This is a genomic window from Gordonia spumicola (assembly GCF_009932475.1).
In the GTDB taxonomy this organism is placed as follows: domain Bacteria; phylum Actinomycetota; class Actinomycetes; order Mycobacteriales; family Mycobacteriaceae; genus Gordonia; species Gordonia spumicola.
Map to the genome: position 1 here is coordinate 449,368 of NZ_BJOV01000002.1, position 230,686 is coordinate 680,053.

General features: G+C 67.6%; 209 protein-coding genes, 1 tRNA gene and 3 pseudogenes (1 of these 213 cut by a window edge). 93 read left to right on the top strand and 120 right to left on the bottom strand.

Annotated elements, in window-relative coordinates:
* Both wzt and glfT1 read left to right on the top strand, forming a co-directional pair.
* On the top strand, positions 1-650 hold the 3' portion of the coding sequence (gene wzt / locus GYB83_RS04240; RefSeq protein WP_161894301.1) for a galactan export ABC transporter ATP-binding subunit Wzt/RfbE. Its footprint begins 163 nt before the window's first position; only the last 650 of its 813 coding nucleotides appear in the window; its start codon lies beyond the left edge, outside the window; the stop codon is at positions 648-650.
* Positions 647-1,549, top strand: coding sequence for a galactofuranosyltransferase GlfT1 (gene glfT1, locus GYB83_RS04245; RefSeq protein WP_161894302.1), 903 nt, complete (start codon positions 647-649; stop codon positions 1,547-1,549). The genes wzt and glfT1 overlap by 4 nt, the downstream gene beginning before the upstream one ends.
* Positions 1,550-1,583: 34 nt before the next feature.
* On the opposite strand, the gene GYB83_RS04250 is transcribed toward glfT1, so the two are convergent.
* The gene (locus tag GYB83_RS04250; protein ID WP_161894303.1) at positions 1,584-2,552 is read right to left on the bottom strand and encodes an aldo/keto reductase; all 969 of its coding nucleotides are present in this window, start codon (positions 2,550-2,552) and stop codon (positions 1,584-1,586) included.
* A gap of 83 nt (positions 2,553-2,635) precedes the next feature.
* Between GYB83_RS04250 and GYB83_RS04255 the strand changes: the two genes are divergently transcribed.
* The 3 genes from GYB83_RS04255 (at position 2,636) to GYB83_RS04265 (ending at position 5,763) form a co-directional block, all read left to right on the top strand.
* Positions 2,636-3,514 (top strand): TIGR03619 family F420-dependent LLM class oxidoreductase, encoded by an 879-nt coding sequence (locus GYB83_RS04255; protein WP_161894304.1) that lies wholly within the window; start codon positions 2,636-2,638, stop codon positions 3,512-3,514.
* 27 nt (positions 3,515-3,541) lie between these two features.
* Positions 3,542-4,564, top strand: a complete 1,023-nt coding sequence (locus GYB83_RS04260) for a fused (3R)-hydroxyacyl-ACP dehydratase subunits HadA/HadB (RefSeq protein WP_161894305.1) — start codon at positions 3,542-3,544, stop codon at positions 4,562-4,564.
* A 65-nt stretch (positions 4,565-4,629) separates the two neighbouring features.
* Positions 4,630-5,763 carry a DUF5685 family protein gene (locus tag GYB83_RS04265; RefSeq protein ID WP_161894306.1) on the top strand — a complete coding sequence of 378 codons (1,134 nt, stop codon included), beginning with the start codon at positions 4,630-4,632 and terminating at the stop codon, positions 5,761-5,763.
* Between the two features lie 121 nt (positions 5,764-5,884).
* On the opposite strand, the gene GYB83_RS04270 is transcribed toward GYB83_RS04265, so the two are convergent.
* The gene (locus GYB83_RS04270; RefSeq protein WP_161894649.1) at positions 5,885-6,316 is read right to left on the bottom strand and encodes a GtrA family protein; all 432 of its coding nucleotides are present in this window, start codon (positions 6,314-6,316) and stop codon (positions 5,885-5,887) included.
* A gap of 128 nt (positions 6,317-6,444) precedes the next feature.
* Between GYB83_RS04270 and GYB83_RS04275 the strand changes: the two genes are divergently transcribed.
* Positions 6,445-7,665, top strand: coding sequence for a lipase family protein (locus GYB83_RS04275; protein ID WP_161894307.1), 1,221 nt, complete (start codon positions 6,445-6,447; stop codon positions 7,663-7,665).
* Positions 7,666-7,675: 10 nt separating this feature from the next.
* Here the strand turns inward: GYB83_RS04275 and GYB83_RS04280 are convergent, their stop codons facing one another.
* On the bottom strand, positions 7,676-8,101 hold the full coding sequence (locus GYB83_RS04280) for a universal stress protein (protein ID WP_371864996.1): 426 nt from the start codon (positions 8,099-8,101) through the stop codon (positions 7,676-7,678).
* 85 nt (positions 8,102-8,186) lie between these two features.
* Here GYB83_RS04280 and dprE1 point away from each other — a divergent pair, with 85 nt between their 5' ends.
* From dprE1 to GYB83_RS04300, 4 genes are read left to right on the top strand one after another with little or no spacing between them, the layout of a single operon-like run.
* Positions 8,187-9,605 (top strand): decaprenylphosphoryl-beta-D-ribose oxidase, encoded by a 1,419-nt coding sequence (dprE1, locus tag GYB83_RS04285; protein WP_161894308.1) that lies wholly within the window; start codon positions 8,187-8,189, stop codon positions 9,603-9,605.
* Between the two features lie 34 nt (positions 9,606-9,639).
* Positions 9,640-10,401 carry a decaprenylphospho-beta-D-erythro-pentofuranosid-2-ulose 2-reductase gene (dprE2, locus tag GYB83_RS04290; RefSeq protein WP_161894309.1) on the top strand — a complete coding sequence of 254 codons (762 nt, stop codon included), beginning with the start codon at positions 9,640-9,642 and terminating at the stop codon, positions 10,399-10,401.
* Between the two features lie 22 nt (positions 10,402-10,423).
* Positions 10,424-12,346: an arabinofuranosyltransferase gene (locus tag GYB83_RS04295; protein WP_161894310.1), complete on the top strand. Its 1,923-nt coding sequence runs from the start codon at positions 10,424-10,426 to the stop codon at positions 12,344-12,346.
* 5 nt (positions 12,347-12,351) lie between these two features.
* Positions 12,352-13,095, top strand: coding sequence for an MBL fold metallo-hydrolase (locus GYB83_RS04300; RefSeq protein ID WP_161894311.1), 744 nt, complete (start codon positions 12,352-12,354; stop codon positions 13,093-13,095).
* Positions 13,096-13,214: 119 nt separating this feature from the next.
* Here GYB83_RS04300 and GYB83_RS04305 read toward each other — a convergent pair whose 3' ends face one another.
* From GYB83_RS04305 to GYB83_RS04315, 3 genes are all read right to left on the bottom strand, one after another.
* Positions 13,215-14,663, bottom strand: coding sequence for a DEAD/DEAH box helicase (locus GYB83_RS04305; RefSeq protein ID WP_161894312.1), 1,449 nt, complete (start codon positions 14,661-14,663; stop codon positions 13,215-13,217).
* A 237-nt stretch (positions 14,664-14,900) separates the two neighbouring features.
* Entirely contained in the window at positions 14,901-15,344 is a 444-nt protein-coding gene (gene aroQ, locus GYB83_RS04310; protein WP_186349705.1) for a type II 3-dehydroquinate dehydratase, read from the bottom strand.
* Positions 15,345-15,383: 39 nt separating this feature from the next.
* Positions 15,384-15,782, bottom strand: coding sequence for an acyl-CoA thioesterase (locus tag GYB83_RS04315; RefSeq protein WP_161894314.1), 399 nt, complete (start codon positions 15,780-15,782; stop codon positions 15,384-15,386).
* A gap of 19 nt (positions 15,783-15,801) precedes the next feature.
* On the opposite strand from GYB83_RS04315, the gene GYB83_RS04320 reads away from it, so the two are divergent.
* From GYB83_RS04320 to GYB83_RS04335, 4 genes are all read left to right on the top strand, one after another.
* Entirely contained in the window at positions 15,802-19,119 is a 3,318-nt protein-coding gene (locus GYB83_RS04320; RefSeq protein ID WP_161894315.1) for an arabinosyltransferase domain-containing protein, read from the top strand.
* Positions 19,120-19,325: 206 nt separating this feature from the next.
* Positions 19,326-20,357, top strand: coding sequence for an NAD-dependent epimerase/dehydratase family protein (locus GYB83_RS04325; protein WP_161894316.1), 1,032 nt, complete (start codon positions 19,326-19,328; stop codon positions 20,355-20,357).
* Positions 20,358-20,497: 140 nt separating this feature from the next.
* Positions 20,498-23,839: an arabinosyltransferase domain-containing protein gene (locus GYB83_RS04330; protein WP_186349706.1), complete on the top strand. Its 3,342-nt coding sequence runs from the start codon at positions 20,498-20,500 to the stop codon at positions 23,837-23,839.
* Entirely contained in the window at positions 23,836-27,114 is a 3,279-nt protein-coding gene (locus GYB83_RS04335) for an arabinosyltransferase domain-containing protein (RefSeq protein ID WP_161894317.1), read from the top strand. Before GYB83_RS04330 ends, GYB83_RS04335 begins: the two co-directional genes overlap by 4 nt.
* 50 nt (positions 27,115-27,164) lie before the next feature.
* Here GYB83_RS04335 and GYB83_RS04340 read toward each other — a convergent pair whose 3' ends face one another.
* Both GYB83_RS04340 and GYB83_RS04345 read right to left on the bottom strand, forming a co-directional pair.
* The gene (locus tag GYB83_RS04340; RefSeq protein ID WP_228461161.1) at positions 27,165-28,064 is read right to left on the bottom strand and encodes a hypothetical protein; all 900 of its coding nucleotides are present in this window, start codon (positions 28,062-28,064) and stop codon (positions 27,165-27,167) included.
* 182 nt (positions 28,065-28,246) lie between these two features.
* On the bottom strand, positions 28,247-28,717 hold the full coding sequence (locus GYB83_RS04345; protein WP_186349707.1) for a DUF2231 domain-containing protein: 471 nt from the start codon (positions 28,715-28,717) through the stop codon (positions 28,247-28,249).
* A 64-nt stretch (positions 28,718-28,781) separates the two neighbouring features.
* Between GYB83_RS04345 and GYB83_RS04350 the strand changes: the two genes are divergently transcribed.
* Positions 28,782-29,558 carry a TSUP family transporter gene (locus tag GYB83_RS04350; RefSeq protein WP_161894319.1) on the top strand — a complete coding sequence of 259 codons (777 nt, stop codon included), beginning with the start codon at positions 28,782-28,784 and terminating at the stop codon, positions 29,556-29,558.
* Between the two features lie 46 nt (positions 29,559-29,604).
* Positions 29,605-30,321 (top strand): VIT1/CCC1 transporter family protein, encoded by a 717-nt coding sequence (locus GYB83_RS04355; protein WP_161894320.1) that lies wholly within the window; start codon positions 29,605-29,607, stop codon positions 30,319-30,321.
* Here GYB83_RS04355 and GYB83_RS04360 read toward each other — a convergent pair.
* From GYB83_RS04360 to GYB83_RS04395, 8 genes are all read right to left on the bottom strand, one after another.
* Positions 30,318-30,635, bottom strand: a complete 318-nt coding sequence (locus GYB83_RS04360; RefSeq protein ID WP_161894321.1) for a putative quinol monooxygenase — start codon at positions 30,633-30,635, stop codon at positions 30,318-30,320. The genes GYB83_RS04355 and GYB83_RS04360 overlap by 4 nt on opposite strands.
* A gap of 13 nt (positions 30,636-30,648) precedes the next feature.
* Positions 30,649-32,199 (bottom strand): acyl-CoA carboxylase subunit beta, encoded by a 1,551-nt coding sequence (locus GYB83_RS04365; RefSeq protein WP_161894322.1) that lies wholly within the window; start codon positions 32,197-32,199, stop codon positions 30,649-30,651.
* Positions 32,200-32,212: 13 nt separating this feature from the next.
* Positions 32,213-37,438: a polyketide synthase Pks13 gene (gene pks13, locus GYB83_RS04370; protein ID WP_161894323.1), complete on the bottom strand. Its 5,226-nt coding sequence runs from the start codon at positions 37,436-37,438 to the stop codon at positions 32,213-32,215.
* Between the two features lie 88 nt (positions 37,439-37,526).
* Positions 37,527-39,431: a long-chain-fatty-acid--AMP ligase FadD32 gene (fadD32, locus tag GYB83_RS04375; protein WP_161894324.1), complete on the bottom strand. Its 1,905-nt coding sequence runs from the start codon at positions 39,429-39,431 to the stop codon at positions 37,527-37,529.
* 114 nt (positions 39,432-39,545) lie between these two features.
* The gene (locus tag GYB83_RS04380; protein ID WP_161894325.1) at positions 39,546-40,553 is read right to left on the bottom strand and encodes an LLM class F420-dependent oxidoreductase; all 1,008 of its coding nucleotides are present in this window, start codon (positions 40,551-40,553) and stop codon (positions 39,546-39,548) included.
* Positions 40,554-40,675: 122 nt separating this feature from the next.
* Positions 40,676-41,653 (bottom strand): cutinase family protein, encoded by a 978-nt coding sequence (locus GYB83_RS04385; RefSeq protein WP_161894326.1) that lies wholly within the window; start codon positions 41,651-41,653, stop codon positions 40,676-40,678.
* Positions 41,654-41,657: 4 nt separating this feature from the next.
* On the bottom strand, positions 41,658-42,200 hold the full coding sequence (locus tag GYB83_RS04390; RefSeq protein WP_161894327.1) for a hypothetical protein: 543 nt from the start codon (positions 42,198-42,200) through the stop codon (positions 41,658-41,660).
* A gap of 117 nt (positions 42,201-42,317) precedes the next feature.
* Positions 42,318-43,742, bottom strand: coding sequence for an alpha/beta hydrolase-fold protein (locus GYB83_RS04395; RefSeq protein ID WP_161894328.1), 1,425 nt, complete (start codon positions 43,740-43,742; stop codon positions 42,318-42,320).
* A gap of 294 nt (positions 43,743-44,036) precedes the next feature.
* Between GYB83_RS04395 and GYB83_RS04400 the strand changes: the two genes are divergently transcribed.
* Positions 44,037-44,957, top strand: coding sequence for a hypothetical protein (locus tag GYB83_RS04400; protein ID WP_161894329.1), 921 nt, complete (start codon positions 44,037-44,039; stop codon positions 44,955-44,957).
* A gap of 124 nt (positions 44,958-45,081) precedes the next feature.
* On the opposite strand, the gene GYB83_RS04405 is transcribed toward GYB83_RS04400, so the two are convergent.
* The 11 genes from GYB83_RS04405 to GYB83_RS04455 form a co-directional block, all read right to left on the bottom strand.
* Positions 45,082-46,080 carry an alpha/beta hydrolase gene (locus tag GYB83_RS04405; protein ID WP_161894330.1) on the bottom strand — a complete coding sequence of 333 codons (999 nt, stop codon included), beginning with the start codon at positions 46,078-46,080 and terminating at the stop codon, positions 45,082-45,084.
* A gap of 329 nt (positions 46,081-46,409) precedes the next feature.
* Positions 46,410-48,449 (bottom strand): arabinofuranosyltransferase AftB family protein, encoded by a 2,040-nt coding sequence (locus GYB83_RS04410; protein WP_161894331.1) that lies wholly within the window; start codon positions 48,447-48,449, stop codon positions 46,410-46,412.
* Entirely contained in the window at positions 48,436-49,359 is a 924-nt protein-coding gene (locus tag GYB83_RS04415) for a decaprenyl-phosphate phosphoribosyltransferase (RefSeq protein ID WP_161894332.1), read from the bottom strand. The genes GYB83_RS04410 and GYB83_RS04415 overlap by 14 nt, the downstream gene beginning before the upstream one ends.
* Positions 49,360-49,923 carry a phosphatase PAP2 family protein gene (locus tag GYB83_RS04420; protein WP_161894333.1) on the bottom strand — a complete coding sequence of 188 codons (564 nt, stop codon included), beginning with the start codon at positions 49,921-49,923 and terminating at the stop codon, positions 49,360-49,362. It abuts the gene before it with no gap.
* On the bottom strand, positions 49,904-51,838 hold the full coding sequence (locus GYB83_RS04425) for a glycosyltransferase (protein ID WP_161894334.1): 1,935 nt from the start codon (positions 51,836-51,838) through the stop codon (positions 49,904-49,906). The genes GYB83_RS04420 and GYB83_RS04425 overlap by 20 nt, the downstream gene beginning before the upstream one ends.
* Complete coding sequence (glf, locus tag GYB83_RS04430; protein WP_161894335.1) at positions 51,839-53,035, bottom strand: UDP-galactopyranose mutase; 1,197 nt, start codon at positions 53,033-53,035, stop codon at positions 51,839-51,841.
* A 269-nt stretch (positions 53,036-53,304) separates the two neighbouring features.
* Positions 53,305-54,924, bottom strand: a complete 1,620-nt coding sequence (locus GYB83_RS04435) for a SpoIID/LytB domain-containing protein (RefSeq protein WP_161894336.1) — start codon at positions 54,922-54,924, stop codon at positions 53,305-53,307.
* Positions 54,925-55,181: 257 nt separating this feature from the next.
* Positions 55,182-56,012, bottom strand: coding sequence for an HAD family hydrolase (locus tag GYB83_RS04440; protein WP_161894337.1), 831 nt, complete (start codon positions 56,010-56,012; stop codon positions 55,182-55,184).
* Positions 56,009-56,776: a lysophospholipid acyltransferase family protein gene (locus tag GYB83_RS04445; protein WP_161894338.1), complete on the bottom strand. Its 768-nt coding sequence runs from the start codon at positions 56,774-56,776 to the stop codon at positions 56,009-56,011. The genes GYB83_RS04440 and GYB83_RS04445 overlap by 4 nt, the downstream gene beginning before the upstream one ends.
* A gap of 1 nt (position 56,777) precedes the next feature.
* Entirely contained in the window at positions 56,778-57,527 is a 750-nt protein-coding gene (locus GYB83_RS04450; protein WP_161894339.1) for a lysophospholipid acyltransferase family protein, read from the bottom strand.
* 45 nt (positions 57,528-57,572) lie between these two features.
* Positions 57,573-58,709, bottom strand: coding sequence for an acyl-CoA dehydrogenase family protein (locus GYB83_RS04455; RefSeq protein WP_161894340.1), 1,137 nt, complete (start codon positions 58,707-58,709; stop codon positions 57,573-57,575).
* A 97-nt stretch (positions 58,710-58,806) separates the two neighbouring features.
* Between GYB83_RS04455 and GYB83_RS04460 the strand changes: the two genes are divergently transcribed.
* From GYB83_RS04460 to GYB83_RS04470, 3 genes are all read left to right on the top strand, one after another.
* Positions 58,807-59,382, top strand: a complete 576-nt coding sequence (locus GYB83_RS04460) for a TetR/AcrR family transcriptional regulator (RefSeq protein WP_161894341.1) — start codon at positions 58,807-58,809, stop codon at positions 59,380-59,382.
* Between the two features lie 100 nt (positions 59,383-59,482).
* Positions 59,483-61,060, top strand: coding sequence for an MBL fold metallo-hydrolase (locus GYB83_RS04465; protein ID WP_161894342.1), 1,578 nt, complete (start codon positions 59,483-59,485; stop codon positions 61,058-61,060).
* Positions 61,061-61,073: 13 nt separating this feature from the next.
* Entirely contained in the window at positions 61,074-61,709 is a 636-nt protein-coding gene (locus GYB83_RS04470) for a TetR/AcrR family transcriptional regulator (protein ID WP_161894343.1), read from the top strand.
* A 301-nt stretch (positions 61,710-62,010) separates the two neighbouring features.
* Here the strand turns inward: GYB83_RS04470 and GYB83_RS04475 are convergent, their stop codons facing one another.
* Positions 62,011-62,769, bottom strand: coding sequence for a CPBP family intramembrane glutamic endopeptidase (locus tag GYB83_RS04475; protein ID WP_228461162.1), 759 nt, complete (start codon positions 62,767-62,769; stop codon positions 62,011-62,013).
* Positions 62,770-62,813: 44 nt separating this feature from the next.
* A complete protein-coding gene (locus GYB83_RS04480) occupies positions 62,814-63,560 on the bottom strand; it encodes a DUF2470 domain-containing protein (RefSeq protein WP_161894344.1) in 747 nt (248 codons plus the stop codon).
* Between the two features lie 127 nt (positions 63,561-63,687).
* Here GYB83_RS04480 and pheA point away from each other — a divergent pair, with 127 nt between their 5' ends.
* Positions 63,688-64,611, top strand: coding sequence for a prephenate dehydratase (pheA, locus tag GYB83_RS04485; RefSeq protein ID WP_186349708.1), 924 nt, complete (start codon positions 63,688-63,690; stop codon positions 64,609-64,611).
* A gap of 1 nt (position 64,612) precedes the next feature.
* Positions 64,613-65,257, top strand: a complete 645-nt coding sequence (locus tag GYB83_RS04490) for a histidine phosphatase family protein (protein ID WP_161894346.1) — start codon at positions 64,613-64,615, stop codon at positions 65,255-65,257.
* A gap of 22 nt (positions 65,258-65,279) precedes the next feature.
* On the opposite strand, the gene GYB83_RS04495 is transcribed toward GYB83_RS04490, so the two are convergent.
* Positions 65,280-65,630, bottom strand: a complete 351-nt coding sequence (locus GYB83_RS04495; protein ID WP_161894347.1) for a metallopeptidase family protein — start codon at positions 65,628-65,630, stop codon at positions 65,280-65,282.
* A gap of 1 nt (position 65,631) precedes the next feature.
* Entirely contained in the window at positions 65,632-66,804 is a 1,173-nt protein-coding gene (locus tag GYB83_RS04500) for a septum formation family protein (protein ID WP_161894348.1), read from the bottom strand.
* Between the two features lie 54 nt (positions 66,805-66,858).
* Between GYB83_RS04500 and serS the strand changes: the two genes are divergently transcribed.
* The 5 genes from serS (at position 66,859) to GYB83_RS04525 (ending at position 71,870) form a co-directional block, all read left to right on the top strand.
* Complete coding sequence (serS, locus tag GYB83_RS04505; protein ID WP_161894349.1) at positions 66,859-68,115, top strand: serine--tRNA ligase; 1,257 nt, start codon at positions 66,859-66,861, stop codon at positions 68,113-68,115.
* A gap of 4 nt (positions 68,116-68,119) precedes the next feature.
* Positions 68,120-68,938 carry a hypothetical protein gene (locus tag GYB83_RS04510; protein WP_161894350.1) on the top strand — a complete coding sequence of 273 codons (819 nt, stop codon included), beginning with the start codon at positions 68,120-68,122 and terminating at the stop codon, positions 68,936-68,938.
* A 230-nt stretch (positions 68,939-69,168) separates the two neighbouring features.
* Positions 69,169-70,281: an LCP family protein gene (locus GYB83_RS04515; protein ID WP_443093429.1), complete on the top strand. Its 1,113-nt coding sequence runs from the start codon at positions 69,169-69,171 to the stop codon at positions 70,279-70,281.
* 10 nt (positions 70,282-70,291) lie between these two features.
* A complete protein-coding gene (locus tag GYB83_RS04520; RefSeq protein WP_161894351.1) occupies positions 70,292-70,837 on the top strand; it encodes a ferritin in 546 nt (181 codons plus the stop codon).
* Between the two features lie 253 nt (positions 70,838-71,090).
* Positions 71,091-71,870, top strand: a complete 780-nt coding sequence (locus tag GYB83_RS04525) for an endonuclease domain-containing protein (RefSeq protein WP_371865006.1) — start codon at positions 71,091-71,093, stop codon at positions 71,868-71,870.
* Positions 71,871-71,907: 37 nt separating this feature from the next.
* Here the strand turns inward: GYB83_RS04525 and GYB83_RS04530 are convergent, their stop codons facing one another.
* Genes GYB83_RS04530 through GYB83_RS04545 form a run of 4 tightly spaced genes read right to left on the bottom strand, consistent with a single transcriptional unit; the run spans position 71,908 to position 74,886 of the window.
* Positions 71,908-72,825, bottom strand: a complete 918-nt coding sequence (locus tag GYB83_RS04530) for a DUF5926 family protein (protein ID WP_161894353.1) — start codon at positions 72,823-72,825, stop codon at positions 71,908-71,910.
* Positions 72,826-72,857: 32 nt separating this feature from the next.
* Positions 72,858-73,643 (bottom strand): glycerophosphodiester phosphodiesterase family protein, encoded by a 786-nt coding sequence (locus GYB83_RS04535; RefSeq protein WP_161894354.1) that lies wholly within the window; start codon positions 73,641-73,643, stop codon positions 72,858-72,860.
* Positions 73,640-74,557: a DUF4328 domain-containing protein gene (locus GYB83_RS04540; RefSeq protein ID WP_161894355.1), complete on the bottom strand. Its 918-nt coding sequence runs from the start codon at positions 74,555-74,557 to the stop codon at positions 73,640-73,642. Before GYB83_RS04540 ends, GYB83_RS04535 begins: the two co-directional genes overlap by 4 nt.
* Positions 74,554-74,886: a rhodanese-like domain-containing protein gene (locus GYB83_RS04545; RefSeq protein WP_161894356.1), complete on the bottom strand. Its 333-nt coding sequence runs from the start codon at positions 74,884-74,886 to the stop codon at positions 74,554-74,556. The genes GYB83_RS04540 and GYB83_RS04545 overlap by 4 nt, the downstream gene beginning before the upstream one ends.
* A 441-nt stretch (positions 74,887-75,327) precedes the next feature.
* Between GYB83_RS04545 and GYB83_RS04550 the strand changes: the two genes are divergently transcribed.
* The gene (locus GYB83_RS04550) at positions 75,328-76,056 is read left to right on the top strand and encodes a VOC family protein (protein ID WP_161894357.1); all 729 of its coding nucleotides are present in this window, start codon (positions 75,328-75,330) and stop codon (positions 76,054-76,056) included.
* Between the two features lie 3 nt (positions 76,057-76,059).
* Here the strand turns inward: GYB83_RS04550 and GYB83_RS04555 are convergent, their stop codons facing one another.
* Positions 76,060-77,121 carry a winged helix DNA-binding domain-containing protein gene (locus GYB83_RS04555; protein WP_161894358.1) on the bottom strand — a complete coding sequence of 354 codons (1,062 nt, stop codon included), beginning with the start codon at positions 77,119-77,121 and terminating at the stop codon, positions 76,060-76,062.
* 10 nt (positions 77,122-77,131) lie between these two features.
* Positions 77,132-77,845: a peptide-methionine (S)-S-oxide reductase MsrA gene (gene msrA, locus GYB83_RS04560; RefSeq protein ID WP_161894359.1), complete on the bottom strand. Its 714-nt coding sequence runs from the start codon at positions 77,843-77,845 to the stop codon at positions 77,132-77,134.
* Between the two features lie 144 nt (positions 77,846-77,989).
* Here msrA and GYB83_RS04565 point away from each other — a divergent pair, with 144 nt between their 5' ends.
* Positions 77,990-78,619 (top strand): superoxide dismutase, encoded by a 630-nt coding sequence (locus GYB83_RS04565; RefSeq protein ID WP_161894360.1) that lies wholly within the window; start codon positions 77,990-77,992, stop codon positions 78,617-78,619.
* A gap of 70 nt (positions 78,620-78,689) precedes the next feature.
* On the opposite strand, the gene GYB83_RS04570 is transcribed toward GYB83_RS04565, so the two are convergent.
* From GYB83_RS04570 to GYB83_RS04585, 4 genes are all read right to left on the bottom strand, one after another.
* Positions 78,690-79,232: a dihydrofolate reductase family protein gene (locus tag GYB83_RS04570; protein WP_161894361.1), complete on the bottom strand. Its 543-nt coding sequence runs from the start codon at positions 79,230-79,232 to the stop codon at positions 78,690-78,692.
* A 52-nt stretch (positions 79,233-79,284) separates the two neighbouring features.
* Entirely contained in the window at positions 79,285-79,767 is a 483-nt protein-coding gene (locus GYB83_RS04575) for an ABZJ_00895 family protein (protein WP_161894362.1), read from the bottom strand.
* Between the two features lie 123 nt (positions 79,768-79,890).
* Complete coding sequence (locus tag GYB83_RS04580) at positions 79,891-80,640, bottom strand: energy-coupling factor transporter transmembrane component T family protein (protein ID WP_161894363.1); 750 nt, start codon at positions 80,638-80,640, stop codon at positions 79,891-79,893.
* Position 80,641: 1 nt separating this feature from the next.
* Positions 80,642-82,663, bottom strand: a complete 2,022-nt coding sequence (locus GYB83_RS04585) for an ABC transporter ATP-binding protein (RefSeq protein WP_161894655.1) — start codon at positions 82,661-82,663, stop codon at positions 80,642-80,644.
* Positions 82,664-82,790: 127 nt separating this feature from the next.
* Here GYB83_RS04585 and GYB83_RS04590 point away from each other — a divergent pair, with 127 nt between their 5' ends.
* The 3 genes from GYB83_RS04590 (at position 82,791) to GYB83_RS04600 (ending at position 85,964) form a co-directional block, all read left to right on the top strand.
* The gene (locus tag GYB83_RS04590) at positions 82,791-83,516 is read left to right on the top strand and encodes a TMEM165/GDT1 family protein (protein WP_161894364.1); all 726 of its coding nucleotides are present in this window, start codon (positions 82,791-82,793) and stop codon (positions 83,514-83,516) included.
* Between the two features lie 104 nt (positions 83,517-83,620).
* Positions 83,621-84,382 carry an SDR family NAD(P)-dependent oxidoreductase gene (locus GYB83_RS04595; protein WP_161894365.1) on the top strand — a complete coding sequence of 254 codons (762 nt, stop codon included), beginning with the start codon at positions 83,621-83,623 and terminating at the stop codon, positions 84,380-84,382.
* A gap of 331 nt (positions 84,383-84,713) precedes the next feature.
* Positions 84,714-85,964 carry an IS110 family RNA-guided transposase gene (locus GYB83_RS04600; protein ID WP_161894366.1) on the top strand — a complete coding sequence of 417 codons (1,251 nt, stop codon included), beginning with the start codon at positions 84,714-84,716 and terminating at the stop codon, positions 85,962-85,964.
* Positions 85,965-86,056: 92 nt separating this feature from the next.
* Here GYB83_RS04600 and GYB83_RS04605 read toward each other — a convergent pair whose 3' ends face one another.
* On the bottom strand, positions 86,057-87,709 hold the full coding sequence (locus GYB83_RS04605; RefSeq protein WP_161894367.1) for a TM0106 family RecB-like putative nuclease: 1,653 nt from the start codon (positions 87,707-87,709) through the stop codon (positions 86,057-86,059).
* A gap of 124 nt (positions 87,710-87,833) precedes the next feature.
* Here GYB83_RS04605 and GYB83_RS04610 point away from each other — a divergent pair, with 124 nt between their 5' ends.
* Positions 87,834-88,550, top strand: a complete 717-nt coding sequence (locus tag GYB83_RS04610; RefSeq protein WP_161894368.1) for a DUF6474 family protein — start codon at positions 87,834-87,836, stop codon at positions 88,548-88,550.
* A gap of 24 nt (positions 88,551-88,574) precedes the next feature.
* Positions 88,575-89,285 (top strand): cutinase family protein, encoded by a 711-nt coding sequence (locus GYB83_RS04615; RefSeq protein ID WP_161894369.1) that lies wholly within the window; start codon positions 88,575-88,577, stop codon positions 89,283-89,285.
* A gap of 90 nt (positions 89,286-89,375) precedes the next feature.
* Here the strand turns inward: GYB83_RS04615 and GYB83_RS04620 are convergent, their stop codons facing one another.
* The 3 genes from GYB83_RS04620 to GYB83_RS04630 are packed head-to-tail and all read right to left on the bottom strand — an operon-like array spanning position 89,376 to position 91,921.
* Positions 89,376-90,923 (bottom strand): succinic semialdehyde dehydrogenase, encoded by a 1,548-nt coding sequence (locus GYB83_RS04620; protein WP_161894370.1) that lies wholly within the window; start codon positions 90,921-90,923, stop codon positions 89,376-89,378.
* A 25-nt stretch (positions 90,924-90,948) separates the two neighbouring features.
* Positions 90,949-91,437 (bottom strand): ribonuclease E activity regulator RraA, encoded by a 489-nt coding sequence (rraA, locus tag GYB83_RS04625; RefSeq protein WP_161894371.1) that lies wholly within the window; start codon positions 91,435-91,437, stop codon positions 90,949-90,951.
* A 31-nt stretch (positions 91,438-91,468) separates the two neighbouring features.
* Entirely contained in the window at positions 91,469-91,921 is a 453-nt protein-coding gene (locus GYB83_RS04630; protein ID WP_161894372.1) for a MarR family winged helix-turn-helix transcriptional regulator, read from the bottom strand.
* Between the two features lie 66 nt (positions 91,922-91,987).
* Between GYB83_RS04630 and GYB83_RS04635 the strand changes: the two genes are divergently transcribed.
* On the top strand, positions 91,988-92,890 hold the full coding sequence (locus tag GYB83_RS04635; protein ID WP_161894373.1) for a VOC family protein: 903 nt from the start codon (positions 91,988-91,990) through the stop codon (positions 92,888-92,890).
* Positions 92,891-93,107: 217 nt separating this feature from the next.
* The gene (locus tag GYB83_RS04640) at positions 93,108-93,596 is read left to right on the top strand and encodes a glycoside hydrolase family 32 C-terminal domain-containing protein (protein ID WP_161894374.1); all 489 of its coding nucleotides are present in this window, start codon (positions 93,108-93,110) and stop codon (positions 93,594-93,596) included.
* Between the two features lie 29 nt (positions 93,597-93,625).
* Here the strand turns inward: GYB83_RS04640 and GYB83_RS04645 are convergent, their stop codons facing one another.
* The 10 genes and pseudogenes from GYB83_RS04645 to GYB83_RS04685 form a co-directional block, all read right to left on the bottom strand.
* Positions 93,626-93,769 (bottom strand): hypothetical protein, encoded by a 144-nt coding sequence (locus GYB83_RS04645; RefSeq protein WP_161894375.1) that lies wholly within the window; start codon positions 93,767-93,769, stop codon positions 93,626-93,628.
* Complete coding sequence (locus GYB83_RS04650) at positions 93,757-94,044, bottom strand: metal-binding protein (RefSeq protein WP_161894376.1); 288 nt, start codon at positions 94,042-94,044, stop codon at positions 93,757-93,759. The genes GYB83_RS04645 and GYB83_RS04650 overlap by 13 nt, the downstream gene beginning before the upstream one ends.
* Positions 94,041-94,757 carry a 2OG-Fe(II) oxygenase gene (locus GYB83_RS04655; protein ID WP_161894377.1) on the bottom strand — a complete coding sequence of 239 codons (717 nt, stop codon included), beginning with the start codon at positions 94,755-94,757 and terminating at the stop codon, positions 94,041-94,043. Before GYB83_RS04655 ends, GYB83_RS04650 begins: the two co-directional genes overlap by 4 nt.
* Positions 94,754-95,365 carry a methylated-DNA--[protein]-cysteine S-methyltransferase gene (locus tag GYB83_RS04660; RefSeq protein WP_161894378.1) on the bottom strand — a complete coding sequence of 204 codons (612 nt, stop codon included), beginning with the start codon at positions 95,363-95,365 and terminating at the stop codon, positions 94,754-94,756. Before GYB83_RS04660 ends, GYB83_RS04655 begins: the two co-directional genes overlap by 4 nt.
* The gene (locus GYB83_RS04665) at positions 95,362-95,853 is read right to left on the bottom strand and encodes an RNA polymerase sigma factor (RefSeq protein ID WP_161894379.1); all 492 of its coding nucleotides are present in this window, start codon (positions 95,851-95,853) and stop codon (positions 95,362-95,364) included. The genes GYB83_RS04660 and GYB83_RS04665 overlap by 4 nt, the downstream gene beginning before the upstream one ends.
* A gap of 20 nt (positions 95,854-95,873) precedes the next feature.
* Entirely contained in the window at positions 95,874-96,386 is a 513-nt protein-coding gene (locus tag GYB83_RS04670) for a methylated-DNA--[protein]-cysteine S-methyltransferase (RefSeq protein WP_161894380.1), read from the bottom strand.
* A gap of 458 nt (positions 96,387-96,844) precedes the next feature.
* A complete protein-coding gene (locus tag GYB83_RS23530) occupies positions 96,845-97,255 on the bottom strand; it encodes a hypothetical protein (RefSeq protein WP_228461222.1) in 411 nt (136 codons plus the stop codon).
* Positions 97,256-97,430: 175 nt separating this feature from the next.
* A pseudogene (locus GYB83_RS23535) lies at positions 97,431-97,754 on the bottom strand (HipA N-terminal domain-containing protein); the annotation flags it as partial.
* Positions 97,751-97,918 (bottom strand): annotated as a pseudogene (locus tag GYB83_RS04680) (helix-turn-helix domain-containing protein); the annotation flags it as partial. The pseudogenes GYB83_RS04680 and GYB83_RS23535, both read right to left, overlap by 4 nt.
* A 124-nt stretch (positions 97,919-98,042) precedes the next feature.
* The gene (locus tag GYB83_RS04685; protein WP_161894383.1) at positions 98,043-99,260 is read right to left on the bottom strand and encodes a CoA transferase; all 1,218 of its coding nucleotides are present in this window, start codon (positions 99,258-99,260) and stop codon (positions 98,043-98,045) included.
* Positions 99,261-99,361: 101 nt separating this feature from the next.
* Here GYB83_RS04685 and GYB83_RS04690 point away from each other — a divergent pair, with 101 nt between their 5' ends.
* From GYB83_RS04690 to GYB83_RS04715, 6 genes are all read left to right on the top strand, one after another.
* Positions 99,362-100,534 carry an acyl-CoA dehydrogenase family protein gene (locus tag GYB83_RS04690; protein ID WP_161894384.1) on the top strand — a complete coding sequence of 391 codons (1,173 nt, stop codon included), beginning with the start codon at positions 99,362-99,364 and terminating at the stop codon, positions 100,532-100,534.
* Positions 100,531-101,295, top strand: coding sequence for an HpcH/HpaI aldolase/citrate lyase family protein (locus GYB83_RS04695; protein ID WP_161894385.1), 765 nt, complete (start codon positions 100,531-100,533; stop codon positions 101,293-101,295). The genes GYB83_RS04690 and GYB83_RS04695 overlap by 4 nt, the downstream gene beginning before the upstream one ends.
* 89 nt (positions 101,296-101,384) lie before the next feature.
* Positions 101,385-102,128, top strand: a complete 744-nt coding sequence (gene fabG / locus GYB83_RS04700) for a 3-oxoacyl-ACP reductase FabG (protein WP_161894386.1) — start codon at positions 101,385-101,387, stop codon at positions 102,126-102,128.
* On the top strand, positions 102,128-102,991 hold the full coding sequence (locus tag GYB83_RS04705; RefSeq protein ID WP_161894387.1) for an HTD2 family dehydratase: 864 nt from the start codon (positions 102,128-102,130) through the stop codon (positions 102,989-102,991). Before fabG ends, GYB83_RS04705 begins: the two co-directional genes overlap by 1 nt.
* Complete coding sequence (locus GYB83_RS04710; protein WP_161894388.1) at positions 102,988-103,443, top strand: MaoC family dehydratase; 456 nt, start codon at positions 102,988-102,990, stop codon at positions 103,441-103,443. Before GYB83_RS04705 ends, GYB83_RS04710 begins: the two co-directional genes overlap by 4 nt.
* 578 nt (positions 103,444-104,021) lie before the next feature.
* On the top strand, positions 104,022-105,332 hold the full coding sequence (locus tag GYB83_RS04715) for an HNH endonuclease signature motif containing protein (protein ID WP_161894389.1): 1,311 nt from the start codon (positions 104,022-104,024) through the stop codon (positions 105,330-105,332).
* A gap of 162 nt (positions 105,333-105,494) precedes the next feature.
* Here GYB83_RS04715 and GYB83_RS04720 read toward each other — a convergent pair whose 3' ends face one another.
* From GYB83_RS04720 to GYB83_RS04730, 3 genes are read right to left on the bottom strand one after another with little or no spacing between them, the layout of a single operon-like run.
* The gene (locus GYB83_RS04720; protein WP_161894390.1) at positions 105,495-106,181 is read right to left on the bottom strand and encodes a GntR family transcriptional regulator; all 687 of its coding nucleotides are present in this window, start codon (positions 106,179-106,181) and stop codon (positions 105,495-105,497) included.
* Positions 106,182-106,228: 47 nt separating this feature from the next.
* Positions 106,229-107,446 (bottom strand): acetyl-CoA C-acetyltransferase, encoded by a 1,218-nt coding sequence (locus GYB83_RS04725; RefSeq protein WP_161894391.1) that lies wholly within the window; start codon positions 107,444-107,446, stop codon positions 106,229-106,231.
* 10 nt (positions 107,447-107,456) lie between these two features.
* On the bottom strand, positions 107,457-108,605 hold the full coding sequence (locus tag GYB83_RS04730; RefSeq protein WP_161894392.1) for an acyl-CoA dehydrogenase family protein: 1,149 nt from the start codon (positions 108,603-108,605) through the stop codon (positions 107,457-107,459).
* A 103-nt stretch (positions 108,606-108,708) separates the two neighbouring features.
* Between GYB83_RS04730 and GYB83_RS04735 the strand changes: the two genes are divergently transcribed.
* Genes GYB83_RS04735 through GYB83_RS04745 form a run of 3 tightly spaced genes read left to right on the top strand, consistent with a single transcriptional unit; the run spans position 108,709 to position 111,960 of the window.
* Complete coding sequence (locus GYB83_RS04735; RefSeq protein WP_161894393.1) at positions 108,709-109,521, top strand: acyl-CoA thioesterase domain-containing protein; 813 nt, start codon at positions 108,709-108,711, stop codon at positions 109,519-109,521.
* On the top strand, positions 109,518-110,876 hold the full coding sequence (locus tag GYB83_RS04740) for an MFS transporter (RefSeq protein ID WP_161894394.1): 1,359 nt from the start codon (positions 109,518-109,520) through the stop codon (positions 110,874-110,876). Before GYB83_RS04735 ends, GYB83_RS04740 begins: the two co-directional genes overlap by 4 nt.
* A complete protein-coding gene (locus GYB83_RS04745) occupies positions 110,863-111,960 on the top strand; it encodes a DNA alkylation repair protein (RefSeq protein WP_161894395.1) in 1,098 nt (365 codons plus the stop codon). The genes GYB83_RS04740 and GYB83_RS04745 overlap by 14 nt, the downstream gene beginning before the upstream one ends.
* 56 nt (positions 111,961-112,016) lie before the next feature.
* Here the strand turns inward: GYB83_RS04745 and lysX are convergent, their stop codons facing one another.
* Positions 112,017-115,376, bottom strand: coding sequence for a bifunctional lysylphosphatidylglycerol synthetase/lysine--tRNA ligase LysX (lysX, locus tag GYB83_RS04750; protein WP_161894396.1), 3,360 nt, complete (start codon positions 115,374-115,376; stop codon positions 112,017-112,019).
* 60 nt (positions 115,377-115,436) lie between these two features.
* On the opposite strand from lysX, the gene GYB83_RS04755 reads away from it, so the two are divergent.
* The 3 genes from GYB83_RS04755 (at position 115,437) to GYB83_RS04765 (ending at position 118,020) form a co-directional block, all read left to right on the top strand.
* The gene (locus tag GYB83_RS04755) at positions 115,437-115,649 is read left to right on the top strand and encodes an RNA-binding S4 domain-containing protein (RefSeq protein ID WP_161894397.1); all 213 of its coding nucleotides are present in this window, start codon (positions 115,437-115,439) and stop codon (positions 115,647-115,649) included.
* A gap of 293 nt (positions 115,650-115,942) precedes the next feature.
* Entirely contained in the window at positions 115,943-116,836 is an 894-nt protein-coding gene (locus GYB83_RS04760; RefSeq protein ID WP_161894398.1) for an ABC transporter ATP-binding protein, read from the top strand.
* Positions 116,833-118,020, top strand: a complete 1,188-nt coding sequence (locus tag GYB83_RS04765; protein ID WP_161894399.1) for an ABC transporter permease — start codon at positions 116,833-116,835, stop codon at positions 118,018-118,020. Before GYB83_RS04760 ends, GYB83_RS04765 begins: the two co-directional genes overlap by 4 nt.
* A gap of 195 nt (positions 118,021-118,215) precedes the next feature.
* Here GYB83_RS04765 and GYB83_RS04770 read toward each other — a convergent pair whose 3' ends face one another.
* Complete coding sequence (locus tag GYB83_RS04770; protein WP_161894400.1) at positions 118,216-118,563, bottom strand: MerR family transcriptional regulator; 348 nt, start codon at positions 118,561-118,563, stop codon at positions 118,216-118,218.
* Between the two features lie 68 nt (positions 118,564-118,631).
* Between GYB83_RS04770 and GYB83_RS04775 the strand changes: the two genes are divergently transcribed.
* Entirely contained in the window at positions 118,632-119,204 is a 573-nt protein-coding gene (locus GYB83_RS04775) for an RBBP9/YdeN family alpha/beta hydrolase (RefSeq protein ID WP_161894401.1), read from the top strand.
* 107 nt (positions 119,205-119,311) lie between these two features.
* On the opposite strand, the gene GYB83_RS04780 is transcribed toward GYB83_RS04775, so the two are convergent.
* From GYB83_RS04780 to gltB, 5 genes are all read right to left on the bottom strand, one after another.
* The gene (locus tag GYB83_RS04780; protein ID WP_161894402.1) at positions 119,312-119,776 is read right to left on the bottom strand and encodes a DUF192 domain-containing protein; all 465 of its coding nucleotides are present in this window, start codon (positions 119,774-119,776) and stop codon (positions 119,312-119,314) included.
* Between the two features lie 6 nt (positions 119,777-119,782).
* The gene (locus tag GYB83_RS04785) at positions 119,783-120,295 is read right to left on the bottom strand and encodes a class F sortase (RefSeq protein ID WP_161894403.1); all 513 of its coding nucleotides are present in this window, start codon (positions 120,293-120,295) and stop codon (positions 119,783-119,785) included.
* Between the two features lie 193 nt (positions 120,296-120,488).
* A complete protein-coding gene (locus tag GYB83_RS23330) occupies positions 120,489-120,932 on the bottom strand; it encodes a hypothetical protein (protein WP_186349709.1) in 444 nt (147 codons plus the stop codon).
* 504 nt (positions 120,933-121,436) lie between these two features.
* Positions 121,437-122,891, bottom strand: coding sequence for a glutamate synthase subunit beta (locus GYB83_RS04790; RefSeq protein WP_161894404.1), 1,455 nt, complete (start codon positions 122,889-122,891; stop codon positions 121,437-121,439).
* The gene (gene gltB, locus GYB83_RS04795; protein WP_161894656.1) at positions 122,884-127,509 is read right to left on the bottom strand and encodes a glutamate synthase large subunit; all 4,626 of its coding nucleotides are present in this window, start codon (positions 127,507-127,509) and stop codon (positions 122,884-122,886) included. Before gltB ends, GYB83_RS04790 begins: the two co-directional genes overlap by 8 nt.
* Positions 127,510-127,717: 208 nt before the next feature.
* Between gltB and GYB83_RS04800 the strand changes: the two genes are divergently transcribed.
* Positions 127,718-128,716, top strand: coding sequence for an alpha/beta hydrolase (locus GYB83_RS04800; RefSeq protein ID WP_186349710.1), 999 nt, complete (start codon positions 127,718-127,720; stop codon positions 128,714-128,716).
* 130 nt (positions 128,717-128,846) lie between these two features.
* On the opposite strand, the gene GYB83_RS04805 is transcribed toward GYB83_RS04800, so the two are convergent.
* Together GYB83_RS04805 and GYB83_RS04810 are read right to left on the bottom strand one after the other, a co-directional pair.
* On the bottom strand, positions 128,847-129,842 hold the full coding sequence (locus tag GYB83_RS04805) for a VapC50 family PIN domain-containing toxin (RefSeq protein WP_228461164.1): 996 nt from the start codon (positions 129,840-129,842) through the stop codon (positions 128,847-128,849).
* Positions 129,843-129,845: 3 nt separating this feature from the next.
* A complete protein-coding gene (locus GYB83_RS04810) occupies positions 129,846-130,304 on the bottom strand; it encodes a helix-turn-helix domain-containing protein (protein WP_161894406.1) in 459 nt (152 codons plus the stop codon).
* A 116-nt stretch (positions 130,305-130,420) separates the two neighbouring features.
* On the opposite strand from GYB83_RS04810, the gene GYB83_RS04815 reads away from it, so the two are divergent.
* The 4 genes from GYB83_RS04815 (at position 130,421) to GYB83_RS04830 (ending at position 134,416) form a co-directional block, all read left to right on the top strand.
* The gene (locus tag GYB83_RS04815; protein ID WP_161894407.1) at positions 130,421-131,923 is read left to right on the top strand and encodes a fatty acyl-CoA synthetase; all 1,503 of its coding nucleotides are present in this window, start codon (positions 130,421-130,423) and stop codon (positions 131,921-131,923) included.
* A 105-nt stretch (positions 131,924-132,028) separates the two neighbouring features.
* Positions 132,029-132,559 carry a DUF937 domain-containing protein gene (locus GYB83_RS04820; RefSeq protein ID WP_161894408.1) on the top strand — a complete coding sequence of 177 codons (531 nt, stop codon included), beginning with the start codon at positions 132,029-132,031 and terminating at the stop codon, positions 132,557-132,559.
* Between the two features lie 118 nt (positions 132,560-132,677).
* Complete coding sequence (locus GYB83_RS04825) at positions 132,678-134,129, top strand: catalase (protein ID WP_161894409.1); 1,452 nt, start codon at positions 132,678-132,680, stop codon at positions 134,127-134,129.
* Between the two features lie 59 nt (positions 134,130-134,188).
* Positions 134,189-134,416 carry a hypothetical protein gene (locus GYB83_RS04830; protein ID WP_228461166.1) on the top strand — a complete coding sequence of 76 codons (228 nt, stop codon included), beginning with the start codon at positions 134,189-134,191 and terminating at the stop codon, positions 134,414-134,416.
* A 59-nt stretch (positions 134,417-134,475) separates the two neighbouring features.
* Here the strand turns inward: GYB83_RS04830 and GYB83_RS04835 are convergent, their stop codons facing one another.
* The gene (locus GYB83_RS04835; RefSeq protein ID WP_161894410.1) at positions 134,476-134,739 is read right to left on the bottom strand and encodes a hypothetical protein; all 264 of its coding nucleotides are present in this window, start codon (positions 134,737-134,739) and stop codon (positions 134,476-134,478) included.
* Positions 134,740-134,773: 34 nt separating this feature from the next.
* Here GYB83_RS04835 and GYB83_RS04840 point away from each other — a divergent pair, with 34 nt between their 5' ends.
* Positions 134,774-135,172 (top strand): YccF domain-containing protein, encoded by a 399-nt coding sequence (locus tag GYB83_RS04840; protein WP_161894411.1) that lies wholly within the window; start codon positions 134,774-134,776, stop codon positions 135,170-135,172.
* Positions 135,173-135,184: 12 nt separating this feature from the next.
* Here GYB83_RS04840 and GYB83_RS04845 read toward each other — a convergent pair whose 3' ends face one another.
* Positions 135,185-137,197, bottom strand: coding sequence for a SaeA-related protein (locus GYB83_RS04845; RefSeq protein ID WP_228461168.1), 2,013 nt, complete (start codon positions 137,195-137,197; stop codon positions 135,185-135,187).
* 9 nt (positions 137,198-137,206) lie between these two features.
* A complete protein-coding gene (locus GYB83_RS04850) occupies positions 137,207-138,883 on the bottom strand; it encodes an Hsp70 family protein (protein WP_161894412.1) in 1,677 nt (558 codons plus the stop codon).
* Positions 138,884-138,973: 90 nt separating this feature from the next.
* Between GYB83_RS04850 and grpE the strand changes: the two genes are divergently transcribed.
* Positions 138,974-139,489 (top strand): nucleotide exchange factor GrpE, encoded by a 516-nt coding sequence (gene grpE / locus GYB83_RS04855; protein WP_161894413.1) that lies wholly within the window; start codon positions 138,974-138,976, stop codon positions 139,487-139,489.
* A gap of 240 nt (positions 139,490-139,729) precedes the next feature.
* Here the strand turns inward: grpE and GYB83_RS04860 are convergent, their stop codons facing one another.
* From GYB83_RS04860 to GYB83_RS04880, 5 genes are all read right to left on the bottom strand, one after another.
* Entirely contained in the window at positions 139,730-141,409 is a 1,680-nt protein-coding gene (locus tag GYB83_RS04860) for a SulP family inorganic anion transporter (RefSeq protein ID WP_161894659.1), read from the bottom strand.
* 57 nt (positions 141,410-141,466) lie between these two features.
* Positions 141,467-142,087 (bottom strand): MBL fold metallo-hydrolase, encoded by a 621-nt coding sequence (locus tag GYB83_RS04865; protein ID WP_186349711.1) that lies wholly within the window; start codon positions 142,085-142,087, stop codon positions 141,467-141,469.
* Positions 142,084-143,172 carry an S-(hydroxymethyl)mycothiol dehydrogenase gene (locus GYB83_RS04870; RefSeq protein ID WP_161894414.1) on the bottom strand — a complete coding sequence of 363 codons (1,089 nt, stop codon included), beginning with the start codon at positions 143,170-143,172 and terminating at the stop codon, positions 142,084-142,086. The genes GYB83_RS04865 and GYB83_RS04870 overlap by 4 nt, the downstream gene beginning before the upstream one ends.
* A gap of 40 nt (positions 143,173-143,212) precedes the next feature.
* Positions 143,213-143,767, bottom strand: a complete 555-nt coding sequence (locus GYB83_RS04875; protein WP_161894415.1) for a Rho termination factor N-terminal domain-containing protein — start codon at positions 143,765-143,767, stop codon at positions 143,213-143,215.
* A gap of 111 nt (positions 143,768-143,878) precedes the next feature.
* Positions 143,879-145,027, bottom strand: a complete 1,149-nt coding sequence (locus GYB83_RS04880; protein WP_161894416.1) for an N-acetylglucosamine-6-phosphate deacetylase — start codon at positions 145,025-145,027, stop codon at positions 143,879-143,881.
* 218 nt (positions 145,028-145,245) lie between these two features.
* Between GYB83_RS04880 and GYB83_RS04885 the strand changes: the two genes are divergently transcribed.
* Positions 145,246-146,799 carry a DUF6777 domain-containing protein gene (locus GYB83_RS04885; RefSeq protein WP_161894417.1) on the top strand — a complete coding sequence of 518 codons (1,554 nt, stop codon included), beginning with the start codon at positions 145,246-145,248 and terminating at the stop codon, positions 146,797-146,799.
* Between the two features lie 61 nt (positions 146,800-146,860).
* On the opposite strand, the gene GYB83_RS04890 is transcribed toward GYB83_RS04885, so the two are convergent.
* Positions 146,861-147,313: a TY-Chap domain-containing protein gene (locus tag GYB83_RS04890; RefSeq protein WP_161894418.1), complete on the bottom strand. Its 453-nt coding sequence runs from the start codon at positions 147,311-147,313 to the stop codon at positions 146,861-146,863.
* A gap of 191 nt (positions 147,314-147,504) precedes the next feature.
* Here GYB83_RS04890 and GYB83_RS04895 point away from each other — a divergent pair, with 191 nt between their 5' ends.
* Together GYB83_RS04895 and GYB83_RS04900 are read left to right on the top strand one after the other, a co-directional pair.
* The gene (locus GYB83_RS04895) at positions 147,505-148,857 is read left to right on the top strand and encodes a flavin monoamine oxidase family protein (RefSeq protein ID WP_161894419.1); all 1,353 of its coding nucleotides are present in this window, start codon (positions 147,505-147,507) and stop codon (positions 148,855-148,857) included.
* A 162-nt stretch (positions 148,858-149,019) separates the two neighbouring features.
* Complete coding sequence (locus tag GYB83_RS04900) at positions 149,020-150,531, top strand: HNH endonuclease signature motif containing protein (protein ID WP_161894420.1); 1,512 nt, start codon at positions 149,020-149,022, stop codon at positions 150,529-150,531.
* A gap of 124 nt (positions 150,532-150,655) precedes the next feature.
* Here the strand turns inward: GYB83_RS04900 and GYB83_RS04905 are convergent, their stop codons facing one another.
* Positions 150,656-151,888 (bottom strand): PucR family transcriptional regulator, encoded by a 1,233-nt coding sequence (locus tag GYB83_RS04905; RefSeq protein ID WP_161894421.1) that lies wholly within the window; start codon positions 151,886-151,888, stop codon positions 150,656-150,658.
* A gap of 154 nt (positions 151,889-152,042) precedes the next feature.
* Here GYB83_RS04905 and GYB83_RS04910 point away from each other — a divergent pair, with 154 nt between their 5' ends.
* The 5 genes from GYB83_RS04910 (at position 152,043) to gdhA (ending at position 157,217) form a co-directional block, all read left to right on the top strand.
* Positions 152,043-153,515 (top strand): peptide MFS transporter, encoded by a 1,473-nt coding sequence (locus GYB83_RS04910; protein WP_161894422.1) that lies wholly within the window; start codon positions 152,043-152,045, stop codon positions 153,513-153,515.
* 132 nt (positions 153,516-153,647) lie between these two features.
* Positions 153,648-154,451 (top strand): acetoacetate decarboxylase family protein, encoded by an 804-nt coding sequence (locus tag GYB83_RS04915; protein ID WP_161894423.1) that lies wholly within the window; start codon positions 153,648-153,650, stop codon positions 154,449-154,451.
* Entirely contained in the window at positions 154,448-155,188 is a 741-nt protein-coding gene (locus GYB83_RS04920; protein WP_161894424.1) for an SDR family NAD(P)-dependent oxidoreductase, read from the top strand. Before GYB83_RS04915 ends, GYB83_RS04920 begins: the two co-directional genes overlap by 4 nt.
* A 54-nt stretch (positions 155,189-155,242) precedes the next feature.
* Positions 155,243-155,596, top strand: coding sequence for a cupin domain-containing protein (locus tag GYB83_RS04925; protein ID WP_161894425.1), 354 nt, complete (start codon positions 155,243-155,245; stop codon positions 155,594-155,596).
* 277 nt (positions 155,597-155,873) lie between these two features.
* Complete coding sequence (gene gdhA / locus GYB83_RS04930; RefSeq protein WP_161894426.1) at positions 155,874-157,217, top strand: NADP-specific glutamate dehydrogenase; 1,344 nt, start codon at positions 155,874-155,876, stop codon at positions 157,215-157,217.
* Positions 157,218-157,280: 63 nt separating this feature from the next.
* Here the strand turns inward: gdhA and GYB83_RS04935 are convergent, their stop codons facing one another.
* The 7 genes from GYB83_RS04935 to GYB83_RS04965 all read right to left on the bottom strand — a co-directional run bounded on the left by GYB83_RS04935 (position 157,281) and on the right by GYB83_RS04965 (position 162,737).
* A complete protein-coding gene (locus GYB83_RS04935) occupies positions 157,281-157,931 on the bottom strand; it encodes an ABC transporter ATP-binding protein (RefSeq protein WP_161894427.1) in 651 nt (216 codons plus the stop codon).
* Positions 157,928-159,013: an ABC transporter permease gene (locus tag GYB83_RS04940; protein ID WP_161894428.1), complete on the bottom strand. Its 1,086-nt coding sequence runs from the start codon at positions 159,011-159,013 to the stop codon at positions 157,928-157,930. Before GYB83_RS04940 ends, GYB83_RS04935 begins: the two co-directional genes overlap by 4 nt.
* Positions 159,014-159,085: 72 nt before the next feature.
* On the bottom strand, positions 159,086-159,664 hold the full coding sequence (locus GYB83_RS04945; protein WP_161894429.1) for a TetR/AcrR family transcriptional regulator: 579 nt from the start codon (positions 159,662-159,664) through the stop codon (positions 159,086-159,088).
* Positions 159,665-159,729: 65 nt separating this feature from the next.
* Complete coding sequence (locus tag GYB83_RS04950; RefSeq protein WP_161894430.1) at positions 159,730-160,383, bottom strand: hypothetical protein; 654 nt, start codon at positions 160,381-160,383, stop codon at positions 159,730-159,732.
* Complete coding sequence (locus GYB83_RS04955) at positions 160,380-161,144, bottom strand: hypothetical protein (RefSeq protein ID WP_161894431.1); 765 nt, start codon at positions 161,142-161,144, stop codon at positions 160,380-160,382. The genes GYB83_RS04950 and GYB83_RS04955 overlap by 4 nt, the downstream gene beginning before the upstream one ends.
* A 100-nt stretch (positions 161,145-161,244) precedes the next feature.
* Positions 161,245-161,910 (bottom strand): hypothetical protein, encoded by a 666-nt coding sequence (locus GYB83_RS04960; RefSeq protein ID WP_161894432.1) that lies wholly within the window; start codon positions 161,908-161,910, stop codon positions 161,245-161,247.
* Positions 161,911-161,927: 17 nt separating this feature from the next.
* Positions 161,928-162,737 carry an acyl-CoA thioesterase gene (locus tag GYB83_RS04965; protein WP_161894433.1) on the bottom strand — a complete coding sequence of 270 codons (810 nt, stop codon included), beginning with the start codon at positions 162,735-162,737 and terminating at the stop codon, positions 161,928-161,930.
* A 47-nt stretch (positions 162,738-162,784) separates the two neighbouring features.
* Between GYB83_RS04965 and GYB83_RS04970 the strand changes: the two genes are divergently transcribed.
* Entirely contained in the window at positions 162,785-163,354 is a 570-nt protein-coding gene (locus GYB83_RS04970; RefSeq protein WP_161894434.1) for a TetR/AcrR family transcriptional regulator, read from the top strand.
* A gap of 67 nt (positions 163,355-163,421) precedes the next feature.
* On the opposite strand, the gene GYB83_RS04975 is transcribed toward GYB83_RS04970, so the two are convergent.
* On the bottom strand, positions 163,422-164,951 hold the full coding sequence (locus GYB83_RS04975; protein WP_161894435.1) for an MFS transporter: 1,530 nt from the start codon (positions 164,949-164,951) through the stop codon (positions 163,422-163,424).
* The gene (locus tag GYB83_RS04980) at positions 164,948-165,502 is read right to left on the bottom strand and encodes a TetR/AcrR family transcriptional regulator (RefSeq protein ID WP_228461170.1); all 555 of its coding nucleotides are present in this window, start codon (positions 165,500-165,502) and stop codon (positions 164,948-164,950) included. The genes GYB83_RS04975 and GYB83_RS04980 overlap by 4 nt, the downstream gene beginning before the upstream one ends.
* A 110-nt stretch (positions 165,503-165,612) precedes the next feature.
* On the opposite strand from GYB83_RS04980, the gene GYB83_RS04985 reads away from it, so the two are divergent.
* A complete protein-coding gene (locus tag GYB83_RS04985) occupies positions 165,613-166,455 on the top strand; it encodes an LLM class flavin-dependent oxidoreductase (RefSeq protein ID WP_161894436.1) in 843 nt (280 codons plus the stop codon).
* A 133-nt stretch (positions 166,456-166,588) separates the two neighbouring features.
* On the opposite strand, the gene GYB83_RS04990 is transcribed toward GYB83_RS04985, so the two are convergent.
* Positions 166,589-166,858 (bottom strand): DoxX-related protein, encoded by a 270-nt coding sequence (locus GYB83_RS04990; protein ID WP_161894437.1) that lies wholly within the window; start codon positions 166,856-166,858, stop codon positions 166,589-166,591.
* A gap of 117 nt (positions 166,859-166,975) precedes the next feature.
* A complete protein-coding gene (locus GYB83_RS04995; RefSeq protein WP_161894438.1) occupies positions 166,976-167,371 on the bottom strand; it encodes a hypothetical protein in 396 nt (131 codons plus the stop codon).
* Positions 167,372-167,506: 135 nt separating this feature from the next.
* Here GYB83_RS04995 and GYB83_RS05000 point away from each other — a divergent pair, with 135 nt between their 5' ends.
* Positions 167,507-168,679, top strand: a complete 1,173-nt coding sequence (locus GYB83_RS05000; protein ID WP_161894439.1) for a GGDEF domain-containing protein — start codon at positions 167,507-167,509, stop codon at positions 168,677-168,679.
* Between the two features lie 43 nt (positions 168,680-168,722).
* Here the strand turns inward: GYB83_RS05000 and GYB83_RS05005 are convergent, their stop codons facing one another.
* Positions 168,723-169,250, bottom strand: coding sequence for a TetR/AcrR family transcriptional regulator (locus GYB83_RS05005; protein WP_161894440.1), 528 nt, complete (start codon positions 169,248-169,250; stop codon positions 168,723-168,725).
* Positions 169,251-169,353: 103 nt separating this feature from the next.
* Between GYB83_RS05005 and GYB83_RS05010 the strand changes: the two genes are divergently transcribed.
* From GYB83_RS05010 to GYB83_RS05025, 4 genes are read left to right on the top strand one after another with little or no spacing between them, the layout of a single operon-like run.
* The gene (locus GYB83_RS05010) at positions 169,354-170,430 is read left to right on the top strand and encodes a beta-ketoacyl-ACP synthase 3 (RefSeq protein WP_161894441.1); all 1,077 of its coding nucleotides are present in this window, start codon (positions 169,354-169,356) and stop codon (positions 170,428-170,430) included.
* Entirely contained in the window at positions 170,427-171,344 is a 918-nt protein-coding gene (locus tag GYB83_RS05015; protein WP_161894442.1) for an AvrD family protein, read from the top strand. Before GYB83_RS05010 ends, GYB83_RS05015 begins: the two co-directional genes overlap by 4 nt.
* Positions 171,341-171,832, top strand: a complete 492-nt coding sequence (locus tag GYB83_RS05020) for a hypothetical protein (RefSeq protein WP_161894443.1) — start codon at positions 171,341-171,343, stop codon at positions 171,830-171,832. The genes GYB83_RS05015 and GYB83_RS05020 overlap by 4 nt, the downstream gene beginning before the upstream one ends.
* The gene (locus GYB83_RS05025) at positions 171,829-172,611 is read left to right on the top strand and encodes an AAA family ATPase (RefSeq protein ID WP_161894444.1); all 783 of its coding nucleotides are present in this window, start codon (positions 171,829-171,831) and stop codon (positions 172,609-172,611) included. Before GYB83_RS05020 ends, GYB83_RS05025 begins: the two co-directional genes overlap by 4 nt.
* On the opposite strand, the gene GYB83_RS05030 is transcribed toward GYB83_RS05025, so the two are convergent.
* The 3 genes from GYB83_RS05030 to GYB83_RS05040 form a co-directional block, all read right to left on the bottom strand.
* On the bottom strand, positions 172,608-173,225 hold the full coding sequence (locus GYB83_RS05030; RefSeq protein ID WP_161894445.1) for a TetR/AcrR family transcriptional regulator: 618 nt from the start codon (positions 173,223-173,225) through the stop codon (positions 172,608-172,610). The two genes, GYB83_RS05025 and GYB83_RS05030, sit on opposite strands and share 4 nt — an antisense overlap.
* A gap of 45 nt (positions 173,226-173,270) precedes the next feature.
* Entirely contained in the window at positions 173,271-174,011 is a 741-nt protein-coding gene (locus tag GYB83_RS05035; RefSeq protein WP_161894446.1) for a hypothetical protein, read from the bottom strand.
* Between the two features lie 228 nt (positions 174,012-174,239).
* A complete protein-coding gene (locus tag GYB83_RS05040; RefSeq protein ID WP_161894447.1) occupies positions 174,240-174,851 on the bottom strand; it encodes a TetR/AcrR family transcriptional regulator in 612 nt (203 codons plus the stop codon).
* Between the two features lie 184 nt (positions 174,852-175,035).
* Here GYB83_RS05040 and GYB83_RS05045 point away from each other — a divergent pair, with 184 nt between their 5' ends.
* The gene (locus GYB83_RS05045) at positions 175,036-175,902 is read left to right on the top strand and encodes an aldo/keto reductase (protein ID WP_267130313.1); all 867 of its coding nucleotides are present in this window, start codon (positions 175,036-175,038) and stop codon (positions 175,900-175,902) included.
* 742 nt (positions 175,903-176,644) lie between these two features.
* Here GYB83_RS05045 and GYB83_RS05050 read toward each other — a convergent pair.
* Positions 176,645-176,727, bottom strand: a tRNA-Leu gene (locus GYB83_RS05050).
* Between the two features lie 246 nt (positions 176,728-176,973).
* Between GYB83_RS05050 and GYB83_RS05055 the strand changes: the two genes are divergently transcribed.
* From GYB83_RS05055 to pknB, 7 genes are all read left to right on the top strand, one after another.
* On the top strand, positions 176,974-178,269 hold the full coding sequence (locus GYB83_RS05055; RefSeq protein WP_161894448.1) for an FHA domain-containing protein: 1,296 nt from the start codon (positions 176,974-176,976) through the stop codon (positions 178,267-178,269).
* A gap of 110 nt (positions 178,270-178,379) precedes the next feature.
* A complete protein-coding gene (locus GYB83_RS05060; RefSeq protein ID WP_161894449.1) occupies positions 178,380-178,844 on the top strand; it encodes an FHA domain-containing protein FhaB/FipA in 465 nt (154 codons plus the stop codon).
* Positions 178,841-180,265: a PP2C family protein-serine/threonine phosphatase gene (locus tag GYB83_RS05065; protein ID WP_161894450.1), complete on the top strand. Its 1,425-nt coding sequence runs from the start codon at positions 178,841-178,843 to the stop codon at positions 180,263-180,265. The genes GYB83_RS05060 and GYB83_RS05065 overlap by 4 nt, the downstream gene beginning before the upstream one ends.
* Positions 180,265-181,692: an FtsW/RodA/SpoVE family cell cycle protein gene (locus GYB83_RS05070; RefSeq protein WP_161894451.1), complete on the top strand. Its 1,428-nt coding sequence runs from the start codon at positions 180,265-180,267 to the stop codon at positions 181,690-181,692. Before GYB83_RS05065 ends, GYB83_RS05070 begins: the two co-directional genes overlap by 1 nt.
* Entirely contained in the window at positions 181,689-183,200 is a 1,512-nt protein-coding gene (locus tag GYB83_RS05075; RefSeq protein ID WP_161894452.1) for a peptidoglycan D,D-transpeptidase FtsI family protein, read from the top strand. The genes GYB83_RS05070 and GYB83_RS05075 overlap by 4 nt, the downstream gene beginning before the upstream one ends.
* Positions 183,197-184,513: a serine/threonine-protein kinase gene (locus tag GYB83_RS05080; RefSeq protein WP_161894453.1), complete on the top strand. Its 1,317-nt coding sequence runs from the start codon at positions 183,197-183,199 to the stop codon at positions 184,511-184,513. The genes GYB83_RS05075 and GYB83_RS05080 overlap by 4 nt, the downstream gene beginning before the upstream one ends.
* A 7-nt stretch (positions 184,514-184,520) precedes the next feature.
* On the top strand, positions 184,521-186,437 hold the full coding sequence (gene pknB, locus GYB83_RS05085; RefSeq protein ID WP_161894454.1) for a Stk1 family PASTA domain-containing Ser/Thr kinase: 1,917 nt from the start codon (positions 184,521-184,523) through the stop codon (positions 186,435-186,437).
* On the opposite strand, the gene GYB83_RS05090 is transcribed toward pknB, so the two are convergent.
* Complete coding sequence (locus GYB83_RS05090; protein WP_161894455.1) at positions 186,434-187,081, bottom strand: aminodeoxychorismate/anthranilate synthase component II; 648 nt, start codon at positions 187,079-187,081, stop codon at positions 186,434-186,436. The two genes, pknB and GYB83_RS05090, sit on opposite strands and share 4 nt — an antisense overlap.
* A gap of 56 nt (positions 187,082-187,137) precedes the next feature.
* Here GYB83_RS05090 and crgA point away from each other — a divergent pair, with 56 nt between their 5' ends.
* Entirely contained in the window at positions 187,138-187,428 is a 291-nt protein-coding gene (crgA, locus tag GYB83_RS05095; protein WP_161894456.1) for a cell division protein CrgA, read from the top strand.
* Between the two features lie 88 nt (positions 187,429-187,516).
* The gene (locus tag GYB83_RS05100; protein ID WP_228461172.1) at positions 187,517-187,969 is read left to right on the top strand and encodes a PH domain-containing protein; all 453 of its coding nucleotides are present in this window, start codon (positions 187,517-187,519) and stop codon (positions 187,967-187,969) included.
* On the opposite strand, the gene GYB83_RS05105 is transcribed toward GYB83_RS05100, so the two are convergent.
* Both GYB83_RS05105 and GYB83_RS05110 read right to left on the bottom strand, forming a co-directional pair.
* Entirely contained in the window at positions 187,962-188,666 is a 705-nt protein-coding gene (locus GYB83_RS05105; protein WP_228461174.1) for a rhomboid family intramembrane serine protease, read from the bottom strand. The genes GYB83_RS05100 and GYB83_RS05105 overlap by 8 nt on opposite strands.
* A gap of 151 nt (positions 188,667-188,817) precedes the next feature.
* The gene (locus GYB83_RS05110) at positions 188,818-189,348 is read right to left on the bottom strand and encodes a peptidylprolyl isomerase (protein WP_186349713.1); all 531 of its coding nucleotides are present in this window, start codon (positions 189,346-189,348) and stop codon (positions 188,818-188,820) included.
* A 93-nt stretch (positions 189,349-189,441) separates the two neighbouring features.
* Here GYB83_RS05110 and GYB83_RS23335 point away from each other — a divergent pair, with 93 nt between their 5' ends.
* Positions 189,442-189,606: a hypothetical protein gene (locus GYB83_RS23335; RefSeq protein ID WP_186349714.1), complete on the top strand. Its 165-nt coding sequence runs from the start codon at positions 189,442-189,444 to the stop codon at positions 189,604-189,606.
* Between the two features lie 9 nt (positions 189,607-189,615).
* Positions 189,616-190,155: a DUF4190 domain-containing protein gene (locus GYB83_RS05115; protein ID WP_228461175.1), complete on the top strand. Its 540-nt coding sequence runs from the start codon at positions 189,616-189,618 to the stop codon at positions 190,153-190,155.
* 4 nt (positions 190,156-190,159) lie between these two features.
* Here GYB83_RS05115 and GYB83_RS05120 read toward each other — a convergent pair whose 3' ends face one another.
* Positions 190,160-191,410, bottom strand: coding sequence for an NAD(P)/FAD-dependent oxidoreductase (locus tag GYB83_RS05120; RefSeq protein WP_161894459.1), 1,251 nt, complete (start codon positions 191,408-191,410; stop codon positions 190,160-190,162).
* A gap of 112 nt (positions 191,411-191,522) precedes the next feature.
* On the opposite strand from GYB83_RS05120, the gene GYB83_RS05125 reads away from it, so the two are divergent.
* On the top strand, positions 191,523-193,031 hold the full coding sequence (locus GYB83_RS05125) for a PucR family transcriptional regulator (protein ID WP_161894460.1): 1,509 nt from the start codon (positions 191,523-191,525) through the stop codon (positions 193,029-193,031).
* On the opposite strand, the gene GYB83_RS05130 is transcribed toward GYB83_RS05125, so the two are convergent.
* A complete protein-coding gene (locus tag GYB83_RS05130; protein ID WP_161894461.1) occupies positions 193,021-194,145 on the bottom strand; it encodes an alpha/beta hydrolase family protein in 1,125 nt (374 codons plus the stop codon). The two genes, GYB83_RS05125 and GYB83_RS05130, sit on opposite strands and share 11 nt — an antisense overlap.
* Positions 194,146-194,318: 173 nt before the next feature.
* Here GYB83_RS05130 and GYB83_RS05135 point away from each other — a divergent pair, with 173 nt between their 5' ends.
* Both GYB83_RS05135 and GYB83_RS05140 read left to right on the top strand, forming a co-directional pair.
* Positions 194,319-195,023 (top strand): cutinase family protein, encoded by a 705-nt coding sequence (locus tag GYB83_RS05135; RefSeq protein WP_161894462.1) that lies wholly within the window; start codon positions 194,319-194,321, stop codon positions 195,021-195,023.
* A 281-nt stretch (positions 195,024-195,304) separates the two neighbouring features.
* Positions 195,305-196,768, top strand: coding sequence for an APC family permease (locus tag GYB83_RS05140; protein ID WP_161894463.1), 1,464 nt, complete (start codon positions 195,305-195,307; stop codon positions 196,766-196,768).
* Between the two features lie 76 nt (positions 196,769-196,844).
* Here GYB83_RS05140 and GYB83_RS05145 read toward each other — a convergent pair whose 3' ends face one another.
* Both GYB83_RS05145 and GYB83_RS05150 read right to left on the bottom strand, forming a co-directional pair.
* A complete protein-coding gene (locus GYB83_RS05145) occupies positions 196,845-198,722 on the bottom strand; it encodes a YhgE/Pip family protein (protein ID WP_161894464.1) in 1,878 nt (625 codons plus the stop codon).
* Positions 198,723-198,776: 54 nt separating this feature from the next.
* Positions 198,777-200,072, bottom strand: a complete 1,296-nt coding sequence (locus GYB83_RS05150; RefSeq protein WP_161894465.1) for a CapA family protein — start codon at positions 200,070-200,072, stop codon at positions 198,777-198,779.
* A gap of 123 nt (positions 200,073-200,195) precedes the next feature.
* Here GYB83_RS05150 and GYB83_RS05155 point away from each other — a divergent pair, with 123 nt between their 5' ends.
* On the top strand, positions 200,196-200,747 hold the full coding sequence (locus GYB83_RS05155; protein WP_161894466.1) for a TetR/AcrR family transcriptional regulator: 552 nt from the start codon (positions 200,196-200,198) through the stop codon (positions 200,745-200,747).
* Between the two features lie 58 nt (positions 200,748-200,805).
* Here GYB83_RS05155 and GYB83_RS05160 read toward each other — a convergent pair whose 3' ends face one another.
* The 3 genes from GYB83_RS05160 to GYB83_RS05170 form a co-directional block, all read right to left on the bottom strand.
* Complete coding sequence (locus GYB83_RS05160; protein ID WP_228461177.1) at positions 200,806-201,627, bottom strand: alpha/beta fold hydrolase; 822 nt, start codon at positions 201,625-201,627, stop codon at positions 200,806-200,808.
* 587 nt (positions 201,628-202,214) lie between these two features.
* Positions 202,215-203,246, bottom strand: a complete 1,032-nt coding sequence (locus GYB83_RS05165) for an ImmA/IrrE family metallo-endopeptidase (protein ID WP_008381353.1) — start codon at positions 203,244-203,246, stop codon at positions 202,215-202,217.
* 26 nt (positions 203,247-203,272) lie between these two features.
* A complete protein-coding gene (locus GYB83_RS05170; RefSeq protein ID WP_161894468.1) occupies positions 203,273-203,920 on the bottom strand; it encodes a hypothetical protein in 648 nt (215 codons plus the stop codon).
* 522 nt (positions 203,921-204,442) lie between these two features.
* Here GYB83_RS05170 and GYB83_RS05175 point away from each other — a divergent pair.
* From GYB83_RS05175 to GYB83_RS05185, 3 genes are all read left to right on the top strand, one after another.
* Entirely contained in the window at positions 204,443-205,126 is a 684-nt protein-coding gene (locus GYB83_RS05175; RefSeq protein ID WP_075051902.1) for an MspA family porin, read from the top strand.
* A 14-nt stretch (positions 205,127-205,140) separates the two neighbouring features.
* Complete coding sequence (locus GYB83_RS05180) at positions 205,141-206,094, top strand: hypothetical protein (RefSeq protein WP_157436185.1); 954 nt, start codon at positions 205,141-205,143, stop codon at positions 206,092-206,094.
* A gap of 523 nt (positions 206,095-206,617) precedes the next feature.
* Positions 206,618-207,229: an SMI1/KNR4 family protein gene (locus tag GYB83_RS05185; RefSeq protein ID WP_008381364.1), complete on the top strand. Its 612-nt coding sequence runs from the start codon at positions 206,618-206,620 to the stop codon at positions 207,227-207,229.
* Between the two features lie 911 nt (positions 207,230-208,140).
* Here the strand turns inward: GYB83_RS05185 and GYB83_RS05190 are convergent.
* From GYB83_RS05190 to GYB83_RS05225, 8 genes are read right to left on the bottom strand one after another with little or no spacing between them, the layout of a single operon-like run.
* Complete coding sequence (locus GYB83_RS05190) at positions 208,141-212,337, bottom strand: AMP-binding protein (RefSeq protein WP_161894469.1); 4,197 nt, start codon at positions 212,335-212,337, stop codon at positions 208,141-208,143.
* Positions 212,334-212,552: a phosphopantetheine-binding protein gene (locus tag GYB83_RS05195; protein ID WP_161894470.1), complete on the bottom strand. Its 219-nt coding sequence runs from the start codon at positions 212,550-212,552 to the stop codon at positions 212,334-212,336. The genes GYB83_RS05190 and GYB83_RS05195 overlap by 4 nt, the downstream gene beginning before the upstream one ends.
* Positions 212,553-212,605: 53 nt before the next feature.
* A complete protein-coding gene (locus GYB83_RS05200) occupies positions 212,606-214,123 on the bottom strand; it encodes an AMP-binding protein (protein ID WP_161894471.1) in 1,518 nt (505 codons plus the stop codon).
* A gap of 6 nt (positions 214,124-214,129) precedes the next feature.
* Positions 214,130-214,663 (bottom strand): FcoT family thioesterase, encoded by a 534-nt coding sequence (locus GYB83_RS05205; RefSeq protein WP_161894472.1) that lies wholly within the window; start codon positions 214,661-214,663, stop codon positions 214,130-214,132.
* Positions 214,660-215,544: a (3R)-3-[(carboxymethyl)amino]fatty acid oxygenase/decarboxylase gene (gene scoE, locus GYB83_RS05210; protein ID WP_161894473.1), complete on the bottom strand. Its 885-nt coding sequence runs from the start codon at positions 215,542-215,544 to the stop codon at positions 214,660-214,662. The genes GYB83_RS05205 and scoE overlap by 4 nt, the downstream gene beginning before the upstream one ends.
* Positions 215,545-215,578: 34 nt before the next feature.
* Positions 215,579-216,397, bottom strand: a complete 819-nt coding sequence (locus GYB83_RS05215; RefSeq protein ID WP_161894474.1) for an ABC transporter ATP-binding protein — start codon at positions 216,395-216,397, stop codon at positions 215,579-215,581.
* The gene (locus GYB83_RS05220; protein WP_228461179.1) at positions 216,394-217,491 is read right to left on the bottom strand and encodes a FecCD family ABC transporter permease; all 1,098 of its coding nucleotides are present in this window, start codon (positions 217,489-217,491) and stop codon (positions 216,394-216,396) included. The genes GYB83_RS05215 and GYB83_RS05220 overlap by 4 nt, the downstream gene beginning before the upstream one ends.
* Before the next feature lie 17 nt (positions 217,492-217,508).
* The gene (locus GYB83_RS05225) at positions 217,509-218,570 is read right to left on the bottom strand and encodes an ABC transporter substrate-binding protein (protein WP_161894475.1); all 1,062 of its coding nucleotides are present in this window, start codon (positions 218,568-218,570) and stop codon (positions 217,509-217,511) included.
* A 173-nt stretch (positions 218,571-218,743) separates the two neighbouring features.
* Between GYB83_RS05225 and GYB83_RS05230 the strand changes: the two genes are divergently transcribed.
* Complete coding sequence (locus GYB83_RS05230) at positions 218,744-219,322, top strand: sigma-70 family RNA polymerase sigma factor (protein ID WP_161894476.1); 579 nt, start codon at positions 218,744-218,746, stop codon at positions 219,320-219,322.
* A gap of 159 nt (positions 219,323-219,481) precedes the next feature.
* On the top strand, positions 219,482-221,755 hold the full coding sequence (locus GYB83_RS05235) for a heavy metal translocating P-type ATPase (RefSeq protein WP_371864999.1): 2,274 nt from the start codon (positions 219,482-219,484) through the stop codon (positions 221,753-221,755).
* Between the two features lie 6 nt (positions 221,756-221,761).
* Here the strand turns inward: GYB83_RS05235 and GYB83_RS23340 are convergent, their stop codons facing one another.
* The 4 genes from GYB83_RS23340 to GYB83_RS05255 all read right to left on the bottom strand — a co-directional run bounded on the left by GYB83_RS23340 (position 221,762) and on the right by GYB83_RS05255 (position 226,513).
* Complete coding sequence (locus GYB83_RS23340) at positions 221,762-222,529, bottom strand: cation transporter (protein ID WP_186349715.1); 768 nt, start codon at positions 222,527-222,529, stop codon at positions 221,762-221,764.
* A gap of 70 nt (positions 222,530-222,599) precedes the next feature.
* Positions 222,600-224,594 (bottom strand): cytochrome c oxidase assembly protein, encoded by a 1,995-nt coding sequence (locus tag GYB83_RS05245; protein ID WP_371865000.1) that lies wholly within the window; start codon positions 224,592-224,594, stop codon positions 222,600-222,602.
* A 207-nt stretch (positions 224,595-224,801) separates the two neighbouring features.
* Positions 224,802-225,512 carry a DUF5134 domain-containing protein gene (locus GYB83_RS05250; RefSeq protein WP_161894477.1) on the bottom strand — a complete coding sequence of 237 codons (711 nt, stop codon included), beginning with the start codon at positions 225,510-225,512 and terminating at the stop codon, positions 224,802-224,804.
* Complete coding sequence (locus GYB83_RS05255) at positions 225,512-226,513, bottom strand: PepSY-associated TM helix domain-containing protein (RefSeq protein ID WP_308469442.1); 1,002 nt, start codon at positions 226,511-226,513, stop codon at positions 225,512-225,514. The genes GYB83_RS05250 and GYB83_RS05255 overlap by 1 nt, the downstream gene beginning before the upstream one ends.
* A 64-nt stretch (positions 226,514-226,577) precedes the next feature.
* Here GYB83_RS05255 and GYB83_RS05260 point away from each other — a divergent pair, with 64 nt between their 5' ends.
* Positions 226,578-227,891, top strand: coding sequence for an ISL3 family transposase (locus GYB83_RS05260; protein WP_161893848.1), 1,314 nt, complete (start codon positions 226,578-226,580; stop codon positions 227,889-227,891).
* A 13-nt stretch (positions 227,892-227,904) separates the two neighbouring features.
* Here GYB83_RS05260 and GYB83_RS05265 read toward each other — a convergent pair.
* The 5 genes and pseudogenes from GYB83_RS05265 to GYB83_RS05285 all read right to left on the bottom strand — a co-directional run.
* Positions 227,905-228,435 (bottom strand): annotated as a pseudogene (locus GYB83_RS05265) (PepSY-associated TM helix domain-containing protein); the annotation flags it as partial.
* Positions 228,436-228,625: 190 nt separating this feature from the next.
* Positions 228,626-229,168 (bottom strand): DNA-binding protein, encoded by a 543-nt coding sequence (locus GYB83_RS05270; RefSeq protein WP_161894479.1) that lies wholly within the window; start codon positions 229,166-229,168, stop codon positions 228,626-228,628.
* A gap of 68 nt (positions 229,169-229,236) precedes the next feature.
* Positions 229,237-229,401 (bottom strand): hypothetical protein, encoded by a 165-nt coding sequence (locus GYB83_RS05275; RefSeq protein ID WP_008381368.1) that lies wholly within the window; start codon positions 229,399-229,401, stop codon positions 229,237-229,239.
* Positions 229,401-229,796, bottom strand: a complete 396-nt coding sequence (locus GYB83_RS05280) for a LacI family DNA-binding transcriptional regulator (RefSeq protein ID WP_008381370.1) — start codon at positions 229,794-229,796, stop codon at positions 229,401-229,403. The genes GYB83_RS05275 and GYB83_RS05280 overlap by 1 nt, the downstream gene beginning before the upstream one ends.
* Positions 229,797-230,324: 528 nt before the next feature.
* On the bottom strand, positions 230,325-230,594 hold the full coding sequence (locus GYB83_RS05285; RefSeq protein WP_157436187.1) for a hypothetical protein: 270 nt from the start codon (positions 230,592-230,594) through the stop codon (positions 230,325-230,327).
* Positions 230,595-230,686 lie beyond the last annotated feature (92 nt).

The window sequence follows — 230,686 nt, forward strand, 5'->3', positions numbered from 1 at the left end:
ACATCAACCTGCACCTCGAACACGGTGACCGCGTGGGCCTCGTGGGGCACAACGGCGCGGGCAAGTCGACGCTGTTGCGCCTGCTGTCGGGCATCTACGAGCCGACGCGCGGCGCGACGAAGGTCATCGGCCGGGTCGCCCCCGTCTTCGACCTCGGCGTCGGCATGGACCCGGAGATCTCCGGCTACGAGAACATCCTGATCCGCGGCATGTTCCTCGGCATGAGCCGCAAGGAGATGCTGCGCAAGACCGACGAGATCGCCGAGTTCTCCGAGCTGGGCGACTACCTCGAGATGCCGTTGCGCACCTACTCGACGGGTATGCGTGTGCGACTGGCGCTCGGCGTCGTGACCAGCATCGACCCCGAGATCCTGATCCTCGACGAAGGCATCGGCGCGGTGGACGCCGAGTTCATGAAGAAGGCCCGCGTCCGCCTGCAGGCCCTCGTGGAACGGTCCGGCATCCTCGTCTTCGCCAGCCACTCCAACGAGTTCCTCGCCCAGCTCTGCGACCGCGCCCTGTGGATCGACCACGGCCAGATCCGGATGGACGGCGGCATCGAGGAGGTCGTCGGCGCCTACCAGGGACCGGACGCCGCCGCGCAGGTCCGCAAGGTCCTCGCCGAGAACGACAAGGGCGGAGACCAATGAGCACCGTGATCGGCGTCGTCGTCACCCATCGGCGACGCGAACTCCTCGCCGAGTCTCTGCGTGTCCTCGCAAGCCAGGACCGCCCGATCGATCACCTGATCGTCGTCGACAACGCGGCCGAACCCGAGGTCGGCGAGCTCGTCGAGAGCCAGCCGATTCCGACGACGTACATCCCGTCGCGACACAACCTCGGCGGCGCGGGCGGCTTCGCGCTCGGCATGCTGCACGCGCTGGCGCTGGGCGCCGACTGGGTGTGGTGCGCCGACGACGACGGCCGCCCCGAAGGTCCGCAGGTGCTGTCGACCCTGCTGAGCTGCGCCGACAGGCACGGCCTCGGCCAGGTGTCGCCGGTCGTGGTGAACATCGACTCCCCCGACGACCTCGCCTTCCCGCTGCGTCGCGGCCTCGTCTGGCGCCGCAAGCGGTCCGAGCTGTTCGGCCCGTCGGACGCCGCGTCCGACGACCTGCTGCCCGACATCGCATCGCTGATGAACGGCGCGCTGTTCTCCGTCGACACGCTGGAGAAGATCGGCGTCCCCGACCTGCGTCTGTTCTTCCGGGGCGACGAAGTGGAGATGCACCGTCGTCTCGCGCGATCGGGCATCGCCTTCGGAACCTGCCTGACCACCGCGTACCTGCATCCCGACGGCAGTGACGAGTTCCGTCCGATCCTGGGCGGCCGCATGCACACGCAGTATCCGGACAACGAGGTGAAGCGGTACTTCACCTACCGCAATCGGGGCTACCTGATGAGCCAACCGGGCATGCGCAAGCTGCTCCCCCAGGAGTACGCGCGCTTCGCATGGTTCTTCCTCGTCCAGCAGCGCGACGTCGCAGGCTTCCGCGAGTGGATGCGTCTGCGCAAGCTCGGCCGGTCCGAACGCTTCTCGCGGCCGTGACCGGCGTTCCCGAACGCCCCCTGGGGGACCCGCCCTACGTGGCGAACGTCGCGTAGCCCTTCCCCGAACCCGGCGCGACGATCGCGTCGAGTGCGGCCCAGTCATCGGGAGTCGGCGTCCAGTCGAGGGCCGCGACGTTGGCGACGACCTGCTCCGGGCGCGTCGCCCCGGAGATCACCGAACCGACCGACGGCATCGCGGCGAGCGCGCCCAATGCGACCGAGGTGACGCTCACCCCGCGCGAGGCGGCGAACTCCTGGAACGCTTCGATGGCGTCGAAGTCCACACCCTCCAACCGGTGCGTCTCGACGGCCAGTCGGGTTCCGTCCGGCGCGGCCTGTCCGCGGGTGTACTTCCCGGTCAGCAGACCATAGGCGAGCGGGAAGTACGGCAGCAGGCTGACCCCGACGTGGTCGAGCGCCGGAATCAGCTCCTCGTCGGCCGCCCGGTTGTACAGCGAGTACTCGTTCTGCGCGGTGATGAACTGCGGAGACCCGACGGAGTCGGCCAGCCAGTGCGCGTCCACCACCTCCCAGGCGGTGAAGTTGGAGCAGCCGATGTAGCGGACCTTGCCCTGACGCACGAGCCCCGCGAGGGTGTCGAGGGTCTCCTCCAACGGAGTCACCCGGTCGGGCGTGTGCAGCTGGTAGAGGTCGACGTAGTCGGTGCCGAGCCTGCGCAGGCTGCCCTCGACTGCCTTGGTGATGTAGTTGCGGCTGGCGCGGACCCCGTGATCGTCGCCGCAGAGCCCACCGTTGTCCATCCCGAACTTGGTGGCGATGACGACGTCTCCGCGCCGATCGCCGAGGGCCTTGCCGAGCGTCTGCTCGCTGGCGCCGGATCCGTAACTGTCGGACGTGTCGAAGAACGTGATCCCCTCATCGATCGCGGCGTCGACGACGGCGTTGGTCGCTCGCTGGTCGATCCGCTTGCCGAAGGCGTTGCATCCCACCCCGATCGCCGACACGACGAGTCCGCTTGTTCCGAGAGTCTGATAGCGCATGCGTCCAACGGTAGTCCGAATGCGAGTGCCGCGAGCGCTCGAAGACGTCGACACTAACTAGAACATGTTCTAGTGTGACAGGCATGCGATTCACGTACGCCGAGGCGATGACCGACATCAGCTACTACGCGCCGCTCGCGCAGGCCGCCGAGCAGGTCGGCTACCACGGCATGACCGTCCCCGACTCCGTCGCGTACCCGGAGGAGTCGGACGCGGTGTACCCGTACACCCCCGACGGCGACCGCGGGTTCCTCGAAGACAAGGACTTCATCGAGACGTTCATCCAGTGCGCCGCCCTCGGCGCGGTGACGTCGACGCTGCGCTTCCTCCCGTTCGTGCTGAAGCTCCCGATCCGACCGCCGGCCCTCGTCGCGAAGCAGGCGTCGTCGGTCGCGGCGTTGACGAACAACCGCCTGTCGCTCGGCGTCGGCACCAGCCCCTGGCCGGAGGACTACGACATCATGGGCGTCGACTTCAAGCGCCGAGGCAAGCGCATGGACGAGTGCATGGACGTCATCCGCGGCCTCACCTCGCCCGGATACTTCGAGTTCCACGGCGAGTTCTACGACATCCCGAAGATCAAGATGTCGCCGACGCCCACCCAGCCGATCCCGCTGCTCGTGGGCGGTCACGCCGACCTCGCACTCAAGCGCGCCGTGATCCGCGGCGACGGCTGGATGCACGGCGGCGGACCCGCCGAGGAGCTCGACGCCCTCCTGGACAAGATCAACGCCATCCGCAAGGCCGAGGGCAAGGAGAACGACCCGTTCGAGATCCACGTGATCTCGATGGACGCGTACACCGTCGACGGTTGCAAGCGCCTCGAGGACAAGGGCATCACGGATGTCATCGTCGGCTTCCGCGTGCCGTACATCCGCGGCGACGACACCGAACCGCTGCAGCAGAAGATTCAGAACATGACGTGGTATGCCGAGAATGTGATCGCCAAGGTCAACGGCTGATCTGACGCTTCGGTAGACTCGACACCCATGACAATCACCGGACCCGAGCGCACCCAGGCCATCGAATCAGCGATCGGCAAGGTGTACACCACCCAGGATTACTACGAGGTGGGTCGCGAGAAGATCCGCGAATTCGCTCGGGCGCTGCACGACGACAACCCCGTCCACTGGGATGAGGCGAAGTCTGCCGAAGCCGGCCACGACAAGCTGCTCGCGCCGCTCACCATCGTCGTCCTCGACGGCACCAAGGCGCAGGCCCAGCTGTTCGACTCCGCGATCCCCGGCGACCTGCTGAAGTCGGGCGTGCTGCAGGTGGAACAGCGGTTCATCTTCCACAAGCCGATCACCGCGGGCGACCACCTGAAGTCGGACGTGTCCCTCGACTCGTACAAGTCGGTGGCGGGCGCCGAGCTCTTCACCGGCAAGACGGTGATCCGCGATCTCGCCAAGGGCGTCATGCAGGAGTCGTGGACGACGCTCGCGGGCCCCGGCGAGACGGGCGACGGCCTGACCGAGGAGTTCATCGACATGGTCGACGGCGTGATGTTCTCGCCGACCGCGTCGCACGAGCTTCCACTGGTCCCCGCCGAGGCCGCGGACATCCCCGAGGTCCCGTCGCACGCGTACGGCGCCATCCCCTTCGACTCGGTGACCGAGGGCCAGGAGATCCCGCCGCGCACCCAGCGGTTCACCCGCGGCGACCTCGTCAACTACGTCGGCGTCGCAGGCGACCCGAACCCCATCCATCACAGCGACGAGCTGGCCGCGGCCGCGAAGCTCGACGGCGTCGTCGCCCAGGGCATGCTGACCCTCGGCACCGCGGCGGGCTACCTGTCGGCGTTCGTCGGCGACCCGGCCGCCTTCCTCGAACTCAGCGCCCGCTTCTCGAGCGCGGTGTACGTGCCGCCGACCGAGGCCGCCGTCGTCGAGTACACGGCGAAGATCAAGACGCTGTACCCGGAGACCAAGCGCGGGCTGATCACGTTCGGAGCCTCGGTCAACGGCAAGCGCGTGTTCGGCAAGTGCACGGCGCTGGTGCAGTTCGCCTGACGCCCTCGTCCGTCGAACGGATGAGATCGTCCCCGTTACGATCCGGGCTGCACTAGGTTCGACGCATGTTCGGTCTTCTCCAGCCGTGCGGGCACCTGCTCGACGAGGGACTACGTGACGAATGGCGTGCCCATCTGTGCGGCCTGTGCCTGTCGTTGCGCGACGGTCACGGACAGTCGGCGCGCCTGACGACCAACACCGACACCGTGATGGTGTCGGTGCTGACGGCGGCGCAGCGAGCGCCGTCTGCCACGACGCGCACCGCGGGTCCGTGTCCGCTGCGCGGGATGCGGCGGGCCGAGGTGGTCATCGCGCGGGAGCCCGGCGTCCGACTCGCCACCTCGGCGTCGTTGACCCTCGCGACGGCGAAGGCACGCGATGTCGTGGCCGAGCAGCGCCTCGGACTGGCCGCACCGTCGAAGGCTCGGTCCCGCGCGGCGAGCTTCGCATCGGGCGCCTTGCGGCGCAAGGCGTCCCGAGGGACAGACCTGCTCGACGTCGACGGCGTCCTCGCGGCGCTCGACGCCCAGGCCGAGTTGGAGGCCGGGCGCGCCGATCTGGACGCCCTCACCGATCCGACGGCTGCCGCGTGCGCCGAGGTGTTCGCATCGAGCGCGCGCCTCGCGAACGCCCCCGACAATGTGGAGACGTTGACCGCGATCGGCTCCGACTACGGTCGGCTCGCCCATCTGCTCGACGCCGTCGACGACCGCGACGACGACGCCCGCACCGGAGCGTTCAATCCGCTCACCTCGACGGGCACATCCGACGCCCAAGCCCTGCACAGGGCGCAGATGCTCGCCGACCGCATCGCCGACCGGTACGAGCAGTTGGCGCTGCACGACGACCGCCTGCTCCGAGTCCTGCTCGTCAAGGCTGTGTCACAGGCCGTTCGCAAGCGGCGGAAGTCTCTCGGCCGCAAGCGGATCGACGCCCTATCCGCCGATCTCACCGAATGGCCGGCCGAGGCGCCGCCGACGTGGCCGGAGGACTGGCCGTATCCGCCGCCGTTCCCACTGAATCGAAGGATGCACGAGCGCATCCTGCCGTTCGTCGGCAACACCTTCTGCGGGCCCGCCTGCTTCACCGACCACTGGAATCACTGCACCGACAACTGGAAGAGCGGCGCGTGCAACGACTGCGATTGCGACGACTGTTGCGACTGCTGTGATTGTTGTGATTGCTGCGACTGCAGCTGATCGTGACGCCCGCGACGATCGGTCCTCTCACCGCATGTCGACGGCACACTGTCCGCGAGATCCAGTGAGACGACCGATGTTCGGGCGGCCGCTCAGCGCGTCGGCGCGCTCTGCTCGAACATCACTTGATCTTGAAGATCACGGCCCGTTGGACGACGAAGTTGATGACCGTGGCGACGCCCTGCGCGATGACGAAGGCGAGGGCGGAGTAGATCGCCGTCTCCTCCCACATGTGCGAGAGCCAGGCGTACAGGCCGACGTTGACGCCGAAGGTGACGGCGTAGAGGGCGATGACGGCGATGAATCGGGCCGTGCTCGGTTCGGCGCGGAACGTCCACCGACGGTTGATCAGGTAGGCGACGGTGGTGCCGAGTATGAAGCCGCACGCCTTGGCGAGCCAGAACGGGGCCCCCACCGCGTACTGCAGGAGCATCGTCAGGCCGTAGTCCAGGACGGCCGACCCGGCACCGGTCGCGACGAATCGGATCAGCTGAGTCTTGAGGTCGACACTGGTCGACGCCTCTTCGTCGTCGAAGGGCAGCTCGATCGGCATCGGCGCATGACGGGTCGAGAAGTCGTCGTGCGACGGGTGGGTTGAGTCGGACACCGCGCCAGCTTATCTGTCGATTCTGTGAGGAACGGTTAGGAATCCGATGTGACCGAGGTCTAATCTCACTTCACATGAGGTCCATCAAACGATCCACGGTCTCCCGCGCACTGGTCGCCGCGGCCCTCGCTGTCGCGACGGTCGCCGGCATGACCCTCGCCGCACCGGCCGCCCACGCCGACGACGCGTCGACCCCCGCACCCGTGTGGTCCGGGCTCGACGCCAGGAACTACACCGGCCCGATCGGCAAGCACGGCACGCTCATTCAGAAGACGTCGCTCGACAACTCGGTCACCCTGCCCTCGGCGGGCAGCGCCAACCGCGTGCTCTACGCGTCGACGGACGTCCACGGCAAGCCCGCCGTCAGCACCGGCGCGATCTTCCTGCCGAAGCGTCCCGCCCCGAAGGGCGGCTACAAGGTGATCGCCTGGGCGCACGGCACCGTCGGACTCGGCGACTCGTGCACCCCGTCGGCGCAGAAGCGCAGCGACCGGGACACGGTCTACCTCGACCACTGGCTCGATCAGGGATACGCGATCGTCGCCACCGACTACGTCGGACTCGGCACCCCCGGCCTGATGAGCTACCTGAGCAGCGACGTTCAGGCCCGCTCGATCGTCGACTCCGTCCTCGCCTCCCGTCAGAGCGGCCTGCCGCTCAGCAAGACGTGGGCCATCGTCGGGCAGTCGCAGGGCGCGGGCGCAGCGCTCAGCGCGGCCCGGCACGCGTCGGAGATCGCGCGCGGCTCCGGCCTGGACTACCGCGGCGTCGTCGCCACCGGCACCCCGGCGAACATCGAACACATCGTGTGGCAGGCCGGACCGTCGTTCCCGCCGATCGGACTGCCCGCGGGCCTCAACACGTACGCCGCCTACATCTGGGCCGGATTCTCCGACGCCCGCCCGGACCTGAAGCCCGCCGCCATCCTCACCGCCGAGGGCCGTCGCATCGTGACGGCCGCACAGACCCTCTGCTACCCCGAGATGCACGCCAAGGTCGACGGAGCGAAGGTCAACAGCTGGTTCTCCCGGCCGGTGTCGTCGATTCCCGGCGTTCAGGCCGCCCTCGTCAAGTACATGAGCACCCCGTACTCCGGCTACGACCGCCCGATCTTCCTGGGCCAGGGCCTCAAGGACCTCGACGTCCCCGCACCGTCGGCGCTGTCGTTGTACGCGCAGATGCGCGCGGCGAACCAGAACGTCGACCTGCACGTCTACCCGACGCAGGACCACTCCGGCACGGTGCTCGCCTCGATGAAGGATTCGACGCCGTTCCTGGCGCGCATCCTGCGCTGACTGTGACTGCCTACTCCTCGGCCGCGGCGTCCACCGACGCCGCGGCCGACCTGTCTGGTTTGACGACCAGCACCGGCTTTCGGCATTCCACCAGCAGGTACTGCGACGTCGACCCCATGAACAGCTTCCCCACCTGCGTGCGACGGCGCATGCCGATCACCAGCATCTCCGCTTCGTCGTCGTCCATCGCCCGCAGCAGTTCTTCGGACGGGTCGGCTCCGATCGGCTGCCTGATCTCGAACTTCACGTCCGAGCGGCTCAGCCGCGCCTGCACGTCGGCCATCTCGTCGGCGTCGACCATGCGCTGCCCACGCCCCGTCGAAACGGTGCTGATCAGCAGCAACGACGTCTCCCGCGCGGACGCCTCGACGATCCCCTGCTCCAGGCAGGCCCTCCCGTACGAACCACCCGAGTACCCGACGACGATCATGCTCATCCCTTTCGATTCCCCCAAGAGGAAATGTAGACGACGGTCACGACAGGGGCCGATATCCGTCCTCGACGGGTAACGTCTACTGACGATGACGAACACAGACCTTCTCCCGATCCAGACCCGCACGCTCATGGGCTGGGGGCGGACCATGCCGACGCAGGCGCACGTGCTGTCGACGCCGTACCCCGAGGTCATCGCCGACGCCGTCGCACGCGTCGCCGACCAGAACGCCGACAAGCCGTCGTACTACAAGCGCGGCGTGATCGCGCGCGGACTCGGTCGCTCGTACGGCGAGAACGCCCAGAACTCGGGCGGCCTCACCATCGACATGACCCAGCTGCAGCGCATCTACAGCATCGACGACGAGACCGGCATCATCGATCTCGACGCCGGCGTCGACCTCGACACTTTGATGCGCGTCGCCCTGCCGCACGGCCTGTGGGTTCCGGTTCTGCCCGGCACCCGTCAGGTGACGATCGGCGGCGCGATCGGCTGCGACATCCACGGCAAGAACCACCACAGTTCGGGCAGCTTCGGCAATCACGTCGTCGAGATCCACCTGCTGGTCGCATCGGGCGAGATCCTCGTCCTGACACCGCAGGGCAGCAAGGACGACCCCGACGCGTCGATCTTCTGGGCCACCGTCGGCGGCATCGGTCTCACCGGCATCATCCTGCGCGCCAAGATCAAGATGACCCGCACCGAGACCGCGTACTTCATCGCGGACGGCACCGTCACCAAGAGCCTCGACGAGACGATCGCGCTGCACATGGACGGCTCGGAGGAGAACTACACGTACAGCTCCGGCTGGTTCGACGCGATCAGCAAGCCCCCGCGTCTGGGCCGCGGAACGTTCTCCCGCGGCAGCCTGGCGACGCTCGACCAACTGCCCGACAAGCTCGCCAAGGACCCGTTGAAGTTCGACGCGCCGACCCTCGTCAACTTCCCGGACATCTTCCCCAACGGGCTCGCCAACAAGATGAACTTCTCGATGGTCGGCGAGGCCTACTACCGGATGGGCGGCAACTACCAGGGCAAGATCCAGAATCTGACGCAGTTCTATCACCCGCTCGATCTGTTCGGGAACTGGAACCGCGCCTACGGTTCGAAGGGCTTCCTGCAGTACCAGTTCATCGTTCCCCCGGAGGCCGTCGAAGAGTTCAAGGGCATCATCTACGACATCCAGGCGTCCGGACACGTCAGCTTCCTGAACGTGTTCAAGCTCTTCGGTGAGGGCAACCAGGCCCCGCTGAGCTTCCCGATGCCGGGCTGGAACATCTGCGTCGACTTCCCGATCAAACGCGGTCTCCACGAGTTCGTCAGCGAACTCGACCGCCGCGTCATGGAGATCGGCGGCCGCCTCTACACGGCGAAGGACTCGCGGACCACCGCCGAGACCTTCCACGCCATGTACCCGCAGGTCGACGAGTGGATCGCGACCCGCCGACGCGTGGACCCGAACCAGGTGTTCATGTCCGACATGGGCCGTCGCCTCGAACTCGTCTGATCTCGCCGAATCCTTACAGAAAGCAGTGACTTCCATGTTCAACGCCGTCGGCGTTCCCCAGTCCATCCTGATCCTCGGCGGATCGTCCGAGATCGGCCTCGCCATCGCATCGGAGTTCCTCACCAAGGGCCCGATGCGGGTGGTCCTGGCGACTGTCCCGAACGATCCGGCCGCCGAGGCCGCCGTCGCACAGATGACCGACGCGGGCGCCTCGTCCGTCGAGCAGATCGACTTCGACGCCCTCGCCACCGACTCGCACCGCGACGTCATCGAGAAGGCGTGGGCGAACGGCGACATCGACGTGGCGATCGTCGCGTTCGGCATCCAGGGCGACGACGAGCAGGCCTGGCAGGACCAGAAGCTGGCCGTCCTCGAAGCGAACATCAACTACACGGCGGCCGTGTCGGTCGGTGTGCTCCTCGGCGAGAAGATGCGCCAGCAGGGCCACGGTCAGATCATCGCGATGAGCTCGGTCGCGGGCGAGCGCGTCCGCCGCTCCAACTTCGTGTACGGCTCCACCAAGGCCGGCCTCGACGGCTTCTACCTCGGTCTCGGCGACGCGCTGCGTCCCGAGGGTGTCCGAGTCCTCGTGATCCGTCCCGGCCAGGTCCGCACCCGACTGTCGGCGCACGTCGCCGAGGCCCCGCTGACGGTCAACAAGGAGGACGTGGGACGTCTCGCGGTCGCCGCCGTCGACAAGGGCAAGGAGATCGTCTGGGTTCCGGGCCCGTTCCGGTTCATCATGATGGCGCTGCGCCACATCCCGCGCCCGGTGTTCCGCAAGCTCCCCATCTAGTCGCGTGGCAACGGCTGCCCCCATGCTGAAGAACCGCCGCCTGCGCGACGTCGTCGAACTCGGCGGGGCGGCCGTCCTCGCGGCGATCGTCGCGTACATCGGTCTCAAGGTGATCGGGGCCGTGGGTTGGCCCGCGTTCAACACGTCGAACGTGACGCGGGCGCTCACGACACTCGGGCAAGGCGTCACCGTCGTCCTGGCCGCGGTCGCCGTCGTCGCCTACCGGTACGGGCGGTCGCCGCTGGTCACGTCGCTGCTGTCGTCAGTGTCGTCGGCCCTGCTGGTGACGGTGACGCTCGGCATGCCGTTGGGTGCGAGCAAGCTGTACCTCGGCGGTCTGTCCGTCGACCAGCAGTTCCGCACCGAGTACCTGACGCGGTTGACGGACAGTCCGTCGCTCGCCGACATGACGTACCACGGGCTGCCGCCGTACTACCCGGCATCGTGGTTCTGGTTCGGCGGACGTTTCGCGAGCCTCACCGGACTCCCCGGGTGGGAGGCGTACAAACCGTGGGCGATCCTGTCGCTCGCCGTCGCCGCGGCCCTGGGCACCGCGCTCTGGAACCGGATGGTCGGCGTCGGCGTCGGAACCGCCGTCGGCCTCGCGACGACCGCCGTCACCATCGTGTACGCGTCCCCGGAGCCGTATTCGGCGACGTTGATCCTCGTCGGCGTCCCGATGATGGTCGTCGCCGCATCGGCGATCCGCGGTCGCGGACGACTCGCCGACGGGCCGTCGCCCATCGGCGGGACGAGTTGGCTCGCGGTGGTCGCGGTCGGCCTGTTCCTCGGCGTCTCCGCGACCGTCTACACGCTGTACACGGCGCTGTTCGCCGGAACTGTCGTGCTGATCGCGATCGGCTGCCTGATCCAGGCGTTCCTCGCCGGCCGCAATCGTGCCGCCGACTTCTCGTCGGACACGCGCGCCGTGCACCTCGCGGTGATCGCCCGGCTGGGAGCCGTCACCGTGGTCGCCGGGCTCGTCGCCCTGCTCACCTGGGCCCCCTACCTGGTCAAGCGCCTCTCGACGACCGCGCCCGCCTCCGGCAACGCCGAGCACTATCTCCCCGACGACGGCGCCATCGTCGGTCTCCCGATGTTCCAGGTGAGCCTGATCGGCGTCCTCACCATGATCGGCCTCGTCTGGGTGCTGCTGCGGGCCCGCCAGAGGACCATCGCGGCCGCCTTCGGCTACACGCTCATCGGCGTCCTCGGCCTCACCGGCCTGTCACTGGCGTTGACGGCCGTCGGCACCACCCTGTTGTCGTTCCGGTTGCAGCCGGTCACGGCCGTCGTGCTCGCGGCGGGCGGGGTGTTCGGCGTCGTCGAGCTGTCGCGGCTCGCGGTGAAGCGTTTCGGCGACGTCCGGACGGTCATCGGCGTCCTCGCAGCCGTCGTCGCGATCGCGTTCACTCAAGCGATCCCGTCGCACCTGTCGGGCGAGATCACCACCGCGTACACCGACACCGACGGCTACGGGAAGCGCGCCGATCAGCATCCGGCTGGCGCGGAGAGCTACTACCCGGAGATCCACCGACTCATCCGGGAGCAGACCGGACGCCCCGCGAACCAGAACGTTGTGCTGACCGCCGACTTCGGGTTCCTGTCGATCTACCCGTACTGGGGTTTCCAGGGTTTGACGTCCCACTACGCGAACCCGCTCGCCGAGTTCGACAAGCGCGCCGCCGCCATCGAGGCGTGGTCCACGGCGACGACACCATCCGATCTGATGACGAAGATGTCGGCGACACCGTGGCGCAAACCCGACGTCTTCCTGTTCCGGTACAGCCCGGACGGCTACACGCTGCGGCTGGCGAAGGACGTGTTCCCGAACGATCCGAACGTGAGCCGCTACACCGTCACGTTCTCCCCCGCCGTGTTCGCCGATCCGGCGTTCACCGTCACCGAGGTCGGGCCGTTCGTGCTCGTCGTCCGGAAGGCGTGAGTCCGATGGGCCTCGACGTCACAACGATCGCGAACGGTTCGACGAGGACGCATTTCGTGTCGACGTCGACGGTCAACTGGGTGATCCTGCAGGACGACCGGGGCGTCACGTTGATCGACGGCGGCTACCCGGGGCACGCGGACGCCGTCGTCGAATCGTTACGACGAGTCGGCAGTGCGCCCGAAGAGATCCGCGGCGCGGTGCTCACACACGCGCACGTCGATCACATCGGCGGGCTGGCACGGCTCCGACGTCGGCATTCGTTCGACGTCTTCGCCGACCCCGAGGAAGTCGGACACGCGCGGCGCGACTACCTGGAGCAGGCGGCGCCGCTCGACATCGCTCGCATCGCCTACCGTCCACGAGTGATGCGGTGGCTGGCGGAGATCATCCCGCTCGGCGCCCTCGACAAGAACGGCGTCGCCGACGCTCTGCCGCTGCACGACCCGGGTGCGCTGCCCGGTTCGCCAGTCGCCGTCCCGACGCACGGTCACACGCACGGGCACAGCGCCTACGTCGTGGGCGGCGGTGAGGTCGTCGTCACCGGCGACGCCCTGGTCAGCGGCCACATGATCTCGTCTCGCCTCGGGCCGCAGTGCCTGGATCACGTGTTCACGCACGACATCCCCGCCAACGAAGCGGCAGTCTCCTCACTCGCAGCCCTCGACGCGACAGTCGTCCTGCCCGGTCACGGCCCCCTTCTCCGCGGCCGCCTCTCCACGTTCGTGGACCAAGCCCTCCCCCACTGATCTGATCGGGCCGGCCCCAAGGAGCCGTGTCGAAGTCCCCCAACGCAAAGTTCCCCGAATCCAGCGGTCCGGCCGGGAAACCCGGCCGAACCCTCAGATTCGGGGAACCTTAGACGATGTCAGTGCGCGGAGGGGGCTCCGGCAGGACGACGCGCGCTGCGACGACGACGCGGAGCGGCGCTGTCGGTGCGTTCCGTCCGCTCGGTGCGGCGGGCTGCGGGGGCGTGCTCACGCGACGACTGCTCGCCGCGACCCGAGCCCTGACGCTGACCGTGACCCTGCGGCTGGCCCGAACCGCCGCGGCGACCGCGGCCCGCTCCGCGCGAGCCGCGTCCCTGGCCGGTGCGGGGCTGGCCCTGACGCTGCTGTGCGGCGGGGGCCGGAGTCGGGAGGTGGCGCAGCGGCGCACGCTCGCCGACGAGCGCTGCGACCTCCGGCGAGCCCGCCGTCACCTGCTGGCCCGGGACCTTGATGGCCGCCTTCTGCAGCATCTTGCGCAGATCTCCCCACTGCTCGGGCAGGCAGATCGTGACGACGTCGCCGGACGAGCCCGCACGCGCGGTACGGCCCGAGCGGTGCAGGTACGCCTTGTGCTCGGCGGGCGGATCGACGTGGACGACGAGCTCGACGCCGTCGACGTGCACACCGCGCGCCGCGACGTCGGTCGCAACGAGGACCTTGGCGCCGTCGGGCGCCGCGAACGACGCCAGGTTGCGGTCCCGCTGCGCCTGCGACAGGTTGCCGTGCAGGTCGACGGCGGGGATGCCGTCGGCTGTCAGCTTCTTGGCGAGCTTCTTCGCCTGGTGCTTGGTGCGGGTGAACAGGATGCGGCGGCCGGTGCCGGACGCGAGCTCGCGGACCAGTTCGGTCTTCTCCGCGGTGGAGCCGACGCGGAACACGTGATGGGTCATCTGGGCGACGGGCGACGTCGCATCCTCGAGCGAGTGCGTGACGGGCTTGTTCAGGAAACGCTTGACCAGCTTGTCGACGCCGTTGTCCAGAGTCGCCGAGAACAGCATGCGCATGCCGCCCTGCGGGGTGGCCGCGAGCAGCCGGGTGACGACGGGCAGGAAGCCCAGGTCCGCCATGTGATCCGCCTCGTCGAGGACGGTGATCTGCACGTCATCGAGGGAGACGATCCGCTGCTTCATCAGGTCTTCGAGACGGCCGGGGCAGGCGACGACGATGTCGGCGCCCGCGCCGAGTGCGCGTTCCTGTCGGGCCTGCTTCACACCGCCGAAGACGGTGGTCACGCGGAGTCCGACGACGTCGGCGAGCGGTTCGATCTGTGTGGCGATCTGGGTCGCGAGTTCACGGGTCGGCGCGAGGACGAGCCCGGTGGGTCGGCCGGGGCGACGCTTGACGCCGGCCTCGGCGAGCCGGGTGACGAGCGGAACGGAGAACGCGACCGTCTTTCCGGAGCCGGTCTTGCCGCGTCCGAGGACGTCACGGCCCGCGAGGGTGTCGGGGAGCGTGTGCTCCTGGATCGGGAACGGCGACGTCTTGCCGTCTGCGGCGAGGGCGTCGGCGATGGGTGTGGGCACGCCGAGATCAGCGAACGTGGTCATGAGAGCAGCCTTTACTGGCAGGGATCACGGCACGACAGAACTCTGCCGATGTGATCGGTGGCGAAACGCGCGAAACGGCGTGTCGGTTCGCCGTATGAATTCGACGCACCCGCGATGAGGATCGGGGTCTGCGTGGAGCGTTCTACGACGCACGGCGCGGCGCGCCGAATGTGACCAGTCTACGCGACGATCGCCAAACCGGCCCCATTCGTAGGATGAATGCGACGCGCGACACAGCTAACCGCGGGCGAGCGCGGCGGCGCGGCGGACGGCGTACTCGTAGCCCGCGATGCCGAAGCCCGCGATCACACCCGCGGCGATCGGCGAGATGTACGAGTGATGGCGGAACGCCTCGCGGGCGTGCACATTGCTGATGTGGATCTCGACGATCGGCACTTCGGGGATGACGAGGGCGTCGGCGAGCGCCACCGAGGTGTGCGTCCACCCGCCCGGATTGATGACGATCGCACCGACCTCACCGCGAGCGGCGTGGATCGCGTCGATCATGTCGCCCTCGTGGTTCGTCTGGAACGCACGCAGCCCGAAGCCCTCGTCGGACGCCGCGCGCTCGGCGAGCGCGACGACGTCGTCCAACGTGTCCGAGCCGTAGACGTCCGGCTGACGCGTGCCGAGCGTGTTCAGGTTCGGGCCGTTGAGCAGCAGGATCGGCAATGCGGTCATGGCGTCAACCATACTGCGTGAGCCGCACTGGGTCCGCGGTCACGAGACCGCGGCTCGCAGCGCGTCGGCGATCAGCGCGGGCAGCGCGGCCGACGTCTCCGTCTCCCTGGCGATGTTGACGTACGTGATGTCGACGTCGCAGACCGGCGCCGCGTCGCACGACATCGCGTAGTGCAGCACGAAACTGGATCGTCCGACGTGCGAGCATGTCGCGTCCACGTCGATCACCTCGTCGAAGTGCGTCGGCTTGCGGAAGGCGATCTCGGCTTTGACGAGCGACGGGTCGAAGCCGATCGCTCCGAGATCGGTGAACCGGTGCCCGAGAGCGCGTAGGAACTCGGTCATCGCGACGTCGGCGATCTCCAGATAGCGCGCATTGAACAGGAAGCCCTGCGCGTCGGTCTCGTGGTAACGGATCTGATGGCGGTAAACGTGCACCCCTATAGGATGACCACCTGTGCCAGCCTTCACCGTCCATAGAGCCCAGATAGTCGCCGTCGTCACCGGCCTGCTGGGCCTGGTGTTGGCGTTGGCGACTCCCCTGCTTCCGGTGAAGCAGACCGTGTCCGAGATCAGCTGGCCGCAGAACGGCTCCGTGAATTCGGTGTCGGCTCCCCTGATGTCGTACGTGCCGATCGACTTCACCGCGAGCGTCCCGTGCTCGGCGGTGAAGTCCCTGCCCGCCGACAAGTCGGTGCTGTTGGAGACGACGGCGCCGTCGGCGGCCAAGTCGACGCAGCGCGGGCTCGTCGTCCGTGTGACGGGCGAACAGGCGACGCCCACGGCCAAGCGCAGCGTCGAGGTGATCAACCGGAACATCCCGCTGGTGTCGGCGCCGCTCTCGGACGTCCTGTCGTCGGCGTGCACGAGCATCGACGTCCACGCGACGTCGGACGCGGTGACCGCCGAGTTCGTCGGCCTCACCGGCACCGACGGATCACCGCGTCAGGGCACCACCGTCGACACCCCCGGCGGCGACCAGCGACCGCAACTGACCGGCCTGTACACGCAGCTCACCGGCCCCTCCGCAGCGCTCCCCGGACTCTCGGCGCACGTCGTCGTCGACTCCCGCTACTCGACCACGCCCACCCCGCTGAAGTGGGCGGCGATCATCGTCGGCGTCCTCGCGATGCTGATCTCGCTGGCGGCGCTCGCCCGACTCGACTCGACGGACGGACGACGTCACCGCCGGTTCTTCCCGGCCCGCTGGTGGCGGCTCAACCCGCGCGACTACGTCGTCCTCGGACTGCTGCTGGTGTGGCATTTCATCGGCCCCAACACGTCCGACGACGGGTACCTGCTGACCATGTCGCGGGTGGCTCAGGACAGCGACTACACGGCCAACTACTTCCGTTGGTACGGCGCTCCCGAAGCCCCGTTCGGGTGGTACTACCAAGTGTTCGGGCTGCTCAGTCACGTGAGCGTCGCAAGCCCCTGGGTACGACTGCCCGCACTGGCGTGCGGGGTGATCTCGTGGCTGATCATCTCGCACGAGATCCTGCCGAGGCTCGGACGCGCGGCCATCACCCGCCCCGCCGTCGGGTGGACCGCGGCCGCCGTCTTCCTCGTCGCGTGGTTCCCGTTCAACAACGGCCTGCGGCCCGAGCCGATCATCTGCCTCGGCGCGCTGCTCACCTGGTGCTCCGTCGAACGCGCGATCGCGACCGGTCGTCTGCTGCCCGCCGCCGTCGCGTGCGCCGCGGGCGCGTTCAGCATCGCGGCGGGTCCGACGGGTGTGCTGGCGATCGCGGCACTCGTCGCGGGCGCGCGACCCATGTTCTTGGCGCTGGTCAAGCGGGCTCGCGAGGTGCGCGCGCAGACCGGACGCGGCCTCGCCGTCGCCTATGCGAGCCTCCTTGCGCCCATCGCCGCGGCCGGAACGTTCGTGGTCTTCGTCGTCTTCTCCGGTCTCACGCTGACCGCGTTCTCCGAGGGTTCGACGATGAAGACCGACCTGGGCCCGTCCGCCCATTGGTACAACGAGATCGACCGCTACTCGTCGCTGTTCGCGTTCTCCGCGGACGGTTCGATCGCGCGCCGGTTCGCCGTCGTCGCCATGTTCCTCGCGATGGCCGCGGCCGGGGCCGTGCTGATCCGCAAGTCCCGCATCCCCGGCACCGCGCTCGGACCGGCGCGGCGCATCGTCGGCATCACCTTCGGCTCCTTGCTGTTCCTGATGTTCACGCCGACCAAGTGGACGCATCACTTCGGCGTCTTCGCCGGTCTGGCGGCCGCTCTGGCAGGCCTCGCCGCGATCGCGATGAGCGCGTCCGCGACGCACTCACGGCGTAATCGGACGGTCTTCACGGCTCTCGTCGTGTTCGTCACCGGTCTTGCGTTCACCGCGCCCAACTCGTTCTACTACGCGTCGGCGTGGGGAATGCCGTGGGCGACGGCCCAGGTCTCGTTCGGCCCGATCCAGCTGAGCCAGGCCTTCCTGTACGCGTCGCTCGCCCTGCTGCTGCTCGCCCTGTGGTTCCACTTCCGCGAACCCTTCGCCGGAACCGATCCCGTCGTCGACCGGCCCCGTACCGTTCGCCACCGGATCGGCGGATTCCTCGCCGCGACGCCGCTCGGGGTCGCCGCCGCTGTCGTCGCCGCCTTCCTGCTGGCGACGGCCGCGATGACCGGCGTCAAGCAGAGCCAGTCGTTCTCCGTCCCGCGGTCGAACCTCGAGGCCCTCGCCGGGAAGCCCTGCGGGATGGCCGACAAGGTGTGGGTCGAATCGGATCCGAGCCGCTTCCAGCTCGACCCCGTCGACCGCACCCTGCGCGACCCGCTACTCGGCCCGACGTCCCAGCCGGCGGGCAGCGATCACCCCGCGACGTCGGGCTTCTCGCCGACCGCGATCCCCGACGATCTGACGACGAAGGCCCCGGCGGGCACCCTCGGCGTCCTCGCGTGGAACGCCGGAGCCGACCCGGACACGCTGATCTCCAACAGCGGCGGCACCGGAGGCGGAACCACGCCGACCGCGGGCGTCAACGGTTCGTACGCCAAGCTCCCGTTCCAGCTCGACCCGGCGGTCACCCCGGTCGCGGGGAGCTACGCGAAGGACGAGCAGACTCCCGCGAATCTGACGTCGGGCTGGTATCGCATGCCCGCGGACTACAAGGACCACCCGCTGCTGACGTTCTCCGTCGCGGGCATCTTCGGGTCGGACGCCCTGCGGATCGAGTTCACGAACGACCCCGTCAGCGCGTCGACCCACGACGCGGACCTGACGCCGTCCAGCGACATGACGATGATCGATCCCGGTCCGCGCCCGTCGTGGCGCAACGTCCGCATCGACACCCCGTCGTTGCCGACCGGAGTGACGGCGGTCCGCATCGTCGCCGACGACTCCAACCTGTCCGACGACCGGTTCATCGCCGTCACTCCGCCGCGACTGCCCACCATGTCCACGTTGGAGGACGTCGTCGGCGACACCGACCCCGTCCACGTCGACTGGACGTCCGGGCTGGTGTTCCCGTGCCAGCGCCCGTACAACTTCCACGCGGGCGTCGTCGAGATCCCCAAGTGGCGGGTCAAGCCCGGCGCCGATCTCTCGGCTGCGGTCAGCACCTGGCAGGGCTACTTCGGCGGCGGTCCGCTCGGCTGGATCGAGGTCTCGCAGCAGGCCGACACCATCGCCACCTACCTGCGCGGCGACATCGGTCGTGACTGGGGCGCGCTCGAGAAGTACACGCCGTTCGACGACGCCGTTCCCGCGACGATCGACCACAGCACCGCGACTCGCTCGGGTCTCTGGAGCCCTGCTCCCATCCGTCGCTGACACCCGTTCGCCTAACCGGTACCGCAGAGCCGGAGCATGCCTCGTCGGAGGACTGCTCCCGCTCTGCGGTGCCGGTTGCGCGGCGTTCCGTCGCTGTCGCGTTCGTGCCAGGAGGGGTTGGCAGAGACCGTTCCGTGACCTATGCTGATCCGAGCCCGAACTAGAACACGTTCTAGTTCATTGCACGCCAAAACTTGAGGACACGCATGAAGGTCGCCGTCACCGGAGCAGCAGGCTTCGTCGGAACCAACCTGGTCAACCAGCTCGTCGCCGACGGACACGACGTGGTCGCGCTCGACCGGGTGTCGCCCGCTCACGCGATCGACCACCCGCAGGTGACGTGGCGCTCCGCCGACATCTTCGACAAGGACGCGATGGCCGACGCGTTCGACGGCGTCGACACCGTGTATCACCTGGTCGCGATGATCACCCTCAAGCAGAAGGACGAGGTGGCCTGGCGCGTGAACACCGAGGGCGTCGCGACCACCGCGCGAGCCGCGCTCGCCGCCGGTGTCCGACGCTTCGTGCACTGCAGCTCGATCCACTCGTTCGACCAGTACACCGACAACGGCATCGTCGACGAGACGTCGCTGCGCTCGGAGGACCCGGAGCTGCCCGTGTACGACCGTTCCAAGTGGGCGGGCGAGCAGGAACTCCGCAAGGTGATCGCCGACGGCCTCGACGCCGTCATCTGCAACCCGACCGGCGTGTACGGGCCCGTCGACCACGGCCTCTCCCGCATCAACGGCATGCTGCGCGACGCCGCCCAGGGCAAAGTCCCGCTGTTCCCCGAGGGCACATTCGACCTCGTCGACGTCCGCGACGTCGCGATCGGCCTCACTCTCGCCGCCGAACACGGCGTGACCGGCGAGAACTACCTGCTCGGCGGCGAACAGGTACGACTGTTCGACGCGATGCGCACCGTCGCGAAGGACTGCGGGCGTCCGCGGCCGATGGCCGCGCTCCCCCTCGGCGTCCTGAAGGTCTTCGTGCCGATCATCGAGCCGATCGGCCACCGTCTCGGATCGGACCTGGTGTCGAAGGCGTCGATCGCCGCCCTCGTCGCCCAGCCGACGGTCGACATCACCAAGGCCCGGACCGTCCTCGGCTACACGCCCCGCTCGTCGGCCGACACCCTCTCCGACCTCGACGCGTTCCTCGCCGACTCGAACCAGATGGGCAAGTGCCGCCCGAAGTCCGGCCGCCACTACCAGTCGGTGGTCCCCGCCGCGGTCTAGCGGCCGACACGACATGTCTAACCTGCGATTCGCTGTCACCGGGTGACAGCGAATCGCAGGTTAGACGTATTGTGCCGTCGATCAGCACTGAAATCGGTCGTTTCGCCACCTCATGGGCCGGTCGACTAATCTCAACAGTCGTGCCAGTGTCGACACCATCCTCCGACGATCCCCCGGCCGCCGACCCCGTTTCGGGCCCGGTCTCCGTCCGGACCGTGAAGCTCGTCGCGATCATCGCCGGGCTCATCGCGGTGGTCTCCGCAGCGCTCGTCCCGCTGCTCCCCGTCTCCGAGACGACAGCGTCGATCAGCTGGCCTCAGGGGCAGTCCCTCGGCGCCGACGATCCGTCCGTCGTGGCGCCGCTGATCGCGCAGACCGCGCAGTCGTTGGATGTGACGATCCCATGCCGCGCGCTCGCCGAACTGCCCGCGGGCTCGTCGACGGTCCTCGCGACGATGCCGCGCTCGGCGCCGCAGGCCGCGCCGAAGATGCTGTCGATCACCGCGTCCGACACCGCGGTGACCGTCCTCATGCGAAGCTCCATCGCGGCCACCGCGTCGCGCGCCGACATCGCGGCGGGCAGGTGCACGGCGCTGCACGTGTTCGCTTCCCCCGCCCGGACGGGCGCCCAGTTCGTCGGACTCGGCCCGGCGAAGATCCTCGACGCGGCCAAACGTCCGCAGATCGACGGTTTCTACACCACGCTGACGACCGCGCAGGTCGAGGCGCTGGCCGCGAAGGGCATGCACGCGCGCGTCGACGTCGACAACCGCTACGAGTCGAGCCCGTCCGCCCTGAAGGTGGCCGTCATGGTCATCGCCGTGCTGGCGACGGTCATCGCGCTCATCGCCCTGTGGCGTCTCGACCGGGACGCGCTCGGTGCCACGCGCCGCGCCGGGTCGTGGCTCCGGTCGATCCGCCCGCGAGTGTCCGACGTCGCGGTGACCGGGGTCCTGGTCCTGTGGACGTTCCTCGGCGCGGCCGCACCGGACGACGGCTACATCCTGACGATGGGCCGCGCGGCCGACGCGTCGGGATACATGTCGAACTACTACCGCTTCTACGGCGTCGCCGAGGCCCCGTTCGACTGGTACTACAGCTTCCTGTCGCTGTGGTCGCAGGTGTCGACGGGCATCGTGTGGATGCACGTCCCGCAGCTGGTCGCGGGGCTGGCGACCTGGTTCGTCCTCTCCCGCATCGTGCTCCCCCGGCTCGGGATCACGCCGTCGTCGGACAACAATCGGTGGGCCGTCGCGACGGCCGCGGCCGTGCTCCTCGCGTTCTGGCTGCCGCTCTGCTCGGGCCTGCGCACCGAGGGGATCATCGTCCTCGGCTCGCTTCTGACGTGGTGGGCCGCCGAATCGGCCATCACCGGCCGCAGGCTCCTTCCGGCCGCGTTGGCCGCGACGACGGCGGGGTTCACCCTCGCCCTCGCCCCGCAGGGCGTGATCGGCGTGGCCGTCCTGCTCGTCGCCGCCCGCCCGCTGCTCCGCGTCCTCCTAGAACGGCGCAACGACGCCGGGCTGCTGCCCCTCCTCGCGCCGATCGCGGCCGCCGGGTCGATCGTGGCCGTGGTCGTCTTCCGCGACCAGACGATCATGACGGTGCTCGAGGCGGCCAAGGTCAAGTACCAGACCGGGCCGATCGTGCCGTGGCATCAGGAGTTCCTCCGCTACTTCTTCCTCACCGTCACCACGCCGGACGGCGCGCTCGCTCGCCGCATCGCCGTGCTGCTCGTATTCGTCTCGGCGATCATCACCACGATCGTCCTGCTGCGTCGGCGGAGCATCGACGGGGTCACGTACGGTCCCGCGTGGCGTCTCGTCGGATCGTTCGGCGTCACCCTGCTCCTGCTGTTCCTCACCCCGGTCAAGTGGACGATCCACTTCGGCGTGTTCGCGGGATTCGCGGCCGCATTGTCGGCGGTGGCCTGCCTGGCGATCGCGCAGGCCGGGGCCCGGTCGTCGCGCAATCTCGCCGTATTGACCGTCGGCCTGCTGTTCGCCCTCGCGGCGGCAGCGGCGGGCAAGAACGCCTGGCCGTACGCGTACCGCTACGGGATCGTCTGGTTCGACATGCCGCCCGCGTTCCGCGACATCCAGGCGTCGTCGGTGCTGTTGTTCCTGGCCGTCGTCGCGGTGGCCGTCGCACTGTGGCTGCATCTGCGCAGCGACTACGTGACCAACCGCGGCCTCGCGCATCACGAGGCTGGCGAGCCCGACTCCCCGGCCGACAAGCGTCGTCTGGCGCTCGCGTCGAGTCCGCTCGTGGTGATCGCGACCCTGATGGTGCTGGCGACGCTCGCGGCCTTCGGGAAGGCCGTCGTCACCCGCCCGCCCGCGATGACGGTGTTCAGCAACAACGTCGCATCGCTGTCGGGCGGCACGTGCGCGATGGCCGACAAGGTGCTCGCCGAACCCGACGCCAACGCGGGCATGCTCGTCCCCGCGGGCGGACTGTCGGCGACGAAGGCCCTGACCGGCGACAAGCCCGTCGGTTTCACGCCGACCGGCATCCCCGACGACCTGACGCCCGACCCGTCGAGCGCCCGCGCGGGCCAGATGCACGTCGGCGGTTCCACGTCCAAGCCGTTCGCGATCGTCGGCGGCCTCGGTGCGGGCACCGACGGCGGTGTCGGCCCGAAGACGGTCAACGGGTCCACCGCGGCCCTGCCGTTCGGCCTGAAACCCGAGACTACTCCCGTGCTGGGCAGCTTCGGCTATCAGGCGAACGCCTACCTCACGACCGGCTGGTATCGGCTGCCCGAGCGTGACGCGTCGCCGATCATCGTGTTCTCGACGGCTGGCGCTGTGTCGACCTTCGACGCCGACGGGCACCGCACGCCCGGTCAGCAGGTGGTGGCCCAGTTCGGCAGGACCGGCCAGAACGGCGAATTCGTGCAGGTCGGCGGCGATGTGACGCCGATCGACCCCGGTCCCGTCATGCCGAATCGTCCGTGGCGGAACCTCCGCGTCCCGATGTCGGCCGTCCCCGCCGCGGCGACCGTGATGCGCCTGCACCTGGCCGACACCAATCTCGGCGTCTGGCAGTTCATCGGCATCACGCCGCCGCGCGCGCCGAAGCTCGTCACCCTGCAGGACATGGTCGGGTCCACCGATCCGACGCTCATCGACTTCTCGGCCGCGTCGCAGTTCCCGTGCCAGCGGCCGATGACGTTCACGCACGGCGTCGCACAGGTCCCCATGTGGCGGATCAAACCCGACTTCGTGACCGCGAACTCGCAGTCCCGCACGTGGATGGCCGCCAAGGCCGGCGGACCCCTGTCGATCGTCGAGTCGACGACGAAGCAGGCCGCCGTCCCGACGTATCTGCGTGACGACTGGCATCAGGACTGGGGTTCCCTGGAGAGGCTCACCCCGATCACGCCCGACGCCGCCATCGCCCGTGTCACCACCGCACCGGTCACCCGGTGGGGATGGAACCGCACCGGGACCATCCGTCTGGAGCAGCCGCAGTCATGACCGATACTCCGAATCCCCAGCGCGAAACCCGCTACCGGACCGCGAAGATCGCGGCCGTCGTCGCAGGTCTGCTCGGTTTCCTGATGGCGTGTCTGACGCCGATCCTGCCGATCGATCAGCGGACCGCCGAGCTGCAGTGGCCGCAGAACGACGCGATCACGAATGTGACTGCCCCGCTCGTGGCGTTCGTTCCGATCGACGTGTCGGCGTCTGTCCCGTGTTCGCTGGCGTCGTCGCTGCCGCGTGAGGGCGGCGTGCTGATGTCGACGCTGCCGACCAAGGGCCGCAAGGCCACTGCTCGCGGACTGTTCGTGCGGGCGACGCCGGACACCATCGACATGGTGGTCCGCGACGTGGTCCTGCTGAGCGTCGACCGCGACGTGGCCGAGCGCACCGCGGGCTGCGCCTTCACGTTGACCGGCGACGGGTCCGGCGTGACCGCGAAGATCACCGGCGTTCCGGCGAGCGACACGTCGACCTTCGCCGTCCCCGACCCGGACATGCGTCCGCAGATCACCGGCGTGTTCTCGGATCTGCCGTCGACGGCGCCGCGAGACGGCCTGAACCTGCACGCGACGATCGACACCCGGTTCATCAACTCGCCGACTCCCCTGAAGCTGGCCTGCATCGTGTTCGGCATCCTGATGACGTTGGTGTCGTTGATCGCGCTCGGCGTCCTCGATTCGCGGGACGGCCGCGGCCACAAGCGGTTCCTGCCCGCGGGCTGGTTCACGATCCGCGGGCCCGACGTCGCAGTGTTCGTCGTGCTGGTCGCGTGGTGGCTGATCGGCTCGAACACGTCGGACGACGGCTACAACATCACGGTCGCGCGCATCACGAGCGAAGCCGGGTACGCCGACAACTACTTCCGGTACTTCGGCGTCCCGCAGGACCCGTTCGGCTGGCATTTCCAGGTGCTGTCGTGGATGACGCACATCAGTGTCGCGACACCGTGGCTCCGCCTCCCGTCGCTGCTGTTGGGTCTTCTCGGCTGGTGGATCATCAGTCGTGAGGGCATTCCGCGTCTGGGTCGCGCGGTCCGCAACTCGTCCGCGGCGGTGTGGGCCGGCGCGACGGTGTTCCTGGCGATCTGGATGCCGTACAACAACGGCATCCGGCCGGAGCCCGCCGAGGCCGTCGGCGCGCTGCTGACCTGGGCGTGTGTGGAGCGTGCGATCGCGACGCGACGCCTGCTCCCGTACGCGTTCGCGACGATCGCGGCGGCGTTCACGCTGGCCCTCGCGCCGGGCGGTCTGATGGCCGCCGCGGCGTTGATCGCCGGACTGCGACCGGTCGTGAAGGGCGTCGTCTCCCGCCGCAAGCGCGACGGTCTGCTCCCGATGCTGGCGCCGATCGCGGCGGCCGGCTCGGCCGTGCTGTTCATGATCTTCTACTCGCAGGCGTTGGGGCCACTGTTGGAGGGCAACAAGGTCGCGACCGACGTCGGACCGACCGAACAGTGGTGGCAGGAGCCGCAGCGCTACTACTGGCTGGTGTTGAACACCGGCGACGGCACGTTCCCGCGCCGTTTCGGCATCCTGTTGATGATCCTGGCGCTGGTGGTGGCGATCTTCCGCCTGGTGTCGAGCAGGCATCCGGCGGGCGTCGCGCGGGCGCCGTTCTGGCGGCTGATCGGGATCATGATCGGCACGATGTTCTTCATGTCGTTCACGCCGACCAAGTGGACGCATCATTTCGGCATCTACGCGACGATCGGCGCACTGCTGGTGGCGGGCACGACGGCGATGATGTCGCCGACCCTGCTGCGGTCACGTCGCAACCGGACGTTCTTCGCCGCGTCGGTGCTGCTGGTGACGGCGGTGGCGACGGCCGGAAGCAACATGTGGTGGTACGTCGGCTCGTACGGCATCCCGTGGTGGGATCAACCGATCGCGATCGCCGGGATCAACCTCAGCTGGTTCGCACTGGCGGCCACGTTCGTCGTCGCGGGCGTCGGTCTGTGGTTCCACTTCCACGACGACTACGTGGACGACGAGGTCCGGACGGGTGCCCGTCGCTCGGGTCTGATGCGGTTCACGTTCTCGCCGATCCCGGTGATCGCGGGGCTCGTCGTCGTGTTCATGCTCGGCTCGTTCGTGAAGGGCGCGTGGGTGCAGCGCGACTCATGGTCGTGGGCCAAGTCGAATGCGCGGGCGTTGACCGGCGACGAGTGCGGCCTTGCGAACGACATCCTGGTGGAGGCCGACCCGAACGGGGCCGTCTTGAAGCCGGCCGCGGTGAACGGTCGTCCCGCGCCGACCGCCGCTGCGGCGCTCGGCTCGACGAACTCCGGTTTCACGGCCGACGGCGTCCCGTCGACGGCCATCATCGATCCGCTGGATCAGAAGAAGGACGACACCGAGCAGGACGACGCGGTGGCTCCCCCGACCGCAGGCGGCGACGCCGTCGACGAGTCGGGCTCCGAGACGGAGGCGACGCCGGTCCCGGAGAAGACAGCGACGACGGTCAAGCTCCCGTACGGTCTGACGACTCCCGTCCTCGGCAGTTACGGTTCCAAGCAGGTCAGCGAGTTGACGACCGGCTGGTACGACCTCGGTTTCGAGGCGGGCCAGGCTCCGGACGCGAGTCCGCTGGTGAGCGTCGCAGCGGCTGGCTCGATCGCGGCGTTCGACGATCACGGCGTCCTCACGGAGGGTCGACGCGTCGTCGCCGAGTACGCCCGCCGTGATGCGAACGGCCGGGTGACGCCGGTCGGGGCCCCGCAGGCTCCGGTGGACGCGTTCGCGACGTCGTCGAACTGGCGGACGTTGCGGTTCGTGTTGAAGGACGCGCCGCCGCGCGCGTCGCTGATCCGTCTGCACGTCGTCGACGACGGTGCCGCCGTCAACGATTGGGTGGCGATCACTCCGCCACGCGTTCCGACGCTGCGGACGTTGAACGACGTCGTCGGGCGCACCGATCCGGTGTTCCTCGACTGGATGCCGGGCCTGGTGTTCCCGTGCCAGCGGCCGATGGCCGTCCGCAACGGGCTGCTGGAGCTGCCGAAGTGGCGGATCATGCCCGACGCCGAGGCGACCCGCAAGAACACCCAGACCTGGCAGGACGGCGTCAACGGCGGTCCGCTCGGCATCACCGAGGGCCTCCTGTCGTACACCCTGGTCCCGACGTATCAGCGCAACAACTGGGCCCGCGACTGGGGCGGCCTCGAGCGGTTCACTCCCCTCGTCACCGCCACCCCCGCCGACATCGTCACCGGCCGACATACGGTGAGCGGCCTGAGCAACCCCGCCCCCATGCGCTCGAAGGGCTACTGAGAGATTTGGGCGACTGAGACTTTCGTCCGCCAGTTGTGTCGCGTATAGCGTCACAACTGGCGGATGAAGCACTGCGGGGACGTGCACGGTCGCACCCGGTCGGGCCAGCCGAGCCGGTTCAGGATCAGTGCCACCTTGTGTGCGGTCGTGCAGGACCTGTCGAACACCTGTCCAACGCCGACGCGTAGCGTCGCCCTCGACTCCCATACTGCAGCGTCGAGATCCCGTTCGAGATCGGCATCGTATGCCGTGGCGTTGTCGTGGAACATCCGACCGTCGAGTTCGACGATGAGGCCCCACTCCTCGTAGACGACGTCCCGCAGGCCCCGACGCCCCGATCCCGTCTCGGCTTGACGGGTCGGGGGCGGCAACCCATGCGAGCGCTCAACTTTCGTCAGATAGCCGTGCTCGAGTACCGACAGGGTCCCGTCACGCACATCGAGGAGGACCTCCTGGAGAAATTCACGGCGCGCGATCCGCGTCCGCGCCTCGACTGCGGACAGCAGTCTGTCCGCGGTGGTGATCCGGGCCTGAACCGCGTCGGACAACCTCGCGACGGTCGCCATCTCCGTCCTCGCGGCAGCCGCCAGGTCAACCACGGCCTCGTCTATGCGCACCCGCGGCGGAAGCGTGTTGAACTGTGCGATGTCCGCGAAGTCGGAGCGATAGTGCAGTACGACCCCCGGACGTCTGCCGACGCTGCGGTGCGCGGCGACCGCGATGTGGATCGGGCCCGAACCACCACCCAGGACGGCGTGGACGGCCGACTCGTGACTGAGCGCGGCGGGTGCGGCATCCAAGACTGCGGCCCACGCTCGTTGCCGCCACGTCGGTTCGCCCGTGTGGGTCAGGTAGACGCCGCGATAGAACTGGACCCAGTCCCTGCGGCGAAGCCGGCTCCGGACATAGTTCGTGTCGAGGCCGCAGCCCAGAACCTGACTCCTGCTCACCACCCCGTCCTGCTCTCGCAGAACCCGATTCAGACGTCGATCTGCGTCATCCCCCATCGGCGAATAGTCGCACGCCCGCTCCGACCGCGACAGCACTCTATCCACAGGCACCAGGAGCCTGTGGACAACCCTTCGTCCGCCGGTTGTGTCGCGTATAGCGTCACAACTGGCGGACGAAATCCTTACATCTCGCCCCAGACCGCACGAGCGCCGGAGTCGCCCGCCTTGTAGACGAGGTAGATCGAGGCGACGGCGGCGACGACGGTCAGGACGCGGGCCGCGATGTCGAGAGCCTTGAGGACCGGTTCGGTGAGCGGAAGTCGGTCGGTGACGGGACGCAAGCGCACGAGATAGAGGAGGAGAGCCGCACCGAAGAGGCAGCCGACGCCGATGATCACGACGTCGCCCGCCTGGGTGTGGGTTTCGAGGGCGGGCGAATGGCCGACCTTCTCTTCCAGCGCCTCACCCGCCGTCGTCGCGATGGGCGTCGCGATCAGGGCAAGGAGGGCCAGGATCGACGGCAGCGGCCCCATCTTGGCGCGGGCGACGGGCCAGAGCGCGGCGGCGATGCCGACGAGAGCCGCGACAGGCACCGCGACGACGACAAAATGCACGATGAGCGGGTGCAGCGGCAGACCGTTGAAGGTGTCCATAAGCTCAAGAGAGTAGACACCCGACCCCGACAACGTGTGACGAACACCAGAGGAGAGGCGCGACGTGGGACTTCCGGACGGCGGACTGCTCACCCTTCTCATCGGTGGATCACTCGTCGCGGGATGGATCGACGCCGTCGTCGGCGGTGGCGGCCTGGTGTTGATCCCGCTGATGCTCATCGTGTTCCCCGGCATCGCGCCCGCCACCGCGTTCGGCACCAACAAGGTCGCCGCGATCTGGGGGACGGCCACCGCCGCCGCCCTCTACCTGCGGAAAGTCACGGTGGACAAGCGGATCGTGGCGATCAGTGTGCCCGTGGCGGGCGGATTCGCCGCAGTCGGAGCACTCGCGGCCTCTGCGGTCAGCTCCGACGTGATGCGCCCATTCGTCATCGTCCTCATGCTGGGCGTCGGCGCGTTCGTCGTCTTCCGCCCGCAGTTCGGCGCCACCACCGAGTCGGCGACGCCCGTCGGACGCGGCAGGTTCGTCGTCGCAATCGCCATGCTGGCCGTCATCGGCTTCTACGACGGCGTGTTCGGGCCGGGCACCGGCATGTTCCTGATCATCACGCTCACCGCGCTGCTCCACCAGAACTTCCTGCAGAGTGCGGCGATGGCGAAGGTCGCCAACACCGCGACCAACGTCGGAGCGCTCATCGTGTTCACCTCACAGGGACACGTCATGTGGCTGCTGGGCGCGATCCTCGCCGTCGCCAACATCGCCGGATCGGTGCTCGGATCGCGTCTGGTCCTCGGACGCGGCACAGCCGTTGTCCGATACGCCCTGCTCATCGTGGTGATCGTGATGGCGATCAAGCTGTCGATCGACCAGTTCGCCTAGGGTGTGTTGCTTGAAGCGAACCGATCCGACGGCCACTATTGACGGCATGACCACCGACGCGACTCACCCGCACGAACCGCACGCGACCGGGCTCGCCAATCGACTCAACTGGCTCCGGGCAGGCGTCCTCGGCGCGAACGACGGCATAGTCTCCACAGCGGGCATCGTCGTCGGAGTGGCCGCGGCGACAGCCGACCGCGGTCCGATCTTCACCGCAGGCGTCGCCGGACTCGCGGCGGGCGCCGTGTCGATGGCGCTCGGCGAATACGTCTCGGTGAGCACCCAACGCGACACCGAGACCGCCCTCCTCGCGAAGGAGCAGTGGGAACTCGCCAATCAGCCCGACGCCGAACTCGACGAACTGGCCCAGCTGCTCGTCGGCAAGGGGCTGTCGGAGGACACCGCGCGGGACGCCGCAGCCGAACTCACCGAGCACGATGCGTTCGCCGCCCACGCCAACGTGGAACTCGGCATCGACCCGCACGACCTCACCAACCCGTGGCAGGCCGCGGCGTCGTCCGCGATCTCGTTCACCGTCGGCGCTCTGCTGCCGCTGATCGCCATCCTGCTGCCGCCCGAGACGTGGCGCATCCCCGTCACATTCGTCGCGGTCCTCGTCGCACTCGCCGCCACCGGCGCCCTTGGCGCCTATCTCGGCAAGTCCCATCCCCTGCGCCCCACCCTGCGCATGGTGATCGGCGGGGCGGTCGCCATGGCCGTCACCTACGGCATCGGCCTCGCGTTCGGGCAGGTGGTGGGCTAGACCTGCAGCTCGCCCATCGCGTCCCAGCCGTCGCCGTCGACCTGGCGGGAGATGATGCGCGGCGTCGACACCAGATGCGGTCGCATCGCTTCCAGGCCCGCCGCGAAGTGATCGCTCGACACGTGGGGACCAGCGCCGTCGTCGGTGAAGGCCTCGACCAGAACGAACTCGTTCGGATCATCGAGACTGCGCGACCACTCGAACCACAGGTTGCCCGGCTCTGCCCGGGTGGCGGCGGTGAACTCCGCCACCGCGTCCGGGAACGCTTCGACGCTCTCCGGCTTCACGGCGAACTTGACGACGATGAAGTACACGACGACCTCCCGGTCAGATAGGCATCAGGAAGTGCTTGCGCGGGTTGCGCAGGATCTGCTTGTCTCGCAGCTGCGCGAGGGCCCGGCGAAGCTGCAGGCGAGTCTCCGCGGGCTCGATGACGGCGTCGACGTAGCCGCGCTCGGCCGCCAGGTACGGGGTCGCCATCATCGCGTTGTAGAACGCGATGAAGTCCGAACGCACCTTGTCCGCGTCGTGGGCGCTGAGTCCCTCCGTCTGCCTCCGCGTCAGGATCGCGGCCGCCGACTCGGCGCCCATCACGGCGATCTTCGCCGTCGGCCACGCGAAGTTGACGTCGGCGCCCAACTGCTTGGACCCCATCACCGCGTACGCGCCGCCGTACGCCTTGCGCAGGACGACCGTCACCTTGGGGACGTCGGCCTCCACATACGCGAAGAGGAACTTGCCCGACCGGCGGATCGTGCCCTTCTGCTCCTCCGCCAGGCCGGGAAGGATGCCGGGCGTGTCGACGAGGAACACGAGCGGGATGTTGTAGGCGTTGCAGATCCGGACGAACCGGGTCGCCTTCTCCGACGAGTCGGTGTCGATCGTCCCGGCCATCACGCTCGGCTGGTTGGCGACGATGCCGACGCTGTGCCCGTCGACACGCGCGAAACCCGTCAAGATGTTCGGCGCGAAGATCTCCGACACCTCGTGGAACGCACCGTCGTCGAACAGGCGCAGGATGATGTCCCGCATGTCGTAGCCCGCGTTGTCGTTGTCGGGCATGAACTCGTTGAGCGTCAGATCCGACTCGGTGATCTCCGGCTCGAGACCCGGGTTGATGACCGGCGGCTGCTCATGGGTGCTCGACGGCATGTACTCCAGGTACTCGCGGACCCACTCGAACGCGGCCTTCTCGTCCTCGGCGACGTGATGGATGTTGCCCCACCGCGCCTGATTGTGGGCGCTGCCCAGATCCTCGGCCGAGATCTCCTCGCCCGTCGTCTGCTTGATCACGTCGGGCCCGGTGACGAACATGTAGCTCTTGTCCTCGACGGCGACGAGGACGTCGGTGTTGGCGGGCGTGTACACGGCTCCACCCGCACACTTGCCGAGGATCACCGAGATCTGCGGCGACAGACCCGACAGCAGATCGTTGCGTCGCCCCATCTCCGCGTACCAGGCGAGGGAGGTGACGGCGTCCTGGATGCGGGCGCCCGCCGAGTCGTTGATGCCGACCATCGGGCAGCCGAGCTTGCCCGCCCACTCCATCAACGCCGCGACCTTGCGGCCGAAGATCTCACCGACCGTGCCTCCCATGACCGTCTGGTCGTGGGAGAACGCGGCCACCGGACGCCCGTTGACCAGACCGTGACCGGTGACGACGCCGTCGCCGTAGCCCGTCTCCGACGAGCCCGGCGTCTTCGCCAACGCCCCGACCTCGACGAACGTCCCCGGATCGAACAGCATCTCCAGACGCGCCCGCGGCGAGAAGATGCCCTTCTTCGCACGCTTGGCGACGGCCTTCTCACCGCCCGGCTCCTTCGCCAGTTCGAGCTTCTCGCGCAGGTCGGCGAGCTTGCCAGCAGTCGTGTCGGTCACGGCGTCTCCAGTTCTACTTGTCAGCGCTCAGGTCGGCGACGCGGCGCGCCAGATCCGCGGCCACCTTCGCGACGTGCGGCTCATCCACAATGCCCAGATGGTCGCCGCCGATGTGCAGGATCTCCAGATCCTCGACGACCTCACCCCACCGGCCGTCCTCGTCGATCTCCGCCCACTGCGGCTCCAACTCGATCGCGCCGTCGTGCATCTTGTCCGCGCGATACAGGACCACCTTGCCGTCGTACCGCGTCGGATCGATGTTGGTCAGCACCCGGTTGTCGATGAACGACGTCCGCTGATGCTCGATGATGCCGCCGGGGATCTTCTGATCCGACATCGACATCATCTCCATGATGATCGCGAACTGCTCGTTGTCGTCGGCCGCCATCAGACGATCCATCGGGATCGGGATGTTCTCGTCCAGACCGTACGTGCGGACCGCGAAGTCCTTCCACCTCTCCAGACGGGCCCGTTTGTTGGCTGGCGTGTCGGCGACGTCCTCGCGGGGCCGGACCACGTCGATGAGACCGACGAACGCGACCTCCTCGCCCTGCGACGCCAGCATCTGCGCGGCGCCGTAGGCGAGTGCACCGCCCAGCGACCAGCCGACCAGGACGTACGGTCCGTGCGGCTGCACCTCACGCAGCTTCGGCAGGTACTGGGTCACACGCTCTTCGATGGTGCCCTCGACACGGTCGAAGCCGACCACCGGCAGATCCTCGGGCAGACGCTTCACCAGCGCCTCGTACGCCGACGTGTTGCCGCCTGCCGGGTGGAACACCAGCATCGGGGTCGGGTCGCCCGCCTCACGCGAGAACGAATGCTGCGGCTTGCCGTCCTTCGTCGGGACTCGCAGGTAGCGGACGAAGCCGTCGATGTCCGCGGCGTCGTCCATCTGCTGGCGGACGTAGTCGGACAACTCCTCGATGCTCTCCGAGTCGAGGACGTCCTCGATGTCCACCTCGCCGCCGGTCCGCTCGTTCAAACGATCGGTCAGCTTCTGCGCGGTCTCCTCGTCGAGCACCGGCAACTTGTTGAAGATGCCGCCTGCCGACTTGCCGGTGACCACGGCGTACGCGCCGAACGTCAGACGCTCCGCCGCGTCGCGCGGAGGCACGTCCGTACCCGCCGCGTCGGCCACCGCCGCCTGGTCGTGGATGTCGGGCGCGGTCGCGTCCGCGTCTCGACTGCGCTCGACGACCGGGGAAGGCTCGACGACCGGCGAAGGCTCGACGACTGAAGTTGGCTCCACCGCCGGGGAGGGATTGGGCTGGGGGGCCTGAGCATCCTTCTCCAACTGCTCATCGATGTAGGCGTTCAGCGCGGCGGTGTCGAGCTCGCCGCCGTCGGTGGTGCGGGACGAGAGGTCGTCGAGCTGGTCGCGGTGCGTGACCGCGAAGGCGACGAACTTCTCGACGTCGGCCAGATTGGCCTGACGCATCGCCTGCAACTGCAACTGCGGGATGTCGAACTCGTACTCCACGCGGTTCTTGATGCGGACCGCCATGAGGGAGTCGAGGCCCAGTTCGATCAGCGGGATCTCGCGCGGCAGGTCCTCCGGGTCGTAGCCCATCGACTCGCCGACGATCACCGCGAGACGGTCGCCCACGGTCTCGCTCGAATCCGGATCCCACTTCGCACCCGCACCGATGTCGTCGACGATCTCGGGCTCCTCCACGACCTTGTCGTCGGCGAACACCGCGCTGGGATCCGGGGAACCGGCGGCCGGAGTCTCATCGGCGACAGCGGCACCGGTGACAGCGGCCGAGAACAGCAGGGTGTGACCTGCCGCGGCGTCGGCGTGCACGGTGATCGCACCGCCGCCGGGGTGAGCGGTCAACGTGGTGGTGACGGTGCCCGACGTCGGGATCGCGGCGAACGCCTGCGTGGCGCCGACCGCGGCGTCCGCGCCGAGGACCTGCTTGGCCGCGGCCAGGACCAGCTCACGAGGATCGGTGACGACCGCGGCGTTCACCTCCCACGCGTGGCGGCCGTCGGGCAGCCCGACGTGCGAACCCGGAACGGTGCCCGCTCCCGAACCGCCCGCGATGACGGCGTTGAGCCAGTACCGCTTGCGGTCGAAACGCGTGCGCGGGATGTCGGCGAACTTGACGCCCTGCCCGCTGCCGAACAACGACGCGACGTCGACCGGGTGACCGTGCACGTACAGCTTCATCAGTGCGTTGACGAGGCCGTGACTCTCGTCCTCCTTGCGGCGCAGCGTCTCGATCAGCTCCGCGTCGTGGACGCCCGCCCCGAACGTCGTCGCCGCCACCGAGATCAGGACCGCCGGGTTCGGCGACAGTTCGACGAACGTACGGTGCCCGTTCTCCACCGACTTCGCGATCGCCTGCGCGAACCACACGCTGTGGCGAAGCCCCTTGAGGAAGTACTCGATGGTGTGGACCGGCTCGTTTCCGGGGCGGTAGAATACCTCGCGGTCCACCGAGCTGTAGAAGCCCGTCTGCGGGCGCAGCGGCGTGATGCCGGTCAGCTCGTAGGCCAGTTCGCCGAGCAGCGGATCCATCTGGGACGTGTGGCTGGCGCCCTTCGTCTGCAGCTTCCGACCGAGCTTGCCGTCGGCCTCGGCGCGCGCGACGATCGCGTCCACCTGCGGGCCGGGGCCGCCGATCACGGTGTGGGTCGGCGCCGCGTAGACGCAGATCTCCAGGTCGGGGAAGTCGACGAGGACGTCGTTGATGTCGTCGGCGCTGTACTCGACTAGGGCCATGTAGCGGACGGCGTCGCCGGTCAGCATCGCCTCGCCCTCGCCCATCAGGCGCGACCGCTGGCAGATCACGCGGGTCGCGTCCTCCAGCGACAGGCCGCCGCTGATGTACGCGGCCGACGCCTCGCCCATCGAATGCGGCACGAGGACACCCGGCTCGGCGCCGTAGTGACGCATGGTGTCGGCGAGCGCCACCTGGATCGTGTAGATGCCGATCTGCGCCGTCTCGATCGCGTACGTCTGCTCGTCGTCGAGGAAGATCTCGACCATCGAGTAGCCGAGCTCGTTCTGGATCAGCGCGTCGACGCGATCCGCGTACTTCGCGAACACCGGGTTCTCGGTGTACAGCTGCTTCGCCATCTTGCGGTGCTGCGAGCCGAAGCCGGACAGCAGCCAGACGGCCGACGCCGCATCGGGCGAATCGCAGGTGTAGACGAACGGCAGCGCCTTGCCCTCGGCGACGGCGCGGACGCCCTTGATCGCGTCCTCGTGCGTACGGGCCATGACCACCGACCGGGTACGGCCGTGGTTGCGGTGCGCGAGAGCGCGTCCGATCTCGACGAGCGGCGTCGCGCCCGCATCCGCCTCCAGCCATTCCAGCAAGTCGGCGGCCGCTTTGCGACGACGAGACGCGAGGAAGCCCGAGATCACCAACGGGACGACCGCGCCAGGCACGGCCGCCGGAGCGAAACCGTCCGCCGGGTCGGCCTCGACGACGGGAGCCGCCTCCGGCTGTTTGCGGGCCTGCGCGGCCAGCACGGCACGCTCGGCCTCGGTCAGGAAGTCCTCGTCATCGTCGTAGTCGTCGACGACCGGGGCCGCCTCGACCGGCGCGGGCGCCGCGGCCTCGGAGACGAGGTCGGACGGCAGCACTTCGCGGACGACGACGTGCGCGTTGGTTCCGCCGAAGCCGAAGCCGGACACGCCGGAGATCGCGTGCCCCGAGTAGCGCGGCCACGGGGTCGTCTCGGTGATCACGCGCAGATTCGTCGCGTCGAACTGGATGTACGGGTTCGGACCCACGTAGTTCTTGGACGCCGGGAGGACGTCGTTCTGCAGCGACAGGACCACCTTGGCGAGGGCGCCCGCGCCCGCCGCCGACTCCATGTGACCGAAGTTGGTCTTCGCCGAACCGAGCAGCATCGGGGCCTGCGGGTCGCGCCCGCGTCCCACCACGCGGCCGAGCGCGTCGGCCTCGATCGGGTCGCCGAGCACGGTGCCGGTGCCGTGGGCCTCCACGTAGTCGACGGTGCGCGGATCGATCGCGGCGTCGGTGTACGCCGACCGCAGCACCTCCACCTGGGCTTCCGGGTTGGGCGCGAAGATGCCGTTGGAGCGGCCGTCGGAGTTGACGGCCGAGCCCGCGATCACCGCGAGCACGGTGTCGCCGTCGCGCCGCGCGTCGGACATGCGCTTGAGGACGAACACACCGCCGCCCTCGGAACGGATCATGCCGTCGGCGTCCGACGAGAACGCCTTGATCCGACCGTTGGGCGCCATCGCGCCGATCTGGTCGAAGCCGAGTGTCGCGGCGGGCGTGATGAGCATGTTGACGCCGCCCGCGATGACGACGTCGGAACTGCCGTCGCGCAGGCTGCGGACGCCCTCGTGCACCGCCACCAGCGACGACGAACAGGCGGTGTCGATCGCCAGGGACGGGCCGTGGAAGTCGAAGAAGTACGAGACGCGGTTCGCGATGATCGACGTGGCGGTACCGGTCAGCGCGTACGCCGCCGTCTCGCTCGCACCGTCGCCGAGGCCCATCGTCGCAAGGAGCTGGTAGTCGTTGGTCGACGTGCCGATGAACACGCCGACCTGGCCGCCGCGCAGGTCCGACGGCGGGATGTGCGCGTGCTCGAGCGCCTCCCACGTCAGTTCCAGCGTGAGACGCTGCTGCGGGTCGACCATCTCGACCTCGCGCGGACTCATCTGGAAGAAGTCGGCGTCGAAGCCCGTGACGTCGTCGAGGTACCCGCCCTGGACGTTGCCCTTCTCGATCGCCTCCGCGAGCCGGGGATCGGCCTTGAACTCGGTCCACCGGTCGTCGGGGAGGTCGGAGATGCCGTCGACCCCGTTGATCAGCGCGTCCCACGTCGACTCCGGGGTGGCGCCCGCGCCCGGGTAGCGGGTCGCGAGGCCGACGATCGCGATGTCGTCATCGCTGTCGCGTTCACGTTCCCAGAAGCGGTCGGCCTCCACGTCGAGTCCCTCGTCGGGATCGCCCTCGATGATCCGCTTGGAGAGCGACGCGATCGTCGGGTGCGTGTAGACGACGGTGGCGGTGAGGATGACGCCCGTGCGGTCCTCGACGTCGGCGGCCAGCGCCACCGCGTCTCGGGACGACAGTCCGAACTCCTCCATCGGACGGTCGACGGAGATGTTGTCGGCGGCCTGACCGGTGGCCTGCGCGACCCACGCGCGCAGCCAGTCCTGCAGCTCCTCGACGGTCATGTCGCCCGCCGTCTCACCTGCGGTGTCGTCGTGGTTCTCGGGCATCGTGTTGTCAGACATCGTTCACCAGCCTACTGATCGGTTCGATCGTTGGTAGCAAGCAAGCCCGGCACGCCTTCGCGCACCGGGCTCGCATGGAAGTGCTCTCTTATTCGCCTGCATCCGGGAACGCGGTCTGCTGGTATCCGCCGCGCAGGGTGCCGTCGATGTAGGCGGCCTTCGTCGCGCGGCGCGCGATCTTGCCGCTCGACGTGCGCGGGATGGAGCCCGCGGGCACCAGCAGCAGGTCGCGCACCATGACGCCGTGACGGCCCGCGATCGCGGCGCGCACCGTGTCGGCCACCTCCTGCGGGTCGGTACGACGGCCCGGGCCGCGCTCGGCGACCACGACGAGCTGCTCCGACGCGTCGTCGGCGTCGTACGTCAGGCCGCTGTGCCCCTGCTCGAACACCTCGGCAGGCAGCTGGTTGGCGGGGACCGCGAACGCGGCGACGAAGCCGGGGCGCAGCGCCGTGCTCGACTCCTGCGCGCTGAACTCGAGGTCCTGCGGGTAGTGATTGCGGCCGTCGACGATCACCAGGTCTTTGACGCGACCGGTGATGTACAGGTTGTCCTCGTACCAGACGCCGAAGTCGCCGGTGCGCATCCACTGCGCGTCGGCGGGAGCCCCCGCGGTGTGACTGCCGTCGGTGAGCGGAGCGTCGATCGTGTTGTGGAACGTCTCGCGGGTCTCGTCGGTCTTGTTCCAGTAGCCCTGGCCGATGTTGACGCCGTGCAGCCAGATCTCGCCGACAGTGCCGTCGGTCTGCTCGGCTCCGGTCTCCGGGTCGACGATCGCCGCCCACTGGCTCACCGCGACCTGGCCGCAGGCGACCTGCGCGACGGCGTCCTCGTGGTCGGGGTCGATCGCGACGAAGCGACCCTTGTTCAGCTCGTGGCGGTCGACGTAGCTGATCTTGGCCGCGTCCTCGCGCTGGGTGGCCGACACGAACAGGGTGGCCTCGGCCATGCCGTAGCAGGGCTTGATGGCCTTGGGCGAGAGCCCGTACGGTTCGAACGCGTCGTTGAACTTGCGCATCGAGCTGACCGTGACCGGCTCCGAGCCGTTGATCAGGCCGATGACGTTCGACAGGTCGAGTTCCTCGCCTGCCGCGGGCAGACCGCGGACCGCCGCGTGCTCGTACGCGAAGTTCGGGGCCGCCGCATAGGTCGGCGCGTGGTCGGTGACCGCGGCGAGTTCCTTGATCCAGCGGCCCGGACGACGGACGAACGCCTGCGGGCTCATGATCGTGACGTACTTGCCGCCGAGCGCGGGCAGGATCACCGTCAGCAGGCCCATGTCGTGGAACATCGGCAGCCAGGTGACGCCGCGCGAGTCGCGGTCGATGTTGATGCAATCGGCGATCTGCAGGCAGTTCGCGGCGACGGCGCGGTACGTGATCTCCACGCCCGCGGGCACACGGGTGGAACCCGACGTGTACTGCAGGTAGGCCACCGAGTCGATCTCGTGGTTCTCGCCGATCACCGGCGGCACCCACGACGAGCCGACCGAGTCTGGGACGGCGTCCACGGCGATCACGCGCGGGCGGTCCTTCGCGGGACGGTCGGAGAAGAAGTCGCGGACCGCTTCGGCCGACTTCGTCGACGTCAGGATGGCGGTCGGCTCGCAGTCGCCGAGGACCGCGTGGAGGCGGTCCGTGTGACCGGGCTCGTCGGGGCTGAACAGCGGCACCGCGACATTGGTCGCGTACAGGGCCGCGAAGAAGCCGATCACGTACTCGAGGGACTGCGGCGCGAGGATCGCGACGCGGTCGCCGGGCTTGGTCACCTGCTGCAGGCGTGCGGCCACGGCGCGCAGACGCTTGCCGAACTGCGCCCACGTGAGGTCGATCGCCTCGCCGTCGCGTTCACGGCTGTAGTCCATGAAGCGGTACGCCAGCGTGTCCGCGTGCAGGCGGACGTTCTGTTCGACGTAGTCGACGAGAGTCGCGTCCTCCGGGAAGCGGATCTCTCCGTTCTCGTCGAAGAAGTCCTCGAGTTCCGTGTTCAGCATCCAATAACTCCTGTGTCCGCGACATCAGTCCGCGGTCCGTGTGCCTTCGTCGCGTGCCCGGTCATGCGCAAACCGCATGATCCGTCCCCCAGCGCACGTGAAACCTTGATGATTCTACTCTCCCCGGAGAATCGGGATGACGGGTGCAAAAGCATCCATCTGGGTCGGGAAGATCCCGACATAGCTCATCGACGTGCGCTTTCGCACCTCGCGGATCTGGTCCGCGATCTCCTCGAACGTGCCGAAAGCGAGATACGGCGACGCCAGGATGTCGTCGACGGTGAGTTCGACGTCCATCGCGATGTTGGGCGGGTACCCGCTCTCGATCGCGCGCAGCGCCATCTCCGCCGTGGCCTCGCGGTCGTCGGTGATGACGATGGTCGCGATGGTCCAGTTCAGTTCGATCTGCTCGAAACGCTCGCCCGCCGCCTGACGGATGCGGTCGACGCGCTCAGCGGTCTTCTCGATCGTCATGTCGGACAGGCGCATCCGGCCGTCCTTCGTGGAGCCCGTCGCCACCGAGATGATGTCCGCGTGCTTGGCCGCGAGCGCCAGCATCTTGGGTCCGCCGCCGCCGACGGCGATGGGCGGACGCGGCCCCTGACGCGGGCGCGGGGTGCCCTGCAGTCCGTTGATCTGGTAGAACTCGCCGTCGTAGTCGACGGTCTCGCCGCGCATGAGACGGTCCAGGATCGTCAGTGCCTCGTCGAGCCTGCGGATCCGTTCACCCGGGGTTCCGAACTCGATTCCGGCCTTGTCGAACTCCTCTTTCATCCAGCCGGAGCCGATGCCGAGTTCGAGACGTCCCTTCGACAGGACGTCGATCGTCGTCGCCTCCTTCGCGAGGATGGCCGGGTGACGGAACCCGTTGGCGAGCACCGACGTCGCGAGACGAATGGTGTCGGTGGCCTGCGACAGGGCTCCGAGCGCGGCGAGCGGGCCGACCTGGTTGCCCAAGTGGTCCGGGATCGCGAAGGTGTCGTACCCGTACTCCTCGGCGGTCTGCGCCAGCTTCACGAATTTGCGGGCACCGCCCTCGTCCTTGTTGCCTTCGCCGCCTGCACCGAAACGGAACTTGCGAAGCCCGTCGGCGTTATGCGTCGACGAGTCGGGGGTGCTCACGTACGCGTCTCCTCACTCGGTCCGGCCGCCGGCGTGCGCCGAGGCCTCAACCTGAGCAGATTACCGCAGGCAGGGGGTCGAAACCCAAACTCGCGACTGTACTCGACACGTCCGACGCTGTGCTAGCGCGTTCCTCTGATCAGATCAGCCGACCAGTCGAGCATCCACTGGGTGGCCGTCTTCCCCTGGTAGGTCCAGTACTTCGGCGTCGCATACATCGCGTGGACGGGATTGTTCACGGCGTTAGCGAGGTCACCGATCGCCTTCAACGGATTCGTGACGGTCGGCGCATCGCAGATCAAGTCGCCCTTCGCACAGATCGAGTACGTCCGGTCGCGCAGCGTCCCGAATCCGCCCGATCGCGAGCCGGTCATCGTCGTCCCGGGGACGAGGCTGCCGAACCCGCCGAGCGACACTTCGGCTCCGACTCCCGCCGGGCTCGGCCCGACGTCGTTCTGCTGGCCCGACTGGCGTCGCCCGTCGGCGATCAGTCCGACGCCGATGACGAGGTCTTCGTCCTGCGCGGGCAGCGGGCCCCGGCCGTTGCCGATGTCGGACGCGATGTCGCCCGCGATGACGGCGCCCTGGGAGAAGCCCATGACGACGTACTTCGTGAGCGGGCAGTGCGCGTGCACGGCGGTGAGCTTCTCGACGGCGCGGCGTTTGCCCTGCGCGCGGGAGTCGTCGTAGGTGGCCTGCCGGTCGGCGAGGTTGGTCGGATTACGGAACCGCGCCTTGTACGGGAGCGTGTAGACGTCCGCCGTCGACGTCGGGAACTCGTCGCGCAGCTTGGAGCTGACCTTGAGCATCAACGACCGCGGATTGGCGGTCGGGTTGTACGGATCGTCGTTCGCCTTCGACTCCCATGTTCCGGGGATGACCAGAGCGAACACGTCCGAGCAGTCGGCGGGCTGCGTGCTCGGACGCTGCGTGGTCTTCGACGGCGGCAGCGACGTCGGCGAACCCGGCGGGGTCGGCGACGGTCTGAGCAGAACGAACACCAGAACCGCCACGAGGACGAGCGCGATCAGGCCGAGCAGGCCGACGAGGAGGGCGAACGTTCCGAGCTTCCGACGACGTGAGGTGCGGTTGCGGCTCACGCGATCAGCAGAGGTTCGCGTCGGCGGAGGCGATCACCTTGTCGGCCTTCACTGCGGCGTCGGCCTCGCTCTTCGCCATCGGTCCGATCGCGGCGCGCATGTACGCCTTGATCATCGTCGGGTCCGTCTTCTGGGACCGCTGCGAGCAGACGTAGGCGCCCATGGTGAGCGCGACGTTGTTGTCGGTGTCGCCCATGAACGAGACGTTCTGACGCTTGAGGTCGGCGAGGTACGCCTTCTCCTTGTCGGTCAGCGGGACGCCGCTCGGCGTCGGGATGCCGCCGGGGAAATTGCCCGGAACCTTCGTCGACGAGTCGGGGTTGGTCGCCGGGACGGAGACGCTCGCCTTGGACGCGCCGTCCTCGGCCTCCCTGGAGGCCTCGGCCTGGCCCGACGACGCGTCGGACGGGTCCATCGACGTGGTCGTCACGGCCTCGGTGCCGATCGGCGCACTGGCGGTCGTGGAGTCATTGCACGCGGCCAACGCAGTAGCCCCGATCAGCAGGACGCCGACGGTTGCCAGGACGCGGAAGAACTTCACACTCATGCTTGAGACTTTACCGGCCGTATTCATCGGTTCCGGTGACTCATCTCGTTCCCGCGCCGAAGCCACGGCGTCCTCTCAGGCATTGTTCAGACAACTCCCGTGCGGTGGTGGCCGACGTCACTCGACGCGCGCCCCGGTCTGCGGGGTCCAGGTGATCTTGCCGCGCTCGAAGGTGTTGAACTTGACGCCGTCGCGGCCCGTCAGCTCGTCGCTGGTCGGCAGTCCGAGGCGTTCCATGGCGGGCACGTAGGCTCCGCCGATCGCCCCGCCGACGACCTTCGGGCCCTTCGGTCCGGTGAAGATCCGGCCGTTCCGGAAGTCCTGCGCGCGGCCGCCCGGCACGGCGTACTCGGGAGTGAGGCAGCCGCCGAGTCCGTTGATCTGCGGAGCCTTCTTGAACGAATCGCCGACGGTGCACGCCACCTTGTCGCCGGAGAGTCCGAGTGCGCCGGCGACCTGCGGCCAGGCCTGCACCATCTCGAACTGCCAGTAGGGCCACGTGTGCGTTCCCGACGGGCGGTAGACGGCCTGCCCGTTGATGCCGAGCTTGTTCAAGCGAGACGCGAACTGCTGGCTGGTGACACGCGAGAGCACCTCGAGGCCGACACCCGAGTAGTTGGTGGCGAGCAGCGGGATGTCGGACGGCTTGTCGTGCGGGCCGACGACGCCGTTGCCCGACGAGATGTACAGGCTGGTGCCGCGGAGCTTGTCGGCGAGCACGTACGGATCGTGCTCCTTCCAGGCCGGGTCGCTCGGCGGACCGAACATCTTGGCCGCGTCGTAGCCGCCGCCGTCGCGGAGTGCGAACTGGATCGCCTCGGGCATGCCGTACGACGTCAGCTGCAGGATGCCGGAGAACGAGCCCGCGAACCGGTAGAAGCCGGGGTTGCGGGCGGCGAGCATCATCGCCGCGGTCCCGCCCATCGACAGCCCCTGGATCGCGCGGACGTCGGTCGACCGCCAATCCTTCTCCAGGACGGTCGGCAGCTCGTGGATGAGGAACGTCTCCCACTTGTAGTTCTTGCCGCGGTCGGGTTCCTTCCAGTCCGTGTAGAAGCTCGACTCGCCGCCGACCGGCAGGATCACGTTGACGTTCTTGTCGGCCATGAACTGCTCGACGTTGGTGTTGATGATCCAGCCGCTCTGATCGTCCTGCGCACGCAGGCCGTCGAGCATGGTCAGCTGCGGGAACTTCATGTCCGGTCGGGCGAACCAGTCGCGGGCCAGCAGGATCTGCACCTGGATGTCGGTGTTCATCGCGGGCGAGTGCACCCAGAGCGCGACGCGGTGCGACGAATACCAGGCGACCTTGGTGACAGTCGCGGGCGGTGCGGGAGCGGCGACGGGCGGCTTGGCTCCCGGCTTCTGCTCGGGCGACGGCGCGGGCTTCGGCTTCGGCTTGGTCTTCGTCGCGACCTCGGTGGTCGGGACGGTGTTCGGCTCGGCGTGGACGGGTGCGGCGGCGACTGCCATGCACGCGCTCGCCGCGACCGCGACCGCCGCGACCGCGCGGCGCGACGTCGTCGTCTTCCAGATCTTCACTTCGTGCTCCTCGAGGGGCCGGGTCATCTCTCCGCGTCGTGCTGTCGACACGGGTTCCTGAGCATTTTCTACACGTCTACTCGAGGCTTGTCTGTGCGCCACGCTGTGACACATGTTAATTGTGTGACTAATGTGTCTCGATTCCGGCGGTCCGCCCGCTTTCCGCCACACTCGCTCCTCTCCGCTGCACCCGCTCACTTCGCGGAGGGAGCGGGTGTAGCGGAGAGGAGCGGGTGTACAGCCTGTGGATAGCGCACGTGCACGCATCCGGTTTTCGGGTGTCTACTTCGTCCCATGTGGCCGATTGACGAGTACGGAATCGTTCGACGTGAGACGGCGCTGGATCACGGCATCACGGCCCGGCGGATCGACGACGCCGTCCGAACGAAGGAGTTGCTGATCCTCGCGCGCGGCCGGTATCTGCCGAACACTTCACTGGCCGAAGCCGACGACCCGCACGGCGAGCTCTACCGATACCGCAGCATCGCAGCCGGGCTCGGCCGTGGACGGCCCGTCCTCAGCCACGACTCCGCCGCCGTCCTCGGGTGGCGGCTCCTGTACCCGGATCGGCAACGGATCCACGTCACGAACGGCCGCGACGGCGGTGGATCAACGAGACCGAGGCGGGTTGTCCACGCGGGCCCGCTTTCCGCGGACGCCGTCGTCGAGATCGACGGAGTCCTGGTCACGAGCAAGGCCCGGACGGCCGTCGACGTCGCGCTCGGCACCGGCCGATTCCCGCAGGCCCTCACCGTGTTCGACGTCGCACTGGCCCACGGAGTCCCTCCTGAGGCAATGGAACGACTGCTCGTCGGCAACCGGCGAGGAGTGGCACTGGCCCGTCGGGCCCTGTCATTCGCGGACGGCCGATCCGAATCGCCCGGCGAATCGTGGAGTCGCGCCCAGATGATCGAGGAGGAACTCCCGCTGCCCGACCTCCAGGTGGAGCATCACCTCGCCTCCGGACGCGTCGCCCGGTGCGACTTCGGGATCGGCGACGTGTTCGTCGGAGAGTTCGACGGCCTGGTGAAGTACCGCCGCAGGATGCGCGGCGGCGACGACCCGGAAGACGTCGTCATCCAGGAGAAGATCCGCGAGGACGAACTCCGCGATCTCGGCCTCGACGTCGGACGGTGGATCTGGCACGACCTCCGAGCCGGGACCATGATCCCCAAACTGAAGGCTCGCTACGACCGACTCGGTATCCGCTACTGACCACTGCACTCGCTCCCTCCGCGAAGGGAGCGAGTGCAGCCAGAGGGAGCGGATGCAGCCGAGAGGAGCGGGTACAAGAACGCCCCCGCACCGAGAAGGTGCGGGGGCGCTTTGCGAGAGAGATCTAGCGGAAGAAGCCGCGGTTCAGTGCGTTCCACGCCATGTCCTGCCAGTAGCCCCACGCGTGGGTGCCGTTGGCGTAGTAGGTCATGGTCGGGACGCCCTGGATGTTCGCGCTGAGCTCGAAGGCCTTCGTCTGTGCGAATGCCAGGAGTTCGAGCGGGGTGCCCTTGACGAAGTCGTCGACGACGTTCTGCGGGTAGTTGTAGCGACCGAAGAGGCCGTTGCCCGAGCCGAGGAAGACCTTGAGACCGTGCATCTTGTTCACGATGCGAGCCGGATCGTTCTGGGCCCAGCGGGGGCTCCACGGCGGGCCCCACATGGCGTCGATGTTCCACGGGGCCGGTGCGACGTCGAGCATCGCCATGCGGAGTGCGGTGCGCATGCCGGGCGCGGTCAGGAAGTTGTAGCCCGACAGCGAGGCAGCCGCGTAGTACAGGTCACGACGCTGTGCGGCGCGGGTCAGAGCGGCGCCGCCGCCCATCGACAGGCCCATGATCGCGTACTTGCCGTTCTTGCCCTTGAAACCGCGCGAGCGCAGCGCCGGGACGAGGCGGTTGTCGAGAACGCACGCCCACATGTAGCGCTTCTTCTGACCGTTGAAGTTCGAGGGAGCATCCCAGTTGGTGTAGAAGCTGTTCGGTCCACCGATCGGCTCCACGACGTTGACGCCGCGGTTCACCATGTTCTGGATGTTGGTGTTGATCTCCCAACCGCTCTTGTCGTACTGCGCGCGCATGCCGTCGAGGGCGATGACCGTGCGCTGGTTTCCCGCCTTCTTCCAGGCGCGGACCTTGACCTTGCCCGGAGCCATCGACTTGTTGCCGAAGGCGCCATTGGTGGGCATGCCACAGGCGTCGATCCAGAACTCCTGGAAGCCGGGGGCGGCGTCGGCCTTGCCGGAACCGATCGAGGTACCCATCAGGCCCATTGCGGTGACGACCGCGAGGACGACTGCGGTCAGCTTTCGACCGTAGCGCCGCGTGCTCTTCGCTTCACGCATTGACTTGAAATCTCCCTAACGTTGTTTCGACGCCCCGGTGGAGTCTCCACCTGCGTCGCTGTCGACCCTCGCCGACCCGCGATTCACATGCGCCCCATCCGCAACGGACTAGAGCGCAGTCTATCGGGGACGACACCCCTGCCCAAACGCTGTGATCGGTATCACTCGCACTGGTCAGGCGGGCCTTGCCGTTCGTTCCGACCGCCCGGGGGCGGCCGGTCCTACTTGGTGTGTATCGACTGAACGAGGAACGACGTTACCGTTCCGAGATCAGACCGGGCAAGTGACTGTCTCATGTGTCACTCATCCGACGCTCAGATAACGTTTTGCTACTTCTTAGGCGGATCGTCCGGCATGCGAAGTCCGCACCGCAGGATCTCGTACTGCGGCTCGCGGGCGATCCGGTAGCTGTTGAACTCCGCGGCCTGCAGCAGGTTGTGGCGGAATCGCGTGAAACTCCAGGTGTCCTTGTACGACGCGAAGCGATCGACCGTCTCCGGGCAGGTGAGCGCGTACTTCGCCAACACGACGTCCCGCCGGGACACGAACGCGGGCAGTCCCCTGCCCTTGGTCACGCCGCCGCTCTCCGCGATCACCCACGAGCTCGGCAAGTTCTTGTCGTGCCCGATCCGACCGTCGGTGAGGCGTTCAGTATGTGCCGCAAGCGGATACGCAAGGCCCATCTGATCGATCACCCGAACGTCGAGCGGGGCGTTCATGCTCGTCATGCCGAGGTTGAGGAAGTAGACGGTCACCTGCCGCGGTTTGCCCGCGGCCATCGTGTCCGGCAGCTTCGCGACGTACCACTGGTCGTAGTCGCCCGACGGCAGGATGATGCCGCCGGTGTCGCGGAGCTCGTCGATCCGTTCGACCATGGCACGCATGCGCGGGTAGTCGAGATAGTCCGACGCGAGGATCGGATTCTCGTTGCCCATGTTGGTGACGTAGAAGCGACGCTCGTCGACGATGCCGTCCCGGCCGATGTCCATCGGCGAGTTCGACAGCACCTTGCTGTGTTCGGAGACGCCCCACCAGACCGTCGCACCCCACGCGAGTCCGATGCCCACCGCGGCGGCCAGACGGAGCTGCCCGCTGCGCGTGCGCACCGTGTCGGGCAGGACCGCGGGCACGACCATCACCGGAAGCAGCAGGATGAACAGCGGCGTCAACAAGACACGGCCGTGCATGAAGTCGCCGCCCTGGCGGAGCCAGTAGACGCCGAGGATCAGGCCTGCGAGAAGCATCGTGACGACAACGGTCCGCTGCGACTGCATCCCGCGCGAGAACGCCGACCACCGGGCGACCAGCCGATCGCGCGAGGATTCGGGCTCGTCGTCGTCGAGGATGTCGGGTATCGCGGCGTCGCGGTACGTCTCGACTGCGCTCGACGATCCGGCGGACTCGCTCGACGGCAGGACGGACTCGCTCGACGACCGGGCGAGACGGTCGGCCCGGGCGAGGACCGCCAGGAGGACGCCGACGACGACCGCCAGAATCACCGGGAGGAGCAGCGTGTACGGGCCGAACAGGTTGCCGAGGTATTTGAAGCCCTGCTCCCACTTGGAGCCGCTGGCGTCCTTGGCGATCGCCGGGTTCGGCACGAGGACGGCGTAGTAGCCCATCCGGAAGATCTGGTAGCCCACCGGAAGCAGGCCCGCGACGGCCGTCATCGCCAGGCGCATCCGCCAGCCGATGGGCGAGCAGAACAGCACCAGCAGCACGAGGACGCCGAGGACGGCGCCTTCGGGACGGACCAGCGGCGCCAGACCCGCGGTGAAGGCGAGCGCGAGGAACGCGGCACGCGTCCGGCGGCTCGGTTCGGCGTCGCGTCTGCGCGCCCACGCGAGGAACTGACACCACAGCGCGGCGACCCAGAAGATCGTCAGGCCGTTCTCGAGGCCGGACGTCGCGAAGTCGCGGGCGGGCGGGACGGCGATGTAGACGATCGCGCCGAGCGGCAGCAGCAGTCCGACCCCGGGTCCGGTGACGCTGCGCCCGTACAAGCGGGCGGTGCCGTACATGGCGAGCGGGATCGCCGACACCGACAGGATCAGCGCCACCCAGAGCGCGACGTACTCGGTGTGCTCGGCCCCGGTGATCCACGAGAAGAACCAGAGGACGTACGTCCACAAGGTGGACGTGTTCGCCTCGACACGCTCCCCCGCGTTGAACACGGGCCCGTTGCCCGCGAGCAGGTTGCGGATGGTGCGCAGCACGATGAGGCCGTCATCGGCGATCCACCGACGCTGCCAGGCACCGATCGCGAAGAGCACAGTGACGGCGATCGCGCCGATCGAGAAGCTCGTGATCGGCGCGATCAGACGGCGACGCGAATCGGTCGCCGAGGCGGGTGTGTCAGACGGGGACATAGACGGCCACAGCCACGATCACGACCCACGCGACGGCGAGCGCCTGGAGGACGCGGTCGCCGAGGGCGACCTCCTCCGGCTCGCCTGCCTGGCCGCCGTCGACGTCGACCGCGTACCGCAGGATCGCGATGGTGAACGGCACCATCGAGATCGCGTAGAAGACGTTGTCGTCGTGCGGACCGTCGAACGCCCACAGGCCGTAGCAGAGGACGACCGCGGTCGCCGACAGCGTCCACACGAAACGCAGGTAGGTGGTCGTGTAGTACTGCAACGACTTGCGGATCTTGGCTCCGGTGCGCTCCGCGAGCTGAAGTTCCGCGTAGCGCTTGCCCGCCGCCATGAACAGCGAACCGAAGGCCATGACCAGCAGGAACCACTTCGACAGGCCGTTGGGCAGGTCGGCCGCGACGCCACCGGCGATCGCGCGGAGCAGGAAGCCCGACGACACGATGCAGATGTCGATGACGGCCTGGTGCTTGAGGCCGAAGCAGTAGCCGAGCTGAATCAGCAGGTAGACGCCGATGGTGACGGCCGTCTGCCAGTTCGCCAGGAACGAGATGCCGATGGACGCCGCGGCGAGGACCACGGCCAGTCCGAACGCCAGATTGCGCGGGACGACGCCCGCGGCGATCGGCCGGAAACGCTTGGTGGGGTGCTGGCGGTCGGCTTCCACGTCGAGCGCGTCGTTGATCAGATAGATCGACGACGCGACCAGGCAGAACGCGACGAACGCGATGCCGACTGCGGCCATCTTGCCGCCGTCGGTGAGCGTGTCGGTGCCCGCGGCCATCGGCGCGGCCAGCACCAGCACGTTCTTGACCCACTGGCGGGGACGCAACGCCTTGACCAGACCGGACGCCAAGTTCTTCGGCGGACCGGTGACTCCGGTCTCGATCGGCTCCTCGCTCATCTACTGCTCCTCGATTCTCGTGTCTGCGGCAATGACCGCGCCTGCGGTCAGCGCTCCGACGAGTGCTCCGGCAGTCACATCGGAAGGGTAGTGGACGCCGAGCACCAAACGTGAAACGAGCATAGGCGGCACGATCACGGCGGGGAGCACGCCGAGCGGCAGACCAGCGGCTCGTCCGAGGAGGATCGCGGCGGCCGTGGTGGACGTCGCATGGCTCGACGGGAAGCTGAGCTTGCTCGGCGTGCCGACGCCGACCTTGATGTCGGGGTGATTCGGACGCTTGCGGCGGACCACGCGCTTGATGACGACCGACGCCGCGTGCGCGGTGAACGCTCCGGCTCCGGCCTCGATGTAGCGGCGGCGTGCGACGACGTCTCCGCGGCGATGGGCCGCGAGGGCCCCCGCACCGGCGAGCGCGAGCCAGCCGAGCGAGTGCTCGCCGAAGTGCGACAGCCCGCGGGCGGCGGGCAGCACACCCGGCCGGTCGGCGATGGCGCCCTGGATGGCGACGAGCGCGGCGGCCTCACCCGTCGCGGGTGTGAGATCAGTCGATTCCGAAGACACGGGCCCAACTCTCCTTGCTGACGAGGTCGTCGTGTGCGGCGCGGTACTCCCCGCGCATGTCGTCGAACCGCTCGCGCAGTTCACGGACCAGTGCCGCCGATTCGCGGCCGAGGGCGATCGCCTTGTCGCGGTCCCGCTTGCGGTACACCACGCCGCGCCCGTCCGCCGTCGTGACGGTGACGCCGTCGACGCGGCCGAGGGAGAACCAGCGGGCCTCGATCGGCGGGTAGTTGGCCTGCGGCGTCTCGTGGTGACGCGGATCGGCCGGCCGCGCATTGTTGATCAGCGCCTTGACCAGCGTCTTCGCCTTGGCGACCGCACCCTCGGGGCCATTGACGCCGAGTGCGGTGGCCTCGCCGGAGGTCTTCGGCAGATCCTGCGCGGACGGCAGGACCACGGCGTCCGGGTACTCCTTGCGGATGGCGGCGATCTTGCCGAGCGCCGTCGGCAGGATGTCGCGGATGTGGTCCGGTCCCGCGAGGAAGTCGCGGATCGCCTCGTTCTGGATGGCGACCGTCGAGTACTCCAGACACAGCAGGTGCTTGGCGGTGGCCTTCGCCATCGACGTCAGGATGCCGTCGATGGAGCCGTCCTTGTACATGGACGCCACGACGAGACGGTTGCGCAGGTGGAAGTACGCCTGCCAGTCGATGGCGTCGTCCTTGTCGCTCCACGCCATGTGCCAGATCGCGATGCCCGGGACCGTCGCCGTCGGATAGCCCGCACGGGCCGCGCGGAGTGCGAACTCCCAGTCGTCCCACTTGATGAACAGCGGCAGCGGCAGCCCGATGGTCTCGGCGACCTCGCGGGGATACATGCACATCCACCAGCCGTTGCCCTCGACGTCGATGCGCCGGTGCAGGTGCGACGAGTTGTCCCGATCGGTGAGCGGGTACTTCGAGAAGTCGTGGTCGTACTCGACGAACGGCGCCGCCGTCCACATGAACTTGTGGTGGTCGATCACCTCGCCCATGCAATGCAGGTGGCTGCGTTCCTGCAGGTTGAGCATCTGACCGCCGACGAGCATCGGCGCTTTGGCGAAACGCGACAGGGCGAGGGCACGCAGAATCGAGTCGGGCTCGATCATGATGTCGTCGTCCATGTACAGGATGTACGGGCTGTCGGTGAGACGCAGCGCCTCGTACAGGATGCGCGAGTAACCGCCCGATCCGCCGAGGTTGCCCTGGTCGAAGATGTGCAGACGGTCGCCGAGCGCCTCGGCGGCCTCGGTGTAGCCGGGTTCGTCCTTCACCTTGCGGGTGCCCTGATCGGGCATCAGAACGGCGTCGATCACCTCGTTGACCAGCGGGTCGGACGTCAGTGCGGCCAGCGCGGCGACGGCGTCGGTGGGACGGTTGAACGTCGGGATCCCGACGGTGACGCCGTTTTGAATCCGCGCACTGTCTCTATTCGGCCCGTTCGCTTCGCTCCCGGCACCGGGTTCGACGGTGGCGTACCAACCGGCCGACAGGATCTCGGTGGCCGAGTCGGTGGTGACGTCGAACCAGATCCAGCCGCCGTCCTCGAACGGCCCGAGGTCGGTCTCGAGTTCGATGACGCCGACGCCGGTCTCCGGGTCGACGGGCACGAGGTCGCCGCCGATGCCGATCCGCGAACCGTCGATCTTCGAGCGGTAGAGGTCCACTCGAGCATTGCCGCGGATCTCCACCCGCAGCACCACCGAGGTCAGGACACTCCAGCGGCGCCAGTACGACGCGGGGAACGCGTTGAAGTACGTCGCGAAGCTGGCCTCGGAGTCCGCGCCCAGGCTCACGCTGGTGCGGGACGGCGCATGCGCGCGGCCGCTGTTGGTCGACGCCTCGTCGAGGTACAGGGAACGCACGTCGAGCGGCTCGCCCGGCCGCGGGAAGATGACCCGCTGCAGGAGGCTGACGGCTTTCGTGGGGTTGCTCATCTACTCTGCTTCCGACGCGAGCGGCGCACCGTCGCGCAGGTGCGGCGCCAGCGTGTTGTCGAACATTGTCAACGCACTGGCGATCGCCATGTGCATGTCGAGGTACTGGTAGGTGCCGAGGCGCCCGCCGAACAGGACCTTGTGCGACGCGGTCTCGGCCTTCGCGAGGTCGCGGTAGGCCGCGAGCCGCTCACGATCGTCGGGCGTGTTGATCGGGTAGTACGGCTCGTCGCCCTGTTCGGCGAAGCGGCTGAACTCCCGCATGATCACGGTCTTGTCGGACGGGTAGTTCGTGCGCTCCGGGTGGAAGTGACGGAACTCGTGGATGCGCGTGAACGGGACCTCGGCGTCGTTGTAGTTCATGACGGGCGTGCCCTGGAAGTCGCCCGTCGGCAGCACCTCGGTTTCGAAATCCAGGGTGCGCCAGCCGAGTTCGCCCGCCGAGTAGTCGAAGTAGCGGTCGAGCGGACCGGTGTAGACGACGGGCGCGTCCGGATTGGCGGCGCGCAGCTCGTCGCGGACGTCGAACCAGTCGGTCGACAGGCGGACCTCGATGCGCTCGTCCGCCGCCATGTTCTCCAGCCACGCGGTGTAGCCCTCGACGGGCAGTCCCTCGTAGGTGTCGCTGAAGTAGCGGTTGTCGAAGTTGTAGCGGACCGGCAGTCGGGTGATGTTGCCCGCGGGCAGGTTCTTCGGGTCGGTCTGCCACTGTTTGGCGGTGTACGCCTTGATGAACGCCTCGTACAGGGGACGACCGATCAGGCTGATCGCCTTCTCCTCGAAGTTCGCCGCGTCCTTCGAGTCGAATTCGGAGGACTGCTCGGCGATCAGGGCGCGCGCCTCGTCGGGCGTGTGCGAGCGGCCGAAGAACTGGTTGACCAGACCGAGGCCCATGGGCAGCGGGTACGCCTGGCCCTGGTACAGCCCGAACACCCGGTGCTGGTAGCCGGTGAATTCGGTGAACTGCGTGACGTAGTCCCACACCTTCTTATTGGACGTGTGGAACAGGTGCGCACCGTACTTGTGGATCTCGATGCCGGTCTCCGGCTCGGCCTCCGAGTACGCGTTGCCGCCGATGTGGTCGCGCCGGTCGAGGACGAGCACCCGCTTGCCGAGCTGGGTCGCTGCGCGCTCCGCCACGGTCAGGCCGTAGAACCCGGAGCCGACGACGATCAGGTCGTAATTGTTGTCCGTCACGGCTGTTCAGCCTATCCGACAGAAGCTGAGTATTCGCCCAGCACCGGCACACGATAGCGCATGTCACGCTGTGAGCTTCGTCTGCGACCAGCGCAACGCCGACCACCCTCTCAACGACCGGCTCCCCGAGCGCAGTCGAGGACCCGCCGCCCAGCCGTCACCACCCAGCGCGTCTCGACTGCGCTCGACGAACCGGGAAAGCTCCCAGCCCACCGCACCCAACGTCCAAGCACACCGCGACCGCCGGCTCGCCGAGCGCAGTCGGGGGGCTAGCGCAGACCGTCCGCCGTCGGGAAGCCGAGCTTGGCGAGACCGCCCGCGTTGAGGAAGTCGGTCAGCGCCTGGCCGAAGAGCGCATGCGCGCCGGTCAGCGGGCTGAAGTAGAGGACGCCGTTCTGCAGCACCTGGACGAGGCCCTGCATTCCGTGACCGTCGGTGAGGAGTTCGGGGGCGCTGACGGTTCCCGTCGACCCCTGCGAGTTGTCGCTGCGCTCCCGGCTGACGAGGCCCTTCAGCGAGTCGGCCTTGAGGCCGAGCGCGGTGGTGCCCTGCTTGATGATCTGCTCGATGATCGGCCGCATCTGGGCGGTGATCGACGACAGGTCGGGAGAGCCGAGCGCCGACAATCCGGGAATCACCGTGTTCAGGACGTCGCCGAGGGGACCGAGGTCGAGAAAGTCGCCGACCGCGGGCGCTCCGACCGTCGGCTTGACGATCTTCGGCAACGACTTCTGGCCTTCGATGGAGAACCAGTCGGACTTGAGCTGCAGCTTCACGCGAGCGTCGTTGCCGCTGGCCTCGACGGTGCCGCCGGTGCCGACAACCCGGACCTTGATGACGCGGCCACTGCCCGCGCCGAGACCGTTGGCCTCGATCACCTCGAAGCTCTTCAGTGAACCGACGCCGAACGCGCTCGCGATGCTGCCCGCGCTGACCTCGGCCTTCCAGTTGTGATCGGGCGCGATCGAGTCGCCCGCGTCTTCGACGGCGGGGAACAGCCCGCCCGCGGTGAAGCCGCCGGTGGACGCCGAGAACTCGGTGAGCGCGGGCTTTCCGTTCAGGAGTCGGATCTGGCCCGCGGTGGCGTCGGCCGCCCGCGACGTGCGCGGATCCTCGCCGGACGCGCCGTTGTACATCTGCGACGCCTGCGTGTTGTCCATGTCGCGCCCCTGCTGGAGGCCGGCAAGAACGTACGATCGCGCGGCGACCGCCTGCGCCTTGAGCGCTTCGAATCCGCCCGAGTCGCCCCACGAGGGCATCGACTCCTTCGGGATCACACCCTTGACGTAGTCGTCGACGTGCAGCTTGTTGATCACCTTGCCGCCCGCGAGGCCGATGGAGCCGCGGAATGCGTCACCGCCCGCGCAGAAGGTGAGCAGTTCGTTCGCCGGGCGGTTCGCGGCCGGGTCGACGGGGTCGACCTGCGTCGCCGGAACGGTCTTCACGACGGCGCCGCCGCAGCCCTGAGTGATGGAGGCAGTACCCCCGGACAGGCTGACAGCCTGCCCGGGAGCCACCGTCTGGCCGCCTACTTTGAGCCCAGCCCCCGCATGGACACTGACCGACGACTTCTCGCTGAGCGAGACCGTGACCTCGTCGGCAGTGCCCACCTTCCCCGCGGTGGTGTTCCCGTAGTAGTGGCGCAGGATTCGATCCGCCGACCAGCCCTGCTTGGCGTAGCCGTACGCACCCCATTGACCAAGTCCCCGACCGTGCCCGTGGCCGTGGCCGTCGAGCACGAAGCTGTTGCCCGCGGTGAGCCCGACGTCTTCGCTGAAGACTCCGGTCGCACCGACGACGAGGCCGCCTGCGAGGAGCGCAGGCGCCAACCCCAACGCTGCGAAGGTGATCGTTCGCTTCTTGGCACGACTGGGACGGACGTTGGGCACTGCAGAACCCCTTCGGGCGGGAACCTCAGAAGCGCTCCTGAGGCCCGTGTGACTTGTGGGACTCCTGTGACAGTAGTGAACTTACGTGCCGTCCGCCAAGCCCAAGCGATCACAAGCGCGTCACGGTCGAGAACGCATGTTCGATGTTGCTCCCCACTTGCTGCGTCTCGACTGCGCTCGACGAACCGACGAAACGCTCGACGAGACGACGAGACGACCAAACGCTCGCCCGGACCCACGCGGGCGGAGGAGCCGGGTCAGAACCAGCGTTCGAGGATTGCGGCGACGCCGTCGTCGGCCGCGGGCGCGGTCACCTCGTCGGCGGCGGCGAGGGCCGCGGGGTCGCCGTTGCCCATCGCCACGCCGTGCGACGCCCAGCGGAGCATCTCGATGTCGTTGGGCATGTCGCCGAACGCGATCGCCGACGACCCGTCGACGTCGGTGTTCGCGAGCAGCCACCGCAGTCCGGACGCCTTGTGGACGCCGGGGACCGACATCTCGATGAGTCCGGTGTCGATGGAGAACGTCACCTCGGCGAGGTCGCCGATCAGCGGCCTCACCGACGCGGCCATCTCCCTCGATGACATGCCCGGCTTACGGGCCAGGAGCTTCACCGCCGGAGCCTCGACGAGCCTGCCGTCGCTGACCTCGACGTGGTCGGGGTTGAGCCACGCGTGCTTGTACCCGGACGTCGCCACGAACGACGCCGTCGCCGCGTCGTGCGCGGAGGTCCCGGCGCGTTCGGCGGCCAGACCGACGCCGGGGACCGCGTCGGCGCAGATGTCGCGGAGCGTCTCGAGGACGTCGGTCGACAGTTCCTCGGCGTGCAGAATCCGGTCGCCGAGCACGTCGTAGACGATGGCTCCGTTGGCGCACACCGCGAATCGGGTGGCCGCCGCGGTTCCCGCGAGCTGATCAGTGATCGGCGGCACCCAGCGCGGGGGACGACCGGTAGACGGGACGAGCTCCACTCCGGCGGCCCGCGCCCGGAGCAGGACCTCGACCGTGCGGGGCGAGATCGGGTCGTCGCCGACGATGAGCGTGCCGTCGACGTCGGACGCGATCATGGACGGGGGTCCGAAGGTCACTTCTTCTTCTCTCGTTTCGCTGCCCGACGAGCCGCCTTCTCCGCGGCCTCGGCGTCTTCGAGGATCAGCGCGTGGTCGGGGGTCGGCGCACTTCCGCCGAGGCGTGCGGGCAACCAGTCGGCGCCCGCCGGTGCGTCAGGGTATGCGTCCTGCACGCGGTACAAGAGGTCGACCATGACCGTCCGGAGCCGCTCGGCGGCGTCCGCCGGGTCGTCGTCCGCCGCGAAGTGCAGCGGCTCGCCGAAGGCGACGTCGATCGGGATCCGAGTTCGACCCATCCGCCGTCGCACGCCCTTGCTCCACTGCCGGTGCGCGCCCCACACGATAGTCGGGATCACCGGCACACCGGCGTCGATCGCCATCCGCACCGCTCCCGTCTTGAACTCCTTGAGTTCGAAGCTGCGGCTGATCGTCGCCTCCGGGTAGACACCGACGAGTTCACCCGCGCGCAGATCGTCGACGGCCACTCGGTAGGCGTCCGCACCCGCGGACCGGTCCACCGGCACGGCCCGCGCATGTTTCACGAGAAACCGCATGACGCCGATGTCCGTCAACTCGGACTTCACGAGGAAACGCGCACGCCGACGACGCTTTCGCAGGGCGAGACCGAGCGGCATGAAGTCCGTGTACCCGGTGTGGTTGACGGCGATGACCGCACCGCCCGACTCGGGCACGTTGTCGAGCCCGGCCACCGTCCGCCGCGTGCCCTGCACCGCGTGAATCGTGCCGGCGATCAGTTCCAGCGTCCGGTAGACGGGCTCCATGTCACTGTTCGCCGCGTTTGCGGGCCTTCTCCTCCGCCTCCGCGGCGTCCATCGCATTCGCCTCGTCCAGCGTCGGAGCCCCGCCACCGCGCGCCGCGGGCACCCAGAACTCACCGGGCGGGTACGGGCCGTAACCGTCCTGCAGTTCGGTCAGCTTGGCGCGCATCGACTCGTGCAGTCGTGCGGTGAGCTGCTCCGGCGTGCCCTCGGGCGCGATCGCCTCGGCGACGCCGACCATGATCTTGAAGCCGTTGCGGCCCATGTTGCGCGGGTGGCCCTTGGTCCAGATGCGTTGCGCTCCCCACACGATCGTCGGGACCAGCGGCGCACCCGACTCGAGCGCCATGCGGGCGGCTCCGCTCTTGAACGACTTCAGCTCGAAGCTGCGGCTGATCGTCGCCTCCGGGTAGACCCCGACGAGTTCCCCCCGCTTGAGGTAGTCGACGGCGTCGTGGTAGCTCTGCGCGCCGTTCGCGCGGTCGACCGGGATGTGCTTGAGGGAACGCATGATCGGGCCGCCGACCGCGTTGTCGAACACTTCCTTCTTCGCCATGAACCGCACGTACCGCTTGCCCTGCAGATACGCGGGAATGCCCGCGAAGGTGAAGTCGAGGTAGCCGGTGTGGTTGAAGGCGACCACGCCGGGACCGTCCTTGGGCACGTTCTCCACGCCCGAGATGTCGAACTTGAGGCCCTGCGCCAGCCACAGCATGCGAGCGGTCGAGATGACGGAGGAATACACGGGTTCCATGCGACTAGAGCCTAGTCGATCCCCCGGTCTCGTCTCGGACGACGATCACGCGAGCGAACGAGCGATGACCAGTCGCTGGATCTGGTTGGTCCCCTCGAAGATCTGCGTGATCTTGGCCTCCCTCATGAGTCGTTCCGGGCGGAAGTCGCGGGTGTACCCGTTGCCGCCGAGGACCTGCACGGCGTCGGTGGTGACCTTCATCGCCGCGTCCGTCGCGACCAGTTTGGCGACGGACGCGTTCCGCGAGTACGGGAGACCGGCGTCGCGGCGGCGGGCGGCGTCGAGGTAGGTGGCCCGAGCGGAGTCGACGGCCGCGGCCATGTCGGCGAGCAGGAAGCCGAGTCCCTGGTGATCGATGATCTTGCGGCCGAACGTCTCCCGCTCCTTGGCGTAGGCGACGGCCTCGTCCAGCGCGGCTTGCGCGATGCCGGTGGCGACGGCCGCGATGCCGAGCCTGCCGGAGTCGAGGGCGCTGAACGCGATCTGCAGACCCTGCCCCTCCGTGCCGATCCGTCGGTCGTCGGGGAGCCGCACGTCGTCGTACCGCGCCGATGTGGTCGGGACCGCCGTCAGACCCATCTTCTCCTCGGGCCTGCCGAAGCTGAGGCCGTCGACGCCGTCGGGCACGAGGAAGCACGAGATGCCTTTCGAACCCTCGCCGGTGCGCGCGAACAGGTTGTAGAAGTCGGCGACGCCGCCGTGGGTGATCCACGCCTTCTCGCCGGTGATCGAGTAGCCGTCGTCCACCGGTGTCGCCTTGCAGACCAACGCCGCGGCGTCCGATCCGGCCTGCGGCTCGGAGAGGCTGTACGCACCGATCGTGCCGCCGCCGAGCATGTCGGGCAGCCAGCGCTCCTTCTGTTCCCCGGTGCCGAAGGAGAACAGCGGGTGGCACGCGAGGCTGTGCACGCTGACCGCGACACCGACGGCCGCCCAACGAGACGCGATCTCCTCCAGGACCTGCAGGTACACCTCGTAGGGCTGCCCGCCGCCGCCCCACTCCTCCGGGTACGGCAGGCTCAGCAGTCCGGCCTCGCCGAGGGTCGCGAACACGCCGTCGGGATACTTCTCGGCCTTCTCGTGCTCGTCGACGACGGGCGCGAGCACCTTGTCGGCGATGTCGCGGGTCAGGGCGATGAGGTCGCGGGCCTCATCGGTCGGCAGAAGGCGGTCAGCGGGCACGGCGGGCTCCTCGAGGAAACGACAGTACTGGGGTGACCTGAAGAGTACTGCCGGTCGAGCAGTACTACAAGGGTTCTCGCAGTACTACTGTGGTGACATGACCTCGTCGACGTTCACCACCGCGCGGCACGCCCAACTGTTCGACGAGCTCCTCGCACTGTTCCTCGCCGAGGGCTTCGCACACCTGACCCTCGACGCGATCGCCGCACGGCTGCGCTGCTCCAAGTCCACGCTGTACAACCTCGCGCCGAGCAAGGACGAACTGGTGCGCACCACGACCATCGGCTTCTTCCGGCGGGCGACGACCACCGTCGAGGACTCGGTGGCACGACACGACGACCCGCGCGAACGGATCACCGTCTACCTGTCGTCGGTCGGCGACGCCCTCACCGTGGCGTCCCCGCAGTGGCTGGCCGACGTGGCGGCCTTCGGCCCGGCGCGGGAGGCGTACGAACAGAACACCCGCATCGCCGCCCTACGCGTCAAGGAACTCATCGACGCGGGTGTCGCGGCGGGCGCGTTCCGCGACGTCCACGCCGCGTTCGCCGCCGATCTGGCGGCGACGACGATGGTCCGCATCCAACAGGGCGAGGTGCGCGCCGCCACCGGGCTCGACGACGCCGCCGCCTACCGCGAACTGGCAGCGATCGTGACCGCGGGCGTCAGCGCGTAGGGCGTGCCCAGGGCCGTAAGTCCCACCGGCGACAGGCGCGGCGTCCGACGTCGGCGATACGCTGTCAGGGCAGTACTTCCCATCGAAAGGCACCAGCCCCGTGCAGATCACCAGCATCGGCCACGCCGGATTCCACATCCAGACCGCCGCGGGTTCCATCGTCTGCGACCCGTGGGTCAATCCCGCGTACTTCGCGTCCTGGATCCCGTTCCCGGACAACACCGAGCTGGACTGGAAGGCGATCGGCGACTGCGACTACCTGTACGTCTCGCACCTGCACCGCGATCACTTCGACGAGAAGAACCTGATCGACAACGTCAACAAGGACGCGACGGTCCTGTTGCCCGACTACCCCGTTCCCGACCTGCGACGCGAACTGGAGCGTCTCGGCTTCACGAAGTTCGTGGAGACCGACGACTCGCGCAAGCACCACGTGTCGGGCCCCAAGGGCGACCTCGACGTGATGATCATCGCGCTGCGCGCACCGGCCGACGGTCCGATCGGCGACTCCGGTCTCATCGTCGACGACGGCGAGACGGTCTGCTTCAACATGAACGACGCGAGGCCGATCGACCTCGACGTCGTCAACGAGGCGTTCGGCCGCGTGGACGTCCACCTGCTGCAGTACTCGGGAGCCATCTGGTACCCGATGGTCTACGACATCCCGCGCAAGTCGAAGGCCAACTTCGCAATGCAGAAGCGACAGCGCGGCATGGACCGTGCGCGGTCGTACATCGAGCAGGTCGGAGCCACCTGGGTGGTCCCCTCCGCGGGCCCGCCGATGTTCCTCGACGACGACCTGTACGTCCTGAACGACTTCAACACCGGCAGCGACGCCGACAAGGCGAGCATCTTCCCCGACCAGGCCGACTTCCTGGAGCAGATGCGGATCCACGGCACCGACGACGGCGTGAAGCATCGCGGCCTGATGATGGTGTCGGGCTCGAAGGCCGACTTCCGCGGCGACGAACTCCTCGAGATCTCGCATCCGTACCCGCCGGAGCAGGTGTTCGGCGAGGGCAAGAAGGCGTATCTGGAGAAGATGAAGGAGAAGTTCGCTCCGGTCATCGCCGCCGAGAAGGCCACGTGGGCCGCCGCCGACGGCGATCCGCTCCTCCCCCAGTTGAAGGCCACGTTCGAGCCGATCATGGCGGCCTCCGACCTGATCTCCGACGGCATCGGCTACCCGGTCGGCCTCGTGGTGGGCGACGAGACGTTCGTCCTCGACTTCCCCAAGCGGGTGGTGCGCATGAAGGAGGACGGCGACGGCAAGTACCGCTACGGCTTCCGGATCGCTCCGGAGCTCGTGCGCACGGTCCTGCGCGACGACGAACCGGACTGGGTCAACACGATCTTCCTGTCGACGCGGTTCACCACGTGGCGCATCGGCGGCTACAACGAGTACCTGTACACGTTCTTCAAGTGCCTCACCGACGAACGCATCGCGTACGCCGACGGCTGGTTCAACGAGGCGCACGACGATTCGGCGTCCATCGAACTCGACGGCTGGACCGTGCAGCGCCGGTGCCCGCACCTCAAGGCGGACCTGAGCAAGTTCGGCGTCGTCGACGGCGAGAAGCTGACGTGCAACCTGCACGGATGGCAGTGGGATCTGTCCAGCGGGCGCTGTCTCACGTCCAAGGGTCACGAACTCCGCTCCCAGCGCGCAGAGTCCTGATAGGAACGATTGCGTGACGTCCGACGCCTCCTCCACTCCCGTCCGCTCCTATCGCGGACGTTCGCTGGAAGATCGCCGGGCCGACAGGCGGGAACGTTTCCAAGCGGCGGGTCTGGAGTTGTTCGGAACCCTCGGATTCGCGCGGGTGACGATATCGGCGTTGTGCGCCGAGGCGGGCCTGTCCCGCAGGCAGTTCTACGAGGAGTACTCGGGCAGCGAGGAATTGCTCACCGAGATCTACTCGGGAATCCAGTCCGCCGCCCTGGGGAAGGTGTCGGAGGCGATCGCCGCGAGCGACCCGACCGACCTGCACTCGGTGGCACGGAACTCGATGCGCGCCTACCTCGACGCCGTCGCCGTCGATCCGCGGATCGTCAGGTGTGCGTTCATCGAGATCGGCGGCATCTCCGAGGCGATGGAACACCACCGCGTCACCAGCCGTGACGAGTGGGCCCAGTACATGGGAGCGATGATCGCGGCGCTCCCGTCGACGACGTCCAAGCCGATCGACTACAGCGCCACCGCGTTCATCGGGTCGATGACGGCGGTGGTCCACCGGTGGGCGACCGCCGATCCGCGTCCCGACCGGGAGACGATCGTCGCCCTCCTGGCCGACCTCCTGGTTCGCATTGCCGTCGATTCGGACTGACAGCACAGTATGTGTGCCCATCAGGCACGATTACAACGCTCAATGTAACAACAGGCCTATGCGCGGCGGTTAACTGCATGATAAGTTCGTTCACGTGGTTGTGAGACTACGGAGTCTCACAACAAGCGCGCTGGTTCGGATTGACATCGACCGGCACACAAGTTCGATCCGGGTGGAATCGGGGCTCTTGGGAGGGAGCTGCTCGGATCGTCGGAGCGCGACGCGGGCGCGGGGCATGTCCCCAGCTTGACCCGCGTCGCGCTCCCCCCTCTCTTCCCCGACTATTCGGCGGCGTGCCAGGTCACAGACCGAGCCAACCGAGGCGGTCGGCCAACAGCGAGTACCCGGCGAATGCGATCACGTCGATGACGGTGTGCGCGACGATCAGCGGCCACAACCTGTTCGTCTTCTGATACCAGCGGCCGAACACCAGGCCCATGACGACGTTCCCCACCCCGCCGCCGATCCCCTGATACAGGTGATATCCGCCGCGCAGCAGAGCCGAGGAGACCAGCGTCCCCACCTCGCCGACGCCCACCTGCCGGAGCCGCGTCATGAAGTAGGCGACGACGACCACCTCTTCGGCGACCGCGTTGCCCGCCGCGATCACGCAGAGCAGCAGTATCCGCCACCACGGACTGCCCGCGGGCGCGGGTGCCAGCTGCCCGCTGACGCCGAGAGCCGAGGCCGCGGCGACGAGCGCGAGGCCTGGCACCCCGATGACCGCCGCGAGCCCCACGCCCGGCAGGACGTCCCGCTTGGACGGTCGACCGAGCCCGACGTCGGCGAGCCTGAGCCCGCCCCGCCACAGGAGATACGCGCCCAACCCGCCGATCGCGAACAGCCGGACCGCCCGCATCACCTGCCGGATCACGTCGATCGCCATCACCGACGACTCGGCCGGATTCAACGCGACAGTCGTCTGCGAGATCCCCGGCCCCAGTTGGGCCTCGACCAGCGACAGGACCGACGACAACGCCGAGAACCCGAACGTCAGGACCCCGACGATCGCCATCTCGACGACGATCGCCCGCCTGGCACCCGGCTCGTCTACTCGCACACGCTCACGGTAGACGCCGCACGTCTACGGTATGGCGAACCCCGTCAGAGGTGATCGAGTGCGAGGGAGTGCAGGGCCGACGACAGGTCGCAGACGCGGGTGACGGGCCGGGAGAACGGGAGTCGGACGTCGCGGTCGGTGTCGGCCGCCTCGACGCGGAGGGTGATCCCGAAGCGGTCGAGGCGGAGCGGCCGGACGCGCCCGATGCGTTGGGCAGGCGGGATCCGTCGTGACAGCTGGTGGACGAGGTCGGCGTGATCGGCCTCGAGGTGCCCGAGCCAGTCGCCCTCGAAGGCCCAGAACAGGTCGGGCTCCGCGCAGGCGAGGGTCTCCACGTCGACGGCGCTCGCACCCGCCGACGACGCGATGACGGCCGATTCGACGGCGAGGCGAACCATCGACCAGCCGTGGCCGATGTCGAGCAGCCGTTCGTTCGGGTGCTCACCCGCGATCTCGAGGGCGAGTTCACGTTGCAGCTCCGGCGGGACGTCGTGCAGTTCGCCGGACAGCCAGATCAGTCCGCGCACGGGTTCACGCAGTTGCAGGGGCGCGGTGTCGATCACTTCGAGCATGGCCGACGATCCGCCCGTCCCCTGCGCGACGACGAGCGCGGGTGCGGCGTCGGCGACGAGGAGGAACGCGTCCCCCTCGAACAGGTGGACCATCGCGACATCGTCGCAGACCGCGGAGCCGTCAACCGACAGGGTGCCGCCCGCCGCCCGCCTGCACGCGGTCGAGATCAACTCCGCGTCGCACGGCGTGACGACGGCGTGGGTGTGACTGTTCGACATCGGCGTCCTCGAATCGTTAGTAGGCAACCCTAAGTAATGTGACCCTAACTTAGTTTGAGCTGGCGTCGTCGTCAACGGATCAACTCATCGAGAGCCTGACCGGACGTGCTCGGTTACTGTGGACGACGTGCCAGTCTTCGCATACTTCGGCCCAGCGGGCACCTTCACCGAGATGGCGCTCGACGCGATTCTGCAGCGAGACGATCACCCCGAACCCGTCGAGAAACGGCCGCTGAGCAGCCCGATCGCCGTGATCGCCGCGGTCAGGGCCGGCGAGGCCGACTACGGCTGCGTACCGATCGAGAGTTCACTGGAAGGCGCCGTCCCGGCCACGATGGACGCGCTCGTCCCGCAGGCGGGCCAGCGCCGGGTGCAGGCCTACGCCGAGGTGTCGCTCGACATCGCGTTCACCATCGCCGCACGCGACCGGACGCCCGCGGCCGACGTCCGCACGATCGCCGCGTACCCCGTGGCCTCCGCGCAGGTACGACGCAGCGTCGCCGAGACGTTCCCGAACGCCGAGTTCGTGATCGCCACCTCCAACGCGGCCGCCGCCGCGGACGCCGCCGCCGGACGCGCCGACGCCGCCGTCACCACCGCGGCCGCGGCCCGCCTGCACGGCCTCACCGCCATCGCCGACCACATGGCCGACGCCGACGACGCCGTGACCCGGTTCCTGCTGCTCGGACCGCCCGGACCGCCCACCCCGGCCACCGGCACCGACCGGACCGCGGTGATCCTCGACCTGCCGAACGTGCCCGGCTCCCTGGTGTCCGCGATGAACGAGTTCGCGACGCGCGGCGTCGACCTGACCCGCATCGAGTCCCGGCCGCGCGGCTCCGGGGCACCGGGCCAGTACCGCTTCTACCTCGACGCGTGCGGTCACATCGACGACGCCGCCGTCGGCGAGGCACTGCGCGCACTGCACCGGACCTCCGAGCGCGTGGTGTATCTGGGCTCGTGGCCCATCGACCGCGGGATCCCCGACGTGCCGCCGGACCACACCGAATCGCACGACTGGTTCGACCGACTGATGGAAGGAACCGACTGACATGGCTCGCCTGCACCTCGTCCGTCACGGCGAGACCACGTCGAACGTGATGAAGATCCTCGACACGGCCCTGCCCGGCGCGTCGCTCACCGACTTCGGCGCCCGACAGGGCGTCCGATTCGGCCTCGACCACCCCGAAGGCTCGGGAGCGGTCCTCGCCCACTCGGTCGCGAACCGCGCCCGCCAGACGGCCGACATGATCGCCTCCGCGTGGGGATCGGACATGGTGACGGTCGACGGCGTCCACGAGATCCAGGTCGGCGACTACGAGGGACGGTCCGACCGCGAGGCGCACGAGGTCTTCCACGACGTCGTCACCCGCTGGCACCACGGAGAGCTCGACGCCAGCCTGCCAGGCGGCGAGTCCCTCGAGGCCCTGCACACGCGCTATCTCCCCACCGTCGACGACCTGACCAGCAAGTACATCGTCGGCGAGGGCCGCGACGTGTACCTCGTCTCACACGGCGCCGCGATCCGCCTGATCGCCGCCCACCTCTCCGGGATCGACCCCGAGTTCGCGATGGCGAACTACCTCTCGAACACCGGCTCGGTGGAACTCGACTACACCGACGGCGTCTGGACCGTGCACCGGTGGGGGACCGCGGACCTCCCCGGCCACGGAGCCGTCGTCGATCCGATGGGCTGAGGCGCCCCCGGTCGCAGGATCGTCAGCCCCAACCGTGGGCGTGGAGCCATTCGTCGTCGATCCCGAAGTGGTGGCCGACCTCGTGCAGGACGGTGACCGCGACCTCGTGTCGGACCTCGTCGACGGTGCGGCACATGGCGAGGATCGGCTCGCGGTAGATCTCGATCGTGTCGGGGAGGAAGCCCTGGTAGTCGAAGGTCCGCTCGGTGAGCGCGACACCGTGATAGAGCCCGAGGAGAGTCGGCTCGTCCGCATTGCGCGGGCGGACGAGGATCGCGACATTCGACATCGCGTCGGTGAACTCCGTCGGCAGTAGGTCGAGGGCGTCGCCGACCAGGTACTCGAAGTCCCGGTCCGACATGTGAACAGCCATGTCAGCCCGCGGGAGCCGGGATCTCGCGGTCGTCCGCGTTGTATCCGGGCGGCAGCGGCACCGGCGTGCCGACCGATCGTCCCGGCGGGCCCTTGGCCGGCGGGACCGGGACGCGGCCGTTGATCAGCAGTTCGTCCTGCCGGGCGTCGCCGACCAGATTGGCGAAGCCGCCGCGGTACGGCAGTCCGACGTAGCAGACCACGCGACGACTGCCGGTGAGCCAGCTGACCTCGGCCGTCGTCGACCACTGGACGTTGAGCGTGGTCGCGGCGAACCTGTCGGCACCGCCGAAGAAGCGGTTGGTCTGCGTCGGACAGATCTTGCGCAGGTAGTCGTTCTGCGACTGCACGTTGGGCCACGGCTTACCCGAGTTGCGGGCGCCGAACCGCTGCGACAGGTCGACGACGCCCGTCGTCTGGAACGCGTGCGCCTCCGAGCAGTTGACGACCGCCCTCGTCGGTTCGCGCGTCGCCTGATCGATGCCGACGCAGGTGCCCGGAGCCCACTCGATCGACTGGTCCACATCGGCGACGCGCCCGGAGAACTCCTCCTGAACACCCTTCGCCCCCGGCTGTTCGATGCCGCAACGAAGCACGCGGGCTCCGCGCTCCCACTGGCTGCGCAACGGGTACATCAGTCCGACGCCGAAGCGACCCGCCGGGTCGAGACCGCCCGCCAGATACCGATCGACGACGGCGGGGCAGTTCTCGTCACGGATCGACGAGAAACGCTCCTTGCCCGGCCACTGCGCATCGGCGGCGAACTCCGACGACGGGAAAGCCGCCGTGTCGAGTGTGCCCGCGACCTCGAACCGATGCGGTTCCGCGCAGTCGACGAGCGTCGCCTCGCTCGGCGGGTCGACCGTCCACTGCAGGCAGTCCCCGGGCTCGGACCTGCTGAGGTCGTCGGCGACCGTGCCGCTCTCCCCGATCTCCGTCGACCCGACGCCCCCGGCGCCCGAGAAGCCTCCGGTCGCGAACAGCACGGCGCCCGCGACGACGGCGCCGATCAGGACCGCCACCAGCACCGACCGCAGCGGGTGACGCGGGCCGCCGGTCGCGGGCTCCGCATCGGGCTCGTCGTCGTCGACGGGGTACGTGTCGAACTCGTCGGCGTCGTCCAACCACGGCGACCGCTCGTCGCCGTCCCCACCGTTGTCGCTGTCGGAAGTCATCGCATCCATCATGCCTGGTCGGCCTCGACGATGTCTTCCTAGTAGGGTCAACGTGTGATCGATCTGAAGATCCTGCGTGATAATCCCGACCTCGTCCGCGCGTCGCAGCGCACTCGCGGCGAAGACCCGGCGCTCGTCGACCGCCTCCTGCAGGCCGACGTCGACCGTCGTGCCGCCATCTCGGAGGCCGACGCCCTGCGATCGGAACAGAAGGCCCTCGGGAAGCAGGTCGGCAAGGCGTCCGGCGACGAGAAGACCGCCCTCCTGGCCCGAGGCAAGGAGCTGGCCGAACAGGTCAAGGCCGCCGTCGCCCGGCAGAGCGAAGCCGACGAGACCGCCGTCGCATGCCAGCGGGCCATCTCCAACATCGTCTCCGAGGCCACCCCGCCCGGCGGCGAGGACGACTACGTGGTGATCGAGCACGTCGGTGAGCCACGTCGGATCGACGACCCCAAGGATCACCTGGAGATCGGCGAACGCCTCGGACTCATCGACATGGCGCGCGGCGCCAAGGTGTCGGGTTCGCGCTTCTACTTCCTCACCGGTCTCGGAGCACAGCTGCAGCTCGGCCTGCTGAACATGGCCGCGGCGAAGGCGACCGCGAACGGGTTCACCCTGATGATCCCGCCGGTGCTCGTCCGACCGGAGGTGATGCAGGGAACCGGCTTCCTCGGCTCGCACGCCGACGAGGTGTACCGCCTCGAAGCCGACGACATGTACCTCGTCGGAACGTCCGAGGTGCCCCTCGCCGGATACCACTCCGACGAGATCCTCGACCTGTCCGAGGGGCCCAAGCGCTACGCGGGCTGGTCCACCTGCTTCCGCCGCGAGGCTGGCTCGTACGGCAAGGACACTCGCGGCATCATCCGCGTCCACCAGTTCGACAAGGTGGAGGGCTTCATCTACTGCAGGCCCGAAGACGCCGAGGCCGAGCACCAGCGTCTCCTCGCGTGGGAGAAGGACATGCTCGCCGCGATCGACGTCCCCTACCGCGTGATCGACGTCGCGGGCGGCGACCTCGGCAGCTCCGCGGCCCGGAAGTTCGACTGCGAGGCCTGGGTCCCGACGCAGAACACCTACCGCGAGCTCACGTCGACGTCGAACTGCACCACGTTCCAGGCGCGCCGCCTCCAGGTCCGCTACCGCGACGAGAACGGCAAGGCGCAGACCGCGGCCACCCTCAACGGCACCCTCGCGACCACCCGTTGGCTGGTCGCCATCCTGGAGAACCACCAGCAGCCCGACGGCTCGGTGAAGCTCCCGGAACAGCTCGCGCGCTTCGTCGGCGTCGACGTCATCGCACCGAAGTGACATCGTGACCGTCGGCGTGGTCGCGGCGATCGTCGCGGCTCTCGCCTTCGGTACGGCATCGGTGATGCAGGCGCACGCCGCGGCACGCGCAGGCGCCGACGCGTCGCCCATCGGCGCGATGCTCCATCCCGTCTTCATCGGCGGCATGGCGCTAGACGCCGTCGGTTTCGTCTGCACCGCGGTCGCCTCGCGGACGCTGCCGCTGTTCCTGTCGCAACCGATCATCAGCTCGAATCTGCTGGTCACCGCGGTTCTCGCGACCATCGTCCTCAAGGTGGCCCTGACCCGCCGCGACCGCGCGGGCATCGCCGTCGCGGTGATCGCGCTCATCGCGCTCGGCCTCACCTCGGGAGCCGAAGGGCACGACGACCCCGGTCGCATGCTGCACTGGGCACTGCTCGTCGGCGGCGCGGCCCTCCTCGGCGGCGGCCTGCTGGCGGCGCGGGCCCGCCGCGCCGCCCTCCCCGCGGCCCTCACGTCCGGCGTGTTGTTCGGGTTGATGACCGTCGCCATCCGGATCGTCGACGGCGTGGCCCCGTTCCGGCTCGGCGAACTCCTGTCCGATCCGGCCGCCTACGCCGTCGTCCTGTGCGGCGCGGGCGGGTTCTACCTGTTCACCGCCGCGCTCCAGACCGGAGCCGTCGCGGGAGCCGCCGCAGCCGTCGCGGTCGGCGAGACCGTCATCCCCGGTGTCGTCGGAGCCGTCCTCCTCGGCGACCAGACCCGTCCGGGATGGGGTGCGGTCACGGTCGTGTCGTTCATCGCGGCGATCGTCGGAGCCGTGGTCGTCGCCTTGTCCGACGGTGTCGCGGCGGTCGAATAGACGACACGACTCAGCATTTCGACAGGCGCCGGCGGTAGGGTGGCTGGGATTTCACGACGACCGGGATTGAGGAGACGCGACCGGAGGATGAACGACCGGCCCGAGCCACCGATGCAACGCAGGCCGCCCCGACATACGGGGCGCCCGACGCCCCGTACCAGCCGCCACGCGCCTGGTCGCAAGAGCCTGCGCGCCCCCATCGGTACACCCCGCAGCCCGGGGCCGAGCCGTTGCGGGGCCGCCCCGACTACGCTCCCCGCCAGGAGCCGGAACCGATCCCGCGCGACGACAGGCGTCGTCCCCCTCAGGGACCGCCGCCCCGACGTCCGTCGTCGAACCGACCCGACCACGCGCCCGCCGCACCGCCGCGGAAGGCGGGCAAGAGGAAGAAGCCTCGCCGCTGGCTGCGCATCGCCCTCGTCGTGCTGCTCGTCCTGCTGCTCCTGCCGGTCGGCCTGATGTTCTACTACGACTCCAAACTCCATCGCGTCGACGCGCTCGCCGACTACCCCGGCCGCATCGGCGACACGCCGGGCACCAACTGGCTCATCGTCGGCACCGACTCGCGGTCGGGACTCAGTCAGGCCGAGAAGGACAAACTCGCCACCGGCGACAGCGACGGCGCACGCACCGACACGATCATGCTCGCCCACTTCCCCACGTCGGGGAAGCCGATGCTGATCAGCGTGCCCCGCGACCTGTACGTCCCCATCCCCGGACAGGGCAGTCACAAGATCAACTCGGCGTTCAACTCCGGCGGGCCGAAGCTCCTGGTCCAGACCATCGAGGAGTTCAGCAAGGTCCACATCGACCACTACATCGAGATCGGCTTCGGCGGCTTCGACAGCCTGGTGGACGCCGTCGGCGGCGTGAACATGTGCCTCAACCGGCCGCTCCACGACCCGAAGGCCGGCCTGAAGCTGAAGGCAGGCTGCCAGGACCTCAACGGCGCGCAGGCCCTCGGCCTCGTCCGGACCCGAGCGTTCCCCAACGCCGACCTCGAACGCGTGATCAACCAGCGGAAGTTCTTCGCGGCACTGATGTCCAAGGCCACGAGCCCCGGCGTCCTGCTGAATCCGTTCCGGCTGATCCCGTTCGTCAACGGAGCCGTCGACGCCGTGACGGTCGCCGAGGGCGATCACCTGTGGGACCTCGCATGGCTGGCGTACAAGCTCACCGACCCGGTCACCACGACCGTCCCCACCGACGGCGATCAGATCACCGACGACGGCGACTCGCTGATCCCGGGCTCCACCACCTCGAAGTTCTTCGAGTACGTCAGCCGCGGTGTGGAGGTCCCGAAGGACCTCCTGAGCAGTTCCGACGGGTCGGCACTCGGCTAACCTGTACGGCATGACCGACAGCGCTCGCACCCAGTTCCAGGAACTGCTCCACGACCAGATCAGCAACGAGTTCTCCGCGTCACAGCAGTATGTGGCGCTCGCGGTCTGGTACGACGCCCACGACATGCCGCAGATGGCGCAGCACTTCTACGAGCAGTCCGTCGAGGAACGCAATCACGCGATGATGATCGTCCAGTACTTCCTGGACCGCGACATCGACGTCAAGGTGCCCGCCGCGAAGGCCCCCGTGACCGAGTTCACCGAGTACCGCGAGCCGATCGAGCTGGCCCTGTCCCAGGAGAAGGTCGTCACCGAGCAGATCGTCGCACTCGCCAGTTCGGCCCGTGAGAGCGGCGACTACCTGGGCGAACAGTTCATGCAGTGGTTCCTCAAGGAGCAGGTCGAGGAGGTCGCCAGCATGACGACGCTCCAGACCATCGCCGAGCGCGCCAACGGCAACCTGTTCGACCTGGAGAACTTCGTCCAGCGCGAACTCAACAGCAAGGGCGGCGAGGCCGACGCCTCCGCACCGCTCGCCGCCGGCGGCAACCTGTAGCTCGTCCAACCGTCACCGCTCCGAGTGAGCAGTGCTTCCACGAGCGCTGCTCACTCGGAGCGGTGACGTGTAAACGCGCAGGTGAATCTGTGGATGAATGTCATGCCATCCACAGATCCGCGGTTCCGGTGTGGAAAGCCGGACTGTTCACATATCTCCGACAAGAGTCCCGGGCATGGAGCGGATTCCGTCGGGCGTGTACTCGACCAGACAACTCATCGATGCGTACGGGCGCAAACGGTTCAACGAGCTGATCGCGACCGGGAACGCCAGGCAACTGCGTCGTGGGTGGTACCTGATCGGCTCACCGCCCGGCGACATCGTCGACGCGGTCAGGCGCGGAGGAGTCCTCAGCTGCGTGTCCGCCCTGAGACGACTCGGCGTCTGGGTTCCCGGCGAGAAGAACCACCTGCATGTGCGCGGGAACAACTGGGCGGTCAGGAACCTGCGAGGGCCGTTCTGCAAGCGATTCGGCAGGCCCGAACCCGAGTACGCGGTGATGGACGACGTCGAGACCGCACTCCAGTACGCGGCGCGATGCCTCAACGACACCGACTTCATCGTCGTGTGCGACTCGATCCTGAACAAGCGCCTCATGACGCTCGAACAGATGCAGTATCAGTTCCGCAATGCGCCGAAGCGGACGCTCGCACTGTTGGACCGCTGCGACGAACGTGCCGATTCCGGTCCGGAGACCGTGATTCGTCTGTTCCTGACGAGCCTGAACGTCAAGTTCGATCTTCAAGTGACGATCGACGGCGTCGGTTGCGTGGACATCCTGATCGGCGACTGGCTGATCATCGAGCTCGACGGATGGGAGTTCCACGGCGACAAGGAGCACTTCGAATCAGATCGTCGACGCGACGTCGACGCTCACGCGCTCGGTTTCACACCGTTGCGGTTCACCTACAAGCAGACGATGCACACCACCGACGTCACGACGGCGAAAATTCACGAAGCCATACGCGCCGGAGTCCACCTCCGGCCGTCGCATCCTGTCCAGTCGTCACCGCTCACGCGCGGCACTGCCTGACAGGCGGGTGCTCACGCGGAGCAGTGACGGTTGAACGTCAGCGCAGGGTCACCTGACGGCCGATGATCCCGGCACGCGACGAGCGCTGAGCCGCCGTGAGGTCGGACGTGTCGGCGAGCGCCTCGGTGAGGGCCGTGTCGAGCGCGTCGAGGCCGTCGTGCCACTCCTCGTGGTGAGCTTCGACGTCGAGGTCGAACACCGGGACGACGAGCCCGTGGGTGCGGAACGACCCGGCGAAGCGCGAACCCTCGCCCATCGTCAGCGCCCCGGCCGCATGGACGCGCGCCAGCGCGTTCATCAGGGTCTCCTCGTCCTCCGGGCGGACCCACCGCAGGTGCGCCCGTTCACCCGCGTCCACCCACCACGGCGCGCCGACGCCGCTGGCCGGATGCAGCCGGGCCGTCGGGAGAATGGTCTCGTTGGCACGCTCGAGCATGGCCTTGACCTGCGGGTCGACGTCCACGCCTTCGGTGAACCACCAGTCGAAGTTCTCGTAGACGATCACCTCGAGGGTGGCCGTCGGGTCGAGGATCTCGGTGAGCTGCGCGTCCGCCGGGGCGCCTGCGTACGTATCGCCCGCCTTCGCCGAGCCGGCCCAGGTGAGCGCCGCGGCTAGCGACGCCCGCAGGTCGGACGGCTCGGGGTCGGTCTGCAGCGCGACGAGACCCTGCATCTCCGACGAGCGCTCCCGCACGTCGGCGAACACCGCGCCGGGCAGGACCGTCGCGAAGTCGACCTCGTTGGTCGCGCCGGCGCCGTCGGCGAACGTCGCCTTGGCGGTCGCCGAGGCGATGAACGACCGCATGGCGACCAGATCGCATTCGGCCGCCAGACCGTGGAACGGAGGTGTCGGAGCGACGAGTGACGCGGCCTGCCGCGCCTTGCGCTCGGCCATCCGCTCGGCGCGGTTGCTGCCCTCGCGCGGGCCGCTGCCGCGCTTGCTCTTCTTTGCCATGCGTACCAGTGTCGCAGAGCCCGCCCGGCGGGTCAGTCGACGGTGACGAGCCAGTCCCGAACTCGCGCCGGATGGTTCGTCGCGACCCACCGCACGCCGAGGTCGGCGCACAGTTGGACGTCCGGCTTCTCGTCGACCGTCCAGCAGTAGGTGACGCGCCCGGCGGCCGCGGCACGATCGACGAGCTCGGGGTGCAGGCGGAGGGTCTCCACCGACGGGCCGACGCCGGTCGCTCCGACCGCGGTGGCCGCGGTGCCGCCGATGATCCGCGCCGTGTCGCCGAGCAGGATCGTCGGCAGGATCGGGGCGCTGCGGCGGATGCGCCACACGCCGGCCGATGAGAACGAGATGACGACGGCCCGCGAGTGGTCGGCGGACGGCGGCGTCGCCACGCCGAACTCGTGCAGCATCTCGAGCAGGGCGGTCTCGACGAGACTGCCGTAGCGGACGGGATGTTTGGTCTCGATGAACAGCCGGACGGGCCGATGCCAGTCGAGGGTCAACGTCAGCAGCTCCCGCAGGGTGAGCACGCTCGCCTGCGTCCCGCTGTGCCACGACCCGAAGTCGTGCTCGCGGAGCTGGGCCAGGGTCATCTCGCTGACGATGCCCGAACCGTCCGACGTCCGGTCGATGGTCCGGTCGTGGATGCAGACGAGCTCATGGTCCGCGGTGAGCCGGACGTCGCATTCGAGGCCGTCGGACCCCTGTCGCAGCGCCAGCTCGTACGCCCCGAGGGTGTGCTCGGCCATCTCGCCGGACGCCCCGCGGTGCGCGACGACTGCCGGTTTGCCCGAGCGGGACACCTCGCGCGGACTCACGCCGCGACCAGCCGTCGGGTCGGCGTGGCGTCGTCGTCGGACGCCGTTCCCGCCAACCGCTCGATGCGGACGATCGCCCAGCGCGCGAACACTGCCGACACCGCGAACGAGAGTGTGACGAGGGCGAGGGCGTCGGCCTCCACCTGGAGCGAGTCGGTGGCCCATGCGGCGATCCGGTACCCGAAGGTGAAGAGCGCGACTCCGTTGACGAGAGCCCAGGCGACGGCGAGACGCTGCCGCAGGCGTGCGCCGCGTTCGTCCGAGGCGAGGTGCGCCGCCTCATGGAGCATCCAGGGGGCCCCGACGACATTGACGAGCGGCGTGACGACGAATGCGGTGACGATCCACGGTCGACGCGGATCGACGTAGCCTGCGGCCGCGAAGTGCCGGGCGCGGATCTCGCGGACCCACCGCCCGAACGAGATGATGGTGACGATCACCGCGATCAGCGACATGATGCCGAACACGATGACGGCGATGCTGCTGAGCCAGTCGAGCCACGTCGAGATCGGGTGTGTGCGATTGGCGACCGCGATGGCGTACCGCGCGCCGTGCACGACTGCCGTCGCCCCGAGGACGAGGCATGTGAGGGTCATCGAGCGAGTCAGCGCCGACGTGGTCGCAGGCACCGGATCGACGACGGTCGTCGCGGACGCCGGGACGTCGACGAGTCCCCAGCCCGGGTTGTACGCGTACGACGGCGTGGGTCCGGGCGGCGGGCGGCGAGGTCCGCGAGGTGCGGGCATCGCCTCCCGCGGCCGGTGCGCCGTCCACTTCAGCAGGGGCCGACGGGGCGCGCGGGGCGCGGTCTGGACGAGTGCGCCGCCGCAGCGGGGACAGACGGTGCGGCCGTCCCGGTGCGGCGCTTGGATCCGACAGGAGGGACAGACGTCGAAGTTGACCGGGGCAGTCACGAAGTCGCGTCTCCCGTGTCGACGGGTTTGCCCGCACCGATCCACGCCACCATGCCGCCGGTGACGACGGTTCCGTCGATGCCCCTGTTGAGGAGGTACTCCATGATCCGGTACGACCGCCCGCTGGTGCGGCAGACGACGAGCAGGTCGCGATCGAGGTCGATCTCGTCGATGCGTCCGGGCACCTCGCCGAGTGGGATGTGGACGGCTCCGCGGACGTGCGCCTCATCCCACTCGTAGCCCTCGCGGACGTCGAGCAGGATCCGCGTCGGATCGTCGGTGAAGTCGTCCGGCAGTTCGGTGACACTCACCGACTCGATGTCGCCCATGCTCACCTGAACCAGTTTTCCACACGCTCACCTCGTGCGGCGGACAGCGCCGTCCGGCGATCACCCCGCAACTATGCAGACCTGCATAGCGATTTCCACAGGCTCGGTGGACAACGTCATTCACAGGGTGTTCGGCATTCACCAACAGCCCCTGGGCCACTTGTGGACAACCCTGTGGAATTGTGGATAGACCTAGGAAAACAGGGGTGGATCTGTGACAGCCGTCTCGAATTCACGTCAGATTCGGGCCCGTGGCACGTCGTCGACGACCTACCGACAAGTAGATTTCACCGGGCTGTCCACATCCACACCTGGGGACAACCTGGGGACAACTCGCCGGGCAAAACTCTCGACTTCAACTTCAGGCAGGACGATCGAGTTGCCGCCGCACACGCTGCGGGGTGACGACACGTCCCGCGAGTCACGACCTAAGATCAACGGGTGCATGTCCGCTGGCTGACCGCCTTCCTCGACTTCCCGGCGGCCGACTTCGGCTCCGAAGTGACCTTCTGGCGCGCCATCTCCGGCAGCACCGTGTCGCCGCCGCGCGGAGCGTCGAAGGAGTTCGCGTCCCTCGACCCGTTCAACGGCGACGCACACCTGCGTGTGCAGCGCATCGGCTCGGGCCCCGGCGGAACGCATCTGGACATCTCGGTGGACGATCCGGCCTCCGCGGCGCTCGAAGCGGTGGCGCTCGGCGCGCGCGAACTCGCCGACTACGGGACCCACCGCGTGATGGCGTCGCCCGCGGGCGGACGGTTCTGCCTCGTCGAATGGACCGGGGAGACCCTCCGCGCCCGCCCCATCCGCTGGCCCGGCGGAACGATCAGCATCGTCGATCAGATCGACTACGACGTGCCCACGGCCAAGTTCGACGCCGAGATCGCGTTCTGGTCGGCTCTGACCGGCCAGGACGCGCCCGGCGGACCGGACCGTCGGACGTTGACGCGCAACCCGGCCCTGCCGTTGCAGGTGGTCCTCGTCCGGTCCGACGACGAGCACGGCGGCGCGTACATCGACGTGGCCGCGAGCAACCTGGCGGTCGAGGTGGAACGCCACGAGGACTGGGGCGCGACGGTCGTCGACCGCACCGCCGACCGCGTCGTCATGTCCGACCCGACGGGCAGGCGGTACGTCGTCTCCGCGCGCAATCCGCGGACCGGGGCCTGACGGTCACCCCAGCTCGCCCACCAGCGCGATCTCGCGTTCGACGTCGCCGCGCTCGGCGGGCGTGAGATCGCGGAGGGCGGTCAGTTCGACGCCGTCCTTCCCCGGCTTCCAGGTGGCGGCGAGTCGGCCGTCGACGAGGACGAACCCGGGAAACTGCCCGTTGGGGGTCCACAGCGCACGGTAGTGGTCCGGATCGGCGACCCTGACGCGGTCGGCGTTGGCGACGATCAGATTGTCGTAGGGAGCGACGCAGCGGACCGGCGCGGGTTCGGTGCCCGCGGCGATCGCCAGCCCGTCGAGGTCGTACAGCGTCTCCCCGTTCGGACCGGTGTAGACGACGAGTTCCCAGTCGGCCTCCATCGACGCCATGAGCGGTCCGAGACCGGTCAGCCCGGACCAGGTCTGCACGGCGGCGATCGATGCGGGCCCGAAGCCGCGCAGGTAGAGGCGGATCAGGTCTCGACGCGCCTCGTCGCCGACGACCGCGGGCTCCCCCGGACCGATCCAGTCGTCGAGCAGCGCGTACGTCGGCCCGCCGGACCGCTTCCACAGGCCGCGCGGCGGCGCCTGGACGACGGGCAGTCGCAGGCGTGCGACGGCGGCCATGTGGGCGGCCGGCTCGTCGGGCCACCGCCGCGCCAACGACGCGCGCAGCGCCGATGCGGCGACCGGGCCGTCGGCGAGGACTGTCCGCGCGTGGTCGGCGACGTCGGCCGCGGTGACCGCCGACAGCTTGCGGCCGTGATTCGTCTCGACCGCCGCGTCGAGCATCGGCTGCAGCAGTTCCCGGATCCACCGGGCGTCGAGCCCGTCGGCCAGGAAGACGGTGCCGCGCTGCAGCGTCATCCGGACGAGTTCACGGTCGGTCAGGAGTTCGTCGACGTCGGCCGGATCGAAGCCCTCGACTCGGCACGCCAGCCCGTAGAACGCGGCCTGCGGGTCCTGCGACTGCAGACCGACGACCCGGTCGACGACGTCGACGATGTCGTCGTCGACCCGCTCGAGCAGGTGTTGGCGTTCGAGCAGGGTGCGGTTCCACTGCTCGAGCGTGATCTCGTCCGGCATCGGGCGCCGGTCAGGCGGGGAAGGCCAGACCGGTCGAGACGTGGCAGCGATACCCGTTGGGATTCTTGTGCAGGTACTGCTGGTGAAGATCCTCGGCGTAGTAGAAGACACCGTCGCCCGCGTCGGTCATGGACGCGATCTCCGTGGTGATCGGGCCGTAGCCCGCGTCGGCGAGGGTCGGTCCGTACTTCTCCACCGACGCGACGGCGAGGTCGAGATCGGCATCGTCGAAGGTGAAGACCGCCGACCGGTACTGGGTGCCGACATCGTTGCCCTGTCGCATCTCCTGTGTCGGATCGTGCGACGTGAAGAACAGTTCGATCAGCGTCTTCGACGACGTCTGCACCGGATCGAAGACGACGAGCACCGACTCCGTGTGACCGGTCCGGGCCGTGCAGACCTCCTCGTACGTCGGGTTCGGCGTGTAGCCGCCCGCGTAGCCGACGGCGGTCGTGTAGACGCCCGGCTGCTGCCAGAAGATCTCTTCGACTCCCCAGAAACAGCCGCCCGCGACGACGATCGCGTTCAGATCGGGACCGAACTCGCCGATCCCGGACGGAGCGAAGCCGCCGTCCGGCGACGCCTGCCCGCGCATCGGGCGATGCAGCACGATGTTCTCCTCGCGCAGCGGAAGGGGCACGGCGCGACCCGGCAGCGCGTTCTCGCGCGGCACCATCGCGGTCTTGACATTGGACGCGGCGACGAGGCGATCGAAGAGACTCATGCCACCAGGCTACGGCGGATCCGTCGACCGGCGGCGGCGGGAACACGGCGATGAGCTGATCTGTTGCAATAAGTACCGCTCTGCGGAAATGTTGTTCATTGGACCCAGTACGGATCTTTCGCGAAAATCTTTGAGAGGAACATCGTGGCTGACTACACCCTGCCCGAACTCGACTACGACTACGGCGCCCTTGAGCCGCACATCTCCGGCAAGATCATGGAGCTGCACCACAGCAAGCATCACGCGACCTACGTCGCGGGCGCCAACACCGCCCTCGCCAAGCTGGCCGAGGCACGCGAAGACGGAACCATCGCGACCAAGGTGTACGGCCTCTCGGCCAACCTGGGCTTCCACCTCGGCGGCCACACCAACCACTCGATTTTCTGGAAGAACCTGTCGCCCAACGGCGGCGGCGAGCCCACCGGCGACCTCGCCGAGCAGATCGGCATCGACTTCGGCGGCTTCGAGCAGTTCAAGGCCCACTTCACCGGCGCTGCCACCACCCTGCAGGGTTCGGGTTGGGCCATCCTTGGCTACGACACCATCGGTCAGCGTCTGGTCATCGAGCAGCTCACCGACCAGAGCGGCAACACCTCCGCCGCCCTGATCCCGGTCGTCATGCTCGACATGTGGGAGCACGCCTTCTACCTCGACTACCAGAACGTGAAGCCCGACTACGTCAAGGCGTGGTGGAACATCGTCAACTGGGACGACGCCTCGGAGCGGCTCGCCCGCGCCAAGACCCAGGGCTCGGGACTCATCGTCCCCGCCTGACCTCTCGCACGCGAAACGGCGGTCGTCCCCACTCGGGGCGGCCGCCGTTCTCGTCTCCGTACGAGTCGTGTCAGCGCGGTCCGACGACGCGGTAGCGCGCGATGACGAAGGCCTTGTTCTGCACGGTCTCGAGGAGCTCGAAGTCCCAGGCGCGGGGGAAGAGGGGTCGGCCGGATCCGACGGTGGCGGGCGCGAATGACACGAGCATCTCGTCGAGCATGTCGGATTCGGCGAATTGGGCTGCGAGATCACCGCCGCCGACCACCCACACCCCCTTGTCGCCCGCCGCGGCTTCCACCGCGGCGCGATGATCGGACGGCGGACCGGCGACCACCGTGACCGTCGGATGGACGGGCGTCACGTCGCGGTGAGTGAACAGGAACGTCGGATGGTCGGGATACGGCCACTCCTCACCGCTTGCGGTGATGTGGTCGACCAGCCACTGATAGGTGGTGAAGCCCATCGCGATGGCCCCGGTCGCCGCCATGAGGTCGGCGATGCTGTGCGGCCCGTCCTCATCGATCGGCTGGGTGAGGAGCCAGTCGAGGGAGTCGTTCTCGTCGGCGAGGAAGCCGTCGAGGGTGGACGCGGTGTAGAAGATGTAGCCGGTCATCGGGTTGTCCCCTCGTCGAAGGTCGTCGGCGGCCGGTGAGCCCCGGGAGCGATCAGCGTCCATTCTGCCGGGACTGGCCGTCGCCCCGGCCGACGATCTCGGGATAGAACCGCACGGTCAGCCAGATCCACACCATCTGGCAGGCGAACGAACCGCTGATGCCGAGGAGGATCGTCGTTCGCGCCAGCACGTCCGGCAGCCCGCCGGACGCGACCGCCGCGTACACGCCGAGCGGCACCACGTCGATCACCGCGGCCGCCACGATGAAGGCCGCGATCATCCGCCGACGTTCGGGCCCGGTCGGCAGTCGACCTGTCGTCGAGACGAAGCGATCGACCGAGTGAGCGGCGGCGATGATGGCTGCGAGGAGGCCGCCGAGCCCGGCGAGCGGCCAGAACACGGCCCAACTGATGGTGAGGAAGACGCACGACAGGACCGCGGAGGCGATCAGATAGCGGACGACGTACGGGCGAAGGCTCACGTCGACCGACTCCTGCGCGCCGCTGCGTCGCGCCGGTTCCGTCTCGCGAAGCACGTGCACAGTCCCATCGTCGTCTGCGGGGGCCGTCGACTTCGCAACTATCGCGAATGCCCCTGGAGGAATCAGACTAACGGACCATCCCCGACCACCGCAGCACACCGGCCGCAAATGGCGGGCCTACAACCAGACGATGCCCGCCGCCGCGGCGCCCGCCGACACGATCAGAAAGACCACGAGAACGATCACGTCCAGCCTGCGGGGTGCGGATCGATACGCGGTGAGACGCCCGGTGCCGCCGCGTGCGGTGATCGCCTCCGACATCTCGGCGCTGCGCCTCATCGCCGACGACATCGCCGCCACGATGATGTCGAGGATCGACGGCTCGGCGGACGGGTGGCCGGACGACGCGCTCGACTTGGGGCGCAGCCGGTGCGAGGCCCACAGCAGGCGCATCTCCTCCAGCAGCAGCGGCAGGCCGCGCAGGGTCAACGCGATGGTCACCGCCCACTCGTCGACGGGCAGTCGCAGCAGCTTGAGCGGCCGCATCAGGACGGCGAGAGCCGGGGCGAGTTCGGCGACGGGCGTCGTCCACACGACGAGCACCGACATCGCGAGGACGACGAGTCCGAGCAGGACCGCCCGCAGTGCGGTGAGTCCCCCGTCGCTGCCCCGCGCGATCCACGACCAGGCGACGCCGACGCCCATCACGGCCCAGAACCACCACGGGGGACGCGGCAGCGCACCGACGGGGATCCCCGCGAGCAGCGCGAACACGATCAGGCAGGCGGCGACGTAGCCCAGGGCGGGCCACGACGGGAGGATCCACGTCATCAGGCCGAGGACCAAGATGATGATCAGCTTGGTCCCGGCCCACAGGCGGTGGACCGGGGAGTCGCCGGGGATCTGACGCAGCATCGGCATCTGCATGTCAGGCACCGCCTTCCAGGACGCCCGCGACGAGTTCGACACGGCGGTTGCACACCCGATCCAGGGATTCGAGGTCGTGCGAGATGATCACGATGGTGGCGCCGTCGTCGCGCAGCCTGGCGAGGACGCCCAGCACCTCTTCTCGAGCCTGCGGGTCGAGCCCCGCGAGCGGTTCGTCGAGCACCAGCACCTCGGGGTCGGACGCGATGAGCGATGCGAGGACCACCCTGCGCATCTGGCCGCCGGACAGGGAGTCGACTCGTTTGGCGGCGAACTCCCGCGGCAGCGCGACGAGGTCGAGGACTCGGCCGACCTCGCTGGTGCCGACGCTCTCGCCGCCGACGGCCATGATCTCGTCGCCGACGGTCACCTTCTGCAACTGCAGTCGAGCGTGCTGGAAACCGAGTCCGACGCTGCCGATGTTCTCCGCGACGGGGTCGCCGCCGATCCGCACCTCGCCGCCGGTCGGCTTGGTGAGTCCGGCGAGGATCCACGCCAACGTCGACTTGCCCGAGCCGTTGCCGCCGACGATCAGGACACCGTCGCCGCGGTCGACGCGCAGGCTCACCTCGTGCAGTGCGGTCACCTCCCACGGCGATCCCTGCAGGTAGGTGTGCCGCACTCCGTCGACGACGAGGAGAGGGTCGCCGTCGTGATGGTTCGAGTTCAGCGCCGGAGCCGACTTCTCGGGTCGCATCCACTCCGGATGGTGATCGACGATCCGGCCGTCGGTGAGATGGATGATGCGGTCGGCGGCGCGCGCCTCGGAGTCGCGGTGGGTGATCAGCACGACGGTGATGCCGTGGCGTCGCGGCAAGTCGGCGAGGATACCGATCAGTTCCTCGCGTCCCTGCGGATCGACCATCGACGTCACCTCGTCGGCGATCACCAGACGGGGACCGCGCGCCAGTGCCGCGGCGACGGCGAGTCGCTGCTGCTGGCCGCCGGACAGGTCGGACGTGTCGCGGTCGCCGAGCCCGGCGAGGCCGACCTCCGCGAGCAGACCGTCGACGTCGACGGCCTGGTCGTCCGGCAGTCCCCACACGAGGTCGTCGGCCACGCGTGAGCCGAGCATCTGCGCTTCCGGACGTTGGAGGACGAGTGCCGTCCCGCCGCGCCGTCCGAGGCCGGGGGCCCCGGGCCGGTCGATGATGCCGATCGCGGGTTCCACGCCCGCGAGGATCTTGGACAGCGTCGACTTGCCGGAGCCGTTGGCTCCGACGATCGCGACGAACTCGCCACGGTGGAGTTCCAGGTCGATGCCGGTCAGGACGTCGCGGGTGGTTCCGGGGTAGCGGTATCCGACGCCGACAGCGCGCAGCGGCAGCGGGTCGGGGTCGACGTCGCCGATCACGTGAGCTGCTTCGAGGGTGTCGTCGAGCTTGACGTCGGCGAGCCGGTCGAGGATCTTGCCGAGGAACCAGCCCGCGACGACGAGCGTCAGGAACGTCCCGATGGTCCCCGGAACCCACAGCCACAGCCACCAGTTGTCGACGACGTTGCCGGAGAAGCGTTCGACGGCGTCGCCCGCACCGGTCAGTCTGACTCCGCGCAGCACTTTCGCCAGGCCGGTCAGGATGTTGTCGAACACTTCGAGGCCGAGCGTGCGCAGCGGTTTCAGCACCCACATCAGCAGGACGGTGATCCCGGCGATGGCGGGCGCGACGATCACGGACAGCGCCGCGAGGACGGCCGTTCCGCCGCCACGGCGTCGGACTTCGCCGACGATGCCGCCGATGACCGCGGTCATCGCGACGCCGAACGCCGTGCCGAGTCCCGCGACCGCGAAGGTCACGGCGACGGTCGTCACGATCGCCGCGATCACCGCCCGCGGACGGGTGCGGGCCGCGAGCAGTGCGATCGGCACGGGTGTCACGAAGCCGAGCGCGGCGGCCATCGGGACGACGGCGACGATCACGGCGGGCACCACGGTGAGGCCGCTGAAGATCGCGATGGACGCGATCTCGATCGGTTTGAGCGGCCCGGTGACGGCGCGACGGTCGTCGACTGCTGGTGGGGAGATCACCGCCCCATTGTGCCTGGACCGGATTTGCGGGTACCCGAACAGTCCATTCCGGGCCCCCGACCTGCGGTTCTCCGGGCCGTCCGGACAGTTGAATGTGGGATGCAGGTCACCCTAACCTTGCCTCATGATCGCTGCCCTGGCGTTGAGTTTCGCCGTCATCTTCGTCGCCGAACTGGGAGACAAGTCCCAGCTCATGGCGATGACGTTCGCCCTGCGGTACCGCTGGTGGGTGGTCTTGTCGGCGATCCTGACGGCGACGACCCTCGTGCACGCGGCATCGGTGTTCCTCGGGCACTTCCTCGGACTGTCGATCCCGACGGAGTTCATGTCGATCGTCGGCGGCCTGTCGATGCTGGTGTTCGGCCTGTGGACCGTCCGCGGCGACGAGTTGGACGACGACGAGTCGTCGAAGGCCGGCCGCGTGGGGCGATCGGTTTTCTTCGCCGTCATGTCGTCGTTCCTGTTGGCCGAACTCGGCGACAAGACGATGCTCGCGACGATCGCGCTGGCCGCCGATCACGACTGGCTAGGGGTGTGGATCGGCTCGACCATCGGCATGGTCGCGGCCGACGCGCTCGCGATCGTCGTCGGACGTGTCCTCGGTCGTCATCTTCCCGAGCGGACCATCGCGCTCGGCGCCGCCGTGCTGTTCTTCGCGTTCGCGATCTGGCTGATCGTCGAAGGCCTCATCGGCGCGTCTGCGCTGGTCGTGGTCCTGACTCTCGTCGCAGCGGCGGTCATCACGGCAGTGGGTGTCGCGTGGATCGTCGCGACCAACAGACGTCGTGCCGCCGAGGCCCTCGCCGAGGATCCGCTCCCCTCGACTGCACCCGCTCCCTTCCCGAAGTGAGCGGGTGTCGACGACGGGAGCGGGTACCGAAACGTTGACAGACCGAGCGATCGATCGGTACAACTCTGTGGGTCAGCGACAGCGAACACGTTAGGAACCCCCACATGGACGTCACCGGCTCAGCAGTCATCGTCACCGGAGCCGCTTCCGGCCTCGGCGCCGCCACCGCAGCCCGATTCGCCGCGGCGGGCGCGACCGTCTTCGGCATCGACCTGCAGCCGTCCATCGACAAGGCCGAGCCGGTCGGCGGCGTCACCCTGATCGCCGCCGACGTCACGAGCGAGTCGGAGGTCCAAGCCGTCATCGACACCATCGTCGACGCCGGGCTCCCGCTGCGCGTCGCCGTCAACTGCGCCGGCGTCGGCTGGGCGTCGCGGATCCTCGGCAAGGAGGGCCCGCACAGCCTCGATCTGTTCCGCAAGGTCATCGAGATCAACCTCGTCGGCACGTTCAACGTGATGCGCCTGGCCGCGAACCGCATGCAACAGGAGCCGGTCGCGACCGACGACAATGCGCGCGGCGTCATCATCAACACCGCATCCGTCGCGGCGTTCGAGGGCCAGATCGGGCAGATCGCGTACACCGCGTCCAAGGGCGGAGTGCACGCGATGACCATCTCCGCCGCCCGCGACCTCGCCCGCGCGGGCGTCCGCGTGTGCACGATCGCCCCCGGCACCATCAACACGCCGATGCTGGCCGGTGTCACACCGGAGATCAAGGCGACGCTCGAATCGGGGATCCCGTTCCCGCAGCGTCTCGGCGAACCGTCCGAATACGCCGACCTCGCCGCGTTCATCGTCGACCACGACTACCTCAACGGCGAGACCATCCGCATGGACGGCGCGCTCCGGATGGCGCCGCGTTAGGACCTTTCGACTCGCTCCGCTCGCTAATGGAATGGACTGAGGTTGCCGACCAGAGTTGGCAGACTTAGTTGAGGTAGCCAGCCTTCGGGTGAGCACTTCAGCTCGCTGGGTCACTGTTCGTGAGCCCTACCTTGAGATCGTGCCCCCGAGGGCTTCGCCTGACGAGCATCTGATTGCTGCTGGGATGACGTGCCGACCCACCCGCCCGGGTGTGGTGTGAACACTGCGCCATTAGTCCGCAACCCGCTCGCCGGACCCCGGCTGCCGACCTCGGGCGGCACCGACGTCCGCCAGAGGAAGGAAACGAGCAGCAAAGGGGAGGTCGAGGGACATGTTGTTTGTAGGAGACGACTGGGCCGAAGACCATCACGACCTGGTCGTGATCGACAATAGTCAGAAGGTCTTGGCCCGAGCCCGGGTCCCCGAAGGCCCCGCCGGGATCACCGCATTCACCGACGTCGTGGCACGAGCTGCCCTCACGACAGTCACCAGCGACGACGACCTCGACGACGACGCTCTCGAGGTCATGGTCGGTATCGAACTCAATCACGGGCCCTGGGTCCAGGCACTGGTCGCCGCTGGATACTACGTGTTCGGAGTCGATCCGTTGCAGGCCAAACGGTTTCGTGAGAGTTGGTCAAACTCGAAAGCCAAGAGCGATAGCGGCGATGCCCTCGGCCTGGCGGAATTGGTCCGCTCCCGGCACCGTACGCTCACCAAGATCGGTGCCGACTCCGAAGGATCTGCTGCAATCCGCATTCTCACTCGTGAACACCAACGCGCGGTATGGGACCGCACTCGTCAGACCAATCGTTTACGGTCGACGTTGCGTGAGTACCACCCCGCGATCGTCGCGATCGCCGCGAAGTACGACCTCCCACTCCACGACAAGACGATCCTGGGGCTGGTGACGCTGGTACCTACCCCTGCTGCCGGAGCGAGGATCACTGTGCGGCAGGTACTTCCGCTCCTTGCTCGTCGCCATGACAAGGACGCCAAAGCCGCCTGGATCGTGCAAGCGTTGCGGCAACGGCAACTACCGATCGGCCCGGAGATCGCCGAGGCCTACGCGATCACTGTCCGGGCAGCCACGCGTGTGATCGCCTCCGCCTCCAGTCACATCGCAGAGCTGGAGGAGCAGGTGAACGCCCATTTTTCGCGGCACCCCGATGCTGAGATCTACCTCAGTCAACCTGGTATCGGCCAGGTCATCGGGGCACGCCTGTGCGGTGAATACGGCGACGACTCCACTCGCTTCCAGACGGCGAAGGACCGCCGGAACTTCGCCCAGACCAGCCCGCTCACCCGGCAGTCAGGAAAGCTGCGGATCGTCTGCGCCCGCAAGGCCGGCAACGACTGGGCCCTCGACGCCGCGGTACGGCAGGCCAACGCTGCGATCATGCACGACAAATATGCGTATGCCTACTACCGCAAGCAGCGTGATCGAGGGATCAACCACAACGCCGCGCTCCGCCAACTAGCCAACAAACTGACAGGAATCCTCCACGGCTGCCTAGCCCGACACCACCCGTACGACCCCGCGATCGCATGGGCGAACGCCGACCTCAAGATCGCTGCTTGACACGTTCCCGTTCTGGGATGTCTCAAGGATCGGATGAAGCGAGACCTCCGGTCCCACCCGCTCCTTGAGCGAGCTTGCGAGTCGAAAGGCCGTCAGTCGTCCCCGCGGTGCGTGAGGATCTCGCGCACCGTGGGGAGTTCCAAGACGTCGTCCGACGAGATCCACTCCCGCAGCACCTTGGTGGCGCGGACGTCGTCCTCGTTGTAGGTGAGCAGCCGGGCGCGCTGCGTCTCGTCGAGGTCTGCCCCGTCGAGTGCGACGGCGGCCGAGTACCACTCCATCGACGCCTCACCGCTGGCTTCGGCGTCGCGCCAGGCGAACCCGGCGATCGGCGCGATCCGTTTGAGGCCCTTGCCGCGCGGGCAGACGAAGTTCTTGCCGACGGCTTCGAAGACGTCCACCCACTCCTTGGAGCCGATGAACGCGTCGACTTCGGCTCGCGACGGCACGCCGGGCACAACGCCGTGGAAGCGGTCGGCGCTGCCCCGCAGCCAGCGGTTCTCGGCCTGCTGCGAGTAGCAGTAGGCGGCGAACGTCTTGCCCGCGGCTCGCGCCTTGCGTCGTTCGGCCGACATCCACGACCAGAACTCGGCGAACGACCGGCCTTCGTCGAGCGTCGGCAGCGGGTCCCACGTGACGAACGGGCGGTACCGGACCTCGAGCGACGGGTCGGTCGTATCGGTGAGCAGGGTGCCCCACATGTACGCTCCGCGCTCGGAGTAGCTCTCCATGTCGACGTCCACTTCGACGTCGGCGCGGCGCAGTCGGGGCCGGTCGAGGCGTCTCGCCAGCGGCAGGTCGTCCACCCAGCATTTCGCGGAGACGACGGCGTCGGCGAACGGGACGGCGGCGGGCCAGTCGGCGGGCGGGTCGCCGCGGTACGACGCGAGCTGGTCGAACGTGGTGATCCCGGCGTCCATCAGCACAGTGGCCTGATTGCCGCCGACCACGAGGCTCACGTCGTGACGATCGGCGAGCTGCGCCTCGCAACGCGTCCACCAATGACAGCTGCGGCACTCCCCCACCTTGCGCGGTTCGGTCGCGATCTCGCCGTCGGCGATGGCGTGACGGCGCGTGAACTCGGTGGAGTACTCGGCGAGCGCGGCGTCGAGCGAGACCACCACCATGCAGTCGGCGTCCAGCCCGATGAGCCCGCCTACCCGCTCGTCGGCATCGGTCGCGCTCCAGCCGAGGTCGTCGAGCATCGTCGTCAGATGCGCCAGTCGCATCACGTCGCGGCGCTGCGAGCGCAACGACCGAGTCGCGTCGACCGCCGGATGCCAACCCCACAGCGGCGACGTCCGCAGGGTGGGCGGCGGCGCGTCGGCCGGTCGTTCGCCGCTGACCAGCGTCGTCACCCGGTGGTTGACGACGATCACCGGCAGGTACCCGTCGCCCCGCCGCAGGAGCGCCTCGGCGTGGCCGCGCCGTCCGTGATCGACGTCCGTCGGCAGAGCGGCCTGGAAGATCCACGCCGCGCGCTGCTCGACGGCCCGACGGGTCTGCTCGACGCGATCGCGGTGGCGTTCACCGTCCACGACGACGGCGTCCTGCGACGGCCGGTCGCTCTGGAAGCCGTGCAGTGTGGCGATCACGTGGTCGCGATGCACCTGCGCCGCCTCGATCCGGCGGCGGGCCTCCGGGGACGTGTCGGACGCGGCGGCGTCGCCCCGCTCGGTGAAGTCCAATGCCAGACGGTGCTCGCACCCGGTGAGGTTGCGTGCGCCCAGAACGGCGGAACTCACGACGGCGGCCTCGCTTCGCGTTGACGGTCCGTCCGGCGGACCGAGTGATTCATTACCTCACGAGACTATGCAAAGCTGGAGACAATCATTTGCAGGTGTCGAGTTTCGTCACGGAAGGACGGGCATGGGACTGCTCTCATCGGTGCGCGAGCAGCGCACGGAACGCAAGGCGGAGAAGAAGATCCGCAAGGGTGAAGAGAAGGCGATCAAGTATCGCGCCAAGGCTCAGGCCAAGGCGGCCACCGCCGCCGAGCGGAAGCTCCACAAGAAGGACCTGCGCACCGAGCAGAAGTTCCACAAGAAGGCGCAGAAGAGCGAACGCAAGACCGCGAAGGTCACCGCGAAGGCCCAGAGCAAAGTGGCCGCGGCGGAGGCCAAGACCATCGCCGAGCAGGCCAAGGCCGACGCCGCGGCCGCGTTCTTCACCCCGGCGAAGATGAAGCGCTTCCTGACCGTCGGACGGATGGCCGCACCGATCGTCGTCCCCATCGCCTACCGCGGGGCGGTCGCCGCCCGCGCCCAGTTGACGGCCTACCAGGCGCAGCGCGCCGGTGTCCCCGCCGCCGTGTTGACCCAGTTCGGCGGCCCGAGCGCCGCGCTGCGCGCCCGGATCGCGACGTCCCGCGACTCCGCGGGCAAGGTGGCCGCGGCCGAGTCGACCGCCGAGGGACGCGACTTCGTCGCGGCGATGACGGGCCGCCTGGACAATCTCCAGGTGGCGGCCGACGCGGCGGACGTCATGCCTCCCGCCCAGCGCAAATCGGCTCAACGAGCGATTGACAACGAGCTGACGGCCATCGACAACGACCTCCTGGCTCGCCTCAACGTCCACCCTGTGTAGCGATCCGGTGGTTACCATGACCACATGCTGAAGCGAACACTCGCCTGCGTCGCCCTGACCGTCCTGGCGTCTGTCGGCGTTGTCTGTGTGCCCGCGCAGGCGGCCGCCGCCCGCGGATGTCCGGACGTTCAGGTCCTCTTCGCTCGCGGAACCGCCGAGACGGCGCCGCCGTTGGGGGTCACCGGCATCGCGTTCGAGCGGTCGCTCCGGGCGAGGGAACCGGGGAAGAGCATCCGCGTCGAGGCCGTCCGGTATCGCGCCAGCAGCGACTTCCGCGATCGCCTCGCGTTCGCCCACACGTTCATCGACGGCGTGAAAGCGTTGCAAGGTCGGGTGAAGCAGATCGCGGCCGCGTGCCCGTCGACCGACATCGTGGTCGGCGGCTACTCGCAGGGCGCGGCACTGGCCGCCTACGCCCTGTCCGACGCCGTGACGCTCCCGCCGAGCTACGCGAAGTACCAGCGGTACGCGCCGAAGCCGCTGCCCGCGGCGATCGCTCCCCACGTGAAGGCCGTCGTCCTCTTCGGTCCGCCGTCCGACCGGTTCCTGCGCGACGCCGGAGCGCCCGTGATGCGCGTCGGACGGGCCTACCGGGGCAAGACGGCCCGTTACTGCGCCGGCGGCGACACCATCTGCAACGGCGCCCGCCTCGGCGGCCCCAACCTGCTGCATCTGCTCTATCCCGTCAACGGCATGACCGACGCCGCCGCCGCGTACGTCGCCCGACGGGTCTAGAGACGACTCACGCCCCGAGCGTTCATTCCCGCTCACGAACAGTTCGTGAGCGGGAGACGACGCTCGGGGCGTGAAGGTCTCGGGCGGTGATCAGCGGCCGGGCAGGTACTTCAGCGAACGCAGCAGGGTCGGCGTCAGCTTGAGGAACAGGCTCTGCGGGATGCCCTTGACGCCGTCGAGACCGATGACACGCTGGGTGGCGATGGTCTGCGGTTCGGTGTACTTGAGCAGGCCCTCGACGCCGTGACGTCGTCCGACGCCCGAGACGCCCATGCCGCCCATCGGCGCCGCCGTCGAACCCCACGCCGCGGCGTAGCCCTCGTTGATGTTGACGGTGCCCGCGCGCAGCTGTTCGGCGATCTTCTGCGCCTGCGACGTGCTGCCCGCGAAGACGCTGGCGTTGAGGCCGTACTCGGTGTCGTTGGCGCGCTTGATCGCCTCGTCGACCGAGTCGACGGGGTAGATCGACACGAGGGGACCGAAGGTCTCGTCGGCGAAGCAGGTCATCTCGTCGGAGACGTCGCCGAGGACCGTCGGCTCGTAGAAGAACGGGCCGAGGTCGGCGCGCTTGCGGCCGCCCGCGAGCACCTTCGCGCCCTTGGCGACGGCGTCGTCGACATGCGCCTGCACGGTGTCGATCTGCTGCGCCGAGGCGAGCGAGCCCATGTCGGCGGTGAAGTCGTAGACGGCGGCGAGCGTCATGTTCTTGACGTAGTCGGCGAACTTGGCGGTGAACTCGTCGGAGATCGAGCGCTCCACGTAGATGCGCTCGATCGAGATGCACAGCTGACCCGAGTTGGAGAAGCAGGCGCGAGCCGCGCCCGCGACGGCGTCGTCGATGTTCACGCCCGCGGTGATGATCATCGGGTTCTTGCCGCCGAGCTCGGCGGAGAAGCCGATGAGCCGCTTGCCCGCCTGCGATGCGAGGGTCGCGCCCGTCGCCGACGAACCGGTGAACATCAGGTAGTCGGTGGTGGCGACGATCGCCTGACCGACGACCGAACCCGGTCCGGGGACCACGGCGAACAGCTCGCGCGGCAGTCCGGCCTTGTACAGCAGTTCGGCGAGCGCGAGGGCGCAGTAGGGCGTGTTGCTGTCCGGCTTGATGACGATCGCATTGCCCGCGACGAGAGCGGCCACCGCGTCGGACACCGCGAGGGTCAGCGGGTAGTTCCACGGGCTGATGACGCCGACGACGCCCTTCGCCTGGTAGCGGACGCGGACGTCGGTCGCACCGGGCAGCATGCCCTGGACGTGCTGATCGGCGAGCATCGACGGGCCCTGCTGCGCGTAGTAGCGGGCGGTCAGCGCGACATCGATGACCTCTTCCTGCGCGTAGACGCGGGCCTTGCCGGTCTCGGCCTGTGCGATGTCCATCAGCTCCTGCGCGGTGTCGTGCACCAGCTCGGAGAAGCGGTTCAGCACCTTCGCACGGCTCTGCGGCGACTGCGCGCCCCACTGGACCTGCGCGGCGCGCGCACGTGCGACGGCCAGTTCGACGTCGTCGGCGGTGCCGACCGGGATGGTCGCCATCTCGGCGCCGCTGAACGCTTCGAGGACCGGCTTGGTGGGACGCTCACCGTCGATCGCGATTAGCTTCGCGAGGCGGGAGAAGTAGGCGGGTGACGGCTTCGGCATGTCTGCTCCTAGGTCTGGTCGGGGATCAAGCGTGCTGGGCGACGAGGACGATGCCGTCGTCGTCGGAGTAGGCGAGGTCGCCGGGCGTGAAGGTGACGCCGCCGAGCTCGATCGGGACGTCGCGCTCCCCCGCGCCGGTCTTCGTGGACTTGCGCGGGTTGGTGCCGAGCGCCTTCACGCCGATCGCCATGCCGCCGATCGTCTTCGCGTCGCGGATCGCTCCGTTCGCGATGATCCCGACCCAGCCGTTCGAGCGTCCGAGCTCGGCGATGATGTCGCCGACGAGCGCGGTGTGCACCGACGCGTCGCCGTCGATGACGAGTACGCCGCCCTCGTTCGGCTCCGACAGGATCGACTTGAGCAGCGCGTTGTCCTGGAAGCAGCGGACGGTGGTGACCCGGCCGACGAACTCGCGGTTGCCGCCGTACTGCGTGAACTGCGTGTCGCAACTCCGGACGTCGGCTCCGATCTCGTCGACGAGGTCTGCGGTCGGGGTGAAGGTGAGCGAGGTCATGCGCTCGATTCTAGGCGTTGTTACCGAGCAGTCATATGTGACGTGCTCGGGCCTGCGCCTCCGCCGCCGAGTACACCTCGTCGATCGCATCCAGCAGTCGTACCCGCTGGTCGGCGTCCAACGCCCCGAACAACGTCGCCTCCACGCCGTCGAGGAGCCGGTCGGCTTCGGCGAGTTTCACCCGGCCGTCGTCGGAGAGCCGGACGATGTGGCGCCGCCTGTCCCCCGGATCTCGCTCACGCACGACGTAGCCGCGTTCTTGCAGGTCGTCGAGGTGCCCGACGAGATCCCCCGCGTCGACGGTGGTCTTCGCCGCCAGCCGCTTCTGGTACTCCGGGCCGTCCGCGGCGAGGACTGCGAGCACCGCGTGCTGGCTTGGGAGCAGTCCGCACTCGGCGAGCGCGTCGGCGTGCGCCTTCCGTACGCGCATGGCCGTCCGCACCATGCGATACCCGATGCGGCCGTCGATGCGGGTCGGCTTCATCGGCCCAGGGTATCGCCGGACAATTAAGTGGTTGCACCAATCATTGGTAGAACCTACGATATCGGCATGATTCAGGAACTCAGCTATGTGGGATTCGCATCGCCCGCCGTCGACGAATGGCGCACCTATGGACCGGGTCTCCTCGGCGCCATGCTCGCACCGGACGGCCCCGACGGATCCGTGCGACTCGCCGTCGACGACATCGACCACCGGATCTCCATCCACCCCGGCCCCGAGGACGAATTCCGTTACGCGGGATGGGGACTCGCCAACGAAACCGACTTGCACGAGTTCGTCGACGCCCTCGTCGACCGCGGCATCGCACCGACCTGGGCCGACCTCGACCTCTGCCGCGAACGCGGTGTCGCCGAGTTGGCCTGGTTCACCGACCCGTGGGGCCTTCGACACGAGCTGACCTGGGGGAAGGCGGCGACGCCGTACTCCTTCCGCGCCGGACGCGCCATGCGCGGTGGGTTCGTGACCGGCGACCAAGGACTCGGGCACGTCGTGTTCCAGGTCCCCGACCTCGTCGCGGCGAACCGGTTCTACGCGGACGCTCTCGGCTTCCGACTGTCGGACCGGATCGTCTCGGACCACTTCGACGTGCGGTTCTACCACGTCAACGGACGCCACCACTCCCTCGCGCTCGCCGAGGCCCCGGGACACGTCGGCTTCAATCACCTCATGCTCGAGTATCAGTCGATGGACGACCTCGGCAAGGCCATCGACCTCCTGCGCGCCTTCGACGTCCCGACCATGCAGACCCTCGGCCGCCACAGCAACGACCTCATGACGTCGACGTACATCGGCACGCCGTCCGGGTTCCAGATCGAACTCGGGTACGGCGGCCTCGTCGTCGACGACCTCAGCTGGACGGCGCGGACCTACGCCGAGCCCAGCTTCTGGGGCCACCGGTTCACCAGGACCGCGATGACGACACGCCCCGGGATCCTGCGTCCCGTCGGCTGAATCAGAACGCTCCGCGTCCAGCGTCTCGACGGGTCGCGCATCCATGCCAATCTGATCGACGGGATCGACGGTTGGCACGAGACCCCGGGAACCGTATTCCCTAGTCAACTGGCTCTATGCGCAGCAGACCCCGACCACTCCGTGGCGTGGTGCCCAAGCACTCCCGCGCGAGCTTCGCCTTCGCATGACAGGTGGACGGCCAACGCTGACGTCCCACGTGGTCGATCCGATCAGCACCGGCGGTTCGATCGTGTATCGCAAGAACGACGTCCGCCTCCGCGTCGGTTCCACGACGCTACCGCCCCAACGCCGGGCCTACCGTGCCTCTGTGGTGGTGGAGCCTGACGGTGCCGACAGCGTCAGCCTGGTGCTTCGGGCTTCGAACGATCAGTCTGAACACACCGAGATCCGATACGACACCGCCGCACATCGGCTGTCCGTAGATCGCACCCGGTCCGGCGATGTGCTGTTCGGTCCCTTGTTCCCGTCCGTGTCCAGCGCCACGGTGCCGCTCCAGAACGGGCGGCTCACCCTGGACGTGTACGTCGACTCGTCTTCGGTGGAGGTGTTCGCACAGGACGGCCAGTACTGCGTAACCAACCTCGTCTACCCCAAACCGTCAAGCACCGGGATGACCGTGGTGTCGCGCGGCGGTCGTGCGATGCTGCGCGAACTGACGGTGACCGCCTACCCGGCGACACGATAGGCCTCAGTCAGCCGCTTTGGGAAGCCTCATCACCAGGGCGCGCGGTCGACGATCCTCGCTCCACGGGCGATCGCGAGGTCGACCAAAGCGCTGACCTCGACGGTGGTGCTCGGGGTGTTCGGCACGGTGTTGTGGCGATACAGCGGCAGGAGTGGGGTGGTCAGGGTCGCCATGGTTCGCCTCTTTCGTCAGCAGCTTTCCAACGTCGGTATTTGACGACGCAGCACGCACCGCACGGCCGGTAGCCCGCATCGACAGCCGTCTGTTCGTCGATGAAGAAGACCCGGTGGGTCACATATCCACCGCGTGCGATGGCACGGAGTGCGGTCGGGCAGTCCATGCGCCCATAGATCTTTCCGCGACGATGCCCACCCCAGGTGCCTTTCGTCGCCGACTGATAGGTGGAGCCGTCGGCAGCGGTCAGGATGTAGAACTTGTCTGCGCTCATGCGGCGTCGTGGAAGACGAGGGCGAGAGTGTGACGCTCCCCCGACCGGATCGCCGACACACCGTGACGGACCGGTGCCGCCGACCATCCGCGAGCCGACTTCACCGGCCGGTCGCGCGTGGTGAACACGTATCCGTGACCCAACGGAATCTGCGTGCTGGTGCCCCGCGACTGCGCGCGGGGTCGCTGCTCGACCAGCAGGAACTCACCGCCGGTGTGATCCACGCCCGGGTCGTTGAGATTGATCACCACTTGCAGCGGGAACACGAGATCGCCGTAGAGGTCGCGGTGCAGTGCGTTCCAGTCACCGCGCCCGTACCGCAGGACGATGGCCGTCGACTTCGTCTGACCGGCGTCGTGGCACTGCGCGAGCCATTCGTCGAGGGTGTCCGGCCACGGTGCGGGCCGACCGAGCCGGGCCCACCAATCGCGGGCGATCGGCAACAGCCGCGGGTACAGCGCCTGCTTGAGCTGCTCGACGGGCTCCGGATAGGGGGACTTCAGGTACCGGTACTGGCCGTCGCCGAATCGGTGCCGGGCCATGTCGACGGTGCTGCGAAAGAGACCGTCCTCGACGTACAACTCGCGGATCTCAGCCGCTTCGTCGACGGTCAGCAGTTGGGGAAGGAGCGCGCCGCCGAACTCGTCGAGTTCGGCGGCGACGGCATCCCAGTCCGCCGAGTCGACCCGCTCGCCCCAGTGCTGGGTGCTCATGCGGCGGCCTCCATGTCCAGAAGGGTCGTCTTCGCTTCCAGGCCGCCGATGTAGCCGCCGAGCGAGCCGTCGGTGCGCAGCACCCGGTGGCACGGGACGATCACCGGCAGGGGGTTGGTCGCGCACGCTGTGCCGACGGCCCGGACGGCGTTCGGGTTGCCGACCATCAGCGCCATCTCCTTGTAACTGCGGGTCTGGCCGTAGTCGATGTCGGGAAGGTGCTGCTGGACGAGTCTGCGGAATCCGCTCGACAACGACAGGTCCAGGGGCAGGTCGAACCGGTGGCGGCGGCCTGCGAAGTACTCGTCGAGTTCGCGGGCGACCGGGTCAAGACGGGCCGGGGCCCGCAGGATCCGCGGGCTGATCTTCTCCGCGAGCGCGGTCAGCACCGCGTCGTGATCCTCAACGGCGAACGCCACCCGCACCAGGCCGGTCGGTGTCGCGGCCAGCAGCAGGTCGCCCACCGGGGAGTCGACGACGGTGTAGGCGACGTCGAGCAATCCCTCCGCGGCCGCGTCGGCCTCCAGTCGGGAGTGCAGTCGTGCCAGTAGCTCCGCGGTGATCGGCGCGCTTGCGGCGGCGACGGCGTCGTGGTCGGTGTTGTTCATGATCGTGCTCCTTTCACGGTCGCGCCCGGATAGGTCTTTCGTAGGTTCTTCATGCCATCCGCCGAAGCCCGACGGGCGGCGTCGACGGTGCCGCCGATGACAGCGGCGATCTCGGCGTACGACATGCCCGCCAGATACCGCAGGGTGACGGCTCGACGTTGTCGGTCCGGCAGTCGTCCGACGTGCTCCCACACCTCGCCGTCGACTGTTCCGGGGACGCCCAGTGCGGTCGGTGCTTCGGGGAGTTCGTCGGCGGGTACCGGATTGCGTGCGGCGGCGCGGCGGACGTCGATCGACTTGCGTCGGGCGATCGTGACCAGCCACGCCTCGACGTTCGCGGTGTCGGGCAGGTCGGGGTAGGCGCGCATCGCGGACAGGAACGTCTCCGACCACGCGTCATCAGCATCGTGGAGCCCGAGGATCGACCTGCACACGCGCAGGACGGTCCCTCCGTGCTGTTCCACCACTGCCTCGAACGGCTGCTTCATAGTGACCGTCATTCTCGCCGTCAGAACAGACGCCCGGCAACGGCAGGCGCGGGCTCCTCCAACTCCAACAGCGCCTGCTTACGCCTGAGGCCGCCCGCGTAGCCGGTCAGGGACCCGTTCGCGCCGACCACTCGATGACACGGGATGAAAACGCACAGCGGGTTGGCCCCGACGGCCTGCCCGACCGGATAGGCCAGCGCTCGGTCGCCGAGTTGTTCGGCGATCCGCCCGTACGTGGTCGTCGAGCCCCGCGGAATGCCGGCGACCAGTGCCCACACCGACCGCTGAAAGTCGTTCCCGGCCGCGACCAGCGGTAGGTCGAAGCTCGACCGCGTACCGGCCAAGTAGTCGGTCAACTGCCGGTACGCCTCGAACAGGAGACTGTCGGTGCGGACGTCGACGCGGACTCCGAAGCTCTCCTGCGCAGGCTTGCGGATGTGATGCCGAAAGTACAGGCCGGTGACCGCGCCGCCGTCGGCGACGATCGTGACCTGTCCGAGAGACGTGCTCGCCTCGATGTGTCGAATACTCATCGCTGGTCCTTTCTTCGTTCCTGTCGGGTAGACGTTCCGCACGGCCCGAACGTGAGACCGGATCCGCGATCGTCGACTGTTCCGAATCCTGGACGTCGGCCGTCAGACGATCTGGTGTCGTGTTTCGGGAATTCCTAGACGGTTGGTGGTGCTCCGCTGTGCGGCTGGCAAGGCGGAGGAGGGAGGGATACCGGCAGGTATCACGACCGACGACAACGCAGCCAGGCGTGCAGCGGGGTGCCGCCAACCAATAAGGAATTTTCGGAACGCGACACTAGAGAGCACGCAACCGGTTGCAGAGCGTGGATGACCACCGCGGGACACTCCTGACAAGGCCCCGGTTCCGCCGACGAGTCCGCCGAGGTCGACCGACGACGACCTGCGTGGCCGCTACCTGCGGGCGATGGAATTCGTGGAGCAGCTCTCGTCCGCGTCAGCGGCGCAGACGGACGCGCCGATCAACTCGCCACGTCCACCGGACTCAGCGTGACGTCCCAGGTGTGGCGAGTGAGGTTGGACTTGTGTCCGACGAACGCGACGCCGTTCCACTGGCCGTCGAACTTCGCGTAGCAGTCGTTGAAGCACATCGTGAGGCGCCCGTTCGAGAGCGTCCACGACTCGTTGCCCGGAGTGCTGTCGGGGTTGGCCCCGCTCGACGAATCGACGTAGTGGAAGTCGCCGCCCGCCACGAACGTGATGTCGAGGTTCCCGCCGTACGTCTCGGCACTGTGCCACCGCGTGCTCAGCAGCAGCTCGTTCAGATCGGTCGGTGATCCGGGCACCGGGTAACCGGCCTGCGTGCACGCGGCCGCCAACGGGAGCGCGAGGAGCAGTCCCGCCGTCGCGATCGCTCTCCGTGAATGCTCCACCCGTGGCCCCTCGCGTTCGTGTCGTATAACGAGGATAGCCGGGCTCTCGACTCCGGGGACGGGCGTTCTCACCGGTCAAAGACTCTGCCCGCACCTCGCGCAAGTCCGTCACCGTGTCCGTGACCATCGGTGGGCGAATACGGGGCTCGGACCCCTCGGGGACCACTCGTATGTCTCCGACAGTGTCACTCCCCACGGAGAGCAGAAGCGTGAAGTGGTCGTCTGCCGACGTCTTCGTCGCAGTCAGTGCGACGCCCAGGCGGACACTCTCGGGGAGCAGACCCGCGAAGAAGGCAGGCAGCGCGTCTCCTCCGACCTCGAACGGCGAGTCCGGACCGGGGAGCGACCATGCGATACCTCCCGTACGACCCGTCGGGGTCGGATCACGATAGTCGAGGGTCGTCACCCCTTTTCCGTCCCGAGTCAGGGTCGCGGCGAGGCGGTCGCCCACGTACACATCGGCGCGGTCGACGGTGCGAAGATCCGCTGCGGCGGTCATCGACCGTCGCCTTTGGGCCTGACATCGACCGCGAGCCCCAGGACGTCTGCCACCGCGGTCAGTGCACCCAGGCGGACCGACGGACTGCCGTACTCCAGGGCTTGGACGGTCGAGCGTGAGACATCGGCGAGGTCGGCGAGCATCTGCTGAGTCAATCCCAGTGCCCGTCGACGTTCATGCGATTCAAGGCATAGCGGTGCCGAGCGCTCGCGCCCTGAGCGTCAGTTCCCGCTCGAGGACTGTTCGCGAGCGGGAGTCGACGCACAGGGCGTGAACGTTCAGCCGCGGTCAGGCGATGACACCCGCGGCGCGGAGACGGTCGAGTTCGGCGGTGTCGAGGCCCAGGACGTCACCGAGCACCGCCGCCGTGTCCGAGCCGAGTGCGACGGCGGGCACGCTGCCGGAGTACTCGCCGTCGAACCGCATGGGCGAGCTCGAGGAGATGACGTCGCCGATACCCGGCTGGTCGACGGTCACGAGCACCGGATCCTCGCCCGTGCCCGCGGCGAAGTCGGCGGCGACCGTCGCCGCGGACCGATACGGTCCCCACAGCACACCCGCGGCGGTCAGTGCGGCGTGCACGTCTGCCGTCGAATGATCGGCGAACCACGGCGTCAGGACCGCTTCGATGACGCCGCGATGGGCGTAGCGACCCTCGTCCGTCGAGAAGTCGACGCCGAGAGACGTCGCGAGCGCGGCGAACACCTCGGTGGTCCCGGTGGCCGTGCCGATCGCACTCCACTGACGGGGCGTGAGCGCGACGATCATGACTCGGTCGCCGTCCGCGGTGGCGAAGTCGACGCCGAAACTGCCGTAGAGATGATTGCCGTGCCGGGCGCGGTCGCCGCGTTCGGCGGCCTCGCTGAACCAACCGAGGTCGGCGACGGCCGCCGTCGCGACGTCGGCCAGCGCGATCTCCACGTTGGCGCCCGCGCCCGTCCGGTCGCGTCGACGCAGCGCCGCGAGCAGCGCGGACACCACCTGCTGGCCGCACAGGAAGTCCCACCCGGGCAGCACATGATTCACCGGGGCGTCCGTGTAGGCGGGACCCGTCATATCGGCGACGCCGGCGGCTCCGTTGACCGTGTAGTCGACGGCGGGGCCGCCGTCGGCCCTGCCCTGCACGCGGACGGCGATGACGTCCTCCCGACGCGCGGCGAGAGCCTCATAGGAGAACCAGGGACGACCGACAGCGTTGTCGATGACGATGCCCGCGTCGGCGCCGGGAGCGGCCGCGAGCCCGAGCAGCAGGTCACGTCCCTCGTCGCTGCGGACGTCGAGCATCACCGACCGCTTGCCGCGGTTGAGCGACTTCCAGTACAGGCTCTCGCCGGTGCGCTCGGACAGCGGCCAGCGTCTGACGTCGGCGTTGCCGCCCATCGGATCGACGCGGATCACCTCCGCGCCCATCTGGGCGAGGGCCTTTCCGGCGCTCGGACCTGCGACGAACGACGCGAATTCGATGATGCGCACGCCGCTGAGCGGGAGCGTGGTCGGTGCGGGCATGGATACGTCTCCTCGGTCGGGCTATAGCGTTCGTTCCTAGAATTGTATATTATGCGTAGCATCTCGCGTTGTACATCACGAGGATGCCAAGGGAGGCACGCATGTCACAGGTCAGTCCGGACGACTTCGCGCAGATCAAGGACGCCGTCCACGAGTTCATTCGTACCCGCGTGGTGCCGCGTGAGCGCGAGATCGCCGACACCGACGCCATCCCCGACGACATCCGGCAGGCCGCCAAGGACATCGGTCTCTTCGGCTACGCGATCCCGCAGGAGTGCGGCGGCCTCGGCCTCGACTTGACGCAGGACGTCGAACTCGCGATGGAGTTCGGCTACACGGCGCTCGCCCTGCGGTCCATGTTCGGCACGAACAACGGCATCGCGGGACAGGTGCTGGTGAACTTCGGCACCGACGAGCAGAAGGGTCAGTGGCTCGAACGCATCGCGTCGGGCGACGTCGTCGCATCGTTCGCGCTCACCGAGCCGGGCGCGGGCTCCAACCCGGCCGGCCTGCGGACCAAGGCCGTCCAGCAGGACGACGGCGACTGGGTGATCGACGGTGCGAAGTGCTTCATCACCAACGCCGCCCTCTCGAACCTGCTCGTCACCTTCGCGCGCGTCCGCCCGGCGGACGAGAACGGCCCCGGCATCGGCGCCTTCCTGATCCCCACCGACACCCCCGGTGTCACCGTCGCGGCGCACGACGAGAAGATGGGTCAGCAGGGCGCCTGGACGTCAGACGTCCACTACGACGCCGTTCGCGTCCCCGCCTCAGCGCTCGTCGGCGGCGACGTCGACTCCGGCTACAAGGCCGCCATGACCTCCCTGGCGCGGGGTCGCGTGCACATCGCGGCGCTGTCGGTCGGCTCCGCGCAGCGGGCACTCGACGAGTCGCTCCGGCACGCCGCGGTCACCACCCAGGGCGGGACGCCGATCGGCGACTTCCAGCTGGTCCAGGCCCATCTCGCCGACATGCAGACCGGCATCATGGCGGGCCGCGCACTCGTGCGTGACGCCGCAGCCAAGTACGTGTCCGGCGAGGACCGCCGCATCTCGCCGTCGGTCGCCAAGGTGTTCTGCACCGAGATGGTCGGGCAGGTGGCCGACAAGGCCGTCCAGATCCACGGCGGCAGCGGCTACATGCGCGAGATGACGGTCGAGCGCATCTACCGCGACGTCCGTCTTCTGCGCCTGTACGAGGGCACCAGCGAGATCCAGCGGCTCATCATCGGCGGCGGCCTCGTCCGCGAGGCGAAGAAGCAGGCCCGCCAGTGAACGCGACGACCCTGCTGTTCGTCCCCGGTGACCGCCCGGAGCGGTTCGCGAAGGCGGCCGCCGCGGGTGCCGATCTCGTCGTCCTCGACCTGGAGGACGCCGTCGCCGCCGACGCGAAGGACGCGGCGCGTGCGAACGTCGCCGCCTGGGCGGCCGACCATCCGTGCGCGGTGCGGATCAACTCCGCCGACACCGCATGGTTTCGGGCCGACCTCGACGCGCTGACCGGCAAGAACGTCACGATCATGGTGCCGAAGGCCGACGATCCCGCAGTGCTCGCGGGCATCGGCGGCGACGTGATCGCCCTGATCGAGACGGCCCGCGGCGTGCTGCGGGCCCCCGCGATCGCCGACGTTCCGAATGTCGTCCGCCTCGCGGTCGGCACGTTCGACCTGGCCGCCGAACTCGGCGTCGACCCGACCGACACCCAAGCGCTGCTCCCCACGCGCGGCGCTCTCGTCCTCGCCTCGGCCGCGGCCGGGCTGTCCGGACCGATCGACGGCGTGACGGCGGCCATCGACGACGCCGAGCGTCTCACCGCCGACACCGCCTACGCTCGACGCCTCGGCTTCGCGGGCAAGCTGTGCATCCACCCGCGCCAGCTCGCGCCGGTATCCGCAGCCTTCCGCCCCAGCGACGCTCAGATCGCGTGGGCCCGCCGCATCGTCGACGCCGCGAAAGGCGCCGTCGCCCAGGTGGACGGTGAGATGGTGGACAAGCCCGTCGTCGACCGTGCCAACGCCATCCTCGCCCGCATCTGACCCCCTTTCCCCCTCCGATGGTTGAGCCGACCCCGAGCCGCTAGGCGAGGCGTCGTGTCGAAACCAACACCTGACACGAAGGACCCACAATGTCTGCACTCCTCGAAGGCAAGACCGCCGTCATCACCGGCGCCGCACAGGGCATCGGCCTCGCGATCGCCGAGAAGTTCGTCGCCGAGGGCGCCCGCGTGGTGCTCGGCGACCTCAACGGCGAGCAGGTGGCCGCCGCTGCCGCCACTCTCGGAGACGAGTCCGTCGCCCGCGGCGTCGCCTGCAACGTGACCTCCGGCGACGACGTCCAGGCACTGCTCGATGCCGCGATCGAGGCGTTCGGCGCCGTCGACGTGATGATCAACAATGCGGGCATCACCCGCGACGCGACCATGCGGAAGATGACCGAGGATCAGTTCGACCAGGTCATCGACGTGCACCTCAAGGGCGTCTGGCACGGCACGCGTCTCGCCGCCGCCCACATGCGCGAACGCAAGACCGGGTCGATCATCAACCTCTCGTCCATCTCCGGAAAGGTCGGCCTGGCCGGTCAGACCAACTACTCGGCCGCGAAGGCCGGCATCGTCGGGCTGTCGAAGGCCGCGGCCAAGGAGGTCGGCTACCTCGGGGTGCGCGTGAACTGCATCCAACCGGGTCTGATCCGCACCGCCATGACCGAAGCCATGCCGCAGAAGATCTGGGACGCCAAGATGGCCGAGATCCCCATGGACCGCGCGGGCGAGCCGAGCGAGATCGCGGGCGTCGCGGCCTTCCTCGCATCGGATCTCTCGTCGTACATGACGGGCACGGTCCTGGAAGTGACCGGCGGACGGTTCATGTGATGGCCGACTGGGCCCCGCACACCGTCGTCACCGACGAGTACATCGACCCGGCTCCGGTCACCGCACTGGCGACCCTGTTCGACGACGGGCTCCCCGCGCCCGCGGTCGGCGACGAACTCCCGCCGCTGTGGCATTGGGTCGCACTCCCCCAGTGGGCGGCGTCGTCGCAGCTCAGCATCGACGGACATCCGTTCCGTGGATCGTTCCTCCCACCCGTCGACCTGCCGCGACGCATGTTCGCGGGCGGCCGAGTCGAATTCCTCGCACCACTTCGAGTCGGCGATATGACGCGCCGCGAGTCGCGGGTCGACTCGGTCGTCGAGAAGAACGGCCGCAGCGGCAAGCTCGTCGTCGTCACCGTCGTGACGACGCTGTACACGCCGGCGGGCGAGCCCGCCGTGATCGAGACGCAGAACCTCATCTACCGCGAGGGCGCCGCCGTGTCGGGTGACGTCCCGTCGCCCGCGCCCGCCGCCTCGATGGTCCCGCAGGGCGCTCCATTCGTCGCCCGCGACGACGCCGGGTTCGACTTCCGGACCGACCCGACGCTGCTCATGCGTTTCTCCGCGACCACCGCGAACGCGCACCGCATCCACTACGACTGGCCGTACGCGACCGGCGTCGAGGGCTACCCCGGCCTCGTCGTCCACGGTCCGCTGATGTCCCTCGCGCTCGCCGAGACGCATCGCCTGTCCGGCGGACGACGCGTCGCCGCGATCGATCACCGCAACTCAGCCCCGCTCTTCTGCGGGCAGTCGGCCTGGTTGCGTCCGTCCGACGACGGGGGCTCCATCGCTCTCATCGGCCCCCGAGGCCTCGACGGCGGCCCCCACACCAGCATCGATCTCGAGGTGATCGCATGACCCACACGTTCTCAAGCCTCGACGAGGTCCGTTCCGCGGTCGGCGAGCAGATCGGGCCGAGCGTCCCGATCGTCGTCGACCAGAAGCGGATCGACCTGTTCGCCGAAGCCACCGGCGACCACCAGTGGATCCACGTCGACCCCGAACGAGCGAAAGACGGCCCGTACGGGACGACGATCGCGCACGGCTACCTGACGCTCTCGCTGCTGCCGTTGTTCGGGGCCGACCTCATCGCGTTCGACTTCGGTTCGGCGCGAATCAACTACGGCGCCAACAAGGTCCGCTTTCCGGCTCCGGTTCCGTCAGGTTCGGCGCTGACTGCGACGGTGGAGCTCGTCGACATCGCGGAGAAGCCGGGATCGGCCACCGTCACGGCCCGCTACACGGTCACCGTCGACGGTGCCGCGAAGCCGTCGTGCATCGCCGAGACCCTGGTGACGATCGTCGACTGATCGCGTCTCCACCTGGTCGAGCGCATCCGCACCGCCCTCTCGACTGCGCTCGAGGAACCGGTAGGAGTCGTGCTCAACCGAACATTGCACGCCAAATCCCCCGGCTCCTCGAGCGCAGTCGAGAGGCAGGCGCGCGCAGCGCGCCTGTAAAGGACCCGCCAAAGCCACACCCGGAACGACCTACGTAGGTCGGCCGAGGGCGACCACGCCGACGTAACTGTCACCGAAGTCCTGACACATCAACTGTCACCCATGTCCTGATACATCAAATTCAGGCCCACAAACTCGAACATACGTTTTTGTCAGAGGTGATCCATATCATGAACGTAGTTCTTCGGTGGCGCGAGGAGCGGCACGTTACTTGACAACTCGATAGCGCCCAGTCCGGGCGAACCGAACCACCGGACCCCACAGGGGGGTACCAGGCAGGCGGTGGACTGCGGCGCAGCCGACTGGCACCCGGAACCAGGTAGTTCCGGCACTTGTTGTGACCGTACCGTCGCCCACCGACACCGCAGAGCCGCGGGTCGATGGGTCGTGCTCTACTGCTCTATCCGCAGCTCATGGAGGGGGAAACCATGTTCGCGACCACTATCCGCGACTTCACCGACCACGTGATCGACGAACTCGCACCAGCCACCACCGCCGAGGCCGAGTCCGGAGACTCACCTCGCCTGGCGTGCCTTCTCGACCGGGCCTCGCGCGTCGGGTTCGACGACGCCGACATCCTGTCGGCGATAGTCGAGGTCGCCCGGGCCCAGAACGTCCTCGCGGGGGCTCAGGCTCTACTTGTTCGAGTCGCCGACCAGGTCGGCATCCCGGTCCGCAAACGATTGTCGATGCCGTCGTTGTTGATGGAGATCGGCGTCGCACCAGCCGTTGCGCACCGTACGGTACGCAACGGCCGCCACGCAGAAAGGCTCGACTCGGTGGCCCGAGGGATGCGCGACGGCTACCTGTCGCCGGAGATGGCCGACGAGGTCGGGCGGGGTGTCGCCGCCGTCAACAAGCGCGTCCCGCTCGACGAGAGCGAGAAACAGATCCTTGCGCGCAAGCTGTTGCTTCACTCGACACCGGGTGAAGTCAAGGCGGCAGCCAAAGCCGAGGGGATCAGACTCGCGGCCCAGTCCGACGACCCGGAAGCTACTCCCGCGTCAGAGAACTCGGAACTCAACGAGATGACCCTGACCTCGGACGACGAGGGCCACACAGTCTCCTCGATCAGCCTCGATGCGCTGACCGGGGAAGAACTCTCCGCAGCGCTCGACCCGCTGATGCGGCCGGTGCCGCAACCCGACGGGTCACGCGACCCACGGTCGACCGCCCAACGGCGGGCCGACGCGCTCGGACAGATCATCCGAACCTACCTCGCGGGATCCGAACGCCCCGCCAGCGGCGGCGTCCTGCCGCACGTGTCGCTGATCGTCCCCACCGCCGGAACCCCGGGGGATGGGGTCGCACGGCTCGGGTTCACCGGGCCGGTCGGGACGGCAACCGTCGGCCTCACGCTCTGCTCGGCAGCGGTCACTGCGGTTGTTGTCGACGGGGAAGGTGTCCCGCTCGACGTCGGGCGGGAACACCGGCTGATGACACCCGGGATTCGGAAAGCGTTGGCCGCGCGGGACTGCGGGTGCACCTTCCCCGGGTGCGGGCGGCCCGTGTCGTGGACCGACGCACACCACATCGTGCCCTGGTCCGAAGGTGGGGACACCTCCGTCGAAAACGGGGTGTTGCTGTGCCGGATGCACCACACGCTCGTTCACAACAGTGAGTGGCAAGTGGTGATCGGCGACGACGGACACCCGTGGTTCATCGCTCCCGGAAACGTGCAGCCGATCCGGTCACACGCCCGCAGAACGTTGACGGTGCACACCCAAGCGGCGGCGTAGAACGGTCCGCGTCACGCGGACGCACCCCGCCGCTCGGGCGGTTGTCGCGACTGCGGTCGACTCGCCATGATTTCGACTCGCCCACTCGGCTGGCGCCTCGTGGGCGGCTCAATCACCGGGGCTTGACGCGGGCGCGCGTCGCGTCGAGTCAAACACCGGACCTCAGGCGTCGTCCCACATGCCGCGGGCTTCGAGGAACGCGACGAGTTCGTCGGCGCCCGACATGATGTGGGCCTCCATCACGGCCGCAGCGGTGTCCCCGTCGCGGGCGTGGAGGGCGGCGAGGATCCTCGGGTGCGCCTCCATCGAGTCCTCGTCGTGGCCCTCGATGTCGTGGTAGAAGCGGTTCGGCAGCTGTTTCACCAGGCCGCCGAGCATCAACGTCATGCGGGGCGAGTCGGCCGACAGGTTCACCATGCGGTGGAACTGGCGCCCGAGTTCGACGACGGTGTCGCTGTCGTCCCCCTCCGCGGCGCGGCGATACTCGTCGAGCAACTCGTCGAGTTCGGCGAGCTTCTCCTCCGAGATCTCCTGCGCGGCGCGGCGAGCCAACTCACCCGCGAGCGACGCCTGGATCCAGAACATGTCGCGCACGTCCCGCCGACTCACCTCGGCGACGACGAACCCGCGTCGCGGCACGAGCTTCACGAAGCCCTCACCCGCGACGATGTGCAGACCCTCGCGGACGGGCGTGTTGCTCACCCCGATCGCCTCGGCGAGCGGTTCGGTCCGCAGGAACATCCCCGGCTTCACCTGCCCCGACAGGATCAGCTCGCGCACGTAAACGGCGACGTCCTCCGAAAGCTGCTGCTTCCGGACGCCCGCGGCTCCCCGCACCGATGCCGTCATCGCCCGCACCCTTCTCCTCGTGTCTGATACGAGAGTCTATGCACGGGCTACGCGGATTCGACTGTCGCGGCCAGTCCCTGCCCGCCGCCGATGCACATCGTCACCAGGCCCGAGCCGCCACCGCGGCGCTTCAACTCGTGCAGGAGCGTCGTCGTCATCCGTACGCCGGTGGCGCCGATCGGGTGGCCGAGAGAGATTCCCGAGCCGTTGACGTTGAGCTTGTCGTGATCGCGCCAGCCCCAGCCCTCGAGGACTGCGAGGACCTGCACCGCGAACGCCTCGTTGACCTCGACCAGGTCGAGGGAGTCGAGGAGTTCGACAGGAGTCTTCCCGGTCCGTGCGGCGAGCTTCTGCACGGCGGGGACGGGCCCGAATCCCATGCGGTCGGGTTCGCATCCGGCCGCCGCCCAGCCGGTGATGAAACCTATCGGTTCCAGACCGAGCTCGTCGAGCTTGTCCTCGGCGACGATGAGGCAGGCCGCCGCGGCGTCGTTCTGCTGGCTGGCGTTGCCCGCGGTCACGGTGCCGCCGGGGACCACGGTGCGCAGCTTGCCGAGCGATTCGACGGTCGATGACGCACGGATGCCCTCGTCCTTCGCGAAGACGATCGGGTCGCCCTTGCGCTGCGGGACCGACACCGGCACCACCTCGTCGTCGAACTTGCCCGCGTCCCACGCGGCGGCCGCCCGGTGGTGACTGCGCGCCGCGTAGGCGTCGGCGGCTTCGCGGGTGAGGCCGAAGTCGGACGCCAGGTTCTCGGCGGTCTCGATCATCCCGGAGATCTTGCCGAACCGCCCCTCCGGCTGCGAGCGCTCGCGACCGCGGTCGAGCCGGTCGTACAGCACGCTGTTGCCCGCGCGCTTACCCCACCGGTTGGTGGTCGTGTAGTACTCGATGCGGCTCATCGACTCGATGCCGCCCGCGAGGACGACGTCTGCTCCGCCGGTCTGGACCATCATCGCCGAGGTGATCAGCGCCTGCAGACCGCCGCCGCATCGACGGTCGAGCTGCATGCCCGGCACTGTGACGGGCAGTCCGGCGTTCAGCGCCAGCCACCGTCCCACACACGGGACCTCCGAGCTCGCGTACGACTGCGCGAACACGACGTCGTCGATCCGCTCCGGGTCGACACCCGACCGGTCGACGACGGCGTTGACGATGCCCGCACCGAGGTCTTCGACGGCGACGTCGCGCAGGGACCCGCCGAACGTTCCGACGGGGGTGCGCAGGGGCGCGACGATGGCCGCACGTTTGAGTGAAGTCATGTCCGTGCCCTCAGATCTTGTTCCGAGCGATCATCTGCGCGGCGATCACGTTGCGCTGGATCTCGTTGGTGCCTTCGCCGACGATCATCAGCGGGGCGTCGCGGAAGTAGCGCTCCACGTCGTACTCCTTGGAGTACCCGTAGCCGCCGTGCACGCGGATCGAGTCGAGCGCGATCTGCATCGCCGTCTCCGACGCGAACAGCTTCGCCATGCCCGCCTCCATGTCGGCGCGTTCACCGCGGTCGAGCTTCTCGGCGGCGTCGACGGTCAGCAGCCGGGCCGCGGCCTGCTTGGTCCCCATGTCGGCGATCAGATTGCCGACGCTCTGGTGCTTCCAGATCGGCTTCCCGAACGACTCCCGTTCCTGCGAGTACTTCACGGCGGCGTCGAGCGCGGCCTGGCCGACGCCGAGCGCGCGCGACGCCACCTGGATGCGGCCGACCTCGAGGCCGCGCATCATGTGGCCCCAGCCCTTGTTCGGCTCGCCGCCGAGGACGGCGTCGGCCGGGACCGTGAAGTTGTCGAACACGAGCTCACAGGCTTCGACGCCGCGGTAGCCGAGCTTGGGGAGCTTCTTGGAGACCAGGAACCCGTCGCCCGGCTCCACGAGGATCACGCTCATGCCCTTGTGCGCGGGCGATGCGTCGCGGTCGGTGATGCACAGCAGGCCGAACAGGCCCGAGTGCGCCGCGTTGGAGATCCACGTCTTCGAGCCGTTGATCGTGAAGCCGTCCTCGCCGGGCGCCGCGTGGGTGCGCATGCCCTGCAGGTCGGAGCCTCCGCTCGGCTCGGTGAGGGCCATCGTCGCACGGATGGTGCCGTCGGCCATCTTCGGCAGGTACTTCGACTTCTGCTCGTCGGTGCCGAAAGTGCGGATCAGGTAGGTGATCACCGAGTGGCCGCCGACAGCGCCCGCCAGGCTCATCCAGCCGCGGGCCAGCTCTTCGGTGACGCGGGCGAAGCACGCGGTGCTGACGTCCACTCCCCCGTACTCGGCGGGGACCAGGAGGCCGAAGAAGCCGAGCTTCTTCATCTCCTCGATGAACTCTTCCGGGTACACGTCGGGTTCGTCGAACTCGCGGACCCGACCGCGCACGCGCTGGTCGATGAAGTCGGCGACCAGGTCCACCATGTCTTGTTCGTCTGCGGTCAGTGCCATCACGCGTGTCCTTCCATCAGGGAGCGTCATTGTTACGCATAATATACAATTATTGCACGGGTGCTGCGACGCACACCAGACCCAAATTCCGGGAGGCGCCACGATGACGATCCGATCCGCGTTCTTCACGTCCGCGACCGACGACCGCTTGACACCCGGTCCGCGCGCCGCCAGCGGGTGGGGATCCGATCACATGCGCGGCATGGCGGTCAGCGGCGCGCTGGCCCGTGCCGCCGAACGGGTGGCGACCCCTGGGCTCGTGCCCGTCCGCTGGTCCATCGACCTCTTCCGTCCCACCCGCATGAGCGACGTCGACGTCACCACGACCGTCGTCCGCGCGGGTCGGCGGTATTGCCTCATCGATGTCGTCGCCGCCCAGAACGACGCGCCGACCGCCCGCGCCACGGCCGCGTTCGCCGCGGCGAGCGACGCCGAGTCGACCGTGTGGGCCACCGACCACGCGCTCACACCCCCGGCCTCCGACGGCGACGACCAGCCCGAAGAGGTGGAACGCTTCTACTGGGACGCGGGCCGCGGCTGGCTCACGCCGGGCGAGTCGCCGTACACGTCGGAACGAAAAGGCGTGTGGCACTTCCCGATCCCCGTCGTCGACGGTGAAGAGCCTTCCCCATTCGTGGTCGCGGCGGCCGTCGCCGACGTCGTCAACGCCATCTGCTCGGTTGGACCGGACGGTCTCGCCTTCATCAACACCGACGCGACGATGCACCTGTCGCGATCCCCGGCGTCCGGCCCCATCGGCCTCGCGATGATCTCCCGGACCGAACACGCCGGGCTGTCCGCATCGGCGGCCGCCGTCTTCGACAGGCAGGGGGCATTCGGCCACGTCAGCGCGACGGGCCTCGCCAATCCACCGATCCCGCTCCTGCATCACCCGTTCCCGGAGGCACGACGATGAAGCCCGTCCGACTGCTCCCCGCCCTGGTCTACGCGGCGATGACGACGTCGATCGTCAGTTCGCTCGGCATGCTGCTCGTCCCGTCGATCGCCGACGACATGCACGTGACGGTCGGAGCCGCCCAGTGGATGCTGACGGTGAACCTGCTGGTAGGGGCGGTCTCGACGCCGGTCATCGGCAGGCTCAGCGACGGCCACCACACCCGACGGATCCTGCTGTTCTCACTCGCCGTGATCCTCGCCGGCTCGATCGTCTGCGCGGCGGCCCCCACGTTCGAGGTGTTCCTCATCGGACGTGCGTTGCAGGGACTGTCGTACGCGACGGTCCCGATCACCATCGTCCTCGCGCGACGCCATCTGCGTCCCGAGCAGGTCGACGCGTCGATCTCGACGCTGTCGGTGACCGTCGCGACCGGTCTCGGCGTCGGATACCCGCTGACCGGTGTGCTCGCGAGCCTGTTCGACTACCGCGCCGCCTTCTGGTTCGCCGCGGTGTTCGTCGCGACAGCCCTGGTCATTGTGTGGCGCGCCGTCCCGACGACCGAGCCGAGCGGTCCGCCACGGACGTTCGACGTGGTCGGCGCGGTCCTGCTCAGCGTCGGCCTCGCGACCCTGCTGACCGGGGTGAGCCAGGGTTCCACGTGGGGATGGACGGCGTCCGGCACGGTCGGGATGTTCATCGCGTCGGCCGCCGCGCTGATGGGATGGGCCACCGTCGAGGTCCGCAGCCCCGACCCGCTCATCGACCTGCGCGTGATCCGCACACCCGAGGTGTTCCTCGCGAACGCGACGGCGATCGGGCTGGGCGCCACCCTGTACATGAGTCTGTCGATCGCCAGCATCATCGCGCAGGCGCCACAGGCCACGGGGTACGGCATCGGGCTCCCCCTGTTCTGGGCCGGCTTCGTGATGTTGCCACTGTCGGCGGGCAGTCTCATCGGCAACCGGCTGGTCCGACGCCTCGGCCCGGAGTCGATGACGGCGATGCTGCCTGCCGGATCGTCGCTGATGGCGATCTCGGCGGTGATGCTGTTCCTGACGAACGACCACCTGTGGCAGGTGCTGCTCGGGATGGCGCTGTTCGGTCTCGGCATGGGGTCGGCCTACGCGGCCATGCCGACCCTTGTCGCGCGGAACGTCGCGACCACACAGGTCGGCAGCGCCGTCAGCTTCAACCAGGTCCTCCGGACGGTCGGCGGCGCGGTCGGCAGTGCGGTGGCGGGCGCGATCCTCGTCGCCCACCCCGGACCGGAAGGCATCGATGTGGCGCTCGGAGTGTCGGCAGCGGGAGGCACAATCGTGTTCGTCGCCCTGCTCGCCAACCAACTCCGGAGCCGCCGCCGTGCCCACAGCTGACGAACTGCTCGGTCCATCCGTCGCACGAGACATGGCGAACGTGTTCGCAGCGGCGATCCCGGACGTCGACTTCTCGGCCCTGTCGACGGCCGCGGACCGGTTCGACGGACTCGCCCTCGGCGCACGATCGGCACTGCTGCGCGACGGGATCCTCGACGCACTCCCCGGCGACTACTCGACACTCGCGGCGGCGGTCCGCGCGACCGCGGCCGACCCGAGACTCACCGGCTGGATGGTGTGGCCGGTGACCTCCGCCGTCGCCAACCGGGCCGTCGCCGACGGCGACACCGGCGCATTCGACGACGCCATGTCCCTGCTCGCCGCGTTGACCAGCCGTTTGACGTCGGAGTTCGCCATCCGCGCGCTGCTGCGACACGACCTTCGCCGCGGCCTCGACATCGCGCACGGGTGGACGTCGTCGCCGGACGAGCACGTCCGACGGCTCGCCTCCGAGGGCACCCGGCCGTACCTCCCGTGGGCCACCCGCATACCCGGTGTGATCGCCGACCCCGCGATCACCGTCGGCATCCTCGACGCGCTGTACCGCGACCCGAGCGAGTACGTCCGACGCTCGGCGGCGAATCACCTCAACGACATCAGCCGCCACGCACCCGACGTGGTGGTCGAGACCGCGTCACGCTGGCTGGACGATCCCGACGAGAACACCGCGTCCACGGTCCGCCACGGCCTGCGAACCCTGATCAAGCGCGGCGATCCCGCAGCCCTCGCGCTCCTCGGCTTCGGCGACGCGTCGATACACGTCGACGGCGTCGACCTCTCCCAGGAGACGGTCGCGATCGGCGACAGCATCGGCTTCACCGCCACCGTCACCAACACCGGCGACGCCGCCCGACTCGCGATCGACTACGTCGTCCACCACCGCAAGGCCGACGGCACCCAGACCGAGAAGGTGTTCAAGCTCGCCACCGCCTCCCTCGCGGCGGGCGAGACGCTGACCGTCGACCGCCGCCACTCGTTCAAGGTGATCACCACCCGCCGCTATCACCCCGGACCGCACGCCATCGAACTCCAGATCAACGGGCGACGTTTCGGGCGCGCCGACTTCGATCTCGATGGTGGTTGAGCCGACTCCGAGCCCCTGGGCGAGGCGTCGAGTCGAAACCGGAGCCACCCGCGCGTCTACTGCGGTTTCGCGAGGGGGAAGGCGAGCGACTCGCGGATCGAGGTGCCGGTGATCAGCATGACGACGCGGTCGACGCCGACGCCGAGGCCGCCGGTCGGGGGCATGGCGTATTCAAGGGCGGTGAGGAAGTCGTCGTCCACCTCCATCGCCTCGGCGTCGCCGCCGGCGGCCTTGACGGACTGCTCGGTGAGGCGACGGCGTTGTTCGACGGGGTCGGTGAGCTCGGTGTACGCGGTTCCCAGTTCGACGCCCCACGCGACGAGATCCCACCGTTCGGCGACGCCGTCCACGCTGCGGTGCGCGCGAGTGAGCGGTGACGTCGAGGTCGGGAAGTCGGTGTAGAACGTCGGGAACCGCGTCTGCTCTTCGACGAGGTGTTCGTACATCTCCAACACGATGTGCCCGGCGTCCCAATCGGGACGCAACGCGATGTCGAGACCGCGGCACAGCTCGCGCAGCTCGTCGGCGCCGGACTGCGGCGTGACGTCGACGCCCACCGCCTCCGACACCGCTCCGTGCACGGTCTTGACGGGCCAGTCGCCCGAGATGTCGACGCGTTCACCGTCGCGCACGACCACCGGGGAACCGTGCGCCGCAGTCGCCGCAGCGACGATCATGTCGCGGGTCAGCGTCATCATCGACAGGTAATCGTGGTGCGCCGCATAGGCTTCCAGGCTCGTGAACTCGGGATTGTGCGAGAAGTCGACGCCCTCGTTGCGGAAGTTGCGACCCAGTTCGAACACCTTCTCGATGCCGCCGACGCACAGCCGCTTCAGATACAGCTCCGGCGCGATCCGCAGATACAGGTCGAGACCGTAGGCGTTGATGTGCGTCCGGAACGGCGTCGCGTTGGCCCCGCCGTGCACCTGCTGCAGGATCGGCGTCTCCACTTCGAGGAAACCGGCGTCGGACAGGTGATCGCGCAGGGCCTTCACGACCGTCGACCGCGCGACGAGCAAGTCGCGTGCCCGGGCGTCGACGGCGAGGTCGAGGTACCGCTGACGGACCTTCGCCTCGGGGTCGGTGAGTCCGCTCCACTTGTCGGGCAGCGGGTGCAGGCACTTGCCGTCGAGATGCCAGGCGTCCACCAGCAACGACAGCTCGCCGGTGCGGCTGGCGCCGATGACGCCGGACGCGCCGATGAGGTCACCGAGGTCGAGGGTCGACGCGAAGTCCGGACCGTCGACGGTCGCGGGCTCCACGAGCAGCTGGATCTCTCCCGACGAGTCGTGGATCCGCGCGAACGCCACACTGCCGAAGTCCCGCAGCCTGGTGACGCGGCCCGCCACCGACACCCGCGCGCCGACGGGCTCGGCGATCGCCGCGGCGACCGTGTGCGACGGCGGCTGCGCCACCGGATACGGGTCGACGCCCTGCTCGGCGAGGGACTGCATCTTGGCGATGCGGACCCGGACCTGCTCGGGACGCACCACGACGGGCGCCGCCGTCGCCGTGCTCCGCAGTTCGGCGACGAGCTCGTCCACGTCGACGCCCTCGGGGACCGACGGGGCGCCGTCCCGGTACTGGCGGTCGCGCCAGGTGCGGCCGGGCAGTTGGACGAAGCCTTCCGCGGTCACCGCGGCCAGTCCGGCGCGGGGAATCGACAGGCCGTCCTCGTAGCAGAGGAACCGCGGCACCCACGTCGGCTGATACTTGGCGTTCGACTTGTACAGCGACTCCATCTGGAAGAACCGCGAGAAGAACCTCAGCACGCCGTGCGACGCCTTCATCACCGGGCCCGCGCCGATCTCGTCACCGCGTTCGAAGAAGTCGCGGAACGCCGCGAAGTTCAGGGAGATCTTGGTGACGCCGACGGTCTCGGCGTTGCGGGCCAACTCCGACACCATCGTCTCGACCACCCCGTTGGGGCCGTTGCGGTCGCGGCGCATCAGGTCGAGCGACACCCCGGTCCGTCCCCACGGGACGAACGACAGCATGCCGATCACCCGCTCGTCCTCGCTCCCCTCGTGCTCGACGGCCTCGACGAGCAGGCACTCGCCGTCGTCGGGGTCGGCGACCCGGCTCAGCGCCATCGCGAAGCCGCGTTCCTCATCGGTGTCGCGCCACTCGTCGGCGCGGCGGACCACCTCGCCGAGTTCCGGCCACTCGACATCCTTCATGCGCCGCATCCGGACGGTCACGCCTGCGCGTTTGGCCCGCGACACGGCGTTGCGGACGTTCTTCATGTCGGGCCCGGACAGGGAGTAGTCAGCCACGTGGAGGATCGCCTCGTCGCCGATGTTGAGGGCCGTCAGTCCCGCGGCGTCGTACGCCTGCGCTCCGACTGTGCTCGCGCCGAGGACCGCCGGATGCCATCCGTACTTCTCGGCGAGCGACATGTACTCGGCGATGACATCGGGCCACGAGTCGGGGTCGCCGATCGGGTCGCCGCCCGCGACCGCCGTCGACAGTTCCACCCGGTACGTGATCGCGGCGCGTCCATCCGGCGAGAAGACGACGGCCTTGTCCCGGCGGGTCGAGAAGTAGCCGAGCGAGTCGTCCTCTCCGTAGGTCTGCAGCAGCGCCCGGATGAGGCGTTCGTCGGTGGCCGTCATCAGCGACGCGAGACGTTGCGACCGGAACAGGACGACGGCGGCCGCGATCAGCGCGAGGGCTCCGAAGAGGCCGAGGAGCCAGTTGACTGTCCAGTTGCTGTGGTGATCACCCAGCCTCCGCATCTCCAGCGTGGAGAACGCGACGACGTGATTGAACGCGTACGGGAGCCGCTCGTGACTCTTGAGAGTTCCGGGCGCGATGGACACCAGTCCCCACCCGGCGAGAGTTCCCGCGGCGAGGCCCGCGACGAGCACACCGAGGGCCGCGAGGATCGCACCGCGCCGCACGCGCGTCGAGAACTGGCGGTACGACGCGATCAGCACGCCCATCGCGAGCAGGTCGATGCCGAGTCCGATGAGCGACGGGATCCACTCGTCGTGCCAGCGGCGGTCCGAGCGCGCGACGAGCACCACCAGCAGGTTGAACGTCGCGTACACGAACAGGAACGCGATGGTGATCCACCAGGCGATCCGCTTGCGCTGCCCGAGGGAGACCGCCATGAGGCCGAGCGCGACCGTCCACGCGAGGCTCGCACCCGGCATCGGGAACACGTAGCTGTCCAGGAACGTCCGCGGGACCTGCAGGAGATGGTGCAGCGGCGGGATGATCGCCGACAGCAGCGAGACGATCGCGAGGAAGCCCAAGATCTCGCCCGCCCGTCGCGGGACGGTGTGCCCGAAGCCGCTCGGATGCGCGATACGGCCTACGGACGCGACGGCGCGGCGTGCGGCGGACGCCTGCCGGGCGGCTTCGCGCGACGACAGCTCCGCCGTCGATCTCGTGATGCGGGTCTCGGTCATAGCGCTGACGGTAGTCGTGCCGGTGCGCCGCCGCCTACGACGGCGGGGGACAATGGTCCCGTGGACGAAATCGAGATCCGGGACGAGTCGATCCGATTGGGTCAGTTCCTGAAACTTGCCAGCCTCATCGAGACCGGAGCCGACGCGAAGATCGTGATCGGCGACGGACTCGTCTCCGTCAACGGAGAGGTCGAGACCCGCCGTGGCCGTCAGCTGACGGCGGGCGACATCGTCGAGATCGGAGGGATCAGCGTCCGACTCGCAACACCGTGAGCTCCGCGGTGGTAGCGAGACGTTCGCCCTGCTCGGTCAGGGTGCGAGCGTGACGGCGGCGTCCAGGCAGATTCCGGACGTACGAGATGAAGGACGGTCGACGTCGGTGACGGCTCGATTGCATGTGGCGTCTCCTCCCCGAGACATGGAACTGGTCTACACGTAGATCATCGTCCGGTGGACGCCCGAGCGTTAGCCTGGTCGAATGAAAGAGTCGGATTTCACAGCGCGCGACGGACGTCGTGTGCATGACGTCCGACTTCGGAGATTCTGCGCGAACAGGGGGAAAGCGGATGCGTGCCGGACTCACCGTCACCGGGCTCACGAAACGATTCGGCGATCTGACGGCGCTCGACGATCTGAGCTTCGACGTCGCGCCGGGGGAGGTCTTCGGGTTCGTCGGCTCGAACGGAGCGGGTAAGTCGACGACCATGCGGATCATTCTCGGCGTCCTCGCCGCCGACACCGGATCGGTCGGTTTCGGCGAACGCGACATCGATTCCGACGTCCGGCGTCGCATCGGCTACATGCCGGAGGAACGCGGCCTGTACCCGAAGATGAAGGTCGGCGAACAGCTCGTCTACCTGGCCCGACTGCATGGACTGTCGCCGTCGGACGCCTCCACGCGGATGCGGTACTGGACCGAGCGGCTCGGCGTGGACGCCAGGGTCGGCGACAACGTCGCCGACCTGTCACTCGGCAATCAGCAGCGCGTGCAGTTGGCCGCGGCCCTCGTCTTCGACCCCGACCTGCTGGTGTTGGACGAACCGTTCTCGGGCCTGGATCCCGTTGCGGTCGACGTGATGAGCGACGTGATCGTCGAGAAGGCGGCCGACGGTGTCCCCGTCCTGTTCTCGAGTCACCAGCTCGAGCTGGTCCAACGCCTGTGCCACCGGGTCGGAATCATCGCCAAGGGCCGCATGCAGGCGCTCGGCGCCGTCGACGACCTGCGGGCGCGCGACGGCGTCCGACTCCGCGTCGCCTCGACCGCCCCGGCGGGCTGGGCCGACGGCCTTCCCGGCGTGGTCCGAGCCGAGTACGGAGAGACGACGACCGTCTACGTCGACGACACCGTCGACGATCAGCAGGTCCTGCGGGCCGCGCTCGCCCACGGGCCGGTGCACACGTTCGCCTCGGAGAAGCCCGACCTGACCGAGCTGTTCCGAGAGGTGGTGACCGCGGCGTGAGCGCACCGAGCCCCGCGACGTCGTGGACCACGATCCGGCTGATCGCGTCCCGCGAGATCTCCACCCGAGTCCGCACCCGATCGTTCATCGTCACCAACGTGATCATGCTGCTGGTGGCTGTCGTCGGCTGCCTCGTGGCGTCGCATTTCGTCGGCAAGGACGACCACGAGGTGCAGACCGTCGCCACGCAGGGTGTCAGCGCCGCCGCGAAGTCGGCGATCACCGAGACCGGAAAGCAGTTGGGGGTCACGCTGCGACTCGTCGACGCGTCCGACGCACGCGCGCAGGCCGCCGACGGCGACGTGACCGCCGCGATCGTCGCCCAGCCGGACGGAACGCTGCGCGTCTTCTCCGAGGACTCCCTCGACACCGACGTCGAAGCCTCCATCAAGAGCGGCGTCTCGTCGTCCGCCGTCGCCGCGGCGCTGCAGAAGGCCGGAGTCGACCCGGCGAGCGTGCAACGGCAGGCGACGGTCACCCTCGAGCGGACGAAGGACGTGCCGCCCGCGCAAGGCGAGCGCGTCGCGCTGTCGTATGTGGGAACGGTCCTGATGTTCCTGGTGATCTTCGGCGGCGGCATGGCGGTCGCCGTCGGCGTGGTCGAGGAGAAGGTGTCGCGGATCGTCGAGATCCTCCTCGCCACCGTCAAACCGTCTCAACTGCTGTGGGGCAAGATCCTCGGCATCGGCGTCGTGCAGATCATCTCGACGCTGGCCCTGGCTGCGGTCGGGCTGATCACCGCCAGGGCGACGGGCCTGCTGACGATCCCCGACGTCGCCTATTCGATGGTCGGGGTGTCGGCGATCTGGCTGTTGCTCGGCTTCCTGTTCTTCTCCGCCCTGTACGCCGCGACCGGTGCGATGGTGTCCCGCCAGGAGGAGATCAACAGCGCCGCGTGGCCGCTGATGATCGTCGCGATGGGCACCATGTACTCCGGCATCTTCGGCATCAGCGCACCCGACTCGTCCGTCATGCGCGTGCTCGCGTGGATCCCGCCGTTCTCGTCGACCGTCGTCCCGATGCGCGTCGCCACCGGCTACGCCGACTGGATGGAAGTCGCCGGATCGGCGCTGATCATGGCCGCCGTGACGGCCCTCGCCGTCTGGATCTCCGGCCGGATCTACCGCCGCTCGGTCCTCATGACGGGCTCGCGCGTCTCCTGGAAGAAGGCGCTGGGGCGCTGACTCGAACGATCTGCAGCCGAGCGATCCCTCCGCGATCGTTCACGCTCGCGCAATGTTCCCCGATTGAGCCACTTTGGCCGGAGATCGACCTCGAAACCGCGAAATCGGGGAACCTACGGTCCTTCCTGCTCCTTGAGCGAGCGTGCGAGTCGAAAAGCGTCACCCACGCGCCATCCGTGCCAGGCGGCCGCGCGATCAACCTCCGGTCAGACGGTCGATGCCTGCTCGCGTTCGATCGATGCGTGCGGCGGCGTCGTCGAGACGTGCCGACACCTCGTCCAGCCGGTCACGCAGTGCCGGGCACATCGCGACGGACATCCGGTCGCTCCCCGACTCCACGCAGTCCAGGTACTGCCGGATCGTCGCGGTGTTGAGACCGGCCTCGATCATCAGACGGATGCGGGCCACGGTGCCGACGTCCTCGGGACCGTAGTCCCGATAGCCGCTCGACGTCCGCGACGGTTCGAGCAGGCCCTCGTCCTCGTAGTGTCGGAGCACACGCGCCGTGACCCCGGCACGTTCTGCGAACTCGCCTATTCTCATGGACTCCCCCGTATCCGCGTCGCCGTCGGCTTGACCTTCACGCCGACGTCAATCCCTACCGTCAGAGTATGAGCAACGACCGCGTGATCATCGTCCACGGCTTCGGCGCGGGCGTCGACGACCATTGGTTCCCCTGGCTCGCCGACACCGTCGGCGCCGAGAGGATCGCACTCCCCGAATCCAAGAACCCCCGTGAAGAGCGATGGACGTCCACCCTGGTCGACGCCTTCGGGGACGTCGACGAGAAGACGACGATCGTCGCGCACAGCCTCGGCTGCATCGCATCGATACGGGCGTTGGGCGCGACGCTGTCACCGGATGATCGCCTGGGTGGATTCGTGGCGGTGGCTCCGTTCGCGCGCATGCTGCGGCCGGTGGGCGAACCCGACCTCGACGCGTTCATCGAGTCCGGCCTGCCGGACTTCGTCTCGGGGATCGACGTGGCGGCGGTCGGTCGCCAGATCATCGACCGACACGTGCTCCGGTCGACCGACGACCCGGTGGTCGACGCCGCCGCGTCGGACGAGTTCGCCGACCTGCTCGGAACGTCGACGCTCGTCGTTCCCGATGCGGGCCACTTCCTCGCCGACGACGGGGTGACCCGGCTCGACGAAGTCCGACGGCTCATTCGCCTGCACTGAACGAACGTCGCGCAACGCCGCCGACGCGCTGCGAGATCAGCCGACCGACCGCCACTCGGTATGCCGTCTCCCGACAGTCCGCACCGACCTCAGCCCGGTTGCGGGCGTCACAGTCCGGCACCTTCCACCTGAACACGCATACCCGGCGTGATGCCGTGGCGGGCGACGGTGCCGTCCGCCATTTCGACGACGAACGTCGACGGGGACGACGGCGTGTAGATCGTCTTCGGGTAGCTGCTCGGCTGAGCGCTCCGCAGGACGTCGACCACGCTCATCCGGTCATCGAGCCACATGATGTCGATCGGATACGCCATGTCCTTCATCCAGACTCCGGCCGAGCCGCGCGCGGGCAGGACGAACAACATCGCTTCGTCCGGGGCGAGCGACGCGGTCCCGGACAGGCCGCGCTCGAGTTCGGAGGCCGTGCGCGCGACCCTCAGGTCGAATGTCGCTCCCGCGACGACCATCGTCGGTTCGCCGGGCACAGGCTTCTCCTGTCCACAGCCCGACACCGCGGTGACCAGCATCACCGCGGCTACCAGACTGAGCGCCCACCTGACGAAGCTGCCCATCGACGGTCAGCCCCGCCGAGGCTCGGCGAACACGACGATGTTGTCGACGCTGGCGTCTACGGCGGAGTCGAAGCGTCCACCACAGGTCACCAGCGCGATCCCGGAGCCCTTCGGCGCGGACGTCAGTGCCTTGTTGAGCGCCGAGGGATCCGACTTCGGGATGTCGGCGACGACCCGAGTGACGGAGAACTCGACAGCCTCTCCCGACGCCGCGGTGACGACGATCGTGTCGCCGTTCCGCATCCGGGAGATGTCGTTGAACACGCCGGGCCCACCGACCTGGGTGTGCCCGAGGATCACTGCCATTCCGTCCGAGCCGGGCCGCGGCCCGTCGGACCACCAGGTGGTGTCCATCATGTCCGTCGGCACACCGAAGCTCGGCACATCGCGGCCGAGGAACTTCGCGTATTCCATCACCGTGCCCTTGGGTTCCACACGCGCGGACACCTGCAGCGACGGAATCGCGATCGTCGCGGGCACCACTCCCCCCGTCGAGGAGGGCGGCACGACGGAAGGCATCGAACCGTGTCGGCCGGTGCGCTCTGTTCGGCACGCGGGAGCACCCCGGTGGCGAAGAGCACGCCGATCACGACCGCGAGGACGGCACACAGCCCGACGATCACGCCGGCGACACGGCGCCGCACTCCCCGCTTCTCAGTGGTGGATTCCGAATTCATCTTCACATTCCCCGTCGACGCTCAGCCAGAGATCTCTAGCCGGTCGCGGCCTGAAGCGGGTAGGTCACGACGCCGCTCGGGTACGGCGCGGTCGGAACGATTCGCGGGACGACGACAACGGTGGTCGACGGCGGGTTCTGGCTGGTGGTGACCGTCGTGGTCGGCGCGATCTTGGTGACGGTGACCGTCGTCGGAGCGGGCGTCGTCGGCTTGGTCGTCGGTGCGGTGGTCGTCGGCTCCGTCGTCGGCGCGGTAGTCGTCGGCTCCGTGGTCGGCGCAGTGGTCGTCGGCTCCGTGGTCGGCGCGGTGGTCGTCGGCTCGGTGGTCGTCGGGTCCGGAGGACGGAGGGACGGGTCCGAAGCGGTCGATCCGTCTGAACACGGGTAGGTCACGATCTGAGCGGAGGCCACGCCTGCCGAGGAAATGAGGGCTGCACCGAGAATCGTCGCGACGAGAACCGGGCGGATGGAGTACTTCATGGTGTGACAGCTTTGCGCGCAACGCTGCTTCGCTAATCTTCAGCAACTACCAGTCTGAATATAGCCAGCAGCCCCCCAACAAGTCTGCGCATCGGCAAAGAATGGATTGGCACAGAATTAACGTTCTCACCCATAATATTTCCGACATTTCGCTTGTCGATAGAGGCCGTCGATGCACAGAAACGTTCACGGTGCGAGTCGCGACATCTCCGCTTCTGAGCAAGAAACCACGCCGCGAGGTCAATGCACAACACGCACTCCAATGGAGAATGCGGTGACGCCCGTCACAGCCTGGGCCAGCGCGTCTCCGATTCGACGGACACCCGGATCTCGCTCCAGCCCAGGTGCTGCCGCCTCGACATCGGCTCCGATATCGCATCTCCACTCCCCTCGACACAGGCCACCGCCGGGCTCAATCACCAGCGGAGAAACGGGCCGCACAAACGACGAAAGGCGGCCCGACGTCGTTGTCGGACCGCCTCTCGGAGCGGAGGAGCGCTCTGGTTAGCGCTGAGCGACCATCGTGGGGACGATGGGGGCGGGCAGGAGGGTGGAGCCGGTGAGGTACCGGTCGGCTGCCGAAGCGGCCGAGCGGCCCTCCGCGATCGCCCACACGATCAGCGACTGTCCACGCCCCGCGTCGCCCGCGACGAACACGCCGGGCAGGCCGACGGCGCCGAAGTCGTCACCGCGGGCGACATTGCCGCGCGGATCGTAGGTGACGCCCAGCTTGTCGAGCAGGTCGCTCCGCTCCGGCCCGACGAAGCCCATCGCGAGGAGGACGAGTTCGGCTTCCAGCTCGAAGTCGCTGCCCTCCACCTTCTGGAAACGTCCGCCGACCATCTTCACCTCGTGGGCCTTCAGGCTCGTGACCTTGCCGTCGACACCCGTGAACTCCTCGGTGTTCACGCTGTACACGCGGTCGCCGCCCTCCTCATGGGCGGACGCGACGCGGTACATCAGCGGGTACGTCGGCCACGGGGTCGACTCGGCGCGCTCGATCGGAGGCTTCGGCATGATCTCGAACTGGTGCACGGCCTTCGCGCCCTGACGCAGCGACGTGCCGAGGCAGTCGGCTCCGGTGTCACCGCCGCCGATGATGACGACGTTCTTGCCCGCGGCCGTGATCTGGCCGTCGACGACGTCGCCGTGCTGCACGCGGTTGGCCTGCGGCAGGAACTCCATCGCCTGGTGGATGCCGTCGAGGTCACGGCCCGGAACCGGCAGATCGCGGCCGATCGTCGAACCGTTCGCGAGGATCACCGCGTCGAAGTCGGAGCGCAGCTCGTCGACGGTCACGTCGACACCCACGTTGACGCCCGCGCGGAAGACGGTGCCCTCGGCCTCCATCTGCTCCAGGCGACGGTCGATGAACCGCTTCTCCATCTTGAACTCGGGGATGCCGTAGCGCAGCAGACCACCGATGCGGTCGGCCCGCTCGAAGACCGTCACGTCGTGACCGGCCCGCGTCAGCTGCTGTGCGGCGGCCAGACCGGCAGGCCCCGACCCGACGACGGCGACCTTCTTGCCCGTCTTCTCCGACGGCAGGACGGGCCGCACCGCGTCGTCGTCGAACGCCTTCTCGATCAGCTCTACCTCGACCTGCTTGATCGTGACGGCGGGCTGGTTGATGCCGAGCACGCACGACGCCTCACACGGCGCCGGGCACAGGCGACCGGTGAACTCCGGGAAGTTGTTCGTCGCGTGCAGTCGCTCGATGCCCGCGTCCCACCGGTCCTTGTAGACGAGGTCGTTCCACTCGGGGATCAGGTTGCCCAGCGGGCAACCGTTGTGGCAGAACGGGATTCCGCAGTCCATGCAACGGCTGGCCTGTGTCTTGAGGGTGGACTTGTCGAAGTCGTTGTAGACCTCTTTCCAGTCCATCAGGCGCAGGTCAACCGGCCGACGGGTCGGCGTCTCGCGCTCGGTGTGCTTCAGAAAACCTCGGGTGTCAGCCACGAGCCGCCTCCATGATCGCGTCGTTCACATCTCGTCCGGTGCGCTCAGCGACATCGATGGCGATGAGCACTCTCTTGTAGTCGCGGGGCATCACCTTCACGAAGTGGCCCTGCTGGGTCGACCAGTCGGCGAGAACGGTCGTGGCGACCGCCGACCCGGTCTCGTCGCGGTGTTCGACCAGCGTGCTCTCCAGCACGTGCAGATCGTCGGCGTCGAGCTCCTCGAGGTCGACGAGCTCGCCGTTGAGGTTCGCCTCGAACGTGCCGTTCGGGTTGTAGACGTACGCGACGCCGCCCGACATGCCCGCCGCGAAGTTGCGGCCCGTCTCACCGAGCACGACGACGGTGCCGCCGGTCATGTACTCGCAGCCGTGATCACCGACGCCCTCGACGACCGCCCGGATGCCCGAGTTGCGGACACAGAAGCGCTCGCCCGCGACGCCGCGGAGGAAGATCTTGCCCGCCGTGCCGCCGAAGCCGATCACGTTGCCCGCGATGATGTTGTCCTCGGCGACGAAGTCGGCCGGAGCGTTCCGCGGCGGGCGGACGACGAGCTTGCCGCCCGACAGGCCCTTGCCGACGAAGTCGTTCGCGTCGCCCTCGAGGCGCATCGTGATGCCGCGGGGCACGAATGCGCCGAAGCTGTTGCCCGCCGACCCGCTCAGGTCGATGGACACGGTGCCCTCGGGCAGCCCCTGCGCGCCGTACGCCTTCGTGACCTCGTGGCCGAGCATGGTGCCGACCGTGCGGTTCACGTTGGTGATGGGCGAGGTGATGTGCACACGAGTGCCCGAATCGATGGCGGCGCGCGCCTTCTCGATCAGCTCGTTGTCGAGCGCCTTGTCCAGACCGTGGTCCTGCTTGCCGGTGCAGTACAGGTCCTGGTTCATGAACGGCGAGTCGGGCATCGTCAGGATCGGCGTCAGGTCGAGCTTGCCGGCCTTGTCGTCGTTCCAGCGGGCGATCGCCTTGCGGGTGTCGAGGGCCTCGAACCGACCGATCGCCTCCTGCAGCGTGCGGAAGCCGAGGCGAGCGAGCAGTTCGCGGACCTCTTCGGCGATGTACAGCATGAAGTTCTCGACGAACTCCGGCTTGCCGGTGAACCGCTCGCGCAGCAGCGGGTTCTGCGTCGCCACACCCACCGGGCACGTGTCCAGGTGGCAGACGCGCATCATGACGCAGCCGGAGACGACGAGCGGCGCGGTCGCGAAACCGAACTCCTCGCCACCGAGCAGCGCCGCGATCATCACGTCGCGGCCCGTCTTCAGCTGGCCGTCCACCTGCACGACGATCCGGTCGCGCAGACCGTTCAGCAGCAGCGTCTGCTGGGTCTCGGCGAGGCCGATCTCCCACGGTGCGCCCGCATGCTTGAGCGACGTCAGCGGGCTCGCACCCGTGCCGCCGTCGAAGCCCGAGATCAGGACGACGTCGGCGTGCGCCTTCGACACACCTGCCGCGACGGTGCCCACACCGAGCTCGGAGACGAGCTTGACGTGGATGCGGGCCGACGGGTTCGCGTTCTTCAGGTCGTGGATCAGCTGCGCGAGATCCTCGATCGAGTAGATGTCGTGATGCGGCGGCGGCGAGATCAGCCCGACGCCCGGCGTGGAGCCTCGGACCTCGGCGACCCACGGGTACACCTTGTGCGGCGGCAACTGGCCGCCCTCGCCCGGCTTCGCGCCCTGCGCCATCTTGATCTGGATGTCGGTGCAGTTGCTCAGGTAGTGGCTCGTGACGCCGAACCGGCCCGACGCGACCTGCTTGATCGCGCTGCGACGCCAGTCGCCGTTCTCGTCGTGGCTGAACCGACGCGGATCCTCGCCGCCCTCACCGGAGTTCGACTTGCCGCCGAGCCGGTTCATCGCGACCGCGAGGGTCTCGTGCGCCTCGGCGGAGATGGACCCGTAGCTCATCGCGCCCGTCGAGAAACGCTTGACGATCTCGCTCGCGGGCTCCACCTTGTCGAGCGGGATCGGGTCCCGGTCGCCGAAGTTGAAGTCGAACAGGCCGCGCAACGTGCCGAGGCGCGTCGACTGGTCGTCGACGAGCTTCGTGTACTCCTTGAACACGCTGTACTGGCCGGTGCGGGTGGCGTGCTGCAGCTTGAACACCGTGTCCGGGTTGAACAGGTGGTACTCGCCTTCGCGGCGCCACTGGTACTCGCCGCCGACCTCGAGCTCACGGTGTGCCCGCTCGCTCGGACGGTCGGTGAAGGCCGTGCCGTGACGACGTGCGACGTCGCCCGCGATCTCGTCGAGTCCGACGCCGTCGAGCTGGCTGTTGAGGCCGGTGAAGAACTCGTCGACGACGTCCTGCGCGAGGCCGATCACCTGGAACAGCTGGGCGCCGTTGTACGACGGGACGGTGGAGATGCCCATCTTGGACATCACCTTCAGGACGCCCTTGCCCGCGGCCTTGATGTAGTTGGCACGGGCCTTCGCGAACGTCGCGAGATGGTCGAGGTCATCGGTGCCGGGCACGACGAGGGCGCCCGACTCCAGCATGTCCTCGATCGACTCGAACGCCATGTACGGGTTGATCGCGGCGGCGCCGAAACCGATGAGGAGCGCCATGTGGTGCACCTCGCGGGCGTCGCCCGACTCGACGACGAGGCTTGCGCGGGTACGGGTCCGCTCACGCACCAGGTGGTGGTGGACGGCCGACGTCAGCAGCAACGACGGGATCGGGGCCAGGGTCTCGTCGCTCTCGCGGTCGGACAGCACGATGACGCGCGCACCGTCGGCGATGGCGGCCGACACCTTGGCGCGGACGTCGTCGAGCGCTCTGCGCAGACCCGCGCCGCCCTCGGCGACCGGGTAGAGGCCGTGGATGTGCGCGGACGGGAAGCCCGTCTCGGCGCCGTCGATCTCGACGAGACGAGCGAGGTCGTCGTTGTCGAGGATCGGCTGGCTCAACACGATCTGCTTGGCCGACTCGGCGGTCGGGTTCAGCAGGTCGCGCTCGCCACCGATGCGGTGCCCGATGCTCGTGACGACCTCTTCGCGGATCGCATCCAGCGGCGGGTTCGTGACCTGCGCGAACAGCTGCTGGAAGTAGTCGAACAGCATGCGCGGACGCTCGGACAGGACGGCGATCGGCGTGTCGGTGCCCATCGAACCCATGCCCTCGGCACCCGTCGACGCCATCGGCGCGACGAGCACGTTGAGATCTTCGGTGGTGTAGCCGAACACCTGCTGGCGCAGGGCGACGCGGTCGTGCGCCATGTGCTTGTGCGGCGGCGCCGGAAGGTCTTCGAGCTTCACCTGGTTCTCGTCCAGCCACTGCTGGTACGGGTGCTCGGCGGCGAGCTCGTCCTTGATCTCCTCGTCGGCGACGATGCGGCCCTGCGCGGTGTCGACCAGGAACATCTTGCCCGGACGCAGACGCGTGCGGGTGACGATGTCGGCCGGATCGATGTCGAGGACGCCGACCTCCGAGCCGAGAACCACCAGACCGTCCTTGGTGACCCAGATGCGCGACGGACGCAGACCGTTGCGGTCCAGGACCGCGCCGATCACGGTGCCGTCGGTGAAGCACACCGACGCCGGTCCGTCCCACGCCTCGGTGAGCGCCGAGTGGTACTCGTAGAACGCGCGGTGCTCGGGCTTCATGGTCTCGCTGCGCTCCCACGCCTCGGGGACCATCATCAGGACCGAGTGCGGCAGGCTGCGACCGCCGAGGTGCAGCAGTTCGAGGACCTCGTCGAAGCGGGCGGTGTCCGACGCACCCGGGGTGCAGACCGGGAAGATCTTGTCCAGCCCGTTCTCACCGAAGGCATCGCTCTTGATGAGGGCCTCGCGGGCGCGCATCCAGTTCTCGTTGCCGGTGACGGTGTTGATCTCGCCGTTGTGGGCAACGCGCCGGAACGGGTGCGCCAGCGGCCACGACGGGAACGTGTTGGTGGAGAAGCGCGAGTGGACCATGCCGAGTGCGCTCTCGACCCGGTCGTCCTGCAGGTCGAGGTAGAAGTCCCGCAGCTGCGGCGTCGTCAGCATGCCCTTGTAGACGAACGTCTGACCGGACAGGCTCGGGAAGTAGACGGTGTCGCGGCCGGGGCCGTCCTGGCCCGCACCCTTCTCGCCGAGCTCGTACTGAACACGCTTGCGCACCACGTACGCCCTGCGCTCCAGCTCCATGCCGTCAGCGCTGCCCTGATCGCTCCCGGCGAGCGCGAAGAAGATCTGACGGAACGTGGGCATCGCATCGCGGGCGAGGGCTCCGAGCGAGCTCTCGTCGACCGGGACGTCGCGCCATCCGAGGAGGTTCAGGCCCTCCTCGCGGACGATCGCCTCGACGCCTGCGACGGCCTCGGCCACGTCGGCGGCCGCCTGCGGGAGGAACGCGATACCCGTCGCGTACGAGCCCGCGGCGGGCAACTCGAAGTCGGTCACCTCACGCAGAAAGCGGTCCGGGACCTGGATCATGATGCCCGCACCGTCACCGGTGTTGGGCTCAGCGCCCGCGGCGCCGCGGTGTTCGAGGTTCACCAGTGCGGTGATGGCCTTCTCGACGATGTCACGGCTCCGGCGGCCGTGCATGTCGACGACGAACGCGACACCACAGGCGTCGTGTTCGTTGGCTGGATCGTAGAGACCTGTCGGCCCCGGCAAGTGCATCATGGAATCTGCCATTCCTGCACGCGACGCTGCGTACTGTTCGTACTTCTGGAGAACCCGGTTCTCGACGTGGAGCTGCACGTCCCGGGGATTCAGCGTCGTTGCTGGCCCTTGCCCGGCGATCGGTCACAATCGCGTTTCGGGCAAGTTAAGTAGGCCAATTGTCGCACGTCCGCGCCCTACCGCGCAAAAAAGTCCTACAGTCCCAGATGTGAGCTTGCTCAACGATTCCCCTGGGGCCCGCGGCTCGCTGAGGGCCCGCGCGTTCAACGGCTACGTGACCCTCGCGTCGCGGCCGATGATGGCGGTCCTCGGACGCGGCGCCACCGTCGCGCCGACCCTCCTCACGGCGGCGCGGCCCGGCGTCAACCGCGGACTGTCCGCGATCTCGCCGGTTCCCCGCGGCACGCGGATCACCCAGGTCCGAGAGTTCTCCGGCGACGGCCGCGTGTACGGCGAGTGGGTCCACGAGCACGACGTGTACGGCGGCCGGGTCCCCGATCCGTCGACCGGCCGCAAGGTCATCTACTACATCCACGGCAGCGGATACGTGATCTGCTCGTCGCGGACCCACCGCGGTCTCGTCGCCCGGCTGGGTCGTCGCGCCGGGATGGGCGCGTTCAGCGTCGACTACCGTCTCGGCCCCGAATACCGCTGGCCGCTCGGCGGGGACGATGCGATCCGCGGCTACCGATGGCTGCTCGACCAGGGCTTCGACGGGTCGCAGATCGTCATCGCGGGCGACTCCGCGGGCGGTCACCTCGCCCTCGACCTCCTCGCGGCGAATCACCGCGACGGCGTCGCCCAGCCGTCGGCGATGGTCCTGTTCTCCCCGCTCTACGACCCGTCGTTCCAGCTCGCGTGCGCGCTCGAGGAGTCGGGGGTCAAGGACCCGATCATCAACGCGCGCGCCGCGACCGGCTTCTTGCGCATGTACACCGGGGACGCCGACCCCGACCACCCCCGCATGCGCGTGCGGCTGTCCCCCGACATGACGCTCCCCCGCACCCTCATCCAGGTGGGCGCCCGCGAGGTGATGGCCGACGACGCCCGCGCCATCGACCGCGTCATCCGGGAAGCCGGCGGCGAGGCGACGCTGCAGGAATGGCCCGCCCAAGGGCACGTCTTCCAGATGTTCCCCTACTTCACACCCGAATCGCGCCGCGCCGTCCACGAGGCTGCGGCCTTCCTGGCCTCCCCCGATCACTGAGCGACGGGCTGCGACTCCCGGCATATGTGGAAGGACGTCGCCCGGTCTGCAGCGATTAATCCGGTTGTCACAGGTCCGGTCATACCAGTGTCGCGGCTGGGCACACGGCCACCATCGCCCAGTTGAACACTTAAGGAGTGATGCGAGCCTCACGTTGTGCGTTGGTCGGCCATCCTTCGACGACGCCGTGAGCAAGCCATCGCCCAGAGTCGTCACGGCGCAGGGCGAGAACGCGGAAGTCGCTGACTGCGAAATCACCGAACGCTCGCAAGACCGGGTGGTCGTCGCTGCCGCGGATGAACTTGACGTAGACGACGTCGTCGAACTCGAGGTGCTCGTGGACGCCCGTGGTCAGCGAATACCCGTGCAAGGAGTCCGCAGTGCGATCGAGGTCCCAGTCCTCGACATCGTGAGTCAGTGCGGCTATGGCATTGGGGAACTCGGCGCGATGCTGCAGGCTGGTGAACCAAAGGCAAGCGGCACTTGCTGGATCGAAGAGCGCGGTGGCGGGGTCATAGTCCAGCGGCAGTCGGCTTGAGTCGACGATCTCCAGGAGCGAGACCGTCGAGAACTCGGCAGTGACAGCGGCACCGAACTCGGGAGCGACCTGGTGGAGCGCGTCGGCGAGGGCAAGGATCGTCCGCGGTGGACGCTTGTTGCGTTCGGTCACCGCGGACATCGCGGCGAAGACGGCCTCTGGGTCGAGGTCGAGCTGGTCCAGAAGAAACTCATCGGCGCTGAGAATCTCGACGCCGTGTGGCTCGCACGCGCGCGCCGGGAAGTCCTTGGTGTTGTCGGTGACGATCAGTGCAGCGCCTGATGCCACCGCGGCAGCCAGCACGTGGCGATCCTTGCGGTCGTTGGTCATCGCCTTGACGAGCTTGGCGTATCCGGCGGCGTGGTCTACTGCATGCGGGAACGCTCGCTGCATCTGAGCCAGTCGGTGGTCGGCCTGAGCAGAGGTCAGGCCAAGTTTCTTGATCAGGTTGCGGTGAACCTCGTCCAGGATGTCGGGAGTCCAGACAGGGGTGAACAACTCGTTGTCGGCGAGAGTGAGCAGCAGGTTGTTGAGGTTCTGCGGAATCATCACACAGGCGTCGAGGACGACGCGGAACGAGGAGGGCACCCGTCAGCGAGTCCGGACGAATCCGTCGGGCGCCGTCGGCGGCTCTGCGGCGGCCGAAAGCTCAATGAGGGCCGAGCGGCGCTGGTCACGGATTCGTTCCTGATAGGCCAAGACGTCGGCGAGCTGGATACGGCGGTGGCGGCCTGGTCGGGTCGAGGCGATCTCACCGGCGGTCAGCAGCCGGATGAGGGTAGGCCTACTGATTCCAAGGATGTCGGCCGCCTCCTGGGTTGTCAGCTGAGTGCGGTGCGGTGTGATGGTGACGGCGGTCCCGTCGGCGAGGTTGCTCACTGCAGCGTGCAGGAGCCGACGCAGGTGGTCAGGAAGCTCAGCACCGCCACTACCATCAGAGAGAGTCAAAGCGCTCGGAGTCGCGAGGAGTCGTAGCAGATCCTGCAGGTGCTCTGCATGGTCGCTGCCCCGGCCGGAGGGGAGGACCGTCTGCTCCATGAGTGAGGTCATATAGCCAGTCTAATTCGCAAGAATCGAAAACGCGATGACTGCCGCAGGCGTGATCGGCCATGAAGCTCGCGGCAATCGCCTGAAACTGTGATGGTCATCGTGATTCCATCAATCACGTGGACGTCCGAGTGAACACGATCGATTCCCTCCTGCGCCGGTCCGCGGCGCGCACCCCGAACGCGGTGGCCGTGCGGTTCGCCGACCGCGACTGGACCTACGCCGCACTCGACGCGGCCGTCACCCGCGCAGCGGCCCGCCTCGCGGCGCTCGGACTGGAACCCGGCTCGCGGATCGCGGCGTTCGGCGTCAACTCCGACGCCTATCTGATCGGGTTCCTCGGCACCGTCCGCGCGGGTCTCGTTCACGTGCCTGTCAACTTCGCACTCAAGGCAGGCGAACTGCGATACCTGCTCGACGACTCCGGCGCGTCCGTCGTCCTCGTCGACCCCGCCCTGCGCCCGACACTGGACGAGGTTGCGGGCGACCTTCCCGTCATCGCCCTGCGCGACGCCGACGACAGTCTGCTCGCGTCGTCGTCCGACGGCGACGTCCCCGAGATCGACCGGGCGGTCGCGCCCACCGACCTCGCACAACTGCTGTACACGTCGGGGACGACGTCGGCGCCCAAGGGCGCGATGATGACGCACCAGGCGCTGGTGCACGAGTACGTGTCGTCGGTGATCGGGCTCGACTTCACCGCCGCCGACAACCCGCTGATCGCGATGCCGCTCTACCACTCGGCGGGCATGCACGTGTTCATGCTCCCGTACCTGTCGATCGGCGCGACCGTCTCGCTCATCGAGAAGCCCGACGTCGCCGAGACCCTGCGACTGATCGAGGAGCGACGCATCGGCTCGCTGTTCCTCGCGCCGACCGTGTGGGTGCCTCTCGCCAACCATCCCGACCTGGACACCCGCGACCTCGGCTCCCTGACCAAGGCACAGTACGGGGCGTCGATCATGCCGGTCACGGTGCTGAACCGTCTCCGCGAGCGGTACCCGGACATCGGTTTCTACAACTGTTTCGGACAGTCGGAGATCGGTCCGCTCGCCACCATCCTGCGCCCCGAGGAGCACGCCGACCGCCCGGCGTCGTGCGGTCGTCCCGCGTTCTTCGTCGAGACCCGCGTTGTCGACGCGAACGGCGACGACGTCCCGGTCGGCGAGTCGGGCGAGATCTGCTACCGCTCCCCACAACTGTGCAGCGGGTACTGGAACAAGCCCGACGCGACCGCGGAGGCCTTCGTCGACGGATGGTTCCACTCCGGCGACCTCGTGACCTGCGACGACCAGGGCTACATCACCGTCGTCGACCGGATCAAGGACGTCATCAACACCGGTGGTGTGCTCGTAGCCTCCCGCGAGGTGGAGGACGCCGTGTACCTGCATCCGGCGGTCGCCGAGGTCGCCGTGATCGGGACTCCCGATGAGAAGTGGATCGAAGCGGTCACCGCCGTGGTCGTCGTCAAGGGCGGCGAGTCCGTGACGGCGGACGAGCTGATCGCGTTCGTCAAGGAGCGCATCGCACCGTTCAAGGTTCCGAAATCGGTGCTGTTCGTCGACGAGCTCCCCCGCAATCAGAGCGGGAAGCTGCTCAAGCGCGAGCTGCGCGCCGTCTGATCTCGCCGGATTCGGCAACATCGGAGGAGACTCGGACGCCGCCGTGCGAGGATCGATCATCCGGAGCGGTCCGCCCGTGTGTACCGACAAAGTGAAAGCAGGAGCATGTCCGACCTGAACGACCTCATCGACGGTCTCCCCATCGACGATCTCGCCGCCCAATTGGGCGCCGACCCCGCAGACGTGCGAGCGGCCGTGGAACAGGCGGTTCCCACCCTGGTCGCGGGCGTCGCCGCCAAGAAGGACCGCGGCGAGGACGTCGACGACGTCCTGGCGGCCAGCCAGGGCGACGCCCCCGAAGGCGAACAGCTCGTGCACTCGCTGTTCGGCAACGACAGCGACGACGTCGCGGCGGCCGTGAGCGGAGCCGTCCCGGTCGCGGGCGTCGACCAGTCGCTGGTCAAAAAGCTGCTGCCGCTGCTCGCCCCGATCGTCCTGAGCTACGTGCTGAGCAAGGTCGGCGGAAAGACCTCGGGAGGCGGACTCGGAGACGTCCTGGGAGGCATCCTCGGAGGCGGCGGCAAGACCGGCGGCATCGATCTCGGGAGCGTCCTCGGCGGGGTTCTCGGCGGCGGCAAGAGCGGCGGCGACAACCCGCTGGGCGGAATCCTCGGCAGCATCCTCGGCGGGAAGTAGCGCCTGGCCTGCGCATCCCCGCAGACTCCTGCATGTCGTCCGAACGGTCGATAGTGTCGGAAGCGGGGCCGGGATCATCCGGCTCCGCAGCCCGCACTCAACCACTCGGGAGGGTGACATGTCCGAGGAGACCAGCAACTACACGACGACCGACTCCGGCGCCCCCGCGGGAAGCGACGAGCACTCGCTGACCGTCGGCCCGGCGGGGCCCATCGTCCTGCACGACCACTACCTGATCGAACAGATGGCGCAGTTCAACCGGGAGCGGATCCCGGAGCGCCAGCCGCATGCCAAGGGAAGTGGCGCGTTCGGCACATTCGAGACCACGTCCGACGTGTCGCGGTACACGTGCGCGTCCCTGTTCCAGCCCGGTGCGTCGACCGAGCTGGTGGCGCGGTTCTCGACAGTGGCAGGCGAACGCGGGAGCCCGGACACGTGGCGTGACCCTCGCGGATTCGCGGTGAAGTTCTACACGGACGACGGCGTGTACGACATGGTCGGGAACAACACACCGGTGTTCTTCATCAAGGATCCGATGAAGTTCCAGCACTTCATCCGGTCGCAGAAGCGTCGGGCCGACAACAACCTCCGCGATCACGACATGCAGTGGGACTTCTGGACGTTGTCGCCCGAGTCCGCGCACCAGGTCACGTGGCTGATGGGCGACCGCGGCATTCCGAAGACCTGGCGTCACATGAACGGGTACAGCTCGCACACCTACCTGTGGGTGAACGCCGACGGCGTCAAACACTGGGTGAAGTACCACTTCATCAGCGACCAGGGCGTCGAGTTCCTCACACAAGACGACGCCGACCGTCTCGCGGGCTCGGACGGCGATCACCACGTCCGGGACCTGTTCGACTCGATCGCCGCGGGCGATCACCCCAGTTGGACGCTCAAGGTGCAGCTGATGCCGTTCGACGCGGCCGCCGACTACCGGTTCAACCCGTTCGACCTCACCAAGGTGTGGCCGCACGCCGACTACCCGCTGCACGAGGTCGGTCGGATGACGCTGCACACCAACCCGACGGACAACCACGCCCAGATCGAGCAGGCCGCGTTCGAGCCGAGCAACGTCGTGCCGGGCATCGGCTTCAGTCCCGACCGCATGCTCCTCGGCCGCGTGTTCGCCTATGCGGACGCCCATCGCGCCCGCCTCGGAGCCAACTACAAGCAGATCCCGGTCAACCGTCCGCACAACGAGGTCCGGAGCTATTCGAAGGACGGCGCCATGCGCATCGATCCGGTGACCGACCCCGTCTACGCGCCGAACTCGAAGGGCGGGCCCGCGGCGACCTACTCCGGTCCCCCTCAGCCGCAGTGGGCGGCGGACGGCGACATCGTCCGTTCCGCGTACGTCGACCACGCGGAGGACGACGACTTCGGGCAGGCGGGGACGCTCGTACGCGACGTCCTCGACGACGCCGCGCGTGATCGTCTCGCGGACAACGTCGCGGGACACCTGTCGGACGGAGTGAGCGAACCGGTCCTGCAGCGGGCCTTCGAGTACTGGCGCAACGTCGACCCCGATCTGGGCACGAGCATCGAACAACGGGTCCGAGCGGGCTGAGGCAGACTGGACCGGTCCGTCCGACCGCCGGACGAGGACGCTACGAGAGGAAGTCTCCGATGAATCTGCTCTCTGCCGCAGCTCGTGCCTTGACCGGCGCACCGTACGTCAAGCTCGGCTACGACGCGGCGACCGCGCCGGGAATGCGCGTGAACGCGGCGGCGCCGCTCCTGGACAAGCTCCCGCTGCCCGTGGACAACGAGACCGTGGTCCGCGCCAACGGCGCGGCTCAGGCGATCGGCGGCGCGCTCATCGTCGCCGGTGTCGGCAGCAGGTGCAGTTCCTGAAGAACGTGGCGATGGCCGGCGGCCTGGTCGCGATCATCGCGAGCGGCCGAAAGTAGTCGTCACTCCTCCCAGCGCTCCGACGCGCTGGGATACCGAACCCGCAGGTAGCTGTACAGGTACGTGCTGACGAGGATCGCGATCACCGATCCGACGGCCCACCACAGCCACGGGTTCAGCAGGCTGTCCCGGAATGCGGCGACGATCCACGCGAAGACGCAGAATGTCGCGAGGATCGTCGCCAGCACCCTGACCACCAGCACGACGGTGGTGAGGATCGACCAGACTGTGCGACGTCCCCTGTCGGGATCGGGGTGCTTACCCATCCCGCAACCCTATGCGGCGGTGGATGATGGACGCATGAGAACGCTCCTGAACATCATCTGGCTGGTCCTCTGCGGATTCTGGATGGCCGTCGGATACGCCCTGGCCGGCGTCGTCTGCTGCATCCTGATCGTCACCATCCCGTTCGGGATCGCGTCGTTCCGCATCGCCGGGTACGCGTTGTGGCCGTTCGGGCGGACCACCGTGCCCAAGCCCCAGTCGGGCACGGCGTCGCTGATCGGCAACGTGATCTGGATGGTCGTCGCGGGCATCTGGCTCGCCATCGGCCACATCACGACGGGCATAGCCCTGTGCGCCACGATCATCGGCATCCCGATGGGCATCGCCAGCTTCAAGATGATCCCGATCTCGCTCATGCCGCTCGGCGTCGACATCGTGCCCGTCGACGCCGTGCGGTCGGGCGCGGCGTACTGACGGCGACGATCATCACCCCTCATCGGCGGCCACGGCACGAGCGTTCGGACCGAACGACGACGCGATGACAAGACCTCCGTCGTTGTCACGTCGACAACTCGCCACCGCCACGTGGCATGGCCGTGTCAGCTCGGCTGGAATGACGAATCCGCCGTCGAGTTCGTAGCGCGTGATCGTCACTTTGCGTGGTGTCGAGCGCGGGTCGTCGGGAGCGCTCGGGGGTTCGTCTCCGCGAACGACGACCATCACCTCGGTGACGCCGGGCGGCCAGACGAACGTCACCCGATCCACGGTCGCCGCCACCCCGCCCACAGGCGGCAGATCCGGGTCGGGCACTCGCGGCCGGCGCCGGACGGGAGCGGCCGGTTCGACCGTCTCCCCGGAGCGGGCCGGTACCGAATGCCGACCGTCGACGATCGTCGTGACCTCGTACACCGGGACGTCGACGCCGAGCGAGCCGCCATCCTCCAATTCGGTCGCGGCGGTACGTCCGACCGTCTGTTGTCGACCGTCCGGCGTGTGCCGGACGACTCGGTAACTCGCGTCGGATTCGGGTGACGGCAGCCAACTCACCCGGACCGAGCCGTCGGCGGTCCTCTCGGCGGACACCGGGCCCGCAGGACTCACCGCGCCCGCGTCCGACGGGGCGGCGTCGAGCAACCGCCGGGTGTTCTCGAGGGCCTCGGCAAGTCTCGGACCCGACGCACGGAGGATGTCGATGTCGGCGGCATGGCGCGCCAACCATTCCAACAACTCCAGCGCGGAGGCGTGGTTCCCCGCCGCCACGTCCGTCTCCGCCTGCCGCCACCGCTGCTGCGCGTCGCGGATGGCACGGTCGACTTCGTCGGCGAAGGCCTCGATCTGCCGCCCGGCGTCGACGTCGTCGCCCGCCAGGCGGCGGGCGCGCTTGAGCAGTGACCGCGCCTGCACCGGTCGACCTTCGCGCAGCATGCCGCGCGCCTCACGCAGCGGCTCGGCCCAGTCGCGGCGCGGCGCGGCGGCCGTCTGGCGGGCGGCGACGTCGGCTGTCACCGTCGCACCGAACTCGGCTGCTATCGACTCGATCAGCCTTCCCGCCCCGATCGGTCCCGCACCTCGGTCGATCGCCTCCTGGAGCAGGAAGTCTCGATCCTCGGCGAGGAGTTCGTCCTCGATCAGGACGGCCGCGCGGATCCGAGGACGCAGAAAGTCCGCGATCCGGCCGGTCATGACGTCGGCGTAGGCGGCGGCGGTCGCCGGGTCATCGAGAAGTACGTCTCGCACATGCAGGAGCAGTTCGTCGATCACGGCGCGCATCCGTCCGGCGCCGAGTTCCCGAGCGCGTCGCGACAACGATTCCGTCCGCGCCTGCACCTCGGCGCGGTTGTCGGCGTCGTCCAACGTCAGGAACAGCAGACCGAACAGCGTCGGTGTCGGTGCCTCGTCCCGCAGGCGGTTGAACTCGCCGAGGAGTTCGTCGATCTGTTCGAGTCGACGGTCGGTCAGGGTCGACGAATCCGTCGACGACGACTGTGGTGTCGATGCGCCGTCGTCGACTGTTCGGTACCGCCTCAGTCTCGTCGCGACCTCGTCCGGGGTGAGTCCCCCCATCGCCCCCACGTCGTCGAGACCGGCCCGCTTGGACGTCGGGATTCCGCCGTATCGGGCCTGCAGACGTTCGATCGCGCTGTCGAGCAGGCGATACCGTTCGGCATCGCGAACGGCTCGGCGCGCGGCCACCACTCCCGCCTGAGCCGCTCTGGCCGCCGCGAACCGCAGCCCCGCCGACCGGGTCTCGTGTTCGGCGACGAGCCGACCGACGAGCACCCGATACTTGGGGTGGTCGCGATGTTTCTGCCAGAACGCCCACACCTCGTCGATGCGGGCCGCGACCACGTCGTCCGGCAGTGCGCCGGCAGATTCGAGGGGAATGTCGTACAGCTCGAACACGTCGGACGCGTCGGGACCGCCGCGACGTTCGACCGCCGCCAGCACTCGCTTGCGGTAGTCGTTGGGGACGAAGGGGTGCAACGCAGGAATGCTCATCGCCGACACTCAGACATCGCGTCGACGAGTACGGTGAACCTGGTCGAGTTCGCGGGCCACCTCGGCCTGCGACAACGTGGCACCCGTCCGGGCCGACATGGTCAGCGGGATCTGCGCTTCGACGTGGAACGCGGTCACGTGCAGCACTCCGTCGAAGCCCATCTCGAATGTCACCTGGACTTCGCTGCCCTCGTCGTAGCCGAACGGAATGTCGGTGATGCTGCCCTCGATGAGCACTTTCGCGTCCTCCGGATGCGGTGACAGGGCCTGCCCCTGCTGTTCGACGACGGTCAGCTCGATACGATCCTGGTTCGCTCGCATGGTGCCGAACGATCGACGGACCCGGATCGGCAGCGTCTGATTTCGACGCACCAGCCAGGTCGCCTCCATGTCACCGCCGCGTCCGACCGCGAGCACCCCGAACCCGCGGGAGACGACGGTGTCGACGGTGATCTCCAGCATCCGTCGGACACCGGCGACGGGTAGCCCGAACGCGGCCGCCACCCGCGCGCACGCGCCGTCGACGTCGCCCGGTTCGGCGGTGAACAGCGGTGCACCGTCGGACAGACGGCCGCGTGTACGCAGATCGGCCGCGACGAGACGTTCGATCTCGAGCTTCTCGCCGTACACGGCTGCACCGCGGGCCACCGCAAGATCGGGGTCGGTGAGCTCCGGCGTGATGCCGAGCGCGGCACCGACCTCACGGGCGACCGCCGGCATCCGGGACGACCCGCCCACCAGCAGTATTCGACTCAGCCTGGTGACGCCCCGGTCGCGGGCGGCCGTGACGCACGCCCGCGTGAGGTCGAGCGTCCGGCTCAGCAGTCCGGCGGTGAGTTCTTCGAGGTCGGCTCGGGACACGGTGATCACCGACCGCGCCCCGTCGTGCGCGATGATGACCGTCGTCGACTCGGCGTCGGTCAGCTCGTGCTTCGCACGCTCGGCGGCGAGGATCAGCGCCTGCGAACCGGCCGAATCGTCGAGCGGGTCCTCGGCGTCGGGATGCTCGTCGCAGAACCGACGGGACAGGTGGAGTGCGAGGCGTTCGTCCCAGTCGGCGCCGCCGAGCTGATGATCTCCCTCCACCGCAAGCACCGAGATCCGGCGGTCGGCGAGTTCGATCACCGTCGCATCGAACGTTCCGCCGCCGAGGTCGTAGACGAGGACGGTCTCGTCGGTGCTTCCCGACGCGGCGGTCGTGTCGGTCAGGCGCCGAAAACCGTACGACAGCGCGGCCGCGATCGGCTCGGACAGCACGCCGACCACGTCGAGGCCCGCATACGTGCCCGCCTGTACGGTTGCCCGTCGCTCCTCGTCTCCGAAGTAGGCGGGGACCGTGATCACCGCGCGCTCCACCTTCTCGCCGGCGAAAGCGGCGTCGGAGGCCAACGACTTGAGGATCAGGGCGGAGATCGCCGGAGCCGACCACGTCTGCCCGTGGGCGACGAACCTCCAGTCGGCGTCGCCCATCCGCCGTTTGACGAGCACGCAGACATTGTCGGGGTCCAGGCGTGCCTGGCGTCGGGCGCCCTCACCGACCACATGATCGTTCGCGCTCGGGAGGAGGACCACCGACGGCGTGGTCGGGACGCCGCCCAGCCCGATCACCACCTCGGGGCGTCCATCGGCATCGATCGTCGCAATCGCGGAGTTGGTGGTTCCCAGGTCGATTCCGTATACACCCACGATCGGGGATCGTAACAGCGGCGGCGACGCCGTGCCGCCGCTCAAATGATCCACCCCGAAACAAGTCCGCACCGCTGACACAATGCGACCATGGACCGCGTGAGCCCCGATGCCGAGTCAGACGCAGGCCCCGAGTCTGCGACCATCGCACAGGTTGCCGAGACTGTCGAGGACCTGGCTCGGGTGATCGCCCGGCAGGCGCAGACCCTCGATCGACTCGTCGAGTCGGACCGCAGTCGTGAAAGGCTGGCCGCCGCGGGCGCCGACCTGCCCCTGCTGGTCGACCTGTTCGCCCTCTACACCGATGCGACCCTGTGCGCCGAGAGCGCCGACGACGCCGATCGTGCCGCGTTCGCAGCGATCGCCGCCGGGCTCGATCGGGTGATCAGCGGGCGGCGCGGAGTCCTTGTCGTCCCCTCGCCCGGTGCGACGTTCGACGCCCGCACCATGGAGGCCGTCGACGTCGTCGACACCGGCGACGTCGCCGACACCGGCGACGTCGCCGAGGATCGCACGGTCGCTCGGCTGGTTCGGCCGGGACTTCAGGTGGGCGACCGGTCGGTCCGCGCGGCGGCGGTGATCGTCCGTCGGCATCGACACCGTTGACGCCCCTTCGCTCATTGAGCCGTGCCGGAGCGATAGCGCAGGCGCGTGTCGAAATGCCGTGAGGTCCGCTGGGACAGACGCATGCGGAACTCGAACACGCGAGGTTAAGACACGGCGTCCCGACTCTGCTGGCGAAACCCGCCAGTACGGGTATCCCGCGAATCGGATAGTCTCCTGATGTCGCGCCCTCGTTTTTACGTGTGTGTTTGGGCGAGGGCGCGGCACTCGAAACGATCCCGACTATTTCGCATCGGGTTCCGATCCCGAACGCGACGGCTCCGACCGGAAGGCACGGATCGCGGTGCCGACACCGGGGAAGACGTGGTCGGCGGAGATCGTCGTCATGATCCGCGCCGTCTCCAGCGATTCGCGCAGTTCCGGACTCACGCCGGCCAGCACGAAGCGCGCGCCGACGGAGTGGACGAAGCCGATGAGGCTCTGGAGCGACCGGGTCGCGGAGTAGTCGACGTCCGACATCGCCGAACAGTCCAGGACCAGCCAGACCACCGGATCGGGCGCACCCTTGACCAGCGCCGTCACGTCGTCGGAGAAACGTCCGACGTTGGCGTAGAACAGGTCGGCGTCGTACCGGAAGACGATCAGCCCCGGCAGGGTCTGCTGTCCGGGCTTGGCCGCCTCGTATTCGCGTTCGCCCTCGGGAGAGAGTCCGACGACGAACCGTTCCGGCCGGTACTGGCGGTGGATCATCTGCAGCAGCGACAGCACCATCGCCGCGACGATGCCGGTCAGCACCCCGAATCCGACGACCATCCCGGTGGTGATGATCGCGATCGCGAACTCCACCCGCCGGATCCGCCAGATGCTCACGAATGCGCCCACGTGGATCAGTTCCAGGCCGACGACGAACACGACGCCCGCGAGCACCGCTTCGGGCAGGTGTGCGAGGGCGGGCGACGCGAACGCCACGACGACGATCGTCGCGACGGCCATCGCCACGTTCGCGATCTGACTCCGACCGCGCTGCTGATCGAGGACGGCGGTCTTCGTCGGGCTCCCGTTCACCACGAACGTCCCGCTGACCGCGGCCGACACGTTGGCCGCCGCCAGCCCGAGGATGTCGCGGTTCACGTCCACCCGGTCGCCGTGCCGCTGCGCGAAGCTGCGGGCAGTCGCCGCGCTCTGCGCGAGGATCACCAGGAGGCAGCCGAACGGGACGGTCAACAGCTCCGGCGTCTTCGAAAGGATCTGATCCATCGCCGGAAAACTGATGGTCGGCAGACCCGAGTCGACGGGGCCGATGGTCGGCACCGACGACAGGTCGAACACCATGACCGCGACGATCGCACCGACGACCACCAGGATCGGCATCGGGAGCTGCGGACGGAGACGTTTCACGAGAAACAATCCGGCGACGGTCACCCCGCCGAAAGCCGTCGCCTCCCACCTCACGTCGCCGAGGTGTGTGAACACGTACGCCCACTTCCCCCACACGTGCGTCCCGTGCGCGTGCTCGATCCCGAGGAGGCCCGGCACCTGTTCGGTGACGACGAGGACGCCGACACCCGCGAGGAACCCGGTGAGGACGGCCGTCGAGAGGAAGTCGCCGAGGAAGCCCAGACGCAGCACCCACGCGACCAACAACATCGCGCCGGTGATCAACGCGATGAGCCCGGCCCACGCCAGCCACTGCGACGTCGACGGGGCGAGCCCCGCAACGCCCAGCCCCGCGATGCCGGACGCGAGCAGCGCGGCCGTCGCCGAGTCGGCTCCGACGACCATGAGCCGTGAGGCCCCGACCAGAGCGAACACGATCGCCGGGAGGATCAGCGAGTACAGGCCCGCGCCGAGCGGGACCTGTGCGATGGAGCTGTAGCCCATCGCCTCCGGAATCGCGACGGCCGCGAGCGAGACGCCCGCGAGGACGTCGGCCCGCAGCCATCCGAGCTTGTAACCGCGCATCGACAGCGGCGTGATCGCCGCTGCGAGAGTCCTGTTCACCGCATCGTCACGGCCAGGTCAGTGACCCCGCCGAATCCACTCGGCGAGATCACCGGCCTCCGAGCCGACGGTGGTGTCGTCGCCGTGACCGGTGCACACGCGGGTGTCGTCGTCGAGGACGAGGATGCGGTCCCGGATCGACGCGATGATGTCGTCGAAGCTGGAGAACGACCGCCCGGTGGCTCCGGGGCCACCCCGGAACAGGGTGTCCCCGCTGAACAGGACCTTGGCCGACGGCGCCCAGATCACGCACGACCCCGGTGAGTGGCCGGGCGTGTTGATCACCTCGAGGCGTTCACCGCCGACCTCGATCACCTGGCCGTCGGCGAGATCGCCGTGAGCGACGCCCGGATGAGTCTGCTCCCAGAGCATCTCGTCTCCCGGGTGGAGGAGAACCGGTGCGCCGGTCGCCTCCGCGAGTTCCGGTGCCACTCCAATGTGATCGTTGTGCGCGTGCGTCAACACGATCGCCACGACGGTCCGGTCGCCCACCGCGTCGAGGATCGGTGCGGCGTCGTGCGCGGCGTCGATGATGACGGCCTCGGCGTCGTCGCCGATCACCCACACGTTGTTGTCGACGTCCCACGTCCCGCCGTCGAGCGAGAACGTGCCGGACGTGACGACGCGGTCGATCCTCACAGTTCCACGACCGATCGCAGCACCTTGCCCGCTTCCATCGACTCGAACGCCTCGTTCACACCCTCGATGCCGATGCGCTCGGTCACGAACTTCTCCAACGGGAGGCGACCCTGCAGGTGCAGGTCGACGAGCATCGGGAAGTCGCGTTCGGGCAGGCAGTCGCCGTACCAGGACGACTTCAGCGAACCGCCGCGGCTGAAGAAGTCGACGAGCGGCATCTCCAGTCGCATCTCCGGCGTCGGCACACCGACCAGGACGACGGTCCCGGCGAGATCACGCGCGTAGAACGCCGTCTCGTACGTCTCCGGGCGTCCGACGGCGTCGATGACCACGTCGGCCCCGTTGCCCCCGGTGAGGTCGCGGACGGCCTCGGCGACGTCGTCGATGCTCGACGCGTCGACCGTGTGAGTCGCGCCGAGTTCGGTGGCCCAGTCGAACTTGCCCGGGTCGCGGTCGACGGCGATGATCGTCGTCGCACCCGCCAGACGGGCGCCCGCGATCGCCGCATCGCCGACGCCGCCGCAGCCGATGACGGCCACCGAGTCGCCGCGCGACACACCGCCGGTGTTCATCGCAGCGCCGAGGCCCGCCATCACACCGCAGCCGAGGAGGCACGCGACGGCGGGATCCACCGACGGATCCACCTTGGTGCACTGTCCCTCGTGGACGAGGGTCTTCTCGGCGAACGCACCGATCCCCAGCGCGGGCGACAACTCGGTGCCGTCCGTGAGGGTCATCGGCACGCTCGCGTTGTGCGTGTCGAAGCAGTACCAGGGACGTCCCCGCTTGCAGGCGCGGCACTCACCGCACACGGCGCGCCAGTTGAGGACGACGAAGTCGCCGACCTCGACGTGCGTCACACCCGACCCGACGGATTCGACGACGCCCGCAGCCTCGTGACCCAGCAGGAACGGGTACTCGTCGTTGATGCCGCCGGTCGCGTACGCGAGGTCGGTATGGCAGACGCCGCACGTCTGGATCTTCACGACGACGTCGTTCGCACCCGGATCGGGGATCACGATGTCCACGAGTTCGGTCGGCGCGTTCTTGATGCGGGAGATCACTCCCTTGACGACCTGGGACAACCCCGGTCCTCCTGTTCTGTTGTGGTCGAGAGTTCGCGTACTACTTGAGGGCGTCGGTCAGCTGCGCCTTCGTCATGCTGGAGTAGCCCTTGACACCCTTCGCCTTCGCTTCGGCCTTCAGCTCGGCGACCGTCTTCGCTCCGGCCTTCGCGGGTGCGGCCTTCGCCGGGGCCGTCTTGGCGGGTGCCGCCTTCTCGGCAGTCTTCGTCGGAGCGGCCTTGGCGGCCGTCTTCGCCGGGGCGGCCGTCTTCTTGGCGGCGCTCTTGGCCGGCGTCGCCTTCGCTGTGGTGGTCTTGGCGGGCGTCGTCTTCGCCGGAGTCTCTGCCTTCTTCGCCGGAGCCTTCTTCTCTGCGGCCTTCTTCGCTGGGGCCTTCTTCTCGGGGGCCTTCACAGCAGCGGGCTTCACAGCGGCAGGCTTGTCAGCGGCGGGCTTCGCGGCGGGCTCGACCTTGGGCGGAGCCGCGGCGGGCTCGGGGTCCTTCTTGTTCAGCGGCGAAAAGGCGAGGACGGTGTCGCGCAGGGCGACCACTTCCGCGGAGAGGCGCTTGACCTCCTCCTCGAGACGGGCGAGCAGGGCGTTCTTCTTGGCAGCCATCGGCAGTTCCCTCCGAATAGACGTCGAGCCCGACCGGCCGTTCCGAACAGGCTTGCTTTCACACCCTACGGCGCGAACGCCGCTGGTGGGATGTGTGACGCGGAGTTCGTGTCAACTCGTGTGCACGGCGTTCACCCGCAGGTCGGCGTCGAGGATCACGAAGTCGGCGCGTCGTCCCACCGCGAGGACTCCGATGTCGTCGCGCCGCAGCACGCGAGCGGGGGTCTCCGAGCACATCACGGACGCCGCGATGAGGGCGTCGTCGTCGGACATCGGCTCGGGAGCGCGACGCAGTCCGGCGACGGTACGCGCGAACAGTCCGTCCATCGTCGCGGTGCTGCCCGCGATCGCATCGGTGCTGCGCAGGCGCGCGACGCCGTCGCGGACGTACACGTCGAGCGAGCCGAGCAGGTAGTCGCCGTCCGCCATGCCCGCGGCGACCATCGAGTCGGTCACGAGCGCCACCCGGTGCGAGCCGACGCGCCGCTGCACCTGCGCCACCAGCGACGGGTGCAGGTGGACGCCGTCGCCGATCAATTCGACGACGGCGCGCGGGTCTTCGAGCAGCGCGAGGATCGGGCCGGGTTCCCGATGACCGAGCGGGGCCATCGCGTTGAACAAGTGGGTCGCGACGCTCGCCCCGCGGTCGAGCGCCGCGCGGGTCTGGTCGTAGGTGGCGTCGGTGTGGCCGACGGCCACGCGCACTCCCGCCGCCGTGAGTCGTTCGACGGCGTCGAGCGCCCCGGGCAGTTCGGGGGCGATGGTGACCATCGCGATGGTCCCGTCGGCGATCTCCAGGAGACTGTCGATCTCGGCGAGGTCGGGGCTGCGGAGCCTGTCCGGCGCGTGTGCGCCGCACCGCGAGTGCGCGATCCACGGTCCTTCGAGATGGATGCCTGCGATCGCTCCCGCGCGGACCAGCGGCGCGAGGCGACCGACAGTCTCGGCGAGTTCGTCGGGGCTCGCGCTGACCGTGCTGGCGACCGTCGTCGTCGTCCCGTGAGATCGATGGAACGCCGATGCGACCTTCACCTGGTCGGCGTCGCCGTCGGTGTACGACGCGCCTCCCCCGCCGTGGACGTGCATGTCGACGAATCCCGCGACGATCGTGCCGTCCGGGTGGTGCTCGTCCGCGACCGACGGCGGCGCACCGGCGCCGACGCCGTCGACGAGACCGTCGGCGATCGACAGCCATCCCGGGCGGTGCACCGCGCCGTCGGCGACGACGGCAGCTGCCGACACGATCCGATGGGACGTCATCAGGACTGCACTCCTCTCCCCCGGACGCGGGGTCCATCCGAGGGTATCGACAGTCGGGGCCGGGCCGCGGCGAGTCGCGTGAATGACATATCGTCGTCCGTTCGGTCCAAATACGGCATTCGGAGTGACGGTGTCGCGACGAGACGCGATGGACTGGACGAGAACAGTCAGGCCGTCCGAGCGGGCCCGCCGACATCGAGACGAGACCAGGGAGCATCATGACGTACCCCCCGAGCTATCCATTCCCGCAGCAACCCGGTTTCAACGGCGCCGCGGCCGCGGCCTACGACGCCCAGCGGCGCAGTCGGCGTCGAATGACGGTGATCCTGTCGGCGATCGTCGCGATCCTGTCGGTGGTTCTGGCGATCGGCGCGATCAAGGTGTACCAGGATAAGACGGGCAACATCATCATTCCGGCGTTGAGCCTGCGGAACGCGGACGACCCCGGTCCCGACCCGTTCACCCCGTCGGTCTCCCTGGCCCGCAACACGACGCCGATGCAGAACCATGCGCGCGGCGTCGGCTACCAGGGCGTGCGGGCCGTCAACGGCACCGATCCCGGCCTGTACGGCACGACGGGGACGTCGTCGTGCGACACGGCCGCGCTCGGCAACTACCTCAACTCGAATCCCGGAGCCGCGGCCGCATGGGCGAGCGTGTTCGGCATCCGCACCTCGGACATCCCGTGGTACCTGAACACCCTCACGCCGGTGGTCCTGACCGCCGACACGTGGGTCACCAACCACGCGTACCGCGGCGGCGTCGCCGAGCCGTTCCAGTCGGTCCTGCAGGCCGGCACTCCCGTCTACGTCGACTCGCTCGGCGTCCCGCGCGCCGTCTGCTCGTGCGGCAACCCGCTCCGTCCGCCGTCGTCCGCCCCCATCGGCGGTTTCCGCGTGAAGGGCGACCCGTGGCGCGGCTTCGAACCCAAGAACACGTACAAGATCACCTACAACACGCAGAACACGACCGTCGTCAACAACACGACGACCGTCGTGAACGCACCGGCGGGCACCCCGGCTCCGCTGTCGCAGATCACCCTGCAGAACATCGTCAGCCAGGTCCTGGAGACGGTCACCGTGGGCAAGACGCTCGACCTGCCCGATCCGCCCGCCGACGTGCAACTGCCCGACCCCGCGTCGTTGAACGTTGCCCCGACGTTCGCGAAGGGCGCCGCGGCCGACAACGGCCTGCAGGAGAACAGCGACAAGCCCGCCGACAACGTCGTCGAGCAGGCGTCGGAGAACAAGGACGCACCGGTGATGGAGGCCGAGTCGTCGGAGACCGACGCGCCGAGCGCCACGGACACCGTGGCGCCGGGCGAGACGTCGCCGACCGACCCCGCCGTGAGCCCCGGCACCACGGTGCCCGGCGTCCCGTCCGACACCGCCACATCCACACCGGAGACGTCGTCGACCACCACGACAACGCCGACCTCGTTCAGTTCGTCCGGTGACGCCATCGGTTCGTTGACGTTCTCCTCGGGAGGCGCCAGCGTGACGTGCACCCTCCCGTCGAGCTTCGACTCGTCGACCGTCACCGCCACGTGCAGCGACTCGGTGAGCCGCGAGTTCAACGCGTCCGACCTCGAGCAGTCCGGCGTCTCGTCCGCACTGTCGTCGTCGAGCGATCAGGTCTGGCGGATCACCGCCGTCGGTTCGTCCGAGAGCCTCGCCGTCTCCAGCGCCTCGTGGCAGACGCTCACCCCGGAGACCACCAGCTCCGAGGAGACGACGACCAGTTCCGAAGAGACGACCGAGCCCGGGGAGTAGTCTTCGCCGAACCGCCGAGGGGCGCGTCCAGTTCACGCTGGACGCGCCCCTCGGTGGTTGATCAGGTGAACTCGCGCCACATGTCGTTCTCGTCGCCGAGGAGATAGGCGGGATCGGGGACGCCCCACACCTCGCGGAGCGCGTATTCGACGGCGAGAGCCGCCTCGTCGACGTGGCGTCGCTCGAATTCGAGGATCAGCGTGTCCTCGGCGGGCACCCAGCCCCGGTCGCGGAGCATCGTGACGCGCCCGGACCGTTCGCGCTCGTCCGCCGACAACTGGGCGATCTCGATCATCAAGGCCAGCCCGTCGTCGCCGATGTACGCCGCGTCGAGCTGTGCCGTCAGGCCCGTCCAGCTGGTGACGGCGTCGTACACCGAGAACGGGTAGCCCTGCGTCAGATCGGACAGATAGTCGGCGAGTCGAATTCGGAAGTCGCGCCACCTGGCGTCGAGCTCGGCGTCGAACGCGGACTCGTCGAATCCGTTGATGTCCTCGGTGATCGGGTCGGTCACAACACACCTCCGAAAGCAGGCGAGAGCTGGCGTGGGTCCCACGGTAACGCGGTATCCGCGATCGATGGAGGATTACGTGGCGGCACGCCGCATGGGCGGTTCCCCCACAGTTCCATTTTCGGTCTGCTTCTCCGAGGAATAGGCCGAATGAGGACAGATCAACGGCTCGCCATCTCCGTACCGTTCACTCCATGACCAGCACACGAACAGCCACGTACAGCACAACCGTCGCGATCGTCGGCGCCGGGATCTCCGGATCCGCGGCCGCTCATCGACTGATGAACCACGGCATCTCCGACATCGTCGTCCTGGAGGCGTCGGACAGTCCCGGCGGACGCACCGGGTTCATGTCTGTCGCCGGAGCCGTCCTCGATGCAGGCGCACAGTTCATCCGTCCCGAACAGGAGTCGTTGAGTGCACTTCTCGGCGAGCTCGGCCTCTCCGTGGTCGCGTTGGACGCGCCCGGCGAACCGGTCTGCCGGGTCGCACCGCCCGTCGATCATCCCCAACTGAAGGCCTTCGTCGACCGACTGTCGGACACCGTCCGCTTGATGGACACGGACACGCCATGGACTCACCCCGACGCCGAGTGGCTCGACTCCATGTCCGTCCTCGAGTGGGCCGAGGACGGCGGAGTCGACGACCCTGCCGTTCTGGGCTATCTGAACACCCGCACGGAGAGCATGCTCTCAGCGCCGGGCGACGCGGTCTCGGCCCTGTGGTTCGTCTACTTCGTCGCAGCCTCCGGTGGATGGGAGGAGTTCAGCACCGGCACCCTGAGCTATCGGGTCGCGGGCGGGATCGGACAGATCGCCACCCTGGTCGGCGAACGGCTCGGCGACAGGCTCCGCACGAGGTGCCCCGTTGTCCGGGTCGATCACCGCGATGAGTCGGTGTTGCTCACCAACGCCGACGACTCGACGGTCGAGGCCGAGCACGTCGTGTTCGCCTGCTCTCCGAGCGAGCTGACGCGCATCGAGTTCGAGCCGCGGCTGCCGACCTCGCGACGACTCCTCAATGAAGGCTGGACCATGGCAGGCGGAATGAAGTTCGCGCTCGCCTATCGGACTCCGTTCTGGCGCGACCTCGGGTTCAACGGTCAGATCATCCCCGATGCGGACACTCCCCTGTCCAGCGTCTGGGACAACACGCCCGACGGAAACGGTCCCGGCATACTCATGGGACTCACGAGCCGACGCCGATTCGACGAACGGCTTCCCGCAGACCCTGCCGAACGCATCGCGGCGATCGAGTCCTACATCGCGGAGGCGTTCGGTGAATCGACACCGAAGTCGATCGACTACGTGGAGAAGCTGTGGGGAGACGAGGAGTGGGTCTCCGGGTGCATGTCGACGAATCCGCCGGGCTCGGTGCTCGCCCACTGGTCATCGATCCAGGAATCCGTCGACCGCCTGCATTTCGCCGGAACAGAGACGGCCGACCGCTTCAACGGATACGTGGAGGGCGCGATTCGGGCAGGAAATCGCGTAGCCGACCATCTCGTCGCAGAACTCGAAGAGCGCGCGAACGCGCAGTCTGCCTAAGGCGCGTCTCCCGACTCGCCAATCCCGAGCGAAGCGAGTCGGGAGACACGCGAGAACCCACTCGCGATCGAACTCATAGACTATTTTCTTGTGATTTTACACACATTGAACTAGAATGGAGACAACGAAAGAACCAGGCACCCGGCGAAGGAGGTGGACACCATGACGAACATCGAACTCCCCGACAACCCTCTGGACCTCGTGCGGTTGCAGGACGAGGTCGCGCAGAAGCTCGCCACGGTGTCCCTGGCCGGGCTGTCCGACCGGGAACTGCTCGTGGCCTCCGAGGTCAATGAACGGTCCAACCGTCGGGGCGTCGGGGTCGATGCCCGCCTGTTCGCCGAGGTCTCCCAGCGGGGTGCGTACCGCCTGGCAGGGTCGCAGATGCCCGGCAAGTACTTGGAAGGCCAGTTGCGGTTGTCGGCACGGGCCCGCAAACAGCGCACCGATGCCGCGTTGAGCCTGAGCTCGCTGGTCGCCTTCTCCGGCGAACCGCTCGAACCGAGCCTCCCGGCCACCGCGGACGCCGTCGCCGACGGCGACCTCTCCCTCGACCATGTCGCGGAGATCGTCGACGTTATCGACGCAATCCCGTCAGCAATCCCCGCCGAGGTGAAGGCCCGCGCCGAAGCCGAACTCGCCGGCGTAGCGCGGACGTTGACTCCCGAGCAGACCCGCACCGCGGGCAAGCGGATTCTGGCCCACCTCGATCCCGACGGCGAATTGACCGACGACACCGACCGCGCCCGCACCCGCGGCGTTACCCTGGCTCCGCAGGACCGGCGGCTCATGTCGGCGATCAGCGCGAAACTGACCCCGGCGGCCCGTGCCAAGCTTGAGGCACTGCTGATCCTGTGGGCGGCACCGGGGATGAACAATCCCGACGACGAGCAGTCCCCGTCCGGATCATCGGCCAATGTCGACCCCGACGCCCTGTCTGCGGCCGCCGAGCGGGACACTCGTTCGCAGTCGCAACGCAACCACGATGCGCTGGAGGCCATGTGGACGTTCCTGATCGCCAACGGCGGCCTCGGCGAGGGCACCTCGCTGTCGTCGCAGCTGGTGGTGACCGCGTCGCTGGATGATCTCGAATCGCGTACCGGGGTGGCGACCACCGCGACCGGGACTCGTCTGCCGGTCAAGGATCTGGTGGAGATCGCCGGCGACGCGACGCCGTGGTTGGAAGTGTTCGCGAACGCCTCCGCACAGATCCTGTACCTCGGGCGCGGTAAGCGCCTCGCGTCCCGGGCGCAGCGTCTGGCCCTCTTCGGCCGCCATCACGGCTGCACGGCACCGGGCTGCACCGTCCCGTGGTCCAAGACCCAAGCTCACCACATGCCCGACTGGCAAGACGGCGGCCCGACCGATATCGACCACCTCGGTGGGGCGTGCGGCTCACACAACCGCAGCGTGGATACCAAGCCAGGAGGGTGGGAGACCACCATCCTCCAGTCCGGTCCCTTCAGAGGCCGGGTCGGGTGGCGGCCCACCGGCTCGAATGAGCCGTGGAAGGTCAACCACGCGTTGCAGCCGGAGAAGATCCTCCCCACGTTCGGGGATCGGGTCACCGAGTCCGGATCGGCCGTCGAAAAGTGGCTGTCTTGCCGGATTCCGGCCCCGCCACCGGGACCGTCCGTCCCGCCGGGGACGGATGTGGTGCGGTACCCCGCCTGACACGGGTCAGGCGGGGACACCGTCATGCACTGACCTCTGTCCGCTGCACTGTCCGGCGACTCGACCCCGCGGTGATCTCGTGGCCGCTTTCAGGCGCACCTCACGACAACCGGAAACCGGTCATCTAGTCCGACTCCTGAGGAACGGGCAAGACGCCCTCGTCGTTCCGAGCATCGCGCCAGGACTGCGCACGCAGAATCCGGAGCGCAACGCCGAGTTCGACGGATCGACCCGAGATCGGCGTCCCCAACGCCGTCTCGATCGCCGCGAGGCGATGCCGGACAGTCCGTTCGCTCACCCCGAGGACCTTCGCCGCCGTACTGCTGCTGCACGCGGAATCCACGTACGCGGCGAGGGTGCCTCGATGTCGCTCCGCGCGAGCGGTGTCCTCGGCCAGCGGCCCCAACTCCGAGACCGCCACGCGGGTCGCGGCGGCCAGATCCCAGGACAGCAGGCCCTCCACGACGACCTCGCGAGACTCGGTCACCTGCCGTGGGCGTCCGTCGAGCTTCCGCAGCGCGAGACCGTATGTCGACATCGCCTCGTGGAACGTACCCACGAACCCTTTGACTCCGAAGTGGGCCGAGCCGGCCGCGACGCGAACATCTGAGTCGATCCGGAGACTCTTCACCAGATCGACCACGACGAGATCGGGGGTCGTCGACCCGATGACGATCCACAATGAGCCGTCCTCCGCCTCCGCGTACATGACCGCTTGAGCTCCGACTCCTCCCCGCACGGTCTGACGGTCGACGGCCGCCCCCGGCTTCCAGACGACGAGCATTCGGTGCCAGCAGTCCAGCGGGTACCCGAGTTCCCGCTCCCCGACCGACCTGCCTGCGACGAGATCGCGAATCAACTCGGCACGACGACGCGAAGCGGACCGCGCGACCTTCGCCTTCTCCAGCGAATACTCACTGCGTGCGCGCTGTATGACCAGCCCGAACCAGGTGAACAGCTCCCTGGTGAAGGCGCCGACGACCGCGAGTTGAGTGACCCGCCCCAGCCCGAGTCGCGACACCTCTGCCATCAACCATTCCCACGCACCGGCCATGCATGCGCGGTAGCAGTCTTCGAACACTCCCCACGACGTCCCCGATCGGACCGCGATCGCCGCTTCCTCCGCGATCCGAGATCCGAGATCCTGCGGCACACGATCGGGTCTCACGACGTCCGCGATCGCCGCAGCGAGTGGCTCGAGCGCGTCGTGTCCCACGGACGTGACCGCCGGGTCCTCCGCGAAGTACTGCGGAACGTCGACGGTGACCCGCCGATGCATCGCCTCGCGCACTCCACTGCGATCACGCTCGATCCGCTGCGCAAGGGCGCCGAGTGCGTTCTTCACATCGTCGTCCACCCGCGCAACCTATCGCGAAGACGTCCAACTTCGGTCAGGATTTCCGGAAGTTCGCCGATATCAGCCATATCGATATGGTTCGCACTCATCAGAATTGAGACTCACACCACTAGCAACAGCAACGGTGATGTAACCGACACGAGTACGGAGACCCATGAACACCCAAGCAGCCGCCCGAGTCTCGCGGCCCCCGACGAATGAACACTCTCGACCGCACGGTCTGCGCGACCTGTCCCTCACCGAGATGGGCGAGCGGTTCAGCTTCTACGGGATGCAGTCGATTCTCGCCTACTACCTGATCTATTCGGTCAAGGACGGCGGCCTCGAAGTCGCCGACACGACCGCTGTCGGGATCGTCGGAGCCTTCGGCGCGTTCGTGTTCTTGACCCAGATCGTCGGAGCGTGGCTCGCCGATCGGCTGATGGCCCCACGGAACCTCATCGCCGTCGGCGGCGTCGTCATCGCGGTCGGGTACCTCACCCTGGCCCTGACCCACGGGATGGTCCCGCTGATCATCGGTCTGGTGGTCATCGCCTTCGGGACCGGCGCACTCAAGACGTCCGTCACCAGCGCCATCGGTCATCTCTATCGGGACCGCCCGGCAGAGGATCGCGACGCCGGATTCGCCTACTTCTACACCGCGGTGGTCTCCGGACTCGTCGCAGGAATGCTGATCGTCGGCTTCACACAGAGCCGATGGGGGTTCCAGGTCGGGTTCCTCCTCGCCGGCGCCGGAATGATCGCATCGCTCGTCAACTACCTGCGGGTCATGCGCAGCCTCCCCGCGGAGACCGCCGTCGTCAACAATCCGCTCACCGCGCGAGAAGTCCGACGCTCCGCGATCGTCGCGCTCGGGTTCTGCGCGATCCTCGCCGCGGTGATCGCGTCCGGACTCATCAGCGTCGACAACATCAATCTCGTCGCCGGTATCGCCATCGTCGTCGTCTTCACCGCATACATCGTTCGAATCGTCGGAGCCGATACGACAACCCCCGTCGAACGACGGCGAGTTCTCGGCTACGTGCCCATGTGGATCGCCGCGGCCGTCACCTTCGGACTGACCGGTCAGATCTTCACATCGATTCCCCTGTTCATCAACGACCGGGTGAACACGGTCATCGGCGGGTGGACGATCCCCGAGGTGTGGATCTCCGCCATCGGCCCCATCTCACTCGTCCTCATCTCGGCGATGATGGCGAGGACGCTCCGCACGTCCCAGTTCGGCAAGTCGCCAGCGACCACCAAGTACGCGATCGGCATCGGCATCGCGGCAGTCGCGTTCCTGCTGCTCGTGCTCACCGACCTCTGGCCCGAAGGACGAGTGGTGTCCCCGTTCTTCATGGCCTTCTGCATGATCGTCAGCGGTCTGCCCGAGGCGTTCGTCGGGCCGATCGGCCTCTCCCTCGCGACGCGGGTCGCACCGGCCCGCTTCTACTCGCAGATGGTCGCACTGCAGATCCTCAGCCTCGGCGCGGGATCGGTCCTGGCCGGCCAGTTCGGAGTTCTGTACACGATGTTCGAGCCTGCCCAGTTCTTCGGACTCACCGCAGGCTTCGGCTTCGTCGCCGTCGCCGTTCTTCGCATGTTCTCCCGACGTATCGAAGCGAACCTCACCGCCTCCGCATAGCCGGATCATCCTGTTCGAATCCAGACGGATTCTCATCGTGAATTGCCGATATCGGAGAGATGTCGGCACCGCAGGCGCACCAGACTAGGTGTCGCCCTCCAGAAGACCACCCTTAGACAAGGAGACAAAGCAGTGGGCTACGTCATGTCCGAAGCGAGCATCGCTCAATTCCAGGAGACTTTCCGAAAAGCGCATTTCACACTCGAAGGAATATCCATCGAGTTCGAGACCACCACCGAGTTCGCCAGGTCGGTCCTTCCACCCGACCTCGAACCTCTCGGAGCGACGGGGATCGCATCCGTCGGACAGTGGCAGTGCGGCATCTCAGGTGAGTTCGAGTCGGCCGCGGTTGCACTCAACGTCACATGGGGCGAGTACACCGGTACCTACTACCTGACCCTGTTCCTGTCCGGCGACATGCCGGTGACCATCGGCCGCGAGCTGTGGGGCGAGCCCAAGAAGACCGGCGAGTGCCGCCTCTACCGCGACGGCGACGACATGTACGGATTCGGGTCACGCAACGGAGTCCGCGGGATCCAGATCGAAGCCGCATTCGGCCCCGACCTCGGACCCCTCGAACTCCAGTCCAACTCGATCGAGGTCGGGGGCACGATGACCCACGACGCGCACTTCGCCTCGGACCCGTGGATCTCCGTCGACCGCATCGAGCGCCGGTTCGACGGCTACCGCGAGGGAACCGGAACCCTGACCTTGACCGGAACCGCATGGGATCCCCTGGACGAGATCCCGATCGTCTCCACCGGAACCGCGCGCCATTTCACCGGAGCGTCGACGCTCGAGACCATAGTCAGGCAGAGCGTTCCGGGAGGTCGCGACGCCTACCTGCCGTATGTGCTCGGACGTGCCTACGACGACGTCTTCCTCGCCCGTTCACCCCGACGTCACCGATCCCTCCAGACGGCGGGCAGCCGATGAACGTCCTGGTGATCGGCGGCAGTCGGGGCCTCGGACGTGCGGTGGCCGCGGGCCTGGCCGTCGACGGCGGAATCGTCTTCATCAACAATCGGGCCCTCGACCGAGAGACCCGCGAAACCGTGCTCATGGTCGAAGCCGCGGGCGCACGCGCAGTGCCCGTTCCGGGCGACGTGTCGACGCCGGACGGCGCACGCACGGTGCTGGACGCGGTCAAGGAGCACACCGACCGGATCGACGTGCTGGTCCACAGTGCGGTCGCTGGAGTTCCGACCCGCGCGCTCAACGCCGACGCCGATGACCTCCGTCATGTCACCGAGGTCAACGCCCTCTCGGTTCTCTACGTCGTGCAACAGGCGCTGCCCCTGCTCGGCGCGGGCAGCTCCGTGGTGTACCTGTCCAGCCGGGGAGCGCGGATCGCGCTGCCCCACTACGTGACCGTCGGCGCGTCGAAGGCGATGGGCGAAGCGCTCATCCGCTATCTCTCGGTGGAACTCGCGGAGATCGGCGCCCGCGCGAACGTCGTCGCCCCCACGGCACTGGACACTCCCGGCTTCCGGGAGATCTTCGGCGACGACGCCGACCGGCGACTCGCCATCGCCGGACAGCGAAGCCCCTCGGGCCGCGCGGTCGACTGCGACGACGTCGTCGACGTGGTCAAGTACCTCGCGTCGCCGGGAGCATCCATGGTCCAAGGCCAGACGATCGTCCTCGACGGAGGCAGTCTCCTCGTCGGGTGACCGGCGCGGCAGACGAATCCCATGACTACAAAACCGAAACGAAAGGCTCTCCACATGACCGAACCCGTCAGCGTCAGACGAATCGAATGGAACGACCTGTCCCCTGTCAGCCCGCAGGACGGAGGGTGGACGACTGTCGACGGCGACGCCACCGCGCATTCGCGCGTCTTCGTCGAGAACGCCGCGATGCGCTCGGGGATCATGACCTACGGACCGTGCACCGCGCGCGAGGTGATCCAGAACCACTCCTCGATTCACATCCTCGACGGAGAACTCACCGTCACCGACGAGCACGGAGAACACCGTCTCGGGCCCGGCGACATCGCCTTCTTCGCTCCCGGGCAGGACGTGACGATCACCTCGAGGACTCGTGTCCGCGAGGTCTACACCACGTGCGGACCGTTCTGATCCTCCGAACGTGCGGCCCCGGTCCAACGACCGGGGCCGCACCCAGTGCACCGTTTCAACCGGATGACGCAGCCGTGACGAAGACGTGTCTCATCGCACAAAAACCAGCCCGAGGTTTCACACGATCGTTACATGCCGATACAGTGACGCGCGGAATAGCCCGGTAGGCGAAGTACGCGTTCAACGGCGCACGCGTGCGACATACGGCCACCGTTGCCGAGCGGCCTTCGCCCTGTGCCGTGGGTCGCTCACGTTCGAGTAGAGAGTGATGCACCCTATGAGTGATTGGGCCCCCCAACTCCACGATGTCTTCGACGTCGTCAACCGCCGTAACCCCGGCGAGCCCGAGTTCCAGCAGGCGGTCCGCGAGGTCTTCGACTCGCTGAGCCCCGTCATCGCGAAGCACCCCGAGTACGTCGACGTCCTGACCCGCATGTGCGAGCCGGAGCGTCAGATCATCTTCCGCGTGCCGTGGACCGACGCCAACGGCGACGTCCAGATCAACCGCGGATTCCGTGTCGAGTTCAACTCGGCCCTCGGCCCGTACAAGGGCGGACTGCGCTTCCACCCGTCGGTGAACCTGTCGATCGTCAAGTTCCTCGGCTTCGAGCAGATCTTCAAGAACTCCCTCACCGGCCTGCCCATCGGCGGCGGCAAGGGCGGCTCGGACTTCGACCCCAAGGGCCTGTCCGACCTGGAGATCATGCGTTTCTGCCAGTCGTTCATGACTGAGCTCTACCGCCACATCGGCGAGTACACCGACGTCCCCGCGGGCGACATCGGCGTCGGCGGCCGGGAGATCGGCTACCTGTTCGGCCAGTACAAGCGCATCACCAACCGCTACGAGTCCGGTGTCCTCACCGGCAAGGGCGTGTCGTGGGGCGGCTCGCTGGTCCGCCCGGAGGCCACCGGCTACGGCGCCGTGTTCTTCGTCGACGAGATGCTGAAGGCCAAGGGCGACTCGTTCGAGGGCAAGAAGGTCCTGGTGTCCGGTTCGGGCAACGTCGCGACTTACGCGATCGAGAAGATCCACCAGCTCGGCGGCACCGTGATCGCCTGCTCCGACTCGTCCGGCTACGTCGTCGACGAGAAGGGCATCGACCTCGAGATCCTCAAGGAGGTCAAGGAGGTCCGTCGTGCACGCCTGAGCGAGTACGTGGCGCTGCGCGGCAACGGCACCAAGGTCGGCACCGAGGGTTCGCTGTGGCAGGTCCCCGCCGACATCGCGCTGCCCTGTGCGACGCAGAACGAGCTCGACGAAGACGACGCGAAGGCGCTCGTCGCGAACGGCTGCAAGATCGTCGGCGAGGGCGCCAACATGCCCACCACTCCGGCCGCCATCAAGGTGCTCCAGGCCGCCGGTGTCGGCTACGCGCCGGGCAAGGCCGCCAACGCGGGCGGTGTCGCGACCTCGGCGCTGGAGATGCAGCAGAACGCCTCGCGCGACTCGTGGAGCTTCGAGCACGCCGAAGGCCGCCTGAACGCGATCATGCGCGACATCCACAACAACTGCCTGAAGACCGCCGACGAGTACGGCGACCCGGGCAACTACGTGACCGGCGCGAACATCGCGGGCTTCGTGAAGGTCGCCGACGCCATGACGGCGCTCGGCGTCATCTGAGTCGAGCCGCTGTCGTCGGCCGCCGCCACCCACACCGGATGGCGGCGGCCGACGGCGTTCTGGTCAGCCCAGCGCGATCGTCCGATCCGAGGCGTCCACGACCTCCGGATCGTGGGTGGCGACGACGGTGATGCACCCGGACTCCACGGTCACCCGATGCAGCAGTTCGGTGATCCGCCCCGCCTGACTGCGGTCCACCGCGGCTGTCGGCTCGTCGACGAGCAGCAGCCGCGGACGGTGTACGAGGGCACGGGCGATCGCCACCCGCTGCCGCTGGCCGCCGGACAGCTGGTCGGGGCGACGAGTCGAGTGATCGGACAGCTCCACGGCATCGAGGAGTTCGCGCGCGCGGACACCGGCGTCGCGCGGACGCTCGCCCGCTATCGACGCCATCGCCAGCACCTGGTCGACCACCCGCAGTCCCGGGAACAGATTGCCCGACTGGAAGACGTAGCCGATCATCGTGCGCCGGGTCCGGCTCCGTTCCCGGTCGGACTGAGCGGTCACATCGACCCCGTCGAGCAGCATGGACCCGCCGGACGGGCGACGCAGCGCGCCGCACACGCCGAGCAGCGTCGACTTGCCCGAACCGGACGGCCCGACGATGGTCGTCAGGCGGCCGGGCTCGAACGTCTCGGTGAAGCCGTCGAGGACCGTGAGCTCCTCCCCGCCGGTCGTGTAGTCGACACGGACATCGGTCAAGTTCAGGCTCATCGAGATGCTCCCAGCATGGTCAGCGGATCGGCCGACGCGACCCAGCGCAGGGTCACGGCCGAACCGACGAGGGACGCGCCGATCACGGCGAGTGCGGTGGTCGCGAGGGACCCGAGCGGGAGGTCGAACGGCACGGCGTCCCCGAACAGGAAGCCGAGCCCGTAGGCGACCGCCGAGCCGGCGACGGTCGAGGCGGTGACGATGATCGCGGCCTGAGCCAACGTCGAGCCGACCAGCGACCATCGCGAGACGCCGAGTGCCCGTTGCAACGCGTACAACCCCTGACGCTGCAGCACCCACACCGCGAAGAACGCCGCGACGATCAGCGGGGCGATCACGTAGAGGAACGCGAGGATCGAGTTCATCGTGAGCCGCTCGCCGGAGTATCCGGGCGCCGCTTCGAGCATCACGTCGGTGCTCGACACCGTCGTGCCGCCGATCTGGGACGGCGCATCGCCGCTCAGGACCAGCACGGCCGCCGCTGTCCCCCGCTGGCGGTCGGTGAGTTCGGAAGATCCGTAGCGGATGGTCCGCCAGGTGTCGAGCGAGGTGTACACGGCCGGAACGTGTCCGAACGACCGGTCGTCGACGACGCCGACCACGCGGAGTCGGACGTCGGAGTCGTCGACGGTCACCACGTCGCCGAGCGACAGACCGTCGTCGAGCAGCGCGTCGGAGATCACGACCTCGCCGGGAGCGGTCGTCAACGCGGAGCCCTCCCGCGCACCCGGATTCACGGCGCTGTGCGGGTCGATGCCGAACACGGCCATGTCGACGACGGTTCCGGCCGCGTTGCTGCCGTGCACCATGCTGACGCCGAGCGGTGTCGCTTCGACGTCGGGCCGCCCGGCCCAGGCTCGAACGTCGGCCTCACTGACCACGCTCCGATTGAAGTCGGTCGCGCCGTCGGCGAAGGCGATCCCCGTGGCGTTCAACGCACGCAGCGCCGACACCGTGTCGTTCCCGAGGCCGAGCGTGAAGCCCGACACCATTCCGACGAGCGCCGCGACCAGCGCGATCACCAGCCCCATCATCGCGAAGCGGCCCCATGCCGCTCGCAGTTCTCGTAGTGCGATGAACACTCGAACCTCCTTAGAGACACCCTGTCGCTAAGGGAACGTACAGCAGTGCGACACCGTGTCGCAAAAGTGCTGTCAGTCCTCGCCGAGGAGTGCCGCCGCCGACGCGCAGGCGAAGGCGATCACTCGATCGGCAGGCTCCCCCGGGGCCACCCGCCTCATCATGGTGTCGACCAGCGCCTGCACCGCGTCTTCGAGGAGATCCGGGTCCGCGGGGTCGAGGTCGACGACGGCCGTGTGCAGCACCGCCGAGATCTGCTCGTGCAGTGCGGCGATGCGCTCGCGCGCCGAGTCCGACAACGCATGCCCGGCCAACGACTGCTGCAGGGCGTGCTCGCCCTCGGCCGCCTGGGTCAGATTGCTGCGGACGTAGGCGATCACCGCGTCCCGCGGACCCTCCGCCGCAGCGACATCGTCGGCCACCCGGGCCGCCCACTCGGCGAAGCCACGGGCCAGGACGAGGTCGACCAGATCGTCGATCGACGACACGTACCGGTAGATGCTGTTCCGGGCGATCCCCGCCTCCGCCGCCACCGCGGACGCCGTCAACTTGCGGCCAGCGTCGCCGAGCAGGATGCGCTGCGCGCCGTCCATCAACGACGACAGCACCGCCTCCCGATGCTCGACGACGGTCTCCGCGCTGATCTTCGGCATCGACGTCCACTCCCTCTCTGCGTGAGCGTAGAAGTCTACGCACCGCGCGAACAGGACGCTTCCGGTCAGCCTGCGGCCTTCTCGACGGCGCGCGTGAACGCCTCGTCGAACGCGGCACGGTCGACGTCGGCGCCCGCGGCCACGTACTGGACGCGGACGAGACGGCCGTCGACGTCGGCGGCTCCGCCGATCTCGTGATTGGTGACGGACTTGCCGTTCGCCTTCGTGGTCCGGACCTGCCCGAACACGAACACCGGCTTCCCGGCCAGGGCGGCGGGCGCGTCGAGCGGTTCGCTGACGACGATCTCCGTCGTCGGGCCGTTGACTGTCGTCACCTTGGCGCAGTCGCCGGTGATCGCCTGCCGGAACGATTCGGTGTCGCGCGGGGACGTGACCACGAACTCCGAGATCCTGTCGCCCGCACCGTTCTTGGCCGCGGACAGCCCGAAGTCGTCGGCCGCCGTGTCCGGAGCGAAGACCGAGCCCTTGTCGCACTGCGCGGGCGTGGTCTTCGAGTTCGCCTCCCCCTTCGCGACCTCGGTGAGAACCTGCTGCTTCGACACCTCTTTGAGGTCGTAGCCCTTCGGGTAGTCGCCCGCCGCGAGGACGAGATCCTGAGGCGCGGTGACGGCCGGAGCCTCGTCACCGCACGCCGCGACGGCCCCGACGGCGGTCAGTGCGAGGAGTCCGCCGATCAGGCGAGTGCGTACGGTGCTCATGCCTGCGACTCCACCTTCGCGACGGCCTTGGTGAACAGGTCGTCGAACGCGGCGCGGTCGGGCTTGGACCCCGGGGTCAGGCTGGTCGCCTGGACGCTCACCAGGTAGCCGTTCACCTCGGCGTATCCCATCACCGCGCTCGTCTTGACGGTGGTCCCCGCCGCCTTCGCCTCCGTGTCGACCTCGAGCACGAGGGACTCGTCGGCGTCGACCTTCGGTCCGTCGACGATGCTCTGGTGGACCGTCGAGGTGACGCTCTGACCGCTCATCGTCACGGTCATCTTGAGGTCGGAGCACGCTCCAGACGCCTGCTTGCGGTAGTCGCTGATGGACGTCGGGCTCACCGCGACCGACTCGGAGAGCGCCGCCGACGTCCCCTTCGTCGCCATGACCAGACCCAGCTTGTCGACGTCGACCGACTCCGGGATCGCCGACAGCTGCAAGCACTTGGACGGCACGATCTTCGCCGACTTCGTGGTCGCGAGGAGCTGATCGATCGTCGCCTGCATCTGGCTCGTCGGCACCTTCAACGCCTTGTAGCCCGCCGGGAAGTCTGATGTGTCCAGCACGAGGCCCTGCACCTTCGACGGGTCAGCGGGCGATGCCGTGCTGCTCGCCGATGCGGCGGTGCTCGCCGACGTGGATGCGTCGGCGGCGTCCGACGTGGTCGGCGACCCGTCCGAACTGCACCCTGCGACGAGTCCGACGACGGCGACGCCGCCGAGGACTGCTCCGATCGACTTCTTGAACGTGATTCCCACCGATGTGCTCCTGATCGCGCGACGGGCCGATTGTGCCCGATATGACACTACTGGGAGCAGCCGTCCACGGCCCGCGCGCCGTCGGAACTGTGCCGCGGCCTCAGGCTTTCGCGGTCTTGGACACGGCGGCCTTGACGGTCTGGTCGAAGCTCGCGCGGTCGGGCTCCGAGCCGTCGGCGGTGGCCGCCTGCACGACGACGAGATAGCCGTTCACCTGGAACCGTCCGATGAGCATCGACCGGTCGACGTCGTCGGTGCGCGTCACCTGACGGAAGGTGACGCCGTCGAACCCGCCGATCGACGTCGACTGCACGTCGGCGCTGGTGATGACCGCGGTCGTGCCCTTCGCGGGCCCCGCCGTCAGGCGGACCGTGACGGTGGAGCACTCTCCCGACACCGCGGCCGCCAATCCGACACCGGACTCGTCGGAGACCGCCACCGACTGGCTCAGCGTCGACGAGCCGTTCACCGCGACAGCGCTGCCCGTGTCCGCCGCCGACGGCACGTCGGCCGACGACTTGCACGACTCCGGGGTGACCTCGGCGTCGCGGCGACTGTCGGCGAGCTGATCGGAGATGGCCGTGTTCTCGTCCTTGCCGAGGTCGACCGTCTCGTATCCCGCCGGGAACTCGCTCGAGGTGAGAACCGAGTCGAGTGCGTGTTGCACCGCGGGGTCGACGGCCTCCGACTTCCCGCACGAGGCGACCGCCCCGACGAGTGCGGCACCGACCAGGACCGAGCCCGCGGCCCGCGACTTCAGCGACATGTGTCCAATCTACTGGCTCACGCCTGAACGTCCTTGAAGTAGACGAGCTGATGGGTGGTCGCCAGGAGCGTGTCGCCGTCGCCCCAGATCTGGCCGTACTGGTCGAAATGGCCGTGACCGAAGCGCGCCGCCTTCGCCGTCGCGAGCACCGGCCGGGAGCCCTGGGCCGCGAGCTCGTCGGCCGTCGCATGGAAGTAGGTGGTGAGCGAGATGGTTCCGGCGGGTGCGTACGCGCCCTTGCGCAGGAAGACGCGGGGAAAGAAGGCGTCGGTGATGCTGGTGAGGGCGGGGAAGTCGAGCGGCCGTTCGGGGAGGTCGCGGATCCACATGGTGGTCGTCGAGTCGTCGCTCGAACCGTCGAGGAAGCCGCCGACCACGAACCGCTTGTCGTAGTTGGCCGCCCACGCGATGAAGTCGGGGAAGTCGACGGCGTCGACCGCGTCGGGGGCGGGGACCTCCGGCGGTGTCGGCTCGGTGTCGGCCCAGGTGTCGCGGCGGACGCCGAACACCGCGGTACCGGTCGCGACGGTGTGATCACCCTGGTCGATGGTGAACGTCCAGTGCTGGTTCGTCCGGTTGGTGCGCACCGGCACCAGCGCGAGGTCCCACTCTCCCTCCGCGATCGGCGCGACGTAGTTGACGGTGAGGGCCAGCGGATCTCCGAGGACGTCGGGGTGCGTCGCGAGCGCGTTGACGACGGTGGCGGCGGTGATGCCGCCGAACGGCCCGACCATGTTGTTGTAGGCCGGGTGCGTGGTGGCGCGGACGGTGTGGACGTCGGCGTCGAGCCGGGTGACGGCGATCGCTTCGTCGAAGACGTGGGTCATGACCCGAACCATACAGAACGATCGGTCTACTGCGGTAGCCTGCAGTGGTGACCACCACATCCGTCCGCGACCGCCTGCTGTCGTCGGCGACGCTGCTGCTCCGCAGTCGCGGGGCCGACGGCTTCGGCGTCGCCGAGCTCCTCGCGAGCAGCGGCGTCGCCCGACGGTCCATGTACCAGCACTTCCCCGACGGAAAGGCCGAAGTGCTGCGCGTTGCCACCGCGGAGGCGGGCAAGGGCGTCGGCGCGCTGCTGAAGGCGATGCTCGATGAGATGCCCGCACTCGACGCGCTCGACGTCTGGGTACAGCAATGGATCGATCTGTACGTCGAGACCGACTACGCGATCGGATGCCCGCTGGCCGCCGCGTCGCTCAGCGCCCCGGAGTACCCGGCGGCCGCGGCCGAGGCGGCCGTCGCGTTCCGCCGGTTCGAGTCGCTGATCGCCGATGCGCTCGTCCGCGACGGCCTGGACGCCGCCGAAGCGACGACCGCCGCGGCGGTCCTCGTCTTCGGGCTGGAGGGCGCGATCGTGACCGCCAGAGCACGCCGCGACATCGCCCCGTTCCGCGCGCTCGCCGACCACGCGCGCTCGGTGTGGGGACCACGACTCGCGTAGGGCACCGCTCGCGGGCGACGAGCCCCGTGGCGGGCCCGCTGCCGCTGAGCGGTACCGGTTACGCGAGTCAGTGCCCGACCGCGGCGTCCAGGGTGGTCCCGCGCGGAACGACGAACCAGACGACGGCCGCGACGGCCAGCATGATCACGCCGCCGACGAGGCTGGTGATCTGCATCGAGCCGGTGAACGCGTCGCCCGCGGCGCGCGCCATCTCGGGCAGGTGTGCCGCGTCGGCGATGTCGACGGCCGCGCCGATCGACTCGCGGGCAGGCCCGGCGAGCTTCGCGGGCACGTCGTCGAGATGACCGGACGCGTCGAGTTCGGCGCGGTACATCACCGACGCGAGACTGCCGAGGATCGCGACGCCGAGCACGCTGCCCACCTCGTACGAGGTCTCCTCCATCGCCGCAGCATTGCCCGCACGGTGTTCGGGGCTGCCCGACATGATCAGCACCGATCCGACAGCCAGCGACCCGATTCCGGCGCCGACCAGGCACAACGCGACGACGATCGCCGAGTACGAGAGCTCTCCGGGGATCAGGTAGACGACGATCATGCCGATGCCCGACAGTGCGATCGCTCCCGCGAGTACGGCGCGCGGACCGATCATGGTCGCGAGCTTCGGTGCGACGAGCGACGCCGCCGCTGCCGCGAGCGCCATCGGGACGAGCTTCACCCCGGTCGCGATCGGCGAACTGCCGTCGACGCTCTGCAGCCACTGGGCCAGGAGCAGCAGCGCGGCGGCCATCGCGAACATCGACCCGAGCGCGCCGGCGATGCCGCCGGTGAACGGCCGACTGCGGAACAGTCCGACGTCGAACATCGGGTCGTCCTGACGCAGACTGCGACGGACGAACAGGGTGAGCGCGACGACGGCGACGGCCAGCACGATCCACGCGGACGGCACCGCGAGGTCGGCCTCCTTGCCGAACTTCTTGATCGACCACATGAGGGCGACCATGCCGCTGAACGAGAGGCCGACGGTGGGCCAGTCCCAGGCTCCGGGCTTCTCCGAGACCGATTCGGGCAGTAGGAGCAGCCCGGCGACGATCGCCACGACCATCAACGGCACGTTGACGAGGAACGCCGAGTGCCATGACATGTGCACGAGGAGCAGCCCGCCGACGAGCGGTCCGACGGCCGCGCCCAGCCCGGCGATCGCCGACCACATGGCCAGCGCCATCGCGCGCTGCCTCGTATCACTGAAGATGGTCCTGATCAGGGACAACGTGGTCGGCATGATCATCGATCCACCGACGCCGAGCAGCGCACGGATGGCGATCACCGCGTTGGGCGAGTCGGCGACGAGGACCAGGAGCGATGCGACGGCGAAGATCGTGTACCCGGTCAGCAGCAGTCGCTTGCGGCCCCACCTGTCGGCCACGGCGCTCGACGCGACCAGAAGGCCCGCGAGGACGAGCGAGTAGACGTCGACCATCCACAGGAGTTGTTCGCCGGACGGCTGCAGTTCGCGGGACATGGTCGGCAGGGCGATGTTGAGGATCGTCATGTCCATGGTGATGACGAGCAGGCTCAACGACAGGACGAGGGTTGCCGCCCATGCGCGGCGGGTGGAGATCGACGAGGCGTCGGTCATGACTGGCTGCTTTCAAAGGTGATGAACGGGGTGAAGGCGCGGCGGAGCGCCTGTTTGTCGACGGGTTCACCGCGGATGGCGGCGTGGACGCAAGCGCCGTCGGCGATCAGCGCGACGGCGAGCGCGTTGTCGTGTCCGATGTGTTCGGCGAGGGCGCCGATGATGCCGTCGGTCCATGCCCTGGCGAGTTCACGGACCTGGGGATCGAACGTGGCGGTCGCGTTGAGGGCCGTGGCCGATGCGACGCTGCGCTGGTCGGACAGGTAGTCGTGCAGGGCGTCGACCAGGCGGTCCGGCGCGGCCACCGGGTCGGTGCGGAACTCGTCGGCGATCTGCGCGAGCGTCGTGTCGATGTCGGCGACGTGGTGGGCCAGCGCCGCCTGGCGGAGGTCGTCGATGGAGGTGAAGTAGGCCGTCGTCGACCCGAGGGGGACGTCGGCGCGGGCCGCGACGAGCCGATGGGTGAGCTTGCCGGGGCCCACTTCGGCGATCAGGTCGGCGGCAGCCCGGATGATCGCCTGCCGCCGGGCTTGCGGATCGTGCTTCGCCATTCTCCCGGCCTCTCTTTCTGTACGTTTGTACATGTACATGTGTACAGAAGTGGTGGCGAGTCGGCAACCGACGGGATGTGCGGGAGACGCACCCTGGCTACTGTCGAGACATGCGATACGGGATCTGCATCCTGCCCGACATGCCGTGGGCGACCGCGCGACCGCTGTGGCGGCGCGCCGAGGAGATGGGCTTTCACCACGCGTGGACCTACGACCACCTCGTCTGGGGCGGCCTGCCCGACGCGCGGTGGTTCTCGTGCCTCCCGACGCTGACGGCCGCTGCGGCCGTCACCGACCGGATCAAGCTCGGCACGTACGTCATGTCGCCGAACTTCCGTCACCCGGTGAGCACATCACGCGACGTCCAGACCCTCGTCGACATCTCCGACGGCCGCCTGCTGCTCGGCCTCGGCGCGGGCGGCACCCCCGACGACAGGCTCCTCGGCCAGCCGTCGCTGACGCCGAAACAGAAGGTCGACCGCCTGCAGGAGTTCACCCTGCTCCTCGACCGCACCCTCCGCGCCGACCACGTGGACGCCGACGGCGAGTACTTCACCGCCCGCGACATGCGGCTCGTCGGCGGCGACGTCCGGTCCCGCGTGCCGCTGCTGATGGCGGGCAACGGTCCGCGTTCGGTGCGGTTCGCCGGCCGCCACGGCGACGGGTGGATCACCACCGGGGCGTCGACCGACTCGCTCGACGACTGGTTCGCCGGCGTCGCCGCCAATCACGACCTGTTCCTCGACACCGCCGCAGGCAGGTCCGTCGACTCGTATCTGAGCCTCGACTTCGCCCCCGGCTCACCACTCGAATCCGTCGGGCGCTTCGACGACCTCGTCGGACGCGCCGCCGCCGTCGGCTTCACCGACGTCATCGTCCACTGGCCGCGCGCGGACGATCCGTACCGCGGCGACGTCGCCGTCCTCGAGGAGGTGGCGGCCAGGCTCGCCTGAATACCTGTCCGGCGCCCGTCGGGTGCGACAGACTGCGGGACATCGCCGCGCAATCGCGGCCAGTCGGCGGATTCCGAAGAGTCCGGCGAGGACGTTGACTTGACACCCTGGCGTGACCCACCGCGCGTCGAACTCAGCTCCCGAGCTGGTTCTTGACCACGTTGGTCGCGAGGTACGAGACATACAGGCCGAGTCCGACGAGGCCGGCCTTGCGCGTCCGGGGAACGGCGATCGCGACGCCGATCAGCGTCTCCGCACTGCCGTTGATCTTGATGGCGGTCTCCACGTCGTCCGGGAAGGCCGGAGCGGTGATGCCGTGGAACGCGCTCGGGACGATGAAGTGCGCGACTCCCGTAGCCGCCAGGCCTATCCCACCGATGGTTGCGATGCTGTTCGACGACACGACGATCTCTCTTTCGCTCAGTTGGCACCGTCGACGACGGTTTGTACCTGTCTACCGGAGTCCGTCCGACGATTCACGCGTCATCGCGCCGACGCGTTCTGAGATCCACGCCGACCGCTATGCCAAGGAGCACTTTCGGGAAGCGTCGCACAGCTCCGCGATCTCGGCCGCGCCGAAGTCCCACGGCATGGACATCTCCAGCGCGGAGACCACGTCCGCATGTGACGGAGGAGCGTCGGTCGAATCCTTCACGATGGCCTGGTGGTAGGCCTCGATCGCGGCGACGGCCGCCGACCGATCGGTTCGCCACAGCCACGCCAGAATCACGCCTGCCGGGTCGCCCGCGTTGAAGAAGCCCGCCCGTGCGAACTCGCCGAGCGGGTCGCCACCGGGCTGCAACGGCGATCTCGCCCTGAATCTCGATCGCCGAACGGACGCATCGGCCTCCCACGACCAGAAAGTCGTCAGCAACAGATCGAGGACGGCGTCGGGAACCGTGACATTCCGACTCATAGGGACCTCCTCGTGTATGGGAAGACATAGTTTCTCGCCACGCCGGACAGTACTGACTCGTCGCGACTCGACCATCACGAATTTGATGTCCCCGTGGCGAAAATGTTGTATCGGCTGCTATGGGATTCTTGGACGATGCTCGACTCCACAACATTGTGGGCCGCCATCGCCGCGGCGGCAGTGGTCATCGGCGCCGTACAGGTCATGCAGTACCTCTTACGACGCGACGAACCCTCGATGCTGTTCTGGGGCGGAGCAAAACTCGTCGGCGCGGTGGGCGCCGGACTCATGGCGGCGAGAGGAGCGATTCCCGATGTGGTGTCGGTGACCGTCGCCAATTCCCTCATCGCCCTTGCCGCCACCTACAATGCCGCCGGAACGATTCGTTTCAATGGCTGGCGAATTCCTCCGGCAGTGATCGCGCTCCCGCCGACGATCACTGCGGTCGCCTACCTCGCGACACCCGGAATCTACGGCGATATTGCCGCACAAACCTATGTCAACGGAGTCTGCGTTGTCGTCGTGCTGAGCGCCGCCGCGATTCATGCGCACCGCGTGAACCGGACCGATCCACTGGTGTGGCGGACCGGTCTGGCGATCGCCCTATGGCTCTGGGTCACGACGATGGTGTGCCGGATGACGGTCTCCGTGTGGGACCACGACGCCACCGACCCGCAGGGCAGCAGCACTTTGCAGTCGATCACCGCGGTGATGTTGATGATTCTCGTCGTCATGGTGGGGAGCATGGAGATGCTCGCCTCGCTCGAACGTTCCACCGGTCGCCTGGCCGATCTCGCACTGCACGACGCGCAGACTGGAACCCTGAATCGGGTGGGGATGGACGCTCGACTGAAGCCACTCATCGAGTTCGACACGACCGTGGCGATCATGTTGATGGACGTGGACGACTTCAAGTCGGTGAACGACGTCTTCGGGCATCCCGCCGGCGATGAAGTCCTCCGTTCCTTCGTGACGATCGTGCATCGTCTTCTACGTCCCGACGACATTCTCGCCAGGTATGGCGGCGACGAATTCTGCGCCGTCCTTCCGAATGTCACGATCGACGAGTTGTCCGCGCTCGCCTGCGATATCCGAGCCGATTTCGCGCGAGATTTCGACGGCGTGACGACAGCTATTCAATGCTCTGTCAGTGTCGGCGCCGTGGCGAATGTGCCGACCGGCACAGTCGCTTTCGACGACGCCTTCGCTGTTGCGGACGGCGCCCTATACGCGGCCAAGAAGTCCGGGCGGGAGGAGATTCGCGTGTTCACCGATTCATCTCGCCCATCCAAGCCTCCGCGAGAATGACCGCCCGCGGACATTCAGTGATTCGAGAAGGCTGACGGTCAGTTCATCGAACGCCCGCGTCCGTCGTGCGCTGCCGGTTGGACAGCCCGTCGACGAGCGCTCGGATCACCCGGTCGCCGCTCTCGGTCTTCGTCGACGACGTCAGGTCGCGGATCAGAGTGGACACCAGCCGCGCCGCGACCTCGTCGTTCGATCCGAGTGCAGGTCCGCACAGCTCCCGTTCGATACTGACCGCTCCGGCCGCGCCCAACGCTTCGACGGCCTGGCTCGCGAGACGCGGCAGATAGCGGTCGGCGGACGCCGCGTCGACGATCCGAACCACCCGCTCGCTCGCCGTTTCGCCGTCCCGAAGGATCGAGGCCGGCAGAACGCGCCACGCTTCCCGGTAGCACTCACGGAACAGACCGCGCTTGTCTCCGAAGTGGAAGTGGATTGCTCCGACACTGCAACCCGCGGCCGCCGCGGTTCGCGACAGTGACGTCCCGGCGAACCCGTCGGCCGAGAACAGGCGCGTGGCCTCGACCACCAGCCGGTCTCGGACGGTCGCACGCGGCCCTCGGGTGTCTGTCATGCACATGCCCCTTCCGACGATCGACGTCACCCGAACAGACGAAACGCCGCAAGACTCGTAAATTCCTTGCACGCTATCACTGTACGTGAGTATGTTACCGCCCATGATTCATTCCAATTCTTCCATTGCAACCGGACTCCGTTCTTCTCATGACAGATTTCGTGGTGCGTCGTTGCTGTCGGTGGGTACGTACCGCCCGCCCGACGTCGTGACGAACGACCGCTTCAGGACTCCGGATGCGAGCGACCCCGACCTCTGGCTCCGCCGCCGCACGGGCATCACGACGAGGCACTACGCCGGCGACCACGACACCGTCGCGTCGATGGCGGTCGCGGCCGCGCGACGAGCACTCGACGTGGCGGGCACCGGCGCCGACGATGTGGACACCGTCATCGTCGCGACGTCCACGCACATGCTGTGCACGCCTCCCGCTGCCGCCGAGGTCGCCTACGAGATCGGGACGACCAACGCCGCGGCGTTCGACCTTTCCGCCGGATGCTCCGGCTTCACGCACGCCCTCGCGGTCGCCGCCGACCTCGTCTCGTGCGGAACCAGCGAGCACGTGCTCGTGATCGGCAGCGAGAAGCTCACCCCCAGACTCGACCCCGACGACGTCTACACGGCGCCTCTGTTCGGCGACGGCGCGGGCGCGGTGCTCGTCGGGCCGTCGGACAGGGACGGGATCGGGCGAGTGGCGTGGGGATCGGACGGAGGACGCCGCGGCTCCATCACCCAGACCATCACCTGGGACGACTACCTCCGCGATCGCACATCACGACCGCCGGTGCTCGCCATGGACGGACCCGCCGTGTTCCGCTGGGCCGTCGAACTCGTGCCGCAGGTGATCGCGCAGATCCGGTCGGAGACCGACGTCGAGATCAAGGCCTTCATTCCGCATCAGGCGAACCGGCGGATCACCGAGGCGATCGCACGATCGACGGCGCTTCCACCCACGGTCGCCGTCGCCGACGACGTCACCATGTCCGGGAACACGTCAGCGGCGTCCATCCCGTTGGCGATGCAATCGCTCCTCGAGTCGCGTGCGGCCGCGGTCGGCGACGTCGCGCTGATCGTCGGATTCGGAGCCGGACTCTGCTGGGCGGGACAACTGGTGGAACTTCCCGCGTTCCTGCCGACCACCGAACCATCCACCACGACCGAAGCGAAGGCGACAGCATGACTCTCACAACGGACTCCATCGACCACTACCTCGGCGACGCCGCCCACCGATACTTCGGTGACGGGTTCCGAAACGTCGGGCGCTCGGTCGGACAGCTCCACCGGACCGACGATCCCCTCGTCTACCGTGCCAACGCACGACTCACGTACCCGGACACGTGGTCGGTGAAGTCCACGTCTTCGACGCTGGTACCCCACCTGAGCAGTGTCGACACACTCCTCATCGCGACCTCTGCGGCCCGAGCCGCGGTGGCTTCCGCTCGTGGCGTCCCGGCGCGGGCACAGCACGTGAGGTCGGTGACGATATCGGCGGGAGGCTCCCCCGTCGAAGACCTCGACGACGTTCCCTTCACCGTGCGCTTGATTCCAACCCCCGGCGGGAGCACGGAATCGACGGTCGAGTTCACCGTCGCTTCGATGCGTGGCTCCGTGCTCGTGTCGCACCCGCCGGTCGCCGGGGACGCCGATGGGGACGTCGCGCATTCGGCTCCGGTCCTGCCGATCGACGGGGCCGCGCTCCTCGACTCGCGGGTGAGCATCGACGACGTCGACGCGTCCGAGGTCGGAACCGTGACCGCCACGGCCACGGTCTCCGCCACTTCCACGGGCGAGTTGTCCATGGTCGACGCTCTCGTCTGCTCGGCGCAGCTCGCCCAAGTCCTCCTGTACGAGCTCGACGGGATCGACCGATCGCACTCGGACACTCTGTGGATGCGACGGCTGACCCTCACGTCCGCGACGGCTCGCCCGGTCGCGGTCGGGGTCGAGTTCCCGGCGACGGTCACCGCGCGCCGCACGTCGGTCGTGACCATGGGAGGCGTCCCCTGGAGGTCGGCCGATCTCGAGCTGACCGAATTCGGCGGTCTCACGGCCACATGCAGGGTGGCCCATCGACTCCCGGGCACTCGCGCATGACCGAGGTTCCCCTGCGCCTGGTGGTGACCGGCGGACCCGACGTCGTGGCGGCCGCAGTCGGCGAACTCTCGTCGTCCTTCGGCCATGTCGTTCAGGCCGGTCCGACCGACTTCGAGCCCGGCGACCTCTGGGCGGCCGTCGGTGAATCGTTGAGCCGCTTCGACCGCCGGATCTGCGCCGAGGCACGGCACACCAGTTTCGTGTCGTCGGGCTCGGTCCTCGACGACTGGACGGCGTTGAACCGACGCCTGTCGTCCGAAGCCGGGGTCGGTCGCGGCGACGCCCGCTTCGCACGCCGGTATCTGCGGATGCACCGGGAGACGTCGATTCGACACGCTCGCACGGCGTACGACGCGGTCGTCGTCATCGGAGACGCCCTTGACCCCGATCTGTCCGACCTCATCGCCGCGACCGACCTGACACTCGTGACGCACCCACCGACCACACCCGCGTCTCTGATCATCGACGAACTCGGAGGAACTCCGTGACATCCGCCCACCCCGCCGCACCCGCCCGGATCGCCGTGTCCGGCACCTACTCCACCGGAAAGTCGAGCCTCACCGAAGCCCTCTCGATCGCCACCGGTCTCCCGCGAACCCATGCGCTCACCTCGCGGGAGATCCTTGCCGAGATCAATCCGGAGAAGACCGTCATGGAGCTGGATTCGCTCGAGTTGATCGCCCTTGGAATGCGTCGATACGCCGAACGCCTCACCAACGAGAGCGGCATGGACCGGTTCGTCTCCGACGGGTCCGTCATCCACGAATGGGTGTACGGCGCGGCGCGCGCTCAGACGGGGATCAATCCGGGAGCCCCTCGGGCCCTCCAGATCCTCACGAAGGCGGTCGGCGTCCGGAATCGACGGGCATACGCGAAGTACCTCGACCTGTTCGGTGACCTCGCCCGCGAGCGCGCCGCATCGATGTACGACGCGTACGTTCATCTGCCCGTCGAGTTCCCGCTGGTCGCGGATGGTCATCGTCCCGTGTCGGAACCGTTTCGCGCGTTGTCGGACACATTGCTCCACGACGCCGTCCACGCCGTCGGGCTCCCCGTTCTGGTCGTTCGCGGGTCGGTGGAGCAACGACTCACCACCGTCATCGACCACTTCGGCCTCTCCCAGGTCACCGAGATCCGGGACGCGGTGACCATCGCGGAGCGACGTGTGCGCACGGCGCACCGTGTGCTCGAGGACGATGCGCGACGCCGCGCCGAGGAGCGAGGACGATCGGTGGTCAGAACGCTCAAGTACGCACTGCGCTACTAGGCCGTGTCGCCGTCCGACAGCAGTCCGGTGACCATCGCGACGAGCACCTGTTCCATCTGCTCGCGGTAGCCCGGACGTTCGAGGTCCGCTGCGTACATGACGGCGCCGTCGAAGACCAGCTCGAGGGCCATGCGGGCCGCGATGGTGACGTCGATGCCTTCGCGCAGCGATCCGTTCGCCGCGGCGTTCTCGAAGATCGACAGGACGAACGGGAACGACTTGCGCTGTTGGACCTCACGACGTCGGTCCTCCCCCATCGCCTGTCCGGCTTGGCGGGAGAGTTCACGCAGCTTGGAGTCCGTCTCGTAGGCGTTGAACACGGCCGCGATAGCTCCGTGTATCGCCTCGCGCGGGCTGCTCTCTTCGGGCATCAGGTCGACGATCGCCTCGAGCGCGGCGCCGCATCGAGACTCGAAGACCGCCTCGAACAATCCCGGCTTGTCGTCGAAGTGGTGATACACGGCGCCCTTGCTGACGCGTGCCACGCGGCCCACGTCGTCCAATGCGGTCTCGCCATAGCCCTTGTTGAGGAAGGAGTCGGCCGCGGCCGCTAGGATCGCCTGTTTCGTTTGTTCGGCATATTCGGCTCGACGCGAACGAGGTTCATCAACCATGTTTTGCAGCATACCTAGGTCGATCGCTGAAAAAAGTCAGCGACCTCATGATTCGGCCGAGTTGGTTCGCTGTGACGACATCGCGGTCGCGTGGGACAGGTCGGTGCGCAGTGTCACCAGGGCTTCCGCCGGAAGATCGTGTGCGCGCGCAAGAGCGATCCAATCGTCGAGCATGGTCATCGTCTGACGAGTGTGCGATCCGAAGTGCTCTCGGAAGTACTCCGCGACGTCGAAGGGAGCGAGGACACGTAGTGCACGCAGCATGACTCCCATGATCACGGGATTCACGGATCTCGGCTCGTCCACACCGGCTGCCGCCGCGACGGCCCGGCCCGCTTCGTCGGCCGCCGCGGCGCCCGAGCGCAACGCCCGTCGAGAGTTCCCGAAGTCGAAGTCGGCCGCTTGGAGTGCCGCGACTATCGGCATCGCGGCCGCGGCGGAGAGCAGGCTCGACGACACCGAACCGCGGGCCGCCCATCGTTCGCCGCCGAACAGCGTCTGCGCGATCTCGCCGCCGAGCGGTTCGGCGACGGTGAAGCGGGCCGCACCCGGCTGCCACCATCGGGTCACCGATCCGCAGGTTCGGGCCATGACCTCCGGGGTGATCACCGCCCATCGACGGTCCCCGGCGACCTCGCGCAGCGCCTCGACCTCGGACGGGACCTGCGAGACCGCGGCCAGGACGACGTCCGGGCCCGCCGCGCGAAGCAGATCGGTCACCTCCGGTTCGGTGACTGGCACCGTGCTCACCACGATGTCCCAATCGTCGGCGTCGACGCCGCTCACCGGCCATAGTTCGACGCGCCGCACATTCAGAGGTTGTCGCCCCCGCGCTGCTGCTTTCACACGCGTCGTTCGGACGTCGAACAATCCGGTGGACTCGCGCACGCCGAGAGCGACTCGGGCGCGTGATCCGATGGAGGTCGCGAGCAGTTGCCCGATCGGCCCGCTCCCGATGATCAGGACCCGAGGACCCTCGCCGACAGTATTCACATTCGACAGTATGTCATAGCTTTACCGTAGCCTGTGAGATTCGTTGGTCTGAACCGGACCACCACCCGGCGGGAACAGCCGCTCGACAGCGTCGACTATCGCTTCACGCCGCGCCGCCGAGAACGCAGTGCCCGCGTCGGTGTCCATGCTCGGCAATCCCGGCTGGTCGACCCATGCCGACGCGAGGCGGTTGACGAAGACGAGCACGTCCAGGGGATCCCACGCGGGATCGATCAGACCGTCGTGTTGCGCCTCGCGCAGCACGACGATCTTTCTGCGTGCCGTTTCCCACGCGGTGTCGTCGGCGTTCGACAGCTCGAGCTCTCCCCACCGCATGAGACGCCGGCTGTGCGGGTGGTCGACGAAATAGTCATGGAGACGTCCGGCGTATCTCGGCAGATCGGCAGGGTCGAGGCGCGTCGCATCGGCGACGGCGTCCAACTCCCGCGCCGAGACGAAACGGTACAGCTCTTCCTTGCTCCGGAAGTACGCGTAGACACGCTCCTTGCTGGTCCTGGCCGCTTTCGCGATTCGATCGATCCGTGCCGCGCCGATTCCGCGATCGGCGAACTCGACTGTCGCCGCGGCGATGATTCGATCGCGGGTCGAGTCGCCGCGGCCGTCTGGAGACATGGCGTCACCCTACCAACCGAACTGTTTGGTTTGACCGGCGTCGAGTAGTGCCCTACCGTCAAACCAAACGGTTCGGTTTGAGATGGAGGAGACATGCGGATTCGGGAGACGGGTCGCCAAGGGCTTCGGATGTCGGAGATCGGCTACGGCTCGATGGGTGTCGCGGTCGGCTACGGCGCCACCGATGTCGACGAAAGCCGTTTCCGCGATTCGTCGGGCACACGACCTCGGCGTCACGCACTACGACACTGCCGAGATGTACGGCTGGGGCGCAGGAGAACAGCTGGTCGGCCGCGCGATCAAACCCTTCCGCGACGACGTCACCATCGCGACGAAGTTCGGCATGACGAAGCAGTTCGGCGTCAACTCCCATCCAGACCACATCCGTCAGGTCGTCGACGCGAGCCTGGTCAACCTCGACGTCGATCACATCGACGTCCTGTATCAGCACCGTCTCGACCCGGCCGTCCCGATCGAGGACGTCGTCGGCGTGATGGCCGACCTTGTCACCGCGGGCAAAGTCCGATACCTGGGACTGTCGGAAGCGACACCCGATGCGCTCCGCCGAGCCCACGCCGTCCATCCGATCTCTGTTCTGCAGACCGAGTTCTCGATCTTCGCCCAAGACGCGATCCCGCTCTTTCCGTTGCTCGACGAGCTCGGAATCGGCTTCATCGCCTACTCGCCGCTCGCGCGCGGTTTCCTCACCGGGGCAGTCCGGGCGGCGGACTGTTACGAACGCGGCGATTTCCGACAGTTCATGGAGTGGTGGAACACCCCGAACTTCCACGTCAATCTGCGTATCGTCGAACGTCTCGCCGCGGTCGGAGAGGAACGCGGCGTGAGTCTCCCCCAATTGGCCCTGTCGTGGATCCTCGCGCAGGGCGACTTCATCGTTCCGATTCCCGGCTCACGCAATCCCGATCGCGTCGCTGAGAATATTGCGGCGACTGACGTCGAACTGACGGACGACGAGCTCCGTCGCATCGCCGACATCGCACCGCATGGGGCGCACGGCGACCGCGGCTCGCCGTCACCCTGGCTCGACTGAGGCGCGTCTCCCGGGCCGCCGGGTTCGACAATCAATGCCCGACTATCGCAATGTACAGACGAACTTCCCCATCCATTGTGTCCACGACCAGCGTTGTCCCAGAGAGCCGTTCTGCGCCCCTTCTCGGAGGGGTTCCATCCGATGCGACCTGCACGAACGGACTTCCGTGGCAGTCCAATCCTAGGCGACCGAGCAGAGAGGTTCGTATGAACGTCGAATCGCACGGATATGTTTCGAACTGGCCGAATTCGACGCCGATATCAGTGGCATGAAGTTCCCCTCCGACGCTGTTGTTCGATTCGACAAACTTCATATACGAATCAGGGGTTCCAGGGAATCCATATGACCGCCCTATGCCCGAGTGGTAGTTGAGCGTGCGAGGGATCGAGATACCGTTCTCCCGGAGGATCGAGTCAGCCGTAACACGGTCGATGTCAGCCGTATCGACACGATCGTTCGACTCGGGATAGACCTTAGGATCGATTGCGCCACAGGCTCCAATCAGCACAGCCAGTACCGATATCACAATCAAAGAAAGTGGCCGTACGGACTAACGCGCCACGATCGGCCTACGGATCGATTCGCGCAGACAGCCGCGTCCGGGTGAGCATCGAACCACCGGGTCCCGAGAAGTCAGACGGGACTCGTAGCCTGGGCAGGTCGCCCTGGAGAAAGAAGAAGAGGCCGGGTCGCATTTCTGCAACCTGACCTCTTCTAGCGATTCGTTCCGAACCGCTCAGTGTGCGCGAAGGGGGACTTGAACCCCCACGTCCCGAAGGACACTGGCACCTGAAGCCAGCGCGTCTGCCATTCCGCCACTCGCGCGCGGCGTCGATCATTCGACGTATGTCCTTGCGGACTCGAAAACGATAGCACGCCCCCGGCGGCACACGAAAATCAGTGATCGAAACCGGATCTGACCTGCACAGACGCCAACCGCACCAGCGGCCGACAGATGTGACGCCAGATACGCGTGGTGCACACGGGCAGCGTGACCGGGAGACGGCCGGTAACATTGAAACCCACGGTATGCACGCCGACACGCCAGAGAACGTCGAAAGAGGGGAACGGGTGGGATTTCTCGACCGATTCGAGCGCAAGCTCGAGTCCGCCGTCGACGGCGGCTTCGCCCGCGTCTTCGGCGGCTCGGTGGCGCCGCAGGAGATCGAACAGCGTCTCCAACGCGACGCCGAGAGCACCCTCGAGAACCTGGGCGACGGCGCGTCGTTGGTCGCCAACAGTTACGTCGTGTCGCTCAGTCCGTCCGATCTGGAGCAGGTCTCGACGGAGTACGAACTGAACAGGAAGATCTTCTCCCGCCATTTGGAGGACTTCATCCGGGACAATGGGTGGCAGACTTATGGTCCAGTAGTCGTAGAGTTCGATCAGATACCGTCACTGCACACCGGACAGTTCCACACCAACGGCGTCGTCAACCCCGACGCCACACCACGCCCGGTCCCCGCGTCCGCTGCGGCCCCGGGACCAGAAAGTCACCGAGGAGCCCCAGCCATGACCAATCCCCCCGGAAACGATCAGGGCGGCCAGTACCCCGGCTACCCGCAGCAGGGCGGCTACGACCAGCAGCAGTACGGCGCCTACGACCAGCAGCAGGGTTACGGGCAGCAGCCGCAGTACGACGCGGCGCCCCAGCAGGGCTACGACCAGCAGCCCCAGTACGGCGGATACGACCAGGGCTACGCCGCTCCGGCCGACCAGGGCTACGGACAGCAGCCCCAGGCCTACGACTACGGCCAGCAACAGGGCGGATACGACCAGCAGTACGCCGCACCCCAGCAGGGCGGATACGACCAGGGCTACGCCGCGCCGGCCGACCAGGGCTACGGACAGCAGCCCCAGGCCTACGACCAGGGCTACGCACAGCCCCAGGCGTACGACCAGCAGTACGCCGCGCCCGCCGACCAGGGCTACGGACAGCAGCCCCAGGCCTACGACTACGGCCAGCAACAGGGCGGATACGACCAGCAGTACGCCGCACCCCAGCAGGGCGGATACGACCAGGGTTACGCCGCGCCCGTCGCCGATCAGGGCTACGGCGCACCGCAGGGCGGCTACGCCCCGGCAGGCATCACCCTCGTCCTGGAAGACGGCAGCAACCGCACCTTCTCGCTGCGTCAGGGCTCCAACGTCCTCGGCCGCGGCCAGGACGCGCAGTTCCGTCTGCCCGACACCGGCGTCTCGCGTCGCCACGCCGAGATCCGCTGGGACGGACAGGTCGCCATGCTGACCGACCTCAACTCGACCAACGGCACCACCGTGAACGACCTGCAGGTCAGCAGCTGGGAACTCGCCAACGGCGACCGCATCCGATTGGGCCACTCCGACATCACCGTCCGCTTCCAGTAGCCGATACCGCATAAGATGCTGTCGGGGGAATTGCATGTCCCCCGACAGTTGGCTGCATCCCGGCGTCCGCCGGGGTGAACGACGCTCTACGTGAGGGAGGTGACGCACAGGTGCAGGGCATTCTGTTGCAGGTGACCCGATTCGGGTTCCTCATCCTGCTGTGGCTGTTCGTGTACGCGATCATCCGCGCCATGCGCAACGACCTCACGGTGGCCGCGGGCGGCCGCCTCTCCGTCGGCGGTGGACGCTCCGAACGCAAAGAACGCACAACCCGTGCACGCGGCACAGCGAAATACCTGGTCGTGACGGCCGGAGCCCTCGCGAACACCCGCATCACCCTCGGCACGCAGCCGGTCCTCCTCGGCCGTGCCGACGACTCCACCCTCGTCCTCACCGACGACTACGCATCCGAACGTCACGCCCGTCTGTCCCCGCGCGGCGACGACTGGTACGTCGAAGACCTCGGATCCACGAACGGCACCTACCTCGACCGTTCCAAAGTGACGACCGCCGTCCGAGCCCCGATCAACACCCCGATCCGGGTCGGCAAGACCGTGATTGAGCTACGCCCGTGACCCTCGTCCTGCGCTACATCGCGCGAAGTGACCGCGGCCTCGTCCGGTCGAACAACGAAGACTCCGTGTACGCCGGCGCACGCCTCCTCGCGCTCGCCGACGGCATGGGCGGGCATGCGGCGGGCGAAGTCGCCAGCCAGCTCGTGATCCAGGCACTCCGCACCCTCGACGACGACGCCCCCGGCGGCGACCTCCTCTCGGCGCTCGAGCGGGCCACGCAGGCGGGCAACGCGGCGATCGCCGAACAGGTCGAGGCGTCTCCCGAACTCGACGGCATGGGCACCACGCTCACCGCGATCCTCTTCGCGGGCAGCCGGATCGGCCTCTGTCACGTCGGCGACTCCCGTGGCTACCTGTACCGCGACGGCGCGCTCACCCAGATCACCCGCGACGACACGTTCGTCCAGTCGCTCGTCGACGAGGGGCGCATCACCGCGGAACAGGCGCATTCGCATCCGCAGCGTTCGCTGATCATGCGCGCCCTCACCGGCCAGGAGGTCGAGCCGACCCTCAGCATGCGCGAGGCCCGCGCGGCCGACCGCTACATGCTCTGCAGCGACGGGCTGTCGGACGTCGTCTCCGAAGAGACCATCGCCGACACCCTCGGCAGCATCGCCGACCACAAGGCGTGCGCCGACCGACTCATCGAACTCGCCCTGCGCAGCGGCGGCCCCGACAACGTCACGGTCGTCGTCGCCGATGTCGTCGACCACGAGTACGGCGACTCCCGCCCCATCCTCGGCGGTGCCGCGGGCGACGACGACCAGGCCGGATACGTCCCCGACCCGAAGACGGCCGCAGGCCGTGCCGCCGCACTGCGCCCGCCCGCGCCCGCGACGCAGCGTCCCACCATCACGACCTCGCCCGAACCCGCGCGCAAGCGGCGCTGGGGCTGGCCGCTGGTGATCGCCGGACTCCTCGTCATCATCGGGCTCCTGGTCACGGCGTTCTTCGTGATCCGCTCGCAGGCCCTGAACAGCACCTTCGTCACCGTCTCCGATGCGGGCAACGTGGAGATCCACAGCGGTTCGCCCGACAGCCTGCTGTTCTTCACCATCGAGAAGCCCAATCAGGTGGTGTGCATCGACAGTGCGACGGCGCCCGACCCGTCCATCACGTTCCAGGACGCCGGGAGCACCTGCACCCCGATGCGCTTGGCCGATCTGAACGAGATCAGCCAGACCACCGTCGAGTCGAAGAGCATCAAGAACCTCTCGCTCCAGTCCGCGCAGGAGCGCGTGCAGAACGAGCTCAAGTTCGCCGAACTGTGCCCGCTGCCCGTGCCGCCGCTCGAGAACAAGGACCGCCCCGGCGAGCCGAAGTCGGAGACCAAGCATCCCGAGCCGTCCAAGCCGCGCCCGACGAGCGCGCCCGCACCGACGCCGACGGCGGACGACACCCACAACTGTCGGAAACGCTGATGACAGCGGCTCCGTCCGGGCACGCGCCCCCCTCACCACCGCCGTCCAACTCGGGACGCACCACCGAGATGGTGCTCCTCGGCATCGTCGTCGCGATCGTCGGAGCCGCCCTCGTCATCGTCGAGCTCGCCCAAGGCGAGCCGCTGACCTGGGAGGTCGCCAAGTTCGTCGCGGCGTTCGCGGTGCTGTGCGCCGTCCTGCACCTGACGGTGCGACGGTTCGCGCCGTACGCCGACCCCATCCTGCTGCCGTGCGTCGCCGCACTCAACGGCCTCGGCCTCGTGATGATCCATCGGCTCGACCTCGGGTCGGTGGACGTCGACGTCGACGCCGTCACCCAGGGCGACCGCACGCACAACGCCGACCAACAGTTGCTGTGGGCGTTCATCGGCGTCGTCGTGTTCGCGCTGACACTGATCGTCATCCGCGATCACCGCACCCTGTCGCGGTATGCGTACACGCTCGGCCTCGGCGGCATCGTGTTCCTGGCGATCCCGGCGATCCTGCCCGCGTCGATGGCCGAAGTGAACGGCTCGCGCAACTGGATCATCCTGCCCGGCTTCAGCATCCAGCCCGGCGAGTTCTCGAAGATCCTGATCATCATCTTCAGCGCCGCGTTCCTGGTGTCGCGCCGCGACCTGTTCATGACGGCGGGCAAGCAGTTCGCGGGCATCGACCTCCCGCGACTGCGCGACCTCGGACCGCTGTTCGCGGCCTGGCTGATCGCCATCGGCGTCCTCGCCGTCGAGAACGACCTCGGCACTCCCCTGCTGATCTTCGCGACCGTCCTCGTGCTCCTGTACGTGGCGACGTCGCGTGTCAGCTGGCTGGTGCTCGGCCTCACCCTGTTCGCCATCGGCGCGACCGTCGCCTATCATCTGTTCGAGCACCTGCGCGTCCGCGTGTCCATCTGGCAGGACCCGTTCTCGCAGTACGAGACGTACGGCTACCAGATCGCGCAGAGCCTGTTCGGTTTCGCCACCGGCGGCATGTTCGGCACCGGATTCGGGTCGGGACGGCCCAATACCGTGCCGTTCGCGAACACCGACTTCATCCTCACGTCCTTCGGCGAGGAGCTCGGTCTCGTCGGCATCGCCGCACTGATGATGCTGTACATGGTCATCACGGTCCGCGGATTCCGGTCGGCGATCGCCGTCCGCGACAGCTTCGGCAAGCTCCTCGCCGCGGGCCTCGCGTTCACGATCATCTTCCAGGTGTTCGTGGTGTTCGGCGGCGTCTCCAAGCTGATCCCGCTGACCGGTCTGACGACGCCGTTCCTCGCGTACGGCGGGTCGTCGCTGTTGGCGAACTATCTCCTCCTCGCGCTGCTCATCCGCATCTCGAACGCCTCACGTGAACCCGACGCACCCAAGGTGAAGGCCCCGCCCGTCGACGCCCTGGCGACCCAGGTGGTGAAGCGCGCGTGAACCGTCCGATCCGCAATGTGGCTGTCGCCGCCATCGTCATGGTGATCGCACTGCTCGCCAACGCCACCTGGATTCAGGTGTTCCGCGCCGAAGATCTGCGCGACGACACGCGCAACACCCGCGTCCAGCTCGACGAGTACTCCCGCCAACGCGGCGTGATCGTCGCGTCCGACGGCACCGTTCTCGCCGAGAGCGTGCCGACCGACAACAAGTTCAAGTACCTGCGGCAGTACCCGGCGTCGGGCAACCCGAAGGCGTTCGCCCCGATCACCGGCTTCTTCGCGCGCTATCAGAGCGACCCCCGCGGCCTCGAGGTGGCCGAGAACTCGGTCCTCAACGGCAACGACGATCGCCTGTTCACCCAGCGGTTCATGGACATGTTCTCCGGGCGCGACCCGCGCGGCGGCAACGTCGTCACGACGATCGATCCGAAACTCCAGCGGGTCGCCTACCGCGAACTCGTGAACTCCGACTGCGACGGACCCTGCCGGGGAGCCGTCGTCGCGTTGGAGCCGAGCAGCGGAAAGATCCTCGCCTTGGCGTCGACGCCCAGCTACGACCCGAACACGCTCGCGACCCAGGACTTCACGAAGGCCGCGGCCGCCTGGAAGGCCATCAACGCCGTCGACGACGTCCATTCGCCGCTGATCAACCGGGCGATCGGTTCGCTGTACCCGCCGGGGTCGACGTTCAAGGTGATCTCCACCGCGACGGCGTTGAGCAGCGGGTTGAATGCGGACACCCGCCTCACGGCGGCGTCGCGCTGGACCCTCCCTGGCAGCGACGCCACCCTGTCGAACGACTCCGGCTCCACCTGCCCCGACTCGACCGGCGGGACCGTCAGCCTGACGCAGGCGTTCCAGTACTCGTGCAACACGGCATTCGCCCAGTTGCTCACCCAGAAGGTCCCCGGTGACAAGGTGAGCCAGTTCAAGTCGACCGCCTCCGACTTCGGGATCGGCGACGACACGGCCGACATCCCCCTCGACGTGTCCGAATCGTCCGTCGGCGACATCGGCGACGACCTGGCGGCCCTCGGCCAGTCGGCGATCGGCCAGCGCGATGTGCGGCTGACCGTCCTGCAGAACGCGATGATCGCGGCGACCGTCGCCAACGGCGGCGTCCGGATGCAGCCGTACCTCGTCGACAAGCTGCAGACGGCCGACCTGCGGACCATCGCCACGACCGCTCCGACGACGCTCAACCGCCCGTTGACCGCCGCCGAGGCCACCACGATCACGGACATGATGATCAAGTCCGAACAGCACACCCGCGGCGCCCAGTCGGGCATCGCCTCGAAGACCGGCACCGCCGAGCACTCCGACCAAGCCGAGGGCGGTGAGACGCCGTACGCCTGGTACATCGCGTTCTCGCCGAGCTCGAACAGTCGGATCGCCGTCGCCGTGATGGTCGAGAACGGCGCCCAGGGTCAGAACGCATACGGCGGCGTCGTTGCCGCCCCGATTGGACGCGCAGTGATGAACGCATACACCGGAGGTGCTCGATGAGCCTGCAGAACGGCACCATCATCGCCGACCGTTACCGACTGGTCCGGCTGATCGCCACCGGCGGCATGGGTCAGGTGTGGGAAGCGCTGGACACCCGTCTCGGACGACGGGTGGCGGTGAAGGTCCTCAAGGCCGAGTACTCGAACGACTCCGAGTTCCTCGGCCGGTTCCGCACGGAGGCGCAGACCACGGCCCGCCTCAACGATCCCGGCATCGCCAACGTCTTCGACTACGGCGAGACGCCCGATCGCAACGGCGGCGACCCGCTCGCCTACCTGGTGATGGAGCTCGTCGACGGCGAGCCGTTGAACTCCGTGATCAGCCGCATGGGCCAGCTGGCGTTGACGCACACCCTCGACATGCTCGAGCAGACCGGGCGCGCCCTCCAGGCCGCGCACACGGCGGGCCTCGTGCACCGCGACGTGAAGCCGGGCAACATCCTGATCACGCCCACCGGCCAGGTCAAGATCACCGACTTCGGCATCGCGAAGGCCGTCGACGCCGCTCCCGTCACGCAGACCGGCATGGTGATGGGCACCGCTCAGTACATCTCGCCCGAACAGGCGATGGGCGGCGAGGCGACCGCGGCGTCGGACGTGTACTCGCTCGGCGTCGTCGGGTACGAGGCGCTCACCGGCCGTCGGCCGTTCCTCGGCGACGGAGCCATCACCGTCGCGATGAAGCACATCCAGGATCCGCCTCCGCCGCTGCCCGCGACGGTCCCGGCCCCCGTGCGCGAACTCATCGACATCGCCCTGTCGAAGGACGCCCAGCAGCGGTACGCGACCGGCGGCGAGTTCGCCGACGCCGTCGCGGCCGTCCGTGCCGGTCATCGTCCGCCGCGTCCGCGCAGCGCCGGCGCGGCGCCCGTCCCCGTGCCCGCACCGATCCCGTCGTCGACCCGCGCGATGACATCACCCGCCCCGTCGTCGCATGTGGCGGAGCGTCCGTCCACGGCTGCCGCACCGGCCGTCGACGACGGCTGGACCACCACGCACAAGGTCCTGACGGCGATCGCCGTGCTCCTGCTGCTGTCGGCCATCATCCTCATCGCGTTCTGGGTCAACAGCAGCCCGTCCGATCCGCCGACGACGCCGTCGTCGACGCCCGTCACGGTCACCACGACGCAGACTCAGGACGAGACGACGTCCACCGAGGACAGCACGACGAGCAGTGAGGAGTCGTCGAGCGAGGAGTCGTCGGCCACGTCGTCCGAGGAAGAGCCGTCGAACGAGCCGTCGGTCCCGAGCCGCGAGGCTCCGTCGAACAGCGGGATCGTCATCGTTCCCGGCATAACGATCCCAGGCAGGTGAACCGGCCATGAGCGACCTGGATCCGCACTACCTGTCCGAGCGGTACGAGCTCGGTGAGACGTTGGGCTTCGGCGGCATGTCCGAAGTCCAGTACGCGCGCGACCTGTTGCTTCACCGCGACGTCGCGATCAAGGTGCTGCGCGCCGACCTGGCGCGGGATCCGTCGTTCTACCTGCGTTTCCGTCGTGAGGCGCAGAACGCCGCCAAGCTGACGCATCCGTCCATCGTCCAGGTCTTCGACACCGGCGAGGCGCAGACGCCCGAGGGGCCGCTGCCGTTCATCGTCATGGAGTACGTCGACGGCGACACGCTCCGCGACATCCTCCGCGCGTCGGAGTCGGGCGTCATCGCACCCAAGCAGGCGATGACGTGGATGGCCGATGTGGCCGCCGCGATGGACTTCTCGCACCGCGCCGCGATCGTCCACCGCGACATGAAGCCCGCCAACGTGATGATCGACCGCGCGGGCGCGGTCAAGGTGATGGACTTCGGCATCGCACGCGCCATGGACGACACGTCCGCGACGATGACGCAGACGTCCGCCGTGATGGGCACCGCCCAGTACCTGTCGCCCGAGCAGGCGCGCGGCATCAAGGTCGATCCGCGCAGCGACATCTACTCGATGGGCTGCGTCCTGTTCGAACTCACGACGGGCGAACCGCCGTTCACCGGCGACTCGCCGATCGCCGTCGCCCACCAGCACGTGCACGAGGATCCGCGCAGGCCGTCGGCCGTCCGACCGGAGCTGTCGCCGGAACTCGACTCGATCGTCATGCAGGCGATGAGCAAGAACCCCGCCAACCGGTACCAGACGGCGGCCGACTTCCGGTCGGACCTCATCAAGGTCCTCGCGGGCGGCAAGCCGTCGGCTCCGATGCTGCTCACCGACGAGGAGCAGACCGACTACATCAACGCGCCGCGCCTCGCCGCGCGCGACGAGGCTCCGTCGCGCCGCAACGGTCGTCGCCTGTCCGAGGTGATCGACGACGAGCCGGTGCCGCTGCACCGACGTCGCCGCCTCCAGGTGGCAGTCGCCCTCATCGCGATCCTCGCCCTCGTCGGCGGGCTCATCGCGTGGGCTCCGTGGACGCCGGACCAACCGTCGATCGCCGTCCCCAAGGTGACCGGGCTGTCGGCCGACGCCGCCAAGGCCAACCTCGAACAAGCCGGCTTCACCGTCAAGGAGCAGGACGAGGCGAGCACCGACATCGCCGAGGGGCTCGCCACCCGCACCGTCCCAGGGAACGACGTCCCGACCCCGAAGGGCTCCGAGGTCACCCTGTACGTGTCCTCCGGACCGCAGAAGACGCCGATCCCCGACCTGCGCGGCAAGACCCTCGAAGACGCGCGCAACGAACTGCGCGTCCAGGGCTTCACCAACGTCAAGGTGGAGAAGATCGACTCGACTGCGGCGCTCAAGGACAAGGTCGTCCGCACCAACCCGCAGACCGGTGCGACCGTCGCCGTCACCAGCGACGTGACCGTCTTCATCGGAACCGGACCGAAGGTCGTGACCGTCCCCGACCTGCGCGGACAGACCGAGAAGCAGGCGACGGCGACCCTCGAGGGCATGGGCTTGGACGTCGTCTCGGTGCAGGCCGACTCCGAACTCCCCGCGGGTCAGGTCGTCAACACGTCGCCCGGCGTCGGCGAATCGGTCCGCGTCGGCAGCACCGTCCAGCTGATGGTGTCCCGCGGCAACATGTTCGTCGTCCCCGACCTGCGCGGCATGACGCCCGACGAGGCGCAGGCCGCCCTCGTTCAGGCGGGGTGGGGCGACACGACCCTCAACAGCAACGACCGCAAGGTCCCGCTCGGCAGCTCGAACGACGGCAAGGTCGTCTCCCAGCGTCCCGCACCCGGCGACACCCTCAAGAAGTCCGACTCGGTCTCGATCGTCGTCGGCCGGGCCAGCATCTTCTAGGGATTGCCGAGCGCCTTCGCCATCTGCTCTTCGAGGAGGTCGACGCGGCCCGCGGGGACGTCGAACCCGCACACGGCGAGCCAGTTGGCGAGCATTCTGTGCCCACCCTGGGTCAGCACGCTCTCGGGGTGGAACTGCACGCCGTGGATCGGCAGTTCGCGGTGCGCGAACGCCATGACGATGCCGGTGTCCGTCGTTCCGGTCACTTCGAGGACGTCGGGGATCGTCTCCGGAAGCACCGTCAGCGAGTGGTAGCGGGTGGCGACGAACGGGTCGGGCAGGCCCGCGAGAACGCCGCGGCCACTGTGGTTCACCAGGGACGTCTTGCCGTGGAGGAGTTCGGGCGCACGGTCGACGGTGGCGCCGAACGCCTCGCCGATGGCCTGGTGGCCGAGGCAGACGCCGAGGAGCGGAGTTCGCGCCGCAGCGGCGACCGAGACGATCGGCACGGTCGCTCCCGCACGGTCGGGTGTTCCGGGACCGGGGCTGAGGAGTATCCCGTCGAACTCGGCGACGACGGCCTGGAGATCGGCGAGCCGGTCGTCGTCGTTGCGCCAGACGACGGCCTCGACTCCCAACTGGCCGAGGTATTGGACCAGGTTGTAGACGAAACTGTCGTAGTTGTCGATGACGAGGATGCGCACGCCTGCAAGGTTAGCGTTTTCGCTGCTGACGGTGCAGCTGGGATACCGTAGAGGGTATGCCGAAGTCAAAGGTCCGGAAGAAGACCGACTACACCGTCAACAGCGCCAGCCGTACCCCGGTGAAGGTGAAGGCGGGACCGTCGGGTGTCGTGTACCAGTCCGTCATGTTCGGACTCATGCTGATCGGCCTGCTGTGGCTGCTCGTCTACTACTTGGGCGCGACCCAGGAGACGTTCGGCTCGGAGGGCAAGTTCCTGCACTGGATGAGCGAGCTCGGATCGTGGAACATGCTGATCGGTTTCGGCTTCATGGTCGTCGGTCTGTTGATGACGATGGGCTGGCGCTGACCATCGCCGCGTTGTCCCCATGTGGAAATTACATGTGTGTAAGTAATCCCCACCTGTGGACAACTCTTGTGGACAACGTGTGAATCCTGTGGATGAGACTTCCGCCGCAACCACCTGGTCGACGCCCGTCCCGGCCGGGATCGCGCTGATCGGCGCCGGGGCCGCCCTGCTCGCGGCCGCGGCGGCATCGTTCGCCGAACCGCCCGCGATGGTGTTCATCGGCATCGCAGCCGTCGGACTCGTGGTCACCGGTGTCATCGCGCTGGTCCGTCGGCCCCGGATAGCCCTGTACGAGGGCCCGCGCATCGCGGTCCGGACCATCACCGGTCGCGTCGACCTGACCCCGGACGACGTTCTGAAAGTCGGTGTCCTGCACACGCGGCGGCTGGCGGGCCGGAGCCGTCAGCTGGTGCTCGACCTGCCCGACGACCGGCTCCTGGTCTTCGGCCGATGGGATCTCGGTGTCGACCCGGCGGTGGTGGCCGACGCCCTCCGCGACGCGGGCTTTCGAGGCGACGCGGAGAGCCCAGCCGTCAGCTGACTGCGCCGATGCCGGTTCCGATGGCGATCGCGAGAACGGCGAGGGCCGCGAGCCCGTACCAACCGACCCGGGAGACCGCGGCCTGCGTCCGCTTCTCGGGCGACAACACCTGTACGGGCAGCCAGAGGATGACGGCGGCAGCGGCGGCACCGAACGTGAGGCCGCCGACGTGGCCCCACAGGGAGATGTTCGGGATGGTCACCGAGATGACGAGGTTGACGGCGATCACGCCGAGCACCGTCTGCACCGGAGCCTTGAGGCGCAGCAGCAGGATCAGCAGCGCGCCCATCAGACCGTAGATGGCGCCAGACGCACCGGCGGTCGCCGCGACACCCGACTGCAGGGCCATCACGGCGGCGCTTCCACCGAGCAGGCTGACGAGATAGATCGCCAAGTACCGTCCACGCCCGAGGACTCGTTCGAGGTCGGCGCCGATGATGTACAGCGAGAACATGTTGATCGCGAGGTGCGGCACACTCTGGTGCAGGAACCCCGACGTGAGCAGTCGCCAGTATTGGTCGTCGAATCCGGCTCCGTTGATCAGCACGCCTTCGCGGTAGATCGACGACAGGTACAGCGTGGTTCCGCCCGCCTGCAGCAGGACGGCGACGAAGACGATCACATTGGCGGCGATCAGCCCGTAGGTGACGACGGGTTTCGCGTTCATCGCGGCGACCGCGGGCACGGGTCCGCTCACGCGGGACGACGCCGCGTCGTTCGCGATGCATTCGACGCAGTGCTGGCCGACGGAGGCCGGACGTAGGCATTCATGACAGGCCGACCGCCCGCACCGCGTGCACGAGAGCGCGGTGGGGCGGTCGGGATGCCGGTAGCAGACCTGGTTCAAGTCAGGAGAGCTCGACGCTCTCGATCCTGACCTCGTCGAGCGGGCGATCGGCCCGGTCGGTCGCGGTGGTCGCGATGGCGTCGACGACGGCCTGCGACGCCGCGTCCTTGACCTCGCCGAAGATCGTGTGGCGACGGTTCAGGTGCGGGGTGGGACCGACGGTGATGAAGAACTGCGAGCCGTTGGTGCCCGGTCCGGCGTTCGCCATCGCGAGGAGGTACGGACGATCGAACTGGAGTTCCGGGTGGAACTCGTCGGCGAACTGGTAGCCGGGGCCGCCGCGGCCGGTGCCGGTCGGGTCGCCGCCCTGCAGCATGAAGCCCTCGATGACGCGGTGGAAGATCGCACCGTCGTAGAACGGGCCGCTGGCCTCGCCCTTGGCGTTGGTCGACGAGTAGTCCTTGGAACCGTCGGCAAGGCCGACGAAGTTCGCAACGGTGACCGGTGCGTGGTTCGGGAAGAGTTCGATGACGATGTCGCCGCGATTGGTGTGCAGGGTCGCGGTCTTGTTCTGCTCACTCACGTCACCCATGAAACCACGTTCGTCTGACAATTCGATGTGATCGGGCCCCTATCAGCGACAACGGTGTTGGCGCGTGCTCGGCTCACCTGGCAACCTGGAGGGATGGGCAACAAACTCCTCATCGTCGTCGGCTCCGCGCTGACCCTGCTCGTGACGGGGATCGTCGTCGTCGCACGGCGGTCGCGCACCGAGCATCCGCCGGTGTCGCCGACCGTCCCGCGAGTCGAGGACCTCGTCGATCCTCCCTCGACCTCGGCCGGAAGGTAATTTGTTCTCGTGACCACTGACGATCCGCGCCGCGGCCCGATGCCGTCGAACCCGAATCAGCCGCGTCCGGCACAGCCCGGGATGTCGCGCCCCGCGCCGCAGGCCGGGGCCCCGGTCCGCCCGAATCCCGCACCGCAGGGACCGCCGCCGCGACCGGCCCAGCAGGCCGCGCCCGCCAAGGCCGCGAATTCGCTCGCGTACTCGGCCGTTCCCGAGCGGGGACGCACCGAACCGCCCGTCGCCGCACCGATCCCCGCCCGGCCCGCGGCCCCCGCGCCACGGCAGGCCGCCACCGTCAAGAAGAGCCCCGTGAGCCCGTCGACCGACCGTTCCAGCGAGATCAACTACCTGTCGATCATCGCGCTCATCCTGTCCGGACTGGGCATCACCTTCCCGTTCGGCCTCGGACTGGGCTACTACTCTCGCAATCAGATCGACCGCGACGGCACGGTCGGCCGGCCGCTGGCGACCGCCGCGATCGTCGTCGGCTACCTGTGGCTGCTGGCGCTCATCCTGGGCGTCATCGCCTACGTGTGGATCCTCGTCTGACAGATCATCGGACCGGGTCGAACGGAGCCAGCTCGGACGGTGTCCGGCCGGTCACGATCGCCTCGGCCAGGAGCCGCCCGGTCGCCGGGCCGAGCGTGATGCCCCACATGCCGTGACCGCCCGCCACGTGCACGCGCGGAGCGAAGGTCGTACCGATGACGGGCAGGCCATCGGGCGTGCAGGGGCGTGATCCGACCCATTCGTCCTTGCGGTCGTCCAGGTCGACGCCGCGCAGCAGCGGACGGGCGGCGTCGACGATCGCCGCGACACGACGCTCGTCGAGCGCCGCGTCGGGATCGCGGAACTCCATCATTCCGGCCACCCGCAGACGGTCGCCGAGCGGAGTGCACGCCACCCGTTGTGCCGGGAAGTACACGGGACTGTCCGGGAGATCGTCGATCGGCACGCTGAAGCTGTAGCCGCGGCCGGCCTGGACCGGGACGCGGACGCCGAACTCGCGTGCGTGACGGCTGATCCAGGCCCCGGTCGCCAGGACGACGTCATCGAACCGTTCCGTCCCGTCGGTGCCGGTCACGACGACGCCGTCCGCGTCCGGCGCGACGTCGTCGACCCTGACCCCCTCACGGATCCGTCCGCCGCGCTCACGGAACGACGCGGCGAGGCTGTCGACGAACGCGCCGGGATCGATGAACCGCTGGCCCTCCAGGCGGATCGCGCACCGCACCTCGTCCGACAGCGCGGGCGAGATCTGACGGGCCCGGTCGCCGTCTATCAGCTCGAAGCCGATGTCCTGGCCCGCTGCCTCGATGTGACGCAGTTCCTCGAGCAGCACCTCCCTGTCGGTCTCCGTGCGGTACGCGGCCAGGAAGTCGTCCGCCGCCCGCGTCGTGACGCGCACACCGCCGTCGGCGAGGGCGTCGAATGCGGGCAGCGCGGTCCGGTTCATCGGGACCAGCGCGTCCATCGCCTTGTTCCATCGGGACGCCGTGCTGTGCCGGGCGAACGATGCGAGGAAGCGGATGAGGCGGGGATTGGCCGTCGGCGGCACGTACACCGGCGACGACGGGCTGAGCACCGCGCGCAGTCCGTACTTGAGGACGGCGGGTTCGGGCAGCGGGGTGCTGATGCCGGGGGTGAGCCAGCCCGCGTTGCCCCACGACGAGCCCGCGGCGACGTCCTTGCGTTCGAGCACCGTCACGTCCACCCCGCGCTCCTGGAGGAACCAGGCAGTGGAGAGTCCGACCATGCCCGCACCGACGACGGCGATCCGTCGCGTCCGACCTGTGGTGTTCATTGCGGGAGTCCTTTCGTCGCGGCCCGTGCCATCACAGTGTCCGATCGAACGTGAGTGAAGTCACGATGCCGATCGCACAATCAGCTACCGTCGCAAGTGTGGTGAGAGCACAGTGATCGATCTCGACACGCTCACCGACTCGCTCGGCGAGAGCCTCGTCCGACGGGTCGTACGCAGCGGCAGACCCGCGGTGTCCGACGTCCTGCTCGCCGACGGCGACGCCCCGGCGCAGCACGCGGGAGCCCTGCTCCTGGGAAACGGGGTCCGCGACGAGCACTCCGCCCTGCTCGTGCTCGAATCGGCGCGGGCCACGGGCGCCTGCGCGGTGGTACTGCGCGCGCCGTTCGCCGAGGCGATCGCGGACACGGCGACCCAGCGGGATGTGACGGTGCTCGAGCTGCAGCCGATGGTGTCGTGGACGCACTTCGTGTGGCTGGTGCGGAGCATCCTCGACCAGTCGGCCGGATCGTCGGACGCGATCGCCCATCACCCGGTCGACTACGGCGAGCTGTTCGAGTTCGCCGACGCCGCCGCGGCGATCGTGTCGGCGCCCGTCACGATCGAGGACGCGTTCTCCCGCGTGCTGGCGTACTCCGCCCTGCAGGACACCGCCGATCCGGTGCGGATCTCGACGATCGTCGGACGGCGCGTCCCCGAGCCCGTGGTGAGACACTTCCGCTCACGCGGGGTGTTCCGGAAGCTGATGGCCGCGACCGAGCCGTTCCGAGTGGCCGCGGGCGACGACGTCCTCGAACGCCTCGTCGTCCCGGTCCGGGCGGGTCGCGAGTTCCTCGGCTCGGTCTGGGTGGTCGACCCCGGTGTGCTCTCCGACGACCAGCTGGCCGAGTTGGTCCGCACGGCGTCGGTCATCGCCCTGCACCTGCTCCGGCTCCGTGCGGTGTTCGGCGCCGCCCGCCGGGTGACCATCGAACGACTCCGGTCGGTGCTGATCACCGGTGACGAGACGGCCGACCGACTCCCAGCCGGGCCGTGGCGGGTGGTCGCGCTCGGCAATGCGTCCACCGACACCGACTTCCGGCTGGAACTGTGGGAGCTGACGTTGCGTCGCCTCGGCTGGTCGCAGCCGTTGCTGACCGACGTCGACGGCGTCCCCGTGACCCTCGCCTCCGCCGTCGGACGTCTGCCCGGCAGCTGGCTGTGGCTGTGCGAGGCGGCCGCATCGCTGGCGGACCAGATGGACGCGCTGCTCGCCGCCGGCCGACAGGCGTCCACCGCGGCCGACCTTCCGCGCTCGCGGGCCGACGCGCTCGACGTCCTCGCGCTGGCCCGGGCCGGATCGGTTCGCACGCCCGTGACCTCGGACGACGTGTGGCACGAACTGGTAATCGCGCGTGCCGTGGCGTCGATGAGCGGAGCCTCGCCCGGACCGATCGACGCGCTCCGAGCGCACGACGTCGACCATTCCAGCGACTACGTCGGGACGCTGCGCGAGATCCTCGCGTACCCGGCCGAGCCGACGCGCGCCGCGGCTCGCCTCGGAATCCACCCCAACACGCTGCGCAACCGTCGGGCGGCGATCGTCGCGCTCCTCGACGTCGACCTCGACGATCCGCGGATCCGTTTGGCGTTGGCGTTGGCTGTCGAGTCGCTCAGCGCTTGAGCCGCGTCGCGAAGAAGCGGTCGAACGCCGCCCACTGAGCGGCGTCGAGCTGGGTGTGCGAGCCGTTCCCCACCGATGTCGAGAAGTTCACGCGGTTCGCGGCGAACTGTGCGACGAGCGACGCGTGCAGCGGCGACGGGACGGTGGTGTCGAGGGTGTTGAGGATCAGCAGGATCGGGGCGTCGTATCCGTTGACGGCGACGGCCATGTACCGATTCAGCGCCGCCGTCATCGCGGGCGTGCCGAGCGGCCGCGACAGCAGTCGCCCGAAGGCGAGGCCCTTCGGCAGGATCGGGCTGCGGCACGTCACACCGACCTGGTCCACGAGGCGGCGCCCGTACGGGGTGAGGTACGAGTCGACGTTCACGCTCGGATCGGCCTGCCGCAGACCCGCGAGGATCCCGAGCAGGAAGCCGTACGAGTCGTCGAGCGGCGACGGTACCGGCGGGATGTACGGGCCGAGCAGCGGCATGATCTTCTCGACGTCCGACTCCGGGTCGACGGCGACGGTCCCGCGGAAGTCGGACCGAGGACCGTACGTGCGTTGACGATGCGCGGTCGCGAGTGCGGCCTGACCACCCTGCGAACCCCCGGCGACTCCCCAGCGGTTCGCGAGTCTGGGCTCGATCGAGCGGGATGCGTTGAGCAGATCTATCGTGGCCGACGCCTCGCTGCGGTTGTCGAGGTAGGGGTGGACGCCGACGTCCATCGGCCCGAGTCCCACGTAGTCGGACGCGACGACGGCATATCCGCGGTCGATCAGGCGCGACACGAACTTGTCCGGTGACGCGTCGGCGAAGCTCTGCCCTCCGCAGCCCGGACCGTATCCCGAGGTTCCGTGGGTGTACGCGACCACCGGCCAGCCGCCTGCCGGGGCGGTGCCGGACGGAAGCATCAGGGCGCCCGACGCCTGGACCGGTCGGCCTCGGGAGTCCTGCGTCCAGTACGTGACCGCGCGTCCGCCATCAGCCAGATCACGCCAGCCTGCCGGACGCTGCGTCACCGAGATCACCGTCCCCGGCGCGTTCCCGGCCGCCCGCGCGGGCGAGATCGGGATTAGACCTGCGATGACCGTCGCGATCACCACGAGAAGGAGGCAGAGTCGTCGTGTCATACGATCGGACGCTACTCGTGTTCCACGTGGAACACGTCCCATTCCAGACATGTCCCGCGTCGCACGACGAGACGTCGGACAGTTCGTGCACCGCGGGCCGCGCGACGCTCCACGTCATGCGACCGGACCAACCGACGAGCTTTTGTCGGCCCCTCCATTTATGATCTTCAGTCATGACCAAACGCCTGCTCATCGTCCTGGCTGCCGCGCTGGCTATCGCCGGGCTCACCGTCCCGCTCGGCAGCGGCACGGCCACCGCCGCGGACTGTGCCGACGTCCAACTCGTCTTCGCCCGGGGCACCCAGGAAGCGGACGCCCCCGTCGGGACCACCGGCCTGGCCCTGTACCGCTCGCTGCAGAACCGCTTCCCCGGCAAGGACGTGCGCGTGGCCCCCGTGCGGTACCAGGCCAGCGGAGCCTTCGCCGAAGGCGTCGACTTCTTGAAGACCGTCGCCGAAGGGGTGCGCGACGCTCAGGGTCAGATGCGGTGGCTCGCGTCGAACTGCCCGTCCACCAGGATCGTGCTCGGCGGCTACTCGCAGGGCGCTGCCGTCGTCACCTACGCGGTCAGCGATCAGCTGAGCAGCGTCGCCCCGGTCGTGCGCGAGGTGCCCGCTCCCCTGCCCGGCTCGGTGTCGCGCCACGTCGCCGGGGTCATCCTGTTCGGCGCACCGGCCGACCGCTGGTTCTACGAGGCCCACGTCCCGCCGATGCGCGTGGGCGCCCGGTACCGTGCGCTCCTCCGCGACTACTGCATCCCCGGAGACAACATCTGCGACGGCGGACCGATCAGCCAGCCCAACACCGTCCACGGTCAGTACTCGGTCAACGGCATGACCGACAACGCGGCGAACTTCGTCGCCCGCCGCGTGCACTGACGTAGACCCGCAGCAGACGTCGAACGCCGCACATCCCTCGGGATGTGCGGCGTTCGTGGTTTTCGCCTCCCGGCCCGAGCCGGAGGCCGATGCCTTTCCCACATGAGTGGAGGCATCCGAAAGTCCTGAGCCCCAACGCCTTCCGGGCTGCATGTGCCTCGTCCACGCGGACCGTCTGACGAATCGATCGGCGACAGCCCTTGTGATCAGGCTCTCACTGGGCCTACTCTTGCAATCTCAGTCATACGACTGACTTTGATTTGATCCAAGGAGGTCCGCCGATGACGGACACAGTGCTCCACACCGACTCGACCACGGACGCGGCGACCGGGAGCGGTCGCCTGCAGGGCGACCTCGGCGTCTTCCACATAGCCGCGATGGTCATCGCGACCGCGTCGCCGCTCGGCGTGATGGGAGGCGCCGCGGCGTTCGCGATGGCGGGCGGCAACGGTTACGGCGTCGCGGGCACGTACCTGATGATGACGATCCTGATGCTCGGGTTCGCGTACTGCCTCGGCGTCATGTCGCCGTCGGTCCGCAATGCGGGTGCGTTCTTCTCGTTCGTCGGCAAGGGCTTCGGCCCGATGGCCGGTGTGGCGACGGCCGCGCTCGCGTGGCTCGTGTACTACGCCGTCATGTTCATGGTCTACGCGTACCTCGGCGTGCAGGTGAACGGCGTCGTCGTCACCCTCGGCGGACCGGACGTCGACTGGTGGGTGTACGCCCTCGCCTCAATGGCGATCGTCGGCACGCTCGGCTACCGGCGGATCGATCTGACCACGAAGGTCCTGTCGGTGACGCTCACCGTCGAGGTGGCGTTGATCCTGATCGTGAACACTGCCGTCGTGGTCCACGGCGGCGCATCGGGTCTGCACTTCGAGGGCTTCACACCGTCGTCGATGTTCCCCGACGGTTCGGGTTTCGCGGTCGCGGCGATGTTCTGCGCGATGAGCTTCATCGGCTTCGAGGCGACCACCGTGTTCCGCGACGAGGCCCGCGACCCCGACCGCACGGTCCCCCGCGCGACGTACATCGCCGTCGTGTTCATCGGCCTGCTGTACGCGGGGTCGGCCTGGGCGCAGTCGATGGGCTACACGCCGGACGGACTCGCCGAAGCCGGGTCACAGGGATCCGCGGTCCTGCTCGGCAATGCGGCGACCTACGTCGCACAGACCCTGGCCGACGTCATCCAGGTGCTGTTGGTATCGGCGCTGTTCGCCACCGCGCTGTCGTTCCACAACGTCCTGGCGCGCTACATGCACACTCTGGGACGCGCGGGGCTCCTGCCCACGCGCATGTCGGCCGTGCACCCGCGCCATCAGGCGCCGTCGTTCTCGTCGCTCGTGATGTCGATCGTCTCCGTCGCCACCCTCGCGGTCGCGTTGATCGCCGGGCTCGATCCGATCATCGACATCGTGAACTGGGCCAACGGCGTGTCGGCGCTCGGATTCTTCGTCCTGCTCACGGTGACGACGGCGGCCGTGGTGGCATTCCTCGTTCGACGTCGCGCCGCACGGCCCCTCGCCTACGTGACGGCCGTCGGCGCGACCCTCGCCTTCGCGGCGCTCACGTGGGTCGCCGTCGTCAATTTCGGCACGCTGGCGGGCGGCGACACCGCGCTGGCCGTCGTACTCATCGGGACGATTCCAGCGCTCGCCCTCGCCGCCCTCGCCAGGGCCGTCGTCCTGCGGCGGACCTCGCCGTCCCGCTGGCAGTCGCTGCGCGAACTGATCAGCTCCCACTGACCGCAGACGCCGCCCGTGCCGTAGATCGTGACCACCATGTGGTCACGATCTACGGCACAGTCGGTGCTGAGGCGGCCTATCCCGGAGAGACGGCCTCCCCCGACGATCGAAACGCATCGCTCGTCGGGCGCACGGCGATCAGCGCCGCCACGACGAGGAGCGCGGTGACCGCCGTGATAGCGGCAAGCGACGAGCCGACACCGTTCACCCCGTTGAAGGCCGCGATGAGCCCGTCGCGGACGTACGTCATCGGCGAGATCGGGTTCAGCAGACGGAACGGCGCCGGAACGGTCTCGATCATCCACACGCCGCCGAACGAGAACAGCTGCACCATGATCGCCGCCGCCGAGGCGACCGCTCCCGCGACGTAGCCCGCGACGGCGAAGAGCACGCCGACCACCACCGAGTTCATCACCGTCGCCGCCGCGACGATCAGCATGACGGCCGCGGGCGATTCCGGGGACGGCGCGGGCGACACGAGAGTCCACACGGCAGTTCCGATCGCCGCCACCACCGCGAGGCTGATCAGCGCGGACGCGAACAGCCGTCGAAGCCAGGCCCGGACGCCGACCGAACGAGTGTCCGCGACGGTCGCTCGCAGTGGACGAAGGCAGAGGGACACGATCAACGGGACCAGGGCGCTGAGGACCGTCAAGAGCAGCGGAACTGATCCTGGTCCGAACCCGTGGGCGGGTTCCGGGTTCGTCTTGGTACTCGCGACGGGCGTGCTGAGCAGCGACGCGAGACTCTGCTGACGTACCGAATCCCCCAAGTCGGGCAGCGATCGCGACCCGTCCCGCAGGCCGGAAGCGAGTCGCCCGGCACCGTCGTCCAACCGCGCAGCCCCGTCGTGGAGTTTCACAGCACCGGCGGCCGCCGTGTCCACGCCTTCGGCGAGCTCCGTCAGTCCAGAGCCGAGGCGGGTGACGCCGTCGTCGAGCCGTGCGGAACCGGCGACGAGTTCGTCTACCCCCGACCGATAGTCGGCGTCGGAAGACGTCAGCTGGCGAGCGAGTTCGCGACTGCCCGGCGCGAGCGCACCGATGCCGGCGACGAGATCCTCGAGCCGCTTGACGGCGGCACGGTCGGACGGTCCGACGATCCGTTCGAGAGAACCGAGCAACCGAGTGAGTTCGGCGGTGCTCAACGGACCGGTGAGCTGTTCCAGACCGTCGGCAAGTCGGGTCGCGCCGTCGCCCAACGTCTGTGTTCCCGACTGCAGTGATGCGAGGCCGTCGGCGAGTCGGGCTGTGCCGTCGGCGAGTCGCCTGCCTCCGGCGGCGGCCGTGTGGGCGCCCGGTGCGAGCTTGTCGGTCAAACCTTTCGCCAACGATCGAGTCCCGTCGGCCAGAGCACTGGTTCCGGTGTGGAGCTCGGTGGAGCCGTCCGCGGCCTTCTCGATTCCGCCGCCGAGCGTCGCGAGTCCCTTCACCGTGGTTCCGACCGTCGACGCGGAGATGCTCTTCACCGCCGCAGCGGTGATCGACGCCATCGCGCGGCCGCCGATGCTCGACGCGAGGAGCGTGTTCCTGTCGTTGTAGACGACGTCGATCAGAGCCGGCGCCGTCGCGGTGTCGCCGATCGAGGCCAGCGTGGCACTGAAGTCGGAGGGGATGGTGATCGCGAAGTAGTAGTCGCCTTCGGCGAGTCCTCGCATCGCGTCGGCTCTCGACACCTCCTCGAACTTCATCGCATGGGACTTCACGAGAGTCTCGGCGAGTCGACCGCCCGCGTCGAGGACGGTGCCCGCGTGATGTACGGCGTGGTCCTCGTTCACGAGTGCCACGGGCATCTCGTCCAGGGTGTCGGTCGGGTCCCACGCGACCCACATGAACAGGGCGGACAGCGCCAGCGGGGTGACGACGAGAAGGGCGAGAATCAGTCGCGGCAGCCGACGGGAATGCCACGACGTCGAGTCGCGACGGCCGGTCGAGGTAGCGGTGGTGTCAGACATGGATGTGTGGTCTCTCGGATCGGAGATGGAATGGAGGCACCGGTCGTCCGGCGGTCACGGCAGCAGGGACGAGGTGAGATCGGCGAGCCTGCGCACCTCGGCGAGGTCGGCGCTGTCGAGGTCGCCCTGCTGCTCATGACGCCGTAGGAACGCGGACAGGTCGTGAATCCGGAAGTCCGTGCACGTGCCGTCCCGGTCGAACCTCGCGCGCCGCAGAATCGGAAGGCATGAGACGTCGGCTATCACCGTGGTCTCCCGTCCCGCGACGGTCCCCTTGTGCAGCGAGAACCTCACGAGATTGCCGACCTTCGAGTTCGGCACGGCGTCCAGATACGACGCCAGGTCGCCGTGCGCGTAGACGATCAGCGCGTCCCGCTCCACGCCCGAACCGTCGACGTACGAATGCCTCTCGATCGGCTGGACGACGTGCGGGTGGTTTCCGAGGATCACGTCCACGCCGAGCTCCGCGATGCGGTGCGCGTTCGTGATCACCGTTCGGACCGGGTACGACTCGAACTCGAGACTCCAGTGCAGACATGCGACGACGACGTCCGCGCGCAGGTCGTCCCTGGCGATCTGCACGTGACGTTCGATCATCGAGAGGTCGACGTCCGGCATGTTCAGCCGCAGGTAGTTGACGAGGTGCTCCTCGCCCGCCGGCACCTGTCGCCCGTTGACGGAGAACGTGTACGAGACGAATGCGACTCGCACGCCCTCGACGTCGACCACCGGGATCGCGTCGCGTTCGGCGTATGTGCGGGCGGTTCCGACATGACCGACTCCCATCTCGTCGAGGACGTCGAGCGTCTCGCGGACGCCGTCCGGCCCCTGATCGAGGGCGTGATTGTTCGCCGTCGAGAAGAAGCCGAACCGGTCGCCGCCCGCGAAGATCTCCAGGACCTCACGGGAGCTGTTGAGGGGCGGCGCGGACAGGATGCTCTTGGGTGGCGCCCCGACCGGACGCGACGGCGCCACCGGCGTCTCCAAGTTCGCGACGGCCAGATCGGCGCCGAACAGGAAGTCGCCGACCTCGTCCCAGATGTGGGCCGTCGTGTCGGGACGGAGGTGTTCGGAGGTCAGGATGTCGCCCGCGGACGAGAGTCTGGCCGTGGCGACCGGGACGAAACCCGCGGGCCGCCCGAATGAGAGGTCCTGTGCGGCGAAATGTTCCTCGATCCCCTTACCCGGCTCGGCATGTTCCACGGCGCCGACGAAGAACTTGTGGGCCCACCACAGTTTCTCGCCGAGACCCATGGTTCCGGCGTTGCCCTCGACGGACCGTGACGCGTCGGTGCGCCCGGCGAACAGGCGGTACAGGGCACTCATGGGCTGAATGGGGTCGATCGTCATGCCGGTCTCCTCGTGGCAACAAAGTGGCACATGTGTGACACTGTTGGGAAGTGTGACGAGCAGCGCACGCATCGGTCAATCAATCGGCCGGAAGTGCTACACGACGACGGAGAGTGGGACACCGTGGACGGTTCAGGCAGGCGCCTCGGGGCCAATGCGACGGCCGACCGCTCCCGAGAATGGCTGAGTGAGGCCCTCTTCCACCTCATGCGGGAGAAGCCGTATGGCGACATCACCGTGACCGACATCGCCGAGCGCGCCCAGCTCTCGCGTCGCACGTACTACCGGAACGTGCAGTCGAAGGAGGAGCTGGTCGCGCTGCGATGTCGTCGCCTGGTCGACGACTACGTCACACGGCTCCGCGACGCCGACCTCGCCCAGACCCGCGACGTCGCACTCGTGTTCTTCACCTTCTGGACCGACCACGCAGACTTCCTGCGCACCCTTGTGACCTGTGGAATGTCCGGGCTGATCCTGCAGAAGTTCAACGAGCACATCGCCGAGGTGTTCCACCGCAGCGCAAGCCCGAAGTATGCGCACGTCCCACACATCGAGTACGCCCTCGCCTTCAATGCGGGCGGCTACTTCAACGTGCTCTTCGAATGGTTGCGACGCGGCGCGCGGGAGACCCCGTCGGAGATGGCGGACGCCGTCGCCTCGATCGGGACCGTCTGACCGATGTCGCGTGTCGACGTCGCTCTTTCCGTCGGACAGACGACGAACGATCGCGATATCAGCCGCTCACGCTCGACCATCTGTCGGCGGACTGTCGGCGGAGGAAGGAGATGATCTCGCGCGCGGCACCCTCCGGCTCCTGTTCGGCGGGATAGTGTCCCGACCGTTCCACGACGACGCCGCTGACGTCCGATGCGACCTCCCGCATGCCCTCGGCGACAGCGGATCCCATCGCGTACCGACCGCCGATCGCCAGGACCGGAGTACCGATCGGTTCACGCATCAGCCGTGCGACGTCGGCGACGTCCTCTGCCCGTGTCCGGTAGTAGCCGAGGCCGGCTTCCAGCACGCCGTCCGCCCGATAGGCGTCGATGTACGAGCGCAGCACGTCGGGGTCCAGCCCCGCCGGTCCTGCGCTCTCGCGCAGGAAGGACCCGTAGTAGGCGTCCTCCCGCTCAGGGACGAGTTGCTCGGCGAGCCCCGGAACGCGATTGAACGGCCCGTGCCACGACGGATAGTGCCCCGCGCCGGGCTCCGGCACGGCCACGTCGACGCCGGGCAACGTCTCCTCTTCGACGACGACAGCAGTCACGACATCGGGCATCGCGGCGACCAGGTGCACGGCAACCGTCGCACCCCAGTCGTGTCCGACCACCGCGAACCGTTCGAGCTCCCCGAGGCGATCACCCACCCATGCCGCGAGGTCATGTTTCCGGAAGCTCCCCACGTCGCCCGGAGCCTCGCCGAGACCGGGAAGAGTCACCGGGATCGGCGCGAACCCCGCATCGTCCAGGGCGGGCAGCAGATACCGCCAATGCGCTTGGGTCACCGGCCAGCCGTGCAGAAGCACAACGGGCACGTCATTGGGCGAAGCGATCACACATTCATGATGCCCGCCGGGGCACCCGTTCACACGAGCGAACGAACTCTCCAGACGCCGTTCTCGGCGGAAACGAACGACCCCGCGCACCGTGTGCGCGGGGTCGTTCCTGACTTGGGCATGTTTGGAAAAGCACCTGACCAGCATTTACATACAGAGTTAACGCAAGTTCGGCACACCGGATTCTTCGCTGTGGCACACCCTTTCGCGCGGTGCCCGGCCATGTATGTCGCCACAACCATGCCTCGTCTAAACACGGCCTTCGCCGCCAAGTAGATGCTCTGGTGAACTCTGTTACTCGATTCTAGACTGGCCGGTCGAGATAGTGCCGCGCTCCGGAGCGGACGCCGCACTCAACCCTAATCGCGCGCGACACGCTCCTAGGCATTGGACGAAATGGCAGTGTTTCGTCGATGGGATGCTTCCGCATGCCGTCATGCTCGCAGTTCGCCGTAACTCACTTCAGTCCGACAAGCAGCACTCGTTAGCAGGATCTCCTTGTTGAAGTACATGACACCCACGGATGAGGTTCACGCCCAGTGAGAGTCTCCCGAGGCGCGCCGAAGATCGCAGCGACGAATCGACCGTTACGCGCTCACAGGTACCAGGTGGCGTACGTACTCTCGGACCTCGGCGGGCGATAGATCAAGGATCCTTGCCGCTTCCCTCGCGGTGATTCTGGCTCCCTCGCCGAACATCACCTTGCGGAGAAGCTGCGACGTCTCTGGGACGATGCCGCCCGGCTCTGACCGCCGGAATCCTCGTTCAGACAACGTAATGCAAGCCGAGCGGTACTGCCAGTCGGTTAGGAGATGAAGCTCGTGCAGGCGATGGGTCATGGCCATGGCGGAAACCTTCCAGTACGAGCGAGCCGCCAAAACCCGTTCGATGTTGGCCGCCCGCATTTGTTGGCTTTCAACAGCAGTCTTCGGCATGAGGAAGCTGGACGCGAAGGCGTTCGCTTCTGCCTCTCGCTCCTTTGACGTGCTTGGATCCATTTCTAGCTCGCTGTGGAGGACGAGGTGCCCCAGCTCATGTGCGGCATCGAAGCGTTGTCGCTCGCCAGTCTTCTCGGTGTTCAGGAAGACGTAGGGGGAACCGTCGCGGTAGAAGCAGAAGGCATCGATGTCATCGTACGAGTGACTGAGCGACGCAACTCGCACACCCTTCGCCTCCAACAGATGCACCATATTGGAGATCGGCCGGTCTCCTAGACTCCATCGATGCCGTACCAGTCCAGCTGCGTGTTCCGGAGCTAGCTTGTCGAACGTGGGGATATCAGCGTCCGGAAGGCGAAAACGCTCCTCAATCGTGTCGAAGAACTCAAGCGCAAGCGAAGCCTTCGCGAGGACAGCGTCACGTCGAATCGCGCTGGTCTTGCTCAGCTTGCGGAAACTGGCCGCACCGGTTGCCACGGGCTCGATAGACTCCCGCTCAAGAAAGGCGGCCGGTACGGCTAACGCGTCGGCAAGCTTGATCAGCGTATCCTCCGCGGGCGGCCGGTGCCCGTTCTCGAAATCTGTGAGGGCTCGCGACGAGACACCACTGACTTTGGCCAACTCGGTAAGTGTGTAACCGAGACGAAGGCGAGCTAGACGTAGGCGACTTGGATTGAACATGAGCTACCGCCGCTGACAGCAGGCGGTCATCGAGGTTCGACCGGCACGTCGAATCCGTCCGGACCGTCATCGCCAGGCTGATCGAACACCGACAAGTCACCTTCCAACGGGAAGAAGCCGACGCGAATCCGATCACTCCAAGCGTTAACGCAGCCTCCGTCGGTCATGCCGGCCGGACGGGCGAGTTCTATGTAGACACCGCCATCAAGGCCTGCCCGCTCGCACAGAAGAAAATAGAACGGTGCTGAAGCTGACTCCTCGACCGGCCCCGCCGTGTCGACAGGGTCTCCGAACAAGACCGGGTGCTGCGGTCGCGGCGCGAGAGAGCCCTTTGTGGTCTTACCTTTTCGCCGAGTACGCAGCCGGCAGTGGAGCTCAGGCTTCCCGACATTGATCCCCGACGAGATCGTGAACGCGAGCAATCCTGCCGGATGCAGGAGCCTCGGCTGACCCTCGATATCGACAGCACGCCATCCGTCGGCGGTGAGAAGCTCAGTGAAATCCTCCATACCGTCCTGGTAGATGTCGGTCCCTGGGGCGGTCTTCAGCGCGTATGAGCTGCGGTTCGCAGCCCGCACAACACCGCGCCGAAGTCCGTTGTGTATCAGCTCAGTGGAGAGCCCCATCGCTATCAACCGCCGCTCGTCGTCCTGGCCGTTTGGCTGTGCGTTCACTAGCGCCATCATGGAACCCCTCTAGGTAGTTGCGTAAAACACTACCTCAATCGTGGTCCTATTTCACGCAACATGCTCGTGATGCTGCGAAGAGGAAGCTGGCTATGCGCCAGACGGGGCTACGTCCATCGCCACTGCGGCATTCGCCAGACACGCCTCACGATTACTACCCCGGGTGCCGGCCGCGGCGGATTGAAACCACGACTGTTCGAACGCGCCGTTGGTGGCGGCAAGCATGAGAGCCGGAAGCAGTCGCGTCTTGGCCACTTTCAGTGCGTGTTCTGGTGTCCATCTTTTATGTGGACCGCAGTCCGTGTCCGGACCGGACAAATGGAAACATAGCCTGAACTGGCCGTTTGCCGAGCATTCTCGACGAGTGTTTGCCTACGGGTTGCCCGAGGCGTGGAATCACCTGCGGAAGCACAACGCTTCCACCGCACACCGGATCTGAAGTGAGTATCGCCGATTCGAACGCGGTTGTTACACAGGCCGATTGGCCTGTTCCGACTTTGGGGGTCACCTATGTTGCGTCGTATCGCGACACCACTCGTCCTTGCCATCATCGCCGCGTTCGCGTTGGCCTCAAGTTTGCTCGCCGGACCTGCCGATGCCCGGACCCATCACACACGTGAAGGTGTCGACATCACCCTCACCGCATCCAAGCTCCGTGCGAAGAAAATCCCCGCGCTGGACTCCTCACCGTTCTCCGGCGAAGCACTGCTCTCCTCGGACGTGCACGCGGCCGTCCGCAACATCGACGGCAAGACCGTTCGGGCCACGGTGGAGGTCGGTTACCAGATCGGCTACCCCGTCTCCGTCGCGCCCAACGGCGTGAAGGTCACCGCGCATACTCCCGAGTTGAAGCTGACCGGCGGAGTGAACGCCAAGATCGCACCCGAGGTCACCATCTCGGGTTCCGGTGGTGGCGGCAAGATCGGCGAGATCGGCGCCGAGCTCGGTGCTGAGGCGACCGTGATCCCGTCCGCGGATCTCGAGTTCGAGGTCGGAGCGGGCAAGATCACCACCGTCACCCTCGCTGAGATCGCCCTAACTCAGCCGACTGCCGACATCGTCCTGTCCGGCATCGAACTCAACACCACCAACGCCCTCGGACCCATCAGCGTCCGCCCCTACGCCAAAATCAGCGTCACCACCGACACCGGCGTCTACGTCTACTACGACCACGGCCCCACCAGCCGCATCTGACCCGGCACGACACCATGACAACGAACCACTCCCGCGGCCGCGAACGGCACGACCGGGGAACGCTCCTGGCGGGCCTGATCGCGCTCACTGCACTCGCAGCAGCAGTCCTACTCGCGATCTCACTCGCACCGGCCTCCGCCGAAACCCCGGCCGAACGCTGCAAACGCGAGACCACCGCCTACAACAACGCATGGAAGAACTCCTGGGCAGCATCACACCCAGGAAAGAAGCCCAGCGACGCACCCAAACCACCCGTGCCCTACAAGTGCGGAAGCAACAACGACGGACCACCGCCGACCGTACAGCCGACGACCACCACGCCAGAAGCGCCCACAGGCACTACTCCTGCTGCGCCCGCCGCCGCACCAGACAGTTCCGGACCTACGATAAGCGCGCCGACGACTCGTCGCGACATTCAGCATCCAGGCACCGGCCAGCCTCCGATCGGAAGCGATGGCGACCGTGTCCACTCGGATAGCCTGCCGCCGATGGAACCTATCCGGTACGTGGCGGCCCGCAGTGTCGATGAAGCTCGACGTCTCATTGATGAGATCGCCCGAAAAAGGGCTGCGGGCGAACCAATCGGCCAGGTAAAGTATGGTCCTTGCACGCTTTACCCACACTCCCTTCATGTGCGCACTAGAACCAAGGATAACGATCCTCGACTTGTTGGATTCAAGCCGCAAACCAAATGCGAGCACAGAGTCCTCAGAATCACCCAAACCAGTCGCATTCGATACAAGTACTACGCATGGTGGTTGAACGTAAATTTGAGATGGGACAATCCTCAGGTCAGTGGAAACACTAACCAGAGTTCCTTACAGGACAAGAAGGTCGAGTTCATCTGCGCAGGAACCGTCGACACAGCCTTCGTAGGAACCGTGGCGGGAGAAATGATAGACACGAACGGCGAAAAGTATTACGCAACAACCGCAACCTCAGTTTTTAGAGAGCACTGTGAAATATGAGAACTGGAGCCTCCTGTGAATAGTGCAAAAATTCTCGTAGCCCGACTCGACGACAACCCGTATACGGAGGCTATCGTAGGGCTCGCGCTAGACCGAGAGACCGAGCTTGAGATTGCCAATCAGGTCGAGTCGAACCGCGTCCAGTGCTGGACCGAAACTCAGCCGATATACGGTGACGGAGATACGCCAAAAGCGGGCGATTCTCTATTTCTAGTGATCTCCGATGAGTTCGGGCAAGACGCGCCTGACCGGATATGGGGTGGCCCTACAATCGAGAAGGTTTTCGACAATCTGTCCGGCGCCGAGGAGTTTGCGCAAGAATATGCGGATTCATACCAAGGTGAAGTGGGTGTTGACATACATGTGTGGAGGCTCCCCATCGGATGGCGAAGGGACATTTCTCTGTAGTTGCTCTGACGAAGCGCTGTCGCCGATCTATTCGGATTGACCCATATTCGTTCCAGAAAACTGAGCGCATGGAACTTGCATGCCATCCTCATCCCCAGACGGAGGTTCATACTAGATGACCGACTGGCACGCACTCATCGACGCGCAGGTCGAATGTCACAACCAACTTGTGAGTCTCGGTCTGTACCCTCCGACAGTTGTAGGAGCGCCTGCATCTGAGGGATCGATCCGTGCGGCCGAGAATCGAATTGGGTACCGCATCGATTCCGGGTACCGCGAGTTCCTGAGTATCGCGAGTGGGTGGCGTCAACAGCAGGGGTTTTGGAACCTCTTCTCGGCCGATGAGCTCGGTGGCGAGATTCTGATCGAGGCACCCGACCCGACGCAACCGATGTTCCGTATGCCGTGGGCGGAGGCCATAGCCTTGCGTGAACACTCGTGGGGCATCGGGATTGCTGGCCTTACGTATCCACCGGAGATCACCGATTGGGAAGAAGTGATACCCGTCGGCGGCACCGATGGGCTTGGCGGCGACATCTACATGCTCTGTACGCCACATGATGAACCGGCCCGACCCCCTGGCCCGATCTTCGTGATCACATCAGGCTTCGTCGAGCGTCACGAGACGTTCGCCGAGTACCTCGAGGCAGGTATCGACAAGGACCGCGGCAACATCGCCGATCCGTCACTCTGGGGCGGAGGTACCGGAGGCTCCGAGAACCGGTAACTGAGCACCCAGTACGTAAGAAGATCACTCTGACTCGTTCAGAGTGATCTTCTTATAGGCCGCCCATGCAGTCACGACGCGTGGAACTCGAACGCGGTAGTGATCATGTCCACGACCCGACCGGGGTCTTTGCCTGCCGCCAACCAACTGACCGGCGACACCGCTCGACCGTCCAACGATAGATCTGGATGAGGAGTCCGCATGAACCATGCCACCGAGGTCGGTGGCGCCGTCGTCGGGAACGCTGGCGCCATCTGCGCCCAACCAGAGAGTTCGCCGTCGACGGTAAACTGGAACGAGGGCAGTAGGTGCCGGTTTCTGACTTTCATCGACAGAAGCGTCCGATCGGCAAGTCGGTGACGGATACGTCGGGTCGTAATGCCAAGCTTGGTTGCTGCTTGGTTGCTGCTTGGTCGACTGTGAATGCGGTCGCGAGCAGCTCGGAGGTTCGCTTCGCGGCGACCGTTGAGAGTCCCGCCGCGCGGGCGGCGTTCCGATGCCGCTGGTCCGGCACACGAGAATCGCCGCTGTGTGGCACACCGCCGGGGGTGGGCAGGGTGATAACGCGGCCTCAATCTCTCACCGGAAAGCAGTGCTGAATGATCGCCGCGGCGATACTGCTTCCGACATAAATGCGGAGATGACAGGTCTTAAGGATCAGAGTCGACACAAGCGCAGCCATCGGCCAACGGCGGCTCTTTGCGGTATTTTGGCTACAGTACTATCTGGTACGACGCCAGAGACCGGGACCAAGCCGAGGGCAGGCAACGTTGTCGACGACCGATAGCACCTGCCGAAACACCGGAGGGACGGACGAGCGCGGACGATAACGCTGGAGGCTCCCCACGTCGCGGCGGTGGCAACCAGCACGGCGACTCAGAGGTGCGCTGTACACCTTCCGTGTTTCCGGCTTAGTCTACGTCCTCCCGTAGACGCTGAGCGGTTCGGTCACGCCATAGCAGATCGATCGCCAAGGCCCTTCCCGCATCGACGACGCTCACCGTCGGCACCAGTACCGTCCTGCTGATCACTGGGTCCGCGTGTGTCCTCCGCGGCTCACGGCCGTCCCGGGATTCCCCTTCCTCCGCGCCCGGTGCCAGCTGCAGATCGCACCACAGGAGTGCAGCAGCCTTCGACGACTCGTCGACGTGCGCAGTGGCCACCGCTGTCCGCCACTGCGCGAGCGAAACCGTCGGTGCCCGCCCGGCACCGACAGCGAGCATCGCGGTGACCGGCAACTGTTCACCGCAAAGGTTGACGAGGTCGAATCCCACCGGGCCAGTCGAGTTTGCTGCCCGCAGCACGTGGTCACCGACAATATCTGCGGACACGACCAGCTCCTTCAGACCGGAGTCGGGCACGGCCCCGCAGGCAGCCGCCACCCGAGCCAGGCGGTGCAGGAAGTCCTCCGGGTTCGGGGCAGCACCCACGCCAGGCAGAGTCCGCGGGAGTCGCACCACTTGGACGTCCAGTCCACGCCGCGCTGTCGCTGCCAGCAAGTGCTCGGCGATGCATTTGGTGCGTGCATAACCAGTCGGCATGGTGTCGGGATGGGCAAGACCTCCATCAACCCCGGAAGCAGTAGCCGTAGAGAGAAACACCATGCGTGCGCCCCGAGTCGCTGCGATCTTTGCCAGACCGACAGTGAGCGTGACATTGTCGCTCCGCAGCATCGCGTACGACTCGACCGCGCTGACGCGTGCAGCACCGTGCACGATCGTACCCAGGTGCGGCACGATTTCAGCCACGTCCATAGCATCGCGTGCGGTGACAGTGACACGTTCCGCGTCGAGTGCCGCGTCGAATACTGCAGCCCCGCTTGGCCCAATCGCTTCTCGTAGCCGCGCGATCGCATGCGCGTCGTCGGCCGCCCGCACCGGGACGACTAGGTCGACCCCTGCGGCGAGAAGTCGGCCGATCAACTGTCGTCCGACGAATCCCGTCGCCCCGGTCAACAGCACGCTGGGCGTCCGTCCAGTGAGCGCCGCCCTGGTCCGTGGGTAGCGGCCGACGTCACCAGGCTCGGCGTCCAGTCCGAAGGTCCGTAGTTCGCCGTCCAAGTCGGATATGAGGCGGTCAGATGTACGATCGGCAGCCTGGAAGACGGACGTGATGCGGTTAGTCAACGCAGCGATGCTAGCGAGGTCGAGTACATCGTCGACCCGGACCCTCAAACCAAGCGCGCCCTGCAGGCGGCCCGCGATTGCGACCGCCTGCATGCTGGTGACGCCACGGGCGAACAGGTCCTCATCGTCGGCAGGCTGCTCACCAAGAACGTCGCCGACGCACTCCCGGATGCGGCCGAGGACGGACATGTCGAGTCTAGAGCCTCCTACGGTAGTGGTGCCTCGAGCCAGACTTCGGCGGTCGATCTTCGCGTTCGCGGTCCTCGGCAAGGCAGCCACCCTTGTGAGTGATCCAGGGACCCACGCGTCTGGAAGGGCACGGCGCAGTTCGTCTCGCACCCGGCGGTTCGACCAGCCGGGGCCAGGGTCACCAACTACAAAGCCAGTCAATGCATACGGACCTGTGCGCGCGACGGCGGCCGCCCGTACTCCCGGCAGTCCCGCGAGAGCGTCCTCCACCGTGCGCAGGCGGACCCGTTCACCGCCGATCTTCACCAGGTCGTCAGTGCGCGCGACGAACCTGATCACCCCGTTGTCGAGTGCGGCGACGAGGTCGCCGGTCGCGTATGCGCGTTCGGTCCGGCCGTCGACCTCGATTCTCTCGAATCCGCCAGCCCCAATTTCTGAGCCAGCCGGGAAACCGAGGTACCCGTCGGAAAGGACCGGTCCATAAATGACGAGTTCACCGACCCGTGTGCCGTCCGCCCGGTCACCCTGTCTGCTGTCCGTGACGTCGACGCGCAGCACGGCACCAGTGTGCGGGAAGATTCGGCCAAGTTGGGCACCGCTGTCTGGGCCGATCGGTCCGGCTGCGTTGACGACTGTCGTCTCGCTCGGCCCGTAGCTGTTGAACACCCGCACGGCGCAGGCGCCGGTCCATCTGCGCAGCATTGCTGTTGAGACCTCCTCGCCTCCGACAACGACTTGTCGGAGGCTCGGAGGGAGCGGCCGGTCCTCGGCCAGCGGCACACACTCGTGCCACAGCGAGGTCGGCACGTCCAGGATGCTCACTCGATGGCGCGCCACTAGTGCGAAGAGATCGGCCGGGGCGCGGGGACCAGCCCGGCTGGGCAGCACCAACCTGGCCCCGACCGCGAGTGCCACAAAAATCTCCTCGACAGAGGTGTCCGCGTGAAGCGGCGCCAACTGCAGGACGACGTCGTCATCTCCCCAGCCGTACGCGGCGACGGCGTCGACGACAAAGCAGTCGAGGGCGCTAGCGGAAACCATGATCAGCTTAGGCGCGCCACTGGTCCCCGAGGTGCGCGTCAGATACCCGCCGCGCACTGCCCGCGGATGGGTGAGCGCTCCTGGTGCTCGTCGAATCGCTATCCCCTCGGTGCCGTTTGCCTCACAGGATGCAACAACGGTCGGTGCGGCAGCCGCTGCGGTAGACAGCGCGTCGTCCGGTTGGTCGTCGGGCAGTGCGAGGTAGGCGGCCCCCACGACGCCTGCCGCGAGCACTGTCACCAGTGCGTCGACGGGTGATTCTCGGAGCAAGTCCGTGTCGATCGCGACGATCCAGCCGTCGCTCACGCCGTACGCGAGCAGGTCGGCGGCACGTCGGCCTACCTGTGCATGCAACTCTGCCCGGGTTAGCTCGACTTCCCCGCAGGTTAGGGCGACAGCGTTGGGTCGCCAACATGCGCTGTCTGCGATCCGACGGTGGACGGATCGTGGCGGTTCCCCGACCGGTCGGGCGATGATCGTCTCGTGGCGCATTAGTTCGCCGATCGGGGTGTTCGGCTGCGCGGCCATCGCCGCGACCAGGGAGATGATGGCTTCGGCGTGCTCATCCGCTGCACCAGGTTGGTGCCGGGCCGGATCTACGTCGGCGAACACCTGGCCGGTCCCATCGCGCAGGTACACTTGGAACGCGATGTCCTCGACGGGGCCAGCCGCCAGATTGTCGGCGCGTACGGTAACGCCCGGAAGCCGCAGATCATAGTCGAATGGCATCACGTTGACAGTGGGGCCAAACAGGGTTCGGCCGCCGCCGACCCGATCGAGTTCGCGCCGGAGGTCCTCGTGCCGATAGCGGCCGTGGCGCGTTGCGTGAACGAGTCCGCGGCGTACCTCCGCGATCAGGCTGTCGACGGTGATTGCGTCTTCGACCCGGACCGTAACCGCGGCAAGGTTGAGGACCATGCCAGGAACCCGTGCGGCAATCGACCCGAGCCGGTTCATCACCGGAAGGCCGAGCGTCACGTCGCGACGTCGCGTGCGACGCGATGCGTGGACTGCGACGGCGGCGACTGCGAGTTCGGTGTAGCTGTTCCCGCCGGCGGGCACAGCAGGCCATTCGGCGGCGCGCCGTCCTGCCCGCTGCACGGCACCGTGCTCACCGGAGTGAGAGTGGGCACTGCCAATCGGTGCAGGTACCGTACTCCCGAGTTGTCGGTGCCAGTGGTCCCGGTCGGCGGCAGACCGCTCGGTACCCGTGTAAGCGGCGTCGTATGCGAGCAGGGCGGTGTAGTCCCCGAGCGGGTCGACGGGACCTGGTTCGCCGCGGTATGCGCGGGCCGCTTCCGTGGCGCACAGTGCGATTCCGTATCCGTCGAGCGCCACGTGATGCGCCCGGTGATACCAGCGGACCCGGCCAACTTCGAGCACGAAGACTGTGTGGGCGGTTGTGACACCCGCGTACGGGTCGACATGCACCGCCAGGTCAGCGGCGATTGCGGCGTCCGCTGCCGCCTCCGGGTCGTCAGCGTCGGAGAGATCGACGACCCGGACGGGCACACGGTCGGCGGCCTCGATCCGCTGGCGCGGACCGTCGGATGTGCGGACGAGAACACAGCGCTGCGCGGGCACTCGCGACACCATTTCGGTGACGGCGGCCGCCCAACGGTGCGGGTCGACGTCGCCGGTCAGGTCGATGTGCTCGGCGAGGCGGTAACCGTTTGACCCCGGCCAAATCTCTAGTGCCGCGGCGACGCCTCGCTGCGCCGCCGTCAACGGCAACAGGCCCTCCCCGGTCACGCCGACAGCACGGTCAGCCAGTTGCGGACCGAGGTGTTCTCGGCCAGCGCAGCGAAGTCGGCCTGCACGCCACGCTCTCGCCAGATATCGACGAGGCGGGCGAGGCTGATCGAGGTGAGCCCGAGATCCATCAAGTCAGTGTTCGAGGTCAGTTCGGCAGGGTCGACGAACAGGATATCGACGAGATCGACGATAAACTGGGACTTTTCCAGCATGTGAGTGCTCTCGCTTTCGGTGGTGGTGAGGGATGCGGTGCAGTCGCGACCGATCAGTTGACACTGCGATGAAACGCCGACCAGAACGGTTCGCGCAGGCTACGTCGGAGCGGCTTACCCGCCGGGTTCCGCGGGATCTCGTTGACAAACTCGTAGGAGGCGGGAGCCTTGTACGCGGCGAGCGAGCCGCGCAGCGAGCGGGCAACTGCGCCGACGGTGACGTCGGAGCCCGGGCGCGGGACCATGAAGGCGTGCACGCTCTCGCCCCACCGGTCGTCTGGGACACCGATCACCGCGCAGTCCCTGATGTCCGGGTGCGCCCCGATCGCTTTTTCAACCTCGGCCGGATACACGTTCTCGCCGCCTACGATGATCAGGTCCTTCACTCGGTCGTGAATCACCAGCAGGCCGTCATCGTTGATGTATCCGGCGTCGCCGGTCGCCACCCAGCCGTCGGCAGACAGGGTCTTGGTGGTCGCCTCCGGATTGTGGAAGTAGCCGAGCATTCGGGCCGGACTGCGCAGGAAAACCTCGCCAGTTGCGCCGGTCGGTACTTCGTCGCCGCAGGCATTGCGGATTGATAGCCCCACGCCGGGATACGGGTGTCCGGCTGCGTGCAACGGCGGATCGGCAAGCCGGTGAGCCGCGGGAGGCAGGCAGACCGCAGTGTTCCCGGTTTCGGTCAGTCCGTAGATCTGTACGAGATCTGCCCCCGTCACGTCCATCGCCCGAGTGAGGAGGTTCGCGCCGATCGGCGATCCCCCGTAGACGACTTTGCGCAACGTCGCGTACTCCCCGAGCTCAGGGTCGTCCTCAAGCAACTGCATAAGCATTGCGGGTGCCACACAGGTGATGGTGACCCGCCGGTCGGCGATGGCGCGGCGGGCAGCCTCCGGGGCGAACGTCGGCAGCACGATGATGTTCACACCGGCCGATAGCCCTTGCGTCGCCCACCAAAGTCCGCCGATATGCGACACCGACATGCAAGTCAGTGACACATCATCAGTGCGGAAGTCGATCCAGTCAAGGCCCGATCTATCGAGGAGGGCACGGATCGCAGAGAACGAGCGATGCGCGAGCACTACCCCTTTGGGGAGCCCTGTGGTGCCGCTCGTGTACAGCTGCACGACCGCAGTGTCGGCGTCGACTTCGGCCAGGCGAGCGCTGGTGGCGTCGGCTGCGTCGCGCCACTGTGCGAACCTGTTGGCCTGGACGATCTCGATCGGACCTTCTAGTATGTCGGCGCGATCGGTGACAGCGAGTCGGCTACCGCTATGCGTCACGATGTACCTGGCCTCGTCAGCAGAGAGCCGGGGACTGATTGGCACAACGACGGCGCCGATTAACGCAGCACCATAAAGCAGCTCGTAGAAATGGCGCGAGTCGGGGGCGAGGTGTGCGATCCGGTCGCCGTCTGTGACACCGGCGGAAGTGAGCGCACCCGCGACCCGGTGCGCACGCGTCCACAGCGTTCCGTAGTCAACGGTCTCATCTGGGTCGGTGAGGGCGATTGCCTCGGTGCGGTCCGCCGCGCGGGCGGCGAGGTTCTCGGTGAGGGTGGGCAGGCTCATGCGGGGTCAGTCCTCTTGCATGCTGTGGAAACCGATAGGGTCAGTGAGGGCGATGTCGACGTCGCCATATGCGTGCCCGCCCAACTCGTCGACGAACTCGATGTGCGACGTGAATCCGAGAACTGGCTGCGAACGGTTCCGATAGGTGAAGTCGGCCACGGTGAACCGGCCGCGGTAGGCGCGCGGGTTGAGCGGTCGGCGATATCGGCTGTCGAGGCGAGTAATGAAGACGTTCGGCAGCTGTCGACTCCAGTAGTCGTCGAGCGACCAGTCCGCGAACGCCGGGTGCAAATCGTCTCGCACTACGTGCGCGAGGGCCGCGTACATGAGCTGGTTGTAAGAGATCACGAACTCAACTGCGTTGAAGTGGCCGGTGTCGTCGATATAGCACGACTCGCCGATTCGGAACTCGCCGTCTGCGGTCAGCGTGTCATCGGTCAGCGCCACCTGTATTGAATGCAGGAGCACCGCTCCTTTCCCCACGTATGGGCTCATCGCCCGGTCGAGCAGATCCGCGTCGGCGGGCATGGCGCCACTCATCGGTTCTCCTCGAAGAGCGGGCGTCCGTCGAGCACCGTCACCCGATACGACTCGGTTGGCTCGCCGCTTGGGTTGTGCAGCGCCCGGTGGATCAGGGCGCGGTTGTCCCAGAGGACGATGTCGCCCGGATCGTAAGTGCGCGTGAAGATGTTGCGATGCTTGTAGGAATTGTCAAGCTGGCCGCTCTCAGCGAGCACCGCGCGGAGTAGTTCGTCGCCAAGCGAGCGTCCGTTGGCATCGGTGAGTCGATAGGTGAACGCCTCCGACAGATATAGCTGGCGTTCCCCGGTAACTGGGTGGTTGCCGACCGCAGGGAACACCTGCGGCGGGGTCCGCTGCTCAACTTCGGCGATCACCTCGTGCAGTGGACGGTAGACGTCGCCGGGTCGGATCTTCATGTACCGTCGCACGCTGTGGTAGCCATACGCGCCGTCGATCTGTTCGCGCAGATCTGGACTTAGGTTCCGATATGCCTCGGCCATGTCAATGAAGTAGGTACCCCGTCCACGGGACGGGAGCTTCTGCGGATAGAAGACGGTGAACGCGAAGGGTTTCGGCATGAACTGGTAGTCGGCGTGCCAGAATGCGCCCGTCTTAGGTACCCCGATCCTCTCGCCTTCGTGGTCAATGTTCGACGACACGAAGACTAGAGGGCTGTCCGGGTGATGGTAGATAGGCTCGTAGTAGGGCACCGGTTCGCCGAGCCGATGGCCTAGTTCGACGAACTCGGGAACCGCGAGATCCTGGTTCTTCAGGACGACGATCTTGTCACGGTAGATCCGCTCCCTGATTTCGTCGAAGTCGACGACGGTGGCCGTCGCAAGTTCGAAGTCGGGGATCTCGGTGACCTGTCGGTCTGCTGCCGGGCTTGCGATCTGCATGGTTCCTCTGTTGTTCGTTTCTGGGTGTGTCGCACTAGTGGTCGGACGGACTGCCCCACCGGTTCCCGATTGAGGCGAAGACGAGGTGCGGGCCCCCGGTGAACGGGTCGGCGACGATACGGGCATCGACCCGGAAAACCTCGGCGAGGAGGCCTGGGGTAACAGTTGATTCGGCCGGTCCGGCGGCGACGACCCGTCCCGCTCCCATAACGACGACGTGGTCGGCGTGCGCGAGCGCCTGATTTAGATCGTGGAGGGCAAGCAGGATTGTCGCGTCGAGGTCGCCAATCATGCCGAGAAGCGCGATTTGCGACTCCACGTCGAGGTGATTGGTCGGCTCGTCGAGCAGAATTGCTGGTGCCCGCTGGGCGAGGGCCCTCGCGAGCAGCACTCGCTGCCGTTCCCCGCCGGACAGATTCTGGAAGTGCCGGTCAGCGAAGGCAGCCATGCCGACCCGCTCCAACGATTCGGCGACGATCAGGCGGTCGTCTGCCGACTCTCCGGACAGCAGCCCCTTGTATGGGGATCGGCCCATATCGACGATCTCTCGGCAGGTGAAGTCGGCGGACTCGCCCTGGTGTTGGGTAACGACCGCGCGGGCACGGGCGTTGTCACGGGCCCGGGTCTGCCACACGTCTTGGCCGCCAATATGGACCGTCCCCGACGATGGCCGACAGGCCCGATAGACGGCGCGCAGAAGAGTTGATTTCCCGGATCCGTTAGGACCGATCACGGCGGTCACGGTGCCTGCAGGAGCCAGGACGGTAGCCCCAGAGACGATCGCTCTCCCGTCTATCGCAACGTCGAGATCGCGGACAGCGATGCCGAGCGGTGCCCGCCGGTTGGCGGTCATACTGCTCCGCCGGTTCGGCTGCGGCGCAGCAGCCATAGGAAGAAAGGGCCGCCACAGGCTGCGGTGAAGATAGTCAGCGGGTATTCGTTGGGCGGGTCAACTGACCGGGCGACGGTGTCGACGAACACCAGAAAGCCCGCCCCCAGCAGTGCGGTCACTGGCATCAACCGCCGGTAGTCGGCACCCACGAGGAACCGCGCCGCGTGCGGAATCATAAGGCCGACGAAGCCGACGCCACCGGCCATCGCTACAGACACCCCGGTGAGCACCGCGACGAGCACGATGATCATAAGCCGGAAAGCGTGCACGTTGACACCGAGCGCGATGGCGTCGTCGTCCCCCATCGACATCGCGTTCAGTCCGCGGCCGCGGGTCAGAATGAGCGCGATGCACACGACGGCGACGACGACTGGTATCCAGATCTTGGAGAACGCATCAACGCCCGCCACGCTGCCGACCATCCAGAACAGCATGCCTCGGAGTTCGGCCGGTGCGGAGTGCAGTTGTACGAGGGTCGTCGCCGCCGACGCCACCTGTCCGACGGCGACGCCAGCGAGCACGATCCGAGCGCCAGTGAACGTCCCCTGCCGCTGCGCGAAGGCGAGGACGACCCCGAGCGTGATCATGGCCCCGACGAACGCGGCGAAGGGGACTCTGGCGCTATGCATCCAGGAGGCGGTCGCCGACGACATAACTAGTGCCGCGGCGAGCGAGGCTCCAGAGGAGACGCCGAGCACGTACGGATCAGCGAGCGGATTGCGGACCATCGCCTGTAGCGCGGCACCCGTCACGGCGAGCGCCGCGCCTACAATGATCGCCGCGATAGTGCGTGGCGCGCGAAGCTGCCAGACGATCATGTCGGTAGTCGAATCGGCGGTCGCCGTCAGGTAAGGAACGTCACGGATGCCGAGACGGGCAAATCCGTCAGCGATCGCATACGTGAGGTGGTGTCCCAGCGAGGCGACGACCTCACTAAACGGGACTGTCACCGAGCCGATACTGACGGCACCCACGACAGCGAGTACGAATACCCCGCAGCCGACCGTCAACGCCAGCCGGAATCGGCGCGAACCGGCAGACCGCTCCGTTTCCACCTTCCGGACCTTGCGGTTCAGTTCGCGTCCGGGTAGGCCGCGGCGGCGATCTTCTCCACCGCATACGCGTTGGCCGGTCCGATATACGCGCCGTCCGACACGGCGACGTACGTCTTCGTCTTGGACGCTGACCACTGCGGGTAGGCGGCGAACAGCCTTTGAGCTTCGGCGCTCAGATCGGTTTCGGGCCGGAATTTGCCGAGAACCAGTACGTCGACGTCGGCCGAGGCGAGCTGTTCGGCGCTCAGTCCGGACGTGAATGACGGTCCACCGTCGGCGAAGGTCGGCTCGCCGCCCGCCGAGCGGATCACTGCGTCGTAGATGCCGCCCGACATCACCGCAGGTAGGCCGTTGGAGTTCATCGCGGACATGTCGGGGAAGGCGAGAAGCATCTTCTTCCTCGGGTGTTGCGCGGACACCATGTCGGCAGTGGTTTCCAACTTCTGTTTGAGTGCATCGACCACCTCCTTCGCCTTGTCTGGGACCCCGAAGACGGCCCCGAGCAGGCGTACGAAATCGAACGAAGACTCGACGCTCGCCGTCTCGTATGCCTTCGTCTCCTCTGGGGTGACGTCGGCGGCCTTGCCATACGCGCAGTTCACCGGATTGACCAGGGTGCGGATGCCCGCAGCGGCCAAGTTCTCGCGGGTCACGCCCCCGTATTTGGGGTCGAATCCGCCGGACCAGGTGGAGATCACCAGATCGGGTCGGCGTGCGAGGATCTGTTCGGCGGTGATGTCGGCCGAATCGTTCAGTTTCAGCCCGTCCGTTGGCAGCGCAGCGACCTTTTCGACCATGCCTGGAATATCGGATACGCCGTACTTCTGGGCGTTTGCGAGCACAGCGCTGCCCAGGTCGAGTTCGATCATCGTCTCTGCCTCACCCACGGACGCGCCACTCAAGATCATCACCCGTTCAGGTGCCCCGACGAATTTCTCGGTGAAACCGCAATTCTGCACGGTCACCGGATAGCCCGCGTCGGACACGGCGCCGGCCTGGTCGCCGGCTTCTGCGCCTGTCGAGCACGCCGCGACCGTGAGAGCCGTCGTCGCGCACAGCAGAAAACCCGCCGCGGGCACCTGCCGTCGTCGACCATGCATCATCCGTGTCCTACTCAGCACCGTGGTACCCCTTCTCACGACGGCGGACGATCCGCCGTATTCCTCAACCACGGTGTTGGTCGTGTGGTCGCCGCCGATAGTTCCCGACGCAGTTTCAGTCGATGCAGCCCGGCCCGATACACTCCGGAGTTATGGGTACGTATTCGGCTGAGTATGAGGCGGAGGTAACGCACTCCGCCCTGCAGGCCGCCGCAGGCGACAATGCTGCCCTCGACTTCTTCGTTCGGTCGACACAAGCCGACGTCTGGCGGTTCATCGCGTACCTCGGGCACCGGAGCACCGCGGACGATCTCACCCAAGAGACCTTCCTGCGAGCCATCAAGAGCCTTCCTCGCTTCACTGCCCAGTCGACGGCCCGCACCTGGCTGCTGTCGATCGCCAGACGGGTATGCGCCGACGAGGTGCGTCGCGCCATGTCGCGGCCCCGTATCGCCGGTACCGCCGACTGGGTAGCGGCAGCTGAAACCAGGCGCGCTCAAGTAACACCTATCCGCTGGCAGGAAATCGTGGAGACCAAGGTAATGATTGACCTGCTACCGGAGGATCGGCGTGAAGCACTGGTGCTCACTCAGATCCTCGGACTGTCATACCAGGAAGCGGCCGATGTACTCGGATGCCCGATCGGCACCGTTCGGTCCCGCGTAGCGCGGGCGCGCGAGGCTCTCGTCGAGGCAGCTTCCGCTAGCGACGAACGCAGCCGCAGCGTCTAGCACCGGTTGGGAGCGACAGAATCGGCCCGCCCGTGACGTCCACCACATTGGAGGCCCTCGAGGGAACTACTGTCGAGGCGCGGACGACTGATCATATAGCAGTTCACATGCGTATCCGGAGATCATGCGATCCGGCGACCAGGGAGATCGAGGCAGATTGTGACCACCGTTGACAGTCATCCGCAGGATGCGGTCAAGGAGATCCACGACGACAGCGACGGCGTGCGCCGGATCCAGCTGGATGTGACCGGGATGACATGCGGTGCGTGCGCGGCCCGAGTGGAGCGCAAACTCAACAAAGTTGACGGTGTTCGTGCCTCCGTGAACTACGCGACACGCATTGCGACGGTCGACGCGGGCAGAAATCTATCTACCGCCGAACTATGCGCTGTCGTCGACAAAGCCGGGTACGGGGCCACGGCGCGATCGGACACGCCGCGGCCGATCCCGGACGCTGATGCGGAGACAGCAAAGAACTTATTCCGCAGGCTGGCGCTCGCTGTCGTCCTGTTCGTTCCGCTCGCCGACCTTTCCATCGTCTTCGCCGTGGTGCCGAGCACCAGGTTTCCCGGCTGGCAGTGGCTGCTGCTTGCACTCGCAGCGCCGATCGTCACCTGGTGCGCCTCCCCCTTCTACCGAGTCGCGGCGAAGAATCTGCGGACCGGCAACGCAAGCATGGAGACTCTCGTTACCATCGGCGTCCTCGCGGCGACCGGATGGTCTCTGTACACGCTGATAACCGAGTCAGGCAACCCTGACTCTTCGCGTGGCGTGTGGGACGCGATCTGGCACAGCGATTCCATCTACCTGGAGGTCGCGACAGGGGTGACCGTTCTGGTGCTGGCCGGACGCTACTTCGAGGCTAGGTCCCGTTCACGGGCTGGCAGCGCACTGCGGGCGCTCGCAGCGATCGGCGCAAAGGACGTGTCGATTCTGTTGAAAGACGGCTCGGAAATGCGGATCCCGGCCGGCGAACTGAAAGAGGAGCAGCAGTTCGTCGTTCGTCCCGGCGAGACGATCGGTACCGACGGCCTCGTCATTGAAGGCAGCGCTGGCGTCGACATTAGCGCGATGACCGGCGAGTCGCTTCCGGTGGAGGTCGATCCGGGCGACGCCGTCGTCGGTGGCACTACGGTGCTGGACGGGCGACTCATCGTCGAGGCGGCCGCTGTCGGCCCGGATACTCAGTTCGCAGGCATGATGCGGCTCGTTGAGGAGGCGCAGTCGGGGAAGGCGAACGCACAGCGTCTCGCGGACCGCATCGCAAGCGTGTTTGTACCAGTAGTTGTCGTTCTGTCGCTGATCACGCTCGGAGTATGGCTAGCGCTCGGAGAACCGGCCACCGCGAGCGTGTCCGCCGCACTTGCAGTCCTGATTATCGCCTGCCCATGCGCATTGGGGCTGGCGACCCCCATCGCCGTGATGGTGGCTACCGGCAGGGGCGCACAGCTTGGAATTTTTCTGAAGGGGTACCAGGCGCTCGATAGTTCCCGACTTGTTGACACCGTCGTGTTCGACAAGACTGGCACCGTTACCCAAGGCGTCCTCCGAGTTGGCGCGGTGCACACCGTTGAAGGGTTCACCGACGACGAGGTGCTCTATCTGGCGGCCGCCGTGGAGAACGCCTCGGAGCACTCAGTAGGCGCGGCGATCGTCGCGGCTACCGACGGCCGCGACCTCGAACCGGTCGATGACTTCCGGGTGGAGCCGGGTCGTGGCGTCTCCGGCGTCGTGGACGGCCGCACAGTGAGCGTCGGTTCACCGCGCTGGACGAGCCGGGCTGCGGTGGTGCCAGCCACCGTCGCGCGCCGATGCAAGGAACTCGAAGCCGAGGGCAAGACGGTCGTCTTCGTAATAGTCGACGACGCCATTGCAGGGCTCATCGCGGTCGCAGACCTCGTCAAGCAGTCCGCCGCTCCTTCGATCGCCGCGCTGCAGGCCGCGGGTCTACGCACGGTGCTGCTTACCGGCGACAACGAGGGGGCGGCGCGCACGGTGGCCGCAGAGGTCGGAATCGACGAGGTTCATTTCGAGATGCTCCCCGACCAGAAAGTGGAGCGGTTGCGGCGCCTGCAGGCCGATGGTCGGTCGGTCGCCATGGTCGGCGACGGCATCAATGATGGGCCTGCGCTCGCGACGGCGGACCTGGGCCTAGCGATCGGCCGCGGCACGGACGTGGCGATCAGCGCCGCCGACATCATCCTGGTGCGCGACGACCTGCGGTCTGTACCCGCGGCCCTCAGTTTGGCGACCGCCACCCAGAGAACCATCCGGACAAACCTGATCTGGGCGTTCGGGTACAACGTCGCCGCGATCCCGATCGCGGCGTTAGGTCTGCTCAATCCACTCATCGCGGGCGGTGCGATGGCGATGTCATCGCTGTTCGTCGTCACCAACAGCCTCCGCCTCCAGCGCTTCGGCCGGACGAAATAGGCTACGTCAGCGCGTGACGATAAAGTTGCCGTGCGCGCGGATGGCCTGATCGATGACCTCGTCCGCGATATCCTCGGCGGCATCAATCCTCACCTGCGAGACACCCCGGGTGTTGAGGTCGATATGGACGGACTGGACGCCAGGGATAGCCGAGACATCCTTGGTTACCGTCTCGACGCAGCCGTTGCAGTGCAGTCCGTCGACGGGCACAGTGATCGTTGCCATGGATTCCACCAGTTCCTGATTGGGTTCGATTCTCCGTATCGAGACTATCACTGCGTCCTGGTCCCCGATCTCGGAAAGTGCCTCGCCATCTAGGCTTTCACTGGCGATCGGTCCGCCTTCAGTGGCCGATCGCCGCAGTGCCCTCGGATCACGGCCAGCGGCCAGCGTCAGCCCGCAGGTAAGGCAGAATGCGGCCGCGAGCAGGACCAGGGTTACCCAACCGGCCGGAAGAAGTGCCGACGCGACCACTAATCCGCCTGTGAGTGCGGCCGCAGCGGCAGCACTGGTCCACAGGATGCGACTGCGCGACCACTGAGCCCGCCCTGGAACAGACACAGGTTGCGACTGCTCGCGGACAGCGCCGAGGATCCGGTCTGCGAGGTCGGGTGCCGGATCTGGGCCGACTGCGTCGAGCGCGCCAATAGCCGCCACGTACGCGGTGCAGGCAGCGCAGCCCGCAAGATGCTCGTCTACGCGTGCGGACGGGACATTCTCCCGTTCTCCGTCAAGACGAGCCGACATGGCCTCGCGCGCGACCTCGCACCGCATGCTGTCAGTATGCCTCAGGTTCGTTCGACGGCTCCTCGCTAGGCCTGGCAGGCACTCGAACAGGCGCCATTCAACGGCGCGACCTGGCGAGTTCCTCGAGCATGGCGTTGTAGTCGTCGAGTTCGGCGTCCTCATAGGTTGCCGCGTGCCGGTCGGCACGGCGGCCTGCTCGATTATCTGATTTGGCCCATTGCGCCACGATTGCGACAACGACGATCAGCACCGGGATTTCGCTGATACCCCAGGCTATGGCTCCGCCAAGCCACTGATCGTCGAGCCTATCGCTGATCCACGGTAGGTCGAGCTGGCCGTAGAACTTGTCGCCAATGACGGTCGACATCGTCATCAGGGCAATACCGAAGAACGCGTGGAACGGCATGACCGCGAACAGAAGTCCGATGCGTGCCAGATACGGGATGCGGCGCGGTCCGGGGTCGATGCCGATGATTACCCAGAAGAACAGATAGCCGACGATCAGGAAGTGCAGCGTCAGCAGTACATGCCCCCAGTGGTAGCGAGCGAACGTCCCGAAGATCGGCGAGAAGTACACAATGTAGAGCGACAGTACAAAGATCACTAGCGCGATGACCGGATTCGATAGAAATGCCGTCACCTTGGAGTGCAGCACTTTCAGTATCCATTCCCGTGGTCCGGGCGGCCCTCCTGCCCGCGCGGCAGGCAGGGTGCGCAGGGCCAGGGTGGCCGGTGCGCCCAGCACCAATAGGACGGGAACAAACATATTGAGCGCCATGTGCTCGGCCATGTGGACGCTGAACATCGCCGATCCGTACGAACGGACGCCGGAGCACACAACGAGCACCAACAGGATGCAACCGGTCGCCCAGGCGAGAGTGCGACCGGCTGGCCAGGTGTCACCGCGAGCCTTCAGCCGCCGCACCCCGATCAAGTAAGCGAGGGCCGCGACGATGGCGAGGAGACCAATGAAAAAGTCAAAACGCCAGAACGTAGCGAGAGTCCAGGCGGTCGGGGGGCCGGGCAGTTCGTAGCCTAGGAACACATCCCACGCGGTGAATGGATGGGTCAGGAGGCCGGGCGCGACCCGCGTGTCCATGACAGCCCAGCAGGCGATCGCGGCGAGCATAGCAACTGAGCCTGCAAGGTCGACGCGGCTTGTGTCCCGGCCTTCCCCTGTCGCGCGGAGCGCCCGCACTGATGCCACGAGGGCGGCGAGCATTGCCACGATCATCACCCAGGACGCCTCCCCGAACGGCGTGGAGAAAAGAGACTCAAAAGGCAGCAGGAGGCCAAGCAAGGCGAGCGCCGACAGTAGGCCGACCGCATCAGAGACCAAGGTGATCCAGGCGCGCCGCCGATCGACGATCTGCCGATCGGAGCTGCTGTCAAGGACCGGTGCTCGCGCGGCGGCGACCCGGATACCGAACGAGACGGTGAGCGCCAGCGCGAAGAAGATCCCGAGCGCAGTGCTGTAGTCGTGGTTCGGGCCCTGACCCGCATTACCCGCCATGAACAGTGTGGTTGCCGCGATTCCTGTCGGTACCAGGGCGACGAAGTGCACCATCCACGACAGTGAAACCCAGCCGAGCACTGTGGACACGGTCGCGCAGACCGCGAGGGTCAGCCAGGCGATTGACTTCTCACTTATGGCGATTGCGTCGAACACATAGTCGGTCGACATCAATTTGCCCAGCGACAATCCAGCACCGTCGGCGGCTGCAACGATCACCATCCCCCAGGCGACGAACGCGAGCAAGCAGGTTGCGCGGGCGAAGGTGCGCTGGGCCGGATAGACAGTTGCGTCAATGAATCCAGTGTCATCGAAACGTGCGCACGTGATCACGTAGACGAGTGCACCAAGGCTGAGCCCGACGAGCCCAACTCCCGCGAAGTAGCCGACGACGTCGAGCACACTGACGAGGCGGCCCGGATTCGGGTCGCCTCGTTCAGCGAACCGGCTGTCGCCGACGGTCGCAGCGTACAGAGCGAGTGAAAGGAACCCGAAGAGCGTAACTCCGGCGAGTATCGCGATGACCAGGCGCTTGTGCAGGCGAACCGTCCTCGGCTCGTCGGTGACGACGGTCTTCACTTAGTCACTTTCTCCTAGCCCGCCGGGGTTTCGGCGTCGAATGCCATTCTACGGGCCTGCCTGGTCAGCGGGCGCGCAGAGGTGACCGATGATCACGTCAGTGCAAACATGAGGAGAGGGGCACCAAGCAGGTCTACGCGATGACCCTTTCCGGTGTGTGTCCCGCCGCTCGCCCATACGACGGGTCACACTCGCACAGCCATGAAGTTAGACCATTGCCAAGAACATGATTCCCATACCGGCCGCCATGAACACCTGGCACAGGTCGCTGGAGAAGGCGAGCACGTCGCTCGACGCACTTGGGACGCGACGATTCTTAAAGTAGACGTATAGCCACGCGAAGGCTGCTACTACGAACCCGACGCCAAGCATCCAGTTGACTGGGGCGACGTATCCAGGTTGTCCGGCGTGCATGTGCATTCCGGACACACCGTCGCTACCGCCGTGCTCGTGAGCGATGACCAACCCGCCGTCGGACGGCATCGCCAGTGCCATGCCGTGATCTCCGCCGCCGTCGCCATCGAAGCTGGGCAGGATCGTCCCGTTCATCACTGCATACATCCAGGCCATCGCGCCCATCATCACCGCGTGATAGGCGGCAACCCCCCTACCCGTCGCCCCGTCTGTGGGGGGCACACAGCCACAGTCAGTAGCGGCGCTCTCGGCATCCGGCAGGATTATACTCGAAACGAACCACACTGCGGCGAGACCGAAGAACACCATTGGCGGGGTCGTCGACCAGTCCATGCTGAACGGCCAGGCCATCACTAGCATCCCCACCGACATCACTAGATGCAGGACGTGTCCGACCCGTGACTTCCACGGCATGCTGAACTGCAGCAGCGAGTAGAGGCATTGGGCAGCGGCAAGCGCAAACAGGATTGTGACGACCCACCGCAGGAACAAGCCTTCGATCATCAGAGCGCCCCCTCGCGGTTGGCGGCGTCACGCTTTGCGAGGTAAAGTCCGCGAGCCGCGTCGAATAGCACGAAGAGACCGAGCGGGACACCGAACCATGGGACAAACCACCCCGTGAGCGCGACGACACCGATCAATGCGACTGCTTCCACCGGCTTCAGCGATCCGAGTGCCCCGATAGCGGGTGCCGTAGGTAGTCCGGAACTGCCACGTCGCCGCCACCACATCAGATAGCCGCGGAAGATCACGGTAGTCAAACCGATCCCAAGGAGTACCAGCACGATCTGGTTGACGACACCGAACAGCCCCATGTGTGCGCTGATAGCCCACTCGGTCAGCTTGGCCGCGATCGGCCAGTCCGCGAAGTCCACCCGATCGACGACTGCGAACGTATGCGGGTCGATAGCTATCGAGTCGAAGTGGCTCGGGTACCCGCGGGCGTTCTCACTAACCTGCCAGTAGGCTCCGGCTTCGGAGGGTGGCGTGATCTCCAGTGGGCCGACGAGCCCCTGATGGTCGGCTGTCGCCATCACCCGCGTGAAGTCGCTCGGCTCGATGACAGCGGGACTGCTCGCCGCTTGGTCACCTCCTCCCCCGTCATGGGTGGCGTGCGGATCGACGGCGACAGTCGGCGCGGGCGAACTGCTCGGCGATGGCGTCGTCCACGACAGCTCAGTGCGCAGCGTAGAGATGCTTTCGCCCGCGAAACGCGACCAGCTCAGTCCGGAAGCGGACAATGCGATCAGTCCGATGATGATCCAGATACCGACTGAACCGTGCCAACTGAGGGTGCGAAGACGTTTGGGTGCCTCGCGGTCCGGAACAAGGAGACGACGCGTTTTGCGGGTGCGCCGACGGTAGCCGATCCACAGGATCAGTCCACCGAGAGAAACCACCCACAGCCAGCTGGCCGCGATCTCACTGTAGTTGCGACCAAAGTGGCTCTTCGGATCTAAGAGTGCGTAGATGAGGTTCGGGTCGAGCACGTACGACCACAACATGTAGGCGGGTCCTGGGTGTGAGAATGAAGGTTCCTCAACGATCTTCCTCACGACCACAGGACCCATGAACGAGCCTACGTGCCCTGCTGCTGACATGATCTGCCGAACCGTCGAACTCGGCGTCACGATCATTGGAGCGGCCGTCGACATCGACGACCGGACTCACATCTTCTGCCAGATCCTCGACCCTGATCCGCGCTGTCCTGGCTGCGATGTTGCTGGTCAGCGGCGTGACCATGTTGATCGGGTCCTCACTGATGTCCCGGCCGCGGGGCGGCCGGTGCTGCTGCATGTGGCGGTCCCGCGGTTCGTGTGCAGCACTGTCGACTGTTCGAGGTCGGTGTTTCGTGCCGACATCACCACGATCACGGCGCCCCGAGCGGTGATGACCCGCCGCACCGGGCGGTGGATCCTGCAACGCATCGCGATCGACAAGATGAGCGTCGCCGCGGTCGCCGCACAGCTCGGGATCGACTGGGCCACGGTCAACACCGTCGCGGTCGAGTCAGCTCGGGCTCTGGTCTACGACGGCGGGCACCTGGCCGGTGTACGGCATCTCGGGGTGGATGAGCACAAGTGGAAACACGTTCGCGGGCAAGGCGATTCGGGGTGGGTGACGGTTCTGATCGACCTGACCCCCGTCGTTGAGGGGACTGGGCCGGCGCGTCTGCTCGATATGATCGCCGGCCGATCGAAGATGGTCCTCAAGACGTGGATGGGCGGGCGTGACCAACGGTTTCGGGATCGGGTGAAGGTCGTGGCGATGGACGGGTTCACCGGCTACAAGACCGCCACTGCCGAAGAACTCCCGGCGGCGCGGATCGTGATGGACCCGTTCCACGTTGTACGTCTGGCCGGGGAGAAACTCGACCGCTGCCGCACCCGAGTCCAGCAGGACACGTGCGGGCACCGAGGCAGGGCCGGTGACCCGCTCTACATGGTGCGCCGGATCCTGCACACCCGGACCGAACTGCTGACCGGCAAACAGAAGGTCCGGCTGTTCGAGGCGTTGACCAGCCGAGATGAGCACGTCGCGGTCGAGGTCACGCACCAGATCTACTTGCAGATCATCGCCGCCTACGAGCACCCGCAACGCCGCGAGGGCAAGAAACTGATGTGGAAGGCCCTCAAACGGATCCAGAAAGGCCTACCGCCTGGGCTGGAAGAACTCGCTCAACTCGGGCGGACACTCTGGAACCGACGCGCGGAGATCCTCGCCTACTTCGACGTCGGCGTCTCCAACGGTCCCGTCGAAGCGATCAACGGTCGCCTCGAACACCTGCGCGGAATTGCCCAAGGCTTCCGCAACCTCGACCACTACATCTTGCGGTCCCTACTGCACTCAGGTCAGCTCGCCGAACGGATCAACGCACTCTGAAATCCGAAGAGCCACCAAAGTCGCCCAGATGGAGGTTGCGATGCAAATCATCAAACCAAGTCCGTACGGGCAGCCACTGCCCGTAGGTCGGAAGTGCCCCGCGCACCTCGCCGGTATATGGGTCTACGAACACGGTCTTGTTAAGACCTTCGCGGACATCGTCAGTGGCGAGTGCGACGCGAGTCGTCTCTCCGGCCACTGGCGCGGGCCGCACGAACGCGATGGTGCCCTCGGGGTGTGCACGGCGGGCCGCCTCGATCTGCTCGCCCATAGGGAGTTCACGGTCGCCGATGTGGTCGACCGTCAGCTCGTGGCTGTGCACCACCCGATCGATCTGCGGAATCACGGCATACAGCGTCCCGGTGATTGCCGCGACCAACAGGAACGGCCCAACGAGGAGCCCGGCGTAAAAGTGCCAGCGTAGGAGGAGCGGCCGCCAGCGGTCACCAGCCGACCGTTCACGCGGCGGCCGCGACCGCTGCGAAGCATGTCCGGGCTCGTTAGAACGGCCGCGGCCTTGATCTATCGGATTCGTGGTGGCCAACGTCGATCCTGTCTCTCGCGAAGAGCTCTCGTGCCCTCTGTTCAGTCAGGAGAGGTCGCGCAAGCACTACGTGAAGTTCCCATTCATCAATGTGATATAGGTCACTCTTCGAGGTGTTCTGGGTCGAGGCTAGTGCCTCCTTTCGGTCACCTCACTTACTGGAAACCGCACGCCAGGGTGCGGCATGCAGTCACGACGCGTGGAATTCGAACGCTGTAGTAATCATGTCCACGACCCGACCGGGGTCGTTGCCTGACACCAACCAACTGACCGGCGACACCGCTCGACCTTCCAGGGACAGATCAGGATGAGGGGTCTGCATGAACCAAGCCACCGAGGTCGGGGGCGCCGTCGTCGGGAACGCTGGTGCGACCTGCGCCCATCCGGAGAGTTCGCCGTCGGCAGTGAACTGGAACGCGGGCAGCCAGTGTCGGTGTGAGACTTTCATCGACAGAAGCGTCCGACCGGCCAGTCGGTGACGGATACGTCGGGACGTAACACCGAGCCTGGTCGCGGCTTGATCGACGGTGAAGGCGGTCGCGAGCAGTTCGGAGGTTCGCTTCGCGGCTATCGTTGAGCCACGCCGCTCGGGCGGCGGCATCTTGTCGACGAATGATCCGGCGGCGCGCAGCGCCATCTCCTGCTCCGAGGTGAGTATTGACGATGCCGGCGGTACGGCAGCAGAGCCTCGGGCCCCGGGTGAGGTCTGCTTGGCGTGCCTCGAATCGCCCATGTCAACCTCCACTCGCTGAACTAGTGACTCGACTCTAGCGGGCAGTGACGACTGAAACCGTCGGGTTGCTAGTCGGCAGCGTCGAGGAGACCGTCCTTGAATACCTCGAGTTGACGTCGGATGTGTGGTGGCGGCTCCACCAGTGAGTCGAAGACTGCCTCTGCCTGCGCGAGTGCATGAATTCTATTGCCGATCTTCTGTGTCGCTGCGAACTCGGCGTCGTCGGCGTCCACTACTCGATCACCATAGCTACCGCGGCCGAGATCATCGTGTGCCGGTCGTAGCTGGGATCGTCAACGATAACCCTCGCCGGTGCGCGATCGTTCAGCAGCGGATCGCGTCCTTGAAACCACGCCTGAATCAAACCGGGTGTGGCACCGAGTTTATGTTGCAGGGCAGCGACGGTGTAGGCGGCCTGCAACCGGTCACGGGCGTAGTCCGAGATTGTGGCCGCGTCGTCGATGTAGCTGCTGACAGTGGAGGTGCTGGACACGCCAGCGAGATACGCGACCAAACGCGCTCCGAGGAGCGCACGCAACTCCTCGACGAGACCAGGACCGTCGAGGGTAGCCAGGTGTGCTGTTACCTGGTCGTAGACGGCATCGACGGAGGGGTGAACCGACTCCATGAAGTCATCGTCGCACAGTCGCCCGCCCGATTCGTCTATTCCTCTTCCCAGGTGGGCGATGTCCTCACCTGGGAACTCGCTATTGGTTCAGCATGGCTGAGCGAGGCCCTCTTTGGCTCTGATCATCCGTGGCCACGCAGAGTGGTGGAGAAATCGCAGACCATTGAGCCCGACGATGTTGGTGGATTCTTCGTGCGCGGCGACACTAGGTGAGGGGCCGGGCACCTTTGTCTCTGTCGATCGGAAGTGCGATTTACCAAGGGCCCCAATAGATTTCAAACCATCGACCAGGTGCCGACGACTATCTGTCGCACCCAGGTCTACGTCGTCTCACCAGAGGTGCAGGTGAGCCAAGCGTGGATCGACACTAGCGCCGCGTGGCCGCAGATGCGCGCCTACCCGGAGCTCGTCGACCCGAGAACCGGTGTCGCCTACAGCGAGCCGACCTGCACGTATCCCTGCGATCGAGCGGGACGAATCACTGTCCTCCGATGATCCGGCGGCGTACCGCCAGGGTCGGTTACGAGTTCACCGCGGCGCAACCGACTTCGATTCAAGCCTCGCAAGCTGCTCCGCGGTCATCATGGGATTCTTCGCGACCGGGAGCGGCATCATCTCGAGGTACTCAACCAGCATCCACTTGTTCGGAGAGTAGAGGGAAACCTTGACTTTAAGCGACCGTTCCACGCTACGAATGACTTTCAGTATCCCGTTCGACAAAAGCTCCATGGACACTACCTCGCTGGAACGAATCTGTTCTCCACTCGATAACGTGACCGTTGCGTCTCCTAGATTCATTACTCAATCATACCTTCATTTCTGATCGATTTTCGACCCGAAACGAATGACCGCCGACGACCTGTGGTCATCATCGGCCAAGCTGATAGCAC

What these genes read in the sequence shown, in the direction of transcription:
- GYB83_RS05015 (WP_161894442.1), top strand. Translation starts at nt 170,427, where the DNA reads ATGACTCTCACAACGGACTCCATCGACCACTACCTCGGCGACGCCGCC.
- GYB83_RS04730 (WP_161894392.1), bottom strand. Translation starts at nt 108,605, where the DNA reads ATGGCACTGACCGCAGACGAACAAGACATGGTGGACCTGGTCGCCGAC.
- GYB83_RS04895 (WP_161894419.1), top strand. Translation starts at nt 147,505, where the DNA reads ATGACCAGCACACGAACAGCCACGTACAGCACAACCGTCGCGATCGTC.
- GYB83_RS04840 (WP_161894411.1), top strand. Translation starts at nt 134,774, where the DNA reads ATGAGAACGCTCCTGAACATCATCTGGCTGGTCCTCTGCGGATTCTGG.
- scoE (WP_161894473.1), bottom strand. Translation starts at nt 215,544, where the DNA reads ATGCAGATCGCAAGCCCGGCAGCAGACCGACAGGTCACCGAGATCCCC.
- GYB83_RS04685 (WP_161894383.1), bottom strand. Translation starts at nt 99,260, where the DNA reads ATGCCCGCACCGACCACGCTCCCGCTCAGCGGCGTGCGCATCATCGAA.
- aroQ (WP_186349705.1), bottom strand. Translation starts at nt 15,344, where the DNA reads ATGACCGCATTGCCGATCCTGCTGCTCAACGGCCCGAACCTGAACACG.
- GYB83_RS04935 (WP_161894427.1), bottom strand. Translation starts at nt 157,931, where the DNA reads ATGAGCCTGAACTTGACCGATGTCCGTGTCGACTACACGACCGGCGGG.
- GYB83_RS04480 (WP_161894344.1), bottom strand. Translation starts at nt 63,560, where the DNA reads ATGTCGAACAGTCACACCCACGCCGTCGTCACGCCGTGCGACGCGGAG.
- GYB83_RS04500 (WP_161894348.1), bottom strand. Translation starts at nt 66,804, where the DNA reads ATGACTTCCGACAGCGACAACGGTGGGGACGGCGACGAGCGGTCGCCG.
- GYB83_RS04665 (WP_161894379.1), bottom strand. Translation starts at nt 95,853, where the DNA reads ATGAAGCAGCCGTTCGAGGCAGTGGTGGAACAGCACGGAGGGACCGTC.
- GYB83_RS04600 (WP_161894366.1), top strand. Translation starts at nt 84,714, where the DNA reads ATGTTGTTTGTAGGAGACGACTGGGCCGAAGACCATCACGACCTGGTC.
- GYB83_RS05285 (WP_157436187.1), bottom strand. Translation starts at nt 230,594, where the DNA reads ATGAATCTAGGAGACGCAACGGTCACGTTATCGAGTGGAGAACAGATT.
- GYB83_RS04960 (WP_161894432.1), bottom strand. Translation starts at nt 161,910, where the DNA reads ATGTCGCTGAAGTCGCGGGCCGCGGGCTCGGTCCTGGTCGGTGCCGCA.
- GYB83_RS04980 (WP_228461170.1), bottom strand. Translation starts at nt 165,502, where the DNA reads ATGGCGAAGCACGATCCGCAAGCCCGGCGGCAGGCGATCATCCGGGCT.
- GYB83_RS05130 (WP_161894461.1), bottom strand. Translation starts at nt 194,145, where the DNA reads ATGACACGACGACTCTGCCTCCTTCTCGTGGTGATCGCGACGGTCATC.
- GYB83_RS04920 (WP_161894424.1), top strand. Translation starts at nt 154,448, where the DNA reads ATGAACGTCCTGGTGATCGGCGGCAGTCGGGGCCTCGGACGTGCGGTG.
- GYB83_RS04400 (WP_161894329.1), top strand. Translation starts at nt 44,037, where the DNA reads ATGTGGCCGATTGACGAGTACGGAATCGTTCGACGTGAGACGGCGCTG.
- GYB83_RS04740 (WP_161894394.1), top strand. Translation starts at nt 109,518, where the DNA reads ATGAAGCCCGTCCGACTGCTCCCCGCCCTGGTCTACGCGGCGATGACG.
- GYB83_RS04555 (WP_161894358.1), bottom strand. Translation starts at nt 77,121, where the DNA reads ATGCCGGACGAGATCACGCTCGAGCAGTGGAACCGCACCCTGCTCGAA.
- GYB83_RS05260 (WP_161893848.1), top strand. Translation starts at nt 226,578, where the DNA reads ATGAACGAGCCTACGTGCCCTGCTGCTGACATGATCTGCCGAACCGTC.
- gdhA (WP_161894426.1), top strand. Translation starts at nt 155,874, where the DNA reads ATGAGTGATTGGGCCCCCCAACTCCACGATGTCTTCGACGTCGTCAAC.
- GYB83_RS04975 (WP_161894435.1), bottom strand. Translation starts at nt 164,951, where the DNA reads ATGACCGACGCCTCGTCGATCTCCACCCGCCGCGCATGGGCGGCAACC.
- GYB83_RS05250 (WP_161894477.1), bottom strand. Translation starts at nt 225,512, where the DNA reads ATGATCGAAGGCTTGTTCCTGCGGTGGGTCGTCACAATCCTGTTTGCG.
- GYB83_RS04735 (WP_161894393.1), top strand. Translation starts at nt 108,709, where the DNA reads ATGACGATCCGATCCGCGTTCTTCACGTCCGCGACCGACGACCGCTTG.
- GYB83_RS04925 (WP_161894425.1), top strand. Translation starts at nt 155,243, where the DNA reads ATGACCGAACCCGTCAGCGTCAGACGAATCGAATGGAACGACCTGTCC.
- GYB83_RS05030 (WP_161894445.1), bottom strand. Translation starts at nt 173,225, where the DNA reads ATGGTTGATGAACCTCGTTCGCGTCGAGCCGAATATGCCGAACAAACG.
- GYB83_RS04860 (WP_161894659.1), bottom strand. Translation starts at nt 141,409, where the DNA reads ATGCGCGGTTACAAGCTCGGATGGCTGCGGGCCGACGTCCTCGCGGGC.
- GYB83_RS04660 (WP_161894378.1), bottom strand. Translation starts at nt 95,365, where the DNA reads ATGAACAACACCGACCACGACGCCGTCGCCGCCGCAAGCGCGCCGATC.
- GYB83_RS05000 (WP_161894439.1), top strand. Translation starts at nt 167,507, where the DNA reads ATGCTCGACTCCACAACATTGTGGGCCGCCATCGCCGCGGCGGCAGTG.
- GYB83_RS04570 (WP_161894361.1), bottom strand. Translation starts at nt 79,232, where the DNA reads ATGACCGGCTACATCTTCTACACCGCGTCCACCCTCGACGGCTTCCTC.
- GYB83_RS05180 (WP_157436185.1), top strand. Translation starts at nt 205,141, where the DNA reads ATGACAACGAACCACTCCCGCGGCCGCGAACGGCACGACCGGGGAACG.
- GYB83_RS04725 (WP_161894391.1), bottom strand. Translation starts at nt 107,446, where the DNA reads ATGACTTCACTCAAACGTGCGGCCATCGTCGCGCCCCTGCGCACCCCC.
- GYB83_RS04490 (WP_161894346.1), top strand. Translation starts at nt 64,613, where the DNA reads ATGGCTCGCCTGCACCTCGTCCGTCACGGCGAGACCACGTCGAACGTG.
- GYB83_RS04845 (WP_228461168.1), bottom strand. Translation starts at nt 137,197, where the DNA reads ATGAGCATTCCTGCGTTGCACCCCTTCGTCCCCAACGACTACCGCAAG.
- GYB83_RS04460 (WP_161894341.1), top strand. Translation starts at nt 58,807, where the DNA reads ATGACCTCGTCGACGTTCACCACCGCGCGGCACGCCCAACTGTTCGAC.
- GYB83_RS23340 (WP_186349715.1), bottom strand. Translation starts at nt 222,529, where the DNA reads ATGCGGTGCGAGGTCGCGCGCGAGGCCATGTCGGCTCGTCTTGACGGA.
- GYB83_RS05140 (WP_161894463.1), top strand. Translation starts at nt 195,305, where the DNA reads ATGACGGACACAGTGCTCCACACCGACTCGACCACGGACGCGGCGACC.
- GYB83_RS04710 (WP_161894388.1), top strand. Translation starts at nt 102,988, where the DNA reads ATGACCCACACGTTCTCAAGCCTCGACGAGGTCCGTTCCGCGGTCGGC.
- GYB83_RS04530 (WP_161894353.1), bottom strand. Translation starts at nt 72,825, where the DNA reads ATGGCAAAGAAGAGCAAGCGCGGCAGCGGCCCGCGCGAGGGCAGCAAC.
- GYB83_RS04705 (WP_161894387.1), top strand. Translation starts at nt 102,128, where the DNA reads ATGGCCGACTGGGCCCCGCACACCGTCGTCACCGACGAGTACATCGAC.
- GYB83_RS04945 (WP_161894429.1), bottom strand. Translation starts at nt 159,664, where the DNA reads ATGCCGAAGATCAGCGCGGAGACCGTCGTCGAGCATCGGGAGGCGGTG.
- pknB (WP_161894454.1), top strand. Translation starts at nt 184,521, where the DNA reads ATGAGCGACCTGGATCCGCACTACCTGTCCGAGCGGTACGAGCTCGGT.
- GYB83_RS23330 (WP_186349709.1), bottom strand. Translation starts at nt 120,932, where the DNA reads ATGAAGTACTCCATCCGCCCGGTTCTCGTCGCGACGATTCTCGGTGCA.
- GYB83_RS04410 (WP_161894331.1), bottom strand. Translation starts at nt 48,449, where the DNA reads ATGTCCCCGTCTGACACACCCGCCTCGGCGACCGATTCGCGTCGCCGT.
- GYB83_RS04415 (WP_161894332.1), bottom strand. Translation starts at nt 49,359, where the DNA reads ATGAGCGAGGAGCCGATCGAGACCGGAGTCACCGGTCCGCCGAAGAAC.
- GYB83_RS04900 (WP_161894420.1), top strand. Translation starts at nt 149,020, where the DNA reads ATGACGAACATCGAACTCCCCGACAACCCTCTGGACCTCGTGCGGTTG.
- fabG (WP_161894386.1), top strand. Translation starts at nt 101,385, where the DNA reads ATGTCTGCACTCCTCGAAGGCAAGACCGCCGTCATCACCGGCGCCGCA.
- GYB83_RS05080 (WP_161894453.1), top strand. Translation starts at nt 183,197, where the DNA reads ATGAGCCTGCAGAACGGCACCATCATCGCCGACCGTTACCGACTGGTC.
- GYB83_RS04265 (WP_161894306.1), top strand. Translation starts at nt 4,630, where the DNA reads ATGTTCGGTCTTCTCCAGCCGTGCGGGCACCTGCTCGACGAGGGACTA.
- GYB83_RS04630 (WP_161894372.1), bottom strand. Translation starts at nt 91,921, where the DNA reads ATGAAGCCGACCCGCATCGACGGCCGCATCGGGTATCGCATGGTGCGG.
- GYB83_RS04810 (WP_161894406.1), bottom strand. Translation starts at nt 130,304, where the DNA reads ATGACCTCACTCATGGAGCAGACGGTCCTCCCCTCCGGCCGGGGCAGC.
- GYB83_RS04635 (WP_161894373.1), top strand. Translation starts at nt 91,988, where the DNA reads ATGATTCAGGAACTCAGCTATGTGGGATTCGCATCGCCCGCCGTCGAC.
- GYB83_RS04910 (WP_161894422.1), top strand. Translation starts at nt 152,043, where the DNA reads ATGAACACCCAAGCAGCCGCCCGAGTCTCGCGGCCCCCGACGAATGAA.
- GYB83_RS04270 (WP_161894649.1), bottom strand. Translation starts at nt 6,316, where the DNA reads ATGCCGATCGAGCTGCCCTTCGACGACGAAGAGGCGTCGACCAGTGTC.
- GYB83_RS04830 (WP_228461166.1), top strand. Translation starts at nt 134,189, where the DNA reads ATGAATCTGCTCTCTGCCGCAGCTCGTGCCTTGACCGGCGCACCGTAC.
- lysX (WP_161894396.1), bottom strand. Translation starts at nt 115,376, where the DNA reads ATGACCGAGACCCGCATCACGAGATCGACGGCGGAGCTGTCGTCGCGC.
- GYB83_RS04950 (WP_161894430.1), bottom strand. Translation starts at nt 160,383, where the DNA reads ATGAGCACCGTACGCACTCGCCTGATCGGCGGACTCCTCGCACTGACC.
- GYB83_RS05045 (WP_267130313.1), top strand. Translation starts at nt 175,036, where the DNA reads ATGTCGACGAAAGCCGTTTCCGCGATTCGTCGGGCACACGACCTCGGC.
- GYB83_RS04825 (WP_161894409.1), top strand. Translation starts at nt 132,678, where the DNA reads ATGTCCGAGGAGACCAGCAACTACACGACGACCGACTCCGGCGCCCCC.
- GYB83_RS04670 (WP_161894380.1), bottom strand. Translation starts at nt 96,386, where the DNA reads ATGAGTATTCGACACATCGAGGCGAGCACGTCTCTCGGACAGGTCACG.
- dprE2 (WP_161894309.1), top strand. Translation starts at nt 9,640, where the DNA reads ATGTTCAACGCCGTCGGCGTTCCCCAGTCCATCCTGATCCTCGGCGGA.
- grpE (WP_161894413.1), top strand. Translation starts at nt 138,974, where the DNA reads ATGGACCGCGTGAGCCCCGATGCCGAGTCAGACGCAGGCCCCGAGTCT.
- GYB83_RS05185 (WP_008381364.1), top strand. Translation starts at nt 206,618, where the DNA reads ATGACCGACTGGCACGCACTCATCGACGCGCAGGTCGAATGTCACAAC.
- gltB (WP_161894656.1), bottom strand. Translation starts at nt 127,509, where the DNA reads ATGATGCACTTGCCGGGGCCGACAGGTCTCTACGATCCAGCCAACGAA.
- GYB83_RS05110 (WP_186349713.1), bottom strand. Translation starts at nt 189,348, where the DNA reads ATGGGTGACGTGAGTGAGCAGAACAAGACCGCGACCCTGCACACCAAT.
- GYB83_RS04275 (WP_161894307.1), top strand. Translation starts at nt 6,445, where the DNA reads ATGAGGTCCATCAAACGATCCACGGTCTCCCGCGCACTGGTCGCCGCG.
- fadD32 (WP_161894324.1), bottom strand. Translation starts at nt 39,431, where the DNA reads ATGCTGAACACGGAACTCGAGGACTTCTTCGACGAGAACGGAGAGATC.
- GYB83_RS05270 (WP_161894479.1), bottom strand. Translation starts at nt 229,168, where the DNA reads ATGGGCGATTCGAGGCACGCCAAGCAGACCTCACCCGGGGCCCGAGGC.
- GYB83_RS04715 (WP_161894389.1), top strand. Translation starts at nt 104,022, where the DNA reads ATGTTCGCGACCACTATCCGCGACTTCACCGACCACGTGATCGACGAA.
- GYB83_RS04655 (WP_161894377.1), bottom strand. Translation starts at nt 94,757, where the DNA reads ATGAGCACCCAGCACTGGGGCGAGCGGGTCGACTCGGCGGACTGGGAT.
- GYB83_RS04885 (WP_161894417.1), top strand. Translation starts at nt 145,246, where the DNA reads ATGACGTACCCCCCGAGCTATCCATTCCCGCAGCAACCCGGTTTCAAC.
- GYB83_RS05120 (WP_161894459.1), bottom strand. Translation starts at nt 191,410, where the DNA reads ATGAACACCACAGGTCGGACGCGACGGATCGCCGTCGTCGGTGCGGGC.
- GYB83_RS04590 (WP_161894364.1), top strand. Translation starts at nt 82,791, where the DNA reads ATGATCGCTGCCCTGGCGTTGAGTTTCGCCGTCATCTTCGTCGCCGAA.
- GYB83_RS04770 (WP_161894400.1), bottom strand. Translation starts at nt 118,563, where the DNA reads ATGAGAATAGGCGAGTTCGCAGAACGTGCCGGGGTCACGGCGCGTGTG.
- GYB83_RS05010 (WP_161894441.1), top strand. Translation starts at nt 169,354, where the DNA reads ATGATTCATTCCAATTCTTCCATTGCAACCGGACTCCGTTCTTCTCAT.
- rraA (WP_161894371.1), bottom strand. Translation starts at nt 91,437, where the DNA reads ATGACCTCGCTCACCTTCACCCCGACCGCAGACCTCGTCGACGAGATC.
- GYB83_RS04690 (WP_161894384.1), top strand. Translation starts at nt 99,362, where the DNA reads ATGTCACAGGTCAGTCCGGACGACTTCGCGCAGATCAAGGACGCCGTC.
- GYB83_RS04775 (WP_161894401.1), top strand. Translation starts at nt 118,632, where the DNA reads ATGAGCAACGACCGCGTGATCATCGTCCACGGCTTCGGCGCGGGCGTC.
- GYB83_RS05165 (WP_008381353.1), bottom strand. Translation starts at nt 203,246, where the DNA reads ATGTTCAATCCAAGTCGCCTACGTCTAGCTCGCCTTCGTCTCGGTTAC.
- GYB83_RS04620 (WP_161894370.1), bottom strand. Translation starts at nt 90,923, where the DNA reads ATGCCGAAGCCGTCACCCGCCTACTTCTCCCGCCTCGCGAAGCTAATC.
- pks13 (WP_161894323.1), bottom strand. Translation starts at nt 37,438, where the DNA reads ATGTCTGACAACACGATGCCCGAGAACCACGACGACACCGCAGGTGAG.
- GYB83_RS04300 (WP_161894311.1), top strand. Translation starts at nt 12,352, where the DNA reads ATGGGCCTCGACGTCACAACGATCGCGAACGGTTCGACGAGGACGCAT.
- GYB83_RS04985 (WP_161894436.1), top strand. Translation starts at nt 165,613, where the DNA reads ATGCGATACGGGATCTGCATCCTGCCCGACATGCCGTGGGCGACCGCG.
- GYB83_RS04355 (WP_161894320.1), top strand. Translation starts at nt 29,605, where the DNA reads ATGACCACCGACGCGACTCACCCGCACGAACCGCACGCGACCGGGCTC.
- GYB83_RS05070 (WP_161894451.1), top strand. Translation starts at nt 180,265, where the DNA reads ATGACAGCGGCTCCGTCCGGGCACGCGCCCCCCTCACCACCGCCGTCC.
- GYB83_RS04875 (WP_161894415.1), bottom strand. Translation starts at nt 143,767, where the DNA reads ATGGCTGCCAAGAAGAACGCCCTGCTCGCCCGTCTCGAGGAGGAGGTC.
- GYB83_RS04250 (WP_161894303.1), bottom strand. Translation starts at nt 2,552, where the DNA reads ATGCGCTATCAGACTCTCGGAACAAGCGGACTCGTCGTGTCGGCGATC.
- glfT1 (WP_161894302.1), top strand. Translation starts at nt 647, where the DNA reads ATGAGCACCGTGATCGGCGTCGTCGTCACCCATCGGCGACGCGAACTC.
- msrA (WP_161894359.1), bottom strand. Translation starts at nt 77,845, where the DNA reads ATGAGTCTCTTCGATCGCCTCGTCGCCGCGTCCAATGTCAAGACCGCG.
- GYB83_RS04450 (WP_161894339.1), bottom strand. Translation starts at nt 57,527, where the DNA reads ATGGAACCCGTGTATTCCTCCGTCATCTCGACCGCTCGCATGCTGTGG.
- GYB83_RS04260 (WP_161894305.1), top strand. Translation starts at nt 3,542, where the DNA reads ATGACAATCACCGGACCCGAGCGCACCCAGGCCATCGAATCAGCGATC.
- GYB83_RS04445 (WP_161894338.1), bottom strand. Translation starts at nt 56,776, where the DNA reads ATGGAGCCCGTCTACCGGACGCTGGAACTGATCGCCGGCACGATTCAC.
- GYB83_RS04610 (WP_161894368.1), top strand. Translation starts at nt 87,834, where the DNA reads ATGGGACTGCTCTCATCGGTGCGCGAGCAGCGCACGGAACGCAAGGCG.
- GYB83_RS04965 (WP_161894433.1), bottom strand. Translation starts at nt 162,737, where the DNA reads ATGACCCACGTCTTCGACGAAGCGATCGCCGTCACCCGGCTCGACGCC.
- GYB83_RS04295 (WP_161894310.1), top strand. Translation starts at nt 10,424, where the DNA reads ATGCTGAAGAACCGCCGCCTGCGCGACGTCGTCGAACTCGGCGGGGCG.
- GYB83_RS05005 (WP_161894440.1), bottom strand. Translation starts at nt 169,250, where the DNA reads ATGACAGACACCCGAGGGCCGCGTGCGACCGTCCGAGACCGGCTGGTG.
- GYB83_RS04405 (WP_161894330.1), bottom strand. Translation starts at nt 46,080, where the DNA reads ATGCGTGAAGCGAAGAGCACGCGGCGCTACGGTCGAAAGCTGACCGCA.
- GYB83_RS04880 (WP_161894416.1), bottom strand. Translation starts at nt 145,027, where the DNA reads ATGACGTCCCATCGGATCGTGTCGGCAGCTGCCGTCGTCGCCGACGGC.
- GYB83_RS04595 (WP_161894365.1), top strand. Translation starts at nt 83,621, where the DNA reads ATGGACGTCACCGGCTCAGCAGTCATCGTCACCGGAGCCGCTTCCGGC.
- GYB83_RS05205 (WP_161894472.1), bottom strand. Translation starts at nt 214,663, where the DNA reads ATGAGTGGCGCCATGCCCGCCGACGCGGATCTGCTCGACCGGGCGATG.
- GYB83_RS04305 (WP_161894312.1), bottom strand. Translation starts at nt 14,663, where the DNA reads ATGACCACGTTCGCTGATCTCGGCGTGCCCACACCCATCGCCGACGCC.
- GYB83_RS05200 (WP_161894471.1), bottom strand. Translation starts at nt 214,123, where the DNA reads ATGAGCCTGCCCACCCTCACCGAGAACCTCGCCGCCCGCGCGGCGGAC.
- GYB83_RS05135 (WP_161894462.1), top strand. Translation starts at nt 194,319, where the DNA reads ATGACCAAACGCCTGCTCATCGTCCTGGCTGCCGCGCTGGCTATCGCC.
- dprE1 (WP_161894308.1), top strand. Translation starts at nt 8,187, where the DNA reads ATGACGAACACAGACCTTCTCCCGATCCAGACCCGCACGCTCATGGGC.
- GYB83_RS04615 (WP_161894369.1), top strand. Translation starts at nt 88,575, where the DNA reads ATGCTGAAGCGAACACTCGCCTGCGTCGCCCTGACCGTCCTGGCGTCT.
- GYB83_RS04390 (WP_161894327.1), bottom strand. Translation starts at nt 42,200, where the DNA reads ATGAGTGTGAAGTTCTTCCGCGTCCTGGCAACCGTCGGCGTCCTGCTG.
- GYB83_RS23335 (WP_186349714.1), top strand. Translation starts at nt 189,442, where the DNA reads ATGGGCAACAAACTCCTCATCGTCGTCGGCTCCGCGCTGACCCTGCTC.
- GYB83_RS04780 (WP_161894402.1), bottom strand. Translation starts at nt 119,776, where the DNA reads ATGGGCAGCTTCGTCAGGTGGGCGCTCAGTCTGGTAGCCGCGGTGATG.
- GYB83_RS05175 (WP_075051902.1), top strand. Translation starts at nt 204,443, where the DNA reads ATGTTGCGTCGTATCGCGACACCACTCGTCCTTGCCATCATCGCCGCG.
- GYB83_RS04785 (WP_161894403.1), bottom strand. Translation starts at nt 120,295, where the DNA reads ATGCCTTCCGTCGTGCCGCCCTCCTCGACGGGGGGAGTGGTGCCCGCG.
- GYB83_RS04995 (WP_161894438.1), bottom strand. Translation starts at nt 167,371, where the DNA reads ATGAGTCGGAATGTCACGGTTCCCGACGCCGTCCTCGATCTGTTGCTG.
- GYB83_RS05150 (WP_161894465.1), bottom strand. Translation starts at nt 200,072, where the DNA reads ATGACGATCGACCCCATTCAGCCCATGAGTGCCCTGTACCGCCTGTTC.
- GYB83_RS04255 (WP_161894304.1), top strand. Translation starts at nt 2,636, where the DNA reads ATGCGATTCACGTACGCCGAGGCGATGACCGACATCAGCTACTACGCG.
- GYB83_RS04650 (WP_161894376.1), bottom strand. Translation starts at nt 94,044, where the DNA reads ATGAGCGCAGACAAGTTCTACATCCTGACCGCTGCCGACGGCTCCACC.
- GYB83_RS04820 (WP_161894408.1), top strand. Translation starts at nt 132,029, where the DNA reads ATGTCCGACCTGAACGACCTCATCGACGGTCTCCCCATCGACGATCTC.
- GYB83_RS05145 (WP_161894464.1), bottom strand. Translation starts at nt 198,722, where the DNA reads ATGTCTGACACCACCGCTACCTCGACCGGCCGTCGCGACTCGACGTCG.
- GYB83_RS05215 (WP_161894474.1), bottom strand. Translation starts at nt 216,397, where the DNA reads ATGACCGCCAACCGGCGGGCACCGCTCGGCATCGCTGTCCGCGATCTC.
- GYB83_RS05280 (WP_008381370.1), bottom strand. Translation starts at nt 229,796, where the DNA reads ATGGAGTCGGTTCACCCCTCCGTCGATGCCGTCTACGACCAGGTAACA.
- GYB83_RS05020 (WP_161894443.1), top strand. Translation starts at nt 171,341, where the DNA reads ATGACCGAGGTTCCCCTGCGCCTGGTGGTGACCGGCGGACCCGACGTC.
- GYB83_RS05230 (WP_161894476.1), top strand. Translation starts at nt 218,744, where the DNA reads ATGGGTACGTATTCGGCTGAGTATGAGGCGGAGGTAACGCACTCCGCC.
- GYB83_RS05255 (WP_308469442.1), bottom strand. Translation starts at nt 226,513, where the DNA reads ATGTTGTGGTCGTACGTGCTCGACCCGAACCTCATCTACGCACTCTTA.
- GYB83_RS04345 (WP_186349707.1), bottom strand. Translation starts at nt 28,717, where the DNA reads ATGGACACCTTCAACGGTCTGCCGCTGCACCCGCTCATCGTGCATTTT.
- GYB83_RS04545 (WP_161894356.1), bottom strand. Translation starts at nt 74,886, where the DNA reads ATGGGCGACATCGAGTCGGTGAGTGTCACCGAACTGCCGGACGACTTC.
- GYB83_RS04580 (WP_161894363.1), bottom strand. Translation starts at nt 80,640, where the DNA reads ATGCAGATGCCGATGCTGCGTCAGATCCCCGGCGACTCCCCGGTCCAC.
- GYB83_RS04280 (WP_371864996.1), bottom strand. Translation starts at nt 8,101, where the DNA reads ATGAGCATGATCGTCGTCGGGTACTCGGGTGGTTCGTACGGGAGGGCC.
- GYB83_RS04520 (WP_161894351.1), top strand. Translation starts at nt 70,292, where the DNA reads ATGACCGACAGCGCTCGCACCCAGTTCCAGGAACTGCTCCACGACCAG.
- GYB83_RS04425 (WP_161894334.1), bottom strand. Translation starts at nt 51,838, where the DNA reads ATGAGCAACCCCACGAAAGCCGTCAGCCTCCTGCAGCGGGTCATCTTC.
- GYB83_RS04495 (WP_161894347.1), bottom strand. Translation starts at nt 65,630, where the DNA reads ATGGCTGTTCACATGTCGGACCGGGACTTCGAGTACCTGGTCGGCGAC.
- GYB83_RS04645 (WP_161894375.1), bottom strand. Translation starts at nt 93,769, where the DNA reads ATGGCGACCCTGACCACCCCACTCCTGCCGCTGTATCGCCACAACACC.
- GYB83_RS04335 (WP_161894317.1), top strand. Translation starts at nt 23,836, where the DNA reads ATGACCGATACTCCGAATCCCCAGCGCGAAACCCGCTACCGGACCGCG.
- crgA (WP_161894456.1), top strand. Translation starts at nt 187,138, where the DNA reads ATGCCGAAGTCAAAGGTCCGGAAGAAGACCGACTACACCGTCAACAGC.
- GYB83_RS04835 (WP_161894410.1), bottom strand. Translation starts at nt 134,739, where the DNA reads ATGGGTAAGCACCCCGATCCCGACAGGGGACGTCGCACAGTCTGGTCG.
- GYB83_RS05040 (WP_161894447.1), bottom strand. Translation starts at nt 174,851, where the DNA reads ATGTCTCCAGACGGCCGCGGCGACTCGACCCGCGATCGAATCATCGCC.
- GYB83_RS04760 (WP_161894398.1), top strand. Translation starts at nt 115,943, where the DNA reads ATGCGTGCCGGACTCACCGTCACCGGGCTCACGAAACGATTCGGCGAT.
- GYB83_RS04325 (WP_161894316.1), top strand. Translation starts at nt 19,326, where the DNA reads ATGAAGGTCGCCGTCACCGGAGCAGCAGGCTTCGTCGGAACCAACCTG.
- GYB83_RS04720 (WP_161894390.1), bottom strand. Translation starts at nt 106,181, where the DNA reads ATGACGGCATCGGTGCGGGGAGCCGCGGGCGTCCGGAAGCAGCAGCTT.
- GYB83_RS05195 (WP_161894470.1), bottom strand. Translation starts at nt 212,552, where the DNA reads ATGCTGGAAAAGTCCCAGTTTATCGTCGATCTCGTCGATATCCTGTTC.